Origin of the sequence: Nocardioides caricicola, assembly GCF_039541135.1 — a bacterium.
In the GTDB taxonomy this organism is placed as follows: domain Bacteria; phylum Actinomycetota; class Actinomycetes; order Propionibacteriales; family Nocardioidaceae; genus Nocardioides; species Nocardioides caricicola.
Genome location: NZ_BAABFQ010000001.1, coordinates 58,971 through 280,955 on the forward strand (window position 1 = coordinate 58,971; position 221,985 = coordinate 280,955).

Genomic DNA, 221,985 nt, shown 5'->3' on the forward strand with positions numbered 1-221,985 from the left:
CCGGGCGGCGATGAGCGCCCGCGCCTCGGTTCCGGCGGGTACGACGTCGGGCAGCTCGCCCAGGTCGGGTGCGGTGATCACCAGGTAGTCCAGATCCACGCTCTTCGCGGCGCGCAGCTCGGCGCGGGCGGCGTCGAGGGCGACGTCCGGTCCGTAGTGCGCGACCTCCTGCGCGGCGAACAGCGCGCGGCTCAGCGTGACGGCCTCGGACCGCTGCTCGGCGTCGAGGTAGCGGTTGCGGCTCGACAGCGCGAGGCCGTCGGGCTCGCGGACCGTCTCGGCGCCGACGACCTCGACCGGCATGTTGAGGTCGAGGACCATCCGCCGGATCAGCGCCAGCTGCTGGTAGTCCTTCTGGCCGAACACCGCGACGTCGGGGCGCACCAGGCCGAACAGCTTCGCGACCACGGTCAGCACACCGCGGAAGTGGCCGGGGCGGGTCCTGCCCTCGAGGATCTCGGCGAGCGGCCCGGGGTGCACCGTCACCTGCGGCTCTCCGCCGGGGTAGACCTCGTCCGGGCTGGGCGCGAACACGACGTCGACACCCTCGGCGGCGCACAGCTCGAGGTCGGCGTCGAGGGTGCGCGGGTAGCGGTCGAGGTCCTCGCCAGGACCGAACTGCAGCGGGTTCACGAAGATCGAGACGACGACCGGACCGCTCTGCCCCGTGCTGGCGACGCGCTCCCGGGCGACCCGCATCAGGCTGGCGTGACCCTCGTGGAGCGCGCCCATCGTCGGCACGAAACCGACGGGGCCGGACCGGTCCGCGAGCAGCGCGGCGAGCTCCTCGCGCGTGGGGGCGAGGGTGGGGCTGGAAGTCATCGGCGCCGCGCGACCTGGAGTACGGCGGCCCGCTCGGCCTGGTCGATGACGCGGCGGATCGCGTTCGCGCGGATCGGCAGCACCCGGCCGTCGGTCACCACCCGGTCGAGGGTGTCGCGGGCGAGGGCGACGTACGACGGCATCGTGTGCGGGGCGTTCGCGGTGATGTCGGCCAGGTGGGCGCGCACGGTGTTGACGTCGCCGCGCACGATCGCGCCGGTCAGCGCCGCGTCGCCGTGCTCGAGCGCGTTGTCGAGGGCCGCGGTCAGCAGCGGGCGCAGAGTGCCGGCGGGGTCGTCGGCACCGGCGGCGGCGAGCAGCTCCATCGCCTGGGTCACCAGCGTGACCAGGTGGTTGGCGCCGTGGGCCAGACCGGAGTGGTAGAGCGTGCGCATCTGCTCGGGCACCCACATCGGGCGGCCACCGAGATCGGCGACCAGGCCCTCGGCGAACGCCTTCTCGTCGTCCCCGGCCGTCAGGCCGAACACGCAGCCCGGCAGGCGGTCCAGGTCGAGGGCGGTGCCGGTGAACGTCATCGCGGGGTGCATCGCGACGACCCGCGCGCCGACGCGGCGGGCCGGCTCGAGGACCGCGAGACCATGGCGGCCGGAGGTGTGCACGACGTACTGACCCGGGCGGATGGCCCCGCTGTCACTGAGCACGGTGACGACGTTCTCGAGCATGTCGTCGGGGACCGTGAGCAGCAGCAGGTCCGCGGACCGCGCGACGTCGGAGGGCTTGCCGTGCCGGGCGCCGGGGATCAGGTCGGCGATGCGCGAACGGGAGGCGTCGGACTCGCCGGCGGCGGCGACCACGTGGTGGCCCGCGGCCTCGAGGGCGGCGGCCAGGACGGCGCCGACGCGGCCTGCGCCGACGACGCCGATGCGGTGCGTCATGGGTGTCGAACCTTTCGTTCCAGTCCCTCCGACCACCCCTCCCTGAGCTGCGGGGCGGGGCCGGTGTGGGTACCGGACGGTGTGCTCGTCTGTGGCTTCTGTCGAGGCGTTCTTACCCCGACGTCACCGAATGTACGCGCCGGTCCAGTCCGCGGTAACCCGCCGCGCACGTGACCTGCGCGACACCGCCGACGGCTCAGGACCGGGGCCGGCGCAGCGCCTTCCGCAGCCCGCGGCGGACCCGGGCGGGGACCAGCGCGCGGACCCCGTGCGGGACCCGGTCCGCGGCGGACGGCGCGGGGGCCGCGGGCTTCGCAGCGGTACGGCGGCCGCGCTGCTCCGCGGCGACCACCGACGACCGGGTGATCGCCTCGGACTCGGCGTACAGGTCGACGTAGCCCGCGCGCAGCTCATCGAGCGCCTCGTGCACCTCGGGGGTGTCGCCGCCCGGCTCGGCCAGCCGGTTGAGCTCGGCCCAGGTCTGCGCGGTCAGCTCGTGCAGCCGGGGCGGCAGCGCCAGGTCCTCGAGGGTCTGGGTCATCCGCCGCAGGTCCGGGTCGACGAACCGGTCGCCCTCCTCGATCGCCGCGGGGCTCGCGTGCTGCACGTGCTGGAGCCCGAGCTGCTCGCCGAGCGGGAGCACCGCGCGCTTCCAGTCGCTGAGCAGGTCGGCGTACCGGACGAACGCGCGGTCGCTGCCCCGGGTCGCGAGCTCGGTGTGCAGCAGCACGTTCAGCCAGGAGGCCGCGAGGTGGGCCGAGCCGAGCCGGCTCTGGTAGTAGGTCTGCCGGCTGCCAACCACCTCGGCCGGCGGGCGCAGCATCGTCGTGAAGACCGGGCGGGCGCCCGTGCGCGCCGCGGCGGCCCTCCACAGCGTGAGGAACCAGCTCAACCTCGGGTCCTTGACCACCAGCTCCGACCCGCTCGCGAAGTGCCCTTCGAGCCACTGCGCCGCGCGCTCCTGCTCGCGCGCGTGGCCCGAGATCCGGTCGGTCTCGACCCACGCGTCCGGGCGGGCGTCGCTGACCTGGACGAGGGCGTCGCGCAGCAGCCGGTCGTGGTTCTCGACCACCCACTGCGGCTCGCCGAAGCCCTTCGGGTTGCTCTCATCCGCGACCACCTCGGGCTGGGGCACGTGGAGGCCGAGGATCTGCATCAGGCCGGCCATCGTGCTGGTGCCGCTGCGGCCGGCGCCGGCGACGAAGAGCACCGTGCGCGGGTAGTCGGTCACGAGGAGGGACTCTAACCCTCGATACGGTGCGGCCATGAGGTTGCGACGGCGCTCACCGCTGCTCAGCGTGGTGGTGCCGGTGTACGACGTCGAGGCGTACCTGCCCGCCGCGCTCGACAGCGTGCTCGCCCAGACCCACGAGAACCTCCAGGTCGTGGTCGTCGACGACGGCTCGACCGACGGGTCGGGAGCCGTCGCCGACGCGTACGCCGCCCGCGACCCGCGGGTGCTGGTCGTGCACACCGAGAACCGGGGACTCGGCGCCGCGCGCAACGAGGGAGTGCGGCACGCGACCGGAGACCTGCTGGCGTTCGCGGACTCCGACGACGTCGTGCCCCCGGGCGCCTACCCCGTGCTGGTCAGGGAGCTGACCCGCACCGGCGCGGACTTCGCCACGGGCTCGGTCGCCCGGCTCGACGGCGACACCGTCAGCGAGCTGCCCTGGATGCGCCGGCTGCACAAGGACCGGCTGACGCTGCCGATCGAGCAGCACCCGGAGCTTCTCGGCGACGTCTTCGCGTGGAACAAGCTGTTCCGCCGCCCGTTCTGGGACGGCGCGGAGCTGGCCTGGCCCGAGGGCATCCGCTACGAGGACCAGCCGACGACCACGGCAGCGTACGTCCGCGCCCGGCGGGTCGCGATCGTGCCGGAGGTCGTCTACCACTGGCGGATCCGGCACGACGGCTCCTCGATCACGCAGCAGCGGTCGTCGCTGGACGACCTGCGCGACCGGTGGACGACCAAACGGATGTCGCTGGCGACCGTGGAGGCGTTCGGGTCGAAGAAGGTGAGCAAGGTCTTCCACGACCGGGTGCTCGCCGGCGACATGCACCGCTACTTCGCCGAGATCCCCGGCTGCTCGGACGCCTGGTGGGACCTGCTGGTCGCCGGGGTGCGGGAGTTCTGGGGCTCCCGCTCGCTGGTGCACTCGGGGCTGCCCCCGGTGCACCGGCTGACCGGCTGGCTGGTGGAGTCGGGCCGGCGCGACGACGCCACCCGGGTGATGGAGTACGTCGCCACGCTCGGGGGGCCGGTGCCGCAGGTGCGAACGCCGCGAGGACCGCGGATCGACGTGCCGGGCCTGGACCCGGCGACCGTCGACCCCGCGGCCCTCGCGCTGCGGGACTTCGAGGTGCGCGTGTAGCGCTGCTCAGTCGTCGCTGAGCAGGCCCTCGTCCTCGAGGAAGTCGCGGGCGACGTCCTCGGCCTTCTCGCGGTCGATCGACATCTCGCCGTTGAGCTCGGTGAGCTTCTCGGTGGTCAGCGCGGCCATCAGCGCGTTGAGGACGTCGGCGACGTCCGGGTGCGCCTCGAGGAACGACGTGCTCACCATCGGGACGAGGTTCTGCGCCGGCTGGATCTGCTTGTCGTCCTCGAGCAGGACCAGGCCCTGCGACGCGAGCGTGCCGTCGGTGGTGGAGGTCAGGCCGAGCTGCGACTCCCCGTCGAGGACCGACTGGTAGGTCTGGTCGCTGGCGAACCCGAGCGGCAGGATCTTCGAGATGTCGATGCCGTACTGCTCGGTGAGCCCGGCCTCGCAGTCGAGGCGGCCCTCGCAGTCGGGCGCCGCGGCCAGCACGACCGACTGGCCCTCCAGGTCCGAGAGCGTCGTGACGCCCTCGGAGTCGGAGAACTCCTGCGTCACGAAGAACGCGTTGGTGTCGGTCGCGCTCGACAGGTCGAGCAGGGTCGCCCCGGCGCCGTCGAGCAGCGCCTGGCCCTGGTCGGCCAGCTCCTGACCGTCACCGGCCGTGAACGGCTCGGCCTTGGCGCCGTTCTCCTGGGCGTTGAGGAAGTTCACGATGCCGCCGACGTACTCGGGCACCACGTCCACGCTGTCGGGGAACGTCGCCATGTAGACGTCGCGCGTGTCGACGAGCTTCACGTCGGTCTCGTAGCCGGCGTCGGTCAGCAGCTGGTCGTACATCGAGGCCAGCAGCGCCGCCTCCGGCCAGCTCTGGCTGGCGATGCGGACCGGGCCCTTGTCGGCGGACGCCGGGGTCGAGCTGTCGTCGTCGGCGGCGTCGCCGTCGGAGAGGTCGTCACCGGCACATGCGGTGGCGAGGAGGAGGGAGCCGACGGCTAGAACCGCGGCGAGGGAACGTCGTACCTGCATTGCATCACCTTCTGTGTCCCGCGACGGAGCCGCGCGTGTCCGGTCGTGCTCAGGCCGACGGATCGTCGGCCGGTTCGGTAACCATAGGTGCGGGCGCCGACATTCCCCGACGACGTTTCGGTGACGATGCGCGCGGGGCCGGGTCGAGCACCCGCTGGGCCAGCGCGGCCAGCACCTCGAGCACCAGCGCCACCAGCGCGACCACGACGGCGCCGGCGATGCCCTGGCCGTAGTTGGTCCGGTAGAAGCCCTCGGTGATCACGTTGCCGAGTCCCGGGCCCGCGACCAGCGCGGCGATCGTGGCGGTCGCCCAGACCTGCACCACGGCGAGGCGGAGCCCGAGCAGCACCATCGACGCCGCGAGCGGCAGCTCGACGCGAGTGAACTTCTGCCAGCCGCTCATGCCCATGCCGTCGGCGGCCTGCTTCACCGCGGGCGACACCTCGCGGATCCCGACGTTGGCGTTGGTGATGATCGGGGGCAGCGCGAACAGCGTCAGCGCGATGATCGTGGCCAGCCCGGCGCGGCCGTACGGCCCGAAGTCCGCCGTGCCCGGCCAGTCGGCGGTCACGAGGAACGCCAGCAGCGCGAACGTGGGTACGGCGCGCCCGACGTTCGAGACGTTGATCGCGAGCAGGTTGCCGCGGCCGAGGTGTCCGAGCCACAGCGCGACCGGCAGCCCGATGGCTGCTGCGACTGCCAGCGCCGTGAAGCTCAGCAGCAGCTGCTCGACGAGCAGGTGCAGCATCCCGTCGTCGCCGGTCCAGCTGGCCGGGTCGGTCAGGTAGTCCCAGGTGTCGGTGAGGACGGTCACGAGCGCACCCCCCGGGCCCACGGCGTCAGCAGCCACTGGGAGAACACGATGAGCACGTCGAACAGCACCGCGATCAGCACGCACAGGATCGACGCCGTCATCAGCTCCGCGCGGAAGTTCGACGTGACGCCGTCCTTGATCAGGTTGCCGAGCCCGCCGTACGACACCAGCGACCCGACCGTGGTCAGCGCGACGGTCGACACGGTGGCCACGCGGAGGCCGGCCATGATCACCGGCAGCGCGAGCGGGAGCTCGACGCGGAACAGCAGCCGGGTGGCGCCGTACCCCATGCCGCGGGCGGACTCGCGCACGCCGGGCGGCACCGAGCGCAGGCCCTCGAGCATGCTGCGCACCAGGATCGTCAGCGCGTAGAGCGCCAGCGCGATCACCACGGTCGTCGCGCTGATCCCGGTGAACGGCACCATCAGCGGCAGCAGCGCGAGGGACGGGATCGTGTAGATCGCGGTCGCCGTCCCCAAGATGGCGGTCTCCAGCCGCGGGAGCCGGCGGGCGACCAGGGCCAGGGGAAACGCGATGAGGACGCCGAGGATGACCGCGGCGAGGGTGATGCCGAGGTGCTGCACGGTCGCGTCGGTGATCTCCTGCTGGTAGTCGCGCAGGTACTGCCCGCAGAACCACTCGTTCGTGAGACGGCTGTAGCAGCTGGGCTCACTGGCGGCTGCCGAGGCCGCGAGTAGGGTCACCGCATGGACGGTACCGGTTCCGACGCCATGACCCCGCCCATGACCCGGCCCATGATCCGGCTCAGCGGGGTCGGGAAGACCTACGACGACGGCACCGTCGCGGTGCAGCAGCTCGACCTCGAGGTGCAGCGCGGCGAGCTCGTGTGCCTGGTCGGGCCGTCGGGCTGCGGCAAGTCCACGACGCTGAAGATGATCAACCGGCTGATCGAGCCGACCACCGGGTCGATCGAGATCGACGGCCAGGACGTGACGGGCCAGGACCCGGTCGAGATGCGCCGCGGGATCGGCTACGTGATCCAGCAGGTGGGGCTGTTCCCCCACCAGAAGATCATCCAGAACGTCATGACGGTCCCGCTGCTGTACGGCGAGTCGAAGGCCAAGGCGCGCCAGCGCGCCACCGAGCTCCTCGAGCTCGTCGGGCTCGACCCGGCGACGTACGCCGACCGGTACCCGCACCAGCTCTCGGGTGGGCAGCAGCAGCGCGTCGGCGTCGCCCGCGCGCTCGCGGCCAACCCGCCCGTGCTGCTGATGGACGAGCCCTTCGGCGCCGTCGACCCGATCGTGCGGCTGCGCCTGCAGGACGAGTTCCTGCGGCTGCAGGACGAGCTGGGCGTGACGGTCGTGTTCGTCACCCACGACATCGACGAGGCGGTGCGGCTCGGCGACCGGGTCGCGGTGTTCGCGACCGGCGGGCGGCTCGCGCAGTACGACACCCCAGCGCGGCTGCTCGGCCGCCCGGCCGACGACTTCGTCGCGGACTTCGTCGGCTCGACGAGCGGGCTGCGCCGGCTCACGGTGATCCCGCTCGACCCGGCGCACGTCGAGCCCCTGGACGGCGTCCGCACCGGTGACCTCGACGCCGTGATCGACACGGACACCACGCTCGGCGACGCGCTGGCCGTCCTGCTGCGCGAGGACCGCGGCCTGGTCGGCGTGAAGCAGGGCTCCCAGTTCGTCGGCGTCCTGACCCCGAACGGCGTTCACCGCGCGCTGCGCGCGGCCCTGGCGGAGATGGCCGCCGCGCGATAGTCCCTCACGTTCTGGCTGCCCACCACGGCGTGTCGACAGCCAAAACGTTAGGGACTATCGCACCGGGACGTCGCGGTGCCAGGACTCGGTGACGTACTTCGTCTCCCAGCCCATCGACGTGTAGAGCCCGGCCGCGCCGGTCGGTGAGTCGGCGTCGACCTCGAGGCCGACGCGGTCGCGCCCGCGCTGGGCCGCGTCGGCGATGATCGTACGCAACAGCCCCTTGGCGACGCCGCGGCCGCGGGCGGCCTCGAGCACACCCAGGTAGGAGACGTACGACCCGTCCGGGCCGGTGCTGCTCTCGGAGACCGTGCCGATCAGCGCGCCGACCGGCTGCGGGGCGTCCCCGTCGACGATCTCGGCCAGCCACCAGTGGTCCCAGCGGTGACCCGGGTCCTCGCGCAGCCGGTGGAGGAACTCCTCGAACGTCTCCTCGCTGGAGTTGAAGTGGTCGGTGAACGCGCTCTCGAGCACGTCGTGGATCTCGCGCAGGTCGTCCTCGTCGGGCATCCCGTCGCCGGTACGGCGCACCAGCCGGAACACCACGCCGCCGGACTCCCAGTGGTCGGGGGTCTCGACGAGCTCCTCCTCGTCGACCGCGACGGGCCGGCTCATCTGCCACCAGGTGCGGACCTTGCTGAACCCGGCCCCCTCCAGCCACCGGGCCTGGCGCTGGTCGCCCTCGAACGTGCCGGTGTCGATCTGCTGCGTCTCCAGCCCCCGGGCCGCGCCCACGGCGCGGGCCTGGGCCTCCGCCCACGCGAGGAGCACGTCGGAGCACCGGTCGGCGACGTCGTCGGGCAGGTCGCGCTCGACGATGTGCACGAACAGCATCCGGCCGACCGACCGGTCGTGGACGCTCCCCCACGCATGGATCTCGCCCTCGCCGTCGCGGATCACGACGTTCTCGCGCATCCGGAGCCCGTGCTCGGAGACCTCGACGAGCACGTCGTCGACCGACGCGCCCGCCCAGCCCCGGCCGTGGCGCTCGTGGTTGCGCAGCAGGTGCGCCAGCCGGGCGACGTCGAAGCGGTCCGCCGGGTCGGGCGTGTCGACGGCCCAGCCGTCGGGCAGCCCGTCGGCGTCGCCCACGACGCCCTCGGGGTCGCTCAGGAAGCGGTTGTCGTCCGGAAGCACGTCAGCCTCCTCCCGCACGGGGAGGAGGCTGAAACGTGACTGAGGGTCAGATCACGCGCTTGTGCGCCTCGGCCGCCTGCCAGGCGGTCGTCACCGTCGCGAGCTCGGCACGTACGACGTCGAGCTGCTGCTCGAGCTCGGCGACCTTGAGCTGCGCGGCGTTGGCGCGCGCCTCGGCGCCGGCCCGGCTCTGCTCGAGCCGGATCGTCGCGTCGCGGCTGTCCTGCTCGGCCGCCTTGTGCCGGCGCGTCTCGGCGGCCAGCCGCCGGGCGGCGTCGCCGGCGCGCTGCTGGGCCGCGGCGAGCGCGTCCTCGAGCTCGACGATGATGCCCTCGTGGAGCTCCTGTCGCGACCGCATCTCGTCGACGAACGCGGCGTTCTCGGCGGTGCGCTCGACGGTGATGTCGCGGTAGGCCTGGGCCTGGGCGGCCCGGTCGCGGGCGGCCTCACGGCGCGCGACGGTCAGCTCGGAGTAGGTGATGCGGGACGCGGCCGCGCCGAGGACGACGGCCAGGACGGCCGCGATCGACACCAGGAGCGGCGTACCGCTCGCGATCGCGCCGCCGACGACCACCGCGGCCACGCCCACGAGGACGGCTGCGAGGGTCAGGCGGGTGCTGCGTTGCCGGCGCCGGTTGCGCGCGGACGGACGTGCCTGTGGGGAAGACATGCAGGCAGGTTAGGACTCATGCTCCTCGGTTTTGACGCGACACGCTCGCTCGAGGAGCAGCGAGGTGACGACGATCGCGATGCCGGCTAGACCAGCGATGACCGATCGCCACACCCGCTGCGACCCCAGCTCGGTGTCCACGCCGACCCAGCTGAGGGCGTAGCCGAGGTAGCCGCCGGCCACCAGGGCGCCCACCAGCGCGCAGGCGCGGGCGAGCACCAGCCGGTTCACCGCCTGCTGCGGCTCGAGCCGCTCCTCGTGCACGTGGAGGGTGCGCCAGGTGAAGAACGCCGTGGCGCCCAGGATCGCCGCGACCAGCAGGAGCGCGAGCGGCTGCGCCCAGGTCACGATCGGCGCGGTGTCGCGGACCTGCTCCGCGAGCGGGCGCAGCGCCCAGCCGCCGACCAGGCCGACGACGCCCCACAGGGTCAGCGCGCCGGCGGTGGTGGGCCGCAGCCGCCCAGCCGGCGGCTCGCCGGACGGGTCGGCGCTCACCGGTGGGTCACTGGAACTGGAGGACCAGGTCGTCGCGCAGCTTCATCCCGCTCTGGTCAGCCCCCTCGAGGAGGTCGGCGACCGGACCGTGGCCCGGCAGCTCGGCGCCCGGGTCGACGTCGAGCCAGGGCCGCATCACGAACGCACGCTCGCCGGCGCGCGGGTGCGGCAGCCGCAGGAAGTCCTCGTTGCTGCGCCGGTCGCCGACCACGATCAGGTCGACGTCCAGCGTGCGCGGGGCGTTCTTGACCTCGCTGCGCTCACGCTCGAAGGCGTCCTCGATCGCCAGCGCGCGGTCCATCAGCCGGGTGGCGGCCAGCGTGGTGTCGATCAGCACGACGGCGTTGAGGAACGTCTTGGCGTCCGGCGGGCAGTCGACCGGCTCGGTCTCGTAGACCGGCGACACGGCCGTGATCCACACGTCCGGGGTGTCGGCGAGTGCGTTCACCGCGCCCTGGAGGCTCGCCATCCGCTCACCGAGGTTCGATCCGAGGGCCAGCACCGCCCGCCGGATCGGACGCATCTCACCGGTCAGGGTGTCGGCGTCCACGATGTTCGGGTTGGGGGTCTCAGTCACGGCGGCCCTCGCGTTTCCGGGTGATCGTCAGCACGACGTCCGAGAACGTCGCGTCGATGGGTGCGTCCGGCTTGTGAACGGAGACCCGAGCCCATTCAACACGACCGTCCAAGAGACAGACGTCCGCGATCCGCTGGGCCAGGGTCTCGATCAGGTCGACCGGATCCTTCTCCACGGCGGCTTTCACCGAGGCCACGAGACTCCCGTAGTCGACGGTGTCTTGCAAGTCGTCGGAGGCCGCGGCCGGGCTGGTGTCGATGCCCAGCACGAGGTCGATCACGAAGACCTGGCCCTCGCGCCGCTCGAACTCGAAGACCCCGTGGTGGCCGTAGCACTCGATCCCGGTCACGCTCAGCTCGTCGACCATCGTCACTCCTCCGTCGTTGGCTCGCTGAGCCGCGCGACCACCTGGAGGGCGTCGCTCGCGGCACGTACGTCGTGCACCCGCAGGCCCCACACGCCCTGCTGGGCGAGGTGGACGGTGAGCGCGGTGTTGGCGTGCTCACGCTCCCCCACCGGACGCGCGGCGCCGCCGGAGGCGAGGAGACTACCGAGGAACGACTTGCGGCTCGCACCCACCAGCAGCGGGCGCCCGAGGCCCTGGAGCACGTCGAGGTGCCGCAGCAGCTCCCAGTTGTGCTCGGGACGCTTCGCGAACCCCAGGCCCGGGTCCAGCACGATCTTCGCGGGTGCGACACCGGCGGCGAGGATCGCGTCGACCCGCACCGCGAGCTCGTCGCGCACCGCGGCGACCACGCCACCCGGGCCGTCGTACACGGCGAAGTCGCGCATGTGGTCGGCGTGCGCACGCCAGTGCATGGCGACGTACGTCGCTCCGCTGGCGGCGACCACGTCGAGGATGCCGGGGTCGGCCAGCCCGCCGGACACGTCGTTGACGATCGTCGCGCCGGCACCGACCGCGGCCTCGGCGACCTCGGCGCGCATGGTGTCGACCGAGACGACCGCGCCCTCGGCGGCCAGGGCCGAGATCACCGGGATCACCCGCCCGAGCTCCTCGCCGACCAGGGGCCGCGTGGCGCCCGGCCGCGTCGACTCCCCGCCGATGTCGAGGATGTCCGCGCCGGCGGCGAGCAGCTCGCGGCCGTGCCGCACGGCCGCCTCGGGCTCGAGCCAGCGGCCGCCGTCGGAGAAGGAGTCCGGCGTGACGTTGACGACGCCCATGAGCAGCGGGGACCTGGGCATGGCCACGAGGCTAGTGGTCCGGACCCCCTGGACTCCCGGGTGAGAGCCCGTATTATCCGCCGTGTGACGGTCATCACCACCGCAGAGCGCCGCGACCGCCTGGTCGCCGCAGCCATCGACGCCGCCGGGCACGACGACTTCGGGTCGGACAGCTGGCAGGAGGGGCTCGACGTCTACCTCGAGTCGCTCACCGAGAGCGCCCGGCTCAACGAGATCGGGGTCGGGGTCGCCGAGGACGGCATCGTCGGCGACCTCGCCAACCGGCTGCGGATCGAGGCCTGGCGGGCCGAGCACCCCGAGGTCGCCGCCCAGGAGGTACGCCGGCCGATCGTGATCGTCGGCCAACCCCGGACCGGCACCACGATCCTGCACGACCTGATGGCCCAGGACCCGGCCAACCGCGCCCCGATCAGCTGGGAGCTGGAGCGCCCGGTCCCCGCGCCGCGCACCGAGACGTTCTGGACCGACCCGCGGATCGAGGAGTGCCAGGCCGGCTTCGACCTGGTCGAGTCGTTCATCCCCGGCTTCACCTCCTTCCACGAGCTCGGCGCCCGGCTGGCGCAGGAGGACGTGCGGATCTTCACCAGCGACTTCCGGTCCATGCAGCACTCGCTGCAGTTCGAGGTCCCGGCGTACAACCGCTGGCTGCTGCACGAGGCCGACATGGCGCCGGCGTACCGCTGGCACCGCCGGTTCCTCCAGCACCTGCAGTCCGAGCACCACGCCGAGCGCTGGCTGCTGAAGTCGCCCGCGCACCTGTGGGCGCTGCCCGCGCTGCTGGCGGAGTACCCGGACGCCGTCGTCATCCAGACCCACCGCGACCCGCTCAAGGTGATCGCATCGATCAGCGCCCTCGGCGCGAGCCTGCGCGAGATGACCACCGACCACTTCGAGGTGACCCGGCTGGCGGCGCAGTACGGCGACGACATCCCCGTGGGGCTCGACCGGGCGCTCCAGGCACGCCGCGACGGGCTGTTCGGTCCCGGCCAGGTCGTCGACGTGCGGTACCAGGACATCCGGCACGACCTGATCGGCGCCGTCGGCCGCATCTACGACGAGATCGGTCTCGAGCTCACCGCCGAGGCGGAGTCGCGGATGCGCGCGTTCCTCGACGCCCACCCGGGCGACCAGGCCGGCAGCCTCAAGCGGTACTCCTTCAGCGAGACCGGGCTCGACGAGGGCGCGCTGCGCGAGCGGGTGCGCGAGTACCAGGAGTTCTTCGAGGTGGAGTCGGAGCCGCTGGGGTGATGCCCCTGGACCGTCGAGTGACGCCGAACGGCCCCGGATCGAGTGTTTTCAGGACCATTTCACGTCACTCGACGAGAAACTCGCCGAGCTAGCGGCGGTGGATCAGCGCCATCGCCTCGGCCCGGGTGGCGGCGTTGGACAGCATCGAGCCACGGACCGCGGAGGTGATGGTGCGCGCGCCGGCCTTCTTCACGCCGCGCATGGTCATGCAGAGGTGCTCGGCCTCGATCACCACGATCACGCCGCGGGCGTCGAGCAGCTCCATCAGCGCGTCGGCGACCTGCGTGGTCAGCCGCTCCTGCACCTGCGGCCGCTTCGCGTAGACGTCGACGAGGCGCGCGAGCTTGGAGAGCCCGGTGATCTTGCCGGACTCCGCCGGGATGTAGCCGACGTGCGCGACACCGGTGAACGGCACCAGGTGGTGCTCGCACATCGACCACAGCTCGATGTCACGCACCAGGACCATCTCGTCGTGACCGAGGTCGAACGTCGTGGTCAGCACGTCCTCGGGTGCCATCCGCAGGCCCGCGGTCAGCTCGGCGTACGCCCGCGCCACCCGCGCCGGGGTGTCGTGCAGCCCCTCACGGTCGGGGTCCTCCCCGATCGCGAACAGCAGCTCGCGCACAGCCGCCTCGGCCCGCGCGTGGTCGAACGGCGGGATCTCGTCGGGCCGGCGCGCGTCCGGCCGGATCGAGTCGGTCATCGCGGCGGAAGGTCGGGCGCCTGACCCGTCGCGCCGCCGGTGCCCGGGTCGCCGTGCACGTCGCCACCGGAGCTCGGCGGCGTGAGGATCGCGCCGCTCTGCTCCTCCGCCTGAGCGGCGCCGTTGGCCGCAACGCGGTCCTTGATCCACTGCGGGATCTCGACCGGCGGGATCGTCGACGGCACGCGCTGGTCGGACCCGGTCCACGCCGGCCGCTCGGGACGGCGGCGCAGCGCCTCGAAGATCCGCGCGACCTGGTCCTTGTCGAGGGTCTCCTTGTCGAAGAGCTCGAGGACCAGCGCGTCGAGGACGTCGCGGTTCTCCTCGAGGATCTCGAAGGCCTCCTGGTGGGCGGTCGCGAGCAGCTTCTTGGTCTCCTCGTCGACGATCGCGGCGACGTCCTCGGAGTAGTTCCGGGTGTGGCCGAAGTCGCGACCGAGGAACGGCTCGGAGTTGGAGTCGCCGAGCTTGATCGCGCCCAGCCGCTCGGTCATGCCGTACTGGGTGACCATCGCCCGGGCCAGGTTCGTGGCCTTCTCGATGTCGTTGCCCGCGCCGGTGGTCGGGTCGTGGAAGATCAGCTCCTCCGCGGCCCGGCCGCCCAGCATGTAGGCGAGTGTGTCGAGCATCTGCGAGCGCGTCTGGGAGTACTTGTCCTCGTCGGGCAGCACCATCGTGTAGCCCAGCGCCCGGCCACGCGGCAGGATCGTGATCTTGTGCACCGGGTCGGTGCCGGGGAGCGCCGCGGCGACGAGGGCGTGGCCGCCCTCGTGGTAAGCCGTGATCAGCTTCTCCTTCTCGCTCATCAGGCGGGTGCGCCGCTGCGGGCCGGCGATCACGCGGTCGATCGCCTCGTCCAGCGCCTCCTTGGTGATCAGCTTCTGGTTGCCGCGCGCGGTGAGCAGCGCGGCCTCGTTGAGCACGTTGGCGAGGTCGGCGCCGCTGAAGCCCGGCGTACGACGGGCGACCGAGCGCAGGTCGACGTCCTGGGCGAGCGGCTTGCCGCGCGAGTGGACCTGGAGGATCTGCTGGCGGCCGGAGAGATCGGGGGCGTCGACCTGGATCTGCCGGTCGAAGCGGCCGGGACGCAGCAGCGCCGGGTCGAGGACGTCGGGCCGGTTCGTGGCCGCGATCAGGATCACGCCGCCCCGGACGTCGAAGCCGTCCATCTCGACCAGCAGCTGGTTGAGCGTCTGCTCGCGCTCGTCGTGGCCGCCGCCCATGCCGGCGCCGCGGTGCCGGCCGACGGCGTCGATCTCGTCGATGAAGACGATCGCCGGGGCGTTCTCCTTGGCCTGCTCGAACAGGTCGCGGACGCGCGAGGCGCCGACGCCGACGAACATCTCGACGAAGTCCGAGCCGGAGATCGAGTAGAACGGGACGCCCGCCTCGCCCGCGACCGCGCGAGCCAGGAGCGTCTTGCCGGTACCGGGCTGGCCGTAGAGCAGCACGCCCTTGGGGATCTTGGCGCCGACGGCCTGGAACTTCGCCGGCTCCTGGAGGAACTCCTTGATCTCGCCGAGCTCCTCGATGGCCTCGTCGCAGCCAGCGACGTCGGCGAACGTCGTCTTCGGCATGTCCTTGGTGATGAGCTTCGCCCGCGACTTCGCGAACTGCATGACCCCGCGACCACCGCCGCCCTGGACCTGGTTCATCAGGAACAGGAACAGCAAGATGATGAGCGCGAACGGGAGCAGCGTCGCCAGGATCGAGCCGAGCAGGCTCGGCTTGGGCACGTCGACGGTGTACTTCTCGATCTCACCCGCCTCGACCTGCTCCTGCACCTCGGCCTCGATCTCGGCCTGGGTGCCGTCCAGCCAGAACGCCGAGACCTTGTCCCCGTTGTCCAGCACGGCCTTGATCTGCTGCTCGCCGGCGTCGACGAAGGTGATCTCCTTGACCTCGCCCGAGGAGATCCGGTCCAGCATGTCGGAGGACTCGATCTCCTCGCCGCCCCGGTTGGGTGCGAGGTACTGCAGGGCGAGCAGGACGCCCACCACGGCCAGGACGATCCACAGCCAGGGACCCTTGAATATGCGCTTCACAGGCTTCTCTCGGACGAACTCATCGGAACGCTTGACGGTACAGGGGTACGCGTCACCGGTCCCATTGTCGCAGGCCGATCCAGCGGCGGCTGCCGCGCGTCGGGCGTGGACGGCCCGACTCTGACCGAAACTCCCGACTCAACGGACGGAATGTCCCGATTCAACGGACCGGAGGTCCCGATTCGACGGGGAGTCTCAGCTGTAGACGTGGGGGGCGAGGGTGCCGATGTCGCGCAGGTTGCGGTAGCGCTCGCGGTAGTCGAGGCCGTAGCCGACGACGAACTCGTTGGGGATGTCCCAGCCGACGTACTTCACCTCGACCGGCATGGTCAGGGCCTCGGGCTTGCGCAGCAGGGTGCAGATCTCGACGCTCGCGGGGTTGCGCGAGGTGAGGTTCGACGTCAGCCACGACAGCGTGAGGCCGGTGTCGATGATCTCGTCGACGATGATCACGTGCCGGCCCGAGATGTCGGTGTCGAGGTCCTTGAGGATCCGGACGACGCCGCTGGACTTGGTCCCGGAGCCGTACGACGAGACCGCCATCCAGTCCATCTCGAGGTGCCGGCTGAAGCTGCGGGCCAGGTCGGCCATCACCATCACCGCGCCGCGCAGGATGCCGACGATCAGGATGTCGCGGCCTTCGTAGTCGGCCTCGATGTCCTTCGCCAGCTCCCGCAGCCGGCCCTGGATCTGCTCCTCCGTGAAGAGGACGTTGACGAGGTCGTTCTCCACGTGGGACGAGTCCATGCGGAGAGACTAATTCACTTGCGCGCCTTCACGACCACGAGGGTGATCGCCTGCTTCGAGGCCGAAGGGGCGAGGGTGTCGGAGCCCAGGAAGTGGGCCTTCAGCACGTGGCCACCCTTGCCCAGCTTGCCGAGGACGACGGTCACGGTGCCGCGGCCGCTGGCCCGGAGGTCGGCGCTGCCGACGACCTTGTCGCCCTCGCGGATCTCGACCTCGCCGACCGGGCTCTTGGTCGCCTTGGCCGCGACCTTCACGACGACCGCGCCGCGGGCCTTGGTCGTGACGCTGCGGCTGACGAGGGCGGCGGACGTCGTGGTCGGCTCGGGCGTCTTCTCGATCTCGATCGCGCCCAGGCTGACCTTCTGGCGGGGCCGCTTGACCTCGATGCCGGAGAAGGTGACGGTCTCGTAGCCCTTCTTGGACAGCGTGACCGTGTAGGTGCCCGGCTTGCCGACCTCGAGGAAGAAGTAGCCGTGCTGCGGACCGGACGCCCGCTTGCTGGCGTACGTCTCGGCCGACGCCACCGCGGTGCCGCCCTTGGTCGCCCGCACCATCACGCCGTCGACGAAGTTGCCGAACTGGTCGGCGACCACGCCCTGGACCAGCGGGACCGGGCTCACCTTGGCCGCCGGGGCGGCCGGGAGCGCGGAGTGCGTGGTCGACGCGGACGCCGGCAGGACCTGCGGCACGAGCAGGACCGCGCCCGTGAGCAGCGCAGCGGTGGTACGAAGCCAGGACATCGGTCCCCCCAGGTTGATGGTGGCGCACGTCCAGTGTGCGCGAACTCGGGCGGCTCCGGGCGGGAACCGCTTGATAAGAGGTATCGGCACGGGCGAGCCGGACCTGAAGGACCAGGAGCGGCCGATCCCGCTCCTGATACGTGTCGGCTACCTCGAGATCGAGAGGTGTCCGTCGACGCGCCGGCAGCGCAGGTGCCCGGGCAGGTCGACCCACTTCTGCCCGCGCCAGTCGGTGAGCAGCGCGTCCATCGCCAGGACGTGCTCGTGGAACAGCTCCGCGGCCGGCGCACCGGCCGCGAGGGCGGCCAGCCGCAGCACGCGTCGGCGGATCGGCGCCGCCTGGTCGAGGAGCCCGTCGACGGGCAGGCCGGCCAGTCCGGCGTACGCCGACTCGGCCACGTCGTCCAGCAGGTCCATGTCGTCGCGGAGCTGGTCGGCGGTGCGCGCGAGCGTCTCGGCGACCCCCGGCCCGAGCTGCTCCTCGAGCATCGGCAGCACCGTGCGGCGCACCCGAACACGGGTGTACGCCGGATCGCTGTTGTGCGGGTCGTCCCAGTAGGAGATGCCCTCGACCTGGCACGCCGTGACCGTGTCGGCGCGGGCGACGTCGAGCAGCGGCCGGACCACCAGGTCGTAGCGGCGGCGCATCCCGGCCAGCGACCGGCCGCCGGACCCGCGGGTCAGCCCGAGCAGCACGGTCTCGGCCTGGTCGTCACGGGTGTGCCCGAACAGCAGCGCGGACGCCTCGACGCGCTCGGCGATCTCCTCGAGGACGGCGTACCGCCCCCGGCGCGCGGCGGCCTCCGGGCCGAGGCCGTTCGCCTCCACCCGCACGGTGGCGCTGAAGGTCTCGTCGGCCCCGAGTGCGGCCATCTGCTCGACGACCCGCGCGGCCTGGTCGGCGGAGCCGGCCTGCAGGCCGTGGTCGACCGTCGCGCCGACCACGCGCCAGCCCGCCTTGCGTCCCTCGAAGACCGTCGCGGCCAGCAGGGCGAGCGAGTCGGCGCCGCCGGAGCAGGCGACAACCACGGTCCGTCCGGGCTCGAGGCCGCCGAGCGCGCGGCGTACGCCGAGACGCACCGCCGCGACGGCCGGATGGAGCGTCACAGCACTCGGGTGATCCACGCCTGCGGATCGGCGATCTCGGCCTTGGAGGGCAGGTTCTCGGGAGCTGCCCACACCGCGTTGAACTCGTCCATGCCGGCCTTGTCGACGACCGCGCGGACGAACTTCGCGCCGTCGCGGTACTGCGCCATCTTCGCGTCCAGGCCGAGCGCCCGGCGCAGGAACCGGTCGAGGACGCCGACACCCTTGCGGCGCTTGTTGAAGCGCTTGCGGATCGAGGCGACCGACGGGATCACCGACGGGCCGACGCCGTCCATGACGACGTCGGCGTGCCCTTCGAGCAGTGACATCACGCCGGTGACCCGGTCGATGATCTCCTTCTGCTCGGGGGTGCCCATCACGTCGATCAGGCTGGCGCCGTCCGTGCCACCCCGGAGCACCTGGCCGAGCCGGGCGACACCGTCCTCGATGACCGTCGACGGCTCGAGGCTGTCGGCGATGGCGTGCATCTCTCCGAGCAGGTGGCCGGCCATCCAGGGCACGGCGGTGAACTGCACGCGGTGGGTCTCCTCGTGCAGGCACACCCAGAGCCGGAAGTCGTGCGGGTCGACGTCGAGCTCGCGCTCGACGTGGACGATGTTGGGCGCCACGAGCAGCAGCCGGCCGGCCGGCTCGTGGAACGGGTCGAACTGACCGAGGACCTTGCCGGCGAGGAAGCCGAGCAGGGCGCCGACCTCGAGGCCGGTGACCCGGGAGCCGACCGAGCGGGCGAGCCCCGACGGGGCCTTGCCGCTGGACGTGAGCTTGTCGACCACGGGGGCGAGAACGGTGGCGAAGCCGTCGGCGTTGGCCTGCACCCAGCCGGCCCGGTCGACCACGAGGATCGGCGCGGTGCGGTCGGCCGCCACCAGGCCGGTGAAGTCGCGGACCAGCCCGGTCGAGCGGTTCGCGCCGTCGCGAAGCTCCTGCACCACCGACGCGGCCTCGGCCCGGCCGATCTCGGGGCCCTCACCGGCCAGCCGGGAGCCCACGGACACCGCCAGGGACCAGTCGACCATGCCCGCGCTCATGGAGCGACCGTACCCGCGCCCCCGCAACGGCAGTCGGCGAGCGCACCGGCGATGTCGTCGAGCGCGTCTCGCGCGTCGAGGGTGTCCAGCAGCGCGATCCGGTCGGCCAGCAACGCGAACACCATCGGCGAGCCGGACCGGTCGGTGACCGTGCCGGCCAGCCCGCTCACCCCCGTGAGCGTGCCGGTCTTCGCGCGGACCAAGCCGCGGCCGGGATCCTCCGCGCCGTCGAACCGCTCGCTCAGCGAACCGGTGAACGCGGCGACCGGCAGCCCGGTCAGCACGGCGCGCAGGTCCGGGTGCTCGGCCGAGCCGGCCACCTCCAGGAGCGCCGTCAGCGTGGCGGGCTCGAGCCGGTTGTCACGGGAGAGCCCGCTGCCGTCGTACACGCGCGCGGTGGCGAGGGGTACGCCGAGCGCCTCGATGGTCTCGAGCACGCCGCGAGCGCCCGCGTCGAAGGAGCCCCGGCCCGACGACGCGAGGCCCACGTGGCGGGCGAGCACCTCGGCGGCCTCGTTGTCGCTGTACTCCAGGGTGTGCTCGACGATCCGCGACAGCGGCTCGCTGCTGACCTCGGCCAGCGCGGTGCCTCCGGGCGCGGACCACTCCTCCGGGGCGCCGCTCACCCGGACGCCGGCCTTGGCGAGCGCGGCGGCGAACTGCTCCGCGGCGGCGCGCGCGGGATCGGCGACCCGGCCGTACCCGTCGGCGTCGCGCCCCTCGTCGACCCAGAGCGCCTGGATCGGCGACACCACGCCCTCGGTCACGTAGCTGGCCGGCCAGTGCGGGCTGACGTCCGGACCGCTGAACAGCGAGGTGTCGTAGCCGACCCGGACGGCGCCGGTCACCTCGGCGGCGGTCGCGCGGGCGAGCTTCGCCAGGTCCTCGGCGGACAGCAGCGGGTCGCCGCCCCCGACCAGGACCACGCGGCGCGGTCCGTCGGCCACGACCTTCGTCGCGAACGTGTGGTCCGGGCCGAGCGTCTCCAGCGCGGCGGCGCCGGTGAGCAGCTTCAGCGTCGAGGCGGGTACGGCGGCGCCGGTCCCGCTGGAGTAGAGCACGGTGCCGTCGAGCCCGGCGACCGTGGCGAGCACGTGCGGACCGAGGTCGGCGTCGTCGATGAGCCCGGCGAGGGCGCGGCGGACCTTCGCGGCGTCCGGCGTACCGGCCGCCGGCGCGGCGACCGGAGCGGGCGCCACGACCTCGGGCAGGTCGAGCCCGGGCGGCGGCGGCACGGCGGCCGGCGTCTCGGGCTCGGCCGGGCTGTCGTCCAGCAGCAGGACCGTGGTGGCCGCCGCGAGCACGGCGAGCACCAGGACCACCGGGAGCCACAGGGCGAGCCGGGAGCCGTGGCGTACGTCACGTCGGCCCACTGTTCACCCCTTCCGACTGCGCGTTTGCGGTCATTGTGCGCGAGACTGGACGGCGCCCGCTCCGCGGGCCCCGACGAGATGACGATGGCGGAGGAAGACGTGCTCGAGTTCGACGTGCTGGTGGAGATCCCCAAGGGTGAGCGCAACAAGTACGAGGTCGACCACGAGTCCGGCCGCCTCCGTCTCGACCGGACCCTGTTCACGTCGACGGCGTACCCCGCCGACTACGGCTTCATCGAGAACACCCTCGGCCAGGACGGCGACCCGCTCGACGCGATGGTCATCCTGCAGCAGCCGACGTTCCCGGGCTGCCTGATCCGCTGTCGCGCGATCGGCATGTTCCGCATGACCGACGAGGCCGGCGGCGACGACAAGGTCCTCTGCGTCCCGGCGAGCGACCCGCGCCTGGAGCACCTGCGCGACATCAGCCACGTCTCGAAGTTCGACCGTCTCGAGATCCAGCACTTCTTCGAGGTCTACAAGGACCTCGAGCCCGGCAAGTCCGTCGAAGGCGCCGAGTGGGTCGGCCGCACCGAGGCCGAGGCCGAGGTGCACGCGTCGTTCGACCGGCTCAAGGCGACCGGCGGACACTGAGCTCCGCTGCGGGTCTCGCCGGCTGACCGGTGAGTCCCGCACGACACGCCGTACGCCACAGGCGTGTCGTGCGGGTCCTGACGGCTGACCGGCGGAGGCGACGTCCGCCCGGGTCAGCCAGATCTGGACGGATCAGGCGCTGATGCTGATCCGCTGGCCGCGCACGGGCCGGCGCACGCCCGCGGCGTGCCGGTCGGCGACGGCGGCGAAGTAGGACTCGCGGCGCTTGGCGGCGCACCCCTCGGGCTTGGCCTCGGGAGCCAGCGCGTCGGGGTCGAGCTCGTGGTTGAGCGCGTCGCGCAGGAGGACGAGGGCCTCGGCGCGCAGCTGCGAGATCCGCGACTCGGTGACGCCCAGGGTCGCGGCGATCTCGGCCATCGGCCGCTCGGCGAGGAAGTACTGCTCGATGACCAGGCGCAGCCGCTCGGGCAGCTCGGCGATGGCCTCGACGAGGTACGTCAGCTGCTCCTTCTGCTCGATCACGGCGAGCGGGTTCGGGGTGGTGCTGACGAGGCGCTCGCCGATGGCGTCGTCCTCGGAGGCGTGCAGCGAGAGCACCTGGGCGCGGGCCACGTCCTCGTCGTTCGCGGCGACCTCGCTCACGCTCATGCCGGCGGCCTGGGCGACCTCGGCCGGGGTCGCCACGCGACCGAGCACGTTCGCGAGGTTGGCGCGGGTGGCGTCCAGCTCACGGGAGCGGCGGCGCACCGAGCGCGAGGCCCAGTCGATGCTGCGCAGCTCGTCGACGATCGCGCCGCGGACCCGCGTCGCGGCGTACCGGTTGAACGGCACTCCCCGCTCGGCGTCGAACGCGGTCGCGGCCATGACGAGGGCGGTCAGGCCGGCGGAGGTGAGGTCGTCGCGGTCCACGTGCGAGGGAACTCGAGCCATGGTCTCCCGGACGATGTGTCCGACCAGGGGCATGTGCTCGACGATCATGGCCTCGGTCGCGGCCGGGAGCGCTGGTGCGGCCGCAGACCGGTTCCCGGTCCCGAGGCCATGGGTAGTTTCCATGGAAGTAATAGAACCATGAATCTCTTCCGCGGAAGGCAGTTGTCTGGACACCTCCGCGTAACATGCCATTCCGCTTGACTGAGCGAGCGCTAAGTATTTATGGGTCCCGCGACGAGGTCGGGCGAGCGGAGCATCTCCGGGGGAACCCCCCACGCGTCGACAAGATCAACGGCCAGCGGTCGGACCTTGCGGCACAGGCCCCCGATCTCGCGGCTGATCGCCTTCGACCGCTGCACGGTCAGCCGGCCGTGCTCCATGAACCAGGCGCGGTCGGACTCGATGGTCGAGAGGGCGAACAGGTCGCACAGCAGACTCAGCGCGACCTTGGTGTCGCCGTCGGGCAGGGCGCGGACCTTGTCGACGAACGCCTCGAGCACCAGGCGCTCGACGTGCGCGTTGGCGGCCGCGATCACGTGGTCCTGCACCGCCGAGAAGACCTCGCCGGGGTTCGTGCCCTGGTCGATCCCGCGCTTCAGCCGCCGGGCGACGCCGGCGAGCATGTGCTCCTCGCGGTAGCGCAGCATCGCGAGCTGGTACGCCGGATCGAGCAGCCCGGCCTCCTGGTCCCACTCGTCGCCGCCGGGCAGCAGGTCGCGGACCCGCTCCAACAGCTTGTGCGCCGACGTCCGCTCCACCACCGTCTCGACGGCGAGGTTGGTGACGAACCGGACCATGCCCAGCTGGTCGAGGTCCTCGAACCCGCTGGCGTAGTCGGTCAGCAGCCCCTTGGCCACGAGCTGCAGCAGCACGTGGTTGTCGCCCTCGAACGTCGTGAACACGTCCGTGTCGGCCTTGAGCGCGGCGAACCGGTTGATCGCGAGGTATCCCGCTCCCCCGCACGCCTCGCGGCACTCCTGGATGGTCCGGGTCGCGTGCCACGTGCCGAGCGCCTTGGTGCCGGCCGCGCGCGACTCCAGCTCGCGGCGGGTGTGCTCGTCGTCGGTGTGCCCGGAGAACACGTCGTGCAGCTGGAGCGCGACCACCTCCTGGGCGAAGTGCAGCGCGTAGGTGCGCGCGATCAGCGGCAGCAGCCGGCGCTGGTGCAGGCCGTAGTCGAGGAGGAGCTCCTCCTGCTCGTCCGAGGTCGCCTCGAACTGGCGCCGGCGCACGGCGTACTTCGTGGCGATCGCGAGCGCGACCTTGCTGGCGTTGATGCCGGCGCCGCCGACGCAGACCCGGCCCTGGACCAGGGTCCCGAGCATCGTGAAGAAGCGCCGGTTGGGGTTGTCGATCGCGCTCTCGTACACGCCCTCCGGCGTCACGTCGGCGAACCGGTTGAGCAGGGCGGTGCGCGGGACCCGCACCCCGTCGAACCAGATCCGGCCGTTGTCGACACCGTTCAGGCCCATCTTGCGGCCGTCGTCCTCGATGCGGACGCCGGGGCAGGGCGTGGCGCCGTCGCGGATCGGGACGACGAACGCGTGCACACCCTCCGAGCGGTCCCCCACCTCGAGCTGGGCGAAGACGACCGCGACCTGCGCGTGCCTGGCGGCGTTGCCGATGTAGTCCTTGCGCGCCGACTCGGTGGTCGTGGTGATCACGAACTCCTGGGCGTCGACGTCGTAGCGCGCGACCGTGCCGAGCGCCTGGACGTTCGAGCCGTGGCCGGTCTCGGTCATCGCGAAGCAGCCCATGAGCTTGCCGGTGATGAGGTCCCGCAGGTAGGCGTCGTGGTGGTGCTGGGTGCCGAGCTGCAGGATCGCGCCGCCGAACAGGCCGAACTGCACCCCCACCTTCACCAGCACCGAGAGGTCGCCGTACGCGAGGGTCTCGAACGCCGCGATCGACGCGCCGATGTCCCCACCGCCGCCGTACTGCTCCGGGAAGCCCATCCCGGTCTGCCCGGTCGCGGCCATCTCGACCACGACCTCCTTCACGCGCTCACGGAAGTCGTCGATCGACAGCTCGTCGGCCTCGTCGAGGATCGAGGCGTACTCAGCGAGGTTCGTGCGGACCAGGTTGCGGACGTCGGCGTACCGACCGTCGAGCAGCGCGGTGAGGGCGGGTACGTCGATCTCGGGCTGGACGTAGCCGGTCGGGGGTGCGGCGGTGTCGGTGGCCATGGCGGCTGATTACCCACGTCAGCCGGGGTTCAAGCGGGGTCCGGAGAGTGCTCTGGACCACGCTCCGCGCTAGTTGTCGACCGGGACCTTGGACGTGGTGGTCGTCGGGTGCGAGGCGAGGCCGCCCTTGTCGAACTTCTGGCCGCTCGCGATGCCCCCGAGGTAGAAGGACACGAACGCGATCATCACGCCGGCGATGTCGTCGGCGATGTAGTGCCAGCCGAAGTACAAGGTGGCGACGACGGTGAGGGCGAAGTTGACCCAGAAGACGATCTTCACCCAGCGCGACTGGACGGTGTACTGCACCATCAGCGCCCAGAGCAGCGAGATCGCGGTGTGCAGGCTCGCGAAGCCCGCGACGGTCTGGGCCTGGCCGTCGGCCCACAGCACGCCGTGCCGGGCGTTGACCAGGGAGTTCATCAGGTCGGTCGTGCCCGTGTGCGCGAGGCCGTAGAGGTACGGGTACTCCAGGCCCGGGCCGAGCGTCGGCAGCGCGTAGTAGGAGATCGTGCCGAGCGTCCAGGCGACACCCTGCGCGGTCACGAACCACCAGCCGTAGGAGAGGTTGCTCGACCAGACCAGCCAGACGGTGACGAGGATCGCGACCATCGGGATGAACAGCAGGTAGAAGCTGGAGAGCAGGTGGGCGACGACGACCGTGCCGAGGAGGTCGTGCAGCACGTGCGCAGGGTCGTGGCCGAACAGCAGCGCCCGGTCGAGCATGTGCAGCTCGCGGTCGTACATGCGGTCGGTGACCAGCGGCAGGAACGACTTGAGGTTCCGATAGCTGACGTAGATCACGTAGAAGCAGGCGATGCCGAGGATCACCAGCAGCAGCCGCTCGCGCGACCAGTGCTGGTGCCACCGCTCGCGGACCAGCTCGGGCATCTTCCTGACCCGGCCGCGCGAGATCCACACCGCGCGCGGGACCAGGTCGAGGAACAGCGCGCCCAGGCAGAGGATCGGCAGCCGCAGCCACGAGGGGCCGAGGAAGCTGCCCTCAGGGTCGATCAGGGGGCGGTCCAGGTGCCACGCGGTGAGCGCAGCCCAGACCAGCATCACAGCCGCGTTCACCACGAGGAAGACGTAGGCGCGGCGATACACGCAGGTCAGTGTAGGGAAGTCCCCTGATCACCGGCCAAACGGTGTCACCGCGAGACGGCCACCGTCGACGGTCAGGGCCACCCGGTCCGCGGGCGCCGGGTGCGATCCGTGCTGGGCCACGGCATCCATCTCGCCGACCCCGTCGACGTCCACCACCAGCCGGATCTGGCCCGGCGTCGCGCGCCCGGAGACCACCACGCCACGCAGCGGGCCGTCGTCGGCGACCACCAGCGCGGAGCGCCGTACGGCGACCGCCGGCGCCGCGGGAAGCCCCGCGGCGCGGAGCAGGGTCGCGGCCGCATCCCCGACGAGGACGCGCGCGTAGCCGAGGAACAGCGCGGTCGCGGGGTCCGCCGGAGCGCGCCAGACCTCGGCGATCTCACCCTCCTGGACCACACCGCCGGCGCGCATCACCGCCAGCCGGTCGGCGACCGCGAACGCCTCCTCGTGGTCGTGGGTCACCATCAGGGCGGTGGTGCCCGCGGCGCGCAGGATGTCGCGCAGGTCGCTGGCGAGCCGCTCGCGTAGCTCGGCGTCCAGGGCCGACAGCGGCTCGTCGAGGAGCAACAGCCGCGGCTGCACCGCGAGCGAGCGGGCCAGCGCGACCCGCTGCCGCTCCCCGCCGGAGAGGGTGCCGGGCAGCCGGTCGCCGTAGCCCTGCAGCCCGACGAGCTCGAGCAGCTCCTGCACCCGCGTCGCCGCGTCCGGCGTACGCCGCAGCCGCAGCGCGTACCCGACGTTGCGGGCGACCGTCAGGTGGTTGAAGAGCTGCCCGTCCTGGAACATCAGCGCGAAGCCGCGCTTGTGCGTCGGGACGCCGGCGAGGTCGTCGCCGTCCCAGCGGATCCGGCCGGCGGCGAGCGGCTCGAGCCCGGCGATCGCGCGCAGCAGCGTCGACTTCCCGGAGCCGCTGGGCCCGAGGACCGCGAGCACCTGGCCGTCGTCGAGCCTCAGCGAGGCGTCGACGACCGCGGGCGCGCCGTCGTACGAGACGGAGACGTGCTCGACGCTCAGCATCAGAACGCTCCGACCGACGGGACGCGCAGCCGCTCGACCAGCAGCATCACCACGGCGGTGGTGGCGGCGAGCACGACGGACGCGGCGAGGGCCATGCCGTAGTTCATCGCACCGGGGTGGCCGATGAGGTGGAAGATCACGATCGGCATCGTCGGGTTGTCGTCGCGGGCGAGGAAGGAGGTCGCGCCGAACTCGCCCAGCGACACCGCGAACGCGAACCCGGCCGCGGCGAGCAACGGCTTCCACATGACCGGCAGGTCGACGGTGACGAACGTGCGCAGCGGGCCGGCGCCGAGGGACGCGGCGGCCTGGCGCTGCCGGTCGTCGATGCCGCCGAGGACCGGCGCGAGGGTGCGCACGACCAGCGGGAGCGCCACCAGCGCCTGGGCTATCGGCACCAGCAGCAGCGAGTCACGGAAGTCCAGCGGCGGCTCGTCGAGCGTGATGAGGAAGCCGAAGCCCAGCGTCACCGCGGAGACCCCGAGCGGCAGCATGAACAGCCCGTCGAGGAGGCTCCGCGCGCGGCGCTCCGTGCGGGTGCGCGAGCGCCGGGTGACCACGACGGCCACGAGGAGACCGAGGCCGAGCGACATCCAGGTCGCGTCGACCGCCGTACGCAGCGACGTGACCAGCGCCTGGGTGACCGGCACGAGCAGCGCCTGGCGCGACCCCTCCGTCGTGAGCGCGCGGTAGTTGTCGAGACCCCACCCGTCGCCGACCTGCAGCGAGCCCGAGACCAGCGCGGCGATCGGCAGCCCGACGAGCACCACCACGAGCAGGACGGCGAGCACGCCCGGCCAGTCGCCGCGGGCGACCCGCGGCGGCCGGGCGGTCGAGCGCGCGAGCGTGGGGTCCGGTACCGCCCGCAGCCGGCTGGTCACCACGAGCAGCGCGGTGATCGCGAGCAGCTGCACGATCGAGAGCGCGGCCGCGGCCTGGAGGTCGAGCAGGTTCGTGGTGAGCAGGTAGATCTCGGTCTCGACCGAGGAGTACCGCAGCCCACCGAGGGTGAGCACGACGCCGAACGCGGTCGCGCAGAACAGGAAGACCACGCTGGCCGCGGACACGATCGCCGGTCGCAGCGCGGGCAGCGTCACCGTGAGGAACACCCGCGCCGGACCCGCGCCGAGCGAGGCCGCGGCCTCGGCCGGGCGCGCGTCGAGGGACTCCCATGCGGCGCCGACCGCACGGATCACGACCGCCACGTTGAAGAACACCAGGCCGGCGACGATCGCGCCCGCGGACCCGTCGAAGCCGAGGAAGCCGAGCGGGCCGGCCTCGCCGATCAGCTCCCGGAACGCCACGCCGACCACGACGGTCGGCAGCACGAACGGCACCAGCAGCAGCGCCCGGAGGGCCGCGCGCCCGCGGAACCTCCGGCGGTGCAGGAGGTGCGCGGCCGGCACGCCCAGGAGCAGCGCGCACGCGGTCGCCAGCACCGACGACCACACGGTGAACCAGATGACGCGCTGGGTCCGCGGCCGGGCGAGCACCTCGGCGACCGCGCCGGGGTCGAAGGTGCCGTCGGCCCAGAAGCCCTCGGCGAGCATCCCGCTGACCGGCAGCACGAAGAACACGCCGAGCACGGCCAGCGGCACCGCCGCCAGCCCCGCCAGGGCGAGCAACCGCCTCATGCCCGAGCGCTCATCGCGAGGTGATGTCGCTCCACTCGCGCAGCCACTCGTCCCGGTTCTCGGCGATCGCCTCCGGGTCCACGGTCAGCGGCTCGGTGGGCTGCTCCGCGAACTCCGCCCACTCCTGCGGCAGCTCGACCGAGGCGTCGACCGGGAACACGTACATGCTCTCCGGCAGCGCGGCCTGCACGTCCGGGCCCAGCAGGAAGTCGACGAGCGCCTCGGCGCCCTCGGGATTGGCCGCGCCTGCGAGGACTCCGGCGTACTCGACCTGGCGGAAGCAGGTGTCCAGCAGCGCGCTGGTCGTGCTGGTGCCGTCCTCGGCGATCGTGAACGCGGGCGAGGAGTCGTACGACAGCACGATCGGGCGGTCGCCCTTGCCGCCGCCCTGGGTGAAGTCGACCTGGTAGGCGTCCGACCAGCCGTCGGTGAGCTGGGTGCCGTTGTCCATCAGCGACGCCCAGTAGTCCTGCCAGCCGTCCTCGCCGTACGCCCCGATGGTGGCGAGCAGGAAGGCCATCCCCGGCGAGCTCGTGGCCGCGCCGGGCGTGACGAACAGGTCCTCGTACGCCGGGTCGACGAGGTCGTCGAGCGAGGTCGGCACCGCGAGGTCCTGGTCGGCGAACCAGGTGTCGTCGACGTTCACGCACACGCTGGCGTTGTCGACCGGGCTGAGCGCGTTCTCCTCGTCGCCGGGGAGGCGGTACTGCTCGGCGCCCTCGGGCAGCGGGGCGTCGTACGGCGCGAACACGCCCTCGTCGAGCGCCCGCGAGGCGAACGTGTTGTCCACGCCGAACGCGACGTCGCCCAGCGGGTTGTCCTGGGTGAGCACGAGCTTGTTGGTGAGCACACCCGCGTCGCCGGACGCCCGCACGACGAGGTCGTAGCCGGTCTGCTCCTCGAACTGCCGGACCAGCTTCTTGGGCAGCGCGAACGACTCGTGGGTCACCAGCACCACCTCGGTCGGTGTCGCGCCGTCGCCCGGCTCCTCGCTCCCCGAGCTCTCGCCGACCGTCGAGCAGGCGGTCGCCGCCAGGGCCAGCGCCAGCATCGGCGCACAGGCACGCACAGATCTCATTCGGGACTCCCTTCGCCGGTACTAACCGGAGCAGGTTCATAGGGTCTGCGGCGGATCCGCACTCTCAGCACGCCAGGCGTGCTCCCCTGTCTTGTGATGCCGAGACTAGTACCTCACCTCGTCAGCGCGACCACCGTGTCCACGCGGGCCAGCTTCTCCGGGTTGCGCACGGCGTACAGGCCGGCGATCAGGCCGTCCTCGAGCACGGCCGAGACGACGGTCTCGATCCGGCCGTCGAGGAGGATGTGGATGCCCGGGGCACCGTTGACGTTGACGAGCTCGAGGGTCACCGGGACGTCGATGCTCGCGCCGGTCAGGAACCGGGCCACCTTGTCGGCCCCGAGGATCGGGCGCAGCGCGGCCCGCTTCACGCCGCCGCCGTCGGAGACCAGGACGACGTCGGGGGCGAGGACGTCCATCAGCGCCTGCACGTTGCCGGTGGAGGCGGCGTGCATGAACTGCCGGAGCACCCGCTCGTACTGCGCCTGCGTCGTCTCGCTGCGCGACTTGCGCTCGGCGACGTGGCTGCGCGCGCGGTGCGCGATCTGGCGTACGGCGGCCGGGGTCTTGTCGACCGCGACCGCGATCTCGTCGTAGCCGAAGTCGAAGACCTCGCGCAGCACGAACACCGCGCGCTCGGTCGGGCCGAGCGTCTCGAGCACGGTGAGCATCGCGAGCGACACGCTGTCGGCGAGCTCGACGTCCTCGGCGACGTCGGGGGTGGTGAGCAGCGGCTCGGGCAGCCACGGCCCGACGTACGTCTCGCGGCGCCGGGCGTTGGCGCGCATCCGGTTGAGCGACAGCCGGGTGACGATGCGGACCAGGTACGCCCGCTCGTCGCGGACGTCGGCGCGGTCCACGTCGACCCAGCGCAGCCAGGCCTCCTGGAGCACGTCCTCGGCGTCCGCGGCCGAGCCGAGCATCTCGTAGGCGACCGTGAACAGCAGGTTCCGGTGCGTGACGAAGACGTCGGTCGATTCGGCGTTCATGGGGGATCCTCGGGTCGGCGATGACCATGAGACACCTGTCGTTCCCGTTCTGTGACAGGGTTTTTCCGTGGAGACCGTGCCGGACATCGTGACCGTCGACTTCGAGCAGCTGTCGGCGCGCGAGGCGTACGACGTCTGGCGGCTGCGCCAGGACGTGTTCGTCATCGAGCAGGCGTGCCCGTACCCCGACCTCGACGGTCGCGACACCGAGCCCGGCACCCGGCACGTGCTGCTGCGCGACGGGGACCGGCTGCTCGGCTACGCCCGGGTGCTCGACGACCCCGCCGCGTGGCGGATCGGTCGCGTCGTGCTCGCCCCGGAGGCGCGCGGGCGCGGGCTCGCCGACGTCCTGATGCGCGCCGCGATGGACGTCGCCGGCGACCGCGACGTGGTGCTCGACGCCCAGTCCCCGCTGGCGGGCTGGTACGCGACGTTCGGCTTCGAGCCGGACGGCGCGGAGTTCCTCGAGGACGGGATCCCGCACATCCCGATGCGGCTCAGCCGCTGAGGTTCGACGCCACCCTCGGCCTCACTCCACGTCGACGACCTCGAAGCGCACGCCTGCGCGCTCGAGCCGCGCCGTGAGCGCGGTCCCCATGGCCTGCGCGGTCGTGACCTGCCCGGCCGTGGGCGGGTTGTCGTCGAGCGCCAGGCACAGCGCGCTCTCGGCCAGCGCGATGCCGGAGAGGTCGTAGGGGTCCATCCCGCTCACCCGGGTGTGCACGACCGTCGGCCCCGACTCGGCGACGAAGTCGACCGTGAACGTCGAGCGGCCGCGGACCTCGTCGGAGGGACCGGCGCCGGACGGCAGCCGGCCGGTCAGGAAGCGGCGTACCGGCCCGACCTGCGCCGCGGCCAGCGCGACGGCGATGCCGCCGAGGGCTCCGGCCAGCACCGGCGCGTGCCGGATGCCGGCGGCGTGGGAGTAGGTGAAGTCGGGTCCGAACTCGGGCAGCGCGGCACCGCTGCGCGCCACGATCGCCTGGTCGATGGCCGGCAGCGGGAGCAGCCAGTACCCGAGGCGGGTGTCCCGGCCCGGACGCAGCGTGACCTGACGGGCGCGCCGGCCGTCCGCGGGCGCCGGCTCTGCGGCGGCGCGCTCCCGCGCGGCGGTCCGCATCTGCGGGATCCGCGAGGCGACGCCGAGCAGCGAGGCGAACGTGCCGCCCGAGACGCTGCCCTCGGCGCGGACGACGCCGCGCAGCCGGACCGGTCGGTCGGCAGTGGGCAGCTGGCGGACGGTGAAGAGCGCGCCGAGGTCGTGCGGCACCGAGTCGAAGCCGCACGCGTGCACCAGCCGGGCGCCGCTCGCGACCGCGGTCTCGTGGTGGCGCAGGTAGGTGCGGTCGACGAACTCCGGCTCGCCCGTCAGGTCCACGTAGTCGGTGCCGGCGGCGGCGCAGGCGGCGACCAGCGGGTCGCCGTGCTCGAGGTAGGGCCCGACCGCCGCGATCACGACGCGGGACCGCTCGGCGAGCGTCTGCAGCGCCGGGGCGTCGTGGCTGTCGACGACGACGAGCTCGGCATCGACCGCGAGGCGTTCCCGCAGGGCCGAGAGCTTCTCGAGGCTCCGGCCCGCGAGCGCCCAGCGCAGGTCGGCCGGCGCCGTCCGCGCGAGGTGCTCGGCGGCGAGCGCGCCGGTGAATCCGGTCGCGCCCACGAGGACGACGTCGAGGTCTCGGGTCACGCGCCGAGGCTAGAGGAGGTTGCGGACCCGGTCGATGAGCGAGTCCTTGACCGCCTGGGTGACCGCGGCCTCGACCTGGGCGTTCAGCTGGTCCTGGTCGTCGACGTTCGAGAGGAGCTCGCGGAGGTCGAGGTCCTCGATCGCGCGGGCCAGGACGTCGTCGGTCTTCAGCGCCGCGTCGACGGCCGAGTCGGGGATCGCGCGGATCAGCGTCTCCAGCCAGCCGTCGAGCTCGGCCTGGTCGAGCGCGTCGTCGACGAGCTCGGACGCCGGCGGCATCGTGCCGTCCTCCTCCATCTCGCCGACCGCCTGGAGCAGTCCCTCCCGCAGCGCGTCGACCTGGTCGTCGGTCGGCTGGCCGTTCTGGGCGAGGTCGAGGACGAACTCCTCCCGGCTGACGCCGAGGATGCAGCCCGCGTTGTCGACGCCGTGGAGCACGAGCCGCTCGGTGAGGCCGTCGATGCCGTCGGACTGCGAGTCGACGGTGCGCTCGGCGCAGGGGTCGGCGGACGGGAGCGGCTCGTACGACGCGCCGCCGTACGCGAGCTGGACGCCGAGGACCGCCGCCACCAGGAGGACGGCGACGATCGGGAGGCCGAGGCGTCTCATGCCCGCCTCCGGGGGAAGACCACGACGAGCAGGCCGAGGAGTGCGAGGCCGGCGCCGACGAGGAAGGAGTCGCGGAACGCCCGGGTGACCGCGCGCTCGACCTGGTCGCTGAGGTCGCGCTCGAGCTGGGCCGCGGCGGCGCGGGACCCGGGCTCGAACTCGGTCTGGTCGAAGGCGCGGTGGAGGTTCGGCACCTGTTCCTGCTGGTCGGCCAGCTCCTCGCCGAGCGACCGGGCCAGCGCGACCTTCTCCTGCGCGGTGATCGGGGCGTCGAGCACGAGCGAGGTGATCGCCTCCTGCGCCGGGACCTGGGCGTCCTGGAGGTCACCGACGAACACGGGCGTGAGGATCGCCAGCCCGATGACCACGCCGAGGTGGCGCGCGCCGATCGTCCAGCTCGCGTGCTCGACGCGGGGCACCCGCAGGTGCATCGCCTGCACGGTGAGCTGGTCGAGGGTCAGCCCGAGGCCGAGCCCGATCAGCGCCTGGGGCGCGATGGTCCACGCCAGCTCGGCGTCCGGGAGCAGCGCGAGACCGACCAGACCCCCGGCGATCAGGAAGCAGCCGACGCCGATCTCCACCTCGGACGTCGGCGTCAGGAGCCGGGCCAGCGGGCGGGCGGCCAGCGCGGCGACGGGTACGACGGACACGGTGATCGCGGCCGCCGCCGGGGAGTGCTGCCAGCCGTCGACGAGCAGCAGCACCAGCAGGAAGAGCGCGGCCGTGAGCGCCGCGGAGAGGAACGCGAGCGTGAGGTTCGGGCGCACCGCGGGGTTGTGCCGCACCGGCTCGGTCTGCGGTGGCATCGCCGCGCGCACCGCGAGGGCGGCCGGCACCGCGAGCGCCGCGATCGGCACCTGCACGTAGAAGATCGACTGCCACGAGAACGCCTGCGTCAGCAGGCCTCCGGCGAACGGACCGGTGGCGGTGCCGATGACGCCGGCGGTGATCCAGGTCGCGATGCCGCGACGTTCGCCGTACACGGAGACGAGCAGCTCCAGGCAGCCGACCAGCACGAGCGCGCCGCCGAGCGCCTGGAGGCAGCGAGCCGCGATCAGCACCTCGATCGACTGCGCGACCGCGCACCACGCCGACGCGGCCGCGAAGCCCGCGATGCCGACGGCGCCGAGGTAGCGCGGGTCCACGCGCTTGAGACCGACAGCCGTCGGCACGACGACGAGGCCGAGCACGAGGTTGAACGAGATCAGGACCCACGCCACCTCGGCCACGGTCGTGTCGAGGTGCAGGAGGATGTCCGGCAGCGCCAGCGTGACCACGGCGGAGTCGGCGAGCACGAGCGCGACGGTCACCGCCAGCAGCGGTCCCACCACGCGATGCATGCCGCCATCCTGGCAGGCGCCGCTGCTAGCGTCCGACGCCGTGACCAACTCCGGGAACGACTCCGTGCCGCTGGACCTGGCGGCGTCGCCGCGCGACAACCTCTACGCGTTCGGCAAGACGTGGGGGACGTTCAGCGAGGACCCGCTCGTGTCGACGTTCCACGGCGCGATGTACGCCTCGATCGGCACCCAGCGCCTGCAGCCCCTGTTCGGGTACGCCGGCACCGGCATCACCAAGGTCCGCTTCGTCGGCGAGGGCGCGGACGAGCGGCTGCAGATGCGCGGCAAGGAGACCGGCTTCTTCTACGACCTGCGCAGCGGCGAGGTCATCGAGACCTGGGACAACCCGTTCACCGGCGAGACCGTCGAGGTCTTCCCGTTCCTCAACGACAGGATCGGCGGCGAGCTCACCCTCGAGATGCCGCGGCTGTACGTCGGCGACGCGGAGGAGCACGGCGTCGCGATGAACGAGAACGTCGACGCCAACGCCGACGGCTCGCTGCCGTTCATCCTCCCGTGGGCGGTGTACGGCGACGAGGTGCTGCTCGAGTGGGACTACGCCCACGAGTACCCGAACCCGGTCACGCCGTCCGGCTGGCCGAGGTCCTCGACCGGGGAGACCATCAACCCCTCGGAGCACTTCGTCATCTACACCTCGAAGGCCGAGCTCGAGGACCGCGACCTCGCCTCCGCCCACTTCCGGGCCGGCTTCTCGCGGGTCTCGCCGTTCTGGCCGTGGATGCGGATGGGCGGCTCCGGCCTCGAGGGCGGCGTGATGACCGGGCGGCTGCACAGCCGCAAGACGATCCGCGGGCTCGACGACGTCCCGCCGGCGATCCGCGCGTACACCGAGAAGCACCACCCGTCGTACTTCGAGGCCCCCACCGACTGGGACGTCTCCGGCCCGATCCTGTCGTCGTGGGAGGCCTACGCGCGAGAGACTCCGCGCGAGGCGTGACCTGGAACCACGACTCGCCCATCGCCGATGTGACGAACACGGGAGGTTGCCAGGATGCAGGTACACGGAGAGAGCGAGCCGGAACCCGACGTGCCGTACGACCGCGATGACCCGTACGACGGTTTCGAGCCACCGGGCCCGGATCCGTACGAGCCCGACCACTCGGACCCTGACCGCGACCGGCTCGCGATGTTCGTGGCCGCGGTGCACGACGACCTGCACGCGGTCGTCGCCATGCGACTATCGCTGTTCCCGCTAGACGGCGGAGGCCGGGACGTGCCCCTGCTCGCCGACATGTTGGGCGTGATGCCCGGAGCGTGGCAGAGCGTGCAGTCCATGATCACCGAGCAGGACAACGTCATCGCGGGCATCTACGCCCTGCCGCCCGGGACGCTGGAGCGCGTGGGCCTCACGGATGCGCAGCTGGACTTCAAGCTGCTCGCGTGGCAACGCACTCGTGACCTCGTCCGCATCGACTTCGAGGACTCTGACGACCAGTCCGAGGCTCCGGGGACAAGCCCGCCCGACGTCTCGCGCGGGCGCCTCGCGGGCCGGATGTTCGGAAGGCTGACGGGAAAGCGCCCCAGGTTCCGTGAACGCGCGCTGCGGCACCTCGGCCGCACCCTGGCAAGTGCAGACATCGTTCTCGGCAGCCTCGTGAAGGTCCTGCCCGGCATCGATCCGTTCATCGAGTTCAAGGAAGTCATCGAACGGCTGGCCGAGGAGAAGGCGGACGGAGCAACCGACGGGGAGGCGTAGCCATCTCACGAACGGTGGGCGGGATTCGATCCTGCTCGACCGCGAGGGGGCACGATGGGTCTCGTGGACGCCTACCTTCGCCTCGAGGACGAGCGAGCCGAGACCCTGCACCGGCTCGCGAACCTCACCGACGACTTCCAGGCGATCGTGGCTGCATCGAAGGACACCAACGCCGACGACGAGCACGATCCGGAGGGCGCGACGATCGCGTTCGAGCGGTCGCAGGTGTCGACGCTGGTGCGCGACGCCCAGCGCCATCTGGCCGAGATCGACGCAGCCGTGGAGCGACTGGAGGCGGGGACGTACGGCGTCTGCGAGCGCTGCGGCCAGCCGATCGGCGACGGCCGGCTCGAGGCCAGGCCGGTCGCGCGGCTGTGCATCCGCTGCGCCGAGAAGCGCTAGGAACGCCGCGGCATCGGGGCGAGCCCGAGCTGCTCCTCGGCGTACCCGATCGCGAGGTCGTAGGCGACGGCCGCGGTGACGTCGGGGTCCGACAGCGCGACCTGGATGGCGATGCCGTCGAGCAGCATCGTGAACGTCAACGCGAAGCGGCGTACGTCGACCTCGCGGGTCACGTCCCCGGAGGCCTGGCCGTCGCGCACCACCTCCTCGACCAGGTCGCGCCAGCGCCGGTCCTGCGCGATGCGGGCCGCGCCGACCTCGTCGTGGCGGAACGCGGTCGCCCACACGTCGAGCCAGAGGCCCCAGGACTCCGGGATGTCGCCGTCCCCATCGGGGACGCAGCACCAGTCGACGATCATCGTCAGGCGCTCGCGGAAGTCGACGACCTCGGTCATCGCCTGGGCGGCGTACTCGTAGAAGCTCTCCTCGGAGTAGCGCAGCGCGTCGACCAGCAGCCGGTCGCGGGTGCCGAAGTAGTAGATGACCAGACCCGAGCTGACGCCCGCGCGCTTGGCCACGTCGGCGATCCGGGTCTCTCCGTAGCCGCGCTCCGCGATCAGCTGGGCTGCCGCCTCCAGCATCGTCCGGCGCCGCGCCTCGTTGTTCTCGGTCGGGGGCGCCGCCTCAGCCATGTCGGCGACATTAACACCGGGCTGAACAGTCAGTCAGCCGCCGCGAACCGCACGCCGTCCGGCGTCTCCTCGCGGGTCACCTGCCCGCGCGCGACCAGCAGCTCGAGGTGCGCCTTGGTCTCCATCGCGGCCATGCCCTGGCTGAACTCGTCGAGCTCGTCGTACGCCTTCTCGTGCCGGGTCCACCCGAGCGTGTGGGCGACGGTGAAGCCGGTGGCCGGCCCGTCGGCGAGCGCGGCGAGGCTGAGCTCGAGACGGCGGTCGTGGAACGCGAGCAGCTCGTCGACCCGCGCGTGCGAGGACGGGGCGACCGGGCCGTGCGCCGGCAGGACCTGCAGGTCGGGCAGCGCCCGCACCTTGGTCAGCGACGCCATGAAGTCGCCGAGCGGGTCCGGGGTCGGTGGCACCGTGAACCCGATCGACGGCGTGATCGTCGGGAGCACGTGGTCGCCCGCGAACAGCAGCCCCGCGTCCTTCTCCGCGAACACGTAGTGGCCGGGCGTGTGGCCCGGGGTGTGCACGGCGTCGATGGTCCGCGCCCCGACCGGGATCCGGACGTCGCCCTCCAGCCAGGTGTCGGGGTAGGTCCACATCGACATGTCCGGGGCCTCGGGCGCACCGGCCGCCCACAGCTCGGCGAGCTCGTGCGCGCCGGCGCTGCGGAGCACGTCGAGGAACGGGTTCTGGTCGAGGTCGGGGTCGTTGAGCAGGTCGAGCGCCGGCTCCTCGCCCCGGCCGAGCGCGACGTCCGCGCCGTACTCGTGACCGAGGACGGTCGCCAGCGTGAAGTGGTCGCGGTGCACGTGGGTGACGAGGAACCGCCTGATGTCACCGAACCCGTAGCCCACGTCCTTCAGGCAGCGCTCCAGCAGGTCGCGCGCGAGCTGGATCGACCAGCCGCCGTCGATCAGGGTGAGCCCGTCGTCGGTCTCGATGACGTAGACGTTGATGGCCTTGAGGCCGTCCATCGGCAGCGGCAGCGGGATCCGGTGGATGCCCTCGGCGACCTGCCACGCCCCCTCCTTGCTCCAGTGCTCCCCGGAGTCGGGCGAGACGGCGAAGGCGGTCGGGGTCGAGCTGCTCACGACTCGTGACCCTACGGGGCCACGTCGGGGAACCCGAGGTCCAGGGTGGGCTGCTGGATGCCGCCGTCGATCTCGATCAGCTTGCCGGTGACGTACTGCCCGGCCTTCGAGGCGAGGTAGAGCACGCCGGCCGCGATGTCCTCCGGCTCGCCGACCCGGCCCAGCGGGGTCTTGCCCTCGAGCTGGCCCATCAGCTCGGGCTGCCCGGCGACGAACTCCAGCGCGCTGGTGAGGATCGAGCCGACGTAGATGCCGTTGACGCGGATCCGCGGCGAGAGGTCCTGCGCCGCCATCTTGGTCCAGTGTGCGAGCGCGGCCTTGGCGGTGCCGTACGCGACGAACCCGCGGTCCGCTGTGCGTCCCATCATCGAGCTGATCGTGACGACGCTCTTCTGCTTGCCGTCGTCCTGCTGGAGCATCAACGGCACCGCGGCGCGGGTGAGTGCGTGCGCGGTCGCGACGTTGAAGCTGAACGCCTCGTTGAGGAAGCGCGGGCTCGTCTTCAGGAACTCCTTGGGGAACGTGCCGCCGACGTTGTTCACGACCGTGTCGATCCGGCCGAGCTCGTCGTACGCCGTCTGCGCGAGGCCGGCGACCGCGTCGAGGTCGCTGAGGTCGGCGGGGACGACGACGCAGCGGCGGCCGGTGGCGCGGACCTGCTCGGCGACCACCTCGAGCTGCTCCGCCGTCCGCGCGGAGATGAGCACGTCGGCGCCGGCCTCGGCGAGCGCGACGGCGGTGGCGGCGCCCAGGCCGCGGCCGGCGCCGGTGACGATCGCGACCTGGCCGTCGATCGAGAAGCGGTCGAGGATGCTCACGCGCTCACCAGTCCCTTGCCGGTGACCAGCGGCAGGTCGAGCGCGGTGACGAGTCCGCCCTTCGCGGCGACGACGGCCGGTACGGCGTTCACGATCCGCTGTGCGGTCACGATCATCCCGGAGACGTTGTGGTCGCCGTGCTCGCCGTGGTGCACGAAGTCGCACTGCATGAACGGCTCGCCCTTGATGACGATCCGGTAGCAGCCGTCGCCCTCCGGCGGGCTCGGCCACTCCGGAACCTGGGCGGGGTCGGTGCGGGTGATGTGCTCGACGATCACCCGCGGCACGCCGTTCACCTTGCCGATCAGCTCGAAGCGGACCGCGCCCATGGTGCCGGCCTTGACGTCGCCCGAGACGGACTCGGTGTCGCGCTCGGCCGGGCGCCGGTCGACCTTCTCCTCCAGCGGCTCGTCGAGGACGATGCCGAGGCCGGCCGCGATCTGCCGTACGACGCTCCCCCACGCCATGCTCAAGATGCCCGGCGCCCAGAGGAACCCGACCTCCTCCATCGGCCGGCCGAAGCCGAACAGGTCGCCCATGACGACGGGCTGGTAGTACGTCGAGTAGTCGCAGATCTCCATGACCCGGACCTCGTCGATGCGCTGGCTGAGGCTGGTCAGGCTGAGCGGGAGGACGTCGTTCGCGAAGCCGGGGTCGATGCCGTTGACGTGCAGGCTGGCGCCGGTGCGCTCGCCGGCGCGGGTGATCCGCTCCATCTGCTCGGGCGGCAGGATCTTCTCGGGCCACTGCAGCAGCACGGGGCCGCTCGAGGTCACGTTGACGCCCGCCTCCAGGAACCCGATCAGGTCCTCGATCGCCTCGAACACCCGGTCGTCGGTCATCGCGGTGTGCACGATCGCGTCCGGCTTCATGTCCAGGAGCCGCTGCTTGTCGGTGGTGGCCAGCACCCCCAGCTCGCGGCCGAGCTCGGCCAGCTCCCCGGCGTCCTTGCCGTCCTTGGCCGGGTTCGACACCCAGACGCCGACCAGCTCGAGGTCCGGGTGGGCATCGATGCCCGCGATGGCGTGCCTCCCCACCGTTCCCGTGGACCAGACGACGACCTTCAGTGGCTGCGACATGTGCGCAATCTAGAACATGTTCTAGTTGCTGGGAAGGGGTCGCCGCCGCTTGTAACGCGGGGTTAGACCCTCTAGGCACCCCGAAATTTCGGGTCACCAGTGGGTCTAACCCCGCGTTACAGCTGGATCGGCTCCGGCGTGATGACCGGGCAGCGGGTGCCGGAGTAGATGGTGGGCATGCAGCGGTTGCAGTGGATGCAGACCCCCGAGGCGGCGCGATCGGACTGCAGCCGGGAGACGAGGTCGGGCTCGCGGAGCAGGGCACGGCCCATCGCGACGAAGTCGAAGCCGTCGGCCATCGCCTGCTCCATCGTCGCGCGCTGGTTGATGCCGCCGAGCAGCATCAGCGGCATCGAGACCGCCTCGCGGATGCGCAGCGCCTTGTCGCGGAAGTACGCCTCCTCGAACGGGTACCGCTTCAGGAACCCGCGACCCATCGGGGTCTTCATGCCGAAGCGCACCAGGGGCGGCATGGTCGCGGCGAACTCCGCGACCGGCGCGTCGCCGCGGAAGAGGTACATCGGGTTCATCAGCGACGAGCCGCCGCTGAGCTGGAGTGCGTCCAGGGTGCCGTCGGCGTCGAGCATGGCGGCGTACTCCACGGCCTCGTCGGTCGTCACTCCGCCCTTGAAGCCGTCCGACACCGACACCTTCGCGGTGACGGCGACCGACGAGCCGACCTCGTCACGTACGGCGCGCGCGACCTGCCGACCGAGCTTGGCGCGGTTCTCCAGCGAGCCGCCCCACTCGTCCTTGCGGCGGTTGAGTCCCGGCGCGAGGAACGACGAGATCAGGTAGCTGTGCGCCATGTGCAGCTCGAGCACGTCGAACCCGGCGCGCACCAGCAGCCGGGCGGCGGCCACGTAGTCCTTCGTGATCCGGGCCAGGTCGGCCGACGTCGCGGAGCGGATCATCTGCATCGACAGCGGCGACGGCATCCGTGACGCCGACAGCGCGTGTACGCCGTTCGACCGGCCGTTGGCGACCGGGCCGGCGTGCCCGACCTGACCGGCGATCGCGGCGCCCGCGTCGTGGATCGCGTCAGCGAGCCGGGTCAGCCCGGCCAGGGAGTGCTCGCCGACCACGATCTGCTCGCGGTGCGTGCGCCCCTCGGGCGCGACCGCGAGGTAGGCGACGGTGGTGATGCCGACCCCGCCGCGGGCCGGCCCGAGGTGGTAGTCGATGAGCGCGTCGGTCACCTGCCCCTCGGGCGCGCGGCCCTCGAACGTGGCCGCCTTGACGGTCCGGTTGCGCAGCTGGACCGGCCCGAGGGTCGCGGGTGCGAAGACGTCGTTCACACCCCCGAATCTAGAACACGTTCTCGTTGGGCGACAGCCTCAGGCTCGGAGCCCGGCGAGGACGCGGTCGAGCTGGTGGCGCATGTCCGGAGCGCTGATGGGGCGGGTCCCGAGGATCAGCCGGTAGTAGAGCGGCGCGTAGACCAGCTCGACGATGTCGACGGGATCGACGTCCGCGCGCAGCTCGCCCGCGGCCTGCGCCTTCGCCAGCCGGTCGGCGCAGGCCTGCGTCCGCGGCTCGATCACCTGCCGCCGGATGTCCTCGGCGAGCTCGGGGTCGGACTGCGCGCCCGCGAGCAGCGCCTTGAACACCACGCCCCCGTCGGAGGCGAGGAACTCGGCCACCCCGGTGATCTGCCCGGCGAGGTCCGCGGCGATGTCGCCGGTGTCCGGGAAGTCGGACGTCTGCGCGGTCCGGGCGTTCAACGCCTCCAGGAGCACCGCCGCCTTCGACGGCCACCAGCGGTAGACCGTCTGCTTCCCGACGCCCGCCCGCGCGGCGATGCCCTCGACGGTGAGGCCGGCGTACCCCTTCTCGACGACCTCTTCCCACGTCGCCTCGAGGATCGCGAGGTGCGCCGAGGCGCTCCGGCGGCGCGGTTCCGGGGGCGTCATGGCCGCCACCTTAACGAACCGCACCGTCTCGTGATCGCGAATATTCAGTAGAGACGAACCGGACCGTCTCGTAAGATGACGGCGTGCCCGAAGACTCCGTCCCGTGCCGCGAGCACGACCCCGAGCTGTGGTTCGCCGACGCCCCGGAGGTCCTGGAGACCGCGAAGGCGCTCTGCGCGACCTGCCCGATCCAGCGCTCCTGCCTGGAGGGCGCGCTGCTGCGCCGCGAGCCGTGGGGCGTGTGGGGCGGCAGCCTCGTGCTCCAGGGCGTGGCGGTGGCCCGCAAGCGCCCGCGCGGACGACCGCGCAAGGACGCGGCCTGACCCACGCCCACCACCCGACCTCACTGAAGGACATCCAGCGTGCGCAAGCTCGTCTACTTCATCGCCTCGACCCTCGACGGCTTCGTCACGGACCCCGCCGGGAGCGACCCCTCCGGGCCTGGCGGGTACTGGCCGATCGGCGACGACTACCTGCACCACCTGGTGGCGCACTACCCCGAGACCCTGCCCGGTCCGGCCCGGCAGGCGCTCGGGATCACCGACGAGGGATCGTGCTTCGACACCGCACTCGAGGGGCGGCGCAGCTACGAGATCGGACTGGCTGCCGGCGTCACCGACGCCTATCCACACCTGCGGCACATCGTGTTCTCCCGCACCCTGACGCCACCGGACCCGGCCGTCATCGTGGAAGCAGACCCGGTGACGACGGTACGCCGGCTCAAGGAGGAGGCAGGCAAGGATCTGTGGCTGGTCGGAGGCGGTGAGATCGCCGGCGCACTGCGCCACGAGATCGACCGGGTGGTCGTGAAGCTCGCACCCCTCACCCTCGGCGCCGGGCTCCCCCTGCTCGGCCGGACCGCAGGCTTCGACCCGCAGCTCTGGGAGCTCACGGATCACACGGTCCTGGACAGCGGGACGCTGTTCCTCACCTACGACCGGTCGTCCGCCTGAACCTCGGCAGCCTTCTGCCGCCGCAGCCAGAGCAGCCCGGCGATCGGCAGCGCGAGCGGGACGAAGCCGTAGCCGATGCCGAAGTCGGACCACACCGACGGCTCCGGGAACCACTCGTCCTTCACCAGCGACAGGACGCCGACGATCAGCACGCCGGCGAGCTCGACCCAGAGCATCACGCTGGCGAACGCCGTCCGGCCCTCCGACGCCGACCGGATCGCGTACCACCCCAGCGCATAGGTCACCGCCGCGACGAGCGAGAGCCAGTACGCGACCGGGGCGTCGTCGTACTGCGTGGTCAGCTGCACCAGGGCCCGAGCACCGGCGGCGAGGGTGAACAGCGCATAGAGCGCGAGCAGGACCTTGTGCGGCCCGGATCGCGGCGCGCTCACGCAGTCATCTCCAGCCGGACGACGAGCACCCCGACCGCGATCGCCGCGACGGCGACCACCGCCGAGGACCACACGGCCCGGTCGCCCTCGATCGACTTCATCGCGATCGGCAGCACGCACACCGACGCCAGCAGGTAGCCGACGTACGTCGAGGTCGAGTCCGGTCCGTCGCCGGAGAACGCCGACAGGCCCGCCAGCGCGCGGAACCCCAGCAGCAGCTCGAGCATCCACACCATCTGGTCCAGCCAGCGCGGCCGCTCGCCACCGCGGACCGCGGCGACAGCGGCGAGCACGGCGACCAGGGCGGCGTACCCGACCACGATGTAGGTGATCTGGGTCGACACGCTCGGCATGGCAGCATCATCCGCCATGCACCCGGACCTGCTGGCAGCCACCCTCCGGGCGGCCGGCTGCGTGTTCGCCGAGGACGAGGCCGCGCTGCTGCTCCGGGAGGCGACGGACGCGGCCGCGCTCACGTCGATGGTGGAACGACGGGTCGCCGGGGAGCCGCTCGAGCAGGTGGTCGGGTTCGCGGAGTTCTGCGGCCTGCGGATCGCCGTCGCACCGGGCGTCTTCGTGCCTCGGCAGCGCTCGGCGGCGTTGGTGCGCCGGGCCGCGCGCGGCCTGCGGGCCGGCGACGTCGTGGTCGACCTCTGCTGCGGCACCGGCGCCCTCGGTGCCGCGCTCGCCAGCGCGGTCCCCGGGATCGACGTGCACGCCGCCGACGTCGATCCGGCCGCGGTCGCCTGCGCCCGGCGCAACCTCGAGCGCGTGCACGAGGGCGACCTGTACGACGCGCTCCCCCGCGACCTGTGCGGGCGGGTCGACGTGATCGTCGCGAACGCGCCGTACGTCCCGACCGCGGCGATCGCGACGATGCCGCCCGAGGCACGCGACCACGAGCACCGGGTTGCCCTCGACGGCGGCGCCGACGGACTGGACGTGCAGCGCCGGGTGATCGACGGGGCACCGGACTGGCTGGCCGACGGCGGGCGGCTGCTCGTGGAGTCGAGCGACCGCCAGGCCCCGGTGAGCGCTGCGCTGATGACCGCGGCCGGCCTGGACGCCGTGATCGACGGCCAGGCCGTGGTCGGGACCCGCACTACAGTGCGATCGTGAGCACCGGAGACCTCGCCTTCACGTGGTGGGGCCACGCGTCGGTGACCGTCGAGATCGACGGCGTCCGGGTGGCGATCGACCCGCTGTTCACCGACCGGCTCGCGCACCTGAGGCGGTACGCCGCCAGCCCGGCGGAGCACGCCTGGGACGCCGACGTCGTCGTGGTCTCGCACCTGCATGCCGACCACTTGCACCGGGGCTCGTTGAAGCGCTTCGCGAGCGACGTCCCCTTCGTGATTCCGAAGGGCGGCGAGCCGCTGCTCGCACGGCACCACCCCGAGCGGGTCCGCGGCGTCGTCCCCGGCGACGTGCTCGAGGTCGCCGGCGTGCGGATCACCGTGCTGCCGGCGACGCACGAGGGACGGCGCGGCCCGCAGTCGAAGGCCGTCGGGCCCGCGCTCGGGTTCCGCGTCGACGCCGGCGGGCGCTCGTTCTGGTTCCCGGGCGACACCGAGCTGCGCGAGGACATGGCCGATGTCGGCCCCGTCGACCTGGCGCTGGTGCCGATCGGCGGCTGGGGCCCAACGCTCGAGGACGGCCACATGGACCCCGTCGACGGGGCCCGCGCGGTCGGGCTGGTCGGCGCGACCACCGTCGTACCCGTGCACTGGGGCACGTTCTGGCCGGTGGGGATGCAGTCGCTCAAGCGCGCCAACCACGAGCTGCTGTTCCGCTCCCCCGGCCGTCGCTTCGTCGAGGCGATGGCGGGCGCGACGGCGACGGTGCTGCTCGCCGAGCACGGCCAGCGCGTCGAGCTGTAGCGCTCAGTCGAGCCGCAGCCGCGCGACCAGCGCATTGTGGTCGCTGTTGAGACCACCCAGGACCCAGTGCCCGAGGAACTCCATCCGGCCGTCCTCGTACGCCGCGCGGTTCGCCCAGACGTAGTCGATACGCCGACCGTTCTCCGGGAACGTCGGCAGCACCTCGCGGCCGAGGCGCTGGTACGACGACACCGCGACCCGGCCCATTGACCGCACCGGACCGCCCGGGGCCTGGTTGCGCGCGTCAGCGCCGGCGTCGAAGTTGAAGTCGCCGGTGGCGACGACCCACCGGCCGTCGGCCTGTCGCATCGTCTCGGCCAGCCGGGTCAGCTGCCGCCGGGCACGGGACGTGTTGATGGTGGGGGTCCAGTGGCCGGGCCGGTCGAGGTCCTCGATCGCCCACGGCAGGTGGGTGTTGAGCACGGTCAGCAGCCGCCCGGTCGCGCGGTGCTCCAGCGTCACGATCGCGACCTGCCGGTTCGGGAACGGGTAGCGACCTGCCTGGGGGCTGACGCCGCGGGCGACGTTGATCTGGCGGGCGGAGACGAGCCTGAAGTCCTTGCTGCGCCACGACACCGCGAGCTCGGTGGCCCGCTTGCCGACCGAGAAGGTCTGGGTGTCCCAGCCGCGCAGCCCGCGCAGGACGCCCGTGAACGGGTACGCCTCCTGCCAGCCGACCACGTCCACGCCGGAGTGCCGGGTGAGGGCGCGCGCGTCCGCGGCGGCCTGCGCGCTCGACAGCTGGCGGAACATGTTCATGCTCGCGACGCCGACCGTGACCGGCTTGAGCTGCACGGGCTTCAGCCCGGTGCTGGTCAGGCCGCCGCGCACCGGCGCCAGCACCTGTCGTCGTACCAGCTGCGGCTCCAGGAACCGCGGGCCCACGACGGAAGACGTAGCCGCGGCCAGCTCGGCCTCCGGGGTCGCGGTCTCGTGGTCGAGGAAGGGGGCGGCCAGCAGCCCGACGACGGTGACCAGGATCAGCAGCGGTGGCGGCCCTGCCCACGCCGACCGGTTCCGGGCAGGGGAGGGCGCGGCACGGCGTCCGAAACGGACCACGCGGCTTCCCCTCCGTGGGTCTGATGGGCTGAACGGTCACGCTAGCCTCAGAAGTCACGGGAGCCCCGGAGGCCACGCCCGTGTCCGGCGAATGGGTGCCGGATCACCCGTCGCCGCGGCAGGCGGCGACCGCGAGCCGGTCGACGAAGTCGTTCATCACGTGGCCGGAGTGACCCTTCACCCACGCGAACGCGACGTCGCCGCGCGCCGCGACCAGCTCCACGAACGGCTCCCAGAGGTCGCGGTTGGCGACCGGCTGCCGGGCGCTGTTGGTCCAGCCGCGGGCCAGCCAGCCCTGCCACCACGCGTCGCGGAAGCAGTTCACAACGTACGTCGAGTCGCTCACCACCAGCAGCGGCCCGTCGAGCGCGCGCACGGCCTCGTACGCCGCCCGGATCTCCATCCGCTGGTTCGTCGAGGCGGCCTCGCGGCCCGAGTGGTAGACCGACGTGTCGACGGCCCAGGCCCAGCCGCCCGGTCCCGGGTTGCCCGCGCAGGCGCCGTCGGTGAAGACCTCGCGAGCTCCGGCGGGGACGGGCATCGGCGGGCGCGGCGAGCGCTTGCGGGGAGGCACCGGAGCACCCTTCCACACGGGTACCGTCGCGCCATGACCGACCCGACCGCCCTGCTCGGAACCTGGTCGTTGACCCGGGTCGTCGACGACCGGCTGGCCGGCGAGCGGCGCGACGTGCGCGGCTCGGCGACGCTCCGGCTCGAGGCACCGGGCCGGGTGCGGTGGAGCGAGGAGGGCACGATGACGTGGGGCGGCCGGAGCGTCCCGGTCAGCCGGACGTTGTACGTCGTGTCCGACGGGGAGTCCTGGGACGTGCACTTCGAGGACGGGCGGCTCTTCCACCCCTGGGCGGTCGGCGCGTGGGTGGACCACCCGTGCGCGCCCGACCACTACCGCGGGCTCATCGAGGTCGGCGCGGGGCGCTGGAGCGTCGAGTGGCAGGCGCGGGGTCCCGAGAAGGACTACGTGATGCGGACCGAGCACGTCCGCGCCGAGGAGTCATGACTCCCCGGCGCGGACGAGAGGTGGGGCTCAGGCGGCCGCACGGACCGACGACCGCTCCGTGGTGACGAGCACGACCGGGCGGGACCGGGGCGTGCGGACGGTGTCGTAGGCGACCCGGGCGATGGTCGCGGTGGCCAGGCCGGCGGCGAGGCAGCCGAACACGAGCGCGGCGACGACGTACGGCGCGTAGGCGGACAGATCGAACATGGGGTGCTCCTTAGGTCGGGGTGTGGGGTGGGGTCAGACGAACGTGCGGTTGCGGAGCGCGAACAGCTCCGGGTGGTTGAAGCCCGCGAAGAGCTCGAGCTCCTCGCGGTCGAGGTGGTCGCCGCGCAGCCGGCGCAGCAGGCCGGCGTAACCGCTGTCGGCGGCCAGGGCGAGGACGAGCGTCTCGGCGCCGAACCGGTCGAGCCAGGACCACAGCGTGTGGGCGTCGATCTTCTGGCGGGCGATCCGGGCGAGGACGAAGTCGTGGTGGTGGGCGGGCAGCTCGTCGGCCAGGCGGCGCTCGACGTCGCCGAGGTTCACCAGGCCGGGGTGGCGGCTCACGTAGCGGCGGCGGCGCTCCTCCGAGCGGCGCCGGGTGCTCGGCGACGCGGTCGCGGTCGCCAGGAAGGCGATCGCGCCGGCGACGCTGACCGCGATGGCGGTCATCAGCATCAGGTTCATGGGTGGTCCTGTCGGTCTCGGGAAGCGGTACCTCCCTTCAGAGGGGCGTCGGGCCGGTTGCTCCGACAGACACACTCTGGGGCGACGTACTTGAGACCTGCTGGGGGCCGACTTGGGTCCCGACTGGGAGCGCGCTGGGACTTCCCGCAGACTGGAACAGGTTCTACTCTTGGACACGTGTCCAGTCGCTACGCCGGCCTGTCGCGCGCCGAGCTCGCCACCCTCGTGCCGGAGCTGTTGCTCATCGGTCAGCTCATCGACCGCTCCGGCATGGCCTGGTGCATCTCGGCCTGGGGCCGCGAGGAGATGGCCCAGATCGCGATCGAGGAGTGGGCCGGGGCGAGCCCGATCTACACCCGCCGGATGCAGCGGGCGCTGCGCTACGAGGGCACCGACGTCGTCACGATCTTCAAGGGGCTCCAGCTCGACATCGGCGCCCCACCGCAGTTCATGGACTTCCGGTACGACGTGCAGGACCCCTGGCACGGGACGTTCCACCTCGACCACTGCGGCGCCCTCATGGACGTCGAGCCGATGGGCGAGGACTACGTCCGCTCGATGTGCCACGACATCGAGGACCCGACGTTCGACGCGACCGCGGTCGCGACCAACCCCCGCGCCCAGGTGCGGCCGGTCCACCGCCCGCCGCGGACACCGGCCGACCGGCACCCGCACTGCGCGTGGACGGTGGTCATCGACGACGCCCACCCGCCGGTCGAGCCGCTCGCGCCGTACTACGTGATCGAGCAGACCCGCGCGGCCACGGTCGAGCTGGACCCGATCGACCCCGCCGACGAGGGCGCCGCGGACTACGCGGGACCGCTGCTCACCGACGTCGACTTCGGGGCGTTCTCCCACTCCGCGCTGGTGCGGATCGCCGACGAGGTGTGCCTGCAGATGCATCTGCTGAACCTGTCCTACGTGCACGCGGTCCGGCAGCGCGCGACCGACGAGGCGCAGGCGATCGAGATCGCCACCAAGCAGCTCACCGGCGTCGCCGGGATCGGTGCCGAGCGGATCCACCGGGCGTTGGACCTGCCGGCCACCGCGGCCGCGGCGATGCGGGTGCTCGAGCTGCACCCGCTGCTGAACCCCGCGGCGTACGTCACCGCGGGCGTCGAGGGCTTCTCGCTGAGCGTCACGCCGTCGCCCGCGGCCGAGGACGGCGCCTGGATCAGCCTGTGCGGGCCGGCGAGTCCGCGGCCGCTGCAGGCGATCGTGCAGGCGGTCGACCCGCACTTCGACGTCGAGGTCGACGACTACACCGAGGCCCCCGGCTGGACCGCCACGCTGGTCCGCCGCAGCGAGCCGGCGAAGGAGCTGCCCGAGGTCGCGGTCACCCGGTTCAGCACCGGTTCGTCGTTCGCGTTCGAGCCGCGGCGTTCCCTGCCCATCACCCCGGTCTGAGTCCCGGGTGAGCATCGGCGAGTTCGTCCACGACGAGACCCCCAGCAGCGAGATCGACCGGCTCGAGGCGCTCTACCGGCCGCTGGCCGACGCGGTGCGGGACCTGGTGGACGCCACGATCCGCACCACCGTCGACGACGCGACGATCCGGCGGACCCAGGCCGACGTGGAGGCGCTGGTGGCGCGGCTGCGCGCCCGGCAGCTCGACGGCCCGGCCGGCGTCCGCTTCAACTCCGAGGCCCGGGCGTGGAACTGGGGCAACGCCGTCGTCGGGCAGCGCAACGCCCTCGCTCCCCCGCTGCACCTCGTGCGCGACCCGGGCGGCCTCCTGCACGCCGACGTCGTGCTCGGTGCGGCGTACGAGGGACCGCCGGGGCTGGTGCACGGCGGCGTCGCCGCGCTGCTGCTGGACCACCTCATGGGCGAGACCGCGAGTGCCGGCCACAGCCGGGTGACGCTCACCGGCACGCTGACCATGCGCTACCGGCGCGGCACCCCGCTCGGCCCCCTGCGGCTCGAGGGCCGCATCGACCGGGAAGACGGCCGCAAGGTGTACGTCGTCGCCACCCTCGCCGACGCCGAGGGCGTCACGGTCGAGGCCGACGGGGTGTTCATCGTGCCGCGGTGGGCGTAGCTGTTCGCTCTGCAGGTTTCCCCGGCCCACCGGGGAAACCTGACGTTCTGGGGCGAAGTTTCGGCCGAGAAGGTCAGGTTCTGCCCGAACAGTGGCCTCAGGAGCCGCGGTTGGCCTTCGCGATGCTGTCCTCGACGACGGCGTTCATGCGCGACCCGTTGGGCCAGCCGTCGTAGTGGCAGGCGAGGATGACGAGCTCGCGCAGCGCCTCGGCGTCCAGCTCCTCGTTGGCGAGGGCCGCCGGGATCTGGATGGTGAGTACGTCGTTGGCGCGCTGGCCGACGAGCATCCCGATCAGGAAGAGGCGCCGGTCGCGCGTCGAGAGGCCGGGGCGCTGCCAGATGTCGCCGAACAGGTGCTCCGCGGTGTAGCGGAAGAAGTCACCCGTGCCATCGGTCATGTCGAAGCCGTAGACCTCTTCCATCTTCTCGAGGCCCTTGCGCCGCGCCTCCGGAAGATCGTCGAACTTACCCAAGGCCAAGCCCCTCCCTCAGACGCTCGAGCGACAGTCGCGCGAGCGGAACGTCCACACCCTGCTGGTCCGCGAGCTCGATCGCGAACGTCAGGTCCTTCTTGCCGAGCGCCCAGACGTGCTCGTAGACGCCCATCCAGAAGTCGCCCTCCTGGATGGGCGCGGCCGTGTCGCGCAGCATGATCGCGCCCGGCCCCCCGGTCACCTGGTCGGTGTGGCGCACGACCTTGCCGAGCTCGGCCACGTCGAGGCCGGCGGCCTCGGCCAGGCGCTGCGCCTCGGTCGCGGCGGTGAACGCCACGAAGTGCATGAGGTTGCGGGCCAGCTTGAACTTCGTGCCGGCGCCGATCGGGCCGGCGTGCGTGATGAGCGAGCCCATCGCCTCGAGCGCGGGCCGCGCCGCCGCGAACGCCTCGTCGCTGCCGCCCACCATGATCGCGAGCGTCCCGTCGGCGGCGCCCATCGCGCCTCCGCTGACCGGGGCGTCGACCACCTTGATGCCGTGCCGCGCCGCGGTGTCCGCGAGCTGCGCCGGCGTGGTGGGCGCGACCGTCGAGTGGATGACGACGGTCTGCCCGTCGCCGGCGACGCCGAGGATCTCGCCGAGCACCTCGCGGACCTGGTCGTCGTCGCGCACCATCACGCAGATGACATCGGAGCGGGTCGCCATGGCCGCGATGCTCGCGGCACCGCGGGCGCCGGCCTCCTCGAGCTCGGCGACCGGCTCGGGCATCACGTCGTACACCCACAGGTCGATGCCGTCGGCGGCGGCGAGCCGCAGCGCCATCGGCTTGCCGATGTTGCCGAGGCCGATGAAGCCGACCCTGGTCACGTCGGTCATGCGCGGAACGTCTGTCCGCCGTCGACGGCGATGATCTGCCCGGTCACCCACGCGGACTCGTCGGAGAGCAGGAACAGGCAGGCGCCGACCATGTCCTCGGGCTGCCCCATCCGCTTGAGCGCGAGGCCCTTCACCAGCTCCTTGGCGGCGTCGCCGGCCTGGGTGCGGGTGGCCTGCGTGTCGGTCGGGCCGGGGGCGATCGCGTTGACGCGGATCCTCATGCCGCCGAGCTCGTGGGCGAGCTGCTGGGTCAGGCCGTTCACGCCGACCTTGGCCAGGCCGTAGAAGCCGGAGTAGAGGTACGCCGCGGTGCTCGACTGGTTCACGATCGAGCCGCCGCCGCGCTTCTGGAGCTCGGGGTAGACCGCGCGGGTCATCACCAGGGCGCCGTCCATGTTCACCGACATGAACTTCCGGTAGTAGTCCCAGTCCACGCTGATCAGCAGGTCGAAGGCCATGTCGCCGTAGATCGCGGCGTTGTTGACCAGCCCGTCGATGCCGCCGAAGCGCTCCACGGTCGCCGCGACCAGCGCCGCCGCGTCCTCGTGCGAGGACACGTCGCAGCGCACGAACAGCCCGCCGATGTCGGCCGCGACCTTCTCGCCCGCCTCGACGTTGAGGTCGGCCACCACGACCGACGCACCCTCGGCGGCGAGCGCGCGTGCGTACGCCTCCCCGATGCCCTGCGCCGCACCCGTGACCACGACGACCTTGTTCTCGAACCTGCTGCTCATGTGTCTCCTCTGTCGAAACTCGGATAGTCCCTCACGTTCTGGTCGCCCCCACCGGCGTGTCGGCAGCCAAAACGTTAGGGACTATCGCTCAGGCGGGCTCCGCGACGGTCTTGGTCTCGAGGTACTCCTCGAAGCCGGCAACGCCCATCTCCCGGCCGATGCCGGACTGCTTGTAGCCACCGAACGGCGCGTCCGGGCTGAACCACACGCCTCCGTTGACGGCGATCGTGCCGGTGCGGATCCGCGCGGCGACGGCCTTGGCCCGGTCGAGGTCACCCGACTCGACCGAGCCGGAGAGGCCGTACGCCGAGTCGTTGGCGATCCGGACCGCGTCGTCGTCACCGTCGTGCGGGATGACCACGAGCACCGGTCCGAAGATCTCCTCCTGCGCGAGCCGGGAGGAGTTGTCGAGGCCCGCGACCACGGTCGGCTCGACCCAGAACCCGGCCTGGTCGATCACGCGGCCGCCGGTGGCGAACGTTCCGCCCTCCTCCTCGGCCAGCCGTAGGTACGCCTCGACCCGGTCGCGCTGCACCTGCGAGATCACCGGGCCGCAGATCGCGCCCGGGTCGGCCGGGTCCTTCGCCCCGATCGACTCCATCGTCGCCGCGGCGACCTGCACGGCCTCGTCGTACTTCTCACGAGGTACGACGAGCCGCGTGGTGATCGCGCAGCCCTGGCCGGCGTGGATGCACGCGGTGAACGCCGTGGCCCCGGCGGCCGAGGCGACGTCGGCGTCGTCGAGCACGATCGCGGCGGACTTGCCGCCGAGCTCGAGGAACACCTTCTTCAGCGTCGGCGCGGCCGCGGCCATGATCGCCTTGCCCACCTGGGTGGAGCCGGTGAACGACACCATGTCGACGCGCGGGTCCGTGGTCAGCTGGGACGCGACGTCGTTCGACCGCGGCGTCACGACGTTGAAGACGCCGGCCGGGATGTCGGTGTGCTCCGCGACCAGCCGACCGAGCTCGGCGGCCACCCACGGGGTGTCCGGAGCCGGCTTGAGGACGACCGTGCAGCCGGCGGCCAGCGCCGGGCCGACCTTGGCCAGGTTGATCTGGGTCGGGACGTTCCACGGCGAGATCGCCGCGACCACGCCGACCGCCTCGCGCCGCACCGTGCGCCGCGAGGCGATCCCCATCGGCGACGCGACACCGAGGTCGGTCTCGAACTCGTAGGTCTCCAGCAGGTCGGTGACCCACTTCAGCCCCTCGACGGGCACGTCGAAGCCAGCGGCGCCCATCATGAAGCCGGGCATGCCGACCTCGGCGGTGGTCAGCGCCTTGAACGGCTCGGCGTTCTCGAGCAGCGCCGCGTGCAGCTGGCGCAGGCAGCGCAGCCGGAGCTCGGTGTTCGTCGACCAGTCGGTCTCGTCGAACGCGCGGCGGGCGGCCGCGATCGCGGCGTCCACGTCGGCGGCGGTGCCGTCGGGGGCGACGCCGATCTCCTCGCCGGTGGCCGGGTTGAGGATCGGGTACGTCGCCGCGGCGCCGACCAGCTTGCCGTCGATCAGCTGCTGCGCCGGAGGCGGCAGGCTCATCGGGCCTCCTCCTGCGTGACGTACTCCCCGGCCTCGACCGGCGGCGGCCACACCGTCGACGGGAGGTCCTCGGGTCGGTAGTGCCCAGGCACCTCGAGACCGAAGACCTGCAGCCGCTTCATCAGCGTGTCCGGCGCCTTGCCCGACTTCACGACCCGGCCCATGGTGTGCGCCATCGCGCCGAAGTCGAACCAGTCCCGCTGCCACGCGAACTTGAGCTCCCCGTCGGGCTGCCGCTCGACGCCGAACCAGCTGCCGCCGAGCCCGGGGATCTCGAACTCCTTGCCGGTCGAGTCGTCGATGATCCCGGCGCGCTGCTTCCAGAAGCCCACGACCATCGCGTTCTTCTCGTCGATGACGGTGGCCATGTAGTCGTAGTGCCAGCCGTCGAAGCCGTCCATCTCGATGCCGATCGCCCAGTCCCGGATCTGGTCGCGGCCGACGGCCATGAAGTGCTCGTCGGGCGTCAGCATCCAGCCGTACGTCGCGTCCTCGGCGTACCACTCGGCCATGACGCGCCAGTCGCCGGACGCCTCCGCCTTCCGGTTGATGTCCAGCCAGGACTCCCAGAACTCCTCGATGTCGGCCCTGCTCAGAGCGGTCACGCTTCCTCCTCGATCGCCAGCGCCATCGCTGGGCAGTACCTCACGGCCGACTCCACGTCGGACCGTGCTGAATCGTCGGGGTGCTCCTGGAGCACCGTCACCAGGTCGGCCGCCTCGTCGAACCCGAACACGTCGGGCGCCTCGCCCTGGCACATCTGGTGTCCCTGGCACAGCCCGAGGTCGGCGACCACGCGGAAGGTCACTTCGCCCTCCTGCGGTACCGCACGCGGCAGGGCTGCTCGAGCTGGATCACCATCTTCGAGGTGTCGTCGCGGTACGACTCCGACGGCTGCGCCATCTCGAACTCGTAGTCGCGCAGGATCACCGAGAAGATCGCCTTCATCTGCATCATCGCGAACGCGTTGCCGACGCAGCGGTGCTTGCCGGCGCCGAACGGGATCCAGGTCCAGCGGTTCTGGAGGTCCTCCTGGCGCGGGTCGATGTAGCGGCCGGGGTCGAACGAGTCCGGGTTCGGGAAGTCCGACGCGATCCGGTTCGAGACCCGCGGCGAGGCGGCCACCACCGTGCCGGTCGGGATCGTGTGCCCGGCCAGCTCGATCTCCTCGGCCACGACGCGCATCAGGATGATCAGCGGCGGGTGCAGGCGCAGCGTCTCCTTGAGCGCCGACTCCAGGACCGGGATCGACCGCAGCGCCTGGAACGACACCTCGGAGCCGTCGGCGTACAGCTCGTCGAGCTCCTTGACGACGGCGGACATCGTCTCGGGGTTGCGCATCAGCTCGATCAGCGCCCACGACGCCGTGCCCGACGAGGTGTGGTGCCCCGCGAACATCATCGAGATGAAGATGCCGGTGATGTAGTCGGCGCTCATGTCGATCGAGATGAGGACGTCGAGCAGGTCGCGGTCCTCCTTGGCGACCGTGCCGCGCTCCTTGCGGCGGTCGATGATGCCCTGCACCAGCTCGACCAGCTTCTCGCGCGCGGCGTCGCGGATGCGGAACGACTCGATGTCCAGGTAGGGATCGACGTACGCCAGCGCGTCGGTGCCACGCTCGAGGTCGTGGTAGTGGTGGGCGAACGACGAGTCGAGCTCCTCGCGGAACGGCTTGCCGATCAGGCACGCGGACGTCGTGTAGATCGTCAGCTCCGCGAACCAGTCGAGCAGGTCGATCTCGCCCTCGTCGCCCCAGTCGGCGACCATCCGGTTGATCTCGGCCTCGATGGTCGCGGCGTGCCCGCGCATCATGTCGCCCCGCAGCGCCTGGTTCTTCAGCATCTGCTGGCGCTCCTCGGGGGAGGCGTCGAACACCACGCCCTTGCCGAAGATCGGGGTCATGAACGGGTACGCCGCCGCCTGGTCGAGCGTCGAGTCCGGGGCGCGGAAGAACTGCTCCTGCGCCTCCTCGCCGAAGACCAGCACGACGTCCTTGTCGGCCAGCCGGAACCGGCCGATGTCGCCGCACTCGTCGTACACCCGCTGGAACAGGCCGACCGGGTCCACCCGCATCTCGGCCAGGTGGCCGTGGCCGTCGTCCGGGACGGCGTACGAGACTTCCTTGATCTGCTGGGTCATCGGTCCTCCACGGGAGCCTCGGGGGTCACTTCGACCAGGTTCAGGTGCACGCCGCGCGGTGCCGAGACGATCGTGCTGATCGCCTGGCCGATCGCCTGCGGCTTCAGGAAGTGCGGGTGTCGGGCGAAGCCGAAGCGCACCCAGTGGTTGAGCACGTCGGCGCCCTGCTCGGGGTCCCAGTCGCTGCCCATCTCGCTCCAGGTGCCGCCCGGCCGGACGATGGACGCCCGGACGCCGGTGCCCTCGAGCTCCATCTGCATCGCGTGCGCCATGCCCTCGAGCCCCCACTTGCCGGCGGCGTACGACGACATGAACGGCCGCGCGCGGACCGCGACGTCGCTGGAGACGAAGACGACGTCGCCGCGGCGGCGCTCGACCATGCCCGGCACGATCGCGTGCACCATCCGGTGCGCGCCGACGACGTTGAGGTCGAGCTCGCGGGCGAACCGTTCGCTGTCGACGTCGTGCACCACGCCCGGGCCGACCGCACCGGCGTTGTTGACGAGCACCTCGATGTCGCCGAGGTCGGCGGTCGCCGCCTTCACGAAGTCCTGGACCGACCCGGGGTCGGTGATGTCGAGCGGGTGGACGAACGCCTCGCCCCCGGCCTCGCGGATCGCGGCCGCGACCTCGTCGCACTTGTCGGCACGACGGGCACCCAGCGCGACCGGGTAGCCGGCCGACGCGAGCACCAGCGCCGTGGCCGCGCCGATGCCGGCGGACGCGCCGGTGACGACGGCCGGTCGCCGCTCGGGCTGGGCGTACTTGCTCACCTGACCTCCATCTGCACGGGCACCGACGCGAAGCCGCGCACGTTCAGCGAGTGCACGCGCACGCAGCGGTCGTGGTCCACCTCGACGTGGCCGACCCGGCGGACCAGCTCGCGCAGCGCGATCTGCGCCTCGAGCCGGGCCAGGTTGGCGCCGAGGCAGAAGTGCCGGCCGCCACCGAAGCTGAGCAGCTGGGCGACCTCGTCCTTATCGCGGAAGATGTCGTAGCGGTCCGGGTCGGAGAACACCCGGTCGTCGCGGTTGGCCGAGCCGAGCACCAGCACCAGCTTGGAGCCGGCGGGCGCGACCTTGCCGTGCAGCTCGACGTCCTGCAGCAGGTGCCGCGCCAGCATCTGGCTGGACGTGTCGTAGCGCAGGGTCTCCTCGATCCACGGCACCACCAGGTCGTCCGGCTGGGCCGGGTCCGCGAACACCTTCTGGAACTGCTCGGGGTGCCGGGACAGGTGGAACAGCGCGTGCCCGAGCAGCTTGGTCGTCGTCTCGTTGCCCGCGACGACCATGAGGAACAGGAACGCGATGATCTCGTCGTCGGTGAGCCGGTCGCCGTCGATCTCGGCGACGAGCAGCGAGCTGGTGAGGTCCTCGGTCGGGCGCTTCTTGCGCTGCTCGACCATGTCGGCGTAGTAGACGACGAGGTCGAGCGCGGCGGCCATGCCTGCGGCCGGGACGTCGTACACGCCCTCCTCACGGTGCACGACGAGGTCGGCGAGCCGGCGGACCTCCTGGCGGTCCGACTCCGGCACGCCCATCATCTCGGAGATGACGTCCATCGGGAGCCGGCCGGCGAAGTCGGCGATCCAGTCGAAGCCCTTCCCGTCTCCGGCCTGCTCGAGACATTGGCCCAGGTAGTGGTCGGTGAGCCGCTGGATCTGCGGCGCGAGCTCGGTGACCCGGCGCGGCGTGAAGCCCTTGGAGACCAGCTTGCGCAGCCGCTGCTGGCGCGGCGGGTCCATGCCGAGGAACGACATGGTCTTGTGGGCCTCGGGACCCCAGGCGCTCTTCTCGATCGAGACGCCCATCGCGTTGGAGTAGACGCCCTCGGTGCGGATCGCGTGCTGGATGTCGGCGTGCCGCGTCAGGAACCAGATGTCGAGGTCCCGGTTGTGGTGCAGCGGGTCCTCGTCACGACAGCGCTGGTACGTCGGGTACGGGTCCTCCTGGAAGCCGTAGTCGTACGGGTCGAAGACGATGTCAGCGGTGGTGCTCATGCCACGTTGCCCTTCATGATCACGGCGACCACCGAGTCGAGCCGGTCGGCCATCTCGGTGTAGGTCATCAGTCCCATCCCGGCCTGGAGCAGCGCCCCGGAGAACGCCAGCGCGAGCGCCTCGAGGACCGCGGGGTCGGCCTGGGGGCCGAGCGCGTCGCGGAAGCGGCGGACGAACTCCGCGCCGATGCGCAGCCGCAGCTCGTCGACCTCCGGGTCGGGGCCGAGCAGCGCGGGCGTCACCGCCGCCGCGAGCTCCGGCGCCTCGGCCAGCCGGTCGGCGAGGTGCCGCGTGACCGACCGGACCCGCGCGACGGCGTCGGCACCCTCCGGCTCCTGCTCGTTCTCGACCAGGAACCGCCAGAACAGCTCGGCGTACAGCCGGTTCTTCGACTCCAGGTAGGTGTACGCCGTCGCCGACGACACCCCCGCACGCTGGGCGACCATCCGGATCGTCAGCGTCTGGTGCCCGACGGCGCGCAGCTCCTCGCGACCGGCCTCGAGGAGGCGCTCGGTGGTGGAGTTGGACACCTGTCCAATTTAGAACGTGTTCCCATTCCGGCGCAAGGCCCCTACAGTCCCGCCATGCCCACCTACGCCCGCGAGGAGCTCGAGTCCGCGTTCCGCCACTACCAGGACGAGGTCGCGGACATCGCCCGCTCCGGCGAGTGGTCGCGCTTCGCCGACCTGTTCACCGAGGACGCGACGTACGTCGAGCACGCGTACGGGACGTTCCACGGCCGCGAGGAGATCCGTGACTGGATCGTGCGGACGATGACGACGTTCCCCGGCAGCGAGATGCCCGGCTTCCCGATCGACTGGTACGTCGTCGACGAGGAGCGCGGCCGGATCGTGTGCGAGGTCTGGAACGACATGCGCGACCCCGGCGACGGGGCGCGCCACGGCGCCAGCAACCTGACGATCCTCACCTACGCCGGGGACAACCGCTGGTCGAGCGAGGAGGACGTCTACAACCCGGCCACGTTCCTGCGCGCGACGCGGAAGTGGGCGAAGGTCGCGGCCGCGAACGGCGAGCTCGGCGCCGACGGCGAGGCGTGGCTGGAGATGTTCGCCCGCTAGCTGTGACGCCGGCGGCGGAGGTCAGCCCCGCGGCTCCAGCGGCGGCACCGGGATGTCGAACGACGGCGCGGTGGTGCCGCCGTCGACGCGGAGCACCACGCCGGTGACCCAGGACGACGCGGGCGCGGCGAGGTAGAGCGCCGCGGCCGCGATGTCGCGCGGCTGGCCGATCCGGCCCATCGGGGTGTTCTGCTCGTACGTCGAGCGCAGCCCGTCGTCGTTCATGACGAAGTCCATCGCCTGGGTGGCGACGCCGCCGACGCCGATCGCCTTCACGCGCACCGTCGGGGCCAGGTCCGCGGCGAGGTTCTGGGTGATCATGTTGAGCGCGGCCTTGCCGGCGCCGTACGCGAGCATCGAGGTCATCACCAGGTCGCCGGAGCGCGACGAGATGTTCACGATCGAGCCGCTGCCGTGGGTGTCGACCATCGCCTGGGCGGCCAGCTTGCTGAGCAGGAACGGCGCGACCGCGTTGAAGTGCAGGGCGGTCGTCAGGTAGCGCTGCGAGGTCTGCATGGCCGGCCGGGGCAGGCTGCCGCCGGCGTTGTTGACCAGGATCGAGACCTTGCCGAAGCGCTCGAGGGTCGCGGCGACCAGGCGCTCCAGGTCCTCCTCGACCATCACGTCGGCGACGACCGCGAGACCGGACCGGCCGGTCGCCTCGATCGCCCGCACGGTCTCGTCGAGGCTCCCCTGGGTCCGCGCGGCGACCACCACGTCGGCGCCGGCCTCGGCGAACGCGACCGCGATCGCGCGCCCGATCCCCGCACCGCCGCCCGTCACGATCGCGACCTGGTCGGTCAACCGGAAGTCATCGAGGATCACGGCTGACAACCTAGGGGCAGCCCACGGAGTTGTGACAGGTGTGAACAGACGGAGCCTCCGATGATCCCGAGCCGCGAGCGGCGGGCGTACGACGAGTTCGTGGCCGCGTCCGCGGACCGACTCGTGCGTACGGCGTACCTGCTGTGCGGCGACCGCGGCCATGCAGAAGACCTCGTGCAGACCGCGCTGCTGCGCACCGCCCGGCGGTGGCGCACGGCGCGCCAGCAGCCCGAGGCCTACGCGCGTCGGGTCGTGGTCAACCTCGCCAAGGACCGCTGGCGCGACCTGTCGCGCCGTCCCGCGGAAGGGGCCCTCGACGTCGACGTCGCGGCACCCGCCGACGAGGCGCTGCTGGACCGGGACCTGCTGCTGCGCGCCACGCGGCAGCTGGCACCGGGACAGCAGGCCGTGCTGGTGCTGCGGTTCTTTGACGACCTCACGGTCGAGGAGACCGCGGCCGCGCTCGGGTGCTCCACCGGCACCGTCAAGTCACAGACCTCACGCGCCCTGGACCGGCTCCGGAGCGTGCTCACCTCGCAGAAGGAGAACGCCGATGCTGACCGATGACGACCTGACCCGTGAGCTGGGCGGCGCGTTCCGCGCCGAGACCGACGGCCTGCGGTACGCCGGCCGAGTACCCACCCCGCGCACCGGCCCGGGCCTCGCCGTACCCCTCGCGACCACGGCGGTCGCGGCCGCGGTGCTGGGCGCGGTCATGGTCGGAGCGCCGGCTGACGCGCCGGTGCCACCGAGCGCCGCGCCGACCGGCACCCCGACCCCGCCGGCGCCGAGGCTCGTGACCGACACGATCGAGGTCGCGGGCTACGCGTTCACCTACCGGCACGCGGCCGGCGAGCCCCGCGCCGACGACCTCTACGCGCTGATGGATCCGGGCGAGGTGCCCGCCGGCGCCGAGCAGATCGAGGCGCCCGAGGGCGTCCGCGCGTGGGTCGGCACCGAGCCCACGAGCGGGGACCACGCCGTCTGGGTCGAGGCGCCGACCCGCAACGGCGGCCGGCTGTTCGCCGTGCTCTCGCCGACGTGGAGCCTCGAGGAGATGACCGACCTGTTCTACAACGGCGAGCCGCGCGCGGTCCCGGCCGTCTGAGCTACTGGGCCCGGTCGGCCCTGGGGATCGTCAGCGCCAGGGCCGCACCGAGCACGGCGGCCGCGGTCGCGACGAGGAAGCAGACCTTGAAGGCACCCTCGGACGGGACGCCCGTGCCGGCGATCGTGATGCCCGTCAGCACGGCGGCCATCACCGCCGAGGCGACGGTCGTGCCGACCGAGCGCATCAGCGCGTTGATGCCGACCGCGGAGCCGGCCTCGTTCATCGGCACCGCGTCCATGATCAGCGTCGGCATCGCGGCGTACCCGATGCCGACGCCGGCCGAGCAGATGATCCCGGCGACCGCGATCTCCCAGGCCGCGTCCATCAGGAAGAACGACAGCAGGTAGCCGCCGCCGAGCACGAGGGCGCCGAGCGCCAGGGCGTACTTCGCGCCGTACGTCCGCATGATCCAGCTCGAGACCGGCGCCAGGGCCAGCATCATCAGGCCGCCCGGGGCCATCCAGAGACCGGCCTCGAGCATGGTCTGCTCGAGGCCGTAGCCGGTCTCGGCGGGCATCTGGAGCAGCTGCGGGAACACGATCGCCTGGGCCATCATCCCGAAGCCGATCGCGATCGCGGCGATGTTGGTGAGCAGCACCGGCCGCCGGGCGGTGACGCGCAGGTCGCAGAGCGGCTCGTCCTGGCGCAGCTCGTACCAGCCCCAGGCGAGCAGGACGACCACGCCGAGCGCGATGCAGCCGATGGTGCGGCCGGAGTCCCAGCCCCAGGTGTTGCCCTTGGAGATGCCGACCAGGGTGGCGACCAGGCCGACGGCCAGCCCGACGGCGCCGCCGAGGTCGAAGGTGCCGTCGTGGGCGTCGTGGACGTGCGGCACGAGGAACCAGGTGCCGAGGCCGACGAGCACGGCGAGGCCGGTGGCGACCCAGAAGAGGGCGTGCCAGTCACCGGCCTGCGCGACCCAGGCCGACAGCGGCAGGCCGATCGCGCCGCCGACGCCGAGCGTCGCGCTCATCGCGGCGACGGCGGTGGTCGCCATCGCCGGCGGCACGACCTCGCGCATCAGGCTGATGCCGACGGGGATGAACCCCATCGCCAACCCCTGCAGCGCGCGGCCCGCGACCACCGGTCCGATGGTCGAGGAGAGGGCGCAGGTGACCGAGCCGGCGAAGAGCAGCACCGAGCTGCCGACGAGGACCCGCTGCTTGCCGAAGAGGTCGGCGAGGCGGCCCGCGATCGGCATCGCCACGGCGGCGCCGAGCAGCGTCGCGGTCACGACCCACGCGGCGTTCGACGGCGTGGTGCTGAGGAACTCGGGGAGCTCGGTCTGGATCGGGATGACCAGCGTCTGCATCAGGGCGACGCTCATGCCGCTGAAGCACAGGACGATCACCGTCAGCATCGCGCCGCGCCGTCCCTGGTCGACCAGGGGCTCGGCCTCGCTCGCTGTCTTCAGGTCGCTCACTTGTGCATCGTACATATGCATGATGCACATGGCTACGGTAACCTCGGTCACATGACCACCCGGGTCCGGCGTACGACCGAGCAGTCACTGCTCCACCAGCTCGCCGACGAGCTGCTCCGATTCGGCAAGCGGCGGCACGCTGCCGTTGAGGGCGTCGAGCTCGAGTCGTCGGCGTTCAAGCTCCTGTGGGTGCTGTCGGACGACCAGCCGAAGACGCTGCGCGAGCTCGCCGACGAGCTCGGCCTCGACCTGTCCACGATCAACCGCCAGGTGAACGGCGCCGTGCGCGCCGGGCTGCTCGAGCGGTTCACCGTCCCGGGCAGCCCGAGCCGGCCGGTCCGGTCGACCGCCGAGGGGCGCCGGCTCTACGAGCACGACTCGGCGGTGCACGCCGACCTGCTGCGGTCGGTGCTCGCCGAGATGGGTCCGGACGCTGCCCGCGACCTGATCCGCTCGATGGGCGCGTTCAACGACGCCTACGAGCGGCGTGCCCCGCACCGCCGGTGACCGCCGCTAGGCCGAGGGCGTCAGCGCCTTGGCCATCTGCTTCTTCACGAACCTGATCGCCGCCTTGGGCATCACCTTGATCGCGATGCTCATCAGCCTGGCGTCGGCGCCGACGTAGATGTGCAGCCGGTCCTTCTCGATGCCCTCGACCATGATCCGCGCGGCCTGGTCGGGCTGCGTCATCCGGACGCTGCCCTCCTCGCCGGTGGGCGTCTCGATCCCGGAGTTCGCGGTGATGTCGGTGGCGATCGCGCCGGGCATGATCACCGACACCGAGACCGACGTGTCCAGCAGCTCGGCGTACAGGCCCTCGGTGAACAGCTTCACCGCGGCCTTGCTCGCGCCGTACATCGTCTGCCCGGGGAACGGGAAGAAGCCGCCCATGCTCGAGACGTTCGCGAGGTGGGCCTCCGGGCGCTCGACGAGCAGCGGCAGGAACGCCCGTGTCATGTGCACGGTGCCCATCAGGTTGATGTCGAGGACCCGGCGGATCGCGGCGTCGTCGAGCTCGGCGACCGGCAGGAAGGGCTGGATCACGCCGGCGTTGTTGAGCAGGCCGTCGACCGTGCCGTGCGCCCCGACGACCGCCGCGGGCAGCGCCTCGACGCCCGCCTGGTCGGTGATGTCCAGGACGTGCGTCGACAGCCGGTCTCCGGCGGCGGCGATCCGGGCGGTCTCCTCGAGCCCCGCGGCGCTCACGTCGACCGCCGCGACGCGTGCCCCGCGGGCGAGCATCAGCAGCACCAGCTCGCGCCCCATCCCGTTGCCGGCGCCGGTGACCACCCAGACCTTGCCCTGAATCCGCATGGCGCGAGTATGGCGGCTACTTCGGCTCGAACACCTCGACCAGGTTGCCGGTCGGGTCCGTGACCAGGATCTGCCGCCCGCCCGGGCCGGAGACGACGTCGCTGCGGAACGGCACCCCGGCCGCGTCGAGCCGTTCCATCTCGGCGTCGAGGTCGTCGACCACCACGAGGATGCGGTTGCGCCCCGGCACGTTCATGTCGGCCGGCGTGGACCTCGCGCCCGAGCTCGGCGGTCCCGACAGCAGCAGCCGGAGCGGGCCGGACTCCACGTCGGCGAAGGCAGGCGCGACGTTGCTGTTCACCGTGAACCCGAAGTGGGTCGTGTAGAAGTCGACGGCCGCCTGGACATCGTCGACCACGTAGCGGATGGATGCTCGCTCGTCGCTCATGAGACCAGTGGGTCACGCGAGCGCCGCGTTGTCGAGGCCCTACAGGCGAGGCCCTAGAGGCGAAGGGCGCCCGGAGCGTCGTCCGGCACGACCGGGTTGGCCGGCCGCACCGCCGGCAGCGGGGCGTACGCCGCCCCGGGTGCGGGCCGCGGGTCGGGCTCGCCGCGGTTCGGCCAGAGCGCGGTCGCCCGCTCCGCCAGCGCGGTGATCGTGAGCGACGGGTTGACGCCGAGGTTGGCGGTGACCGCGGACCCGTCGATGACGTGCAGGTCGGGGTAGCCGTGCACGCGGTGGTACGGGTCGATCACGCCGTCGTCCGCGCTGAGGCCCATCACGGCACCGCCCAGGTAGTGCGCGGTGACCGGCTTGTCGAACGGGTCCGCCAGCGACCCGCGCGCCTCGCCGTCGATGCGGTCGGCGAACATCCGGGTGATCCGGTGCGCGATCGGGATCCAGTCCGGGTTGGGCTCGCCGCGCCCGGCCCGAGTGGAGAGGCGCAGCCCGAACGGCGTCCGGCGCAGGTACGAGGTCAGCGAGTTGTCGAGCGACTGCATGACCAGGATGAACGCCGAGCGCTCGGCCTTCCGGCCGCGGAGGGCGAACCGGAGCTGGTGGAGCGGCCGGCGCACGACCGTGCCCGCGAACCGGAGGGCTCGGCGCGGGCCGCCGTCGACGAGCGGCGCACTGGTGGCGAGGATCGCGTCCTGGCCGGGGCCGTAGCGGCAGATCTCGACGTGGGTGTGCGGCTCGGGGTGGATGGACGCGCTGATCGCGACCCCGTCGGCCAGGTCGGTCCGCGAGCGGCTGACCGCCATCAGCCCGGCCTCGGAGTTGGTCCGGCTCAGCTCGCCGAGCCGGTCCGACAGCAGCGGGAGCCCGCGGCGCTTGACCCGGTGGAGCAGGTCCTGGGTGCCGAGCGCGGCCGCGGCGAACACGACCTGCTCCGCGGTGTGGACCTGCCGCCGGCGCCGCAGCCACCGGCCGGACCGCACCGAGACGACGTCGTACCCGCCACCGGCGCGGGGCGCCACGTCGACGACGGTCCGCAGCTCGTGCACCGTCGCACCGGCGCGCTCGGCGAGGTAGAGGTAGTTGGTGAGCAGCGTGTTCTTCGCGTTGTGCGGGCAGCCGCTGAAGCACCGGGCGCAGAACGTGCAGCCGGTGCGCGCCGGGCCGACGCCACCGAAGTAGGGGTCCGCGACGGTGCGCCCGGGCTCGCCGAAGTACACGCCGACCTGCGTCGCGTGGAACGTGTCGGCGACGCCGAGGTCCGTGGCGACGTCGAGCAGCACCTGGTCCCCCGCGCTGAGCCGCGGGTTCTGCGCGGCGCCGAGCATCCGCTTCGCCTGGTCGTAGTACGGCGCGAGCTCGCTGCGCCAGTCGGTGATGTGCGCCCACTGCGGGTCGGTCCAGAACTGGTCGAGCGGCTCGTACAGCGTGTTGCCGTAGATGATCGACCCGCCGCCGACGGCGGCCGCGCTGACGACCGTCGTGCGCCCGATCGGGCTGAACCGCATCGCACCGCGCATCCCCAGCCGCGGCATCCACACCATCGAGCGCGGGTCGCGGCTGCGCTCGGGGAAGTCCTCGGGCCGCCAACGCCGCCCGGCCTCGAGCACGCCGACGCGGTAGCCCTTCTCCGTGAGCCGGAGCGCGGTGACGCTGCCGCCGAAGCCCGAGCCGATGACGAGCACGTCGAAGTCGAAGCCGGCCACGGGCGCAGTGTGCCAGTCCGGCGCCGGCTCCTGGGTCACTCTCGGCGAGACACATGCTCCTGACGCACCCACTCGAGGTACGCGCGCGGCTTCACGTTCCCCCCGCCGTCGGCCCACACGACGTACGCCTCCCAGCGGCCCTGGACGCTGCGCCAGTCGAGCAGGATCCCGGGCGCCCGGCCGGTCGAGGCGCCGGTGACGTTGACCCAGACGTGCTGGGGGCCGACATGGCCCCGCTGCCCCGTCTGGTCGTTCGCCCGCATCCACGAAGAATAGAACATATGTTCGAACGTGGGAGTATCCCCCCGTGCGGAACGACGACGGTTGGGTGACCGAGCACCTCCGGGTCGGCGGCACCCGGGTCGACTGCCGCCGCAGCACCCGCGGTGCGGGTGTCCCGATCGTGCACGTCCACGGCTTCGCGATCTCCGGCAGCTATCTCATGCCCACCGCGCGCGCCCTCGCCGGCCGGTGGGTCAACGTCGTGCCGGACCTGCCCGGCTACGGCCGCAGCGAGCGGCGCGAGCGGGTCCTGGACATCCCGGCGCTCGGCGAGGCGCTGGTCGGCGTGCTCGACGCGCTCGACATCGAGAAGGCGGTGCTGCTCGGCAACTCCATGGGCTGCCCGGTCGCGCTCGAGGTCGCGTACGCCGCACCCGCGCGGGTGGACCGCCTGGTCCTGGTGTCGCCGGCCGGCGGCGCGCAGAACCAGCCGCTCGTCCGCGCGCTGGGCCAGCTCGGCAAGGACATGTTCCGCGAGAGCCCGCGGATGTTCCCGGTCGCCGTGCCGGACTACGTGCGGTTCGGGCCGGTCAACGGGTTGCGCCTGTTCGGCGAGCTCACCCGCTACCCGTCGCTGGAACGGCTGGTGCACACGCCGGTGCCGACGCTGGCGGTGCTGGGCCGCCGCGACCCGCTGATCCCGACGGCCGACCGGGTCCGCGAGGTCGCGGCGATGGCGCCCGAGCAGCTCGCGGTCGCGGTCGTCGACCAGGCCGCGCACGCCGTGAACTTCAGCCATCCCGACGAGCTCGCCGGGATCGTCGGAGCCTGGCTCGAGGACCCGCGCACCGAGTCCGTCCCCGACGGGGTGCGCTTCTTCCCCGCGCCCGGCTGATCAGGCCCGGCGGGCCAGCGCGCGCAGCATCGCGGGCGGGAGGTCCTTCGGCAGCCAGCCCGACAGGTCGATGAACACTGTCGCCTTGTGGGTCGCGACCGAGATCGCCGCGCCGATGCAGCGGCTACTTCCGCTGCCGTGCCTGCTTCTGGCAGACCGGGCAGACCCCGAAGAGCTCGACCGAGTGGCTGACGTCCTCATACCCGTTGTCCTCGGCGACGCGGTTGGCCCACTTCTCCACCGCCGGCCCCGCGATCTCGACCGTGCGCCCGCACTGCCGGCAGACCAGGTGGTGGTGATGGGTCCGACTGCAGAGCCGGTACGCCGCCTCGCCGACGTCGGACTGCACCTGGTCGACCTCGCCGCTCTCGACGAGCGCCTGCAGGGCGCGGTAGACGGTCGCGAGGCCGACCTTCTCGCCGCCGGCCCGCAGCGCCGCGTAGATGTCCTGGGCGCTGCGGAAGCCCTCGGACGCCTCGAGCTCGGCGAGCAGCGCCCGCCGCTGGCGGGTGCTGCGCTGCCGAGGGGCCGCGGGCGCGGACTCAGACGTGGGGGACGGCACGCCCCCACCGTAGTCGGATCACCAGCTCGCCTTGCGGATGCCTGGCAGCTCACCGCGGTGCGCGAGCTCGCGGAACCGGATCCGCGAGGTGCCGGTCTTGCGCAGATAGCCGCGCGGTCGGCCGTCGACCTGGTCCCGGTTGCGCAGTCGCACGGGTGAGCTGTCGCGCGGCAGGCGGGACAGGGCTCGCACCGCCGCGGCGTGCGCCACCGACCCCGGCTCGGCGGTGCGGATGGCGTCCTTGAGCGCGATCCGGCGCTCGGCGTACCGCTCGACGATCCGGCGGCGACGCTGCTCGGCGGCGACCTTGCTCTTCCTCGCCATCAGCGCTCCTCGCGGAAGACCACGTGCCGGCGCACCCGTGGGTCGAACTTGCGCAGCTCGAGCCGGTCCGGGTCGTTGCGCCGGTTCTTGCGGGTGACGTAGGTGTAGCCCGTCCCGGCGGTCGACCGCAGCTTCACGATCGGCCGTACGTCACTTCCCTTGCCGCCCATCAGATCCTCCCCTCGCGTCGGATGATCTGGGCCACGACGGCGTCGATGCCGCGGACGTCGATCACCTTGATGCCGCGGGCGCTCACCCGCAGCGCGACGTGCCGGCCGAGGCTCGGCACCCAGTAGCGCTTGCGCTGGACGTTGACGCCGAACCGGCGGTTCGTGCGTCGATGCGAGTGCGAGACGTGGTGGCCGAAGCCCGGCCGGCGTCCCGTCACCTGGCACGTACGTGACATGAGGCAGCTCCCTCGTCATAATGATAACGATTCTCATTCTAGCAAAGGAGTGCCGATGAAGGACGGGATCCACCCGACCTACGGACCGGTGGTGTTTCGCGACCGGACCGGAGACCTGCTGCTGCTGACCCGGTCGACCCTGGCCGGACGGACCGGCGGGGAGACCGTGGACCTCGACGGCGCGACCTACCCGGTCGTCGACGTCGACGTGTCCAGCGCCAGCCACCCGTTCTGGACCGGGCGCGGCCGCGTCGTGGACACCGAAGGACGCGTCGAGGCGTTCCGCCGGCGGTACGGAGGCGGCGCATGAGGACGCCCGTGGTCCTGCTGACCGGCGTCGACCGCGAGGCGATGACCGCGACGATGGTCGGACTGCAGTTCGACCTGCCGTCAGCCGTGGCCGTCCGCCACCACATCGACGTCGGTCGCAGCGTGCTGCAGCGGATCGTCAGCGACGTCACCGGCGTGGTGGAGCAGGTCGAGATCGACCTCGAGCACGCCTGCGTCAGCTGCGCGATCCGGGAGGACGTGGTCCCGACGCTCGAGCGGCTGGCGCGCAGCGGACGTTGGTCGACGATCCTCGCCCACCTGCCGGTCGGAGCGGAGGCCCGCCAGGTCTGCAACGTCCTCGCGGGGGACACCCGGCTCGCGCGGCACCTGCGGGTGTGCGGGGTCGTCGCCGCACTCGACGGCCCGGGCGTGGTCGAGGACCTCCTCGGCGACGACCTCCTGGCCGAGCGCGGGGTCCACAGCTCCGAGGACGACCGCCGAGGCCTCGGCGAGGTCGCGGCCGCGATGGTGGAGTACGCCGACGTCGTGGTGACCGACGGGCCCGCGGAGCCCGCGGGCCTCGAGCTGGTGGCGGCGCTGGCGCTGCCGGGTGCGACCCTGGTCAGCGGGGTGGAGCACCTCGACGCCGCGGCCCTGGCGAGCTCGCGGCACGTGCCCGGACGCACCGACGCGTGGACCGCGCCGGTCTCGCTGACGCCACTCCCCCACACCGAGTGGAAGCACGTGTGGCGGCGCGAGCTGGTCTCCCCGCTCGCGTTCCACCCCGACCGACTGCTCGACGACCTCGAGCGCCTCGGCGGCGGACGGCACCGCTCGCGGGGCTGCTTCTGGCTGCCGACCCGACCGGACCGGGTGCTGGTGTGGGACGGCGCCGGCGGCCAGCTGAGCATCGGCAACGGCGACCTCTGGGGCACCCGCCCGCCGATGACCCGACTGGTCCTCACCGGGGTCGGCACCCCGCCGGGCGACCTCGCCGACGCGTTCGAGGCGATGCTGCTGACGCCCGACGAGGCGGCCGCCGGGGGCAGCTGGCGGACCGCCGAGGACGGGTTCGAACCATGGCTCGGCCCGGTGCGGCGGGTGGCCTGATGGCGGTCCCGAAGCGCCGCGTCTCGCGCAGCAACACCCGGCACCGCCGGGCGCAGTGGAAGGCGACGCCGACGTCGTTGGTCACCGTCGTCGTCGGCGGCGAGGAGCATCGCGTCCCCCGGCGGCTCGCACCGGCCGTGCTCCGCGGACTGGTCGACCCGCGCACCGGCCGTCCCACGGCATCCAGGAAGGAGGGGACATGAAGGTTCGGAACTCACTGCGCTCGCTGAAGAGCCAGCCGGGCTCCCAGGTGGTCCGCCGGCGTGGCCGCGTCTACGTGATCAACAAGCAGAACCCGCGCCTCAAGGCACGTCAGGGCTGACGACCCCGGGCGCGCGAAGGGCCGGGCTCCCGAGGGAGCCCGGCCCTTCGTCGTACGACGACTCAGTCGCCGGCGACGGCCTTCTTGAACGCGGCGCCCGCCTTGAACGCCGGCGCCGTGGTCGCGGCGATCGCGATCTCCGCCCCCGTCTGGGGGTTGCGGCCGGTGCGAGCGGAGCGCTCCCGCGCCTCGAACGTGCCGAAGCCCGGCAGCGTGACCTTGTCGCCGGACGCGACGGCCTCGGTGATCGACGTCAGGACGGCGTCCAGGGCCGCATCGGCCTGGGATCCGTTGAGGCCGGTCTTCGCGGCAACGGCGTCGCTCAGCTGGGACTTGTTCATTCGTGTTCCTTTCAGTTGGTGAACGCATCGGGGTGCAGCAGCCGCGCGACCTCCTCGACCCCGAGGGACGAGCGCACGCCGCCACCGAACACCGGTTCCGGTACCCCGATGACACGATCGCTGCGCACGGCATCCGTGGTGGCGAGCCGGGCCTCGATGTAGGCGAGGGCGGTCTCGCGCACCTCTTCGTCGTTGTACGGGAAGACGATGACGTCGGGGTCGAGCCGCACGATCTTCTCAGGGGACCAGGCAGCGTAGTACTCGCCCTCGGGCAGGTGCGCCGAGGTGATCAGGTTGCGACCGCCCGCGCGCTCGAGCACGTCGGTGTAGAGCCCACCGGCCTGCACGTACAGCGTGGACTCGTAGACGCTGAGGATCGCGACCGACGCCGGCTCCTCGTCGGCGACGGCCTCCTCCGCTCCCGCGACGATGCCCTTCAGCTCCGTGACCAGGTCGGCGGCCTCCTCCTCGACGCCGAACAGGCGGCCGAGACGCTCGAGGTCCTCGTAGGTGTCGGGAACCGTGGTCTCGGTCTTCGTGTCGGCGCACAGCGACTCGCTCACCAGCACCGGCAGGCCGTCCTCGGCGTACGTCGCGCGCGTCGGCAGCCGCTTGCCGTCGAACCGCCAGTCCTGCTCGGCCAGCAGCAGGTCCGGGCGCTCGCCGATGACGGCCTCGGCGGACGGCTCCCCCTCGGTGACGACGCGGACGGCGTCGTAGGCGGCGGCATAGCGCTCCGACGGCGTGCCGTACTGCGTGTTGACCTGGCCGACGAGACGGTCCTCCAGGCCGAGGGCCACCATCATCTCGGTCATGGTCGGGTAGAACGACAGCACCCGCTCGGGCGGGGCGGCCACCGTCACCTCGGTGCCGCAGGAGTCGAAGGTCATCGGGAACGCCCCAGCAGCGCCGGCGGTGGTACCCGCCGCGGCCCCGGTCTCGGGGGCGGCGCCGCAGGCGGACAGGGCGAGCAGGGACAGCAGCGCCCCCACCGAGAGGCGGGTGCGTCGGGATCGGGTCATCGCGGTTCTTCCTGGTGAGTGATGGTCAGTGGTGCGGTCGAGAAACGAGGTCGGCCGGTGAGGGGGTGCGCGTCGACGTGCACGGCCACGCCGAACACCTCCCGAACGAGGTCGGGCGTGAGCACGTCGACGACCGGACCGCGAGCGACGACGCGGCCTCCGGCGAGCACGTGCACGAGGTCGCAGTAGGCGCCGGCCAGGTCGAGGTCGTGCAGGGCGACCACGGCGCTGGTGCCGCTGGCGCGCACCAGGCCGAGCAGGTCGTGCTGCGCGGCGACGTCGAGGTGGTTGGTGGGCTCGTCGAGCACGAGCAGCCGGGGCTCACCGACGAGCGCCCGCGCGAGCAGCACCCGTTGCCGCTCACCGCCGGAGAGCGTCGTGCACCGCCGGTCGACCAGGTGCGCGATCCCGACGCTGTCCACGGCGCGCGCCACCGCCGACCGATCGGCGTCCGAGAGCCCGCCCCACCCGGACGCGTGCGGCGCCCGGCCGAGCTCGACGACCTCACGCACCGACAGCTCGAGCGGCCCGGGCATCTGGGTGACGGCGGCCGTACGCCGGGCCGCGGCGCGGGCGGACAGCTCGCGCCACACGTCGGCGCCGTCGACGGCGACCACTCCGGCCTCCGGGCGCACCGCCCGGTACACCGCGCGCAAGAGGCTGGACTTGCCGCTGCCGTTGCCGCCCAGCAGCCCCACGACCGCGCCCTGCGGGACATGCAGGTCGGCGCCACCGAGGACCGCGCGGTCCCCGAGGTGCACGGTCAGCCCCTCGACCACCAAGGCGTCGCTCATCCGGCCACCTCGCCCCGGTCGCGGCGCAGCAGCCAGATGAGGAACGGCGCACCGACCAGCGCGGTGACGATCCCGACGGGGAGCTCCGCGGGCGCTCGCACGACACGGCAGAGGATGTCGACCAGCACCAGGTAGCAGCCGCCGAGCAGCAGCGAGAGCGGGACGACGCGGCGGTGCGCCGGTCCGACCAGCAGGCGCGCGACGTGCGGGATCATCAGCCCGACGAACCCGATCCCGCCGGCCACGGCGACGGCCACGCCCGTGCAGAGCGCGGCCACCAGGACCAGCTCCAGACGGAACCGCGGGAGGTCGACACCGAGGCTGCTCGCGGCGTCGTCGCCCAGGCTGAGCAGGTCGAGCGCGGTGGCGCGGTACAGCACGAGCACGGCGGCCAGGAGCACGACGGCCGTGGCGACCGGCAGGTCCGACCACGACGTACCGGCTAGGCTGCCGAGGATCCAGAAGAGGACGTTGGCCAGCTCCTCGGGGGTCGCGCGCAGCTGGAGGTAGCTGGTGACCGCCGCCATCAGGTAGCCCACCGCGACGCCGGCCAGCAGCATCCTCGGCGGGTCGATGCGGCCGTTCCGGCGGCCGAGGGCCAGCACCGCGACCATCGTCGCCGCGGCCCCGGCGAAGGCGACCACCGGGATCCCGAGGCCCGCGAGCGCCGCGATCCCCAGCGTCATCGCCGCCGTGGCCGCCGCCGACGCACCGGACGCCACCCCGAGGACGTAGGGGTCCGCGAGCGGGTTGCGCACCAACGCCTGCATCAGCACGCCGGCCAGGGACAGGCCGGCGCCGACGACGAAGGCGAGCAGGGTCCGCGGGAAGCGGTACTCCCACACGATCGTGTCGGTCGCGAGGTCGACGCCGTCACCCCAGCCGAACACGCGGCGCGCGAGCGTGGCGACCACGTCGCCGAGCGGCACCGGGACCGCCCCGGTCCCGACTCCGACCAGGACCAGCGCGACCCCGGCGACCGCGCACCCCGCCAGCAGGGCCGCGTGGCCGCGCGGACCCAGCAGGTAGGGGCCGGGACGCGGCCGGGAAACGGAGGACACGAGGGGGAACGCTAAACCATAATGAGAATCATGTTCAACACGGTCCAGTCCTTCTCACCCGCCTTCCGGCGGTTCGCGCTCTCCCGGGTCCTGGTGTGGTCGGGAGCGGCGACCAGCCTGGTCGCGCTTCCGGTGCTGGTGTACGACCTGACCGGGAGCGCCACCGCCACGGCCGCCCTCGCCGCGCTCGAGGCCGCGCCGTACCTCGCCTTCGGGCTCGTCGCCGGCGCCTGGGGCGACCGCTTCACCCGGGCCTGGACCCTGACCGGCGCCGGCCTCGCGAGCGCGGCGCTGCTCGCGAGCGTGCCGATCGCCGCGCAGGTGTCGACGCTCCACGTCGCGCACGTCCTCGCCGTCGCGACCGCCGTCGGCATCCTGGGCGTCTTCGCGGACGCCGCCGCGTTCGGCTCGATCACGACGCTCGTCGATCGCGGCGAGCTCGCCGGCGCCCAGGGCCTGCTCACCACGGTCGGCACCCTGGTCGGGGTCGCCGGGCCGGCCGTCGGCGGTGCCCTGCTCGCCCGGGTCGGCGCGGTCCACGTGCTCTGGGTCGAGGTGGCGGCGTACGTCGCCGGCGCCGCCCTGCTGACCGGGCTTCGGCTCGGCGGCGGCGTCCGGCCGGCCGGCGCCTCCCTCCTCGGCTCGATCTCGGAGGGGCTGCGGTTCGTGCTGCGCGAGCCGCTCGTGCGCAGGCTGACGCTCTGCGGCATCGGGGTCAGCCTCGCGAGCGGAGGCGTCGTGGGGCTGCAGGTGGCCCTCGCCGTCGACGAGCTCGGCGTCCCCCTCGACGGCCACGAGCTCGGCCTGCTCCTGGCCGCGGGCGCCTGCGGAAGCGCGGCAGCCGGGTTGCTCGCGCCCACCGTCCGGCGCCGGTGGCGCGCGGGCCTGGTGGCTTCGGTCGGCTACCTGGCCGGATTCGCCGCGGTCTGTGCGCTGGCGCTCAGCCCCGGGTGGCTGGCAGCCGCGGCCCTGCTCGCGGCATGGCACCTGGTCGCCACGACCGTCATCGTCAACGGGATCGTCGCGCGTCAGACGCTCGCGCCGGACGAGCTGCAGTCGCGGGTCAACGCGACCGCCCGGATGATCGCGTGGGGAGGGCAGCCCCTCGGCGCGCTGCTCGCCGCCGCGCTGGTCACCGTGGTCGACGTCCGGACCACGATCCTGCTCCTCTCGACGGCACTGCTGGCCTCCGCGCTGGCGGCCTGGGCCAGCGGCCTGCACCGACTCGCGGTCTCACCTGCGTCCTGATTGGAACGATTTTCATTATCGTAAGGCCGGTGAGTACTCCCGCTACCGTCGCGCCCCGGCGCCTGAACCAGGGTCACGCGGTGCTCGGCGGCCTCGTGCTGGTCGCGCTGATTCAGCGCTGGCTGGTGCCCCGCCTGGACTTCCCCGCCCTCCAGACGTGGAGCACGATCTTCGTCGCGATGGTGCTCCAGGCGCTGCCGTTCCTCGTCGGTGGCGTGCTGCTCGCCGCGGCGATCTCCGCGTTCGTCACCGAGGACCGGCTCCGCCGGCTCACCCCGCGCAGCCCCTGGCTCGGCGTACCCGCCGCGGGCGCGGCCGGGATCGCGCTGCCGGGCTGCGAGTGCGCGTCCGTGCCCGTCGCCGCCGGACTGGTACGGCGCGGGGTCGCCCCCGCGGTCGCGTTCACGTTCATGCTCGCGGCCCCCGCGGTGAACCCGGTGGTGCTCGTGTCGACCGCGGTCGCGTTCTCCGGCCGCACCGACATGGTCGCCGCGCGGTTCGCGGCGTCGATGGCCACGGCCGTCCTCGTCGGCTGGTGGTGGCAGTGGCGCGGCGGCGGCGTACCGCTGCTGGCGACCAGCCGCCACCAGCACGCGACCGGCTGGCGCGGGTTCGCCGACAGCGCCCGGCACGACGTCGTGCACGCGGGCGGGTTCCTCGTGGCGGGCGCGGCGATCGCGGCCGCGGTCAGCGCGCTGCTCCCCCGCGCCGTCCTCGACGCCGTCGCCGGCAGCCCGGTCCTCGCCGTGCTGGCGCTCGCGACGTTCGCGTTCGTGGTCGCCATGTGCTCGGAGGCCGACGCGTTCGTCGCGGCCAGCCTGACGATGTTCTCGGACACCGCGAAGCTCGTGTTCCTCGTCGTCGGCCCGGCGATGGACGTGAAGCTCGCCGCGATGGGCGCGGGCACGTTCGGCAGCGTGTTCGCCGCCCGCTTCGTGCCCGTCGTCCTGCTCGTCGCCGTCGGGTGTGCCGTGCTGACGGGGACGGTGCTGTTGTGAAGCGGGAGGCTCAGGCGCTCCTCCTCGTCCTGGTCGGCGCGTTCGCGATCCGGCTCGGCTGGACCGACGAGCACCTGATCTACGTGCGCGACTGGGTGCGCTGGCCGTTGATCGCCGCGGGGCTCGTCCTCCTCGCGCTCGCGGCCGGCCTGGTGTTCTCGCCGCACGGCGACACCGAGCCGGCGCCGCGGACGGCGTGGCTGCTGTTCGCGCCGTTCGTGGTGCTGCTCCTGGTGAGCCCGCCGCCGCTCGGCGCCGACTTCGCGGAGCGGTCCGCGGGCACGCCGTACCGCGACCCGGGCCGAGCGGTCTTGGGCCTGCGCCCGCTCCCGGCCGGCGACCCGGTCCCGCTGGCGGTGGGCGACTTCTACGTGCGGGCGCGGTACGACGCCGGCGCGAGCCTCATCGGGCGCCGGGTCGAGCTGACCGGGTTCGTGAGCGAGGACCCGGAGGGGCGGTGGTACGTCACGCGCTTCGAGATCGCCTGCTGCGCCGCCGACGCCATCGCCGTGCGCGTCCGGGTCGACGGTGCGGACGCGGCGCCGGCCCGGGACACCTGGGTCCGGGTCACCGGGACCTGGGTCGACGGGAGTGGGGTCGCTCGCCGCTCCGGCTCCCCCGCGGTCGAGGCCGACGCCGTCGAGGAGATCGAGATGCCGCGCAACCCCTACGAATGACCCCTGGAAATGACGCCTAGGACTGGGGATCCCGGACGGCACCGGGCATCACCAGGGTCGCGATGCCGGTGGTGAGGGGCACCGCGAGCACCAGCCCGATGCTGCTGGCCAGGGTCCGGACCAGCTCCTGGGTGATCTCCTCGGTCGCGAGGAGGTCCCCGACCGGCAGGCCGTAGAGCTGCAGCAGCATCAGCACGGTGAGCGCGGTGCCGGCGTACGCGAACACGATCGTGTAGATCGTCGAGGCGATGTGGTCGCGGCCGATCCGCATGCCGCTCGCGAAGACCTCGAGCCGGCCGGCCGCCGGCGCCGCGGCGCGGATCTCCCACACCGAGGAGGCCTGCGTGATCGTGACGTCGTTGAGCACACCGAGCCCGGCGACGACGATCGCGCACGCGAACAGGCTCTGGAAGTCGAGCTCCCCGGCGACCGCCGACAGGATCCCGCCGGTCTCGTCCGCGATGCCGGTCGCGCGGGTGGCCGACGTCGCGAGCACGCCGATGCCGGCGGTGAGCAGCACACCCGCGAGGGTCCCGGCCAGCGCCGCCGACGTCCGCACCGAGAAGCCGTGGGTCGTGTAGAGGACGACGAACATGATCGCCGCGGAGCCGGCCAGCCCGACCGCGAGCCCGGAGGAGCCGAGGACCAGTGCGGGCAGCATGAACTGCCAGACGACCAGACCGCTGAACACCAGCCCGAACAGCGCGAAGAGCCCGCGCCAGCGCGCGACCACGAGCACCAGGACGACGAACGCGGCCAGCAGCACGAGCAGCGGGCCGGTGCGCACGGTGCCGAAGTAGGAGTACGACGGCTCCATGCCGTCGGCCTCCGGGGTGCGCAGCAGCTTGACCCGGTCGCCCGCCGTGAGGCCCGACGTGCTGACCTCGGGCGGGACCGACACCGTCGCGGGGTCGCCCTTGCCGGCGCCCTCGTCGACGGTCACCACGACGTTGCCGCAGTCCTCCTCGATGCGGCCCTGGCTGGCGCAGGCCGGCTGCACCTCCTCGACCGTCGCGGTCGGGAACGTGACGCCCGGCGCCGCGAAGCTCACCCCGTCGGCAACCTCGTCGATCTCGGCGCCGTCCGGCCAGAGCAGCAGCAGCCCGATCAGCGTCGCGAGCAGCGCGAGGGCCAGCGAGCCGAGCAGCACCGCCCGCGGCCCGCGCGGCACCACCACCCCGTCGTCCGGGCCTGCTCGGTGCGATCCGTGTGCGTGCCCGGTCCCCATGGGGACATCGTTCCGTACGCCGGAGGAAGTCTGCGCGGTGGACGCCCGTTTCCCGACCGGCAGACCCGCCTCAGCTCGACGCGGCGGACCCGTAGCGTTGCGCAACCCACGCGCCGAGCCGTCGGGCCAGCAGCTCCAGCGCCGCGGCCGCGACGCCGCGCGAGTCCCAGGCGGCGACCAGGCGCACGCTGAGCACCTCCTCGCCGAAGTCGATCGCGACCGGCCGGAGGTCGAAGCGCGGGTCGTCGGACACCACGGCCACGCCTCGCCCGGAGGCCGCCAGGGCCTGGGCGATCGTGCCGTTCGCGGCCTCGACGAGACCGGAGTACGACGCACCGCGCGTCGCCACGGCGGTGTCGAGCGCCTCTCGCGCCGTGAACGCCGGCGGACCCACCACCAAGGGTCGCTCCAGCAGCTCCGACAGCGCGACCCGCTCGCGCCCGGACCACGGGTCGTCCGCCGGGACGTAGGCCCAGACCGGCAGCACCGCCAGGGGCCTCGAGCCCCACGGCTCGTGCGGACGCTGGGTCCCGATCGCCAGGTCCGCGCCGGCCTGCAGCAGCTCGGTCGTGGTCCGCCCGTCACCCTGGCGCACGTCGACGACCGGGTCGTCGGCCGACATCGTCGCCACGAACGGCGAGACGATGTCGGTGAGCGTGACCGTCGGCGCCGCGATCGTCACCCGCTCGAGCCCGCCGCCGGCGTGGTACGCCGCTCGTCGCTGCAGGGCGTCGGCGCTCGCGAGCAGGTCGCGCGCCGCCGGCAGCAGCGCCCGGCCGTTGCGGTTCAGCGCCAGCCGTCCGGCGCTGCGGTCGAAGAGCGCGACGCCGAGGTCCTGCTCCAGCTGGCGTAGCTGGCGCGACAGCGCGGGCTGGGTCACATGGACCCGGGCCGCGGCGGCGCTCACGCTGCCGGCGTCCGCCGTCGCAACGAAGTAGCGCACGTGCCGCAGCTGCACCCGGGCCTCCCATGCCTCAGAGGCATCGATCTGCAACGGACTAGGTATTGGACAGCATAGGTGACGCCTTTCGAGACTGGCGGCATGACTGCGCCCACGCTCGACGCCACCGTCCCGCAGGAACGCCGCCTGGTCACCGAGGTCCCCGGTCCGGCCTCGCGGAGCCTGATGGCCCGCAAGCTGTCCGCGGTCGCCGCGGGCGTCGGCACCACGATGCCGGTGTTCGCCGCCCGCGCCGGTGGCGGCATCGTCGTGGACGTCGACGGCAACCAGCTCATCGACCTCGGGTCGGGCATCGCCGTGACCACGGTCGGCGCCAGCGCGCCGCGGGTGGTGGAGGCCGTGCAGGAGCAGGTCGCCGCCTTCACGCACACGTGCTTCATGGTCACGCCGTACGAGGGGTACGTCGCGGTCGCGGAGGCGCTGAACCGGCTGACGCCGGGCGACCACGCCAAGCGCACCGCACTGTTCAACTCCGGCGCCGAGGCGGTCGAGAACGCCGTGAAGATCGCGCGCTCCCACACCGGCCGGCAGGCCGTCGTCGTGTTCGACCACGCCTACCACGGCCGCACCAACCTCACGATGGCGATGACCGCGAAGAACATGCCGTACAAGCACGGCTTCGGCCCGTTCGCCGGCGAGGTCTACCGCGCCCCACTGTCCTACCCCTACCGCGACGGCGGCACCGACGGCGTGGTCGCGGCCCTCCAGGCGATCGACGTGATCGAGAAGCAGGTCGGCGCCGCCAACCTGGCCGCGGTCGTGATCGAGCCGATCCAGGGCGAGGGCGGGTTCATCGAGCCGGCCGCCGGCTTCCTGCCCGCGCTGGCCACCTGGTGCCGCGACAACGGCGTCGTGTTCGTCGCCGACGAGGTGCAGACCGGCTTCGCCCGCACCGGCGACATGTTCGCCTGCGACCGCGAGGGCGTGGTCCCCGACCTGATCGTCACCGCCAAGGGCATCGCCGGTGGCCTCCCGCTCTCCGCGGTCACCGGCCGGGCCGAGGTCATGGACGCCGCGCACGTCGGCGGCCTCGGCGGCACGTACGGCGGCAACCCGCTGGCCTGTGCCGCCGCGCTAGCCGCGATCGAGACCATCGAGGCCGAGGACCTGGTCGCCCGGGCGCGCGAGATCGAGGCGGTCCTGCTCGACCGGCTCCGCCGCATCGAGGCCCGCGACGCCCGCATCGGCGACATCCGTGGTCGCGGCGCCATGGTCGCCGTCGAGCTCGTGCACGCCGGCACGGACGTCCCCGACCCGGAGCTGGCGAAGGCGGTCGCCACCGCGGCCCACCGCCAGGGTGTGATCGTGCTGACCTGCGGCACCCACGGCAACGTGCTGCGGTTCCTGCCTCCGCTGTCGATCTCCGACGAGCTGCTGCACGACGCGTTCGACGTGCTCGCCGCGACCTTCGAGGTGACCCGATGAGCACGTTCCGCGTCGAGGACCCGGCCTCGCTCGAGGTCGTCGCCGAAGTGCCCGACCAGGGCCCCGACGACGCCCGCGCCGCGGTCGACCGCGCGCACGCGGCGTTCCCCGAGTGGTCGCGCACGTCTCCGCGGCACCGCTCCGACGTGCTGCGCCGCGCGCACGAGCTGATGCTGCGCGACAAGGACGAGCTCACCGCGCTGATCGCCCGCGAGAACGGCAAGTCGCTGGTCGACGCCGCCGCCGAGGTCGGCTACGCGGCCGAGTTCTTCCGCTGGTTCTCCGAGGAGGCCGTCCGGCCCGGCGGCGAGTACGGCGAGGCGCCGGCCGGCGGCGTGCGGACGCTGGTCTCGCACCGGCCGGTGGGCGTGGCCGCGCTCGTCACCCCCTGGAACTTCCCGGCCGCGATGGCGACCCGCAAGATCGGTCCCGCGCTCGCGGCCGGGTGCACCGTGGTGCTGAAGCCCGCCGCGGAGACCCCGCTCACCGCGCTCGCGGTCGCCCGCCTGCTCACCGAGGCCGGCGTACCGGACGGCGCCGTCGAGGTCGTCACGACGACCGACGCCGCAGGGGTCGTGTCCGCGTGGCTCTCCGACGACCGCGTGCGGAAGGTGTCGTTCACCGGCTCGACCGGAGTCGGCCGGACGCTGCTGCACCAGGCCGCCGACCGCGTGCTCAACGCATCGATGGAGCTCGGCGGCAACGCGCCCGTCGTCGTCACCGAGGACGCCGACCTCGAGCAGGCCGTCGCGGGCACGATGATCGCGAAGTTCCGCAACGGTGGGCAGGCGTGCACCGCGGCCAACCGGATCTACGTGCACAGTGACGTCGCGTTCGACTTCCTCGCCCGGCTGGGCGCCGAGGTCGAGAAGCTGACCGTCGGCCCGGCGGCCGACGGCGCCGCGATCGGACCGGTCATCTCGGCCGCGGCGCTCCACCGGATCACCGAGGCCGTCGACCTCGCCGTGCGCGAGGGCGCCCGCGTCTCGCACCAGGCGGAGCTCCCGGACGCGCCCGGCCACTTCTACCCGCCGACGGTGCTCGCCGACGTCGCGCCGGACGCGACGATCCTCCGGGAGGAGATCTTCGGCCCGGTCGCCCCGGTCGTCGTGTGGCGCGACGAGGAGGAGCTGCTCCGGCTGGTGAACGACACCGAGTACGGGCTCGCGGCGTACGTCTTCGCCGGCGAGCTCGGCCGCGCCGTCCGGCTCGGCGAGCGGATCGACGCCGGCATGGTCGGCATCAACCGCGGCCTGGTCTCCGACCCGTCCGCGCCGTTCGGAGGCGTCAAGCAGAGCGGCCTCGGCCGCGAGGGGGCGCGCGACGGGCTGCGCGAGTTCCAGGAGACGCAGTACCTCAGCATCGACTGGTCGTGATCGCTGTCCGGGCCGGATGATCGACCAGCGTGCGGTCGTGCGCGGGGGGTCACGTAGGACCACGCTCCGCCCCCCGGGCCGAAAGACCCGAAGATCGGAACCGCGCCCGTCGCGGGCGGCATAATTGCGGCTCAACGACGGAGCTGCGCGAGGGGAGACCCGTGGAGTGGCAGGCGAGGTAGCACCGGCGCGACGCGCCGTGGATCCCGCCGAGCGCGCCTGGTGGCTGGTCGGGCTCGCCCTGGTCGCGATGCTGGTGGTCACCGACATCGTCGCGCAGCGGCAGATCAACGGTGCCTTCGGCATCGGCGCGGTCGTGGCGGCGTTCTGGTGCAGCCCGCTGCGCACCCTGGCGGTCGCGGTCGTCGCGACGGTCGCCTCGGTCGGCTCCGGGGTGTGGCACGACGACCTCGGCGAGCCCGCGTGGACGGTTCGCTTCCTCACCTGTCTGATGCTGTGCGCGATCGCGCTGGCGACGGCGACGATGAACCAGCGCCGGCGCCAGCAGGTCCAGCGCACCCAGCTGCTCGCCCAGCAGGTGCTCGACGCGCTGGCCGTGGAGCTGACCGGCGCGCGCACGGTCAAGGAGGTCGCCGACGGGTTCATGGGGCACGCCGTCGCCGTGCTCGGCGCGAAGTCGGCGATGGTGCTGTCGCTCGACCCCGACGAGGTGCTGCGCACGGTCACCTGGGACGGGCGCCGCGGCCACGGGGCCGACCAGTTCCAGGAGGTGCCGCTCAGCAGCGACGTGCCCGGCGCGGTGGCCGCCCGCGAGGGCGTCGACCTGCACTACCGCAGCGTGCGCGAGATCGAGGCGGCCTTCCCGAGCCTGGCCGGCTACTACACCACCGAGCTGAGCCTGCACGTGCTGCCGCTGCGCCGCGGTGACGAGACCCTCGGGTTGCTGGCGCTGACCTTCCCGCCCGGCTCCTTCGGGCCGGCCGAGGACGGCTTCCTGCACTCGCTGGCCGGGGCGCTGGCCAGCGCGCTGCGGCGTGCGCACGAGCTGCAGCTGGCCGACGCGGCAACCCAGCGCACCGCGCTGCTCGCCGAGGCGTCCATGACGTTGTCGCGCAGCCTCGACATGGAGGCGACGCTCGCCGAGGTCGTGCGGCTGCTGGTGCCGCGGTTCGCGGACTGGTGCGCCGTCCAGCTGCTCCGGGACGGCGAGCTCGAGACCGTCGCGATCCAGCACCGCGACGCCGAGACCACCGAGTGGGCCCGGAGCGTGGGCGACGCGTTCCCGACGAACACCGACGCCCCGAGCGGCGCGCCGAACGTCGTGCGCACCGGCCGCAGCGAGATCTACACCTTCATCTCGACCGACATGGTCGACGCGGCCGCCGTCGACGACGAGCACCGCGCGATCCTGCGGCGCATGGGCTTCACCAGCGCGATCGTCGCCCCGCTCCGTGGCCGGGACCGGATCCTCGGCGCGGTGACCCTGATCCACGCCGAGTCGGGACGGCGGTACTCCGAGGAGGACCTGACGTTCCTCGAGGAGATCGCCGAGCGGGTCGCGCTCGCGCTGGACACCGCCGCGACGTTCGAGCAGCAGTCCGAGCGGCTCGCCGGCGTCACGCTCGTCGCCGAGGCGGCACAACGCGCGATCCTGGCGCCGCCGCCACCGCGGGTCGGTCCGTTGGCGCTCACCGCGCGCTACATCTCCGCCGGCGTCGAGGCCCAGGTCGGCGGCGACCTCTACGAGCTGGTGGCCCGCCCCACGTCGGTGCGGTTGCTGGTCGGCGACGTGCGCGGCAAGGGCCTGGGCGCGGTCCGTACGGCGACCGTCGTTCTGGGTGAGTTCCGCGCCGCCGCGGCGGGCGGCGGCGACATCGCCGAGGTGGCCCGCGAGATCGATCAGCGCCTGGTGCCGTACCTGCCCGACGTCGAGGACTTCGTCACCGGCGTCCTGGTCGACATCGACCACGACGGCCGGTTCAGCATCGTGTCCTGCGGTCACCCGCCGCCGGTCCTGGTGACCGCCGACGGGGAGGTCCGCACGATCGACCTCGACCACGGCGTCCCGCTCGGGCTCGGGACCGACCCCGAGCCGACCCACGGTCGCCTCCGCCCGGGCGACCGCCTGCTGCTCTACACCGACGGCCTCATCGAGGCGCGCTCCCCGGACGGGTCGTTCGTCGACCCCGCGCCGTTCCTCTCCGCGCTCGTCGACGCTCCGGCCGAGGCCGCGCTCGACGACCTGCTCGACTCCCTGAAGGAAGCGGCCGGACAGTCGCTGGACGACGACCTCGCCCTGCTCCTCGCCTGCTTCGACCCGCAGCCCTGACCGCTACTCCCGGTCGGGCAGCGGCAACCGGGCGCGCAGCCACGAGACGGTGCCCTCGCTGAGACCCCGTGCCTTGGGGCGGTGCTGCAGCGGCGCGACCACCAGCGCACAGTCCTCGGGCAGCATCGCCTTCACCTCGTGGTAGACCCGCGACACGGTCTCGTCGGTCTCCGCGACCAGCAACCCCGGCCCCGCCTCGACCAGCTCGCGCCACGGCCCGGGAGCCCGCACGACGACGTCGACCTGGGCCGCGTCGGAGAGCCACACCAGCTGAACTGTCACGTCAGCGTTGTGCCCACCCGACGCGGCCGGCAACCCGGGGACACGTCAGCCGAGCAGCTCCTCCATCGTCTCGATCTCCTGGAGCTGCGCGGTCTCGATGTCCTCGGCGAGCGCGACGGCGTCGGCGAACTCGCCGTCCTCCTGCTCGGCCCGGGCCATCTCGACCGCGCCCTCGTGGTGCTCGATCATCATCTCGAGCCACAGGTCCTGGAACTCATCGTCCGAGGCGTGCTGGAGCTCGTCCATCTCCTCCGCCGACATCATCCCGGGCATGTCGGTGTCCATGCCCTCCATCTGCTCGGACATGTCGCCGCCCATGTCGTGGCCGGCGTTGGCGTGGTCGCGCATGGTCTCCGGGACCTCGTGGTCCCAGTCGGTCAGCCAGTCCGCCATCGTCTCGATCTCGGGGCCCTGGGCGGCCCGGATCGCCTCGGCGAGCTGTTGCACCTGCGGGTCCAGCGGGCGCCCCTGGGTCAGGTCGACCATGGACAGCGCCTGCGCGTGGTGCTGGACCATGTCGGACGCGAACGCGACGTCCGCGTCGTTGAACACGTCGCCGTTGCGCGCGGTCTGGGTGCCTGAAGGCGCACCGGATCCGTCGGAGTCGTCGCCGCAGGCCGCGAGGGTGACGCTCAGCGCGGTCGCCAGCGCGACCGCGGCCGCAGTGCGTCGGAAGGGGTGGGTACGTCGGGTGTGCATGGTGGTTCTCTCCTGAACGGGTTGCTGAGACGGGTCGCGGAAGTCCGCCGCGACCCGGCGCCACCAGGGCGCGCGGACGCGGCGGTGCCGACCCTCAGCACCGCTGGACGCAGAGCAGCGTCAGGTCCGGCGGCGCCGGACCTCGCGCGCGGGCCTGCACCGAGGCCGAGACGGCTGCGGCGGGAACCCCTACGAGCGCGGCTCGCAACCGCGTCGCCGATCCGGATCGCCACGCTCCGAGCCCGGTCAGCACCATCGCGGCGAGGACGGCGACGCACGCTCCGACGACCAGGCCCTCGTGGTGGTCCTGGTTGCCACCCTGGTCGCCGCCGTGCTCGACCCCGTGCTCGACCCCGTGCTCGACGCCGTGCGTCACCGAGACGGGAGCGCTGACGTCGACCGGGCCGACGGCGTGGTCGGACAGACCGTGCATCGCGAAGAGACCACCGAGGGCGACGAGCAGCATCAGCCAGCGAGCGGCTGCGCCCGAAGGACGCCGGCGAGCACCGGGCATCGGCAGGCTCGACCTGAACCCGCGCGCATCCCTCAGCACTCCGGCCATCGGCCTCATCGTAGAGCCAGGCCGAAGCCAGCTTGCGCCGACAGGTCAGTCACGCACGAGCCACCGGCCCCTGCTCTGCGGCGGCGATGATCGGCGCGGGTGGCGATGCCGACCGCCGAACTTGGCGGGCGCACCCACCCGTCCCAGTCAGAGAGCCTTCACGAATTCTGCGAATTCAACGCCCCGCGGTGTCGTAGCGTCCAGTCGTCTTGCCCGTCGGGTTAGCGCACCTTCGCGATCACGTAACTAATGTCCTCTGGGCGGGCGCTGGGACGGCTAGCCTCTTGCCAGTACACGAGGTCACCCTGACCGCCGATGTCCCGAAGACCGAGTTTGTTGCCGACCGTCATCACCTTGTCGCGGGAGCGGTCGTAGAGATAGCCACCGATCTCTCGTGGCCCAGTCGTCTCGACCCACAGGACCGTGTCTTTCGTAACGACGGGGTAGCCGAAGCCTCCTGAGGGAGTGGAGACAAATGAAACTTCGCTGCCTGTTGCGAGCTCGTGGACGGTAATGCGGTCAACGGGTCCGTCGATAACCCAGGCGACCGCGTCGGGCCCCGCCGCTAGGCCAAAGGGCACTTCGCCGGGCCGGAGCGAGACCGTCGCGACGACCTCCGGGGTGGAGGCTGCTGATAGCTGGCGCACGACGGTGAACCGATCCCCGTAGCCCTTGCTCCCCAGAAAGCGCTGAGATTGGATAGCAAAGAGGCCCGCATCTGATGCGGTTGGGAATGCGGCGCCGGAGATCGCGGAGGCCGGACTGCAATCGGCAACTGTGCAGCCCCAGATATCGGACTTCTCCTTTCGCATCGATCCGGAGACCTGGGCCCAGTACACGCGATCGTTTCGGAGCACGGCGCCGGTCCAACCGGGGGGCATGATCGGAGGGTTGCCGTCTTCTAGGTCCGGCGCGGCCGCAAGCTCGTCAGTCGCGCCGGTACTGCGGTCGTTGGCCATGAGGTGCCAGGGGCTCACCGTGAGTTCCGTGTCGGGGTCTTCCATCCAGACGACGTACTTGGCCGATAGCTCTGGGTTCAGGGCATTTTGCGGATGGTCGTTCGGAACAGTGGGCACGTCGCCGGTCTTCGTCAGGCCCGAGCCGGAGACCCGCCAGAGGCTCAGACGTGCCTGCCTGACACCCATTCGACCGCTGAACTCCCTCGTGTCCAACAGGACCTCCCGGCCATGGACTGCCGCGATCACCGACGTTTGGTCGTGAGCTAGGAACGGGATTCGGGCCAGAATCTCCACTTCGCCTTCAATCGGCGGCGCATCGTCGACGCTCCTCCCATCGGGCTGGGTTGCCGTAGGCGATTGCGTCGGTTGCGAACTGCTCGACGCCGTCTCCGATTGCTTCGCCGGCCGACTTGGCTCAGCCGACTTTTCGGACGCCGACCCGCTCGTGGAACAGCTCAGGAGTGCGAAGCTGCACGCCAGCCCGAGCCAGATCCGTAGGCCCCTTACCATGTAATTCCATTCGCTTGGACGAACGTGTTGACGAAGGAGTTCGTTCCGTAAGAGAACTTCGGCTGCACCCCGGACCAGTAGGTCGCGGGGTCGGCGAAGTATGAAGTAGCCCCGCTCCCGCTGTAGCCGTAAACGGCGATCCAGTGGCCGATAGCAGCCCCGATCTGAGGGTCGTAGGCCAGGTTTGAGGGCACGGTCCGAGTGAGAAGTCGCCGAGGCCCGAGAACGGTGGGGACACAGACAGAACCAACCCAGTTGTTTGCGACACGGTCGCAGTCGGCGGCCTGTGACGTCAAGGCCTCCTTGACATCCTCCAGTCGGGCCCTGACCCGTCCTCGATCGCCAACCGGCTCTCGTTGCGTTCTACTGCGCATTGAGGCCGGCTGATCGCGAGAGATCTGACCCAAGTCAGCCTGCTTCCTGACGTCAGGATCCCCTTGACGCGGGCCTTCGGTTGGCGGTCGGTCCAGTCGATCCACCGGTCTACGCCAAGGTCCTGCGTGAGCGTTCGAACGGGCTCGGCGACGTGTTCACGGCCGCCATGGGCGGCGCGGGTGGCGATGCGTCAGCAGCCGCCGTCCGCCGGAGACGAACTACGGGCCCGTGATCTGCGCCTTCGCAGGTCACGGGCCCGTCTATCTGAGCCGCCTGTCGGAATCGAACCGACGACCTTCTCCTTCCGGGTCAAACGTCAATCTGTGCGCGGAGATGGCGTTCCTGAGCGCGATCTGAGCACAATCTGGCCCCTGCGCGTTTTGCGCTAGCCCCCACTCAGCACCGGAATCACGCGGCGATGCACCGGGATCCGCACCGGGATCAGAACTGTGCCGCCGGTAAGGGGGGTCAACGGCATAGGGGGTTACATGACGACGACTGACTTCAACAGCCCTGTCCACGTCCAGCCTGCCCTCCTAACGCCCGCTGAGGTGTCCGAGATCCTCCAGGTCCCGACCCGCACTCTGGAACGGTGGCGCACCGAACGCCGTGGCCCTCGCTTCGGCCGCTTCGGCCGCCACGTCCGCTATCGGCGCGTCGACGTCGACGCGTACATCAGCGCCGCCTGTGGCGACGGCTTCGACCTCTGGATGGCATCCTGATGGGCGCCGAGCGTCTCCAGCCGGGCGAGTTCGGCGATCCGTGGTTCAACGACCGGCACTCGGAGGTCACGAGCAAGGGTCGGCCACGTGCGAATCCGATGACCTCCGAGCAGATCAAGAACGACCCCAAGGCGCGGTGGGAGGCATACGTTCGCTACCGCGACCACTCGGGGCGCTACCGCGAACTCTTTGGCTCTGGCCCCACGAAGGGCGCTGCCCGTCGGTCCCTGGAGCGCAAGGTCGAGACGACGCGCCACAGCATGGGCGCCACGGGCGACCTTGATGCCCGCACGTCGGTCGAGACGCTCGCTCGGAGCTGGCTCGCCGAGCGCAGAGAAAAGGGACAGGGCCGCCATCAGACGCTCGTGAAGTACGAACAGGAGGTCGACAAGGCGATCGTCCAAAAGTGGGGTGGGCTGGCGATCGGGACGGTGACGACCGAGCGCCTCCACCGCGGCCTCGGCGAGATCGAGAAGACCCGCTCGACTCGTCAGACCCGCACAGTCCTGTCTCAGGTGTTCGGGTACGCCGTCGCACTCGGCGCTCTCAAAGCCAACCCGATGCAAGGCCTGCCGAGCGAGATCACACCGCGGGGGCGGAGGAAGAAGCGCAAGGCCACGCCTCGGTCGCTCACCCCGGAGGAGACGTCCGCGGTGCTCGCTGCCGTCGCCGAGTGGGAGAAGCCAAACCCGGGCGGCGGCCCTCGGCCGTCAGGCGTCCTGTCCCTCGCAGTAGAGGTCATGCTCGCCACCGGCTGTCGGATCGGCGAGTGCCTTGCCATCGAGTGGCGCGACGTCCACCTGGACGACGAAATGCCTTGGGTGCGCATTGCCGCGACGCTCGTCGAGCCGAGCCGCAAGGGCGATCCGACCCTCCACCGCCAGGCGTTCACGAAGGGCGACCAGGAGGAGGACGACGAGCCGGGCCGCGACGTGGCGTTGTCGCCGCAGGCAGCGGCAGCGCTCCACGCACACCGCAAGCGGACCCCTTACCGGCGCCAGGTCGATCCTGTCTTCGCGAACCGGACGGGTGGCTGGCTGTGGCCCGGGAACGTGCGTCGGATGCTCAGGACCGCGGCGGAACGGCACGCGCCGGAAGTCACCGACCTCCACCCGCACCTCTTTCGATCTACCGTCGCCACGGTGGTGTCCGAGACGTACGGCGTGGAGGTCGCCCAAGAGATGCTCGGGCACACGAACGGGGCGACGACGCAGCGCTACTACGTGGCGAAGAAGCGGCGCGTCGTTCATGGACAGGATGCGGTGGTCGCGTGGCGGGCTGGCGCGAGCCCGAACTGACCTTCGATCGGTCGCCGATCGCAGCGCGCGGGCGCGATCGAGTGGCTCCGCATTGACATCGGTGCGTGTCGAACCAGTCGGCGTCGACCGATAGTGACCGACCGGAGGTCGCCGTCCTTGGGGAGCTTTTAGATCTTGGTCCGTCCGATCCGAAGGGAGGCTGCGGCCTCCTCAACGATCCGGCGAGTCCCGTGCGCCTTCTTACCCATGTCGCACCCACTCGCCATCGATGACACGGTACAGATCCAGCTCGCCCATCGGCGTCCCGCCGACCGAAGGCACGTCGCCGGGACAGAGCACCTCGGTCAACTCGTCCGCTTCGGCCTTCGGGATGTACGTGACCTTGATGCACGCACTGCCGCTGTCCCGCACCGGGACCCAGTCGACCAGCCGCGCGCCAGTGGCGCAGGCGATGCCGACGTTCAACTCGTGGGCTGCCTTGCTGCCTCCAACGATGGGGCATTGCACGGCTGCCTGATTCTCCTCGCCGGATCAGGCTCCTCGCCGAGAATGATCACTTGCCCCTCCTCCGGAAGCGGATCGCAGGGGCCGAACTCCAGACCGGCTTCCTTCAGCTTCTGGACTGACTCCTCGTCGGACACGGTGGCGCGACCCCACCGGGCTCGCCCCTGGATGCGGCCGCCATCTCAGTCAGCGACATCGTGTCGTCAGACCTCGTTTGCCGTGAGCGGTTCCGGGCCGCTGTCCACCGCGTAGGAGATCGCGGCTCCAGCAACCATGCCGAGAGAGATGACGATCGGAACGAGGAAGAAGAATCTCTGGCGTCGAACGTTCATGCGAGCCTAGCCTCCGAATGACTACACCTCGCCGTAGGAAAACTACCCCGGCAAATGAGCAATAGGGAGCGTCTCGCGGGCAGTTTTCGTGAGTCTCGTCGAGGTCTCGACTCCGTGCCGACGCCGGCGAAGAAGAGACCAATAACTACTACACGTGATAGTAGTAGTGGAGATGGCCGGCGCTCCTCGTTCGGTCGGCAGACCGAATCGGAGATCGAGCGTGCACGGGAGTGCGAAGAGCGGCGCCGGGCGCCACCGCGCACAGCCGCGATCCCACCCAACCCGTGGACGACACGCCGCGCCACGAAGCTCCGCCGGTCGACGCGCGGGAGCAGCAGTGGCCACCGCTCTGATCGGAGGCACTGTGCTCGCCGTGACCGTCGAGCTGCCCATCCCCGAGTCGCAGGCCCAGGTCAACGCCGGAGCGAACGCGAACCTCGAGCCACCGGCTAGCACGCCGGGCAGTGAGCCGGCGAAGCGCCAGCCGACCGCCGCGGCGGCGGCCATCTCCCGACGACCCCAACCTGCATCGCGATCGGGCTCCAGGACCAGCGACGAGGAGTCCGCGCCCGACTGGCTGGCGGAATGCACCTCGAACTGGGAGACGCAGAGCTACGCGAACGGGCAACTTCCCGCTGCCGAGCTGTGCCAGCTCCCGGACGGTATTGGCCAGCTCGAGCCAGCGGCCGCAGCCGCATGGTGGGAGCTCGACAGACGGTTTCGAGAGCGATTCGACGAGCCTGTGTGCGTGACGGACTCCTACCGAAGCCTGTCGCAACAGCAGGCGCTCCGGGCGGCCAAGCCTGGGCTCGCCGCCGTACCGGGGACGAGCAACCACGGGTGGGCGACGGCGCTCGACCTGTGCGGCGGCATCGAGTCGTTCGACTCGGCGGAGCACATCTGGCTGACCCAGAACGCCCCGCGGCTGGGGTGGGCCAACCCGTCGTGGGCGCAGCGGTACGGCTCCAAGCCCGAGCCGTGGCACTGGGAGTTCGCTCAGCAATGAGGACGATCCACCCTCACCGGGACGTCATCGTGCAGCTAGAGGTCCGCTGAATGCCCGACTGGATTCCGTTCGCCCACGGACTCGGCGGCGCGAAGGACCTGCCCATCTCGCCCGAGCTCGTGATTGCGGGGGCGACCGCTGCCCTGGTCATCTCCTTCACGGTGCTCGCGGTCGCGTGGCGGACTCCGAGGTACGACGAGTCGACCAGTGGCCGACCCGCGCCGACGTGGCTGGCCACGATCGTGGAGTCCTCGTGGTGGCGTGCGCTGTGGCGCACTGCTGGCTTCCTCCTGTTCTTGTACGTCGCTGCGGCCGCGGTGTTCGGCAAGGACCTGGTCATCAACCCGGTCTTCGGCGTGTTCTACGTGTGGCTTTGGGTCGGTCTGGTGCCGCTCTCGCTGGTCTTCGGCCCCGTGTGGAAGGCGATCAGCCCGGTCCGCACGATCAACCTCGCCTTTGCGAAGGTCACCGGCGGCGACCCCGACCGAGGGGTGTTCACCTATCCCGAACGGCTCGGCTACTGGCCGGCCGCGCTCGGCCTGTTCGCGTTCGTCTGGCTGGAACTCGTCTACCCGTACTCGACCGAACTCGGGCCCGTCCGCCTGTGGTGCGCGGTGTATGTCGCGGTGATGTTCGTCGGCGGCGCCCTGTTCGGCAGCACCTTCTACGAACGCGCGGATCCGTTCGAGGTCTACTCGACCCTGGTGTCGCGGATGTCGGTCTGGGGTCGACGCGGCGACCTGCTGGTCGTGCGCAGCCCGTTGGCCAACCTGGATGCCACCCCGGCACGCCCTGGACTGGTCGGCGTCGTCGCCGTCCTGTTCGGAAGTACGGCGTACGACTCCTTCCACGCCTCGACGACGTGGATCAAGTTCGTGCAAGGCAGCACCCAGTCCGTGTACCTGCTCGGCAACATCGGGCTGCTCGTGTTCTGTGTCGGTGTCGGGCTCGTGTTCGTGCTCGGCACCGTTCTGACCGGCCTCGGCGAGGACCTACGCCGCCGAGACCTGCCCAACCTGTTCGCGCACTCCGTGGTGCCGATCGTTGCTGGCTACGTGGTCGCGCACTACCTGAGCTACCTGCTTCAGGTGGGCCAGGTGACGCTCATCCAGCTCAGCGACCCGTTCAGCAACGGAAGCAACTTCCTCGGCACCGCGAACTGGGAGATCAGCTACTGGATCAGCTACCACCCGACCTTCCTGGCAACCACGAAGGTCGTGGCGGTCGTCGCCGGTCACGTCCTCGGGGTCATCGCCGCCCACGAGCGCGCAGTCGAGATCCTGCCGAAGCGGCACCAGCTGACTGGTCAGCTCCCGCTGCTGGTGGCCATGATCGCATTCACCGTCGGCGGCCTCTTCCTGCTCTTCAAGGCCTGACCGGCGACCGCAACCGCTAGCCCCGCCGCCGCAAGCGCTATCACCGCTCGCCCTGGCCAGGAGCCAAGGCGGACGGCGAGAGTGAGACCGTCGCGCACCTCGGCGTCGACGATCGCGCTCTCGGTGTCACGCTCGGGAAGCACTACCTGGACGGTGCCGTCGGCCGAGATGGCGCCGGAGATCCCGTTGATCGAGGCCACCACGACGGTGCGACCGGTCTCGAGGGCCCGCACCCGGCTGATCGTCCACTGCTGCTCGAGCTGTGCGGTGCCCAGGAACATCGCGTTGCTGGTCGAGACCGTCACCAGGTCGGCGCCCTGACGCACCTGACCGGCGACGACGTCGTCGTACGCGACGTCGAAGCACAACGCGGTCGCCAACCGCAGCCCGGCGACCGGCAACGGCGCCGCCGGCGGCCCCGGCACCATGTCGCGACCGATGTCCGTGACGCGCTGGGACACTCGCGTCGCGAGGCCGCGCAACGGGACGTACTCGCCGAACGGCACCAGGTGCTGCTTCGTGTACCGCGGCCCCGGCCCCGTGGCGGACCAGGCGATCAGCTGGTTGCGCGCTGTTGTCGAGGTCGGCCCGTCGGTCACGCCTCCGACCACCACAGGCACGCCGGCCGCGGCCACGGCGCTCTCGACCTCCGCCTCGGCGACAGCGTCCTCGGTCGGGTCGACCGCCGTCGCGTTCTCCGGCCAGAGCACGAACGCCGCCGGACCAGCCGCCCAGTCGGCACCGGAAACCAGGCGCCGCGTCTCAGCCGCATGATCAGCGGTGATCTCTCGGTGGTGATCGACGACGAGCTTCCCGGAACCCGGCACTCCACCCTGGACCACGGCCACCCGGACCGACCCGGATCCGGTGGTGCCGAGCGGACCGACGACTCCGGCCATCACCGCGGCAAGCAGGGCCGCTGCGACGACCAGGACGTACGGCGCCGGCCGCGATCGTGCGCGGAGGACCACCCCGGCCAGCGCGCTGCCGACCAAGGCGAGCAGGAACGTTGTGCCCGTCGTCCCGACCCACGGCAGCATCGCTTGCCACGGCGTGTCGGGCGTGGCGAAGGCCAGCCTCCCCCAGGGCACGCCGCCCCAGGGCCAGGACGTCCGGAGCACCTCGACCGCGGTCCACGCTGTGGCCGTCCACCAGGGCCAACCAGGCAGGCGGCCGACGACAGCCGTGAGCAGACCGAGTCCGGCGAACCACGCGCTCTCGACCGCGGTCAGTCCCAACCATGCGCCGACGCCCAGCGACGGCCACATCCAGCTGACGGTCGAGGCCATGAAGGTCAGGCCGAAGCACCAGCCAGCAGCCATGGACTCTCGGGCAGTACGACCCTGCACCGAGAGGACCAGGCCGGTCACGCCGAGGGGCGCGAGCAGACGAGGAATCCAGCCCGCGAACGTCGCACCCAGGACAAGGCCACCCACTGCGGCGACCAGGAGTGCGACCGAGCGGCGCTCAGTCATCCCGGTCTGGGTCCTTGCGCCGAGGAAGTCCCCCGTTGCCGACGAGGTACAGCACCGTCAGCGTGGCGACGAGCGTGAACAGTCCGATCACGATCGTCGAGAGCCCATCAGACACCGGCGTAAGAGTGCAGACCGGTGATCCACATGTTGACGCCGAAGAAGTTGAACACGAAGGCGGCGTAGCCCGCGATGGCGAACCACGACGCCTTCACGCCTCTCCATCCCGCGGTCGCCTGAGCGTGGAGGTACGCGGCGTACAGGACCCAGGTGATGAACGCCCACGTCTCCTTCGGGTCCCATCCCCAGTAGCGACCCCAGGAGTTCTCGGCCCAGATCGCTCCAGCGATGACCGCGAACGTCCAGACGGGGAACGCGAACATGTGAGCGGCGTGCGCCACCTGGCCGAGGGTCTCCGTGGACGGCAGCATCCCGGTACGACGCCCGCGCCGGTCCAGCCGCGTGCGAACAAGGAAGGCCGTCGTTGCGATGAAGCCGACCGTGAACACGCCACCGCCGATCATCGCCGCAGCCACGTGGATCACCAGCCAGTAGGAGTTGAGGACAGGCACCAGCGCGCCAGCCGGCGTGTAGAGCACGGTGACCGCGAGGCCGAGCGCGATCAAGACGAGCGCGCTGACCCACACGCCCAGCGCCTGGATGGGACGCCTGCGCACGGTCGCGAGGAAGGCGCCGGCCGCCGCCAACGAACAGACCAGGACGAACTCGTACATGTTGCCCCACGGCGCGCGGCCGGCCGCGATCCCGCGGCTCGCGATGCTCGCCGCGTGCAGGCCGAAGGCGAGCGTCGTGAGGGAGATAGCCGCTGCGCCGAGGAACTGCGTCCGCCCGGCGGGCGTGGGCTCTCCGGACGGGATCGCCTCCTCGGGGTAGGGGGCCGTACCCGCCGCACCGGCCGCGACGCTCATCTCCGGTAAGGGTGCTGGGGTCGTCGACCGTCCCGCTGCGAACGCGCAGTAGCCGAGGAACGCGAGTGCGTAGACCGCGATGGCCGAGTAGATGAGCGAGTTCGAGAGCTCGGCCCAGGCAACGTCGTTCATAAGGTTTCCTTCTCGGGGGTGGGGGTCGGCGAACTGGTGTGCCGGGGCGCGTCGAGTGCGGTGAGCAGCCGATCCACCTCGCCGGCGGGCAAGGGCCGGCGGGTGACCGACCGGGCGGCGACCTCGACCTCACCCGTGGGTCCGACCCGCACCCACAGGTGCCGGCGGCGAATGGCGAGGGAGGCGGTCAGCCCGACGAGCAGAAGGACGCCGGCCACGAGCGAGATCTCCTTGCCGGGGTCGTAGGCGATCTGGAAGTTCGCGAATCGGGCGACCCCGTCGAAGCGAAGCGTCCCTTCTCCACCGGGCAGCCGCATGGTTTCGCCCACCGCGAGGGCGCGCTTGAACGGTTCCCCGTCCGCTCCTCGGGCCTGCTTCATGCCGCCCTTGTCGAGGGTGAACACCGACTGCGCTGCGCCGTCGTCCATCTGAAGATCGCCGGTGAACGCGGTCAGGACGAGCAAGGGGTTCAGGTCATCGGGAAACACCGACCTCGGTCCAAGGTCGTCGATGACACCGGTCGGCAAGAACAGCCCCTCGAAGCCCAGCTGGGTCGGCACCGCGTCTGGGACCTTGACGACGCCCTCTGAGGTGTAGGTCTGGTCGAGCGGGAGGAACATCACGGGACCGGAGTAGGCGACGTTGCCCTCGCCGTCGGTCACGGTGACCTTCGGGGCGTAGCCGTGACCGGTGAGGAACGCCTTGGTCTCGTTGACGTCCAGCGGATCGTTGGGACGGACCTGGACCGTCTCGGGGTCGCTTCCCTCGCGCGTCACTGTCAGGTCGGCCAGGAACGACCGTGGCGCGCCGGCATCGACCGAGCCCGACTCGAACGTCGCGTCAAAGTCGTCGAGGGTGAAGCTGAACGGCTCGAGGCCGTCGACGTCGGTCCACACTGATGGCGTGAACGCGTCGTACTGCGACCGCAGGTTGGTGAAGGACGCGCCTTCGACGAGCGCGACCCGTCCCTCGAAGCCGAACAACCGTCCCGCCCCGACACCGACGAGCAGCACAAGCAGCGAGAGATGGAACATGAGGTTGCCGACCTCGCGGAGGTAGCCGCGTTCGCCCCGAACCTCGGTGCCGGCGACTTCGACGCGGTATCCGAGCCCGCGCACGGTCGCTTCGGCCCGAGCCACGACCTCGTCTGACGGAACGTCGCTCGTCCAGGCGACGTAACGGTCCATCCGTCCCAGGTGGCGAGGGGCGGCTGGCGGCGCCGACCGCACCGAGCGCCAGAGCCGGGCCGAGCGTGGGAGCACGCAACCCACCATGGAGACGAGCAACAGCAGGTAGATCGAGGCGAACCAGGCGGACGCGTAGACGTCAAAGAGCTGGAAGCGGTCCAGCCAAGGAGCCAGACCGGGGTTCTCGGCGTAGAAGCTGGCGACCGCGGACGGGTCGCTCGCGACGTTGCGCTGCGGGAGGAGAGAGCCCGGTATCGCAGCGGCCGCGACGAGGGCGAGCAGCACGACCGCCGTCCGCATCGCCGTGAGCGTGCGCCATGCCCAGCGAGCCCATCCCCGCAGGGACGCGGTCGCCGCAGACGGGCTCGACGACACGGTGACCTCCGGCAGCAACGGGATTTCTACTATTGAGCATAGTAGTCTGTCGGTGCGGCTGGGTTCGCGGGTTACCTCCGCGTGAAGACGTACACGCGGCTGCGGCCCGCAGGCAGGACGAGCCGGCTCAGGATCGCGTCGTGCGCCATCTCGAACTCGGTCTGGTTGCGGTAAGCGTCCCAGTCACCGGCGTCCGCTTCGGTTGGACTTGTGATCAGCACGTAGGACTGCACGGCTGCCGTCGCGAAGATGCGGCGCTCGAAGCGGTTGCCCGGGGGCGGCCAGGAGCAGAGCACGACCTCGGGGGCGTGTTGCTTCAGGGCCTTGGTGGCATCGAGGCGCTCGACGAGCTCGGGGTCGTAGGCGACGTGGGCTCCCCAGCTGTAGTCGTCTGACGCGCGAACCGAGACACCCTGGGCTAGAAGGAACCGCGTCAGGGTCCCGTCGCCGGCGGCAAGCTCCGCCGCCGGACGGTCGGCGATGCGTTCAGCCAGCGCCTTCACGAATGCGCCACTGTAGAAGCAGTAGATGCCCTGTCTGCGTACCAGCGGGAGCAGGCGACGCCGTTGCCAGACCAGCGGCCAGATCAGTCGGTACGCGGCCATCGAGGTCGGCTTGCGAGCCAGGCCGGGGCCGTCGAAGAACAACCACTGGAGCAGGGTGCCGTTGAAGCGGTTGAACCGGATCCGGCCAGTTGAGGTTCCGGTCTCTGCCGCGAGGTTCGCCTGGCGCAGCATCTCAAGAAGCATCCTTCGGCGCACCTCCTCCGCGATCTGCTGCTCCGCCGGCTTGGCGAACCCGGCGGCCTGCCGAGCTGGTTCAAGCCCGGCGCGCGCGAAGGCACGCAGGGCATCATCGCCAGCTCAGGCCCGTGCAGCTGCGTCGGCGCGAAGGACCTCCCACTCGCCTGGAAAGCGCTCGATCAGGTCGTCGATCGGAGGCTCCTCCCGCAACCAGGCGATGACCTCGGCCTGCTTCCGGCTCACCACGTGCTCTCCGTGCACTCCTTCGTCGGACGAGCCTCGACCTGCAGGGTCGCGTGCTCGAGGTGGTGGTTCTCGCGCATGACGGTGCGCGCATGATCGAGCACCGACTGCGCGTCCGCGTCGTCAGCCACAACCAGGTGCGCGGTCGCCACGTTCATGCCCGACGTCAGCGTCCAGACGTGCAGGTCATGGACGTCGACGACTCCAGGCACGGTCGCCAGGTCGCCGACCACCTGGTCGATGTCCATGCCGGCTGGAACGTGCTGCCCGAGGACGTGCAGGACCTCCCGACCCAGCACCACGGCGCGCACGGCCACGAACACGCCGATCCCCAGGGCGACGATCGTGTCCCACAGCGAGCTTCCAGTGGCTGTCACCAACAGGCCGGCGACGATGACCCCCACGCTGCCGGCCGCGTCGGCGACCACCTCGTAGTAGGCGCCCTTGACGTTGAGCGACTCCTTCGAGCCGCCACGCAGCAACATGATCGACGCGATGTTCACGAGCAGGCCGAGGACACCGACGACGAGCATCGGACCGGCCTCAACCTCGACAGACTCGCCGACTCGACCGAGGGCCTCGACGACGACGTACACCGAGACGCCGAGCATGATCAGGACGGTCAGCCCCGAGGCGAAGATCTCGGCTCGGTAGGAGCCGTAGGTCCGAAGCCCGGTGCGGTCGGGTCGGGTCGCAATCCGCGTCGCAGCCAGCGCAGCGCCGAGCGCCACGACGTCGGCCGCCATGTGTCCTGCGTCGGAGATGAGCGCCAACGAGCCGGACAGGAGCCCGAAGACGAGCTCGACGACGAAGAACGTCGCGACCATCCCGAACGCGGCCGCCAGCCGCCAGCGGTGCTTGCCACCGGCGTGACCACCTCCGCCGTGGCTGTGCCCAGCACCCATCAGTTCACCCCCGCCATCGCAACAGAGTCCTTGGAGGCCACGGACACGCAGCTCGCGGCCGCCGCGTCCGTCGCGATCAGGACCGACTCGGCGGCCGCCATCAGTTCGTCGACCGGAACGCCGGGGACCAGCGCGAACATCGAAGCCCGGCCCTGCGGCGTCGAGAACACCAGACCGCAGTGCCGCAGGCAGGCAAGGTGTGTGGACACCGTCGACTGGGCCAGGCCCAGGTGCTCGACGAGGTCGACAACGCGATGCGGGCCGAGTTCGAGGTGCCTCAGGATCGCAAGCCGGGACGGGTCTCCCAGCGCCCGGAACAACGCGGAAGGAATCGCGAGGTCGGGCTCAGCCGTGGCCGACGTCGACTCCTGTTTCATCGTCATGGGCCGATGTTATCGAACATAGGCGCTCCCGGCCATGCCCCCTGGCCCCAATTTCTACGACGCAACATAGTAGATTGGCCCGGCTCCCGAGAGAAGGACCAATGGCCCGCATTCGTCGCCTCATCATGCTCATCGCCGTCATCACCCTCGGAGCGGCGTTGAGCGCCGCACCCGCCAGCGCACACACCGACCTGACCGGATCCGACCCAGATGACGGCGCACGTCTCACGTCGCCTCCCGCGGCCATCACCCTCACCTTCACCGAGGACATGAGTCCCCGCCTGGCGACGGTCACGCTGCAAGTCGGCACCACGGACGCGGGCGAGATGGACGTACGGCAGGGCGAGACGACCAACGCGCTGGTCGCCGAGGTACCGCTCGACCGGATCCTGGCCGGCGGGTCGCCCCAGACCTGGACGGTCAGCTACCGCGTCACCTCCACCGACGGCCACCCAGTCGAGGGCACCCTGACCTTCCAGGCGCCCACGCCGGCGCAGCTGCCAGCAGCTCCGACACCCACCCCGTCGAGCGAACCCAGCTCGAACGACGTCCCGGCGACCGACGAACAGTCGGCCAACTCCGGCGCCGGCACCTCGAGCGCTCTCGTCGCTGCCGCCCTGGCTGGGATCGCCATCGCCGTCGTCCTGGTGCTTCGCGCGCGTCGGCGGAGCGATCAGAAGTGACTCGATCCATGCCGCGGCCCACGGCGGCGGCCCTCCTACTGACCCCGCCAGCGGTCGCCGTCGGCCTGCTGTCACTCACCGGGGGCCTTGGCCCCGGCCTCGCCGGCCTGCCGACTCCAGGACGGCTCACCCAACTCGGCCTCCCGATGGCCCAAGCCATGCGGGACATCACGGCCATGCTCACCGTCGGACTGGTGGCGCTGGCCGTGACCTGCCTGCCTCCCGACGGCCTCGACCGGAAGGACCGGCTGACGGGCCTGCGTCGACGGCTCGTCGACGGCGCCGGGCACGCCGCATTCGCCTGGGCCGGCCTGAGCCTCGCACTGGTGGCGCTGACCTTCTCCGACGCGTCGGGTGAGTCACTCGGGTCTGCAGGGTTCGCCGACCAGGCGGTGTTCTTCGCGACGAGCTACGACCTCGGTCGGTATTTGCTCGGTAGCGCTGCGATCGCGCTGGTGGTCGGCTTGACCGCCCTCGCCTGCCGCGGTGTCCGGCTTGCCGGAGTAGCGGGCGCGCTCGCCGTGGTCGGCCTGTGGCCGATCGCGTTGACCGCCCACGGGGCTGGAACCCTCCGACACGACCTCGCCGTGGACGCCCAGTACGCCCACCTCGTCGCGGTGAGCCTTTGGGGTGGCGGGCTCGTCGGCCTGATGCTGGCCGGCCGTGAGCTCGGCCCAGGGCTCCCGGCCACCGTTCGCCGGTACTCCACCCTGGCCGCCTGGTGTTTCCTACTCGTGGCGGCCGCTGGGATCGCCGGCGCCGTCATCAGGCTCGATTCCCCACGCGACCTCGCGTCGACGTACGGCGCGCTCCTGGTCCTCAAGACGGTGGCGGCAGCGGCGCTCGGCATCGCCGGACTGGTGCATCGCCGGCGCGTGATCCCCCGGCTGACTGGCGCGGCCGACGCCGCCGTGCGCTCGACGTTCCGCCGTCTGGTGAGCGTCGAGGTGGGTGTCATCCTGGCCGCTACCGGCACCGCCGTCGCCCTGAACCGCACCCCACCGCCTTCGGGCAGCCAGGTTCCGCTCACCACCGCCCAAGACCTCCTTGGGTACGACATGCCTGGACCGCTCGGCGCCGCGCAGTGGTTCACCGCGTGGCGGCTCGACGGCTTCTGGACGCCGATCGCGCTGGCGCTGGTCGTGATGTACGCCGGGGCGGTCATTCGCCTGCGACGTCGCGGCGACACGTGGCCGGTCGGTCGTACGCTCGCCTGGGTCGGCGGCTGGGCGATGTTCGTGTGGGCGGTCAGCGGCGCACCGGGCGCCTACGGGCGGGTCCTGTTCAGCATGCACATGGTGCAGCACATGACCATTGCCACCACGGTACCGATCCTGCTCGTTCTTGGCGCCCCGGTCACGCTGGCCATGCGCGCGCTGCGCCGCCGCGCAGACGGGTCCATGGGGCCGCGCGAGTGGCTGCTCGCGGCCGTCCATTCCCCGGTCGCATCCATCCTCGGCCGGCCGGTAGTCGCCGGAGCACTCTTCGTCGCCAGCCTGATCGCGTTCTACTACACGAGCCTGTTCGAGATCTCGCTCGACAGCCACACCGGCCACATCCTGATGACCGCCCATTTCCTGATCGCGGGCTACCTGTTCGCGGGCTGCTTGGTCGGGACCGATCCCGGCTTCCACCGGCCGCCGTACCCGATGCGCGCGCTCATGGTGATGGTGGTGTTCGGCTTCCACGCGTTCTTCTCGGTCTCGCTCATGGCCAGCACGACGATCCTGGCCGAGGACTGGTTCTCGGGGCTGCCGCGCACCTGGGGCGCCACGCTCGCCGATGACCAGTACCTCGGCGCCTCTCTCGGATGGGCGCTCGGCGACTACCCGCTCGCCCTGCTGGCCGGCGTCCTCGTCTTCCTCTGGGTGCAGGCGGATCGGCGCGAGCGGAAGCGCTTCGACCGGCAGGAGAGCCGCAACGGTGACCAGCAGCTGATGGCGTACAACGACCGGCTTGCACGCATGGCAGAGCACGAACGGCAGATACGCGAGGAAAGTCAACTACGATCCTCGGTAGGAGAACGCGCGCGCTCGAGCGGCGACGACGAGAGGACGTGACCTGCGTGAAGCCGCTGGGCCAGCTTGAGGCCGCCGTCATGCAGCGCCTGTGGGACGCCGAGGCGCCGGTCTCGGTGCGCGACGTCCTCGAGGACCTGCAGCGAGAGCGACCGCTGGCCTACACGACGGTGATGACCGTCCTGGACCATCTGCACGACAAGGGACTGGTCACGCGGAGCAAGCAGGGTCGCGCCTTCCTCTACTCGCCGACGATGACCCGCGAGGCGCACACCGCCGGCCTTCTCGACGACGTCCTGTCGACCAGTGCCGACCGCAGCGCGACGCTTCTCCACTTCGTCGGCCAGCTCGACGAGTCCGAGGTCGCCGACCTTCGGGCCGCACTTGACGCGTCCACGCGGACCCAAGAACCGTGATCGCCGCAGCGGCACTGCTGATGTACGCCATCGTGGCCTCGACCTGGGGCGCCACGATGCTTAGTTCGTGGTCCTGGCCGGTTCGCTCTCCAGCATGGGGCATCTGGGCGTGGCAGGCTCTCGCCACCTCTGCGGCGGCCGCTCTCGTGCTCGCCGGTGTCGTTGTCACCCTGCCTGAGACCCCGCTCGGCGGGCTCGTGGCGAGCGTGCTGCGGTCGTGCTCGGACGCTCTGGCCCAGCACTACGCGACCCCGGGCGGCATGCCTGTGGCGATCCTGGTCGGTCTCGCCAGCGCCGCTGTCGTCGCCCGCTTTGGCCTGCTCGTCGGCCGCGAGGCGCGTCACTCGGCCGGGCTTCGCCGGACCCAGCGCGACACCCTGGCTCTGGTCGGAACGGACCGTCCTGAGGGGTTCACGCTCGTTGACCACGCCACCCCGCTCGTCTACTGCCTCCCGGGCCGAGCCGGGAAGGTGGTCGTCACCAGCGCCGCGTGCGACCTGTTGACCGAACGACAGCTCGACCTGGTCCTGGCTCACGAGCGCCGACACCTGCTGGCGCACCACCACGCCGCGCTCACCTTGTCCGGCGCCTTGAGCCGCACGTTCGGCGGGTTCGGCGTCTTCGGCATCGCGCACCAGCAGATCTCAGCGCTCGCCGAGATGCAGGCCGACGACGCGGTCAGGCCCGCGCCCGACCGGATCGACCTCGCCCGAGCCCTGCTGTCCCTGGTGCCGACCGGCCTGGTGTCCGGCAGCCCCTCGGGACGCGCCGCGGAGCGCGTCCGTCGGCTGACCGAGCGCGCGGACCGGCCGCGGCGGCCGGTGGGACTGATCGCATCCACCGCCGGGCTCGCGGTGCTTGCGGCCCCGCTGGCCCTCGCCCTGGTACCCGCGGTCGAGGCGGCCGCCCGCGACTGCTGCCCTACGGCGTACTCCCACCTGCCCGGTACGACCGATCCGTCAGTCGGTCCGCTCGACACCGGCGGCGGGCTCGGCGAGGACGTCGTCCAGCAGCGCCCGTAGCGTCGCTGCCGACACCACGCCAAGGATCCGCGCGGCCAGGCGCCCCTCTCGGTCGACGACGACGGTCGCCGGTACCGCGTTCGTCGTGAGCTGACCACCGAAGGCGAGCGCGGCGTCGCCGGAGTCATCCGAGCGGATGCTGGAGTACGGGATCTGGAACTTCCGCTCGAAGGCAATGGCCGCGGCATCGTTGTCCCGCACGTTCAGGCCGACGAAGGTCACGCCTTGAGCTCGGTACTCCCGCGCCGCCTGACGTAGGGCCGGCGCCTCGACTCGGCACGGGCCACACCAGGAGCCCCACACGTTGAACACCGCCACAGTGCCAGCGACCTGATCGAACTCAAACCGAGAGCCATCCAGCAGCTCGCCCTCGAAGTCCTCCACCGATACCCGGTCGTCGGCATCCCACTGCTGAATTACCCCCTCCCCCGACGGCCCTTGGCTGGAATCAGCAGTGCTGTCGTCGGCGTCGTCCCGGATCGCGATGAACACGAAGAGGCCGATGGCGAGGAGCAAGAACGGCCAGCTCAACAACCGGGACATGGACGGGCGATCCCGGAACTCATTCACACCCAACTACTATCATACGTAGTACTACGGCGTATCGGAAGACGGAGGAGGTCCCGTGCGGACCCAGACCAAGGCAGCCCTCGGCATCGGAGCAGCGCTCGCGGCGATCCTCGCGGCGCTCATCATCCTGCTTGTTGTGAACCCCGACGGCGACGAGCCGGCCGCCAGCGCCGAGACCGGCGAAGACTCGGTCCTGGTGCGTTCGGACAGCCACGTGCTCGGCGAGGAAGGCGACTCCGGGGTCACCTTCGTGGAGTTCCTCGACTTCGAGTGCGAGGCTTGCGGCGCGGTGTTCCCGGTCGTCGAGCAGCTGCGCGAGGACTATTCCGGTCGAGTGACCTTCGTGGCGCGCTACTTCCCGCTCGAAGGGCACTTCAACTCCGAACGCGCGGCGCGCGCGGTGGAATCGGCCGCTCGCCAGGGCGAGTTCGAGGCGATGTACCAGAAGATGTACGAGACGCAGTCGACCTGGGCTGAGGCGCAGGTGCCCAAGGACGACGTCTTCCGAGGCTTCGCAGAGGAGCTCGGTCTCGACCTCGAGCAGTACGACGCCGACTACGCGTCGGAAGAGGTGCTGGCCCGCGTGCGCAAGGACGTCGCCGACGGAGAGTCGCTGGGCGTCCAAGGAACTCCGACCATCTACGTCGACGGCGAGCTGTTCCAGCCCGAGTCCGTGCAGGACTTCTACGACACCCTCGACGAGGCGCTCGCCAAGTGAGCACCGCCGAACAGGTGGAGCTCGAGGTGCGGCCGCAGCGGCAAGACGAGGTCGCCCTCGCCTGGTTGCTGCTCCTAGGCGGGATGGTCGGCCTCGTTGCGTCGTCCGTCCTGATCGCCGAGAAGATCGCGCTGCTCACCGACCCGACGTACGTACCGAGCTGCAGCGTCAACCCGGTCCTGAACTGCGGCTCGGTCATGAGCACCGCGCAGGCTGAGGTGTTCGGCTTTCCCAACCCGATCCTTGGCGTCGCCGCGTTCCCGGTCCTTGTCACGACTGGCGCCACGCTTCTCGCCGGCGGAAGGCTGGCAGCCTGGTACTGGCGCGGTCTCCAGGTGGGGGTGACGCTGGGCCTCGGCTTCGTGCTCTGGCTGGCGTTCCAGAGCCTCTACCGCATCGGCGCCCTGTGCCCGTACTGCATGGTCGTGTGGGCAGTGGTCTGGCCGACGTTCCTGTATGTCACGCTACGGAACCTCCGCGTGGGGATTTTCGGCACTGCCATTCAGCGCTCAAGGTTGAACCGGGTGCTGGGTGACTGGCACGCCCCGGTCCTGCTGGGCGGCTACCTCGTGGTTCTCGTCCTGGTCGGGGTCCGGTTCTGGTCCTACTGGTCGACTCTGCTGTGACCGTCCCCCGCACCTGCCCCCACGTCCGAACCAGCACCTGGTGTCGGCGTGGGTGACGCCCAGGACGTCATCCTGTCGGGCTCACTCCTGGTGGCGCTGCCTGTGGCCGCCCTGGCCGGCCTGTTGTCGTTCTTCACTCCGTGCTCCCTGCCACTAGTGCCTGGTTATCTCTCCTACGTCGCCGGCATGGCGGGTGCGGAGTCGCCAGTGACGTCCGAGCTCCGTACCGGACAGCGTGCCCAGCGAAGCCGGACCCTGGCGGGCGCGACCCTCTTTGTCATGGGGTTCGCGGCGGTGTTCACCGCCTACGGCGCACTCTTCGGCGCACTCGGCGCCCAGATGCAGACCCATCAGGAAACTCTGATGCGCGTCACTGGCGCCATCACCATTGCCTTCGGCCTGCTCTTCGCAGGCGCCGCCGAGCGGATCCCGGTCTTCAACCGGACACTGCGGCCGGATCTGCGCCCCCGCGTCGGACTCGCCGGGGCTCCGGTACTCGGCGCGGTCTTCGGAATCGGCTGGACCCCGTGCATCGGCCCCGCGCTGGCCGCGGTACTCGCGCTGGCCACGACGTCCTCGACCGCCGGCCGCGGCGCCGCGCTGAGCCTGACCTACGCGTTCGGTCTGGGGATCCCGTTCCTGCTCGCTGCGTTCTCGCTCACCCGTGCCATGCGCGTCTTCGCGTGGGTGCGTACGCGAAGCACGTGGATCACCCGCGCAGGCGGCGTGCTGCTGGTGCTGGTCGGACTTCTCCAGGTGACGGGCGCATGGTCTGAGCTGGTGGCCGAGCTTCAGACCGTCATCGGTAGTTGGGGAGCACCGATCTGACCGGCGATTCACGCGGCTGTCGGACTCGTCACGATCGACCGAGGAACGGCACGATCACCTCGGCGGTATCCCGCGGATGGGTGAGAAGCCCTGCGTGGGAGGCACCGGCGACCGTGGCGAGCTCGCCCCGGCGCAGCTCGGCGACCGCGAGGCGACTGGATGCGGGCGGGAACATCGGGTCGTGCTCGTAGGCGACCACGAGCGACGGGACCTCGATCTCGCCGAGGCGGCCCATCCGGGATTCGTCTGACGCCCAAGCCCGGGCCGCGGCAGCCTGGCCGACTTCGCCGTCTCTCGAGGTCCACACGTCGCCTTGTAGAGCAAAGAGCTCAGCCCACTGCGCGACCTGCGGGTCGTCAGTGCCGATCAGCGAGGGCGGGAGCCCGGTCATCAGTGTCTGGAACGCCGCAGTGGCCGATGGTACGTGACCGACAGCTGCGATGAGCTCCTCCTCCATCGCGACCGTCGCGTTCAGTACGGCGGTGGCGGGCCCGGCACCTGCGAGCATCACGACCGAGCGCAACCAGGTCGGGCGTTGCCGGCCCAGGACCTCGACCGCGAAGCTCCCCAAGGAGTAGCCGATCGCGGTCACGTCGGTCAGTCCGAGGTGGTCGACGAGGCCGGCGGCATCTGTTGCGAGGTCGTCGACGGAGTACGGCGGCGGCGGCGCGTCACTGGGGGCGACGCCGCGAGCGGCGTGACTGATGACCTCGAAGCCGGCATCGACCAGCGCTGCCTCGAATCCTGACGTCTCCCAGGCGATGAGCGGCATGCCGGTCCCGCCGCACAGCAGCACCGGCCGACCTTCGCCCACCCGGCGGTAGGCGACTCGAGTCTCGTTGACGACCACCGTCTGCACGGCGGTCAACCTAGCCGACTTCCTGCAGCACCGGACCGGTGCCTGCGGGGACACCTGAGGGCTCGCGCCGCACCCGGGCCGCCCGGGCGCCGTTGAGGATGACGACGACCTCGGCGATCTCGTGCACCAGCACGACCTCGGCCAGCGAGAGCACGCCGAACATTGCGAGCGGCACGAGCACGACGATGATGTCCAGGGCCAGCCCGATGTTGCTCGTCATCAGGCGACGGCCGCGGCGGGCGTGATCGAGGGCGTGCGGGATGAGCCGGAGGTCGTGGCCGGTGAACGCGACGTCTGCCGCCGCCACGGCCGTCGTCGATGCCGTCACCGATCATGGCCGTAGGCACGGACCGGATCGCTTCCTGCACGGCCGTCGCCTTGTCGACCGGCAGCTGCTCGGCGCGCACGTCGGTGATGCCGGCTCGAGCCAGGCCGTCGCCGTTCGTCCCCCGACGATAGGCATGGACCGGCGCCACTACTACTAACAAAGTTAGTAGAACGCTAAGGTTGGCGGCCCGTGACCCGAACTTCTTGAGGCAAGGCCTTCGCGGCAAAGTCCAGAGCAGGAGTTCGTCCATGAGCAAGAAGTCGGCACCGACGTCCTCCAGCGACGAGCCGGGAGAGAAGAGCCCCAAGAAGAGTCGGCGGAAGCTCATCCTGGTGGTGGCGGTCGTCCTCGTGGTCGCAGGAGCCGGCGCCTACGTGTTTCTTGGCCGCGACAGCGGTCCGAAGGCCCCCGTGGCGGGCGAGGTCCTCCTTCTCGAACCGATCCAGATCAACCTGGCCGATAACCACTACCTCCGCGTGAAGCTGGCGCTGCAGCTGACCGAGGAAGCTGTCGAGGTGGACGGGAGCAAGGCCCTTGATGCCGCGATCACTCTCTTCAGCGGGCGGCCGGTCGAGAAGCTCCTCGCGAAGGGAGAGCGCGCCAATCTGAAGAGCGAGCTCGCTGCTGAGCTCAAGGAGACCTACGAGGGCGAGGTCATGGACGTGTACTTCGCCGAGTTCGTCACGCAATAGGACCGGTCTGCCGCGCAACGCAGCCGATTCTCGCCTTTCCGCTTGGCGAGCGGCGAACGACAGGGCCCTGACCTGCGTTTCCGCTTGTCAGGGCCCCTTGTCCGAGCCGCCTTTCGGAATCGGCTCGACGGCCTTCTCCTTATGGTGATGGGCAAACGCCGCAAAGGTAGTCGGGCCGTCGCGACCAAGGACGTCCCTGACCTGCATCGCGATCCTTCGGCTGCCTCAAGGATTCCGGCACCTCCCGGCCAATCACCCCAGGTCGCCCGACAAGTCGCCATTTCTCGCCCGCGTGGCGACCCGTTCCGCCGAAAGAGAGTTGGGTCCGTATGGGAGCGACCTACTCCGCGGACGACCGGTGAGCCTGTTGGAAGACCAAGACTCTTGAGCACAACGACGACCAGGTGCGCGACGTCCTTTGCCGCGAACTGGACAGAGAGGGACGTCCCAGAGGACGACTCGACTGGCAGTCAGTAGGTACCGGCGGCCTTCACCAGAGTGACTGCTCACGTTGCATCGCCGAAACGCATCCAAGTGCCGTGTTTCGTCGGCGCTGCTTCGTACCCTTTCTCCACCGGCATCGGGGTCGAGCGGAGAACACGTCGGACGGAGCACCCATGGAAACCGCAACGGGCGGAGAGACGGCGCTCGAGCCCGTGAACAGTCTTGGGAGTTCGAGCGGGGCGGTGCGCACATGCTCAGTCGATGAGTTCACCACGATCTGGGCGTTGCAACGCTCGAAGTTCGCATGGCTACTCGGGGCGGGGACCAGCGCCTCCGCCGGCGTTCCACTCGCGACCTCGATCCGCGACCGCCTTCTCTTCGACCGATACGCGGTAGAACAGCAACTTGTCCGCCAGACGATGGACGATACTGACCCCGCTTGGGTTCAACGCGTCCACACGTACTTCGACGGCAAGAACGGGATGCCGCGCCTGGGCAGCGACGGCGACTACTCCGCCGCGTTCGAACGGTGCCTGCCCGACGAATCCGCGCGAAAGGCGCTGCTTCGGGAGCTCATCGAGCACGTTCGGCCCGGTTTCGGTCAGCGGATCTTCGGCGGACTGGTCATGGCCGGCGCATGCGACCTGGTCATCACCACGAACTTCGACCGACTCATCGAACAGGGCATCAACGAGGCTGGCCGCGCCGGCACCGCTGAGGACGTTCCGCTCCCGCGTGAACTGAACGTCGCGGGCCTCGACTCCACCGCACGCGCAACGACCGCCATTCAGGAACGGCAGTGGCCGCTGGTGCTGAAGCTTCACGGCGACTTCCGCGAGAAGCGGCTGAAGAACACCACCGACGAGCTCCAACGCGAAGACGCCACGTTGCGCCAATTCGTCGCCGACGTGAGCCGGCAGTTCGGGATCGCCATCAGTGGGTATAGCGGCCGCGACACATGCGTCATGGAAATGCTCGAAGCGACCGTCGACATCCCGGGTGCGTGGCCGTACGGCGTCTGGTGGTTCACCCGTCCCGGCGAGCAGGTCTCACAACTGGTCCGGAGTCTCCTTGCCCGCGCGGCCGACAACGGCGTCGCCGCGACCGTCGTGGTCGCGGACAGCTTCGACGACACCATGGCCGCGCTCGCCCGCCAGGTTCATGTAGAGGACACGTTGCGTCAGTACCTCGACCGTCTCCACCCGAAGCCGAGGCGAACCCCGGCCGCACTCCCGGCACACTCGCGGCAGTGGCCCGTCCTCCGGTTCAACGCACTCCCCGTCCTCGAAGCGTCGGTCGAGGTCACCCGGGTCGAAATCCCCGCCGGTTGGACACGATCCGAGGTCCGCCGAGCGCTGCATCCGCGCAACCAATGGCCAGTGGTCGTCAACGGCCCCGGCGAGATGCTCTGCCTCGGCGACCCCCACCTCGCAGTCGCGCTCCTAGCCGACGCCGCAAACCAAAAGTCACTGCCCGCACCAGGGCCCGCGACCACGGCCCACCTGAACCTGCTGGCTGACGACACCCCATTCCACCAGCAGACGCTCCTCCGGCAGGTCGTCGCCCACCTGATCACGCAGCGGCTCCCGGTGCGGATGCAAACCAGCAAGGACGGAACGCCCGAACTCATCATCACCCCACCGGCAGACGGCGAGCCCGCAGCATTCGGGACCGCCCGGGCACAGCTCGCCGACGCCTACGCCGGACAGTTGTACGGCAGCCTGCCCAAGAACTACGGCCTCACCGCCACCGGCCTCAACCGACGCTGGGCCGAAGAGGTGCGCTTGTCCTTCGACATCCGTGCCGGACGTTCGTGGCTGCTGTTCACGCCCTACACCTGGATCGCAGAGCCCGCCCGCGACCTTCACGCCGGTCCCCAAGGCGCCACTGCCAACGGTGCCGCGGCCGGCGTTGGGACCGGACGCGGGGCGGGAAGGCGCGGGAGCGAGCTAGGTAGAACTGGTGACGATGGCTTTGAGGTCGACCCAGCGAACCCGTGGCGTGCCGAGGTCTGGGCGAAGCGCCGGTTCAACGAGAAGTGGGCCGCAATCATCGGCGTATGGTCCGGGCTGTTGGCGCCAGACGACGCCACCGTCCTCACCTCGCTCCCCCAGGCCGACAGCGGGGGCCGCCCGAGCGTGCGCCCAGGCCTGCGCATAGTTCTCGGCCGCACCAACGCCTACAGCAGGCCGGCATGAGCACCACCGGGCCAACAGCGCCGCGCCCCGGCCCGCAGTCGTCTGCGCCCCGACCGACGCCTCCCCCATCGTCACGGCCCGGGCAGACTTCGACGGCCACTCCGCCCTCGTCCGCGCTCGCGGCGTTCGACCGGATCGACGAGAACATCCTTGTTTTCGGCACCGCAGGCTCGGGGCAACGAGGCCGGCATCGGAATCCGCTCGCCGGTCTCCTCCAGCACGGCCCGTACTCCGCCTACCCACACGGGGACCAGCTTCGGGTGGCAACCATCGCGACCACGGACCAGCAGCAGCGGCTGTTCAACTTCCTCAAGCAACTCCACAAACCAGCCCGAGCAACCGACCGGGCGAAGTACGTTCCCAACTTCCCCGGGTTCGAGAACGTGTTCCGAGTCCGGCTCGCGGGGGTCAGCGACCAGCAGTGCAACGTGACCCTCGCCCCGGACGCTCCACGGCACGGCGGCACTGAACCGCACGCGAACGTCGTCGCCGCGCTCATCAAAGCTATCCACGCGCTACGTGACCAACGCGAGAAGTGGGATGTCATCGCGATCTTGCTCCCCACCACCTGGACATCCCTGCGCAAGTCTGCCGACGGCCGGTTCGACCTTCACGACCGAATCAAAGCCGAGGTCGCACCTCTCGGAATACCGGTCCAGTTCCTCTGGGAGAACTCCGCTCTCGCGAGCCAGCAGTGGAATTCGACGGCGTGGCGACTGTCGCTTGCGCTCTTCGCCAAGGCCGGCGGCGTCCCGTGGCGCATCACGCCGACGACCACGATCCCCACTGCCTACGTCGGCCTCCACTACGCCATCCGCGGTGGCACCACCAACGACTTCGTCACCTGCTGCTCCCAAGTCTTCGACGCCCAAGGCGGAGGCCTCGAGTTCGTCGCCTACAACCTCGGACCCGCCGATCCAAACGACACCGGCAGTCGCAGGGGCCGGAAGAACCCTCACCTGACGCGCGAAGAGATGCGCGCCGTCATGACCCGAACTGCCGACCTCTACCGACTTCGGCACGCCGGAGCGATGCCCCAACGCTTCGTCATCCACAAGGAAAGCCACTGGCGCGATAACGAGATTGAGGGCGTGTTCGACGCCTGGGGCGCAGCCGACAACATCGAGTGCGTCTCCCTCCAGCAGACCCGGTGGCGAGCAGTCGAACTGAAAGGCCCCGGCACCACCGCAACCGGCCCCGAGCCGGCCACGATGGCCGTTCGACGAGGAACTATCCAGCAGTACGACGGCCACAGCGGACTCCTGTGGACCCGCGGGCCCGGCCCCGTCGGCATCACCGGGAAGTACTTCAGCCCGGACGGCAAGAGCCTGCCGCGGCCCATCGCCTTCACCCGCTACACGGGCTCCGGCGACCTCAGCCTCCTCGCCGCGGACATCCTCGCGCTGACGAAGCTCGACTGGAACAATGACAGTCCGTACAACCAGCTACCGGTGACTCTTGGATACGCGCAGAAGCTCGCCGAGGTCGTCTCCAACGTGCCCGAGCTCGACGACAACGTGTACCAGTACCGGCTGTTCCTCTAGGGTCGTGTTGCCGGACCCTCGCACCCGCATCCCTCCAGAAGGAGGTTGCAGGAAGCGGCGACCGCAGTGCCATCTCACTGGGGCAGCTCGGCTCCAAGCCGCCGTAGGTGCTCTGCTTCGCCGCCAACGTGCCATCCCAGCGCAATGCAGCGTCGCCGTCCGCAGCGTCGGCAAATGGTCGCGGCCGCACTCAGACCACGTCGCGAGCTGTCTTGCGGGTGACTCCCAAGCCAGTCCAGACAACTCCTCGGATTGTGACGTTCAGTCCCGCATTCTCGTATGCCCAACTGACCGACGGTACTAGCCTCCGCTCGAACTGACGGAGGTCTGAATGGCCGGCTACGCGTGCATCGACTTCGAGACGACGGGCCTATTCCCGACGCGCCATGACCGCGTATTGGAGGTCGGCGTCGTCCTTCTGGATGGCGACGGTGCCGTCGAAGCCGAGTGGTCGACCTTGGTCAATCCGGGACGAGACGTCGGCCCGACACATATCCACGGAGTGACGGCGCGCGAGGTGCTGCGCGCGCCGACGTTCGCGGAAGTGGCGCCACTCCTCTTACAGTCGCTCGGCGGCCGGACGGTCGTGGCACACAACGCTCCGTTCGACGTCAGGTTCCTGCGGGCCGAGCTGGCGCGGGCGGGCTACTCGTGGACTGGACCCGACATCCCGGCGCTATGCACCATGGAGTTGTCGGGTCGGCATCTGCGGAGTTCGTCGCGCAAGCTCAACGACTGCTGCCTGGCCGCGCAGGTGGTCGCCGCGGGTAGTCATGAGGCGTTGGCGGATGCCCGCGCGGTGGCGGCTCTCCTGGCCTATCTGATGTCTGCGACCTACAAGCCGCCGCCGTGGTCTGCCTTGTCGTCGGAGGCTGAGCGCTATGCCTGGCCGGTCTGCGAGGTCACGATCCCGGCCTTTGTCGGTCGAACCGGCAGCGCGCCGGTGCGTGAGGAGTTCTGGCTCGACCGGATCGTGTCTTCCATGCCGCGGAGCTCAGACGCCCGGGTTGATTCGTACCTCGAGATCCTTGAGATGGCGTTGCTCGATCGCTACCTGTCGGCACACGAGGAGGAGGCGCTGGTCGAGACCGCGACAGACCTCGGTCTCGACCGAGATCGGCTGGACGGCATCCACCGGGACTACCTGCTGTCGATGTCGGCGGTCGCGTGGGAGGACGGCATCATCACGAGGGCCGAGCTCAAGGACCTCGAGGCCGTTGCTCGCCTTCTGGGCCTGAACGCTGACGACGTCGCGATGTCACTTGATGCTGCCAAGGCCGCAGCTTCGCGACCCGTCGCCACAGCATTCCAGCTCGCACCTGGCGACCTGATCTGCCTCACCGGACAGATGACGCATCCGAGGGAAGCGGTCGAAGCGCTGCTGGCGGAGCGGGGCCTTCAGGTCGGAGGACTGACCAAGCGCACTCGACTGCTCGTTGCAGCAGACCCGGACTCTCAGAGCGGAAAGGCCGCCAAGGCTCGGAACTACGGCGTACCGATCGTCGCCGAGTCGGGCCTACTCGGACTCCTGCTTGGCATGGCCGAGTCGCAGCAGACTCAGTCGTAGGCCGAAGAGGTTCGGCTGCTCCACGGGAATCGGGTCGACGGTGGTTCGGTTCGCGGTCTCAACGCGTCCCGGTAGGCGTAGTAGCGGCGGCCGCCGGCCTTTGGATCGAACAGCCAAACGATGGTGAGCTTGCTGTCCGGGCACTCGAGGCCAAGGGCGCCGAGCATCCGTGCGCGGACATCGCGCCATTCGCTTCGTTTCCCGGCGGCGCGCCAGAGTTGGTTGAGGGTGAGCGTGCCCAGGGCCTTGTTGGCTGGCTTCAGCGCCTCCGCAAGGACGTCATCGACGTCCAGGATCTTCTGTGTCAAGGCGACGATCATCTCGGCCCGGACAAGCCGTGCTCGCTGAAGTGCCGAGCGCTCCTTGGCCATATCGTTCATGCGGCCTTCCTTCTCGCAACGGAGTCGGGGAACAGGTAGCCGAACCGAGGTTCGGCGAGGCCGAAGGCATCCCCATCCTCGGGTCGACCGAGGACGAGTTGTGCGGACGTTCGCTTCGGAAGGTCAGCCGGCCCGAGGATCCGCGGGGGGATCAAGGCATTGCCAGCGACGCCCTGGCCGACTCCGGGGCGGCGGGTCCCGGAGCGTTCGCGCCGTGGCGGGATCGCCGGAGGTTCGCCCGCCGCGGCGCGTAGCAGTGCCGCGACCTGTCGTGCCGGCTGGTGGGGCCAGCGCAGATGCGCGGGTGTCTGGGTGAGGAGCGCGGCGTTCGGGATGATCTCGCGCATGGCGTTGCGGTCGTCTGGATCGAATGGCAGGGCTCTTGGGTCCCACATGTTGCAGGGCTCCCACCGTGGGTCGCTTCCGGTCGGGCGGTCCGCGGTCAGGCGGGCGAAGTGCTCGCTCGCGACTCCTTCGAACGGGAACCACTCGCGCCAGGTCGCGATGCCGATCCGGTTGGCGGTTCTGCAACGGGACGATCCGAGGCGGTCGGACATGGCGTCCTTGATGTGCTTGTAGGTCATTCGCCGTACCTGGTGGATGTACTTCGGGTCTGCCGACGGCGACGGGGCCACCAGGAAGATGACGGCTTGGCCCGACAGGTCGAGCGCGTTCCCACTGAGGAGGCGTGCCCAGCGCTCGACCTTCTGCTCGAAGTCGGCTCCGATCGACGAGGTGAGCTCGATCGCGATCCGCAGGCCGTCGTCCCGGACGATGGTGAGGTCCGGGCCGCCCTTCTTTGGGACTGCGTTCCAGATGTTGAGGTCTGCGAATCGGGAGAAGTGCGGGCCCAGGACGGTCCCGACGCGAAGGCCGTGGGCGGCACGGAGAGCGAGTTCGGCGGCGAGGATGTCGTGGCGGATGTTGACTGCCTCGGTTGGTCGTCGACGGTTCCCCGTGACGGCGAACCACTCTGCCCAGGTCAGGTGACGCCGTAGTTCGTCGAGGAGGGCGGGGTCACCGATCTGGTACGCGGTTGTGTTCCCTCCTGCCACGCCGAGGCTGTAGCCGAGGTAAGGGTGGGCGAGGTCCAGCACACCGCACGTGAAGAGGCCGGCAATCAGGTCGCTGCGTGGATTGGCGAGCGACGGATCGCCGGTGAAGGCCGCCGCTTGATTGTTGGTGACGGCGCGGAACGAAGTCAGGACACCGAGCAGACTCAGCACCCTGTTCAGACGTGATGCACGGAGGAAGTCGTCGGGCCACCGCGGTGCCTCGCGCTGGTAGACGGCCGGCAACTTCAGGTCGCCTTGGGCGGCTCGTTCGCGCGCCTTCTGGATCGAGGTCGCGCCAGGGTGGCGCACCACTTCGTCGAAGGTCTCGTAGTAGATGTCGTGCGTCGTTGCAGTCGGGTGGTAGACGCCGGGACCTTTCGGTACGCGGACGTTGAGTGGATAGGTACGGCGATGGTCGCGGCGCTCCGGCGGGAGCTGTGGCGTGCGGTTTGTGGTCACGTACTTCTACATGCGTGTTTTCCCGCGAACCGGCGGCTCGCGCACGACACGGTTGAGCTTCCGACGGCTCCGAGCCCCACGTCGAAGCGGCCAAATTCCGCCTGAATCCCCAGTTGAAGTGCTCTCCCACGCTCAGGACAACATGAGCCGCGGCTCGGGCTGGCTTCTGGCCGCTTCGGGCGCCCTGCCGAAGGCGGCAAAGTCGCCCTGAATCCCCAGCGGACACCCCACGCGGGCGGAACTCTTCAGCCCTTCGGGCTGTCACGTCGCTGGAAGGAGGGCGGAGTGGGTCGTTGAAGGCCATGGAGCCATACGCGGTCCGAGGAGAGTTCGAAACGGAGACAGTGTGAATCGAGACGGGGCAGGAGGGAACGAATCGAGGCACAGCGGACACGACACGAACCCGAAACGAGCCACGACCCGGCGAGCGAAGCGAGCCTCCTCTATGGGGATGCCCGGCCCGGAGTCGCACGCGGTACCGGTGGGCGCTGGCGCGCGGCCGCGGGCGGCGCCGCCGGCGGGAAGACGACCGCGGCGCGGATCTCGTCGAACTCGTCGCGCGATAGCAACCCGTCGAAGAGTGCGTCCTCGACGTCGTCCCACGACCCCGTGGTGCCGCCCTCGGCAACTGACGGTGCCTGGGTGCCGAACGTGTAGGGCCAGGTCTTCAGCCGCTCGATCATCGCTTCACGGTCACCGCACTCGACGATGCAGCGAGCGATGACCTCCTCCGGTGTCTCGGGCACGACGCCACCGAGTCGATAGAGGTCCGCGCGGGCGCGGCGCACTCGCGTGAGGCTGAGGGCGAGTTGAGCTGCGATCTCGTCGTCGGGGACGTCGTGACCCAGGAGTTCTGCGATCGACCGGTCTTCATCGATCCAGTCAAGTCGCTCGCGCGCGGTTGCGCGTGCGTCGTCCGCCTCGGGGTCGGCGCCGTGCCACTCGGGGTCGTATGCCGGATGGTCGGCGTAGACCACGGTGAGGTAGCGCAGCGTCAGGCATGGGTACTCGACTGGGCATGTCGCGCACGACCCGTCGTCGACCTCGTGGTGTTCGTGCGCAATCCGTCGCCGACACTCGATATCGAGCTCCAGGCGTCGGGGCTCGAAGCGAGCACGAAAGGCCTTCGAGTGTTCGTCGTCTAAGACGACGAACTGGTCGGCTGCAGCAGATGGGTCGGACCGGCCGAAGATGACCAGCGCTACCTCAGGGGCCGGCGGCTTCCTCAGCGGAAGCGTCTGCACCTGATCCACGAGGTCGTTGATGACGACGTCGTCCTCCGCCAGCCGTGCGAGAAGGAACGGCATGGGATCGCGCATCACGGACGCCGCATCTCGGCGGCGAACACGTGCGCGTAGTCTCGCAAGACCTCCAGGTCGCGCTGTTGGGCGATCCACTCCTCGGGGGTCAGGCCGTCAAGCTCGGGTGCGCCCATTCGCAGGAACACCCCGATCGTCCAGCCGTCGAGACCGCGGAGAGCTCGGAGAACGACGGCCACCCCAGGTTTGACTGTGATGTTCTCGCCGGCCTTCACGAAGGTCCATACCGGGTAGAAGTAGTCGCCGTCGGAGGTCTTCAGCCCGAGCACACGACCGTCCTCCCGTGCCGCCGCCAGCCCGTCCGCAGTAAGCCTGAGCGCCTCCATCGTGCGGCTGGTCGACCAGTACGGCGCGAGGAGGTCGTCGAGTTCATTTGGATCGGCGCTCGTCGTCATCCGTCCTCGTCGGCTCGGGCACGACGACGCTGCCACTCGGTCAGTCGGACGCGTACGTCGGCGGGCAAATCGTCGCGACCGAGTCGTTCGATGGAGACGACGTTGGTCGACCACCAGTGGTCGGAGAACATCGACTCCCCGATCCAGAAGCCCTGACCGACCGCGAGGCCCGGGACCGGGAAGCCGTCGGCGTCGCCGACCGGTTCCGGACGGCTCGCGCCGTCATGCCACTCGCTCAGACACGGCCCCGAACGCAGCGTGCGCCAACGCCCGACTGGCTCTCCGGATCCGGCTGGACGATCCTCCACGGAGGCTTCGACGCGCATCCAGCCTGACTGCTCAGCGTCGAACAGGAACCACCACGTCGTGCCGTGCTCGGTGGTCACCCGCCAATAGCCGGTAGGTCGGTCCGGCAGTCGAGAGATCGATCCGTCCTCCACCAGGAGTCCTCCGACAGCCAGCCACTTGTGCGAGGAGTCTGACGTGGCGCAGTCGCGGCACCGGACCTGGAGGTAGCCCGAGTCGGAACGACGGGTAATGCCCGACGCCCCGCAGCGCTCACATGTCCTAGCCGCCTCGCGTTCCGCGTTCTCAATCCGTGCCTTGAAGCGACGGACGACGTCGGCATCGTCAGTGCCGGGATTCACGTAAAGGCGCAGCTCAGCAAACTTCTGCTTCGCCGTTTGCAGTGACCAGGCGGGAGCGATCTCCGACAGATCTCCCGCGAGACGCGCGAGGATGGGCCACCATCCCTCGTCGCAGCCCAGCCACCACTCCTGCCAGGGAGCAACGGCTCGCGCGCGCAGCGGACCCAGGAGCTCGATGCCTTCGCCGGAAGGATCGAAGTCGCTCACCGAGCCCACTCCGGGAACGGGCGGCAACAGCCGTCACACCCGTGCGGAGTGATATCACGGCCATGCTCATGCCACCAGTAGGCAGCGTCCTGCGGATCGGGATGTCCGATCCCGTGTTCGCAGATCCGCTCCGCCGTACCCTTGTCGTCGCGGAAGACAACCGGAGCGTCGGACAAGGCGTGACTTAGCACCTCGTGCACCCAGCACCCATACGCTCTTCCAGCGCACTGGTCGCTGGTGTGCACGCTCGTCATGACACCGTTCGCCACGAAGATCATGTCGTCGTTCACTCAACCTCCCAAGACAGTTCGCGAGCCTCCGCGTGAGAGGATCCGCAGGTGCGTGACGAGCCTTCGATGTCATCGACTGCGCACGGTCGCACCCCTGAGAACCGAGAGCGGCTCAAGCAACAGTTCCGCGAGCTGCGCGACAAGCGGGCCGAGATCGAACGCAACGCGCAGGCGGTCACCGAAGAAGTCCACCTCCTGTTACGCAGGGCGCATGACGACGGTTGGTCGTGGGCCGACTTGGCCGAACTTGCGGGCTTTCGCAACGCTGACGTCGCGCGTACGCAGGCCGCCCCAGCAAGTGCCACGACCCCGTCGCGCCCGCCGCCGGACACGTACACCGTGCGCGAAGCGGCGGCACGCCTGGGAGTCACCTCGCAGGCCATCTACCAGGCGATCCAGTCCGGCCGAATCGAGGTTGCTGACGACCGTGCGCGAGGTCGCCGCGTCTACCTCCCGCCGGAGCAAGACTCGCTCAGCTAAGCCCCAGCAGCTCGGGACTCACCCCCTGCCCTAGAAGTCGGTCCCGTTCGATCTCCAGGCTGTTCCTGACGTCAGCGAGCGTCTCCGACGAGACTGTCGACCCGAACTGGTGGCGCAACCGGTACGCCAGGTCGGCGAACGCCTCCGGGTCGGCGGCATCGCCGTCCGATGAACGCAGAGCGTGCGCGGTGGCGATCAGGTCTGCGCGGGCCTCCGCGTCGTCCTCGGTCGCGGGCAGCGCACGCAGTCGAGCCTCAAACCGGTACCAGTAGTCACCGGTTCCAGCCGACTGTCCGAGAAGAGATTCGCAGCGCACTGCGCCTCCTTGCACGAGATTGGTTATCGCAAGTATTAATCCTTCCCGTATGCAAGTCAACCCTTCGCGTGGAGCCACTTTGAGGCCGGTTCCCGATCGCGGAGCCACCGGTTCGTCAGTCCGACACTGCGCCGAGGACCTTGCGCGGCCGAGGGATTGACGGGTCAAGGCCGCCTAGATGTACGGGCTTCGCGGGCGCGTCGCGATGTCCTACGTGAGGTCGAGGTGAGCCTTCTCCTGCGCGGAGGGCGCGGATCGGTGGCCCCACGGGAACACCCACCGGAACAGGCTGAGGCCCGGACGACGACACCAGCAGTCCTCGGCACAACCGCACCGCCGCGCGCCGAAGTGCTCGGCGACGCGGTTCCCGGCCGCGATGAGCACGTATCCGCCGACGACCACGAGAACGACCCGCTTCACGACAACGCCTCCAGCAACTGGGCAGTGTCCGGGGACCCGCTCAATCCTGCCGGCGTGGCGTAGACCCGACAGGCGAGCCCGACCTGCTCCTGACCGGTTGCGAACGGGTCGATGCCGTCGATCCGGACGGACGGCGATCCGACGAACGACAGTTCCTCGGCCTGATCGGGAGTCTCGACGAGGCGGCGCTCCACGACGACATCGGTGCGGTCGAGCGCGGCCAGCGCTTGGGTGAGCCGGTCCTCGGTGACCTGCCAACTCGGGCAGCCGTCGAAGTACAGCAACTCGACTCGCACTGTGGGCTCCTTCTCGACGACCGCGGGACGTCTCCGACTCTGCCACTGTTCCCGAGGAGTCGCGACCCCTCCGTTGGATGACGCCCACCAGGTGCTGGGAGGCGGTGGCCATGCCGTTTCGGACGAGGAGCGAGATAGCCAGGGACGGGGCCGCAGATTCGTCAGCCGCGAAGCTCGCACCTCTTCCCACCAGCCCGGGCGACGCGCTGGTTCCAGCCGACGACCTCGGGCCAAATTCTCCGCGTTCTCGCGGATCACGACATCCACCGCAGCAACGTCGTCCACAGTTCGGAGGCTATGACCAATCGGCACCGGCAACGAGCGAGTTGCCCAAGGTTCGGGTTCTGCGCCGGCAGAGCTACCTGCTGCATCACACAAACACCCCTCCGTCACGGCGTCGAGCGCGACAACCTGCGCGTCGAGACGGGGCAGCATCTTCGACTGCGAGGGCGGAACGGCAGGCAACTGCATCGACGATCAGCCGATGGCGCTATCATCGGGCCATGGCAATGATACCGGCCAAAGACGAAGCGGCGGTGCGGCGCGGAGCGGCACTGTTCCATGGCCTCGCGGACCGCAACCGGCTGGCGATTGTCCGCGAGCTCGCCGACGGCGAGCGGCGGGTGGTGGACCTCACCGAGGTCCTCGGGGTGGCGCAGGGCACCGTATCGGGGCACCTGGCCTGTCTGCGTGACTGTGGCCTGATTGTCGGCCGACCTGAGGGCCGACAGATGTTCTACTCCATCGCCCACCCCGAGCTGATAGACCTCCTCGGCGCGGCCGAGCAGTTGCTCGCCCTGACCGGTGAGGCCGTTGAGTTGTGCCCGAACTACGGGCCGGGCGAGACCCACACCGCCGAGACCATCCCCACCACGCCAGAGGAGGTAACGCCGTGACGGACGCCTGCGGCTGCGGCCCCGACGAAGCCCGGAACGACGACGGCGACCTGGAGGAGCACGAGCCCGAACGGTTGTGGGAGGTCAGCGAGCTGCGGTTCGCCGCTGCCGCCGGGGTCTTCCTGATCGCCGGGTTCCTCGCGGGTCTCAACGACAGCCCCGAATGGGCCGTCGCCAGCCTCTACGGGATCGCGTTGGCCCTCGGGGCATGGACGTTCGTTCCCAACACCTTGAAGCGGCTGGCCAAGGGCAAGATCGGCGTCGGCACGCTGATGACGATCGCCGCGGTCGGCGCGGTCATCCTGGGCGAGGTCGCCGAGGCCGCTGCCCTGGCCTTCCTCTACTCGATCAGCGAGGGGCTGGAGGAGTACGCGGTGGCGCGCACCCGCCGCGGCCTCCGCGCGCTGCTCTCCCTGGTTCCGGCCGAGGCCACCATCCTGCGCGACGGCGCCCAGGTCACCGTGGCTCCCGCAGGCCTCGCCCTGGGCGACCTGCTCCTGGTCCGGCCCGGCGAGCGGGTCGCTACCGACGGCGTGATCCGCGCCGGCCGCACCGCCCTGGACGTCTCCGCCCTCACCGGGGAGTCCGTACCGGTGGAAGCCGGTCCCGGCGACACCGTGTACGCCGGCTCGATCAACGGCACCGGGGTCCTCGAGATCGAGGTCACCACCACCGCCGAGGACAACTCTCTGGCCCGGATCGTCCACATCGTGGAGGCCGAGCAGTCCCGCAAGGGCGACGCCCAGCGGCTCGCTGACCGCATCGCCAAGCCCCTGGTGCCCGGAATCATGGTCCTGGCCGCCGTCATCGCGATCGTCGGGAGCTTCCTCGGCGATCCGGCGACCTGGATCGAACGCGCCCTGGTCGTCCTGGTCGCCGCCTCGCCGTGTGCGCTGGCGATCTCCGTGCCGGTCACCGTGGTCGCCGCGATCGGTGCCGCCAGCCGGATCGGCGCCCTGGTCAAGGGCGGCGCTGCGCTGGAGGCGCTCGGCCGAATCCGGGTTGTCGCCCTGGACAAGACCGGCACCCTGACTCGCAATCAACCGACGGTCGTCGAGGTCGCCACAACTTCCGGCCACACCCGGGACCAGGTCCTCGACATCGCCGCCGCCCTGGAGTCCCGCAGCGAGCACCCCCTGGCCCGAGCGATTCTGGCTGCCGTCCCCGAGCACCGCGAGGCTGAGGGCGTCGAGGCGGTCACCGGCGCGGGCCTCACCGGCACCGTCGACGGAAGGCCGGCCAGGCTCGGCAAGCCGGGTTGGATTCCCGCCGGCGAGCTCGCCGAGCCGGTGACGAGCATGCAGGAGGCGGGGGCCACCGCTGTGCTGATCGAGTACGACGGTGTCGTGATCGGCGCCGTCGCGGTCCGCGACGACCTGCGTCCCGAGGCCGCCGAGGTAGTCGCCCGGCTCCGGGTCGGCGGCTACCAGGTCGCGATGCTCACCGGTGACAACGAACGCACCGCCTCCGCACTGGCCGCCCAGGCCGGCATCACCGATGTCCATGCCGAGCTTCGGCCTGAGGACAAGTCGGCCATCATCGGCCGGCTCCGCGAGGACCGGGCGACCGCGATGGTCGGCGACGGCGTGAACGACGCTCCCGCTCTGGCCACCGCCGACGTCGGGATCGCCATGGGTGCTATGGGCAGCGACGTGGCCATTGAGACCGCCGACGTCGCACTGATGGGCGAGGACCTGCGTCACCTCCCGCACACCCTGACCCACGCCCGCCGCGCACGATCGATCATGCTGCAGAACGTCGGCCTCTCCCTCCTCCTGATCGCCATCCTGATCCCGCTGGCCGCGCTCGGCGTGCTCGGACTGGCCGCGGTGGTCCTGGTCCACGAGGTCGCGGAGATCATCGTGATCGGCAACGGCGTGCGCGCCGGTCGCGTCCGCCCCCTGCCCCCCGCACCCACGACGTCGACGGCCGTTGCGGTACCGACGGAAGCCACGGCGAGGTGAGCAGCGGTCAGGCAGCGGCCGGGACGCGTGCGCGAACGGGTCGCGTCGCGGTCCTGCTCACAGCGGCGGTGGTCGCCGCGATCGATCTGGCCGCGAAGGCGGCATCGGAGGCCCGGCTGGCCGACTCGACGGTCGACCTCGGACTGCTCCAGCTGCAGCTGGCCCACAACTCGGGCATGGCTTTCAGCATGGGCGACAACCTCCCCGTCGCAGTGGTCGTGGCCATCACCGCGGCGATCGCCGTCGCCCTGGCCGTGTACGTCTGGCGAAGGGCCCCGCGCGCCGGATGGGTCGAACGGATCGCCGGAGGCGCCGTGATCGGCGGCGCGCTCGCCAACGTGGTCGACCGCGCCAACGACGGCGTCGTCACCGACTACCTGCACACCGGCTGGTGGCCCACCTTCAACCTCGCCGACACCTTCCTGGTCACCGGCTTCATCGTGATCGCCCTTCTGCACACCCGCCCCGAACGCACGGCGGACACCGCTTCGGTGCAGGCGAATGACCACACCAGCAACCCGCCAGTCACGGGCCACCCTCCGCAGAGTTAGCCGTCGCCTTCAATGCCCGCGACATCACTCCTTCGGCGCCCCGGACTTGGCCGGCATAGCCATCGATGGGCACAGACCTGCCAAGTCCCAAGACAACAGAGAACTTCGAAACCGAGAGGAACGTCGACGATATGGACGTGGTCTCCTCCGCATTGCAGGCCATGGGCCTGTTCATAGTCACCAACGTCGACGACATCATCGTCTTGTCGCTGTTCTTCGCACGTGGAGCTGGGCAACGAGGTACCACCACCAAGATCATCGTCGGGCAATACCTCGGGTTCGGTGGCATCCTCGTCGCCTCGGTCGCCGTGACCTTCGGAGCCGGACTGTTCCTTCCCGACGACGCCATCCCGTACTTCGGTCTGATCCCACTGCTGCTGGGCGCATTCGCCGCCTGGCAGGTGTGGCGCAACGGGGACGATGACGATGACTCCATGGCCGACAAACCCGTGGGTGCCCTCACGGTGGCTGCGGTCACCTTCGCCAACGGCGGAGACAACATCGGGGTCTACGTGCCGGTGTTCCTCGCGGTCGGCACGGGCGCCCTCGTTGCCTATTGCATCGTCTTCCTGGCCCTGGTTGCCGTGCTCGTCCTTGCGGCCAAGTTCGTGGCCACCCGCAAGCCCATCGCAGAGGTGCTCGAACGCTGGGAGCACATCTTGTTCCCACTCGTCCTTATCGTGCTCGGCCTCGTCATCCTGATCGAGGGCGGCGCATTCGGCCTCTGAGCAATCCGTGGGTGACCCCGCCGTATGCACGCCTAGGTCACGCGGCTGATCAGGCGAGTGCGAGGAACAGCTTCTCCATCTTCTTCACGTCCACGCCGTCGATGCCCTCGCCAGCGGCAAGGCAGTCCTGCAGGCCGGTGGCGACGATGGCATAGCCGGCGCGGGAGAGGGCCTTGTTGACGGCGGCGAGCTGGGTGAGGACCGATTCGCAGTCGGAGCCCTCCTCCATCATCCGGATGACGCTGCCCAGGTGTCCGTGGGCGCGCTTCATGCGGGTGATGATCGCCTTGATCTCGGTCGGCTCGAGGTCCATCAGTGTCCTACTTCCTGGGTTGAGCTCTCGTGGGCGGCGACGGCTTCAAGAGCGGTCGCTAGCCGGCGGCGGGCGTCTGCGGCGACGAGGTGGAGCGGGTCGCCGTCCGTGGCGTGGGTGAAGTCGATCATGGCCTCGGGGTCGAACGCCTCGACAACAGTGGTGTCCTGATCCACAGCACGGACCACGACGTTGCACGGCAGCAGCGCCGCGATCGACGGGTCGGCCTGCACCGCCTGGTGCGCGAGCTGGGGCCGACACGCCCCGAGGATGACCTGCGGCGCGACGTCGACGTCGAGCTTGGCCTTCAGGGTCGCAGCGAGGTCGATCTCGGTGATTACCCCGAACCCGGCCTCGGCGAGCTCGGTACGCACAGCCGTCACCGCCAGCTCGTACGGATGAGGCGTGGTGACTCGCATGGTGTAGGCGGCCACTGCCGCTCCTTCTCCTGTTTCGCCGGTGGCGTTGGGCTGGGCGGGTGGCGCTGCCCAGTGCCGCCGATTCTACATCCCCCCGGGGGGATGTTTAGAGTTCTCGGCATAACCCCCCGGGGGGATGCGGCTCTCAGCTCGCGTTCTCCCGGAACCACCGCAACTCGCTCGGAAACGGAACTACGGATGAGCACCTCGGCCCCCACCCGCGCACGTGATCTGCCCCCGACCCCTGGCCCCGGGCCGACCGGACGACCGGGTCCGTTGGGCCGTCTCGGGGTCTGGGTCACCAGTCATGGCCGGCTGGTCACGCTGGTCTGGGTGGTGCTGATCGTCGGTCTCGGCATCTTCGCCCCCAAGGTCGAGCAGAACCTGTCTGGGGCCGGGTGGCAAGCAAGCGGCTCGGACTCCGTGGCCGCCCGCGAGCTCGCGCGCGAGCACTTCGGCGGCAACGCCTCCTCCGCGATCCAGGTCGTCGTCCACGCCACCGACGGCACCCCGGTCACCGAGGGCCGCGGCGCCGAGGTGCTCGAGGAGGTCACCCGGATGCTGGAGGCCGAGCCCCGCATCGCCGACGTCATTCAACCCGCCCCGGGCGCGACCCTGAGCCAGGACGGCACCACTGCGGTCGTGCTCGCCGGGGCCGGGGTCGACACCAACGAGATGGTCCGGGTGGCCACCGACCTCAAGGGCCCGCTGCAGGAGCTCTCCGGCGACGGCGTGCAGGTCAACCCGACCGGGTCCTCGCTGCTGTGGTCGGACTTCAACGAGGCCAACCTCGACGCGATGCTGACCTCGGAGATGATGTCCTGGCCGGTCACCCTGGCCATCCTGGTGCTGGCCTTCGGCGCCCTGGTCGCGGCCGGCCTCCCGCTGCTGCTGACCCTGGCCGGCCTGGTCGCCTCCGCAGGCTCGCTGGTGCTGATCAACGAGCTGGTGCCGGTCTCGATCTGGGCGATGAACTTCGCGATGATGTTCGCCCTCGCCCTGGGCATCGACTACGCCCTGTTCCTGGTGGTCCGCTACCGCACCGCCCGAGCCCGCGCCGGTTCCACCGCCCGGCAGGCGGTTGCCGAGACCATGGACACCGCCGGGAAGGCCGTGCTGCTCTCCGGCCTCACCGTGCTGGTCTCACTGTCCGCGGTGATGCTCGTCCCGTCCCCGTCGTTCAGGTCGATGGCCGGCGGCATCATGCTGTCGGTCGTGTTCGTGCTCGCCGCGACCCTGACCCTGCTGCCCCTGGTGCTGGCCAAGCTCGACCACCGCATCAACAAGCTCGCACTGCCCTGGGCAAAGACCAACGCAACCCGTGAACACGGCTCAGCCCGGTTCGCTGCCTGGGGCGAGCGGCTGTGGAAGCGACCCATGGCCTTCGCCCTCGGCGCGCTGGTCGTGCTGGTCGCCCTCGCCGCCCCGATCGTGGGCCTGAAGACCGCGATGCCCTCGATCAAGGTCCTCCCCGAGGACGCCAGCGCCCGCGTCGGCTACGACCTCGTCCAAGACGCGTTCGGCGACGGCGCCCCCGGCGCCCTCCAGATCCTGGTACCCATCGCGGACGCGGACGCGGCCGACTCGACCCTGCGCGCCGATGCCGGCATCGCCGCCGCCATGCCGGCCACAGAGGCGGCCGACGGCAGCGGCTACGCCCTGATCGAGGCCGTGCCCACCGTCGACCCCTCCGACCCGGCCCTGGCGGACACCGTCGACCGGCTCCGTAGCGACCTCCCCGAGACCGCGCTGCTCGGCGGCGCCGCCGTGGAGAACCTCGACCTCAAGACCCAGCTCGACCAGTCCACCCCGCTGGTCATCGGCGTCGTCCTGGTCCTCGGGTTCCTGCTGCTGCTCATCGCCCTCCAGGCGCCGCTGATCTCCCTGCTCGGCACCCTGGCCAGCCTGCTGTCCACCGCCGCCGCATTCGGGGTGGCGCTCCTCGTCTTCCAAGACGGCCACGGCGCCGGCCTGTTCGGGTTCGAGTCGCAGGGGTTCTTGGACGCGTGGGCGCCGGTGTTCTTCTTCGCCATGATCTTCGCCATCGCGATGGACTACACCGTCTTCCTGCTCGCCTCAGCCAAGGAGCACTACGAGCGCACCGGCGACCCCAAGCAAGCCATGGTCGGCGCGCTCGCACACTCCGGACGGGTCATCTTCGCCGCCGGCGCCGTCATGGTCGCGGTGTTCTTCACCTTCGCCCTGTCCGGGCCCCTACCGCCCAAGGAGATGGGCGTCATCCTCGGCGTTGCCGTCCTCCTCGACGCGTTCCTGATCCGGCTCGTGCTGCTCCCCGTGATGCTCCGCCTCACCGGCAGGGCCGCCTGGTACACCCCCGCCTGGCTCAAGAAGGTCCTGCCCACCATCACCTTCAGCCACGGCTGACCAGCCCGCCCGATCCTCCAGTCGTCCCGCCACCTCGTCGCCATAGACACACGCATCAGGAGCAACTCATGAACCTCGACCGCGCCGTGCTCGCACTCGCCGGCACCATCACCCTGCTCAGCGCCCTGCTCGCCACCCTCGTGTCGCCGTGGTGGCTGTTGCTCACCGCATTCGTCGGCATCAACTTGCTCCAGTCCAGCATCACCGGCTTCTGCCCAGCCGCGATCATCTTCAAGGCACTCGGCCTGCGTAGCGGCTGCGCCTTCCGCTGACCGATCCTCGTCTCCGGGCGCTACCGGACGACGTCCGGCCTGGAGTCCTGCGGCACGCGGCATTGCCCGACACGGCCCGCCGAGTCGACCGGTGCCACTACGACACTTCGAGCAGGCGCGCGAAGTCCGCCGCGTACTCGGGCGGGCTCGACGGATGGGTGTACAGCACGGTCGAACCATCAGGCCCGAACAGGTACACAATGCTGCTGTGGTCGACCTCGTGCCCGGAGCCGCCGTGCTCGCCGTGTCCGCCGTCACCCTGGGCCGCGTGCTCATTGGGCTCGGGCGCCGCAGCTGCTGACGCACCCGTGGTGCCAGCACTGCTCTCGGTGCCGCTTTCGGAGGCGTACAGGGACCGTTCGGCGCGATGGACACGGCTGACATGACCGCGCAACCCGACGATGTCGGGGTCGAACCGGTCGAGCCAGGTGCGAAGGACACGCGGAGTGTCGCGGCGCGGGTCCACGGTGACGAACACCAGGGACACCTTGGCAGCCAGCTGCGGACTCAGGGTGCGTCGAGCGGCAGCAAGGTCGGCCATCGTCGTGGGACACACGTCTGGGCAGTGGGTGTAGCCGAAGAAGACCACCACGACGTTCCCGTGCCCCACGCGGTCCAGGCGCACCGGTTCGCCGCCGGTGTCACGCAGGGTCACAGGCGCGACCTGCAGAGGCGGGTCGATCAAGGTGCCGTTGTACCCATCGTGGTCCTGCTCGACGATCGCCGGCGAAGCCGGTCTCCCGTCGTCGCCGCCACACGCTGTCAGAGCGCCGGCAGCAACCACCACGACGGCAACCGAAGCCGCGATGTTCGTCCAGGCCCCTACTCGGCCGACCCTGAGCGCGGTAGCTCGCACAGCGCCAGTCGGGGCGCTGTCCTCGGCACGGTGCCCGTTGGTCATAGTGGCGTCTGCCAGTTCGCGACCAGCACCTGAAGGTGCGAGATCATCACCATCCACAGGCCGGTGACCTGCAGGACGCCAACGACGACCAGGAGGGCGCCACCGATGCGGGTCACGGCCCGAGCATGGCGACGGGCGAACGCGAACACCGTGAACGCCCGCTGGACACCCAACGCCGCCAGGAGGAACGGGACGCCCAGGCCGAGGCTGTACGCGAATGACAACAGCGCTCCGCGCCCAGCGCCACCGGTACTGACCGACAAGGCGAGCACCGCGGCCAGGGTTGGGCCCATGCACGGGGTCCAGCCGATGCCGAACATGACTCCGAGCAGCGGTGCACCGGCGACACCGACCCTGGGCTTGGCGCCGGGCCGGAACGACCGGCTCACGAGCGGCATCTTGTCGAGCGCGCCGGCGAACATGAGACCGAGCCCGATGGTCAGAACCCCCAGAACCCTGACGATTGCATCCTGATGGGTGATGAGGAACGCGCCAGCAGCGCCGAACGCGGCCCCGTAGCTGGTGAACACCGCGGCGAACCCGAGCACGAACAGGGCCGCCCCGACCACGGGCCGGCTAGGTGCGTGAAGCCGCCTGGGTGCACGAAGTCGTCCGCGAGCCGTGAGCGGTCCAGCAGCGGCTCCCGTAGCAGAAACTCGAGCGGTGTCAGCAGCATCGACGACGGCATCGTCGGCGGCAGACCGTTGCTCCGCATCGGCTCCGCCGGCACCGGTCACATAAGCCAAGTAGCCGGGCACGAGCGGCAAGCAGCACGGGCTCAGGAAGGACACCAGACCGGCCGCCATCGCAACCGGTACAGCCAGCAGCAGGGGGCCATACGCGACAACCTGCCCAGGGTCGGCAGTCAGCAGCGTCATCGTGCGCCCCCCTCGTCGTCAGTGCCGCCACTGCCACCATCGACGTCGTCGATGAGACCGCTCAAGGTGGCGTAGGTGACCCGGCCGATGACCCGGGCGGCGACGTTGCCGTCCGCGTCGACCACCACCGTGCTGGGGACGGCCGCGATCGGGACGACCGACTGGAAGGCCAACAGAGCCTGGCCGTCTGGGTCGAACACGCTCGGGTACGGCACCCGGAACTTTGCGGCGAACGCCTTCGCCGCAGCAAGGTTGTCGCGGGTATCGATGCCGACGAACCGGACTCCTCGGTCCGACGTCTCGCCGGCCACCCGCACCAGGTCTGGTGTCTCGGCACGGCACGGGGCACACCACGAGCCCCACACGTTGATGACAACCACATGGCCGACAAGCTCATCCAGGCTGAACTCAGCACCGTCGAGGGTCCGCCCCTCCAGGTCCGGCGCTTCCGCCCGCTCCCCGGGCGGGTACATGGTCAGGCCCGACGTTGCACTCGCGGCCGACTGCTCCCCATCGGACGACGAGCCGGAGCCCCACCGTTCGACCTGCCACCACAGCACGGCGGCGAGTGCCACCACGACAGCGCCAACCAGAACCGGCCGCAGCCTCTTGCTCCTCCCGGCTGTCCCCGTCATCGCAGGCTCAGCACGATCTGCTGGTCCGGTTCGAGCCGAAGGTCCATCGGGTCACCAGTGACTTTCGACCCGTTGCTGGTCAACTCGACTAGTTGCCCGGGCTCAGCACGCACGCCACCGATCTGGTGTCGGGTCAGCCTCACTCCCCACTGCGTGAACAACTGGCCGAGGGTGAACACCTCGCCTTGTGTGTCGGCCTCGATATGGATGGTGCCGTCACCGTCATGGGTGTGCAGCGCAGACATGGCACCGGTGCTGGGGTCGACGCCGATGTTGGCCGCGACCGGCACCTCGGTGCCGCCGATGACGATGCTCAGCTGGGGGTGGTAGTGCTCGGCGGTGCCCATCGGGCCGAGGTCGAGGCGCGCGGCGGCGACACGGGCCGGAACGTCGGTGGGGGCGGGCCAGGGAGGCATGGAGGTGCCGTCCAGGCCGTCCTGGACGGCGGCACCCTGAGACAACGGGGTCGGGTCGGGCTGGGCGGCACCGCCGCCGGGGCTGTCCGCGGAGCCACACGCGGTCAGGGTGAGCGCTGCGGTGAACGCGAGCGCAGCGAACGGGGATGTCCTCACGGGATGAAACTCTCTGTGTCTGTTCGGGCAGTTCAACGGGGCAGTTCAACCGCGACGACGGCCACGTTCGATGGGTCGTTGTCGCGAGTTGCTGCTCAGCAACGCCGAATGGACAGGTGCAGCAACGACGGCGGGTCCGGCTGCCGGCCCGGTCCGGCGCCCGCCACGACGGAGCGTGGATGAATCCAACCCGGTCGTCTCCGACGCCTGCCGCGCAGCCACAAGAATGCGGCGCCGACGCCGACCATCAGGACCGTCAGGCACGTTCCCAGCAGGGTCATTCGCATGCCCCCGCCGGAGAGTGCCACGACTGCCTGGTCGCCGGTGCGGTCGGCCTCCGAACTCGCCGAGGTCGAAGCCGGACGGACAGTTCCAACCTCGTGCGACCGGCCAGACTCCAGCACCGACGACACGCTGGACGTGAACGTGGATGCCGCGGCTTCGACCGAGGTGACTGTGGTCAGGCTCATCGCTTCCATTTGCCCGAAGCACGCGGTGGCAACAGTCGCGCACGCCGGCATCGCGAAGAAGCCTACGAGCACGGCGAGCACCCAGGCCGGTCGCAGCGCGAGTCGGCCCCGGGAAGCCGCGGAGGCCGAGGACCACATGATGGCTTCACTGTACCGAGAGGTCGCTTCCCATCGCCCACCAGCGGCCCCGCTGCCAACGTGACGTCGATCCCTCGCTGTTCAGCGCGCGAGCGCGTCACGCCAAGCCGCGGCGTCTATGGGTCGTGGCAGCGACTGCATCCGCAGTGGCAGCGCGTGCCAACCGCTGCGCCTGACGAGGATCCGCGTCTGCCGCGATCCGCGCTGTCCACCTAGGACGTTCCGACGGGAGCTGCTATCTGGCCGGAGCGCTAGTCCGCAGTTGTAGCGCCACGGCGATTGAGAGGTACCCAACCGCCCACTTAGACGCACGGTCGATGCATCCCCCTCCGTCGTCGAGCGCCGGACTGAGCTTGGTCAGGTGTGGCGCCAGACCTTCGCGGCTGAGTAGAGGAGCAGGGCGGTCAGCAGCGGGACGATGACTTGTTCGGGCACGATGCCGAGGAGCAGTGCTCCGGCAATCGAACCTGTGACTGAGCCGACGGCCATCGCGATCGCGAAGCTCTTGTTGGCGGCCAGCACGGTGAAGGCTTGGTCGCGTGAGTAGCGGAAGAATGCGACCAGCATGGTGGGCAGTGAGACCAGGAGTGAGAGGGATCCGGCGAGTTTGGTGTCGACCGCGACCAGGAGGACGAAGGTCGGGATGAGTAGTTCGCCGCCTGCGACGCCGAGGAGTGCGGCAACCATGCCGATACCGAGCCGGCGATCACTCCGGCCAGGACCTGAACCGTGTCGGTCAGCTCGAGGGTCGGGATGGTGCCGATTCGTTCGGCGGTGAAGATGCCTGCGATGAAGACCAGCAGGACTGCCAGGACCTTGTAGAGGGTGGCTGAGGCCATTCGGGTTGCCCAGGTTGCTCCGACCCAGGCTCCGACGAGGCTGCCGGCCAGGAGGTTGAGGACGGCGGTCCATTCGTCGGCGATGTCTGTGAAGGGCACGGCGGTCAGGCGTGCGGGGATTGCAACCGTGACGACGACAATGCTCATCGCCTTGTTCATGATCACCGCTGCGAGTGCTGCGAACCCGAAGACGCCGAGGAGCAGGGGGAGTCGGAACTCCGCGCCGCCAGTCCGACCAAGCCGCCGAGCAGTCCCACGGCCGCTCCGCCGGCGAATCCCGCGGACTTCGAGCGCGCCAGCGCGCTGGGAGCGGCTGGAGATGCAGCGGACGCGCTCATGCGCAGACGGTATCGCTGGTCGCGGGTCGATCCTCGCGGTGCTCCGGAGCATGGTGATCGCGTGGCGGGCTGATTGAGCGTCGGTGACCAGTCGGCGGCAGATGGCATCGGAGATCCGGGCGCTTAACGCAGCGGTGGCGCAGGGTCAGTCTTGCGGGCGGCCTTCGGTGGAAGGCGACCTGTCCATCAGGGCGTCCCTCATTCGTAGATCGGCCGCTGGGTCTGCCGGCGCGCAGCAGCCACGCCCCCGAGTCTGCCGTGAACTCATGGTCGCGAACGCCGCGACGACGATCACGAAGGCGACCAGGACGATCGAGGCCGTCATGCCAGCCTCCTCAGCGAGTGCGTTGGGTTTGTACCCATTGTGCCCGCTCAGTCAGGCGGCTGCCGCCTGCTGAATGTCGCGCGCGTTGGCACCGGCCACACTGCGAAGGCGTGCAGGGTTGGCGGGCGACCTACGATGTCGGCGATGGGAGATCCGGTGCGAGCAAGAGGAGCCGGCCGAAGCCTGATGAGCACGGCTGGCCGATGGCTGGTGCTGCTCGTCGCTCTGGGCGGCCTGTTGGCGATGCACGGGCTCTCCGCACATGGCGTTGGCGGCCCGCCGATCGATGTGGCGCAGCGTTCGCCGATGAGCACGATGGATACGCCCGCGTTCGCACATGCGGCTACGCATGCTGCCGACGCCGGGGCGAGTGCTTCCGGCTCGCGCGCTGCGAGGACGACAAGCACCCCGCCCGATGGGCACGGCGGCCACCATCGAAGCGACGACGACGCCCTGGTCGCGGCGATGTGTTTGGCCGTCCTCGCGACGCTTCTCCTCCTTGGAGTGGCCGCCTGGCGTGTCGGCGTGTGGGCGCGGATTCGGCAGGCGCTCGTCGACTCCGTGGCCTCGGCTGGGGCAACGGCGTTCTGGGCGCGGGCGCGCAGTCCTGCCCCGCCCGATCTGAGGCTGCTCTCCATCCAGCGGTGCTGAGAGTCCGACACCGCCGCTCCTGCATGCACCGAGTCCCCCCATTGGGCGGGCTCGCGGGACGTCTCACGCGGCGGTGATTCCGCGACCCCTTTCCACCCTTGGCCAACAGGAGAGACCCCACCATGTCCAATCACACCCACACGAAGTTCGCGCCCCGATCGTCGGCACGTCGCGTCGCGGCAGCCGTCGCCCTCTCGGCGATGCTCGGTGGCACCCTTGTCGCCTGCGGCGACGACTCCAGCGACGGCTCACCGTCGGCGAGCCAGACGGCGCCCAACGGCGACGTCTTCAACGAGGCGGACGTCTCCTTTGCGTCCGACATGATCCAGCACCACGCCCAGGCCCTCTCGATGGTGGATCTGACCGCAGGTCGCTCTCTTGACCCGGAAGTTCAGCAGCTTGCTGATGACATTCGGGCCGCGCAGGGCCCCGAGATCGAGATGATGGTCGACTGGTTGACCGCGTGGGACGAGGACGTCCCGGAAACGATGCGGGATCACTCGAACGCCGGCCACGACATGGGTGACGACATGTCGGAGCAGATGGAAGGTATGGAGCACTCCGACATGCCCGGGATGATGTCCGCAGAGGAGATGGACGAGCTGCAGGACGCCTCGGATGCGGAGTTCCAAGACATGTGGCTCGAGATGATGGTCCGACACCACGAGGGCGCCGTAGAGATGGCACGGGCCGAGCAGGAGGACGGCACTTTCTCCGATGCCATGGAGCTTGCCGAAGTCATCGAGTCGGCCCAGAACACCGAGATCGAGCTGATGGAGGGGCTGCTCGGCTGACCCGGCCCAGTCGCTCTGCACCACGTCCGCCACGGGTCGTGAACATTCGGCGACTAGACCGAGCTCGCAGCGAGCCCGAGTTCATGAACGCAGAATGTCCCCGGACCTCCCCCGCTGCCTGTCCGGCCAACCGAGTGCGTTGAGTGTCATCGGGACCCCGTTGGTACGCCGCGACCGACGATGGACTGTTCAGCGGCGAACTCGACCGACAGACGTCGTCGAGCGAAGTCGACCGGGTACTCGTCTTGGACCGACTGGACCAAAGGCCCTTGAGATGGATACCCCCCAGGGGTATGGTGCGAGCTATGGGCGAGAAGAACGGCAACCACGGTCTTCACGAACACGATCACTCCGGCCACGACCACGCGCATGGGTCGGCTGCGGCAATCGCGGCGACTGATCCCGTCTGTGGCATGGAGGTCGATCCGGCCGCAGGCGGGCCGACCGCGGAGCACGACGGTCAGCCCTTTCACTTCTGCTCGGCACGGTGCCGCGACAAGTTCGTAGCGGCCCCGGAGAGCTATCTCGCCGCCGACTCGAGTGGAATCGGCGCGACCGGCTCGGAGCCTGCCCGCGCAGGAGGGGCCGAGTACACCTGCCCCATGCATCCCCAGGTCCGGCAGATCGGACCCGGCACCTGCCCCATCTGCGGCATGGCGATGGAGCCGGTGACGGTCGCCGCCGACGACGGTCCCAGCGCGGAGCTGGTCGACATGACCCGCCGGTTCTGGATCGCAGTTGCCCTGTCCATCCCGGTCGTCATCCTCGGCATGGGCACGGAACTGTTCGAGTTCATCGCCGACGCCATCTCAGGTCGGGTGAACGCATGGCTGCAGCTCGCCTTCGCGACGCCGGTCGTGCTGTGGGCAGGTTGGCCGTTCTTCACGCGGGGATGGACGTCCGTGCGGACGATGAAGCTGAACATGTTCACGCTCATCGCGATGGGCACGGGGGTCGCCTGGTTGTTCAGTGTGATCGCCACGGTCGCGCCCGACATCTTCCCGGACTCGTTCCGCACGATGGACGGCGTCGTCCCGGTGTACTTCGAGGCGGCCGCAGTGATCACCACACTCGTGCTCCTCGGCCAAGTCCTCGAGCTCCGAGCCCGCGAGCGAACCTCAGGAGCGATCAAGGCACTCCTGGACCTGACGCCGAAGACAGCGCACCGCGTCGACGCCAACGGTGTCGAGTCCGATGTCTCACTTGATCAGGTGCAGACCGGCGACCGCCTCCGGGTCCGCCCGGGCGAACAGGTCCCGGTCGACGGCATCGTCATCGATGGTCGGTCGTCGGTCGACGAGTCCATGGTGACCGGTGAGTCAATGCCCGTCACCAAGGCAGCCGGGGACACCGTCATCGGCGGCACACTGACGGCCGGCGGCACTCTCCTGATCGAGGCCAGCGCAGTCGGGCGGGACACGATGCTCGCCCGCATCGTGCAGATGGTTGCCGACGCTCAACGGTCCCAGGCACCGATCCAGCGACTCGTCGACAAGGTCTCGGCGTGGTTCGTGCCGGCCGTCATCCTCGCGGCGGTCGTCGCGTTCGCCGTCTGGGCCACGGTGGGCCCGGACCCCAAGTTCGCGCACGCCCTTGTCGTCGCCGTCAGCGTCCTCATCATCGCCTGCCCATGTGCGCTAGGGCTGGCTACGCCCATGTCCATCATGGTCGGCGTTGGCCGCGGCGCGCAGGCCGGTGTACTCATCAAGAACGCTGCCGCACTCGAACGGCTGGAGAAGGTCAACACGCTCGCGGTAGACAAGACCGGCACCCTGACCGAAGGCAGGCCGGCGGTCACTCGTGTCGTGACCGCCGCTGGCTACGACGAGAACGAGCTGCTGCTGCTGGCAGGTGCCGTCGAGCAGCCGTCAGAGCATCCGCTGGCCCGGGCTATCGTCACCGCCGCCAGCGATGCGGCCGGCGCGACCCCAGGGCGTGCGCTTCCTGGGGTTGATGAGTTCGATGCGCCCGCAGGTAAGGGAGTCACCGGACTCGTCGAGGGCCGCGCGGTCGCGGTCGGCAGTGCCGGATTCCTCGACTCACTCAGCGTCGACGCCGGCCCGCTAGCCGCACAGGCCGACGACCTACGTCGAGAGGGAGCGACTGCTGTCTTCGTCGCGGTCGACCGCCAGCTCGCCGGAGTCCTGGCCATCGCCGACCCGGTCAAGCGCACCACCGCCGCCGCGCTCGCCCGGCTGCGCGAGGCCGGCATCGACGTCGTCATGGTCACGGGCGACAACCCGGTCACGGCCCATGCGGTCGCCGCACAGCTGGGTATCGACCGAGTGGAAGCCGAAGTCCTCCCCGACCGGAAGTCCGACGTGGTTGCCTCCCTGCGCGCCGAGGGACGCATCGTGGGATTCGCCGGCGACGGCACCAACGATGCGCCCGCTCTCGCTGGCGCCGACGTCGGCATCGCGATGTCGACCGGCACCGACGTCGCCATCGAGTCCGCCGGCATCACCCTGCTGCACGGCGACCTCACCGGCATCGTCCGGGCGCGCCAGCTCTCCCAGGCCACGATGGGCAACATCCGCAGCAACCTCTGGCTGGCCTTCGGATACAACACCGCCGGCATCCCCATCGCCGCCGGCGTTCTGTACCCGGCATTCGGATGGCTGCTCTCTCCGATGCTCGCAGCTGCCGCGATGGCGTTGTCGTCGGTCAGCGTCATCGCGAACGCCCTACGGCTCCGCACCACTCGTCTGGGCTGAAGCTCACCCGAGCAAACGCCAGGAAGGAACGCGAACATGCCCACCGTCGAGGGAAGGGTCGCGACCTCACGCGCTGACCGTTACCTGTCGCAGATCTGCGAGCACCTCGGTCATCTCCAGCACGGCCCGTCGGCAGGACGCGGGGCTCACGATCCGGGCGCAGGACATGGTCCCGCGCCGGCGGTTCGACGGGTCGAGCGCACCGGAGATCATGCTCTTGTCGAGTTCGACTGGGGACGATGCGACCTCACGGCCGATCCGACCGAGCTCGTCCTCCACCTGCATGCCGACGACCCCCAGGACCTGGCACAAGGACAGCGCCTGCTCACTCACCGGGTCGAAACCATTGGTCGACGCGACAAGCTGTCACTGGTCTGGGGCACATCGGAGACGACCGAACGGATCGCACCTCTCGACTGAGTCCGAGCTGGTTGCAGCTCTGGTTGCAGTTCGCGAACGTCCGTTGCAGTTCGTGGGCGTTCAGCCGACCACAGGGGCGCTGCACGGCAGGCGCGCCCATCGCCACTAGATCCAGCCCGCGCCCCCGGCGATCAGGACGATGCCGAAGATGGCGAACAGTGCCGCCGCGCCGTACTTGATCACCTGTTCGGGAAGGCGCTTTCCAAGCACGGCTCCGACCCCGATCGCGAGCGCGTCGGCGGCGACCATGCCTAGCGTTGAGCCGATCCAGGTGCCGAACCAGCCTTCTTGGGTGGCGAGGGTGATCGTGGCGAGCATCGTCTTGTCGCCGAGTTCGGCGAGGAAGAACGCGATGCCGACTGCGACGATCGCCATCCCGCGGCTGCTACGCGCCTTGTCGGCCTCTTCCTCGGTCAGCTCGTCACCGCGCAGGGTCCAGGCTGCGAACACCAGGAACGCGATCCCGGCCACCAGGGTGATGACGCCCTGGTAGTCGGCGAACGCGTCACCGATGAAGGCACCAATGGCCACCGACGCCAGGTGCACGATCGCGGTAGCGGCGGTGATGCCGATCAGTACGTCCCGAGCCCTGTAGCGGGCCGCGAACGTCATGGCCATCAGTTGGCTCTTGTCGCCGAGTTCGGCCACGAAGATGACGGCGGTTGAGAGCAGGAAGGCGTACATCGTGTTTGTCTCCTTGGCCCAGCCGAGGAGACCGACGCGGACGCGACCCTCTCGACCGTGCGCGTCCTTGTTGGGGTCGCTGTACCGGTCGAAAGTCTCGTCCGCCACCGGGTGGGTGGCCTGCCGCACCGGACCCGAAGGGTCAGTGTGTCGACGCGGCTGTTGGGGACTACTCCCTTTCAACGTTGATGCTACGCGAGACGGCGATCGCTACTCACGTCGGCAGAGCGTGCGGTTGCTCACGTCGTGCGGTCGTCGTGCGGTCGTCCTTCGGATAGGCCGCGATTCGTGCTGTCCACACAGGTCGCTCCCGTCGAGAGCTGTCACCCGGCGTGTCAGGAGCCGCTAGTCCACAGGTGCAGCGCCACGGCGATCGAGAAGTATCCAACCGTGCCGAGTGAACTCGTGAGCGTCTTGGAGGGAGCCCGCGTAGTCAGACCACGTGGCTGTGATCGTGCGGTTGGTAAGGCCGTCGCCGATTTCGTCGTCGACTGCGAACCTGGTGTCCAGCTCCCAGGGAAGGGCATGCGCGATCGCGCCAAGCGACCGCCAGACGTTCTCGGACTCGGTTCCAGCGCCCGGCCTGCCCGCGTACACACGCTTGGCCACGGCACGGACGACACCGGTCTGGTCGACCTTCGGAGGCTTGGCGCCCAGCGCGGCGAGGCGACCCGCAGCATCGTCCTTCGCGTCGGCCCAGCTCTGACGACTCCGCGACGCGGGCGTGTCCTCGTTGAACAGGTTGAGCCACATCCGGTAGTTGTCCCGGGAGTACCACTCGACCTGCGTCGCTCGCTTGGCCCGCTCGTCCCGATCGTCGTCTTCGAGCAGCCACACGGCCTGAGCCCCTCCCCAGATTGCAGTACGCAGCATGGAGTGGAGCGAGAGCGTGGTCGGCCCGAAGTGGTGGAGGTGCTGGATGACGCTCATCAGGTGCTGGGAGGCGGTGGCCAGGCTGATGCGGACGAGGAGCGAAATAGCCAGTGATGGGACCGCGGAGTCGTCAGCCGCGAGCTCGCTCCCCTTCGCGGGGTACCAGGCCCGGGCGACGCGCTGGTTCCAGCCGACGACCTCGGGCCAGATCTTCTCCGTGTTCTCGCGGATCACGGCATCCATCGCGGCAACGTCGTCCACAGTTCGGAGGCTATGACCAATCAGCATCGGCAATGAGCGAGTTGCACATGGTGCGGACCAGATAAACGACCGAAAAGTTGATAAGCCGCACGAGCCATGCCCCGACTCCTTCGACCACCGATAGTCGCCGGTGACCGCCAGAGACCGGCCCCACCGGCTTCTGCGCCGGTTGCAGTTTCGGTTGCAGTTCGCCTTCGGCGTAGACCTCTCGACCGTGCCGAGAGGATGTTCCTCAGCGAGTCCATGCACCGGATTCAGCACCGGAATCGGCTGAATGAGGTCTGAAACGAGAACTGCTCCTGACCCAGAGTCTTGCCAGGTCAGGAGCAGTTCTTGCCTGAGCCGCCTGTCGGAATCGAACCGACGACCTTCTCATTACGAGTGAGATGCTCTACCGACTGAGCTAAGGCGGCGCGCTGTCCCGCGCGAGGCTGGACAACCCGGAGAAGTATACGGACGCCGGTCCGGTGCGCGAAAACGGCACCAGGACCGGCGTCCGGGCTCCTCGCGACTCGGCGAACGCGACAACGCCGAGCCCCGCGGAGGGCTCTGGGGTCAGGCGGCGAGGACGACCTTCGACGTGGTGGTCGAGGACTTGCCGGTGAGCATCGACTGCTCGGCGCCGCACCAGCAGGTGAACCGGACGACGATGCCGGCGCCGGTCGTCGCCATGTCGGTGATCTGGCTCGGGAAGATCAGCTGGCGCTTGGCACACGCAGTGCACTTGTGGTCGAACATGGGGGACCCTCCCTCGGAAGACGGCATTCGGTGACAGCTCCATTGTTCGACACTTGTAGACATAGGGATAGCCTTGCTTTCCTTTGGAATCCATAGGGATCACCTAGTGTTGTGACCATGCTCTCGCTGCACCAGCTCACCTGCTTCCTGGCGACGTACGAGCACGGGTCGCTGACCGCCGCGGCCGAGGAGCTCGGCTACGCTCAGCCGTCGGTGTCCGAGCAGATCCGCGGCCTGGAGAAGACGCTCGGCGTCCAGCTGTTCCGCCGGGTCGGCCGCGGGGTCGTGCCGACGACCGTCGCCGACACCCTCCGCCCCCACGCCGAGCGGGTGCTGGCGAGCGTCGACGAGGCCCGCCAGTCGGTGCAGCAGGTGAAGAGCTTCGAGACCGGCACGATCCGCTTCGGGATGTTCGGCATCGCCCGCCTGTACGCCGGCGCGGGACTGATCGCCGACGTCCTCTCGCGCTACCCCGGGGTCCGCGTCGAGCTGGTCGGCCAGAACTCCACCGAGGTCGCCGAGGACCTGCGCCGCGGCCGACTGGAGGCCGCGATGCTCGCCGTCGCCACCGTCGAGAGCGAGGGCATGACCGTCACGCCGGTCGCGCGCGAGGAGCTCGTCTACATCAGCGCCGACCCGGCGCGGACCGCCACCCCCGTCACCGCGCACCGGCTGTCCCTGGCCTCGCTGGTGATGGCCGAGACGACGTACCGCGCGGTCGACTCCACGCGACAGACCCTGCGCCGGATGCTGCACGAGACCGGCCGCAACCCGCAGACCCGGATCGAGGTCGAGGACATCGAGACCGCCGTCGAGCTCGTCGGTCTGGGCTACGCCGACTCCGTGATCCCGAAGGGTGCCGCCCTCCAGCTGCTCCCCCGGCTGGCCCCGAAGGCGACCTGGACGACCCTGCGGCCGCGGCAGTACGACACGTTCTCGGTCGTGCACCGCACCGGCGCCACCCTCTCGCCGGCCGCCCGGCTGATGATCGAGCTGGCGACCGCGCGGATCCAGGCCATCGCCGAACCCTTGTGACCCGGCCTACGGTGGCAGCATGGCCGCCGAGCAGACCGTCCGAGACTTCCTCGATCACCTGTCCCGCCACGAGATCGAGCAGGCGCTGGTCCTGCTCGACCCCGGCGTCGAGTGGCGCAACACCGGGATGCCGACCTACCGCGGCGACCGGGTCCACGCGATGCTGCGCGACATGGTCCGCCGAGGCGTCACCTTCGCGGTGGAGTGGCACCACGTCGCGGCCGACGACGACGTGGTGCTCACCGACCGCACCGACGTCCTCGGCTACGGCTCGTGGAGCACGTCGTTCCGGGTGCGCGGCACGTTCGAGCTCAAGGACGGGCGGATCGCGGTCTGGGACGACTCGTTCAGCTGGCTCGAGCTGATGGGCTCCGGGCTGGTCGGGCTGGGCCGGATGCTCGGCGGGCGCTAGCCCCTCAGTGCGTCACCAGGGTCGCCTTGAGGAGCTGGTCGGCGGAGGGCTGGAGGGCGTCGTCGCCCGCCTCGATCACCACCTCGCGGAGGGTGCCGGTGAACGCGAACCCGCGGGCTGCGCGGCCGTAGTCCGGCGTGACCGGCGTGCCGCGGTCGATGCCGACGTCGAGGGTCTGGTCCATCGAGTAGAAGAACGGCAGGGTCCGGTCGACGCGCCCCTCGCCGACCTTCTCGCCGTCGACCACGAGCCGGACGTCGCCGCCCAGGCCGAGACCACCGCCGTCGTAGGCGAAGAGCACCTCGACGAGGTGCTCCCCGGCGAGCAGCGGTGACGTCGCGCGGACGTGGGTGACCGAGACCGCGCCGAAGTTGTAGGCGTAGGTCAGGAGCCCGTCCTTCACGTAGAGCGACCAGCCACCGAAGCCGCCGCCCTGGGCGACGACCACGCCCTCGGTGCCGGCGTCCGCGAGGAGCGCCGCCCGGATCGCGAAGGACGTGTTCTTCAGGCTGGGTACGGCGTCCTCGCGCAGCCGCCCGGCTCCCGCTGCGAGCCGGATCCGCTGCGGCGGCGCCGGCCGGCCGGCCGTGCGGGCGTCGAACCGCCCGGACAGCTGGTCGTCCATCGGCAGCACGTGGTTGCGTCGCGCCTCGGCCAGGAACAGCTCCTGGAGCTCGGCCAGCCGCTCGGGGTGGGTCTCGGCCAGGTCGTGCGCCTGGCTCCAGTCCGACCGGGTGTCGTACAGCTCCCACCGGTCCTCCGCCATCGGCGGCGTGTCGCGCTGGGCGGTCGCCCACGGCGTCTTGTGCTTGGCGACCGCGGTCCAGCCGTGGTGGTAGATGCCGCGGTTGCCGAACATCTCGAAGTACTGCGTGACGTGCCGCTCCGGAGCTCCTGCGTCGTTGAAGGAGTACCGGAACGACACGCCGTCCAGGGGCTGCTGCTCGACGCCGTCGACCACGGCCGGGACCGGGACACCGGCCGACTCGAGCAGCGTCGGCAGCACGTCGACGACGTGGTGCCACTGGTGCCGCACCTCGCCGCGCGCGGCGATCCCGTCGGGCCAGTGCACGACCAGGCCGTTGCGGGTCCCGCCGTAGTGCGACGCGACCTGCTTGGTCCACTGGTACGGCGTGTCCATCGCGACCGCCCAGCCGGTCGGGTAGTGCGCATAGCTGTCGGGCGTGCCGAGCGTGTCGAGCTGGCCGAGGATCCGCGCGGTGTCGTCCTCGATGCCGTTGAGGCGCAGGGTCTCGTTCAGGGTGCCCTCGATGCCGCCCTCGGCCGAGGCCCCGTTGTCACCGAGGATGTAGAGGACGATGGTGTTGTCGAGCTCGCCGGCCTCGCGCAGCGCCTCGACCAGCCGGCCGACCTGCGCGTCGGTGTGCTCGGCGAAGGCGGCGTACAGCTCCATCAGCCGCTCGGCCACGAGGCGGTCGTCGTCGGAGAGCTCGTCCCAGTGCGGGACGCCGGGGGTCCACGGTGCGAGCTGCGTGTCGGCGGGCACGACCCCGAGCTCCTTCTGCCGTTCGAGGGTGAGCTCACGCTGGCGGTCCCACCCGTGCGCGAACTCGCCGCGGTACTTCTCCGCCCAGCCCTCCGGCACCTGGAACGGCGCGTGCGTCGCGCCGAACGGCAGGTAGCAGAACCATGGCTTGTCGGGCGCGTGGGTGCGGACCTCGCGCACCCAGGCGATCGCCTTGTCGACCAGGTCCTCGGACAGGTGGTAGCCCTCCTCGGCGGTGCGGGGCGGGTCGACGAACGTCGTCCCCTCGACCAGGGTCGGCTCGAACTGGCTCGCCTCCCCGCCGAGGAAGCCGTAGAACCGGTCGAAGCCCTCGCGGGTCGGCCACCGGTCGAACGGCCCGGCAGCGGTCTGCTCCCACGACGGGGTCTGGTGCCACTTGCCGAACGCGCCGGTCGCGTAGCCGTTGTAGGACAGCGTCTGCGCGAGGGTGCCGGCGCTGAGCGGGCGGGTCGCGTCGTAGCCCGGTCGCCCGGTCGAGATCTCCACGACCGTCCCCATCCCGACCGCGTGGTGGTTGCGGCCGGTCATCAGGGCCGCCCGGGTCGGCGAGCACAGGGCGGTCGTGTGGAAGCGGCTGTAGCGCAGCCCGCCGTCGGCGAGCTGCTCGGCGACCGGCATCCGGCACGGCCCACCGAAGGCGGACGAGGCACCGAAGCCCATGTCGTCCAGCAGCACGAGGAGCACGTTCGGTGCTCCCTGGGGAGCCCGCGCGAGCGGGCGGTCGGGCAGGTCGCCGCGCTGGTCGCGGACGTCGACGGCCGCGTCGTACGCCGGGCGGGCGCCGTCGAAGGGGAGGTGGGTGCGGTCCATGGGGATCTCCTAGGCGATGTGCTGACGCAGGGCCGGGCCGGTGGCGTCGCGGACGGTGGGGTCGGGCACGGGCACGGCGTCGAGCAGCCGGCGGGTGTACTCGTGGGCGGGGTCGCCGAACACCCGCGCGGCCGGGCCGGACTCGACGACCTTCCCGGCGCGCAGCACGGCGACCTGGTCGGCGACCTTGTTCACGACGGCCAGGTCGTGGCTGATGAAGACGCAGGCGAAGCCGAGCCGGCGCTGCAGGCTCGCGAAGAGCTCGAGCACCTCCGCCTGCACCGAGACGTCGAGCGCGCTGGTCGGCTCGTCGGCGATGAGCAGCTCGGGGTCGAGGGTCAGCGCCCGCGCGAGCGCGACCCGCTGCCGCTGGCCGCCCGAGAGCTCGCGCGGTCGCCGCTGCAGGAAGGACGCGGGGAGCCGGACGGCGTCCAGCAGCTCGAGCACCCGCTCGTCGCGCGACCTCCTGCTCCCGACGCCGTGCACGTCCAGCGGCTCGCGGATCGCGTCGCCGATCGAGAAGCGCGGGTCGAGCGAGGCCTCGGGGTCCTGGTGCACGAAGGCGAGCCGGCGCCGCAGGTCGACGCGACGGCGCCCCCGGGCAGCGGCGAGGTCCTCACCGCCGACCCGGACCCGGCCACCGGCGAGCGGCACCAGGCCGGCCGCGAGCCGGCCGAGCGTGGTCTTGCCGGACCCCGACTCCCCGACGAGCCCGAGCACCTGGCCGCGGTCGAGCCGGAGCGTGACGCCGTCCACCGCGGGCAGCACCCGCCCGCGCATCCGCGAGCCGTAGTGGACCCGCACGTCGTCGTACTCCAGGGCCGGGACGCCGGCCGAGTCCTCCGGCTCCGGTACGGCGTGCATCTCCCCGGGGACGGGCAGGCGCGGGACCGCCGCGAGCAGCTGCCGGGTGTAGGAGTGCCGCGGGCGGGCGAAGAGCTCGTGGGTCTCCGCCTCCTCGACGACCTCGCCCTGCCGGAGCACGACCACGCGGTCGGCGATGTGGGCGACCACGCCCATGTTGTGGGTGATGATCACGATGCTGGTCCCGGTGCGGTCCCGGATCCGGCGCAGCAGCGCGAGGATCTCGGCCTGCACGGTGACGTCCAGCGCGGTGGTCGGCTCGTCGGCGAGCAGCAGCTCGGGCTCGTTGGCCAGCGCGAGCGCGAGCACCACCCGCTGCTTCTGGCCGCCGGAGAGCTGGTGGGGGTAGAAGCCCAGCCGCTCCTCGGGGTCCGGGATCTCGACCTCGCGGAGCAGCTCGATCGCGCGCTCGCGGGCCGCCTTGCCGCGCACCCTGCCGTGCGCGCGCAGCGCCTCACTCAGCTGCCAGCCGATGGTGCGCACGGGGTTGAGCGCGGTCTGCGGCTCCTGGAAGACCATCGCCACGCGGCGACCGCGGATCCGGCGCAGCTGGTCCTCCGGCAGGCCGAGGACCTCCTCCCCCCGCAACCGCACGGAGCCGGTCGCCACGGCGCCCTCGGGGAGGAGGCCGATGACGGCTCGGGCGGTCATCGACTTGCCGGACCCGGACTCGCCGACCAGCGCCAGCACCTCGGCCTCGCCGAGCGTGATGCTCACCGAGACGACGGCGGGACGCGGGTGCGCGAAGGAGATGGCGAGGTCGGTGACCTCGAGGACAGGTGCGGTCATGGCAGTTCCTTTGCTACGCACGGCGCGCCTCGGCGAGCGCCTGGGAGACCAGGAGGAGGCCGAGGACGAGCACGACGACGACGGCGAGCGGTCCGACGGCGAAGAACGGCGCGTCGTACATGTTCCGGACGCCGTCGCGGATGAGGGAGCCGAGCGACGGCTCGGGTGGACGTACGCCGAGTCCGAGGAAGCTCATCGCGCCCTCGATGAAGACCGCGACGGACATCGACACCGCGAGCTGGACCAGCAGCGGCTCCATGGAGTTGGGCAGCACGTGGCGACGCAGCTGCCACAGCGAGCCGGCGCCGACCACGTGCGCGGCCTCGACGTACGGCATCTCCCGGACCGTGCGCACCGAGGTGCGGGTGAGCCGCCCGAAGACCGGGAGCTCCACGGCGATGATGACGAAGAAGACCGTGCGCAGCCCGGGCCCCACGAACGCCGTGAGAGCGATCGCCAGGATCAGGGTCGGGAAGGCGAGCACGAGGTCGAAGACCCGCTGGGCGATCACGTCGGTGAAGCTCCACCAGCTGCTGACCAGGCCGACGAGGATGCCGATGCTCGCGCCGATCGGCACCGCCAGGAACACCACGATCAGGTCGGTCCTGATGCCGTAGAGCGTGCGCGAGAAGATGTCCCGGTTGACCTCGTCGGTGCCGAACCAGTGCGCCCCGGACGGTCCGACCAGGTTCGCACCCGCGATCTGCTCGGTCGGTGCGTGCGGGGCGAGCAGCGGCGCGAGCAGCCCGAGCGCCACGACGGCGCCCACGAGGATCACCCCGACGAGCCCCTTCCCGTGACGCAGGGCCGACCAGATGCTCGGACGTCGGCGCTGGTCGAACTGCTCGTCGGGATGCGGCGCCTGGACCTCGGGCGCCGCGACGTCGATGAAGGACTCGCTCATGCCGTGCCCCCTCCTGCGATGCGGACGCGCGGGTCGAGCCACGCGTGGACGATGTCGGTCAGCAGCTGGACGACGACGAACACCGCGACCGACAGCAGGAGCAGCACCTGCACCAGCGGGTAGTCCCGCCCCGAGATGGCGTCCTCGATCAGCCCGCCGAGGCCCGGCCAGGTGAAGATCGCCTCGACCAGCACCGCGCCACCGAGCAGGGTGCCGAACTGGATGCCCAGCACCGTGACCGTCGACGGCAGCGCGTTGCGCAGCGCCTGGGTCAGGACGATCCGGCGCCGGGAGATGCCCAGCGCCCGCGCCGTGGTGACGTAGGGCTGGCGCATCTCGGTGCGCAGCGCCTCGGTGAGGAACCGGGTCAGCGCCGCCCCGGCCCCGAGCGCCAGGCAGACCGCCGGCAGCAGCAGGTACTGCACGGCGATGTCGGGACGCGCGATGAAGCCGTCCGGTGGCGTGCCGCCGGCGGGCAGCACCGGGAACACCACGGCGAACAGCAGGATCAGCACCAGCCCGGTCACGAACGTCGGCAGCGCGATCGCCAGCGTGTTGCCGAACGAGAGCGCGGCGTTGACCCAGCTCTTGTCGAGCACCACGGCGAGCACGCTCGAGACCAGGGCGACGGCGACGGCCAGCACCAGGGCGGCGACGGTCAGCACGATCGTGTTGACCGCACCGTCGGCGACCAGGTCCGAGACCTGCCCGCCGATCCGGTACGACGTGCCCAGGTCGAGGTGGGCGAGCTGGCCGAGCCAGGTGACGTACTGCGACACGAGCGGCTGGTCCAGCCCGAGGTCGGCCTCGATCGCCGCCCGGGCCTCGGGGGTGGCGTCCGGCCCGGCCAGCGTCGCGACCGGGTCGCCCGGCACGAGCCGCACCATCGCGAAGATCGCGAACGAGGCGATCACCAGGACGACCAGCGCCGACGGGACCCGCCGGACCAGGTAGGCACCCATTCAGTCCGCCAGGTAGGTCGAGCGGAAGTCGAGCTCACCGCGCTTGGACATCGTGAAGTCCTGCACGTCGGGCGCCGAGGCGACCTGGAAGTGCAGCAGCGCGAGCTCGATCAGGAACAGGTTGTCGAGCAGGTCCTTGTTCAGGGCCTGGTAGCTCTCGATCGCCTCGGGTGCGGTCCCGCTCTTCGCCGTCCACGCCGCCTCGGCGTGCTTCTTGTACTCCGCGGACTCGAAGTGCGAGGCGTTCTTGTCGGCGTTGAACGGGTAGGCGCTCACCGCCAGGGTCGACGGCGTGTAGTGGGCGTAGGCGTGCTGGAGGATCCACAGGCCACCGAAGGTGCCGCCGATGAGCTGCTTGATGAACTGGCTGTACTCCGTCGGCTGGAGCTCGGTCTCGAGGCCGGCGGCCTCGAGGTTCGCCTGCACGATCTGCGCGACCGACTCGTAGTTGGCGTTGCCGGCCGGGTAGGCCAGCGGCAGCACCGGCTGGTCGCCGAGGCCGGCGACGATCTCCTTGGCCTTCGCCGGGTCGTAGGCGTAGGTCTCGTTGGCTGCCGCGTCGTACGCCGGCGAGTAGTCCGGCCACGGCAGGTTGATCGCCTCGGCGTTGCCGCGGAAGACCTCGTCGACGATCCGCTCCCGGTCCACCGCGTAGGCGATCGCCTTGCGCAGCTCGACGTCGTCGAGCTGCGGGTTGGCGAGGTCGGCGCCGACGTAGATCTGCTGGGCCGCGCCCTCGAAGCCGGTCACGTCGAACTTGCCGTCGTTGCTGAGCGTCTCCAGGTCGCGGTACGACGCCCCGGTCACCAGGTCGAGCTGGCCGGAGCGGAGCTGGGAGACCTGCGCCTGCGGGTCCGCGACGATGTCGACCTCGATGCCGTCGAGGTGCGGCTGCTCACCCCAGTAGTCGTCGTTGCGGGAGAACACCAGCTGGGAGCTCGGCGTCCAGGACTCGAAGACGAACGGACCGGTGCCGACGTACGCCTTGCCCTCCTGGAGCTCGCCGATGCTCTCGCTGTCGATGATCGGCAGCATGTCGAGCAGGTCGAAGACGTTGCTCAGGGGGTGCGCGAACTCCAGGGTGATCGCGTGGGGGTCGCTGGTGTCGAAGCCCGTGACGGCGGCGGCGGTGCGCTGGAGCTGGACGGTCCAGACCGGGTCGGCCCAGGTCTTGATGCTGAACTCGACGTCCTTGCTCGTGAACTCGCGGCCGCTGTGGAACGTGACGTCGTCCCGCAGCTGGAGGGTGAGGGACCTGCCGTCGTCCGCGAGCTGCCACGAGGTCGCGAGCCGCGGCTGCGGCTCGAGGCTGTCGAGCGGGTAGTCGACCAGGCTCTCGTACACCGCGCCGATCAGCGTGTTGGTGGAGTCCGAGGAGTTGGTGAAGATCGTGGCCGGGACGATGTCCGAGGTCGACCCGATCTTGAGCACGCCCCCGTCGGCCGGGGCGGAGCTCGAGCCGCCGTTGTCGGCCTCGCCGACGGCCGAGGAGCAGGCGGTCAGGACGCTGGCGGCCAGGGCGCCGGCGACCGCCAGGGCCAGGCTGCGCACGATGGGGGAACGATGGTCTCTACGCACGGGGGCGTCCTTTCGGCAGGGCTTTCACAGGGGCTGTGCAGATCTGGATGGAGGTGACGGTCAGGCGAGCGCGTGCTCGGCGCAGGGCGCGGCGCCCTGACATCGGCCCGAGGGCGCCGCGCGCCGCGGCGCGGCCGCGATCGGGTCGTCGTAGACCGGACCGAGGGCGACGGTGCCGGCGGCCACCGCCTGGATCCCGGCCCCGAAGCGGGTGAAGGTCGGGCGCAGGGCCGGCAGCCGGGTGGTCGCGTCGAACGACGCGACCACGTCGTCGAGCAGCGGTGGGTAGCCGGTGAACGCCTGCCCGACCAGGATCAGCCGGTCGGGATCGACCATGTCGCGCACGGTCGCCGCGATCCGCCCCAGCAGCCGGGCCCGCCGGCGCAGCAGTGCGGTCGCGTGCTCGGACCCGGCGGTCGCGGCGAGGTAGACCTCCTCGATCCGGGGACGCTCGACCAGCCCGGCGGCGTACGCCTCCTGGGCGAGCACCTGGTCGCCGGCGCTGGCGGAGAGGCAGCCGGCGTGGCCGCAGTGGCAGGGCACGTCCGTGCCGGCCGGGAAGTGGGTGAGGCTCCCGACCCGGGAGACCTCGATCTGGGAGCCACGGTCCACCGCCATCACGAAGCCCGCCGAGTTGCGGGCGTACACGTAGGTGGTGATGCCGCCGACGCCGTGCCGGCGATGGATGAACTCGGCGGCCGCGACCGCAGCGATGTGGTCGGCGGTCGCGACGTCGAGCCCGAGGATCTCCTGCAGCTCGGCGCCGGTCTGCTGCTGGTCGAGGCCGAGGTCGCGCCACGGCGCCACCAGTCCGGCCGACAGTGGTACCCGACCGGGGGACGCCCCGAGCAGGCCCGCGGCGAGCCGGCCGATCAGCTCGAGGTCGACTCGCCCGCCGAGCGGGTGGGGACGCGACTCGCTCGCCACCACCCGTCCGGCGAGGTCGGTCAGCGCGACCGTGGTCTCGAGGACGCCCTGGTGGACCGCGACGACGACGTACGTCGTGGGGTCGATCTCCACCGGCGTACCAGGGCGGCCGACCGCGCCGCTGGAGGTGAGGTCGCGGCGCTCGCGGACCATCCCGGCGGAGGCGAGGGCCGTCACGGCCCGGGCGATGGTCGCCCCGCTGAGCCCGGTCGCCTGGCTCAGCTGGTCCCGGGCGAGCGGGCCGGAACCACGCAGCTCCTCGAGGACGCGCGTCGCCGCCGGGGCGAGCCTGCCCCGGGAGATGACGACCATCGGTGACCGCTGCACCCCGCACCCTCTCTCGTTCCTCAAAGTCGTGTGTGTTGATTGACAATAAGTGATTAATAGCGGATGCCCGGCGCGGTCTCAAACCACGACACGCATTCGCCTCACCGTGAGAGAAACCCTTCTCCCGGGCCGCCGGGCTCCGGACAGTTGCGGCAGTACCTCAGGAGAAAGGACTCCCATGACCATCAGCCTCGACCGCGAGACCAGCACTGCGACCAGCCCCACGACCGGCCCCGCGACCGGCGTGACCGTGACCAAGATCGGTGGCCGCATCGGCGCCCGCATCGACGGCGTCCGCCTGGCCGGCGACCTCACACCGGAGACCGTGGCGACGATCCGGTCCGCGATCCTCGAGCACAAGGTCGTGTTCTTCCGCGGCCAGAACCACCTCGACGACGAGGGCCAGATCGCGTTCGCCGAGCTGCTCGGCCCCCTCACGACCGCCCACCCGACCGTCAACACCGGCAGCGCGCGGGTGCTGGCGCTCGCGGCCAACAAAGGCATGGCGGCCAACTCCTGGCACACCGACGTCACGTTCGTCGACCGCGTCCCGGCGTTCAGCGTGCTGCGCGGCGTCGCGATCCCGGCGTACGGCGGCACCACCAACTGGGCCAACACCGTGACGGCGTACGAGACCCTCCCGGCGCCGCTGAAGGCGCTGGTCGACAACCTGTGGGCGCTGCACACCAACGACTACGACTACGCGGCGCAGTCGGAGAAGGCCGAGCAGGAGCACGACCGCGAGAACGTCTTCAGCCGCAAGGAGTTCACGAAGGTGCTCTTCCAGACCGAGCACCCGGTCGTGCGCGTGCACCCGGAGACCGGCGAGCGCTCGCTCGTCCTCGGCCACTTCGTGAAGAGCTTCGTCGGCCTCAACAGCGCCGAGTCGCACAACCTCTTCCAGCTCCTGCAGGCCCGCGTGACCAAGCTCGAGAACACGGTCCGGTGGACCTGGGCGGAGGGCGACGTCGCGATCTGGGACAACCGCGCCACGCAGCACTACGCGGTCGCGGACTTCGACGAGCAGTACCGCGAGGTCCGCCGGATCACCGTTGCGGGCGACGTGCCGGTGAGCATCGACGGCGAGACCAGCCGCGTCGTCAAGGGAGACGCCACGGCGTACTCCCGGCTCGACGAGCTGATCAGCTGACGCTCACCCCTGATCCGAGGCCCCGGGGACGCACCCTCTCCGGGGCCTCGTCATGTCAGCAGGACAGGCCGTCCTCCGGGACCGCGCCGTCGATGAGGTACGCCTCGGTGGCCTCGTCGACGCAGTCGTTGCCGGAGTTGTAGCCGGTGTGGCCGTCGCCGTCGCGGCTGATCAGCACGCCCGACTCGAGCTGCTCGGCCAGGTTCACGGCCCAGTCGTACGGCGTCGCCGGGTCGCGGGTCGTCCCGATGACCACGATCGGCGCCGCCCCCGCGGCGCGCACGTCGCGCTCGGGCTCGGTCGACTGCACGCGGATCCCGCCGCAGCTCATCAGGCCCCACGCGAACACGGTCCCGAAGGTCGGCGAGGCCTCCTCGAAGTCGGGGAGGTTCGCGGGCACCTCCTCGGCCGTGATGGCGTACGGGTCGTCGAGGCAGTTGATCGCGTAGATGGCCTCGGAGCTGTTGTCGGTGTAGCCGCCCGGGCCGCGCGAGTTGTAGAGGTCGGAGAGCTGCAGCAGCACCGCTCCGTCGCCGTCGAAGCCGGCCTGCAGCGCCTCGTCGAGGATCGTCCAGTAGTCGCGGCTGTAGAGCGGCAGCACGATGCCGTAGAAGGCGTTGCCGACCTCCAGCAGCCGGTCGCCGCCGGTGTCGAGGGGCTGCGCGTCGACCTCGTCGAGGAAGCCCTTGATCCGGTCCAGCCCGTCCTGGAGGGAGTCGCCGAGGAAGCAGTCGCCCTCGTCGACGCAGTGCTGGACGTAGGCCCGCAGCGCGGTCTCGAAGCCCGCGGCCTGCTCGAGGCTCAGCTCGCGCGAGGAGATCGAGAGGTCGACCGCGCCGTCGAGCACGAGCCGCCCGACCCGGTCGGGGAACAGGTCGGCGTACGTCGCCCCGAGCTTGGTGCCGTACGACGCCCCGAAGTAGGCCAGCTCGGACTCGCCCAGCGCCGCGCGGAGGACGTCCATGTCCCGGGCCGCCTCGATCGTGGTCACGTGCGCGGCCAGGTCGCCGGAGCGGTCCGCGCAGCCGGCGCCGAACGCCTCGACCCAGTGCTCGTACTGCGCGACCTCCTCGTCGGTGTCGGGGTCGGGGTCCTCGGCGACGTACTCGTCGAGGTCCTCGTCGGTCAGGCAGTCGACGGCCGCGCTGGAGCCGGTGCCGCGCGGGTCGAAGCCGACGACGTCGTAGACGTCGGTGATCGGCGAGCGGAACACCTGCGCGGCGTTGGCGGCGTAGTCGGTGCCGGGGGCGCCGGGGCCACCGGGGTTCACGACCAGCGAGCCGATCCGGTCGCCGGGCTCGGAGGCCGGCACCTTGAGGACCGCGATCTCGATGGTCTCGCCGGTCGGGTCGGCGTAGTCGAGCGGGACCGTGAGCAGCGCGCACAGGTTGCCGTCACCGCACGAGTCCCAGCTGAGCTGCTGGGAGTAGAACGGGGCGAGGTCGGGGCTCGGCGCGTCGGTGGCGCCGGGCTCCGGGGTCGTGGTCGGCACGCCGGACGGGCTCGCGGACGGGCTGTCGTCGGCGAGCAGCACGACCGCGGCCGTGAGCGCCGAGCCCAGGACCAGGCCCAGCACGACGAGGAGCGCGACCGCGCGACGGATCGTCATCCGGCCCTCGCCTCCGGCGCGACCAGGGCCAGCATCATCGACTCCAGCGCCAGCGGCGGCTGGACGTTGAACTCCAGCATCTGCTCGCGGGCCTCGAAGATCGCGGCGATCCGGCGCAGGTTGGTCTCCGGCGTCGAGACCCGCGCGAGCAGCTCCACGTCGCGGCGGATCTCCTCGTTGACCAGCGTGGTGCCCGACCCGGCCGCCAGCGCGATCGCGTCGCGGTAGACCGACGCCAGGTCCATCAGGCCGCGGTCGACCACGTCGAGGTGGCGTCGCTTGGCGCGGGTCTTCTGGTCCTTCTCCATCTCGCGCAGCGCCGGGGCGTACTCCTTCGGCCGGCGGCCGCGCTCGACGACGCCGTACGCCGCGTCGAGCTCGACCTTCTCGCGGGCGTCGAGGTCGGCGGTGATCACCTCGGCCTCCTGCTTGGCGACCTCGTTGAGGCTGGCCGCGGCGTCCATGCAGGCGCCGAGGGAGGTCAGCTTCGCCGGGATCGCCACCACCGCGCGGCGCCGGTTGCGGGTGTCCTCGTCGCGCGCCAGGGCCCGGGCCCGCCCGATGTGGCCCTGGCTGGCGCGAGCGGCGTACGCCGCGTGCGCGGGGTCGATGCCCTCGGTGCGCAGCAGGAACTCCTCGACGTCCGCGGCCGTCGGCGTGGTCAGCGTGACCAGCCGGCAGCGCGAGCGGATCGTCGGGAGCACGTCCTCGACCGTCGGCGTGCAGAGCATCCAGACCGTGCGCGGGGCCGGCTCCTCGATCGCCTTGAGGAGCGCGTTGCAGGCCTGCTCGGTCAGCCGGTCGGCGTCCTCCACGATCATGATCTGCCAGCCGCGACCGACCGGCGCCATCGCGGAGTGCCGGACCAGGTCGCGGACCTCCTTGACCCCGATCGACAGCTTCTGGGTCCGCACCACCTCGACGTCGGGGTGGCTGCCGGCCAGGACGGTGCGGCACTCCTGGCACCCACCGCAGCCGTTGCTGTGGCACTGCAGGGCGGCCGCGAACGCGATCGCGGCGTTCGACCGGCCGGAGCCCGGAGGCCCGGTGAACAGGAACGCGTGACTCATGCCGTGCCCGTCGACCGCGGCGGCCAGGGTCTCGATGACCTTGCGCTGGCCGACCAGCGAGTCCCAGACCGTCATCCGTGGGCCGCCCGGGTGAGCAGCGGCGCGACGCGCTCGCGGATCGCGGCCGCGATCTCGTCGATGCCCGCGCGCGCGTCGAGCACGAGGTAGTGGTCGGGGTCGGCCTTCGCCATCCGCAGGAACCCGTCGCGGACGCGTAGGTGGAACTCCAGCGACTCGCCCTCGATCCGGTCTCGCTCGTCGAACCGGCCGAGCCCGTGCGCCGGCTCGAGGTCGAGGACGACGGTGAGGTGCGGGCGCAGGTCGTGGGTGGCCCAGCGGGCGACCTGCTCGACCTCGTCGACGTCGAGCGCGCGGCCGGCGCCCTGGTAGGCCAGCATCGAGTCGACGTACCGGTCGGTGATCACGACCTCGCCGCGCTCCAGCGCGGGCATCACCACGGTGTCGACGTGCTCGGACTTGTCGGCGGCGTACAGCAGGGCCTCGGTGCGGTCGGAGAGCTCGCCGGTCTCGGGGCTGAGCACGATCTCGCGCAGCAGCCTGCCGACCGCGGTGTCGCCGGGCTCGAACGTGAGTCGTACGGCGTATCCCTGGCCGGTCAGCCAGTCGCGCAGCAGCCCGGACTGGGTGGACTTCCCGGAACCCTCGCCACCCTCGAAGCAGACGAACACGCCGGTCTCGGCGTAGGTCCCGGGGGTGCTCACGGGCACAGCCTAGGCGGCGGGGCCGACGGCGTGCGCCGAGGTCAGCGAACGAGGGTCACGACCTCGCCGTTCTGCGGGTCGATGTCGGTCTTGTCGTCCTGGAGCAGCCCGATCAGCAGGAATGCGCCCAGCCCGACGACGATGACGGCGAGCACCACGAGGGCCACGGCAAGGGGACGAGAGCTCTGGAGGGCCATGCCGCCGTCGGTACCCACGACGCCGCGGCACGATGCGAGTGGACCGGCGAGGCCCCGAGCCCGCCCAAATCAAGAGGGGCAGGTCTCGGGGCCGTCGTCAGCGTTGGCCGCCGCGGACCGATCGCAGTTGGTGTGTGACGATCAAGCCTGATCCGCGGCGGGACGCCAGCCTAGTGTCTGGAGCCCGCGAGCCCCGACTCCGCGGCCGCCCCGGTCGCGGCCCGTCACAGCCCCTGCGCCAGCCGGTGGTACGCCGCGTTCCACCGCAGCTCCTTCGCCAGGCCGCGGACCGTGGTGTCGGCGTCGATCAGCACCAGCTCGGTGCCGGTCATCTCCGCGAGGTCCTCGAGGTGCTCGGCGGTCAGGGCGGTGGACAGCACCGTGTGGTGCGGTCCGCCGGCCATCAGCCAGCCCTCGGTCGACGTGCGGAGGTCGGGGGCCGGTCGCCACACCGCGCGGGCGACCGGGAGGTTCGGCAGCGGTGCGTCCGGCGGGACGACCTCCACCTCGTTGGCGACGAAGCGGAACCGCTCGCCGAGGTCGGCCAGGCCGAGGACGACCGCGTCACCGGGGGCGGCGTCGAACACCAGCCGGACCGGGTCCTCGCGACCGCCGATGCCCAGCGGGTGGATCTCCAGCCTCGGCCGCTCGCCCGCGATGCTCGGGCAGACCTCGAGCATGTGCGCGCCGAGGATCTTCTCCTCGCCCGGCACCAGGTGGTACGTGTAGTCCTCCATGAACGACGTGCCGCCGGGCAGGCCGGCCGCGACCGTCTTCAGGGTCCGCACCATCACCGACGTCTTCCAGTCACCCTCGCCGCCGAAGCCGTAGCCGTCGGCCATCAGTCGCTGGACGGCGAGGCCGGGGAGCTGGCGCAGCCCGCCGAGGTCCTCGAAGTTCGTGGTGAACGCCGTGAAGCCGCCCTCGGCGAGGAAGCCGCGCAGGCCGGCCTCGATGCGGGCGCCGTAGCGCAGCGACTCGTGGCGGTCCCCGCCGGGCAGCAGCGCGGGCGAGACGTCGTACGTGTCGGCGTACTCCTGGACGAGCGCGTCGACGTCGCCGTCGGCGACCGCGTCGATCACCGCGACCAGGTCGTTGACGCCCCACGTGTTCACCGAGACGCCGAAGCGCCGCTCGGCCTCGACCTTGTCGCCCTCGGTGACCGCGACGTTGCGCATGTTGTCGCCGAAGCGAGCCAGCTTGAGGCCGGTCATCTCGGCACGGCCGAGCGCGGCGCGCGCCCAGACGCCGACGCGGCGGGCGACCTCGGGGTCGTCGACGTGGCCGGCGACGGTCTTGCGGGTGACGCCCATCCGGGTCTGGACGGCGGCGAACTCCCGGTCGCCGTGGGCGGCCTGGTTGAGGTTCATGAAGTCCATGTCGATCTCGGCCCACGGCAGCGCCTGGTTCGCCTGCGTGTGCAGGTGGAGCAGCGGCTTGCGCAGAGCGTCGAGACCTGTGATCCACATCTTCGCCGGGCTGAACGTGTGCATCCACGCGATCACGCCGACGCACGCGTCGTCCGCGGTCGCGTCGAGCAGCGCGCGGCGGATCGCGTCGCCGCCGGTGAGCACCGGCTTGGTGACCACCCGGACCGGCAGCTGCGGCGACGCGTCGAGCTTGGAGGCGATCTCGGCGGAGTTCGCGGCGACCTGGTCGAGGACCTCGGGCCCGTAGAGGTGCTGGCTCCCGGTGAGGAACCAGATCTCCTGCTGCTTGTTCTGGGTCACGCGTTCCCTCCGGCCTGGCCGTAGACGTTCTGGTAGCGGTCGTGGAGCGCGTCGACGTGCTCCTGGGCGATCGGAAGCGGGGCGCCGAGCTGGCGCGAGATGTGCACGGTGCGGGCGACGTCCTCGACCATCACGGCCGCCTTGACCGCCGCGCGGGCGTCCGTGCCGATCGTGAACGGGCCGTGGTTCTGCATGAGCACGGCCGGCGAGCGGCTCCCGCGCAGCGTCTCGACGATGCCGCGGCCGATGGAGTCGTCGCCGATCAGCGCGAACGGACCGATCGGGATCTCGCCCCCGAACTCGTCGGCTCCCATCGTGAGCACGCACGGCACCGGCTCGCCGCGCGCGGCCCATGCGGTGGCGTACGTCGAGTGCGTGTGCACGACCCCGCCGACCTCGGGCATGTGCCGGTAGACGTAGGCATGGGCGGCGGTGTCCGAGCTCGGCGCCCGCGTGCCGTCGACGAGGTTGCCCTCGAGGTCGCAGACGACCATCGCGTCGGCGTCGAGCTCGTCGTACGAGACGCCGGACGGCTTGATCACGAACAGGTCCTCGCCGGGCACCCGGCCGGACACGTTGCCGGCGGTCCACACGACCAGCCCGTAGCGGGTCAGCTCGGCGTGCAGCGCCGCGACCTCCTCGCGCAGGCGCTTCAGCTCGGCGCTCATCGGTGCGCCTCCCGCCGGATCGCCTTGAGCCGGCGCATCACCTCGTTGGCACCGCGGCCGAAGTAGTCGTGCAGGGTGCGGTACTCCGCGTAGAGCTCCCGGTACGCCGCGGCGCGCTCCGGGTCCGGCTCGTGGGCGGCGCGCTCGACGCCGCCCATCGCCGCGGAGGCCGCGTGGATGTCCGGGTAGGCGCCGGCCGCGACCGCCGCGTGGATCGCCGAGCCGAGCGCCGGGCCCTGTGCGGACCTGATCACCGAGATCGGGATGTCCAGCACGTCGGCGTAGATCTGCATGACCAGCGGGTTCTTGAGCAGGCCGCCCGCCACGACGAACTCGCGGACCGGTACGCCGGCCTCGTTGAACGTGTCGACGATCGTGCGGGCGCCGAACGCGGTCGCCTCGATCAGCGCGCGGTAGACGTCCTCGGGCCGGGTCGCCAGCGTCAGGCCGACCACCAGTCCGCTGAGCTCGTGGTCGACCAGCACCGAGCGGTTGCCGCTGTGCCAGTCCAGCGCGACGAGGCCGTGCTCGCCGACGGCCTGGGCGCTCGCCTTCTCGGTGAGCAGCTCGTGGACCGACAGCCCGCGCGCCGCGGCCTCCTCCGTGACCGACGCGGGCACGGAGTGGGTGACGAACCAGTTGAAGATGTCACCGACGCCGGACTGCCCGGCCTCGTAGCCCCACAGCCCCGGGGTGACGCCGCCCTCGACGACGCCGCACATGCCCGGGACCTCGCGCAGCACCTCGCCGTTCATGATGTGGCAGGTCGACGTGCCCATGATCGCGAGCATCTGGCCCGGCTCGGTCGACTGCGCGGCCGGCGAGGTCACGTGCGCGTCGACGTTGCCGACGGCGACCACGATCCCTTCCGGCAGCCCGGTCCACGCCGCGGCCTCCGCGGTGAGCCGGCCGGCCACCGCGCCGAGCTGGCCGATCTCGTGCTCCAGCTTGTCCGCCACGAAGTCGGCGAAGTCGGGGTTGAGCTCGGCGAGGAACTCGCGGGTCGGGTACGTGCCGTCCTGGAAGATGCCCTTGTAGCCGGCGGTGCAGGCGTTGCGCACGTAGGTTCCGCACAGCTGCCAGACGATCCAGTCCGCAGCCTCGACCCAGTGCTCGGTGGCGGCGTACGTCGCCGGCGCCTCCTCGAGCAGCTGCAGGCCCTTGGCGAACTCCCACTCGGACGAGATCAGGCCGCCGTAGCGCGCCAGCCAGGGCTCGCCGCGCTTGGCCGCGAGGGCGTTGATGCGGTCGGCCTGTGGCTGTGCGGCGTGGTGCTTCCAGAGCTTCACGTAGGCGTGCGGGTCACTGGCGTTGCCGTCGACCTCGTTGAGGGGTGTGCCGTCGGCGGTGGTCGGGACCATCGTGCAGGCGGTGAAGTCGGTGCCGATCCCGATCACCTCGGCCGGGTCGATTCCGGCGTCGCGGATCGCGGCGGGCACCGCGGTCCTGAGCACGTCGACGTAGTCGGAGGGGACCTGCAGCGCCCAGTCCGGGCCGAGCGGGGTGCCGTCGGGGAGCGCCCGGTCGAGCACCCCGTGCGGGTAGTCGTGGGTCGCGGTGCCGACCTCGGCACCGTCGGACACCCGGACCACGACGGCGCGCCCCGAGAGGGTGCCGAAGTCCACGCCGATCACGAACGTCATGGCCCGCCTCCTCGTCCGCCCGGTGTGAGCGCTCACGAATTGTGAGCGCTCACTCTACGCGCCGTCAAGGCCGCGCCGCGACCGGGCTAGCGAGGCGCGGCGGTCGACGCCCGGACCACGAGCGTGGTCGGCACCAGGTCGACCGTGGGCTGCTCCTCGCCGGCCAGCGCCCGCTCGAGGAGCGCCATCGCGCGTCGGCCGAGCTCGAGGAAGTCCTGCCGGACGCTGGTCAGCGGCGGATCGAGGTACGCCGCCTCCGGGAGGTCGTCGAACCCGACGACCGAGACGTCCTCGGGCACCCGCCGGCCCGCTGCCCGCAGCGCGGCGATCACGCCGATCGCCATCTGGTCGTTTGCGACGAAGACCGCGGTCACCTCCGGGTCGCGCGCGAGCGAGGCGCCGGCGGCGTACCCGCTCTGCGCGCTCCAGTCGCCGCCCCAGCGCAGTGGTGGCACCGGCCGGCCCCACGCCTCGAGCTCGAGCCGCCACCCCTCGACGCGCGCCGTCGCCTCGGCCCAGCCGGGCGGGCCGGCGACCTGGACCACGGTGCGGTGGCCGAGCTCCAGGAGGTGCCGCGTGGCGAGCTGCGCCCCCTGGACGTTGTCGACGCCGGCGGTCAACGGCACCCGCGACAGGTCGCCCTCGACGACCAGCATCGGCAGGCCGGGATCGTCGAGCTGGAGCACCGACTCGCGCGGCACGATCAGCACGACCGCCTCGACGCCGAGCTGGAGCAGCTCGTCGACGGCCTCGTGGGTGTCGCGCTCGGTGAGCTCGTGCAGCGTGCTGACCGAGAGCCGGTACCCGGCCTTGCGTGCGGCGGCGTCGAGCGCGAGCAGCACCTGCTGCGGGCCGTACTGGCTGGTCCCCCAGATCGCGACCCCGATCAGGCTCGACCGCTTCGACGCCAGCAGCCGGGCCGAGAGGTTGCGCCGGTAGCCGAGCTCGGCGATGGCCTCCTGCACGCGGGCCGCGGTCTCGGGCCGGACCGTCGCCGGGTCGTTGAGGACCCGCGAGACGGTCTGGTGGGAGACGTTCGCCAGCGCGGCCACGTCCGTCATCGTGGGCTGGCGCTTCCGGCTGCTCGCGGCCATGCGCGCAGGCTAGCCGTCGCGGTGTGGCCGGTGTCGGTTCACCACGGTATGCAGACGAACCCGCACTTCCCATGGCGTGCAGGCCGTGGGAAGTGCAGGTTCACCCACATCACCTGGTGAACCTGCGACGACACCACCCACGCCCGGGCGTCAGGACTTCTTGGCCGCGGCCTTCTTGGTCGTCTTCTTCGCGGTGGTCTTCTTGGCCGCCTTCTTGGCAGGCGCCTTCTTCGCGCCCTTCTTGGCCGCCTTCTTGGCCGGGCCCTTGGCGCGGCGCTCGGCGAGCAGCTCCGCGGCGCGCTCGAGCGTGATCGACTCGACGGTGTCCTCCTTGCGGAGGGTGGCGTTGTACTCACCGTCGGTGACGTACTCGCCGAACCGGCCCGCCTTCACCACGACCGGCTGCTTGGAGACCGGGTCCTCGCCGAGCTCCTTGAGCGGCGCGGCGGCCGCGGCCCGGCCGCGCTGCTTGGGCTGGGCGTAGATCCGCAGCGCCTCGTCGAGGGTGATCGTGAGCAGCTGGTCCTCGGAGGCCAGCGAGCGGGAGTCGGTGCCCTTCTTGAGGTACGGCCCGTAGCGGCCGTTCTGGGCGGTGATCTCCTCACCGGACTCGGGGTCGGCGCCGACCACGCGCGGCAGCGACAGCAGCTTCAGCGCGTCCTCGAACGTGATCGTGTCGAGCGACATCGACTTGAACAGCGAGCCGGTGCGCGGCTTGTCGCCCTTCTTCGCGTCCTCCGGCAGCACCTCGGTGACGTACGGCCCGAAGCGGCCGTTCTTCGCCACGATGTGCAGCCCGGACTCCGGGTGGACGCCGAGCTCGATCTCCTCGCCGGCCGGGTTCGCGAGCAGCTCCTTGGCCTTGGCCACGGTCAGCTCGTCGGGCGGCAGGTCGTCGGGGACGTTCGCGCGGACGGCGAACGGCGTGCCCTCGTCGTCGGGACCCTCGAGGTAGGGCCCGTAGCGGCCGACCCGGAGGTTGATGCCGTCCTCGGGCGTGCCGATCGGGAACGTCGCGAGCTCGCGGGCGTCGATCTCGCCGAGCCCGTCGACCAGCGGCTTGAGGCCGACGACGGAGTCCGAGCCGTAGTAGAACTCGCCGAGCTCGGTCTTGAGGTCCTTGCGGCCACCGGCGATCTCGTCGAGCACGTCCTCCATGCCGGCGGTGAACTCGTAGGACACCTGGCGCGGGAAGTGCTCCTCCAGCAGCCGGATCACCGAGAACGCCAGCCAGGCGGGCACCAGCGCGGTGCCCTTCTTGTAGACGTAGCCGCGGTTGAGGATGGTGCCGATGATCGAGGCGTACGTCGACGGTCGCCCGATCTCGCGGTCCTCGAGCTCCTTGATCAGCGTGGCCTCGGTGTAGCGGGCCGGCGGCTTGGTCTCGTGGCCGTTCGCGGTGAGCGAGGCGGCGCTGACCGCGTCACCCTCGTGCAGGTCCGGGAGCGGCACCTGGTCGTCGTCGCTGCGCTTGCCGGCGTCGGTGCCCTCGACGTAGGCCTTGAGGAAGCCGTGGAACGTGATCACGCGGCCGGACGCGGCGAACACGACGTCGCGGCCGTCGGACGCGGCGCCGCCGACTCGCACCGACACCGACTGGCCGACCGCGTCCTTCATCTGCGAGGCGACGGTGCGCATCCAGATCAGCTCGTACAGCCGGAACTGGTCGCCGGTCAGCCCGGTCTGCGCCGGCGTGCGGAACGAGTCCCCCGCCGGGCGGATCGCCTCGTGCGCCTCCTGCGCGTTCTTGACCTTGCTGGCGTAGGTGCGCGGGGCGTCGGGGAGGTACTCGGCGCCGTACAGCTCACGGACCTGCGCCCGGGCGGCGTTGATCGCGGCGTCCGACAGCGTCGTCGAGTCGGTACGCATGTAGGTGATGAAGCCGTTCTCGTACAGGCGCTGCGCGACCGACATGGTCACCGACGCGCTCATGCCGAGCTTGCGGCTGGCCTCCTGCTGGAGGGTGGTGGTGCGGAAGGGCGCGTACGGCGAGCGGCGGTACGGCTTGGCCTCGACCGAGCGGACGTCGTACGTCGTGTCGCTGAGCGCGGCGACCAGCGCCTCGGCGGCGGTGCGGTCGAGGTGGACGCGCTCGTCCTTCTTGCTTTTGAGCAGGCCGTCCGGGCTGAAGTCCGAGCCTCCGGCCACGCGGGCGCCGTCGATCGAGTGGAGCTTCGCCGGGAACATCCGGGGCTCCTTGGAGGCGCCGGCGTCGAACGTGCCCTCGAGGTCCCAGTACGACGCGACCTTGAACGCCATCCGCTCGCGCTCGCGGGCCACCACCAGGCGGGTCGCCACGGACTGCACCCGGCCCGCGGACAGGCCGGACATGACCTTCTTCCACAGCACCGGGCTGACCTCGTAGCCGTAGAGGCGGTCGAGGATGCGGCGCGCCTCCTGGGCCTCGACGAGGTCCATGTCGAGCTCGCGCGGGTTGTCGGCGGCCGCGAGGATCGCGGGCTTGGTGATCTCGTGGAAGACCATCCGCTTGACCGGGATGTTCTTCGGCTTCAGCTCGTCGAGGAGGTGCCAGGCGATCGCCTCACCCTCGCGGTCCTCATCGGTGGCGAGGTAGAGCTCGTCGGCGTCCTTGAGCAGGCCCTTGAGCTTGGTGATGTGCGCCTTCTTGTCCCGCGGCACGACGTAGTACGGCTCGAAGCCGTTGTCGACGTCGACGGCGAGCCGACCCCACGGCTTGTCCTTGATCTTCGCCGGGGTGTCCGCAGCGCTGTTCGGGAGGTCGCGGATGTGGCCGATGGAGGACTCGACGACATAGCCCTGGCCGAGGTACCCGCCGATGGTGCGGGCCTTCGCCGGGGACTCGACGATCACCAACTTGTGAGCCACTGGGACTTCTTTCTTCCTGCTTCTGGGGTGCTCCGGCCGAACACGGTAGCGCGAACGCTCCGAAACACATTCCCGGCGGCCCTCAACGTTCGCGCGGTCGCCGTCGTCAAAAGAGGGTAGGTGAGAGGCACGACTGACGACTCGGAGGCCGAGGGATGGACCGGACGAACGACCTCGACTTCGCCGACTTCGTGGCGGTGCAGACCCGGCCCCTGCTGGGGTTGGCGCATGCGCTGACGGCGAACCAGCACGACGCGTGGGACCTGACCCAGGAGACGCTTGCCCGGCTCGGGGAGCGGTGGGGACGGACCCGCTTCGACGAGCCGGCGGCGTACGCGCGCACCGTGATGGTGCGGTTGAACATCGACCGGCTCCGCCGGCTGCGGCGCGAGCTGCCGCTGCTCGGCGGCCCGTCGGAGGAGGCGCCGGTCGACGTCGTGGGCGACACCGACGCCTGGCTGGTCGAGGCGCTGGCGACCCTCTCACCACGGCAGCGCACCGCGCTGGCGCTGCGCTACGTCGAGGACCTCGACGTGCGCGGCATCGCGGCGCGGATGGGCTGCTCGGAAGGAACGGTGAAGAGCCAGCTGTCCCGAGGGACGGAGCGGCTGAGGGAGCACGCGCGCGAGCACGGCCCGCTGCGCACCACGACGGGAGACACGGCATGACCGAGCAGCAGATCCGAGACGGGTTCGAGCGCCTGGACAGCGCGCTCGCACCACCCCTGGACGCGCAGGAGCGGGTCGCCCGCCGGGTCACGGCCCGCCGGCGCCGCCGCCGGGCGACGGTGGCCGGCGGAACGGCATTCGTGCTGGTCGCCGGCGTCGGCACGGCGGTCGCGCTGAGTGGCGGTGACGACCCGGACGGCCGCACGATCGCGACCGACCAGCCGCCGGGGCCCACCAGCACGCTGGTGATGACCCGGCCCGACGGCTCGACCGTCGCGTTCCCGGACGTCACGGTCTCGTGCGACCCGCCGGTGGCGAACGGCGACCAGCCGATCGACACCCCGACGCCGGACCGGATCTGGGCCTACAGCCCGATCGAGTTCAGCGGGTCGATCGAGGACGACGACGCCACGGTGAGCAAGCCGTTCGTCCTGATCCAGGGCATCGTGTCCGAGCTCGAGGGCGGACCAGTCCTGACGTACCCGATCGAGGGCCCGGGCGGCTCCAGCCCGGAGCCGATCAACGTGTTCATCGCGGACACGGAGGGCGCGCCCGACGGCAACGAGCTGTCGAGCTCGGTCGGCGACACCGGCACCGTCCGGGTGCTGGAGGCGTCCTGCGAGCCGGTGCCGACGCTGCGGCTGGAGGTCAGCGGCACGCTGGGCAGCGAGGAGGGCAAGCAGTCCGTCGTGCTCGACGGGCTGCTCCGGTAGTCACGCCTGCAGGAAGCCCTCACGCACGAGCTCGCGGGCGACCGGCAGGTAGGTCGCCCGCGTCTGGGCCGGGTCGAGGTCGAGCAGCTGGCTGACCGCGTCGAGGATCTGGCCGATGCTGAGGTCGCCGTCGCAGGCGCCGACGAACGCCGCCTCGACCGTGTCGACCTGGCGGGCCCGGCGCAGGCCGCGCTGCTGGCGCAGCACGACGGTCTCGGGGTCGGCCTCACCGGGCGCGCCCTGCGTCTCCTGACGCACGTCCACCCGGGTCACCAGGCGCGAGTCGAGGTCGACCGTCGCGTCGGTCGCGCGGCCCCAGTCGCGGATCGCCGGCGCGATCGGCTGCTCGACGTCGTACGGCCACTCCAGGAACTCCATGGCCGAGCCGCCGCTGCGGCGCAGGTTGATCCAGCCGAAGCCGATCGCCTCGATGCCCTGCTCCTCGAACCACGACAGCCAGGTGTCGTAGCGCACGAGGTAGTCGTTGGTGCCGTGCAGGCCGGCGTCCTTGAGCCACAGCTCGACGTACGCCGCCGGGTCGATCAGCTCGCGCTGGACGACGAACGTGTCGCAGCCCGCGGGCACCCACCCCGCGATCCGCTCCTGCCACGCGCCGCCCGCGGGCACCACCCAATTGGCGAGCACCTGGCACCAGCCGTGCTCGGTGAGGTGGTCGGGCGCGGTGCGGACGATGTGCTCGACGACGCTGTCGCCCGGCAGCCCGGAGTCTCGGTAGACCAGCTGTTCTCCCGTTGCGGGCGAGATGACGAACGGCGGGTTGGTGGCGATCAGGTCGAACTGCTCGCCGGCCACGGGCTCGAAGAACGAGCCGTCGCGCACGTCGACGCGGTCGGCCACCTCGTTGAGCGCCGCGTTGAAGCGAGCGACCCGCAGGGCCCGCTGGTTGACGTCGGTGGCGACGACGGCGTCGCTGTGCCGCGCCAGGTGGAGGGCCTGCACCCCGCAGCCGGTGCCGAGGTCGAGCGACCGCCCGACGGGCTCGCGCAGGGTCAGCTGCGCGAGGGAGGTGGACGCCGGGCTGATGCCGAGGACGTGGTCGGCGCCGACCCGGTTCGCGCTGCCGTCCAGGCCAGGGGTGAGGTCGCTGACGACCCACAGGTGCTGGTCGTCGGTGGCGTACGGCCGGACGTCCAGGCGCGCGGCCACCTCGCCGACGGTCTGCTCGAGGATGCCCTCGACCGCGAGCCGGTCGACCAGGCCGGGCAGCGCGCGCTGCGCGGCGGCGAGCTCGACCGGCGCCTGCAGCAGGAACAGCCGGATCAGCGTCTCCAACGGCCAGCCGCCGGCGGTGCGGCGTAGCCCCGGGGTGGTCTCGTTGCGGTTGAGCGCGGCGAACGCCGTCGGCCCGAGCACGTCCGCGACCCCGTCGTAGGTGAAGCCCGCCATGACGAGCGCGGCCCGGAGCCGGGCCGGGAGCTCGGAGATCGAAGCGGCGTTCACCCCATGAGCGTAGGACCTCCACAGCGCCGTGGCCCCACCCGATCACCTCGGGTGGGGCCACGACGGCCGTGCTAGTGCGTCTCGATCTGCTGCGTCGGCGCCGGGTCGCTCGGCGGCGGCGGAGGCGGAGCGGTCGGCGGCGGAGGCGGCGGCGGCGGTGCCGGCACCCCCGGGTCGGACGCGTCGATCGCGACCGGGCGGCGCTTCGAGATGTAGACCGCGACCACGATGCCCGTGAACGCCGCCAGTCCGATCACGATCGAGAGCGGCCGGTTGCTGTCCTCGCCGAGCGTCATGCTGACCACGGCGCCCACGATCAGCAGCGACACGAGGTTCATCACCTTGAGCAGCGGGTTGATCGCCGGGCCGGCGGTGTCCTTGAACGGGTCGCCCACGGTGTCACCGATGATGGTGGCCTCGTGCGCCGGCGAGCCCTTGCCGCCGTGGTGGCCGTCCTCGACCAGCTTCTTGGCGTTGTCCCACGCACCGCCGGAGTTGGCGAGGAAGACCGCCATCAGCGCACCGGCGGCGATCGCGCCGGCGAGGAAGCCCGCCAGCGGGCCGACGCCGAGGCCGAAGCCGACCGCGATCGGCGCCAGGATCGCCAGGACTCCCGGCGTGGTGAGCTCGCGCAGCGAGTCGCGGGTCACGATGTCGACGACGCGGCCGTACTCCGGACGTCCGGTGCCCTCCATGATCCCGGGGATCTCGCGGAACTGGCGGCGCACCTCGAGGACCACCGCGCCGGCGGCCCGGCCGACGGCGTTGATCGCCAGACCGGAGAAGAGGAACACCACCGCGACGCCGAGCAGCATCCCGACCAGGATGTCCGGGCTGAACACCAGGAACCCGAGGTCGCTGGCCTTCGACTCGGGCACCCGGGCCTCGACGACCTGGTCGAGCGCGGAGCCGATGTAGGAGCCGAACAGCGCGCTCGCGGCGAGCACGGCGGTCGCGATCGCGATGCCCTTGGTGATCGCCTTCGTGGTGTTGCCGACCGCGTCGAGCTCGGTGAGGATCTGCGCGCCCTCGGGGCTCACGTCTCCGGACATCTCCGCGACGCCCTGGGCGTTGTCGGAGACCGGGCCGAAGGTGTCCATCGCGACGATCACGCCGACGGTGGTGAGCAGGCCGCAGCCGGCCAGGGCCACCGCGAACAGCGCGATCGAGAGCGAGCCGGCGCCGAGCAGGAACGCGCCGAAGACGGCAGCGCCGATGACGAGCGTCGTGTAGACCGCCGACTCGAAGCCGACCGACAGGCCCGACAGGATCACGGTCGCCGGGCCGGTGACCGAGGTCTTGCCGACGTCCTTGACCGGGCGGTAGTCGGTGCCGGTGAAGTAGCCCGTGAGGGCGAGGATGACCGCCGCCAGCACGATGCCGATCACGACCGCGGCGGAGGCGATCAGCGCCGGGTTGCCGTCGGGGGTGTCGGCGAGCACGAACTGGTCGAGCAGGTTGCGCCCGGTCCCGGCCTGCAGCTCGACGAAGCTGGTGGGCAGGTAGATGAACGACAGCACCACCGAGGCGACCGCGGCGATGCCGGCGGAGAGGTAGAAGGCCCGGTTGATCGTGACCAGGCCGTTCTCGCCCGTGCGCGGCTTGCAGAGGTACACGCCCGCGACCGCGGTCAGCGCGCCGATCGCGGGGATCAGCAGCGGGTAGACCAGGCCCTTGTCGCCGAACGCCTGGGAGCCGAGGATCAGCGCGGCGACCAGCGTGACGGCGTACGACTCGAAGAGGTCGGCGGCCATGCCGGCGCAGTCGCCGACGTTGTCGCCCACGTTGTCGGCGATGGTCGCGGCGTTGCGCGGGTCGTCCTCGGGGATGTTCTGCTCGACCTTGCCGACCAGGTCGGCGCCGACGTCGGCGGCCTTGGTGAAGATGCCGCCGCCGACTCGCATGAACATCGCGAGCAGCGCGGCGCCGAAGCCGAAGCCCTCGAGCACGTGCGGGGCCTCGTCCTCGAAGAGCATGACCACGACGCTCGCGCCGAGGAGGCCCAGGCCGACGGTGGCCATGCCGACCACGGCGCCGGTGCGGAACCCGATGTTCATCGCGGTGTTGCGGCCCTCGGTGTTCGCGGCCGCCGCGACGCGGACGTTCGCCTTCACGGCCAGGGACATGCCCAGGTAGCCGATGCTGGCGGAGAACCCGGCGCCGACCAGGAAGAAGATCGAGCGGAAGACGCGGACCACCCAGTCGTCGGCCGGCAGGGCCAGCAACGCGAAGAACGCGATCGCCGCGAAGATCGCCAGCGTGCGGAACTGTCGCTGCAGATACGCGTTGGCACCTTCCTGGATCGCCTGGGCGATGTTCTTCATGTTGTCGGTGCCCTCACCGGCGGCAAGTACCTCCTGGCGGAACATCGCCGCCATCGCGAGCGCGCCGAGCGCGATCAGTGCGACGACGATGACCAGCACGAGGTTGCCTCCGGAGACTTCCACGACTGCGGGAGCGATCCCCGTCATGCGTTCCTCCTCGAAGAGAGTGATTCATGTCTCACGGACGTGCGGCGGAGTCTACGCACGAGAGACCGCCCGAACGCACGGGGATGTGACCCGAGCCACACGGCGAGTCGCGGTGAGTCGCTGCGGAGCGAGGAGATGTGTGGCAGGGATGCGCCCGGAGATGGACCGAGATGGACTCAGAAATGGACTCGACCCCGGCGTCCGAGGACGCCGGGGTCGAGGAAGTCGTACCGGTCAGCTGCTGGCGAGCGCCGCGTCCGCCGACTCGTGGATCACGAAGACCTTCGCCAGGCCGGTGATCCGGAAGATCTTGAGGAGCCGGTCCTGGTTGCAGACCAGCTGGAGCGAGCCGTCGTGGGCACGGACCTTCTTCAGGCCGCCCACGAGGACGCCGAGCCCGGTCGAGTCGAGGAACTCGACCTCCTCCATGTCGATCACGATGTCGTACACGCCGTCCGCGACCAGCTCGGTGATCTTGTCGCGCAGCTTGGGGGCCGTGTAGACGTCGATCTCGCCGCCGACGGCCACGATGGTCTTGCCACCGGCCTCGCGCGTGGTCAGAGTCAGGTCCACCTATGTCTCCCGCAAAATGTTCGGTTGCCGGAGGGCTCGTCGGCATGGAACCCGACATCCGGCCAGCACCATGAAACCACGCTCGTGCACCCGAGCGCACAAAAGCCGCCCACTGTCCACAGGTGAGAGTGTCGCAGACGGGGTGGGAACGGGGCGAGAGCGGGGCCGGACCGGGTCCGGTGTCGGTGCCGTGGAGGACAATGCAGAGGTGACGTCGACGCTCGGTTCCCGCGTGCCGGGGGTGCGCGGCGTGGTCGACCGGCTGGCGGCCGTCCCCGGCCGCGAGGACCGGCTGCGCCACCTCGAGGTGCTCCCCGCGCGCGCCGCGACGCACGCCGACTGGCCGGTCTGGGCCGACGCCGACCTGGTCGCCGCGCTGCGCGCCCGCGGCATCGAACGGCCGTGGCGGCACCAGGTGATCGCGGCCGAGGCCGCCCAGGAGGGTCAGCACGTCGTGCTCGCCACCGGGACGGCCTCCGGCAAGAGCCTGGCCTACCAGCTGCCTGCGCTCTCGGCGGTGCGCGCGGCCCGGGGCTCCCGGGGGCAGCGCGGGGCGACCGTGCTGTACCTGGCGCCGACCAAGGCGCTCGCGCAGGACCAGCTCGCCGGGATCTCCGCGCTGGGTACGGACGTGCGCGTCACCACCCACGACGGCGACAGCCCGCGCGAGCAGCGGGACTGGGCGCGCGACCACGCGGAGTACGTCCTCACCAACCCCGACATGCTGCACCGCTCCCTGCTGCCCGGGCACGCGCGGTGGGCGTCGTTCCTCGGCTCGTTGCAGTACGTCGTCGTCGACGAGTGCCACCACTACCGCGGCGTGTTCGGCGCCCACGTGTCGCACGTGCTGCGCCGCCTGCGCCGGGTCTGCGCGTCGTACGGCGCCTCCCCGACCTTCGTGCTCGCCTCCGCCACCGTCGCCGAGCCGGAGGTCGCGGCCGGGCGGCTCACCGGCCTCGACGTCATGGCGATCACCGGCGACGACTCGCCGCGCGGTGAGGTGTCGCTGCTGCTGTGGGAGCCGCCGCTGACCTCGTTCACCGGCGAGAACGGCGCCCCGGTGCGGCGCGCCGCCTCGTCGGAGGCCGCCGACCTGCTGGCCGACCTGGTCACCGAGGACGTCCGCACCCTGGCGTTCATCCGCTCGCGTCGTGGCGCCGAGCAGGTGGCGATGACCGCCGCCGAGCTGCTCGCCGAGGTCGACCCCTCGCTGCCCGGGCGGGTCGCGTCGTACCGCGGTGGCTACCTGCCCGAGGAGCGCCGGGCGATCGAGGAGGCGCTGCGCCGCGGCGAGCTCACCGGGCTGGCAGCGACGAACGCCCTCGAGCTCGGCATCGACATCAGCGGCCTGGACGCCGTGCTCATCGCCGGCTTCCCCGGCACCCGCGCCGCGCTGTGGCAGCAGGTGGGCCGCGCCGGCCGCGGCGCCCAGGACGCCCTGGGCATCCTCGTCGCCCGCGACGACCCGCTCGACACCTACCTCGTGAGCCACCCGGAGACCCTCCTCGGCCGGCCCGTCGAGGCCACGGTCTTCGACCCGTCGAACCCCTACGTCCTCGGCCCGCACCTGTGCGCGGCCGCGCACGAGGCACCGCTGACCGAGGCGGACCTGCCGTTGTTCGGCCCGACCGCGCGCGAGGTGGTCGACGCGCTCACCGACGGCGGGCTGCTGCGCAAGCGGCCGCGCGGCTGGTTCTGGACCGACCGGCGCCGGGCCAGCGACCTCGCCGACATCCGCTCGACCGGCGGCTCGCCCGTGCAGCTGGTCGAGGCCGGGACCGGCCGGATGATCGGCACCGTCGACGCCTCCAGCGCCCACGGCACGGCCCACCCGGGCGCGGTGTACGTGCACCGCGGGGAGACCTGGCTGGTGCGCTCGCTCGACCTCGACGACCACGCGGCGGTCATCGAGCGCGCCGATCCGGACTACTCAACCTCGGCGCGCGAGATCACCGACATCTCGATCGTGCAGGAGCGCGAGCACCGCGCCTGGGGCGACTGCCGGCTGTCGTTCGGCGAGGTGGACGTGACCCACCAGGTCGTGTCGTTCCTCAAGCGTCGCCAGCCGGGCGGCGAGGTGCTGGGCGAGGAGCCGCTCGACCTCCCCGAGCGCTCCCTGCGCACCGCGGCGGTCTGGTGGACGGTGCCCGAGCACGCCCTGACCGAGGGCGGGCTTACCGGGCGCGACCTGCCCGGCGCCGCCCACGCCGCGGAGCACTGCTCGATCGGCCTGCTGCCGCTGTTCGCGACCTGCGACCGGTGGGACATCGGCGGCGTCTCGACCGCCGTCCACCCCGACACCGGGCAGCTCACGGTCTTCGTCTACGACGGGCACCCGGGCGGCGCCGGCTTCGCCGAGCGCGGCTTCCACGCGGCCCGCTCCTGGCTCCGGGCGACCCGGGACACGATCGAGGCGTGCGAGTGCGACGAGGGCTGCCCGTCGTGCATCCAGTCCCCGAAGTGCGGCAACCAGAACAACCCCCTCGACAAGCTCGGCGCCTGCGCACTCCTCGACGTGCTGCTCACCGGGGCTCCGGCGGAGTAGCCTCCGCCCATGGTCGTTCTGGGTCTGATCCTCATCGCCGCCGGTGCTCTCGCGATCGTGGGCGCCGTGTTCACAGCCGAGGGGACCGTGGAGCTGCTCGGCACCGACATCAGTGCCCTGGCGATGTTCCTCGTCGGCCTCGGCAGCGGCCTCGCCCTGTGGTGGGGCTTCTCGATCGGCAAGTTCGGCACCAAGCGGAGCCTGCGCCAGCGCCGCGAGAGCAAGAAGCTCAGCGAGCTGTCCGAGAAGCTCGAGAAGCACGAGGAGGAGCGCGGGGGCGACGTCAAGGACGACCGCTCGAACTGGTGACCTGACCGAGCCCGTCCAGACAGCCGCGACCGACGCCGCCGTCTCGTCCTAGCCTGCGCGGAGCAACGTCTAGGGACCAACGTCTGGGGAGGCACCATGCGACGTCGACTGACGGCCATCGCTCTCGCCGCCGCGACCCTCGTCGCGGGCGCCACCGTCGGCACCACGACGAGCCCGGCCAGCGCCGGGGCCGAGGACACCGTGCGGATCACCGTCAAGGTCGACGGCTGCCCGACCTGCCAGCTCGGCCTGGTGCAGTACGACGAAGCCGACCCGGACTCGTACTGGAGCGTGCCGTACCGCCAGGTCCGGCACGGCAAGGTGGTCTTCGAGATCCCGGCCGACCGCACCCGCGGCACGTCGATCTCGATTGACGCGCCCTGGGCGACGGCCTACATCCACGGCACCCAGTTCGTCGTCATGCAGTACGGCGGCTTCGAGCCGGGGGACCGGGTCACCCGGCGTCAGGCGCTGAACGCCGACGAGGGCGGACGCTGCTGGAGCGGCTCGGACCGGGACCGCACCCTGCACGTCACCGTGGCGCGGAAGCGGTACGGCACGGCGCCCGAGGTCGGGCTGCGCGCCTGGGCGAACCCCACCCTGCCGAGCACCGACATGGGCACCGTCTTCGAGGGCAGCATCGTGACGACCCACCCACACTGCCCACCTGCCTGACGGCGCTCACCCGGGACCCGCACGAGCCTCGGCGGCCAGGTCGCGGTCCTGGCCGAGCCAGCGCGGGCCGCGGACGGTCACGCGCACGGTCACCTCGCGACCGGTGACGACGCAGGACTCCAGCCCCGCGCCGTTCGCCGCCGCCACCCGAGCGCCTGCGGCGCAGGGATCCCCGGAACCGACGGCGCCCGCCGCGGCCAGGGCGGCGAGGTCGGCGGCCGACTGCGCGGACCGGTGCGCATGCACGATCGCCGCGACCACCCCCAGCGCCGCGCCGAGCAGGAGCAGCACCGCGAGGCAGGCGACCGCGAACAGGCTCGCCGAGCCGCGCTCGCCCCTCACGGTGCTCCCCCGGTCACCTCGGTCGCCGCCACCGCCTCGGCGGAGACCGTCACCGACGGCAGCCTCGAGAACAGCCCACCCGGACCGGTGACCCGGCCGACCACCACCGCGGTCACCTCGGTGCCGTCGTCGTGGACGCTCACGCGGCTTCCCTCGGGCGCCACGCGCTGGCCCCGGGCCACGGCTTCGGCGGTGCTGTCGCCCCGGGCCACGGCGCGCGCGGTCTCGCGTGCGGCGTCGACCGCGCGCACCTGCGCCGCACCGACCGCGAGCAGCCAGACCAGCCCGATGGTCACCGCGATCAGCAGCGGGAGCGCCATGGCCAGCTCGGCGGTGGCCGCCCCGCGCTCGGTGCGGCGCGCCACTACCCGATCCCCAGGAGCCCGAGCACGTGGTCGAACAGGGTCTTGAGGAGCTGGTCGCCGAAACCGCCGGTGAGCAGCTTGTAGAGCAGGCCCGCGAGGCCTGCGCCCGCGGCAGTGCCGACGGCGTACTCCGCGGTGGTGATGCCGCGCTGGTCGGCGCGGGTGCGGCGCGAGAGCTGGGTGAGGGACATGGACAGGACTCCGTTTCCCGGCCGCCCGATGCGGCCGACACGACGACCCTCGGCGAGACCGGGGACGTTCTGCCGGCCGGTCGCGGACCGTTGTGGACGAGCCGGTCGCACGGGCCGCGGTGGACGGTTCGTGGGCCGGCTCAGAGCTCGAGGCCGGCCAGCAGCGCGACCACGAGGGGCACGATCCCGATCAGCACGAATGCCGGGAGCAGGCACAACCCGAGCGGCACCGCGGCCTTCACGCCGACCGCGCGGGCGCGGTCCTCGGTCTCGGACCGAGCCGCCCGCGCCAGGTCGTCGGCGAGCCGCTCGACCGCGGCGACCACCGGGGCACCGGACTGGTGGGCACGCGCCAGCGTCCGCCCGAGCCGGCCCAGCTGCGGGTCGTCGGCGATCCCCGACCACACCTGGGCGGGGTCGAGACCGAGCGCGAGCCGGGCCGCGACGCCGGACAGCCGGTCGGTGGCCGGCCCCGGGAGCGCGGCGCAGACCAGCTCGATGCCGACGTCGGGCGCCGCGCCGGAGCGCAGGGTGGCGGCGAACAGCTCCACGACGTACGGCAGGTCGCGGCGCACCGCCTCGCGCCGGCGGCGCACCTCGGCCGGCTCGGCCCTCCCGATGACGACCCAGGCGCCGGCGGCGGTGGCGAGCGCCACGAGGGGCCCGGCGCGGCCGCCGACGAACACGAGGGCGCCGAGACCCGCCAGGGCACACCACCACCAGCGGTACCGGTGCAGCCAGCCCGTGCCGGCGGAGCCGGCCGCGCGGGCGGGTGGCCGGAGCGCCGGTCGCACCGGGAGGACGAGCGCGGCGGCCAGGCCCGCGCAGGCCGCGGCGGCCCAGGCCGTCATCCGGCGCGCTCCGCCTCGGCGGCGATGGCCTCGATCCACCAGAGCCCGGCGAACCCGAACGCCAGCCCGCCGGCGAGGCAGGCCAGCCCGGCGGGAGTGCCGAGCAGGAACCCCCACGGGTCGCCGCCGGCGCCGGAGCCCATGGCCAGCGCGAGGACCGGGAGGCCGGCCACGAGCCGGGCGGTCGCGCGCGCCGAGGCGAGCTCACCGGCCACCAGCCTCCGGGTGCCCGCGGCCGCGCGCAGCGACTCCGCCACCCGGTCGACCGCCGCGGCCAGCCCCTGCCCGGTGCGGTGCGCGACCTGCCAGGCGGCCGCGACCACGCGCAGGTCGCGCGCGCCGTCGAGCCCGGCGGCGACCTCACGCAGCGCCGTGGGGACATCGGCACCGACCCGGAACGCCTCGGCCACCGGCAGCAGCGGCGACCAGGTCGCGGCCGCTCGGTCCAGCGCCTCACCCGGCGGCCGGCCCGCCGCGAGCTCACCGGCCAGCAGCTCGCAGGCCTCCTGCACCTGCGCGGCCACCGCCTCCGCGGCGCGCCGGCGGCGCCGTCGGCGCCACAACGCGTGGACGCCGACGGCCGCACCGGCCAGCACGAGGGCGAGCGCTCCGAGCTGGGGCACCAGCACGGCGCCGCCGACCGCGACCAGGGCTGCGGCGGGTGCACGAGCCGGGCCCGGGGTGGCGAGCCGGGCCGCAGGCCGCAGGGCCAGCAGCACCGCCAGCGCGGCGCAGCCCGCCGCCAGGGCGGTCACGGGCGCAACCACGAGCGGAGCAGGGCGGCGCCCGGGCCCGGCGTCAGCCGGCCGGCGCCGTCGACCTCGAGAGCCGGGCGCATCGACACCAGCCCGTCGGCGCCCCGGTCGGGCACGGCGACCTGCCGGAGCCGACGCGTCCCGTCGGGACCGCGCGCCAGGTGGAGCACGACGTGCACGGCCGAGGCGAGCTGGCTGTGCGCGGCCTCCCGCCCGAGGCCGGCGGCCAGCGCCAGCGCCTCGACCCGTGCGGGCACGTCGACGGCGGAGTTCGCGTGCAGCGTGCCGCAGCCGCCCTCGTGACCGGTGTTGAGGGCCGCGAGGAGGTCGACCACCTCGGCGCCGCGCACCTCCCCGACCACGAGCCGGTCCGGCCGCATCCGCAGCGCCTGGCGGACCAGGGCCCGCACCTCCACCGCACCGGCGCCCTCGATGTTGGGCGGCCGGCCCTCCAGCGCGACGACGTGAGGATGGTCGGGGCGCAGCTCGCTGGCGTCCTCGACCAGCACGATCCGCTCCTCCGGGTCGACGCGGGACAGCAGCGCCGCGAGCAGCGTCGTCTTGCCGGAGCCGGTGCCTCCGCTGACCAGGAACGCCAGCCGGGCGGCGACGACGTCCTCCAGCAGCGCTGCGGTCTCGGCCGTGAGGGTGCCGAGGTGCACGAGCTCGTCGAGGGTGAACGTGCTCGGCCGCGGGACGCGCAGCGAGATCAGCGTGCCGGGACGGGAGAGCGGGGCGAGCACGGCGTGGAAGCGGGTGCCGTCCGGCAGCCGGAGGTCGACGTACGGCGTGCTGTCGTCGAGCCGCCGACCGCCGAGCGCGGCGAGCCGCTGCGCGAGCCGGCGCACGGCGTCCTCGCCGGGGAAGCGGACCGTGGTGGGCTCGAGCCCGGACCCGCGGTCGAGGTAGACCCGCTCGGCACCGTTGACCAGGACGTCGGTGACCCCGGGGGTGCGCAGCAACGGCTCGAGCGGGCCGGCGCCGACGACGTCGCGACGCAGGGTCTCGTACGCCGCGAGCACGGCGGCGTCGCCGACCGGGCGGCCGGTCTCGCGCAGCGCCTCGGCGACGCGGTGCGGGGTGAGCTCGCCCGGGCTGCGGGCCAGCCGGTCGCGGACCGCCTCGAGGTCGTCGCTGCCCGTCGAGGCGGTGGTCATGCCGCCGCCTGGATCAACGAGAGCTGGTCGAGCACCTCGGTCGCGGCACGACCGAGGTTGCTGCGTCGCGAGCGGACCGGGCCGAGGCCGAGGTCGATGGCCTCCGCCAGCCCGCGCTGGTCGGCCATCCGGGCCAGCACCGCCACGCCGGTCGCGCGCGCGATCGCCGCCGGTTCGACACCGTGGCCGCGCAGCACGAGCCGCACCGACGTCGGGTCGCGGTGGCGGGCGCAGATCCGGACGGCGGACGCGACCCCGGCGACCGTCGGCACCGCCACGACCAGCAGCCGGTCGCAGCGCGCCACCACCTCGTCGACGACCGGGTCGGCGGTACGGGGCAGGTCGACGACCACGAGGTCGTGCCCGCGCCGGGCGGCGGACAGCACCTCGCGGACCGCGAACGCCTGCAGCGTGCCCGGCGGGCCGGCGTGCCAGGTGAGGGCACCGAGTCCCTCCCGCCGCGGCAGTGCCTCGCGCAGCGACCGCGCGCTGAGCCGCCCGGTCGTCTGGCACAGCCCGTCCCACCGGACCCCGTGGCGCTCCTCCAGGCCGAGCACCCGGTCGATCCCGGGCCCGAGCGGGTCCGCGTCGACCACCACCGCGCGGCCGGACCGCGCCGCCACCTGCCCGAGCGCGCACGCGAACGTCGTGGCCCCCGCACCGCCACTGCCCCCGATCACACCGACCACCAGGCCCTGCGTGGGCTCGGCGTCCCCGAGGTCGGTGAGGGTCTCGGTCAGCCAGGCCTCGCTGCTGGGCAGCTGCGCGACGCTCTCGGCGCCGACCGCGAGCGCGACCCGGAACAGCTCGTCGGGCACCACGCCCCACGCGACGAGGTAGACCCGTGAGCGGCGGGCCGGGGCGACGCGCGCCATCTCCTCCGCGACGTCGGCGCCGAGCAGCACCAGCGGCGCCGCACCCCAGCCACGCAGCGCCGCGCCCACGTCGCCGGCGACGTCGGGCGCGACCCCGGCCGCGGCGGCGAGCCGGAGCAGCTCGTCGAGGAGGGACTGGTCACGGGTGATGAGCAGCGGTGCGGTCATGCGAAGGATGGTTCCCGCGCGCCCCGACAGGAGGACGGCGCGGCGGACGCCCTTGTGGACAAGGCGGCTCAAGTCCGGCGTTGTGGACAAAAGGTGGGCCGGACCCACCTAGGCTGGCGCCATGCCGACCGCGGCCTTCTTCGACCTCGACAAGACGATCATCGCCAAGTCGAGCACGCTCGCGTTCAGCAAGCCGTTCCAGGCCGGCGGGCTGATCTCCCGGCGGGCGGTCCTGCGGTCGGCGTACGCGCAGTTCGTCTACCTCGTCGGCGGCGCGGACCACGACCAGATGGAGAAGATGCGGCAGTTCATGTCGCAGCTCTGCGCCGGCTGGGACGTCGCGACGGTCCGCGAGATCGTCGCGGACACCCTGCACAACATCGTCGACCCGCTCGTGTACGACGAGGCGGTCGGGCTGATCGAGGAGCACCGCCTGGCCGGCCGCCACGTCGTGGTCGTGTCGGCCTCCGGCGCCGAGGTGGTCGAGCCGATCGCCGAGATGCTCGGCGCGGACCGCGTGATCGCCACCCGCATGGAGATCGAGGACGGGCGCTACACCGGCGGCATCGAGTACTACGCGTACGCCGAGGAGAAGGCCCGCGCGATCGAGGAGCTGGCCGCCGAGCTCGGCTACGACCTCGCGAGCTGCTACGGCTACAGCGACTCGGTGACCGACGTCCCGATGCTGGAGGCGGTCGGCCACGCGCACGCCGTGAACCCCGACAAGGAGCTGCGTCGGGTCGCCGCCGAGAAGGGCTGGCCGGTGCTGGTGTTCACCAAGCCGGTCGCGCTCCGCTCGCGGGTGCCGCTCCCGCCCGCGAAGCCGACGCTCGCGGCGCTCGCCGTCGGCGGCGTGGTCGCGGTCGGCGGGGTGCTGTGGGCCAACGCCCGCAAGCGCCGCCTCGGCGCCTAGGGACACCTGGGCCCGGACAGGGCGGAACGTTCCACCTGCCCGGATCCCGGCGCCGCGACCTAGCGTCGCGACATGACACCTCCGAGCGTCGAGCTCCGCCTCGTCACGACGTACGACGACGTCACCCGGCGCGTCGACATCCGGATCACCGGCAGCCGCGGCGTCCTCCTCGACGAGGCCGGGCAGTCGACCGAGTTCCCGACCGTCGAGCTGTGGCCGACGGTGCGCGAGCTGCTCCCGCCGCTCGACCAGCTGCGTGCGGACCCGCCGTCCCACCGCGCCGCCGCGCCCGACCGCGTGCCCGGGCCGGGGTGGGCGGAGGAGTGCCGGGCGATGGTGGCGATCGCGACCGGGACGGTCGTCCGCACCTGGTTCGCCACCGACGACGAGCTGTGGTCGGCCGAGCCGGGCGCGGTCCGGCTGGCCCGGTCCGGTGACCTCGCCGACCTCCTCGTCTGGGACGTCACGGGCGCCCTCGAGGCCCTCGTGGGGCAGGCCGTGTCATGACCGTCACCCACGGGATGGACACCGACGCCGGCCGCCGGGCCGGCGCCGACATCCGCCAGGGTGCCGACCAGATCACCGACCTCGCCCAGCGTCTCGACACCGTGCTGATGTCCTTCGACTGGACCGGCACCGACGCCGAGCGGGTCCGCGACAGCTGGCGCGAGCAGGAGCGCCCGGCCCTCGACGCCACCGCCCAGCACCTCGCCGCGCTGGCGGTGCTGCTCGACGGCGAGGCGCAGGCGCAGGACCAGGCGTCCGGCACCGAGGCCGCCGCCGGCGGTCACCTCGGCGCGCTGCTGGCCGGGCTGCTGCGCACCGGCGACGGCGTCGTCGACTTCGAGTCCAAGGTCGTCGACGTCCTCACCGGCCGGCGCGACTGGTCGGTCGCCGCCCTCGCCGCCAGCGCGCTCTCGACGGTCGGCGCCGCGGCCGGCGCGGTCGTCGGCGCGATCACCGGGGAGGACCCGCACTGGTTCGCCGAGGGCCCGGGCCTGGCCGGCGATCCGGTCGCCGCACCGACCGACCCGAGCCAGGCCGGCCAGTTCCACCCCGTCGTCGCCCGGCCCACCGACCTGCCGTCGCTGATGCAGGGCGTCACCGACAGCTACCAGGTCGGCGCCGAGCCGGGCAGCAACGGCGACGTGCGGATCACCCGCGTCGACAACGGCTCCGGGACGCCGGCGTACGTCGTCTCGATCCCGGGCACCGAGAGCTGGAGCCCGTCGGCCGGCGCCACCGGGCGCGACCTCACCGCGAACCTCCACCTCGTCGCAGGCAACCCCACCGCGGCCGCGCAGTCGGTCGAGCTGGCGATGCAGCGCGCGGACATCCCGCCCGGCGCCCCGGTCATGCTCGTCGGGCACAGCCAGGGCGGGATCATCGCCGCGACGCTCGCCTCCGACCGCGCGTTCGTGGAGCGGTACGGCGTCACGAACGTGCTCACCTACGGCGCCCCGATCGACCACGTGGCGGTCGACCCCTCGGTGCGGGTCCTGCAGGTGCAGCACGGCCTCGACATCGTGCCGCGGCTGGACCTCGGCGGGATCACCACCTCGGACCTCTCCCCCGACCGGCAGCCGGTGGTCACCCTCGACAGCCCCGGCCAGTTCTGGCAGGCGGGCGTCAACCACAGCTACGTGGAGTACGCCCAGTCGGTGCGTGACGAGCTCGGCGCCGACACCGACGCCGGCCGTATCCTGCGGGAGTACCAGGCCTCGCTCTCGCCGTTCTTCGTCACTCCCGGCGGCAGCGTGAGCGCCGTCGACGTCCCCGTGAGCCGAGGAGGCCGCCCGTGAGCGGACTGGTCTCGCGGCTGCTCGGCCGCTCCCGGCCGGACGAGGAGGACGTCACCGCCGAGGTGGCGACCGCGCTCGGTCAGGTGCCCGGGGTCATCGACTTCGACGTCGCCTACAACCATCTGCAGTACTCCTCCGGTGCCCTCAGCGGAGTCGTCGACGTCGACGGCACCGCCACCTTCGAGCACGTGCTGCGGGTCTCGTACGACGCCCTGCGCCGACGCCTCGGCGCGGACGCCGACCGGGTCGTCGTCTACCTCACCGGTCGTACGGCGGACGGCGCGGCGATCACGCCGGAGCACCTGGGGCTGCCGCAGCGGCCGACCGGCAGCGACCTGGCCCGCCGCTACGCCTGATCCAAACGCGGCCCGGGAAGTCAACCCTTGAACGTCGCGGTGAAGAGGCGTACACAGGTGGGCAGAACTCCAGATACAGCACGTGAGCCGGGTACCCACGCGGCGATCTACCCTTCCTACAGGGCGCTTGCTGCCGGGAACTCCCCGGGGCAGTAGTTAGATGTTGCACGCTTGGTAGCCAGCGGCGTCACGTGTCAGCGGCGGCACCCGGACCAATCACATCGAGACAGCCGGGTGCCGTTCGCATGTCTCCTCGCATGGTCACTCGGCGTCGCGCCGCAGCGGGCTCGCCTCCGCGCCGGCGGCGTACGCCTCGGCCGCGTAGAGCAGCCACGCGTGCGCGCCGGCCAGGCCGCCCTCGCGGTAGCCCCGCAGGTTCGACTCGTACGCCGGCCGCAGGGCGAGGTGCCCGGCCTCGGGGACCACGAGCGACTTCTCGTCGACGCCGCGGGCCACGAGCACCAGCCGCTCGGCCGCCCGCGCGACGATCCCGTTGTGCGAGCCGAACGGCGCGGCCGTGGCGATCTCGGCGTGCACGACCGCCGCCACCACGAGCGCGGGCGCGGTGGTCGGCTCGGTCAACAGCTCGCCGACGCCGCGGAGGTGGTCGGCCGACGCCGCGTCGCGCGGCCGGCCGCGGAACGCCTCGAGCGAGCCGGCCGCGGCGAGCGCATGGATCCGCGCCAGCGCCTGCAGCGGCGCGCTGTTCAGCGCCGGAGCGAGCGCGAGCAGCTCCACCGAGACCCGCACCGCGTCGGCCGCGATCTCGTCGCCGGTGCCGTCGCGCACCTCGGCGAGCGACGAGCCCGAGCCCTCCAGCACCGCGCTGGCGTGGGCGCCGCGCAGCAGGCTCTCGGCGGTGGTCTCGGGCGAGGTCCGGCGCAGCCCGCGGTCGCGCAGCATCACGTCGATGCCGTCGCGGGCGGCGGCGAAAGCCGAGGGCACGCCTTCCAGGGACGCGAGGGCGGCAAGCGGCTCGAGGGTCACGGGAGACAACGGTATCTGCGGGTACGGTGGGCCCGATGACCGATCCCTCCCGCTCCTTCGGCTCCGTCGTGGACGCCTACGACCGAGCCCGCCCGTCGTACCCCCGGGAGGCCGCCGCCTGGCTCGTCGGCGAGCAGCCGGTCACCGTGCTCGAGCTCGGCGCCGGGACCGGCAAGCTGACCGAGGTCCTGGTCGCGCTCGGCCACGACGTGCACGCGACCGACCCCGACGAGCAGATGCTGGAGAAGCTGCGCGAGCGGCTCCCCGAGGTGCGGACGTCGGTCGCGTCCGCGGAGGCGATCCCCGCCCCGGACGCGTCGTACGACGTCGTCGTCGTGGCCCAGGCGCTGCACTGGTTCGACCACGACGTGGCGTTCCCGGAGATCGCGCGCGTGCTGAAGCCGGGCGGCCGGCTGGCCGCGGTGTGGAACCAGCGCGACGAGCGGATCCCGTGGGTGCGCAAGCTGGGCGCGCTCATCGGGTCCCAGGACCAGCAGGACTCGGGCGAGGTGCTCGAGGCGACGCCGCTGTTCGACCCGGTCGAGACCGAGACGTTCCGGCACTGGCAGGTCGTCGACCGCACGTCGATCCAGGAGCTGGCGCTGTCCCGCTCGAACGTCGCCGTCCTCGACGCCGAGGCCCGCGCCGAGAAGCTCGCCGAGGTCGTCGCGTTCTACGACGACTACGGCCGCGGCATGGACGGCATGCAGCTGCCGTACCGCGCCAGCTGCTACCGCGGCACCGTCGTGGACCGGCCGGCGGCCGGCGGCAGCACCGAGGAGACCCGCCGCGAGCCCGGACCGGTCACCGACGACGGCGCCGATCCGGACGTGCTGCTGATCGACTTCCGCTAGCGTCTGGGCCGTGGCCGCCCTGCGCAGCACGGCTCTCGGCGGCTTCGTGCTGCTCACAGCCGTCCTCACCACCCTGCTCGCCGGCTGCTCCGACGACGAGGACGACCACGCGCACCTCGACGACGCCCACGAGGCGCACGAGTGGAGCTACGCGGACGTGGACGCGTGGGGCGAGACGTGCGCGAGCGGCACCGAGCAGTCTCCGGTCGACCTCGCGGACGCCGTGCCGGAGGAGCTCGTCGACCTCGAGCTCGACTACCGCACCTCTCCGGCGACCGTCGCGGACACCGGCCACTCCGTCCAGACGACCCTGGAGGACGCCGGCACGATGACCCGCGACGGCGAGACCTACGCGCTGCGGCAGTTCCACGTCCACACCCCGAGCGAGCACCACGTCGACGGGGTGCCGTACGCCGCCGAGGTGCACCTGGTCCACGAGGGCGAGGACGGCGAGCTCGCGGTGCTCGCGGTGCTGGTGGAGCCCGGCGCAGGAAACCCCCTCGTCGACGACGTGCTGGCGCACGTGCCCGGCGAGGGCGACGACCCGATGGCGACCACCGCCGACGTCGACCCGCTCGCCCTGCTCCCTGCCGACCTCGAGACGTTCCGGTACGACGGGTCGCTGACCACCCCGCCGTGCACGGAGGGCGTCGCGTGGTCGGTGCTCGAGACGCCGGTGACCTGGTCGGCGGAGCAGGTAGCGGCGTTCGCTCGGTTGCACCCGGACTCGAACCGCCCGCCGCAGCCGCTCGGCGAGCGAGAGCTCGTGCAGGACGTGAACTAGGCCGGGCTGGCATGGTGGTCGCCGTGACCAGACCTTGGCGGCGGCGGCACCTGGGGACCGAGGCCGACCGGGCCACGTTCCGGACGCTGCACAGCGCGTCGCTGGCCGCACCCGCGCTGCGGGCGGGGCTCACCCGCGACAGCGCCGAGCGCAGCATCCGGCACCTGCACGACCTGCTCGGCAGCAGCCCGGCGGTCGCGCTGACCGACCTGGCCGGGTCGCTCGCGTGGCACGGCGCCGGCCAGCACCACGAGGGGCAGAGCCGCGACCTCGCGGCCGCGACGGTGGAGCGCGGCAGCACCCGGATGTTCGACCGCTCCGACCTCCCGTGCACGGAGTCCGGCTGCGAGATCCGCACCGCGATCGTGAGCCCGCTGGTCGTGGAGGAGCGCGTGGTCGGCACCCTGCAGGTGTTCGCCGCGCACCCCACCGCCGGCCTGGCCCGGGCCGCCGACGAGGTCGCGCAGTGGGTGGGCGCCCAGCTCGAGCTCGCCGAGCTCGACGCCTCGCGCACCCGGCTGATGGAGGCCGAGGTCCGGGCGCTGCGGGCCCAGATCAGCCCGCACTTCATCTACAACTCGCTCGGCGCGATCGCGAGCTTCGTGCGCACCGACCCCGACCGGGCCCGTGAGCTGCTGCTGGAGTTCGCCGACTTCACCCGGTACTCGTTCCGCCGGCACGGCGAGTACACGACGCTCGCGGAGGAGCTGCGCTCGGTGGAGCGCTACCTGCTGCTCGAGCAGGCCCGCTTCGGCGACCGACTCCAGGTGACGCTGCGGATCGCGCCGGAGGTGCTCCCGGTCGCCGTACCCTTCCTCTGCATCCAGCCGCTGGTCGAGAACGCGGTGCGCCACGGGCTGGAGTCCGCCGAGGGCGGCGGGCACATCCGGATCGTGGCTCGCGACCAGGGGCAGGAGTGCGTCATCGAGGTGGAGGACGACGGCATGGGCGAGGACCCGGACGTCGTACGGCGCGCGCTGGCCGGCGACACCTCGCTCGACTCGACCGGGCTGGGCAACGTCGACGGGCGGCTCCGCAACGCGTTCGGCGACGACTTCGGGCTGGTGGTGGAGACCGCCCCGGGCCTGGGTACGAAGGTGGTCGTGCGGGTGCCGAAGTTCGCTCCGGGAGTGCACGCGTGAGGCGCGACGCGCCGCTGCGCGTGCTCGTCGTCGACGACGAGCGGCCCGCGCTCGACGAGCTCGCCTACCTGCTCGCGGAGGACGACCGGGTCGGCGAGGTCCTGACCAGCGACTCCGCGACCGAGGGGCTGCGGATCCTGCGCGAGTCCGACGTCGACGTGGTGCTCCTCGACATCCAGATGCCGGGGCTGACCGGGCTGGAGCTGGCCCAGGTGCTGCGCCGGTTCCGGACTCCGCCGCCGATCGTGTTCGTCACCGCGCACGAGCAGCACGCCGTGGAGGCCTTCGACGTGCGGGCCGTCGACTACGTGCTCAAGCCGGTCCGCGCCGACCGGCTCGCCGAGGCGATCCGCCGCGTCGTCGAGGGCGAGCGGACCCCGGCCGGCGACGACCCCGAGGTCGCCGTGGAGCGCGCCGGGGTCACACGCTTCGTGCACCGCTCGGACATCAGCCACGTGGAGGCGAGCGGCGACTACACCCGGCTGCACGTCGGTCCCGAGTCCTACCTGGTCCGCACGCCGCTGGCCACCCTGGCCGACGAGTGGGCGGGCGACGGGTTCGTGCGGATCCACCGCTCGCTGCTGGTCTCCCTCGCCCACGTGCGCGAGGTGCGGATGGACGGCGGCCGCTGCACGGTCGTCGTCGGCGAGCCGCCCGCGGAGCTCGGCGTGAGCCGCCGGCACACCCGTGAGCTGCGCGAGCTGTTGATGCAGAGCCGGTCCGGCACCGCCAGGAACGGGCCGTGACCACCGGGCCGTCGTCGGAGCGGGTGCGGGTCACCGGCCCGTCGCGCCGCCGTACCCCCGTCACGCGGACCGCGGACATCGACGACCAGACCCGGTTGGGCGGGGTCTACATGGGCTCGCTGCTGCGCGAGCAGCTGCGGCTCGCGATCGGGATCCTGCTCGTGCTCGCCCTGACCGTCGGCGTGCTCCCGCTGCTGTTCCACCTCGCGCCGGAGCTCGCCGAGGTCCACGTGCTCGGGCTGCCGCTGGGGTGGCTGCTGCTCGGCGTCGCGGTCTACCCGACGCTGCTGCTGCTCGGCTGGGTCTACGTACGCCGGGCCGAGCGCAACGAGCGCGACTTCGCCGAGCTGGTGTCCGAGGCGGACCGGTGAGCCCGGGCCTCGACGCTGCCCCCGGCGTCGTCGCGGTCACCCTCGTCACGCTGGCCACGCTCGGGATCGGGACGTGGGGCCTGCGGTTCTCGCGGACGACCAGCGACTTCTTCGTCGCGTCCCGGACGGTGCGCCCGCGGCTGAACGCCAGCGCGATCGGCGGCGAGTACCTCTCCGCGGCGTCGTTCCTCGGCGTCGCAGGCCTGGTGCTGACCTTCGGGGCCGACATGCTCTGGTACCCGGTCGGCTGGACGGCCGGCTACCTGGTGCTGCTGGTCCTGGTCGCGGCACCGCTGCGGCGCTCCGGCGCGTACACGCTGCCCGACTTCGCCGAGGCCCGGCTGGGCTCGCGCGGCGTCCGCGCGGCCTGCTCGCTGCTGGTGGTCGCCGTCGGCTGGCTCTACCTGCTGCCGCAGTTCCAGGGCGCCGGCATCACCCTCGCGGCGACGGTCGGGGCACCCACCTGGCTGGGGCCGGTGATCGTCGGACTGGTGGTGCTCGCGAACGTCACGTCGGGCGGGATGCGCTCGATCACGTTCGTGCAGGCGTTCCAGTACTGGCTGAAGCTCACCGCGCTGCTGGTGCCGGCGATGGTGCTGCTCGCGGTGTGGGCCTCCGACTCCGCACCGCGCACCTCCGGCAGCGACGGCTGGTCGGTGCCGCTCGCGCCCGGCGGGATGGAAGGCCTGTACGTCACCTACTCGCTGATCATCGCCACGTTCCTGGGGACGATGGGCCTGCCGCACGTCGTCGTGCGCTTCTACACGAACCCCGACGGCCGGGCCGCGCGGCGCACCACCCTCGTCGTGCTGGCCCTGCTCGGCGTGTTCTACCTGCTGCCTCCGGTGTACGGCGCCCTCGGCCGGATCTACGCGCCCGAGCTGGCCGAGCCCGGCCGTGCGGACGCGCTCGTGCTCGAGCTGCCGCGGATCATGGTCGACGGGCCGGCCGGCGAGCTGCTGACCGGCCTGGTCACCGCCGGCGCGTTCGCGGCGTTCCTCTCGACGTCGTCCGGGCTGGCGATCGCGGTCGCCGGCGTGCTCAGCCAGGACGTGACCGGGCGCTTCTGGGGCGAGCGCCGGCTCGGCGGCGTCGCGGCGTTCCGGCTCGGCGCGGTGGTCGCGGTGACCGTCCCGTGCGTGGTCGCGCTGGCCGCGCCGAACCTCGGCGTCGCGCGGGCGGTCGGGCTGGCGTTCGCGATGGCCGCCTCGACGTTCTGCCCGCTGCTGCTGCTCGGGATCTGGTGGCGCCGGCTGACCGACGCCGGCGCGATCGCGGGCCTGCTCGCCGGCGGCGTGGGCTGCGCGACCGCGATCGGGTGGACCCTCGCGTCGTCGACGGCCGACGGCTGGGCGGACACGTTGATGGGCCACCCGGCGGCGTGGACCGTGCCGCTCGCGCTGTCCACCATGGTCGCCGTCAGCCTGCTCACTCCCGACCGGGTCCCCGGCCACGCCGGCCGGTTCCTGGTCCGGCTGCACACGCCCGAGGTGGTCGAGGTGGACCGGGGCTGACGCTCACGCGGTACGCCGCGCGGCCATCTGCTCCCGGGCGCGCTCGACCACCAGGTCGACCACGTCGGCGTGCGCCCCGATCGGGTCGGCGACGACCGCGGCGGCGGCGCACTCGGCGCGCAGCCGGTCACCGAAGTGCCCCGGCGCCAGCAGGTACGGCGACACCGCGTCGTCCGCGCGCACCACCTCGGCGGGCCGTCGGCCGAGCCCGGCGAGGGTCGCCCAGCGGACCGGACCGCCCCACGCGGCGGACAGGTGCAGAGCGGCCAGCATCAGGTCGCGCGTCGCGAGCGGGTCCGTGGAGCCGGCCGCCACCATCACCACGGGCCGGCCGGGCTCGGCGCCGGCCGCCTGCAGCCGGGCGGCCTGCGCCGAGGCGAGCAGCGGGTGCGGCCCGAGCGCGCGGGTCCCGGCCAGGTCGTGCCGGACGTGGTAGCCGGTCGAGAGCAGCAGCGGCACCACCACGGTCGGCTCGGGTGTCGCCACCACCTCGGCGAACAGCGGCTCCGCGAGCTCGACGTACGTCGCGACCGCGGGCATGCCCAGGAGCTCGCCGGCGCCGGCGGTCAGGGCACGCGCGACGTCGTTGCCCGGGGCGTACCGCGTCCCGTGCGCGACGGTCACCAGCCTCATGGCGCCCCTCCGACGGCCAGCCGGTAGCCGCGCTTGACGACGGTCTGGACGGCGCGGGTGCCGAGGGCGGCGCGGAGCCGGGCGACCGCCATCTCCACCGCGTGCTCGGAGCTCGCCGTGCCCGACGGCAGCATCGCGAGCAGGGCCTGCCGCGAGACGACGTTGCCGGGGTTGGCGACCAGCGCCTGGAGCACGGCCGCGGGGGCCGGCGACAGCTTCACCTCGAGGCCGTCGAGGAGGACGTCCTCGCCGTGCAGCAGCAGCTGGTGGCCGCTGGCGAGCTCGATCGCGAGGCCGGAGCGGCGCGACGGGAGCTCGGTCTCGAGCTGCTTGACCATCGCGGCCAGCCGGGAACGTTCGGGGTAGATCGTCGGCACGCCCCACATCTCGAACGCCGCGGCGGTGACGGGCCCCACGCACGAGGCGACCACGTCCGCCTGGAACGCCGACACCACGTGCTCGCGGCGGCCGGTGGAGCCCGCCGCCTCCATCAGCGCCGCGACGGCGGGGGCGGACGTGAACGTCACCGCGTCCAGCTCGCCGTCGGCGATCAGGTCGATGAGCTTGAACATCGGCTCGGGGTCGTCCGCGGACTCGACCCGGTAGACCGTGACGGTCGTGACGTCGGCGCCCTGCCGGCGCAGCGCGTGCGCGACCATCGACAGCGACTGTCCGTGCTCCTGCACCACGATCCGCATCCCGTCGAGCGACCGGCCGCGCAGGTGCAGCAGGACGTCCTCGAAGCACTCGGACTCCGGCGCCCACAGCTCGCGCAGGCCGAAGCGCCGCAGCGCGCCCACGCTCTTCGGCCCACGCGCCAGGATCTCCGCGGACTCGAGGGAGGCCAGCAGCTCTGGGAGGATCCCCCAGCGCTCGGCGGCGGCGAACCAGGTCTTCATCCCGATGCCGGTGGTCGCGAGGAACATGTCGACCGGCCGGCTCAGCACCTCGTCGGTCGCCGCGCGCAGCTCGTCGTCCTCGACGTGGTTCGGGTCCGTCGACAGTGCCGGCGCCCACTCGACCGCCGCACCGCGGCGCTCCAGGAGCGCCACCTGCTCCTCGACCTTCCGCGCGGCCGTCACGCCGATGCGGAAGCCGCTCAACGGAAGGGACTCAGTCACTCGACGTCTCCTAGGGAGTCTCCTGGGGCGAGCCGATCAGCACCAGGCCGTCGTCGACCCGGACGTCGTACGTCTGGACCCGGACCTCCGCGTCGTCGAGGCACTGCCCGGTGCGCAGGTCGAACGCCTGCTTGTGCATCGGCGAAGCCACGAACGGGACACCCCCGCGGGTGCCCACGATGCCGCGAGCCAGCACCGACGCCTGCGAGAAAGGATCCCAGTTCGACATCGCGAAGACGTTTCCGTCGTGTGTCCGGAAGATTGCGACCGCAGCGCCCTCGACCAGCGCGGCGACGCCGCCCTCGACCTCGATCTGGTCGACCCGGCAGACGGGGATCACGGTGCACCCACCGGGATGGTCGAGCCCAGGGACACGGTCTCGGGGGCGATCTGGCCGCGCTCCTCGCGGAAGCTGATGCTCGGGTCCGGTACGTCGGGTGCATTGACGAACGACACGAACCGGGCCAGCTTCTCCGGGTCGTCGATCGTCGCCTTCCACTCGTCGAAGTAGCCGTCGACGTGCCGGGCCATCGCCGCCTCGAGCTCCGACCCGAGGCCGAGCGCGTCGTCGACGACGATCTCGCGGACCCGGTCCAGCCCGCCGTCGAGCGCGTCGATCCAGGGCGCGGTGCGCTGCAGCCGGTCGGCGGTGCGGACGTAGTACATGAGGAACCGGTCGAGGTAGCGGACCAGCGTCTCGGTGTCGAGGTCGCCGGCCAGCAGCCGGGCGTGCGCCGGGGTGGCGCCGCCGTTGCCGCCGACGTAGAGGTTCCAGCCCTTCTCGGTCGCGATCACGCCGAAGTCCTTGCCGCGAGCCTCGGCACACTCGCGGGCGCAGCCGCTGACGCCGCCCTTGAGCTTGTGCGGCGAGCGCAGCCCTCGGTAGCGCAGCTCCAGGTCGATCGCCAGCTGCACCGAGTCCTGGACGCCGTACCGGCACCACGTCGAGCCGACGCAGGACTTCACGGTGCGCAGCGACTTGCCGTACGCGTGCCCGGACTCGAAGCCCGCGTCGACCAGACGTCGCCAGATCTGCGGCAGCTGCTCCATCCGGGCGCCGAACAGGTCGATCCGCTGGCCGCCGGTGATCTTCGTGTACAGGCCGAAGTCGCGGGCGACCTCGCCGATCACGATCAGCTTCTCGGGCGTGATCTCGCCGCCGGGGATGCGGGGCACGACCGAGTACGTGCCGTTGCGCTGGATGTTCGCGAGGTACGCGTCGTTGGTGTCCTGCAGCGTGCGGGTGCCCTCGTCGAGCACGTGGCCGCCCAGCTGCGAGGCCAGGATCGACGCGATCGCTGGCTTGCAGATGTCGCAGCCGCGGCCGGTGCCGTGCCCCTCGACGACCTGGTCGAAGCGCGTGTAGCCGTGCACCGCGACCACGTCGAACAGCTCCTGCCGGGTCAGCGGGAAGTGCTCGCAGAGGCTGCGGTCGACCGACTGCCCCTGGCTGGCGTAGTAGTCCTCGATGATCTTCTTGGTCTGCGCCTTGCAGGAGCCGCAGGTGCTGCCGGCCCGGGTGGTCTCCCCCGCCGCGGCCGCCGCGATGATGTCGGCCTTGGTCACGTCGTTGCACGAGCAGACCTGCGCCTCGTCGGGCAGGCCGATCTCGGTGAGACCGCGGCCGGCCGGGAGGATCAGGTCCTCGGGGTTCTCCGGGAGCTCGATGCCCGGGTTGGTCGACGTGGCGACCATCGGCCGCAGGACGCCGTACGCCGAGGCGTCGCCGACGAGCACGCCGCCGAGCAGCTGCTTGCCGTCCTCGCTGATCACCAGCTTCTTGTAGACGCCGGTGACGGCGTCGGAGTACACGAGCTCCAGCGCGCCGGTGGTCGTCGCGTGCGCGTCGCCGAAGCTCGCGACGTCGACGCCGAGGAGCTTGAGCTTCGTGGACATGTCGGCGCCCTCGAACGTGCCACCACCCCCGAGCAGCGCGTCGACGACGACCTCGGCCATCGCGTAGCCGGGGGCGACCAGGCCGTACATCACGCCGTTCGGTGCCGCGCACTCGCCGATCGCCCAGATGTGCTCGTCGCTGGTGCGGCAGCGCTCGTCGACCAGGATGCCGCCGCGCTCCGCGAGCGCCAGGTCCGCCGTACGTCCGAGCTGGTCGCGGGGCCGGATGCCGGCGGAGAACACGACGATGTCGACGTCCAGCGGCTTGCGGTCCTTGAGCGCCATCCCGGTGACCTTGGTGGTGCCGAGGATCGCCTCGGTCATCGCGCCGGTGTGCACGGTGAGGCCGAGCTGCTCGACGTGCCGGCTCAGCGTGCGGCCGCCGGCGGCGTCGACCTGGACGGCCATCAGCCGCGGCGCGAGCTCGACGACGTGGGTCTCCAGGCCGAGCTGGCGCAGCGCGTTCGCGGCCTCGAGACCGAGGAGGCCGCCACCGACGACCGCGCCGCTCCTGGCCCGCTTGGCGGCCTTGCGGATCAGCTCGAGGTCCTCGATGGTCCGGTAGACGAAGACGTTCTCGAGGTCCTTGCCCGGCACCGGCGGGACGAACGGGTACGCGCCGGTCGCGAGCACCAGCTCGTCGTAGTGCAGGTCCTCGCCGGTGCTCAGCGTGATGATGCGCTGCCGCGGCGACACCGCCACGACCTCGGCACCGGTGCGCAGGGTGACCCGCGGGTCGTCGTACCGACCCTGCGGCAGCAGGCTGAGCGCCTTGGCGCCGACCTCGAAGAACGACGTCAGTGCGACCCGGTCGTACGCCGGGCGCGGCTCCTCGCCGATCACCACGACGTCGTGGGTCTCGGTGAGGCCGCGCTCGATGGCGGCCTGCACGAAGCGGTGGCCGACCATGCCGTGGCCGACGACCACCAGCTTCTTCCTCAGGTGGGGGCTCATACGGGGGCTCCTTCCTTGACGAGCTCGCGGACGGCCGAGAGGCAGCCGCCGCAGCCGGTGGTGGCGCGGGTGGTGTCGCGGGCCTCGTCGAGCGAGGCGCAGGCCCGGATCCGGCCGGCGCTGACGCCGGCGCAGGCGCAGACCTCGGCGTCGTCGGGCAGGACGACGGGGGCGACCGTGCGCTCGGCCATCAGCAGGGCGCCGGCCTCGTGCCGGCCGAGCACGGTGCCGCGGTCGTAGTGCTGGGTGATCAGCCCGATGCGGGACAGGTCGCCGACGAGCGTGGCGGCGACGATGACGCCGTCGCGGACGACCAGCTTGCGGTGGCTGCCGGTGACCGGGTTGGACATCTCGACCACCTCGCCGTCGGTGCGCTCCGGATCGCCGAGCACCGCGACGTCGAGGTCGGTGGCCCGCAGCCGAGCGACGGTGCGGGCGCCGTCGTACCTCACGTCCTCGCCGTTCAGGTGCCGGGCCAGCAGTGCCGCCTGCTCCCAGGCCGGGGGCACGAAGCCGGTGACCTGCGAGCCGTGCTGGGCACAGTCGCCGATCGCGTGGATGCGGGGGTCGCTGGTGCGCAGCAGGTGGTCGACGACCACGCCGCGGCGCACCTCCAGGTCGGCGCGGCGGGCCAGCGCCGTCGACGGGCGGCCGCCTGCGGTCAGCACCACGAGGTCGCTGTCGAGGGTGAAGCCGTTGTCGAGGACGAGTCCCGCGTCGGTCAGGCGGGTGGCGCGGGCGCCGGTGTAGACGGCGGTGCCGAGCCGCTTCAGGTCACGGGCGAGCATCGCGCCGGCCTTGGCGTCGACCTGGCTGCGCAACACGTGGTCACCGCCCTCGACCATCTCGGTCGCGAGGCCGCGCACGCTCAGCGCGCGGGCGACCTGCAGGCCGAGCAGCCCACCGCCGACGACCACCGCGCTGCGCGCGTGCCGGGCCGCGGCGTCGAGACGCAGGCAGTCGTCGAGGCTGCGGAACGCGTGCACGCGGCCGTCCAGCCGGCCGTCGATCCGCACGATGCCGCGGATCGGCGGCAGCGTCGGGATGCTGCCGGTCGCCAGCACGAGCACGTCGTACGGCACCCGCGAGCGGTCGGCGAGCTCGACCTCCTGCTCGGCGCGGTGGATCTCGACGGCGCGGGCGCCGACTCTGAGATCGACGTCTCGCATCGGCAGCCGCAGGCTGTCGGGGCTGTGCGTGCCCTCGAGCACCGCGGACAGCAGGATCCGGTTGTACGGCGCGTGCTGCTCGTCGCCGAGCACGGTGACGGTGTGACCGGGGCGGCCCGCGAGCCCGTCGGCCAGGCGCGCGGCCGCCATGCCGGCGCCGACGATGACGATGCGGCTCATGCGGTCACCGCCGCGGCGCAGACCTTGAACTCGGGCATCCGGCTCGACGGGTCGAGCGCGTCGTTGGTGAGCCGGTTCGCGCCGACCCAGTGGAACGGGACGAACACAGTGTCCGGGCGGATCGTGTCGACCACGCGGGCCGGCGCCTTGAGCTCGCCGCGGCGGGTGCTGACCACAACCGGGCGGCCGTCGTACGCGCCGATGCGGTCGGCCAGCATCGGGTGCAGCTCGACGAACGGGCCGGCGTCGGGCAGCTCGCGGACCCGCCGGGTCTGGGCGCCGGACTGGTACTGCGCGAGCACCCGGCCGGTGGTCAGGTGCAGGGGGTACGCCGCGTCGACCGGCTCGGCCGGGCCGCGGTGCTCGACGGGGACGAACCGGGCGCGGCCGTCGGCGTGTGCGAACGAGTCCGCGAACATCCGCGGGGTGCCCCAGAACACGCCGTGCTCGGCGCGGATCCGGTCGTAGGTGATCTCGGAGTAGTCCGCCTTCCCGCCCGCCGAGGCCCGGCCGAGCTCGGCGAAGACCTCCTCCGGGTCGGTGGCGAAGTCGTGCCCGAGGCGGGCGGCGAGGCCTGCGATCACGTCGAGGTCGCTGCGCACGCCGTCCGGCGGCGCGGCCGCCTGCTGCCGCAGGATCACCCGGCCCTCCAGGTTGGTCATCGTGCCGGTCTCCTCGGCCCACTGCGTCACCGGCAGCACGACGTCGGCGAGCGCCGCGGTCTCGCTGAGGACGAGGTCGGCGACGACCAACAGGTCCAGTGAGGCGAGGCGCGCGGCGACGTGGGTGGCGTTGGGCGCGGACACGACGATGTTGCTGCCGAACACCAGCAGCGCCTTCGGCCCGGCGTCGGTGCCGAGCGCATCGAGCAGCTCGTACGCCGACCTGCCCTTGCCCGGCAGGGACGACGGCTCGACCCCCCAGACCCCGGCGACGTGCTCGCGCGCGGCCGGGTCGTCGATCATCCGGTAGCCGGGCAGCTGGTCGGCCTTCTGGCCGTGCTCGCGCCCGCCCTGGCCGTTGCCCTGGCCGGTCAGGCAGCCGTACCCGGCGTGCTCCTTGCCGGGCATGCCGAGCGCGAGCGCGACGGCGATCCAGGCGAGCACGGTGTCGGTGCCCTGCGCGTGCTGCTCGGCGCCGCGCGCCGTCAGCACCATGACCTTCTCGGCGTCCCCGACGAGCTCGGCGAGCTCGCGGAGCTCGGCCGCGGACACCCCGCTCACCCGCTCGACCCGCTCGGGCCACCAGGCGGCGGCGGTACGTCGCACGTCCTCCCACCCGGTGGTGCGCGTGGCGACGTACTCCTCGTCGACGGCGTCGGCGGCGTCGATCAGGTGCAGCAGCCCGAGCGCGATCGGCAGGTCGGTGCCGGGCACCGGTTGGAGGAACACGTCGGCGCGGTCGGCGGTCGGCGTCCGGCGCGGGTCGATGACGACCACGCGGCCGCCGTTCTCCCGGAGCCGGTCGAGGTGGCGCGCGGCCGGCGGCATGGTCTCGGCCAGGTTGCTGCCGACCAGCACCAGGACGTCGGTGTGCTCGATGTCGGCGAGCGGGAACGGCAGCCCGCGGTCGATGCCGAACGCCTGGTTGCCCGCTGACGCGGCCGACGACATGCACCAGCGGCCGTTGTAGTCGATCTGGCTGGTGCCGAGCGCGACCCGAGCGAGCTTGCCCAGGGAGTACGCCTTCTCGTTGGTGAGACCACCACCGCCGAAGACGCCCACGGCGTCCTTCCCGTGCTCCGCCTGGAGCGCACGGAGCCGGCCCGCGACGAGGTCGAGCGCCTCGTCCCACCCCGCCGCCCGCAGCTCCCCGGTCGCGCGGTCGCGCACCAGCGGCGTGGTCAGCCGCTCGCGGTGCCCACGCAGGCCGGTGGCCGTCCAGCCCTTGCGGCACAGGGCTCCCTCGTTGACGGGGAACTCCGCCCAGGGCTGCACCTCCAGCGTGCGACGGCCCTCGAGGACCATCCCGCACTGGAGCGAGCAGTAGGGGCAGTGGGTCGTGGTCATTCAGATCCCGGCCATCGCCAGCTTCGTCGCACGCGACGGGCGGCGGAGGTACACCGCCACGGTCACCAGCGCGCAGACCACGTAGAAGCAGGTGAACACCACGAACGCGCCCTTGGTGGCCGACAGCGGGTCGTCGACCCACGGCGAGCTGAACGCCAGCGGGATCAGGAAGCCGCCCATCGCGCCGACCGCGCCGATCACGCCGAGCGCCGCCGAGGACTGCTTGGTCGCGGCGGACAGCGCGGCCGCCCGCTCCGGTGTCCCCGGGGCCGTGGTCTCCTCGGCCTCGCGGCGCCAGATGGACGGGATCATCTTGTACGTCGAGCCGTTGCCGATGCCGGTCGAGGCGAAGATCAGCAGGAAGAACCCGAGGAACCAGGGGAACCACGACTGGTTGTCCGAGGCGATGGACGGGTCGGCCGTCGGGTTCGGCGCCAGCTGGGTCAGCGTCCAGAGCATGCAGAGCGTGAACACGGTCAGCCCGACGAACGCACCGAGCGTGACCCGCGCCCCGCCGAACCGGTCGGCCAGCCAGCCGCCGAACGGCCGGGTCAGCGAGCCGACCGCGGCGCCCAGGAACGCGTAGTAGGCGAAGAAGATCCCGGTGCCGAGCGGCGCCGGCTCCGGCACCCAGAAGTTCAGCTTGATCAGCAGCGGCATCGCGGCGGAGTAGCCGATGAACGACCCGAACGTCCCGATGTAGAGGAACGCCATGATCCAGGTGTGCGGCTTGCGCACCACCGCGAGCTGCTCGCGCGGCTTGCTCGTCGCGCTGGTGAGGTTGTCCATCCAGAGGTACGCCGCGACCGCCGCGCAGACCGCGAGCCCGGCGTACACGAACCCGGCGGTCTGCAGGTGGATCCCACCGTCCGACGCCTGCACGAGGCCGAAGATCCCGGCGCCCCCGACGAGCACCGGCAGCAGCAGCTGGATGATCGCGACGCCCGCGTTGCCGCCCGCGGCGTTGAGGCCGAGCGCGGCGCCCTTCTTGGCGGCCGGGTAGAAGAAGTTGATGTTCGCCATCGAGCTGGCGAAGTTGCCGCCGCCGAAGCCGGCGGTCGCGGCGATCAGGCAGAACACCCAGTACGGCGTGCCCGGGTCGCGCACCGCAACCGCGAACAGCAGCGTCGGGACCAGCAGCAGCGCGGCGCTGATCATCGTCCAGTTGCGGCCGCCGAACTTCGGCACCGCGAACGTGTAGGGCAGCCGGAGCAGCGAGCCGACGAGGTTGGGCAGCGCGACCAGCAGGAACAGCTGCTGGGGGCTGAACGAGAAGCCCATCTGGAGCAGGAACGCCGCGCTCACGCTCCAGATCAGCCAGACCGAGAAGCCGAGGTGCTCGGCGAAGATCGACCAGACCAGGTTGCGTCGCGCGACCTGCCTGCCGCCGTTCTCCCAGAACTCGGCGTCCTCCGGCCGCCAGTCGTCGATCCACCGCCCGGGCCTCTGCGCACTCGTCATGCCACTCAATCTCGGCGCCGGACGTTTCACCCGGACCAGGCCGCCGTACCGGAAACGTCAACTTCTCCTCACGACCTCACGCGCCCGGTTCCGGACGATCTGCGGCGGAAGCGACCGCTCGTCGCACGGAAGCGACCGTTCACCGACGTGACCGGGGCCGCTCGGCGCTGAGCGGGTTCGCGGCCTTGCCGCCCCGGGTAGGCGCTGGGCAGGGTGACGGCGATCACAGCCGGGTGCCCCCCAACGCACAGCCCAGCGCACAGCCCAGCGCACAGCCCAGTGAACCGCCCAGAGAAGAGGTGTTCCGTGGCCGACGTCAACCAGGAGCCGCACGAACAAGCGGCTCGTCACGATCCCGCATACGACCAGCTGCACAGCGAGCCGGACTTCCACGAGCTGCGCCGCGCCTACCGCGCCTTCGTGTTCCCCGCGACGGTCGCCTTCTTGTCCTGGTACCTGCTCTACGTGCTGATGAGCATGTGGGCGCCCGGCTTCATGAGCAAGCAGATCGTCGACAACATCAACGTCGCGCTGGTCTTCGGCCTGCTCCAGTTCGTGACGACGTTCCTGCTGGCCTGGCTCTACAGCCGCTACTCCACCGCGCGGCTGGACCCGCTGGCCCGCACGCTCGACGAGCAGTACCTCCGGTTGACCCGCGGCACGAACGAAGGGGGGCGCTGACGTGGACGGCGACCAGGCACTCACCACCACGCTGTTCCTCCTCGTCGTCCTGCTGACGGTCGCGATCACCTTCTGGGCGAGCCGGCAGACCAAGGGCGCGGCGGACTTCTACGCCGGCGGACGCGGGTTCTCCGGCGTCCAGAACGGCCTGGCCATCGGCGGCGACTACATGTCCGCGGCGTCGTTCCTCGGCATCTCCGGCGCCATCGCGCTGAGCGGGTACGACGGCTTCCTGTACTCGATCGGCTTCCTCGTCGCGTGGCTGGTGGCGCTGTTGCTGGTCGCGGAGATGCTGCGGAACTCCGGTCGCTACACGATGGCCGACCAGCTGGCGTTCCGGATGCGGCAGCGCCCGGTGCGCACGGCCGCGGCGACGTCCACGGTCGTCGTCTCGATCTTCTACCTGCTCGCCCAGATGGTCGGCGCCGGCGCCCTCGTCGCGCTGCTCCTCGGCGTGGACGGTGAAGCGGCCAAGAACCTCACGATCTTCGTGGTCGGCGCGCTGATGATCTTCTACGTCACCGTCGGCGGCATGAAGGGCACCACCTGGGTGCAGATCGTCAAGGCGGTCCTGCTGATGGGTGGCTCGGCGCTGATCGTGGTGCTGGTGCTCGCCGAGTTCGGCTTCAACCTCTCCGACCTCCTCGGCACCGCCGCGTCCAACAGCGGCAAGGGCCAGGCGTTCTTGGAGCCCGGGCTGAAGTACGGCGTCTCGACGACCAGCAAGATCGACTTCGTCAGCCTCGGCATCGCCCTGGTGCTCGGCACCGCGGGTCTCCCGCACATCCTGATCCGCTTCTACACCGTGCCGACCTCGCGGGACGCCCGGAAGTCGGTGCTCTGGGCGATCGGCCTGATCGGCACCTTCTACCTGTTCACGCTGGTGCTGGGCTTCGGTGCGGCGGCGATGCTGACCTCGGACAAGTACGCCGAGGTCGCGGCCTCCGGAGGCAACCTGGCCTCACCACTGCTGGCCGAGGCGGTCGGCGGCGGCGAGGGCACGACCGGAGGCGCCGTCCTGCTGGCACTGATCTCCGCGGTCGCGTTCGCCACCATCCTGGCCGTGGTCGCGGGCCTCACCCTCGCCTCGTCGGTGAGCGTGGCCCACGACCTCTACAACAGCGTCGGCAAGCGGGGCACGGCCACCGAGGCGCAGGAGCTCCGGGTCACCCGGATCGCCGCGTGCGTCATCGGCCTGATCGCGATCCTCCTGGCGATCCCGGCGCAGCGGCTCAACATCGCCTTCCTGGTCGCGCTCGCGTTCGCGATCGCCGCGTCGGCGAACCTGCCGTCGATCGTCTACAACATGTTCTGGAAGCGCTTCAACACCCGGGGCGCGGTCTGGAGCATCTACGGCGGCCTGATCTCGTCGGTGGGCCTGGTGATCTTCTCGCCGATCATGTCCGGCAAGGGGATCGACCCGAACACCGGGAAGAACCTCTCGCTCCTGCCGACCAGCATCGACATCTCGTGGTTCCCGCTCGAGAACCCCGGCATCGTGTCCATCCCGCTGGGCTTCTTCCTGGGCTGGCTCGGGACGGTGACGTCGCGGGAACCGACGGCCGAGGAGCGCTACACCGAGCTCGAGGTCCGCGCCCTCACCGGCGCAGGCGCCGAGCAGGCCGTGCAGCACTGACCCCTGTCCATCCGGTACCCGCCACGTCCTAGTGTGGCGGGTACCACTACTTCCCTCGTCAGACCGCAGGAGTGATCGTGAGCGAAGAGACCCTGTCCAACCTCCTCAAGGAGGAGCGTCGGTTCGAGCCGCCGGCCGAGATCGCAGCGGATGCGAACCTCAAGGCCGAGGCGTACGACCGCGCCAAGGCCGACCGGGAGGGCTTCTGGGCCGAGCAGGCCGAGCGGCTCGACTGGGCGCAGAAGTGGGACCGGGTGCTCGACTGGGACGACCCGCCGTTCGCGAAGTGGTTCGTCGGCGGCAAGCTCAACGCGGCGTACAACTGCGTGGACCGGCACGTCGAGGCCGGACGCGGCGACAAGGTCGCGCTGCACTGGGTGGGTGAGCCCGAGGGCGACAGCCGCGACATCACCTACGCGCAGCTGCAGGACGAGGTCTCCCAGGCCGCCAACGCCCTGACCGAGCTGGGCGTGGCCACCGGCGACCGCGTCGCGATCTACCTGCCGATGATCCCCGAGGCCGTCGTCACCATGCTGGCCTGTGCCCGCATCGGTGCACCGCACACCGTGGTGTTCGGCGGCTTCTCGTCCGAGGCGCTGGCGTCGCGGCTGGTTGACTGCCAGGCGAAGGTCATCGTCACCTCCGACGGCGGCTACCGGCGCGGCTCCGCGGCGGCGCTGAAGCCGGCCGTCGACGAGGCCCGCGAGAAGGCCGCCGCGCACGGCCACACGGTCGACAAGGTGCTCGTCGTGCGCCGCACCGGCCAGGACGTCGCGTGGGACGAGGCAGTGGACGTCTGGTGGCACGACGTCGTCGACGCCGCCTCGACCGAGCACACACCCGAGGCGTTCGACGCCGAGCACCCGCTCTACGTCATGTACACCTCGGGCACCACCGGCAAGCCGAAGGGCATCCTGCACACGACCGGCGGCTACCTGGTCGGCACGTCGTACACGCACTGGGCGGTGTTCGACCTCAAGCCGGACACCGACGTCTACTGGTGCTCGGCCGACATCGGCTGGGTCACCGGCCACTCGTACATGGTCTACGGGCCGCTCGCGAACGGCGCGACGCAGGTGATGTACGAAGGCACGCCGGACAGCCCCGAGCGCGGCCGCTGGTGGAAGATCATCCAGGACTACAAGGTCACGATCTTCTACACCGCTCCCACCGCGATCCGCTCGTTCATGAAGCAGGGTCGTGAGATCCCCGACCGCTTCGACATGTCGTCACTGCGGATCCTCGGCTCGGTCGGCGAGCCGATCAACCCGGAGGCCTACGTCTGGTACCGCCACGTCATCGGTGGCGACCGCACGCCGGTCGTCGACACGTGGTGGCAGACCGAGACCGGCGCGATCATGATCAGCCCGCTGCCGGGCGTGACCGCCGGCAAGCCGGGCTCGGCGATGACCGCGATCCCGGGCGTCTCGGCCGAGGTCGTGGACAACGACGGCAAGGCGGTGCCGAACGGCTCCGGTGGCTACCTCGTGCTCACCGAGCCGTGGCCGTCGATGCTGCGCACGATCTGGGGTGACGACGAGCGGTTCAAGGACACCTACTGGTCGCGCTTCCGCGAGCACGGCTTCTACTTCGCCGGCGACGGCGCCAAGAAGGACGAGGACGGCGACATCTGGGTGCTCGGCCGCGTCGACGACGTCATGAACGTCTCCGGCCACCGGCTGTCGACCACCGAGATCGAGTCCGCGCTGGTGTCGCACCCGAAGGTCGCCGAGGCCGCGGTCGTGGGCGCCAAGGACGAGGACACCGGCCAGGCGGTCTGCGCGTTCGTGATCCTGCGCGAGGAGGCGGGCGACGGCGGCGAGGACATCGTCTCGGAGCTGCGCACCCACGTCCGCAAGGAGATCGGCCCGATCGCGACCCCGCGCCAGATCATGATCGTCCCGGAGCTGCCGAAGACCCGCTCCGGCAAGATCATGAGGCGCCTGCTGAAGGACGTGGCCGAGCACCGCGAGGTCGGCGACGTGACGACGCTCGCCGACAGCTCGGTGATGGACCTGATCTCGAAGGGGCTCAGCTCCCCTACGGCTGAGGACTGACCCGCCCGGTCTCGTAGGCCCACATCGCGATCTCGACCCGGTTCCGGGCGGCCAGCTTGGTCATCAGGCTCGCGATGTGGGTCTTCACCGTGCTCAGGCTGATGTGCAGGTCGCCGCAGATCTCGGCGTTGGTGCGGCCCCGGGCGACCGCGGCCAGCACCTCCTCCTCGCGGCTGGTGAGCGGCTCGACCGGCTGGGCGGGCGCGGGCTTCGCCGTCGCGGCGAACGCCGCGAGCAGCCGGACCGTGACGCTCGGGGCGATCAGGGCGTCGCCCTGGGCCGCCGCGTGCACGGCCTGGACCAGCAGCTCCGGGCCGGCGTCCTTGAGCAGGAACCCACGCGCACCGGCCCGCAGCGCGCCGTGGACGTACTCGTCGAGGTCGAACGTCGTGATCACGACGACCGCGATCGGGTCCACCACGTCCGGGCCGGCGAGCAGCATCGTGGCCTCGAGCCCGTTCATCTCGGGCATCCGGATGTCCAGGAGGCACACGTCCGGCCGCAGCTCGCGGGCCAGCGCGACCGCGGTCCTGCCGTCGCCGGCCTCGCCGACCACCTCGATGCCCGGCTGCGCGTCGAGGATCATCCGCAGGCCGGTCCGCACGATCTCCTGGTCGTCGGCGACCAGCACCCGGATCGTCATCCGGCCTCCCTGGGCAGCACCGCGGACACCGTCCAGCCGCGCTCCGGGCCAGGCCCGGCCTCGAGCGTGCCGCCGAGCAGCGCGGCGCGCTCGGTCATGCCGATGACGCCGTACCCGGACGTGCCCCGGTCCGGCGGCGCCGGGTCGCCGTCGTCGCGCACGGTCAGCCGCACCACGTCGCCCTCCCCCGCGACCCGCACCTCGACGGCGGTGGCGTGCCGGGCGTGCCGGACCACGTTGGTGATCGACTCCTGGGCGATGCGGTAGATCGCGGCGCCGACCGTTGGCCGCACGTCGTCGACGCCGGTGACCGTCACCTCGACCCGGGGCGCTCCGCCGGTGGCCGCCGCGAGCCGCTCCAGGTCGCCGAGCCCCTGCATCGGCGTGAGCTCGGCGTCGGCGTCCTCGCGCAGCGCGGACACCAGCGTGCGCAGCTCGGCGAGCGTCCGCGTCGCCTCGCCCTCGATCACCTCGAGGGCCTCGGTCGCCGCCTCCGGCCGGGTCGCGCCGACCACGCGCCCGGCCTGGGCGCGGACGACGATCGCGGACACGTGGTGGGCGACCGTGTCGTGCAGCTCGCGGGCGAGCTGCTCGCGCTCGCGCACCCGCACGTCGTGCCGGGCCCGGTGCTGGGCGCTGGTCGCGAGCCGGACCACGAGGCCGAGCGACTCGGCCAGGGACAGCACGACGAAGCCGCCGACGAGCTCACCCGCGGTCGCGCTGGGGTCCTGGGCGATCCCGACGACCGCGGCCACCGCAACGACCGCCGTACCGGCGACGACGTCGCGGCCCGAGCCCCACCGCAGCAGGGCGTACGGCAGCAGCAGCACGAACGCCGTGGCGTTGAGCCCGACGACCTCGTCGGCACCCCCGAGGATCGCGACCAAGTTGAAGACGATGACGGTGCCGAACGCCAGCGCGATCGCCTCGAGCGGGCGGGTGCGCCGGATCAGGAGCGTGGGGACGACCGCGAGCGTGACGGCGAGGGACGCCACCCGCCACTCGGCGTCGTCGCGGAACACCGCCTCCAGCACCGCCGTGACCGCGAAGCCGCCGACCAGCAGCCAGTCCCGCCACATCGGACCGGGCGGGTTCGGCACTCTCGGCGTGGCCCAGAGGGCGCGGGCGGCTCTGCTCGGCACACACCCAGCCTAGGGAAACCACGGCTCCGCACATCGGCCGATCGGCCGAGTCGACTCCGGCCCGTCGGCCGATGTGGCGCCCCGGTCCGGCCCCGGACGCTGGAGCCATGACTCAGCTCCTGCACCGGATCGGCGGTTTCGCCGCCCTGCACCCGTGGCGCGTCGTCGCCGCCTGGCTCGCGGTCGCCGCCGTCGTGCTCGCCGCCTCGGCGTCGTACGGCGGGGACACCTCGGACTCCATGGAGGTCCCCGGCCTGGACTCGCAGCAGGCGACCGACCTGCTCGAGGCGACCGGCTCCGGCCAGGCCGGGTTGACCGCCCAGCTCGTCGTCAGCCCGCCGGCCGGGCTCGCCGACGTGCGGGCCGAGGCCCTCGCGCTGCCGCACGTCCTGGGCGCGAGCGATCCGGTGGTCTCCCCGGACGGCCAGGTCGGGCTGGTGACGATCCAGTACCCCGGCCTCGAGGAGCTCTCGAAGGAGGACCTGACCGCGCTCCAGGAGGTGCGCGACCGGGCCGACGCCGACCCGGCGCAGCAGGTCGAGCTGCGCGGCGACCTGGTGTTCGCGTTCGCGGAGCCCGAGACCGGCGGTGAGGTCGTCGGCCTGGTCGCGGCGCTCGTGATCCTGCTGGTCGCGTTCGGGTCCGTGGTCGCCGCCGGCATCCCGATCGGCGTCGCCCTCACGGGCCTGGCCACCGCGGTCGGCGCGATGACGCTCGCCGCGCGCCACCTCGACGTACCCACGTGGGCGCCGGTGCTCGGCTCGATGGTCGGTCTCGGCGTGGGCATCGACTACGCGCTGTTCATCCTCACCCGGCACCGCGAGCAGCTCTCGGACGGCGTGCCGCTGCGCGAGTCGATCGCGCGAGCGGTGTCCACGGCCGGGGCGTCCGTGGTGCTCGCCGGCGGGATCGTGGTCGTGGCGATCCTCGGTCTCACGGTCGCCGGCGTGCCGTTCATGACCGCCGGTGCCTTCGCGGTGTCGACGATCGTGCTGGTGATGGTCCTCGCGTCGACCACCCTGCTGCCCGCCCTGCTCGCGATCGCCGGGAACCGCGTGAACGGCACCCGCGGCCAGGCGCGGCGCACCCGCTCGGACGAGCGGTGGCAGCGCCGCGTCGAGCACGTCGTCTCGCACCCGCGCGTGTACGTGCTCGGCGTGCTCGGCGTGCTCGTGCTGCTCGCCCTCCCGGCGTTCGCGCTGCGCGCCGGCATCCCCGACGACGGCACCCTGCCGGAGACGCGCACCGAACGACGCGCCTACGACCTGCTCGCCGACGGCTTCGGCCCCGGCGTGAACGGCCCGCTCCTCGTGGTCGTCGACACCGCCGGCGACCCCGCCGTGCTCGGCCCGCTGCGCGACGCCGTCGCCGCGGACCCGGGCATCGCGTCGGTCCTCCCGCCGACGGTGTCGGGCGACATCGCCACCCTGGTCGCGGACCCGACGACCGGCCCGCAGGACGCGGCGACGTACGACACCACCGAGCGGCTGCGCACGGAGGTCATCCCGCAGGCGCTCGGCGACGGCCCGGCCAGCGCCCACGTCGGCGGGCAGACCGCCGGGTTCGCCGACGTCGGTGCCCGCGTCAACGAGCGGCTGCCGTGGTTCGTCGCCGCGGTGCTGCTGCTGTCCGCGCTGCTGCTGGCGGTGGTGTTCCGTTCGGTGCTGATCCCGCTCCAGGCGGCCCTGATGAACCTGCTCAGCATCGGCGCGGCGTACGGCGTCCTCGTGATGGTGTTCCAGTGGGGCTGGGGTGCGGAGCTGATCGGGCTGGAGTCGACGGTCCCGGTCGTCTCGTTCATCCCGATGTTCATGTTCGCGGTGGTGTTCGGGCTCTCGATGGACTACGAGGTGTTCCTGCTGTCACGGATCCGCGAGGAGTACGACGCCACCGGCGACACCCGCGGCGCGATCGTGCACGGCCTCACCCGCACCGGCCGGGTCATCACCTCGGCGGCGTTCATCATGATCGCGGTGTTCCTCGGCTTCGTGCTCGGGGAGGACCCGGCCACCAAGATGTTCGGGCTCGGCCTCGCGACCGCGGTCCTCGTCGACGCCACGCTGGTCCGCATGGTCCTGCTGCCCGCGACCATGCAGCTGTTCGGACGTTGGAACTGGTGGGCGCCGGGCGCCGGTAGGGTGAGGGCAGGTGAGCCGGGAAGTCTGGTCGGCAGCTCTGTCACCGACCCATCAGGAGCACCGTGAGCAAAGCGGACGGCACGCCCCAGAGGCTCTTCTCCCGAGGTTCGTTCCTCGAGAGCTCGCGGACCGCGGAGATCCTGCGCGCGGAGGCGACCGGCGGCCTGCTGCTGATCATCGCGGCGGCCGTCGCCCTCGTGTGGGCGAACAGCCCCTGGCGTGACGCCTACTTCGACCTGCGCAACACGGTCGTCGGCTTCACGCCGTTCGACCTGCACCTGGACCTCAGCCTCGGCGCGTGGGCGGCCGACGGGCTGCTGGCGATCTTCTTCTTCGTGGCGGGTCTCGAGCTCAAGCGGGAGTTCGTCGCCGGCGACCTCCGCGACCCGCGGCGCGCCGCGCTGCCGGTGATCGCCGCCGTGGGCGGCATGGCGGTGCCCGCGGTGATCTTCGTGCTGTGGAACCTCGGGACCGACGACCTCGTCGGCTGGGCGATCCCGACCGCGACCGACATCGCGTTCGCCGTCGCGATCCTCGCGGTCATCAGCACCCACCTGCCGTCGGGCCTGCGCACGTTCCTGCTGACGCTCGCCGTGGTCGACGACCTGCTCGCGATCACGGTCATCGCGCTCTTCTACACCGACCACCTCGACGTCCCCTACCTGCTCCTCTCGCTGGTCCCGATCGCGGCCTTCGGGTTCCTGGCGCAGCGGGGCGTCCACCGCGGGTGGCTCCTGATCCCGCTCGCCGTGGTCGCCTGGGCGCTCGTGCACGAGTCCGGGGTGCACGCCACCGTCGCGGGCGTCGCGCTGGCGTTCACGGTCCCTGTCCGCACCAGCGTCAGCGACAGTGATCGCGGGCTCGCCGAGCACCTCGAGCACCTGATCCGGCCGATCTCGGCCGGCTTCGCCGTACCGGTCTTCGCGTTCTTCGCCGCCGGTGTGTACGTCGGCGGCCTCGACGGCCTGCGCGCCGCGCTCACCGACCAGATCGCCCTCGGCATCATGTGCGGCCTCGTGCTCGGCAAGACGATCGGGATCGCGGGCTCGACCTGGCTGCTGTCGACGTTCACCCGCGCCGATCTCGACGAGGAGCTGAGCTGGGTCGACGTGATCGGCATGTCGCTGCTCGCGGGGATCGGGTTCACCGTCTCGCTGCTCATCGGCGAGCTCGCCTTCGGCTACGGCACCCGCGAGGACGACGTCGCGAAGGTCGGGGTCCTCGTCGGCTCGGTCTGCGCCGGTCTGCTCGCGACGATCGTGCTGCGGGCGCGCAACCGGGTGTACCGGCGGATCTGCGAGCTGGAGCAGGTGGACTCCGACGCGGACGGGGTGCCCGACGTCTACCAGCGGGGCGACGACTCGCCGTGATTCTGTAAGGTCGCGCGCATGGCGACGAATCAGGACCACAACACCGACCCGACGATCGGCCGGCTCGTCCACGACGCCAGCAAGGACATCTCCACGCTGATCCAGAAGGAGATCCAGCTCGCCAAGTCCGAGCTGAAGGTCAGCGTGCAGGCCGGCGGCATCGGGGTCGGGCTGTTCGCCGGCGCGGCGTTCATCCTGGTGCTCGCGATCATCATGCTGTCGTTCGCGTTCGTGTACCTCATCCACTGGAGCGGCTCAGGTCTCGACCTGCAGTGGGCGTTCCTGATCGTGTTCGGGTTCTACCTCCTGGTGACCGCGCTGCTGGTCTTCATCGGCGTCCGCAAGATGAAGCAGGTGCGCGCACCCGAGCGGGCGATCGAGCAGGGCCGGGAGATCCCGAAGGCCCTGAAGGGCGAGACCTCGGCCTAACCGGCGCACCCGCCGGTGTCGACCGGCTCGGTGTTGGTCAGCCCGGCGGCGGCGCTCTGCGCCACCTGGTCGGCGGTCAGCGCGTAGCCGGTGTCGGGGTCGGTCACGGACGCGGCGAACACCACGCCGGCGACGTCGCCGCCGGAGGACACGATCGGACCGCCGGAGTTGCCCGGCAGGATCCGGCCGCGCAGCGAGAAGACCTCGCGGATCACCGCGCCGTCGCCGTAGATGTTCGGCGAGCGGAGCCGCTGCTCGGCGCGGATGCGCGCGGGCTGCGCGTTGTAGGGGCCGTCCTGCGGGTAGCCGAGCACCGCGACACCGTCCTCGGCCTCCGCGGTCCGGTCGAACGCGAGGACCGGCAGGTCTCCGTCGTCGAGCGCGAGGACCGCGACGTCGATGTCCGGGTTGTAGTGGACGACGTCCGCGTCCACGGACTCGTCGCCGATCATGACCTCGGGGTCGTCGATGCCCGCGACCACGTGGGCGTTGGTCATCAGCCGCCCGTCGGCGTACAGGAACCCGCTGCCCTCGACGCCCCGCCCGCACTCGTTGGTGCCGCGGATCTTGAGCACGCTGGCGGCGGCCCGCTCGACGTCGGGATCCGACAGCAGCCGCTTCGGGCCCGGGCCGACCTCCACGATCCGCTCGGGGGCGAACGGCTCGAGGTAGCGCGGGAAGAAGCTGGTCCCGACCACGTCGTTGAACGCCTGGAGCGCGCCGTCCGCCGAGTCGGGCAGCACCTCGTCGACGTTCGCGAGCACCGTCGAGCTGCGCACGAGCGGCGTGACCGAGCCGATCCGGGAGCCGGAGATCGCGACGCCGAGCGCCCACGCGACGAGGAGCACCGCGACCGCGCTGAGGGCGGCGCCGCCGACCGCGTCGATCGCGCGGATCGGCTGCCAGGTGATCTTGTCGCGGATCCGCGACCCGGTGAACTGGCAGATGGCCTGGCCGAGCGACGCCGCGAGGATCACGATGAAGAGCGCGCCGAGGGAGACCATCAGCGACGGGTCGGCGTCGCCCAGGGCGACCGGCGCGAGCCAGACACCGAAGAGGCCGCCGAGCAGGAGCCCGCCCGTGGCGAACGCGCCGGTGATGAAGCCCTGCCAGTAGCCCGAGAGGGCGTAGGCGAGGACCAGGACGACGAGCAGCCAGTCGAGCAGGTTCACCCGGTCTCGTCCCCCTCGTGCTCGTCCTCGATGTCGAGCAACCTCGACCGACGGGGGTCAGCCTGCAGCATGTAGTCCGGCAGGTCACGCACGCGGGACTCGTCCCACGGGCGCGTCCAGCCCAGGTAGTCGAAGAGCCGGGCGATGATCCCGCCGGTGAACCCCCACAGGATCACGTCCTTGTCGGGGCCGATGAGGAACCCCGGGCTGCGGTAGTCGCCTCGTGGGACCCGGACCATGACCCGGTGCTCGGGGTCGAGCAGCTCGCTGATCGGCACGTGGTGGATGGCGTGCACCTCGGCCCGGCTGACGATGCTCACCTCACCGGGCTCCCGCCACCACCCGAGGATCGGCGTGACCGCGAAGTTGCTCGGCGGCAGCCACAGCTCGGGCAGCCGGCCGAAGACCTCGACCTCCGCCGGGTCGAGCCCGATCTCCTCCTCGGCCTCGCGCAGCGCCGCCTGGACGACGGTCTCACCCGGGTCGACCGAGCCGCCCGGGAACGACACCTGGCCCGGGTGGGAGCGCATGTCGTGGGCGCGCTCGGTGAGCAGCAGCTCGCCGCCCTGCGGTCCCTCGCCGAACAGCATCAGCACCGCCCCGCGGCGCGCGTCGCCGCCCGGCGGCGGGGTGAACTTGGTCAGGTCGTCGGCCGAGATCGCCTCGGCACCCGCGCGGACCGGCTCCAGCCAGTCGGGGATCACAGGTCGATCCCGAGGTGCTCGGCGACCAGGTCGGCCAGCTCGTCGGCGGAGTCGACCGACTGCGTCACGAACGCGACCTCGCCGTCCTCGGCGAGGAAGACCAGGTGCGGCAGACCCCGGATCACCGGGAGCGGGTCCTGGGCGTTGAGGTCGCCCCCGGGGTCGGCGAGCAGCGGATAGGTCACGCCGGTGGTGCGCGCGAGGTCGAGCGCGGCGGCGGGCTGCTGGTCCTGGTAGTCGATGCCGAGCACCGGCACCTGGTCGCCGTACTGCTCGTGGAACTCCTGGAGCGCCGGCATCTCCTTGCGGCACGGCCCGCACCACGACGCCCACAGGTTGATGACCATCGGGCCCTCGAGGGTCGAGAGGTCGACGTCCGGCCCGCCTCCGAGGCACGGCAGGGTGACGGCGGGCAGGCCGCCGTCGGTGGCGTCGCCCGGGACGCAGTCCGCGACGTCGGTCCGCTCCTTGGCCTTCACGAGCTCGGGGGTGCCGACGTCGACGTTCGACCGGCCCGGCTCCGGGACGTCGTCGCACGCGCTCAGCGTCAGAACGGCCGCGACGAGCGCGGCCGCGAGGGGGAGCCTCATGCTCTGCCCTCGGTCTTGACCAGCTTCGCCGCGACCTCGGGGTCGGTCGGGCCCTCGCCGTACGACGGGCACCACTTCGCCACCGGGCAGGCGCCGCAGGCGGGCTTCTGGGCGTGGCAGACCCGGCGGCCGTGCCAGATCAGGTGGTGGCTGAGCATCGTCCAGTCGCGCTTCTCGAACAGCGCGCCGATCGCGTGCTCGACCTTGACCGGGTCGGTCTCCTCGGTCCAGCGGAAGCGGCGGGCGAGCCGGCCGAAGTGGGTGTCGACGGTGATGCCGGGGATGCCGAAGGCGTTGCCGAGCACGACGTTCGCGGTCTTGCGGCCGACCCCGGGGAGCTTGACGAGGTCGTCGAGGCGCGGCGGCACCTGGCCCCCGTGGTCGGCGACCAGGGCGGCGCTGAGCTTCAGCAGGGACTCGGTCTTGGCGCGGAAGAAGCCGAGGGGGCCGACGATGCCCTCGAGCGTGGCCCGGTCGGCGGCCGCCATCGCCTTGGCGTCGGGGTAGGCCGCGAACAGCGTGGGCCGGACGGCGTTCACACGCTTGTCGGTGGTCTGGGCGCTCAGCACGGTCACCACGAGCAGCTGGAACGGGTCGTCGAAGTCGAGCTCGCACTTCGCGTCGGGGTAGGTCTCGGCGAGCATCCGGTCGATCTTCCGGGCGCGGCGGACCAGGCTCGTGCGAGTCTCGGAAGCAACGGTGGCGGACACCCGCCCAGGGTACGGCGAGGTGCCGACACCACCGAGCCGACGGGGCGTAGCGTCCACCCGAGAGTGTCCAGTCGCTGTGAACTATCCCACTGGATAGGATTCGGCGCGGGACCCGTGTGCAGCGGGGACATTCCTGAGGAGGATTTCGTGGACAACGACGTACTGCGCCAGGCACCGCTGTTCAGCGCGCTCGACGACGAGGCGGCGACGGCACTGCGGGCGTCGATGGCCGAGAGCAAGCTGCGCCGCGGCGACGTGCTGTTCCACGAGGGCGACTCGGGCGACAAGCTCTACATCGTGCTCGACGGCAAGGTGAAGCTCGGCCGCACCTCCGCGGACGGCCGCGAGAACCTCCTCGCGATCCTCGGCCCGGGCCAGATGTTCGGTGAGCTCTCGCTCTTCGACCCCGGCCCGCGCTCCGCGACCGTCACCGCGGTCACCGATGCGTCGTTCGCCTCCCTCTCCCACGAGGACCTGCTGCGCTGGCTCGAGGGTCGCCCGACGGTCGCCCGCGGCCTGCTCGCCCAGCTCGCCGGCCGGCTCCGCAAGGCCAACGACGTCGTCGCCGACCTGGTGTTCTCCGACGTCCCCGGCCGCGTCGCCAAGGCGCTGCTCGACCTCGCCGACCGCTTCGGCCGCACCGCCGACGACGGCGTCCACGTCCACCACGACCTCACCCAGGAGGAGCTCGCCCAGCTGGTCGGCGCCTCCCGCGAGACCGTGAACAAGGCCCTGGCCGACTTCGCCTCCCGTGGCTGGCTGCGCCTCGAGCCCCGCTCGGTCGTGATCATGGACGTCGAGCGCCTCGGCCGCCGCGCCCGCTAGACGTTGAATCGGGACTTCCGGTCCGTTGAGTCGGGAGTTTCGGTCACTCGAGTCGGGAGTTTCGGTCACCAGCGGCGGTTGGAGTACGCCGGCACGAGCGCAGCACGGAGCTCGCTGAGCCACCGGTCGCGCTTCGCGTCGGTGAAGTCGCCGTTGCGCAGGACGATCACGGTCCAGCCGTTGCGGCGCAGCCAGTTACGACGTTCCTCGTCCTCGGCCTCCCGGCCCTCGTGCGCCTCCTCGCCGTCGTACTCGACGCACACCCGCGCCCGGCGGTAGGCGAGGTCGAGCCGGTACGTCGCGACGCCCTCGACCGTGATCCACACCTGCGGCTCGGGCAGCGGCAGCCCGGCGTCCGCGATGTCGAGGTACACCCAGGCCTCGCGCTGCGACTCGATGCGCGGCTCGACCAGGCCGACGAGCCCGCGCAGCTGGATGACGCCGCGACGCCGTCGGTAGCGGCCGAGCTCGTGCTCGAGGTCGATGGCAGTGAGGCCGTGCAGTCGGGCGAGCATCACCATCGCCGCGAACGCCTCCCGGCGCTTCAAGCAGCAGCCGAGGTCGAGCGCCGTGCGCAACGGAGTCGTCACGCAGACGCCGTACAGCGTCATCAGGTCGCGGGGACGCAGGTCTCGGGTGCGTCCGTCGACGCCGGACACCGTGGTCGGCTCGTGCCAACGCAGCGCGCACGTCTCCGTCACCAGACCGGCGTCGTGCTCGGCATGTACGTACGTGTCGACACCATGGAGCCACGCGGCCGTGCGGTCGGTGACCACGTGGTGCGGGCTGACCACCCGGGCGACCGCGCGGGCCTTGAGCGTCAGCGAATCCGGCACGTGGGCGGCGACGAAGACACCGCGGACGATCGGCCTGACCTCGCCGCGTCGCCGTCCCTGCCTCAGCGCCGACGGGAGAAGTCCCCAGGACGCGAGGTCAGCGCGGGTGAAGGGTTCGACGGGCCAGGTGCGTTCCATGGCTGGGACCGTCCCCGGTCAGCCTGGGCTGCGCACCTGCTGTTCGCGCCCCTGTGGAAAGGACCGGAACGCCCGACTCGACGGACCGGAACCCCCGACTCGACGGACCGGAACTCCCGACTCGACGGACCGGAACTCCCGACTCGACGGACCGGAAGTCCCGATTCAACGTTGGGAGAGGTAGGCGAGCTGGGCGCGGACGGAGAGCTCGGCGGCGGGCCAGAGGGAGGAGTCGACGTCGGCGTACACGACCTCGACGACCTGGCGGGGGAGGGAGTCGTCCTCGGAGAGCTCCGGGGAGATCGCGACGCCGAGCTCGGCGAGGGCGCGCTCGACCTGGGCGAGGCGGTCGCGGCGGTGGGCGAGGTAGTGGTCGAGGACGCCGAGGGCGTCGTCGAGGACCGGACCGTGGGCCGGCCAGAGGGTGCGCACCTCGCCGGACACCGCCAGCGAGCGCATCCGGGTGATCGAGTCGAAGTACGGCCCGAGCTGGCCGTCCGGGTGGGCGACGACCGTCGTGCCCCGGCCGAGCACCATGTCGCCGGTCAGCAGCGCACCGTCGGCGGGCACGACCAGGGAGATCGAGTCCGCGGTGTGTCCCGGCGTGGTCAGCACCCGCAGCGCGAGCCCGTCCACGGAGAGGTCCTCTCCGTCGACCAGCGGAGGAGCGTCCACGCACAGCGCCGGCTCGAGGGCGCGTACGGCGCAACCCTTGCGGCGCGCGAACTCCGCGGCCACCTCGGCGTGGTCGAAGTGGTGGTGCGTGAGCAGCACCAGCCCCACGTCGCCCAGCTCGGCCGTGAGTCGCTCGAGGTGCCCGTCCTCGATCGGGCCGGGGTCGACCACGACCGACGCGGAGGCGCCGGGCTCCTGGAGCACCCAGGTGTTCGTGCCGTCGAGCGTCATGATCCCGGGGTTCGGCGCGAGCAGGCAGCGCCCGCGCGTCCCGAAGGACCCGCCCTCCCAGGACGTCACGAGCGGTGCCGCGCGGCGACCAGCGGCCGGAGCCGGTCCGGCATCGACAGCGTCCAGCCCTCGCCGAGCGGCTCGACGGCCGGCGTGAACATCTCCACCGACCGCGACGCCGCGACCTCCAGCACCTCCGCCGGCGACGCGAAGCTGCCGACCTCCAGCGAGGTGAGGTACGTCGGCGGCATCAGCGCGAGCTCCTCCGCGTCGGCCTGGTCGGCGGCGACGCGGGCGGGGATCCACGCGACCGACGACGACTCCGTCGACACGTCTCGGGTGACCTGCCCGTCGGGGAGGACGGCCACGAAGAACCAGGTGCGGTAGCGCTTCGGCTCGAAGATCGGCGTCAGCCACGCGTCCCACACGCCCAGCAGGTCGGTGCGCAGGACCAGTCCCCGGCGGTTCAGGAAGTCGGTCAGTGCCAGCTCGCGCGACTCCAGCGCGACCCGGTCGGCCTCCCAGTCGTCGCCGGTGGTGTCGGCGACGACCGACGACGGCGACGTACCGGCCAGCAGCACACCGGACTCCTCGAACGTCTCGCGCACGGCTGCGCACACCAGCGCGCGAGCGGTCTCCTCGTCGCAGCCCAGCCGGGTCGCCCAGTCCGCGGGCGACGGCCCGACCCACCCGACCGACGCGTCGAAGTCGCGACGGTCGACGCCACCGCCGGGGAACACCGCCATCCCGGCGGCGAAGTCCATCGAGACGTGCCGGCGCAGGTAGTAGACCTCCGGCCCGTCCTCGGACGGCCGCATCAGGATCACCGTCGCCGCGTCCCGCGGCTCGGCGGGCGTGTTCGTCCCGTCGGTGAACGAGCGCGCCACGTCGACCAGGTGCTCAGGCAGCGGCACCGGCGGGAGGGGGATCTTCACGCGGTGCCCCTCACGAGGCGATCCGGACCACGATCTCCACCTCGACCGGCGAGTCGAGGGGCAGCACGGGTACGCCGACCGCGGACCGCGCGTGCACGCCCGCGTCGCCGAACACCTCGCCGAACAGCTCGGACGCGCCGTTCGCGACCTGCGGCTGGCCGGTGAAGTCCGGCGTCGACGCCACGAACACGACGACCTTCACGATCTGCGCGACCTGGTCGAGGTCGCCGACCATCGACTTCACGGCGGCGATCGCGTTGAGCGCGCACTGCTGCGCGCACGCCTTGGCCTCCTCCGGGCTCACCTCGCCGCCGACCTTGCCGGTCAGCATCAGCTCGCCGTTCTTCATCGGCAGCTGGCCGGAGGTGAACACGTGGTCGCCGGACACGACCGCCGGGACGTACGCCGCCACCGGCTTGGCCACCTCGGGCACCGACAGGCCGAGCGCGGCCAGCCGGTCCTCGGCTGCGCTCATGCGAGCGGCCGCTTGAAGTAGCCCACGAGGTTCTCGGGGTTCATGCCCGGCGCGATCTGCACCAGCTCCCACCCGTCGGCCCCGAAGTTGTCCAGGATCTGCTTGGCCGCATGCGTGAGGATCGGCGCGGTCAGGTACTCCCACTTGGTCATGCCCCGCACCCTACTCGCGCGCTTTCAGCGCTGACCCGGCGAACCGTCCAAGCCAGCAGGAGCAGCAGTGGCACGCCCACCGCCGCCCACGCACCCAGCGCGACCCCGGTGCCCCACTCGGCGCCGGCGATGCCCAGCGCCGGCCGCGCCGCAGCGATGCCGAGACCGGCCGCAGCGCTGACCAACGACAACGCGGTCGCCCGCGAGCTCGCGGCGGCCCGTTCCGCGACTGCGGCCTCCGACGCCGTCAGCGACAGGTAGTAGCAGCAGCCGAGGACCGGCACGCACAGGACCGCGAGCACGCCGCTCGCGAGAGCCGCGCCAGTCACGGCGAGGACCATCGCCGCGAACCCGACGCCGATCGCCGACAGTCCCAGCCGCCGGTACGCCGGCGCGGCCGCCAGGCTCCCGACGATTCCGGTGGCCGCGAACCCGGCGTACATCCAGGCCGCTGCCTGCTCGCTCATTCCCTCGGCCAGCACCAGGGGTTGAAAGAGGAACGTCACGCTCCACCCGTAGAAGAGCACCAGGCCACCACAGAGGAGCAGCGCCTGCAGGACGCGGTCCGTCTGCACCTCCCGGAGCTCGCTGAACCGGATCGACGAGGTGGGCTCCGGCGCGCCGGTTCGCGGCAGGGTCGCGATCAGCGGCACCGCGACCAGCGCGCAGCCGGCGGTCACCAGGAAGGGCAGCCGGGGATCGAGGTGGTAGAGCGCGCCCGCCGATGCCAGCGAGACACACCCGGCCAGCCCCGCCGCACCTCGGACGACCCCGAGCGCTGGCAGGACCCCGACGTCGGGTTGGTACCGGCCGACGGCCTCGGTGAGGTACGCCGTCCCCAGCCCGGACGCGGCCGCCCACTGGACACCCCACAGCAGCCAGGCGCCGACCAGCATCGCGGTCGTGTCGACGTTCGCGACCGAGAGGTAGGTGACGACCGTCAGCACCCCGAACGCGAGGTACGCCGGGCGACGTCCGAGGCGGTCCGCGACGATGCCCATCGGTACCTCGCAGAGGACGACCATGAGCCGGAAGAGGGCGTCGACGAGCACGATGATGCCGATGCCGTAGCCGAGGTCGCGCAGGAACAGGTACCAGACCGGGAACCAGAACTGGGTCTGCAGCAGGAGCTCGACGAGTGCGAAGCGCCGGACCAGGCCGCTTCGAAACGCCGCCATCAGCGCTGCGTGCGGCGGAAGTACGTGTAGAGCACCGCCAGCAGGATGGAGATCCCCACCGATGCGAGGAGCAGCAGGTCGGCCGGCTGGGCCGCGATCCAGCTGGTGACGGCGTTCTGGTTCGTGTCGTAGCCCGCCATGCCGGGATCGACCGCCATCGTGCGTCCGAACTCGGTGAGTGCGACCGTGGTCCCGAGGATCGACGTGATGCCGATCCCGAGCAGGATCGTGTCGGTGAAGACGGAAGACCTGGCGTTGCGCTGCTCAGCGAGCTCGCCCAGCCGCCGCTCGCAGGCGGCAGTCTTCAGGTTGACGGGCCCGACCACGACCGCCTCGAACTCCCAGTACTCCAGGATCGCGGCGAGCTCAGCTCGGACCGCACGGCTGAGGTACTTCGTGACGTCCTGCAGGTGCATGGAGATGAACTGCGCGCGGCGGGAGCAGTCCTCCAGCTCGCCCCGCAGGTCGCTCAGGGAGATCGAGGGGACAGGCGCCAAGGACTGCGCCAACACATGGGTGAGCTGGACGTCGATGTTCTCCATCGCCGCGTAGAAGTACTGCGCCAGCCTCAGAGCGGTCCACTCGTCGGGGAAGGCATCGGTCACGGCTCGCGTCGACCCGGGCCGGAAGACGAACAGGTAGTTGAGCCAGCGCACGAGATGGCCGTGCGGCTCGGCCTCCGTGGGGATGACCGCCATGGGTTCAGCAGGACCGGCCGAGTCCTTGACCCAGTAAGCGGCCTGGTCGCGCCATCCCGGCGTGTCCGGGTCCACCAGCAGGCTCCGCGTCACCCACAGGACGCGGCCGTGGTCGCGGCTGTCGTCGCCCGCGGCCCGCTCCGCAATGACCTCCTCGTGCCGGTCGTGGGCGCGGAGCGCCGCGACGATCGGCACCAGGTAGCGGTCGTGCACCTCACGACCGAGCCTCTCGCCCCAGACGACGACACTCTCGCGCAGGTCATCCAGGTCGACGTCCGCGGCGACGTCGGCCTCGGCCTCGAGGGTGAAGATCCCGTGGTCGTAGAGGCGCAGCTCGATGATCGTGCCGCCGGTGGGATCGATCGTGGGCGGGATCGCGAGCTCGACGTGCTCTCCCGTGAGCCGAAGCACCAGGACGTCGACCGGTCGCTCGAGAGTGTCGACGTCGATCTGCGTGTAGCGGTTGAACCGGCCGCGGACGGCGGTGCGGCTGATCTCGAGCGCGGACGGCGGCAGCGCGGCAGCAGGCACGTGGGCGGCGGCCGCGGCGTACGCCGGGACGTGGGCGTCGCTCCAGAACGCGTCGTAGCGCCCGGGGTCCTGAACGGCGGCGCCCAGGCGTTCCCGGTAGTCGACGAGTCCCGGCACCAGCAGTCGGATCCGGGTCACGATCCACTCCCTCCGAGAACCAGGGCTCGCGCGTCGGCGAGCAGGATCCGGCCCTGCGACGGGCCGTCGAGCACCTTCACCTCGACCATGACCGGCCGCGTCGGCACCCTCGCGACGCCCGACCTGAACTCGTCCGGCCACTCCAGGACACGTACGCCGGTCCCGGACGGGGTGAGCACCAGCCGGCCGGACGCATCGCTGAGCACCGCCAGCTCGGCGTCGCCGACCGCCTGCACGGTGAGACCCTCGTCCCCGCTGCTCGTGTCGAGCGCGGCGATCGCGTCGGCGTACAGGTCGGTCGCCTTCACCGCGGCGAGGGCCTGGTTGAAGCCGTCGAGGAAGCGACGGTTCTCGTCGGAGGGCGGGAGCATGAAGTGGAGCGCCTCGTGCGAGCCGAGCAGCCCGTTGTCTCCCGCCGGCAGCGGCTCGACCGTGGACGCGTCCCCGAGGAACGAGGGCGCGGAGAGCGCGGCTTCGCCGGCCTTCAGCCCGTCCGGTACGACGTCGACGTCTCCGTTCGCGAGCGCGGTGAGGGCCGCCGCGGTCGTCGGGTACTCGATGAAGTCCGCGACCGCGGCCTCCAGCTCGGGCCAGTAGTCGTAACCGGCCACGTGGGCCACTCGCAGTGCCGCCAGGTCGCTGGGTTCACTGATCCGCTGCGCCACCTGGTCGTCGCGCCGGACGAACAGGACGTAGTCGAAGTCGAGGAGGGGGTCGGAGAGCAGGAAGTCCTGTTGCCGCGACTCGCTCGCGACGAAGGGGAACCCGCCGATGACAGACCCCCGGTCGGTCCGCTCCTCGGCCAGCGACCAGGTCGAGAACGTGACCTCCGGTGCGTAGCCCTGACGCTCGAGGACCTCGGACACGATCCGCGAGACCGGTCCCCCGCCAGCGAGATCGGCTCCGACGTACGGTTCCCAGTCCCCGCTGGCGACCAGCACCGGCTTGGGCGGACGGACCGGCGAGGACGTCAGCCGAGACACGAGGAACATCAGGACGAGGACGACGACCAGGCAGAGGACGAGGGTCGGCCACATGAGCATGAGTCGACGACTGAGCTTCGCGCGTGGCAAGACCATCCCCCTGGGTCGTCCGTGTGACGGCCGTCAGAGTAGTCCGTCTCGGGACGGGCCACGTCCACAAACGCGAGTCGTACCCCGGGTCCACCCGTGGTCGGACGCGGACGCCCCGCTCCCCCGCATAGGGTCGACGGGTGACCTCCTGGCGCCTCGGCCCGCGCGGCCAGCGGTGGTTCGACGCCGCACTCGCGACGTGCCTGCTGCTGCCGGCGCTCGCCACCCCGCTGGTCGACGCCGGGTGGATCGGGCTGACGGTGTCGCTGGTCCAGCTGGTCCCGCTCTACTGGCGCCGCCACCACCCGAGCCTGGTCTTCGCGCTCGTCGCGCTCGGCAGCGTCGCGCAGGCGGTGCTCGTCGACACGCCGCTGTGGAGCCAGGTCGCGTTCCCCGTCGCGGTCTACTCCGTCGCCCGCTACGCCTCGACGGCCGCCGGCCTCACCGCGCTCGGCGTCGGCCTCGCCGGCGCGCTGGTCGCCGCCGTCCGATGGGTCCGCGGCTTCGGCGGCACCGTCGAGGCCGACCCGGTCCTCGCCTACACCGTCACGATCTCCACGATCGTCGTCACCGCCTGGGCCCTGGGCACCCTGGCGCGCACCCGCCGGGCGTACGTCGACGCGCTGGTCGAGCGCAGCGAGCGGATCGAGCGCGAGGCCGCCCAGCAGGTCGCCCTCGCGGCGTCCGACGAGCGCGCCCGGATCGCCCGCGAGATGCACGACGTCGTCGCGCACGGGCTCTCGACGATCGTCGTGCAGGCCGACGGCGCGCGGTACGCCGCCCGCCAGGACCCGGCCGTCGCCGCGACCGTTCTCGAGACCATCGCCGCGACCGGCCGCGAGTCGCTCGTCGAGATGCGCCGGATGCTCGGGCTGCTCCGCTCCGGCGACACCGTCGGGCTCCGGCCGCAGCCGGGGCTGGCCGACCTCGCCGGCCTGGTGGTGGGCGACGACATCGACGCGCGGCTGCCCGAGCCCACGACGACGGTGCCGGACGGCGTCGCGCTGACGGCGTACCGCGTCGTCCAGGAGTCGCTCACGAACGTACGCCGGCACGCCGGTCCCGACGTGAAGGTCCGCGTCGACGTGGCCGTCGCCGACGAGGTCACCGTCCTCGTCGAGGACGACGGCCGCGGTGCCGCCGCGCAGGACGACGGCCGCGGTCTCGGCCTGACCGGCATGCGCGAGCGGGTCGCCGTGCACGGCGGCACGTTCGAGGCCGGACCCCGCCCGGGCGGCGGCTGGCGGGTCGCTGCGAGGCTTCCCCTATGACGATCCGCGTGTTCCTCGTCGACGACCAGCAGATGGTCCGCGGCGGCTTCCGGATGCTCGTGGACAGCCAGCCGGACATGTCGGTCGTCGGGGAGGCCGGCGACGGTGCCGAGGCGCTCGAGCGGCTCGCGGTCACCCGGGCCGACGTGGTGCTCATGGACGTCCGGATGCCGCGGATGGACGGCGTCGAGACCACCCGGCAGCTCGCGGGCAGGGAGGACGCCCCGCGGGTGGTCGTGCTGACGACGTTCGACCTCGACGAGTACGCGTTCGCCGCGCTCAAGGCCGGCGCCGCGGCGTTCCTCCTCAAGGACGCGCCGCCCGAGGACCTGCTCACCGCGATCCGCACCGTGCACGGCGGCGACGCGGTCGTCGCCCCGAGCACCACCCGCCGGCTCCTCGACCAGTTCGCCGCCGTGCTGCCCGACCCGCAGCCGACCGCCCCGGACAGCCGTCTCGGCGGGCTCACCGAGCGCGAGCGCGAGGTGCTGGTGCACATCGGCCGCGGCCGCACCAACACCGAGATCGCGGCCGACCTCGTGGTCGCGGAGGCGACCGTCAAGACCCACGTCGGCCGGCTGCTCGCCAAGACCGGCTCCCGCGACCGGGTCCAGCTGGTCGTCCTGGCGTACGAGACCGGGCTGGTGCGTACGACCTGAGTCGTACGCCGGGTCCGGTCCGCGGGCTGACGATCCGAGCGGCGCGCCCAGGGATCGTCGTCGTCATGACGAACTCCCCTCTCGCCGCGAGCACCCGCGGCCTCACCCGGGTCTACGGCCAGGGCGACACCGCCGTCCACGCCCTGCGCGGCATCGACCTCGACCTGCCCGCCGGCCGGTTCACCGCGATCATGGGCCGCTCCGGCTCGGGCAAGTCGACGCTGATGCACTGCCTCGCCGGCCTCGACTCCCCCACCGCCGGCAGCGTCAGCGTCGCCGGCCGTGCCCTGGAGTCGATGGACGACAACGCGCTGACGATCTTCCGCCGCGAGCACCTCGGCTTCGTCTTCCAGTCCTTCAACCTGCTGCCGATGCTCACCGCCGGCCAGAACATCCTGCTCCCGCTCGAGCTCGCAGGGCGCCGCGTCGACGCCGCGGCTCGTGCGCGCTACGACCTGGTCGTCGGCGTCCTGGGCATCGGCGACCGGCTCGGGCACCGCCCCGGCGAGCTGTCCGGTGGCCAGCAGCAGCGCGTGGCGATCGCTCGTGCGCTGGTGAGCGAGCCGGACATCGTGTTCGCCGACGAGCCGACCGGCAACCTCGACAGCGAGGCCGCGGCCGAGGTCCTCGGCTTCCTGCGCCGGTCCGTGCGCGAGCTCGGCTCGACCGTCGTCATGGTGACCCACGAGGACAGCGCGGCGGCGTACGCCGACGACGTCGTCGTGATCGCGGACGGACTGGTGGCGTGAGGACCGTCCTGCGCGCGTCGTTGCGCACGCACACCCGCCGCTACGTATCGGCCGCCCTCGCGGTCGTCATCGGGGTCACGTTCATCGTGGTGACCAGCCTCCTCTCGTCGGCCGCCCGCGCCGGCCTGGTCGCCGGGGTCGAGCAGCAGTACCGCGGCGCCGACGTCGTCATCACCGAGGTCGACGCCCGCGACGCTGCTCGCATCGTGGCGGACGCCACCGACACCGGCGACGCGGCCGCCGTGATCGGCTGGACGCCACAGCAGGTCCGCGTCGACGGTCGGCTGTTCGACCCGCGCGCCGGCGTCGGCGGCATCGCGGAAGACCCCGGCCTGCGCTGGCAGGAGCTGCGCGAGGGCCGCTTCCCCGAGCAGCCCGGCGAGGTGGTCGCCGACCGGAACGCGGTCAAGGGCAAGGACGTGCACGTCGGTGACACCGTCGAGGTGGGGACCCTCGAGGGCACCGTCGTCGGGCTCGTCGACACCCCGTCGGCGAGCGCCGGCGCCGACTTCTACCTCCTCTGGGACGACCTCCGCGCGGTCGACGAGGACCTGTGGGTCGACTCCGTCGCGTACGCCGGACCCGGCTCCGCGTCCCTGGACCTGCCCCGCGGGGCGACGGTCCAGCCCCGCGACGAGTTCGTCGAGGAGCTCCAGGCCGAGCTCACCAACGAGGTGAACGTCCTCGCGATCCTGCTGCTCGTCTTCGCCTCGATCGCGCTGTTCGTCTCGGCCCTGGTCATCGCCAACACCTTCTCGATCCTGTTCGCCCAGCGCGCCCGGGACTTCGCGCTGCTGCGCTGCGTCGGAGCGACCCGCCGCCAGGTGCTGCGCTCGGTCCGGGTCGAGGCGCTCGCCCTCGGCGCCGCCGCCTCCCTGCTCGGCCTCGCCTTCGGTACCGCGCTCGGCTACCTCCTCGTCGCGCTCGCCACCTCGGCGCTGCCCAGCGGCAGCATGGGCGTCCCCACCCCGTCGCCGCGGTGGTACGCCGGCGCGTTCGTCACCGGCCTCCTCGTCACGCTCGTCGCGGCCTGGCTGCCCACCCGCCGGGTGGTCCGGGTCGGCCCGCTGGCCGCACTGCGGCCCGACGACTCGACGAGCGTGCACACCGGCGCCGGCCGTCTCCGCGTCCTCGCCGGCCTGGCGACGGTCCTGCTGGGCGCGGTCCTGCTCGCGCTGTCGATCCAGGGGAACAGCCCCGGGCTGATGGTGCTCGGCGGGGCCGCCGCGTTCACCGGGGTGCTGCTGCTCGGGCCGGTCATCGTCCCGGCGCTGATCCGGGTCGCGGGCGGCCTCGGCGGCCGCGTCGCCGGCGCCCCGGCCCGGCTCGCGGCGGAGAACGCGGTGCGCAACCCCCGGCGTACGGCGGCCACGACGGCGTCGCTGCTCGTCGGCGTGACCCTCACGACCGCCGTCCTCGTCGCGCTGGCCAGCTCCCGCAGCGCCGTCGATCGGGACCTGGACCGGGACCACCCGATCGACGTGGCGCTGACCGCGACCGACGAGCCGCTCCCGTCCGACCTGCTCGACCGGGTCCGGGCGGTCCCAGGTGTCGGCACGGCCGTCGCGCTCGACGGCGTCTCGGCCCGGGTCGAGGGTGCCGGCGAGCTCCCGGCCGTGACGCCCGGCGAGGTCGGCGCGGTCGTGCACGGCTCCCCCGCCATCGCGACGCCCGGCCCGCGCGAGATCTGGCTGCCGTCCGACGACGTCTCGCGGTCGCGCGTCACGGTGCAGGTGGGCGAGCGCAGCGTGGAGCTGCGGGTGAGCTCCGGCGAGAGCTGGGGTGACGCCGCGATCGTCGCGCCGGAGACCCTGGCCGCGCTCACCGACGCCACCCAGCCCTGGGCGGTGTGGGTGCGTGCCGACGACGCCGACCCCGAGGACCTGGCCGGTGACCTGGACGCGCTCGCGCAGCCGGCCGGAGCGAACCTGACCAACGGGCTCCGCGAGCGCTCCTGGGTCACGCTCCAGCTCGACATCCTCACCGGCACGGTCGTCGCCCTGCTCGGCATCGCGGTCGTGATCGCGCTGATCGGCATCGGCAACACCCTCGGGCTGTCGGTGCTCGAGCGGCGCCGCGAGCACGCGCTGCTGCGCGCCCTGGGGCTGACCCGGCGCCAGCTGCGCGCGACCCTCGCGGCCGAGGCGGTGCTGCTCTCGGTCGTCGCGACGGTCCTCGGCTCCGTGATCGGCGTGACGTTCGCGTGGGTCAGCCTGCAGGCGCTCGTGGAGGCGGCCGTCGACCAGGCACCGCTGGTGCTGCCGTGGGGCCAGCTGGTGCTCGTCGTGCTGGTGGCGGGCGTGGCGGGTCTGCTCTCGTCGCTGCTGCCCGCCCGCCGGGCCGCACGGACGACCCCGGCGACGGGTCTCAGTCTCGACTGACCGCCTGGTCCCACCGCCCGTCGGCCCGGGCCGCCTCGACCGCGGCCCGGCCGGCGGGCTGCATCCGGCCCTCGGCCTCGAGCCTGGCTACCCGCGCGACGTTGGACGCCGACCACGGGCTGCGCTTCCCGCGCGGCGTCATCGTGATGAACGTCGTCTGCTCGTCGCGCCGCCGGGCCTGGCTGTCGATCCACCCGAAGCAGACCGCCTCGAGCACGGCGTCCTCGTAGGTCAGCGAGGTGACCGTGCCGCCCTTGCGGGTCAGCGCCAGCCAGACTCCGGGCGACGTGTCGTGGTGGGCCAGCAGCCAGTCGTGCCAACCGGTGACGTCCTCGAAGAACAGCTCCTCGCGCTCGACGGCCATGTCACCACAGCGGGACGTACGGTCCCAGCACCTTCCGGATCTCGTTGACCGCCAGCGCCGCGAACAGCACGGCGCACAGCAGCAGCAGCCCGTTGGAGACCCAGCCGTTGCGCCACTCGTCCGGCACGGCGGAGTGCGGCAGCGCGCCCGCCCGGCGCTTGTTCAGCAGCACGAGGAGGGTGACCGCGAGGAACGGCATGAACAGCGCCCCGAGCGTCCCGTAGGCCAGGATCAGCCCGACCGGCTCGTCGAGCAGGAGCAGCAGCATCGGCGGGAAGGTCAGCCACAGCATGTACGCGCGGAAGTACCGGCCGCCGGTGCGGGTGTCGGGGTGGCCGGACGGCAGGTCCCGGAGGTTGCCGACGAAGTCCGCGAACATCAGGCTCACCCCGCTCCACACCCCGATCAGCGACGAGAACGACGCCGCGAAGAAGCCGACCAGGAACAGCTTGCCGAACACCTCGCCGTACCGGTCGTCGAGGACGTCCGAGAGCTGCACGAGCGCCTGGTCGCCGGTCTCGGCGGCGATGCCGGCGGAGTAGTAGAGCTCGGCGCCGATGATGAGCATCGCGACCACGAAGACGCCGGTGACCGTGTAGGCGACCGCGTTGTCGATCCGCATCACCTTCATGAACCTCGGCGTGGACCAGCCCTTCTCCCGCAGCCAGTAGCCGTACGCCGCGAGCGTGATCGTGCCACCGACGCCGCCCGCGATCGCGAGCACGTTGATGATCGAGTCGTCGGGGAAGATCGGCCGCAGCCCGAGCACGATCTCGCCGAGGTTCGGCGTGGCCCGGATAGCCGCCAGCGAGACCGCGACGAACATGACCCCGACGAGCGCCGCCATCAGCTTCTCGAACCCGGCGTACGTGCCGAACCACACCAGCAGCAGGCCGACGACGCCGATCACCATCGCGGTCCAGCGCAGCGAGAGGTCGGGGAACAGCGCCACGAGCGGGAGCGCGGACGACGACATCGCGGTCGCGCCGTACACGAGTCCCCACACGACGATGTACGGCGCGAAGTACCACGTCGTCCAGACGCCGAGGCTGCGCCAGCCCTCGAAGATGGTCCGCCCGGTCGCGAGCGAGTACCGCCCGGCGCCCTCCACCAGCACGACCTTGATGACCGCGCCCAGCACGGCGACCCACAGCAGCGTGTAGCCGAACTTCGCGCCGGCCACGAGCGTCGCGACCAGGTCGGCGGCGCCGACACCGGTGGCCGCGACCACCAGCCCCGGCCCGACCACCTTCCACTTCGGCGGACGCTCGGACAGCACGGCGGTGTCGTCACTCATGGACGTTCACACCACCACATCTGGTGCCGTCAGTCCACGAACGCGCAGAACTCGTTGCCTTCGGGATCCGCGAGCACCGTCCACGAGATCTCGTTGTCGGGCTCGCGCAGGACGGTGGCGCCGTGCTCGACGAGCAGGCGCACGTCGGAGACGTC

237 protein-coding genes, 1 tRNA gene, 1 pseudogene and 1 riboswitch (1 of these 240 cut by a window edge) are annotated in these 221,985 nt (G+C 71.5%); of the genes and pseudogenes, 85 read left to right on the plus strand and 154 right to left on the minus strand.

From position 1 onward, the window contains the following. The 3 genes from panC to ABD875_RS00320 form a co-directional block, all read right to left on the minus strand. Positions 1–822: pantoate--beta-alanine ligase (gene panC, locus ABD875_RS00310; protein WP_345170389.1), on the minus strand; the 822-nt coding region annotated here is incomplete at its 3' end. Beyond that, a complete protein-coding gene (locus tag ABD875_RS00315; protein WP_345170391.1) occupies positions 819–1,718 on the minus strand; it encodes a Rossmann-like and DUF2520 domain-containing protein in 900 nt (299 codons plus the stop codon). The genes panC and ABD875_RS00315, both read right to left, overlap by 4 nt. A 196-nt stretch (positions 1,719–1,914) precedes the next feature. Beyond that, positions 1,915–2,949, minus strand: coding sequence for a sulfotransferase family protein (locus ABD875_RS00320; RefSeq protein WP_345170393.1), 1,035 nt, complete (start codon positions 2,947–2,949; stop codon positions 1,915–1,917). A gap of 34 nt (positions 2,950–2,983) precedes the next feature. Here ABD875_RS00320 and ABD875_RS00325 point away from each other — a divergent pair, with 34 nt between their 5' ends. After that, positions 2,984–4,093, plus strand: coding sequence for a glycosyltransferase family 2 protein (locus tag ABD875_RS00325; protein WP_345170395.1), 1,110 nt, complete (start codon positions 2,984–2,986; stop codon positions 4,091–4,093). 6 nt (positions 4,094–4,099) lie between these two features. Here the strand turns inward: ABD875_RS00325 and ABD875_RS00330 are convergent, their stop codons facing one another. Genes ABD875_RS00330 through ABD875_RS00340 form a run of 3 tightly spaced genes read right to left on the minus strand, consistent with a single transcriptional unit; the run spans position 4,100 to position 6,583 of the window. Then, a complete protein-coding gene (locus tag ABD875_RS00330; RefSeq protein ID WP_345170397.1) occupies positions 4,100–5,065 on the minus strand; it encodes an ABC transporter substrate-binding protein in 966 nt (321 codons plus the stop codon). A gap of 49 nt (positions 5,066–5,114) precedes the next feature. Then, on the minus strand, positions 5,115–5,879 hold the full coding sequence (locus tag ABD875_RS00335; RefSeq protein WP_345170399.1) for an ABC transporter permease: 765 nt from the start codon (positions 5,877–5,879) through the stop codon (positions 5,115–5,117). Further along, positions 5,876–6,583: an ABC transporter permease gene (locus ABD875_RS00340; RefSeq protein ID WP_345170400.1), complete on the minus strand. Its 708-nt coding sequence runs from the start codon at positions 6,581–6,583 to the stop codon at positions 5,876–5,878. The genes ABD875_RS00335 and ABD875_RS00340 overlap by 4 nt, the downstream gene beginning before the upstream one ends. Before the next feature lie 3 nt (positions 6,584–6,586). Here ABD875_RS00340 and ABD875_RS00345 point away from each other — a divergent pair, with 3 nt between their 5' ends. Beyond that, the gene (locus ABD875_RS00345; RefSeq protein ID WP_379187987.1) at positions 6,587–7,612 is read left to right on the plus strand and encodes an ABC transporter ATP-binding protein; all 1,026 of its coding nucleotides are present in this window, start codon (positions 6,587–6,589) and stop codon (positions 7,610–7,612) included. A 54-nt stretch (positions 7,613–7,666) separates the two neighbouring features. Here the strand turns inward: ABD875_RS00345 and ABD875_RS00350 are convergent, their stop codons facing one another. From ABD875_RS00350 to folP, 6 genes are read right to left on the minus strand one after another with little or no spacing between them, the layout of a single operon-like run. Further along, complete coding sequence (locus ABD875_RS00350; protein ID WP_345170402.1) at positions 7,667–8,767, minus strand: GNAT family N-acetyltransferase; 1,101 nt, start codon at positions 8,765–8,767, stop codon at positions 7,667–7,669. A gap of 28 nt (positions 8,768–8,795) precedes the next feature. Continuing rightward, the gene (locus ABD875_RS00355; RefSeq protein ID WP_345170404.1) at positions 8,796–9,419 is read right to left on the minus strand and encodes a hypothetical protein; all 624 of its coding nucleotides are present in this window, start codon (positions 9,417–9,419) and stop codon (positions 8,796–8,798) included. Between the two features lie 9 nt (positions 9,420–9,428). After that, positions 9,429–9,914 (minus strand): DUF3180 domain-containing protein, encoded by a 486-nt coding sequence (locus ABD875_RS00360; protein ID WP_345170405.1) that lies wholly within the window; start codon positions 9,912–9,914, stop codon positions 9,429–9,431. 7 nt (positions 9,915–9,921) lie between these two features. Further along, on the minus strand, positions 9,922–10,491 hold the full coding sequence (folK, locus tag ABD875_RS00365) for a 2-amino-4-hydroxy-6-hydroxymethyldihydropteridine diphosphokinase (protein ID WP_345170407.1): 570 nt from the start codon (positions 10,489–10,491) through the stop codon (positions 9,922–9,924). Next, positions 10,484–10,858, minus strand: coding sequence for a dihydroneopterin aldolase (gene folB, locus ABD875_RS00370; RefSeq protein WP_345170409.1), 375 nt, complete (start codon positions 10,856–10,858; stop codon positions 10,484–10,486). The genes folK and folB overlap by 8 nt, the downstream gene beginning before the upstream one ends. Positions 10,859–10,860: 2 nt before the next feature. Next, entirely contained in the window at positions 10,861–11,694 is an 834-nt protein-coding gene (folP, locus tag ABD875_RS00375; protein WP_345170411.1) for a dihydropteroate synthase, read from the minus strand. A 63-nt stretch (positions 11,695–11,757) separates the two neighbouring features. On the opposite strand from folP, the gene ABD875_RS00380 reads away from it, so the two are divergent. After that, a complete protein-coding gene (locus ABD875_RS00380) occupies positions 11,758–12,942 on the plus strand; it encodes a sulfotransferase family protein (RefSeq protein ID WP_345170413.1) in 1,185 nt (394 codons plus the stop codon). Between the two features lie 88 nt (positions 12,943–13,030). Here ABD875_RS00380 and folE read toward each other — a convergent pair whose 3' ends face one another. The 7 genes from folE to dacB form a co-directional block, all read right to left on the minus strand. Next, positions 13,031–13,645: a GTP cyclohydrolase I FolE gene (gene folE, locus ABD875_RS00385; protein ID WP_345170415.1), complete on the minus strand. Its 615-nt coding sequence runs from the start codon at positions 13,643–13,645 to the stop codon at positions 13,031–13,033. Beyond that, positions 13,642–15,690 (minus strand): ATP-dependent zinc metalloprotease FtsH, encoded by a 2,049-nt coding sequence (ftsH, locus tag ABD875_RS00390; protein ID WP_345170417.1) that lies wholly within the window; start codon positions 15,688–15,690, stop codon positions 13,642–13,644. The genes folE and ftsH overlap by 4 nt, the downstream gene beginning before the upstream one ends. A gap of 195 nt (positions 15,691–15,885) precedes the next feature. Continuing rightward, positions 15,886–16,437: a hypoxanthine phosphoribosyltransferase gene (hpt, locus tag ABD875_RS00395; RefSeq protein WP_345170419.1), complete on the minus strand. Its 552-nt coding sequence runs from the start codon at positions 16,435–16,437 to the stop codon at positions 15,886–15,888. Positions 16,438–16,451: 14 nt separating this feature from the next. Then, positions 16,452–17,177, minus strand: a complete 726-nt coding sequence (locus ABD875_RS00400; protein ID WP_345170421.1) for a carboxypeptidase-like regulatory domain-containing protein — start codon at positions 17,175–17,177, stop codon at positions 16,452–16,454. A gap of 147 nt (positions 17,178–17,324) precedes the next feature. Then, positions 17,325–18,284, minus strand: a complete 960-nt coding sequence (tilS, locus tag ABD875_RS00405; protein ID WP_345170423.1) for a tRNA lysidine(34) synthetase TilS — start codon at positions 18,282–18,284, stop codon at positions 17,325–17,327. After that, entirely contained in the window at positions 18,281–19,312 is a 1,032-nt protein-coding gene (locus tag ABD875_RS00410) for a zinc-dependent metalloprotease (RefSeq protein ID WP_345170425.1), read from the minus strand. The genes tilS and ABD875_RS00410 overlap by 4 nt, the downstream gene beginning before the upstream one ends. Next, positions 19,309–20,685: a D-alanyl-D-alanine carboxypeptidase/D-alanyl-D-alanine endopeptidase gene (dacB, locus tag ABD875_RS00415; protein ID WP_345170427.1), complete on the minus strand. Its 1,377-nt coding sequence runs from the start codon at positions 20,683–20,685 to the stop codon at positions 19,309–19,311. Before dacB ends, ABD875_RS00410 begins: the two co-directional genes overlap by 4 nt. An 84-nt stretch (positions 20,686–20,769) precedes the next feature. Between dacB and ABD875_RS00420 the strand changes: the two genes are divergently transcribed. Beyond that, positions 20,770–21,279, plus strand: coding sequence for an inorganic diphosphatase (locus tag ABD875_RS00420; RefSeq protein WP_243056225.1), 510 nt, complete (start codon positions 20,770–20,772; stop codon positions 21,277–21,279). Between the two features lie 132 nt (positions 21,280–21,411). Here the strand turns inward: ABD875_RS00420 and ABD875_RS00425 are convergent, their stop codons facing one another. The 7 genes from ABD875_RS00425 to ABD875_RS00455 all read right to left on the minus strand — a co-directional run bounded on the left by ABD875_RS00425 (position 21,412) and on the right by ABD875_RS00455 (position 30,178). Beyond that, on the minus strand, positions 21,412–22,293 hold the full coding sequence (locus ABD875_RS00425; RefSeq protein ID WP_345170430.1) for a sigma-70 family RNA polymerase sigma factor: 882 nt from the start codon (positions 22,291–22,293) through the stop codon (positions 21,412–21,414). Between the two features lie 89 nt (positions 22,294–22,382). Continuing rightward, positions 22,383–24,356, minus strand: coding sequence for an acyl-CoA dehydrogenase family protein (locus ABD875_RS00430; RefSeq protein WP_345170432.1), 1,974 nt, complete (start codon positions 24,354–24,356; stop codon positions 22,383–22,385). Positions 24,357–24,425: 69 nt separating this feature from the next. Further along, a complete protein-coding gene (locus tag ABD875_RS00435; protein ID WP_345170434.1) occupies positions 24,426–25,460 on the minus strand; it encodes a phosphatase PAP2 family protein in 1,035 nt (344 codons plus the stop codon). 27 nt (positions 25,461–25,487) lie between these two features. Next, positions 25,488–26,477: an ABC transporter ATP-binding protein gene (locus tag ABD875_RS00440; protein ID WP_345170436.1), complete on the minus strand. Its 990-nt coding sequence runs from the start codon at positions 26,475–26,477 to the stop codon at positions 25,488–25,490. Continuing rightward, positions 26,477–28,111 carry an ABC transporter permease gene (locus ABD875_RS00445; RefSeq protein ID WP_345170437.1) on the minus strand — a complete coding sequence of 545 codons (1,635 nt, stop codon included), beginning with the start codon at positions 28,109–28,111 and terminating at the stop codon, positions 26,477–26,479. The genes ABD875_RS00440 and ABD875_RS00445 overlap by 1 nt, the downstream gene beginning before the upstream one ends. A gap of 10 nt (positions 28,112–28,121) precedes the next feature. After that, positions 28,122–29,189 carry a thiamine ABC transporter substrate-binding protein gene (locus ABD875_RS00450; RefSeq protein WP_345170438.1) on the minus strand — a complete coding sequence of 356 codons (1,068 nt, stop codon included), beginning with the start codon at positions 29,187–29,189 and terminating at the stop codon, positions 28,122–28,124. Further along, positions 29,180–29,287, minus strand: a riboswitch (TPP riboswitch). Its footprint overlaps the gene before it by 10 nt. 15 nt (positions 29,288–29,302) lie before the next feature. Beyond that, the gene (locus tag ABD875_RS00455; RefSeq protein WP_345170439.1) at positions 29,303–30,178 is read right to left on the minus strand and encodes an RNA polymerase sigma-70 factor; all 876 of its coding nucleotides are present in this window, start codon (positions 30,176–30,178) and stop codon (positions 29,303–29,305) included. 67 nt (positions 30,179–30,245) lie between these two features. On the opposite strand from ABD875_RS00455, the gene ABD875_RS00460 reads away from it, so the two are divergent. Beyond that, positions 30,246–30,686, plus strand: coding sequence for a GNAT family N-acetyltransferase (locus tag ABD875_RS00460; protein ID WP_345170440.1), 441 nt, complete (start codon positions 30,246–30,248; stop codon positions 30,684–30,686). A 21-nt stretch (positions 30,687–30,707) separates the two neighbouring features. On the opposite strand, the gene ABD875_RS00465 is transcribed toward ABD875_RS00460, so the two are convergent. The 3 genes from ABD875_RS00465 to ABD875_RS00475 are packed head-to-tail and all read right to left on the minus strand — an operon-like array spanning position 30,708 to position 33,814. After that, positions 30,708–31,865 (minus strand): saccharopine dehydrogenase family protein, encoded by a 1,158-nt coding sequence (locus ABD875_RS00465; RefSeq protein WP_345170443.1) that lies wholly within the window; start codon positions 31,863–31,865, stop codon positions 30,708–30,710. Positions 31,866–31,874: 9 nt separating this feature from the next. Continuing rightward, positions 31,875–32,474 carry a hypothetical protein gene (locus tag ABD875_RS00470; RefSeq protein ID WP_345170445.1) on the minus strand — a complete coding sequence of 200 codons (600 nt, stop codon included), beginning with the start codon at positions 32,472–32,474 and terminating at the stop codon, positions 31,875–31,877. Further along, entirely contained in the window at positions 32,471–33,814 is a 1,344-nt protein-coding gene (locus ABD875_RS00475; RefSeq protein WP_345170447.1) for an MFS transporter, read from the minus strand. The genes ABD875_RS00470 and ABD875_RS00475 overlap by 4 nt, the downstream gene beginning before the upstream one ends. 40 nt (positions 33,815–33,854) lie before the next feature. Here ABD875_RS00475 and ABD875_RS00480 point away from each other — a divergent pair, with 40 nt between their 5' ends. From ABD875_RS00480 to ABD875_RS00490, 3 genes are all read left to right on the plus strand, one after another. Next, a complete protein-coding gene (locus tag ABD875_RS00480) occupies positions 33,855–34,772 on the plus strand; it encodes a DUF1838 family protein (protein WP_345170449.1) in 918 nt (305 codons plus the stop codon). Between the two features lie 54 nt (positions 34,773–34,826). Further along, complete coding sequence (locus tag ABD875_RS00485) at positions 34,827–35,531, plus strand: hypothetical protein (RefSeq protein WP_345170451.1); 705 nt, start codon at positions 34,827–34,829, stop codon at positions 35,529–35,531. A 63-nt stretch (positions 35,532–35,594) separates the two neighbouring features. Further along, complete coding sequence (locus ABD875_RS00490; protein WP_379187998.1) at positions 35,595–35,933, plus strand: TraR/DksA family transcriptional regulator; 339 nt, start codon at positions 35,595–35,597, stop codon at positions 35,931–35,933. Here the strand turns inward: ABD875_RS00490 and ABD875_RS00495 are convergent. From ABD875_RS00495 to ABD875_RS00520, 6 genes are all read right to left on the minus strand, one after another. After that, positions 35,930–36,565, minus strand: coding sequence for a TetR/AcrR family transcriptional regulator (locus ABD875_RS00495; RefSeq protein ID WP_345170454.1), 636 nt, complete (start codon positions 36,563–36,565; stop codon positions 35,930–35,932). The two genes, ABD875_RS00490 and ABD875_RS00495, sit on opposite strands and share 4 nt — an antisense overlap. A gap of 29 nt (positions 36,566–36,594) precedes the next feature. Next, positions 36,595–37,650 carry an MBL fold metallo-hydrolase gene (locus ABD875_RS00500; protein ID WP_345170455.1) on the minus strand — a complete coding sequence of 352 codons (1,056 nt, stop codon included), beginning with the start codon at positions 37,648–37,650 and terminating at the stop codon, positions 36,595–36,597. 11 nt (positions 37,651–37,661) lie between these two features. Next, positions 37,662–38,468, minus strand: coding sequence for an SDR family oxidoreductase (locus tag ABD875_RS00505; protein WP_345170457.1), 807 nt, complete (start codon positions 38,466–38,468; stop codon positions 37,662–37,664). Next, entirely contained in the window at positions 38,465–39,547 is a 1,083-nt protein-coding gene (locus ABD875_RS00510; RefSeq protein WP_345170459.1) for an NAD(P)H-dependent amine dehydrogenase family protein, read from the minus strand. The genes ABD875_RS00505 and ABD875_RS00510 overlap by 4 nt, the downstream gene beginning before the upstream one ends. Positions 39,548–39,663: 116 nt before the next feature. Further along, a complete protein-coding gene (locus ABD875_RS00515) occupies positions 39,664–40,845 on the minus strand; it encodes an oxidoreductase (protein WP_345170460.1) in 1,182 nt (393 codons plus the stop codon). Between the two features lie 39 nt (positions 40,846–40,884). Then, entirely contained in the window at positions 40,885–41,460 is a 576-nt protein-coding gene (locus ABD875_RS00520; RefSeq protein WP_345170462.1) for a TetR/AcrR family transcriptional regulator, read from the minus strand. 83 nt (positions 41,461–41,543) lie between these two features. On the opposite strand from ABD875_RS00520, the gene ABD875_RS00525 reads away from it, so the two are divergent. Together ABD875_RS00525 and ABD875_RS00530 are read left to right on the plus strand one after the other, a co-directional pair. Continuing rightward, positions 41,544–41,783: a WhiB family transcriptional regulator gene (locus tag ABD875_RS00525; protein WP_345170463.1), complete on the plus strand. Its 240-nt coding sequence runs from the start codon at positions 41,544–41,546 to the stop codon at positions 41,781–41,783. A gap of 39 nt (positions 41,784–41,822) precedes the next feature. Continuing rightward, a complete protein-coding gene (locus ABD875_RS00530; RefSeq protein ID WP_345170465.1) occupies positions 41,823–42,413 on the plus strand; it encodes a dihydrofolate reductase family protein in 591 nt (196 codons plus the stop codon). On the opposite strand, the gene ABD875_RS00535 is transcribed toward ABD875_RS00530, so the two are convergent. Then, a complete protein-coding gene (locus ABD875_RS00535; protein WP_345170467.1) occupies positions 42,392–42,805 on the minus strand; it encodes a hypothetical protein in 414 nt (137 codons plus the stop codon). The two genes, ABD875_RS00530 and ABD875_RS00535, sit on opposite strands and share 22 nt — an antisense overlap. Beyond that, positions 42,802–43,158 carry a hypothetical protein gene (locus ABD875_RS00540; protein ID WP_345170469.1) on the minus strand — a complete coding sequence of 119 codons (357 nt, stop codon included), beginning with the start codon at positions 43,156–43,158 and terminating at the stop codon, positions 42,802–42,804. The genes ABD875_RS00535 and ABD875_RS00540 overlap by 4 nt, the downstream gene beginning before the upstream one ends. On the opposite strand from ABD875_RS00540, the gene ABD875_RS00545 reads away from it, so the two are divergent. After that, a complete protein-coding gene (locus ABD875_RS00545; protein WP_345170471.1) occupies positions 43,157–43,924 on the plus strand; it encodes a putative protein N(5)-glutamine methyltransferase in 768 nt (255 codons plus the stop codon). The two genes, ABD875_RS00540 and ABD875_RS00545, sit on opposite strands and share 2 nt — an antisense overlap. Beyond that, on the plus strand, positions 43,921–44,685 hold the full coding sequence (locus tag ABD875_RS00550; RefSeq protein WP_345170473.1) for an MBL fold metallo-hydrolase: 765 nt from the start codon (positions 43,921–43,923) through the stop codon (positions 44,683–44,685). The genes ABD875_RS00545 and ABD875_RS00550 overlap by 4 nt, the downstream gene beginning before the upstream one ends. A 3-nt stretch (positions 44,686–44,688) precedes the next feature. Here the strand turns inward: ABD875_RS00550 and ABD875_RS00555 are convergent, their stop codons facing one another. Further along, the gene (locus ABD875_RS00555; RefSeq protein ID WP_345170475.1) at positions 44,689–45,744 is read right to left on the minus strand and encodes an endonuclease/exonuclease/phosphatase family protein; all 1,056 of its coding nucleotides are present in this window, start codon (positions 45,742–45,744) and stop codon (positions 44,689–44,691) included. A 103-nt stretch (positions 45,745–45,847) separates the two neighbouring features. Then, positions 45,848–46,318 (minus strand): ribonuclease H family protein, encoded by a 471-nt coding sequence (locus ABD875_RS00560; RefSeq protein ID WP_345170477.1) that lies wholly within the window; start codon positions 46,316–46,318, stop codon positions 45,848–45,850. A gap of 33 nt (positions 46,319–46,351) precedes the next feature. Here ABD875_RS00560 and ABD875_RS00565 point away from each other — a divergent pair, with 33 nt between their 5' ends. Beyond that, the gene (locus ABD875_RS00565) at positions 46,352–46,762 is read left to right on the plus strand and encodes a DUF6314 family protein (protein WP_345170479.1); all 411 of its coding nucleotides are present in this window, start codon (positions 46,352–46,354) and stop codon (positions 46,760–46,762) included. Positions 46,763–46,789: 27 nt separating this feature from the next. Here the strand turns inward: ABD875_RS00565 and ABD875_RS00570 are convergent, their stop codons facing one another. Beyond that, entirely contained in the window at positions 46,790–46,969 is a 180-nt protein-coding gene (locus ABD875_RS00570) for a hypothetical protein (protein WP_345170481.1), read from the minus strand. Positions 46,970–47,002: 33 nt separating this feature from the next. After that, a complete protein-coding gene (locus ABD875_RS00575) occupies positions 47,003–47,431 on the minus strand; it encodes a hypothetical protein (protein ID WP_345170483.1) in 429 nt (142 codons plus the stop codon). A 177-nt stretch (positions 47,432–47,608) separates the two neighbouring features. Between ABD875_RS00575 and ABD875_RS00580 the strand changes: the two genes are divergently transcribed. Both ABD875_RS00580 and ABD875_RS00585 read left to right on the plus strand, forming a co-directional pair. Beyond that, positions 47,609–48,838, plus strand: a complete 1,230-nt coding sequence (locus ABD875_RS00580; protein ID WP_345170484.1) for a hypothetical protein — start codon at positions 47,609–47,611, stop codon at positions 48,836–48,838. A gap of 7 nt (positions 48,839–48,845) precedes the next feature. After that, positions 48,846–49,472, plus strand: coding sequence for a PaaI family thioesterase (locus ABD875_RS00585; protein ID WP_345170485.1), 627 nt, complete (start codon positions 48,846–48,848; stop codon positions 49,470–49,472). 97 nt (positions 49,473–49,569) lie between these two features. Here the strand turns inward: ABD875_RS00585 and ABD875_RS00590 are convergent, their stop codons facing one another. From ABD875_RS00590 to ABD875_RS00635, 10 genes are all read right to left on the minus strand, one after another. Further along, positions 49,570–49,947, minus strand: a complete 378-nt coding sequence (locus ABD875_RS00590; protein ID WP_345170487.1) for a carboxymuconolactone decarboxylase family protein — start codon at positions 49,945–49,947, stop codon at positions 49,570–49,572. Further along, positions 49,940–50,785, minus strand: coding sequence for an NAD(P)-dependent oxidoreductase (locus ABD875_RS00595; RefSeq protein WP_345170489.1), 846 nt, complete (start codon positions 50,783–50,785; stop codon positions 49,940–49,942). The genes ABD875_RS00590 and ABD875_RS00595 overlap by 8 nt, the downstream gene beginning before the upstream one ends. Then, complete coding sequence (locus tag ABD875_RS00600) at positions 50,782–51,519, minus strand: SDR family oxidoreductase (protein WP_345170491.1); 738 nt, start codon at positions 51,517–51,519, stop codon at positions 50,782–50,784. Before ABD875_RS00600 ends, ABD875_RS00595 begins: the two co-directional genes overlap by 4 nt. A gap of 88 nt (positions 51,520–51,607) precedes the next feature. Next, positions 51,608–53,059, minus strand: coding sequence for an aldehyde dehydrogenase (locus ABD875_RS00605; RefSeq protein ID WP_345170493.1), 1,452 nt, complete (start codon positions 53,057–53,059; stop codon positions 51,608–51,610). Continuing rightward, positions 53,056–53,664, minus strand: a complete 609-nt coding sequence (locus ABD875_RS00610) for a nuclear transport factor 2-like protein (protein WP_345170495.1) — start codon at positions 53,662–53,664, stop codon at positions 53,056–53,058. The genes ABD875_RS00605 and ABD875_RS00610 overlap by 4 nt, the downstream gene beginning before the upstream one ends. After that, positions 53,661–53,867 carry a ferredoxin gene (locus ABD875_RS00615; protein WP_345170497.1) on the minus strand — a complete coding sequence of 69 codons (207 nt, stop codon included), beginning with the start codon at positions 53,865–53,867 and terminating at the stop codon, positions 53,661–53,663. Before ABD875_RS00615 ends, ABD875_RS00610 begins: the two co-directional genes overlap by 4 nt. Beyond that, entirely contained in the window at positions 53,864–55,198 is a 1,335-nt protein-coding gene (locus ABD875_RS00620) for a cytochrome P450 (RefSeq protein ID WP_345170499.1), read from the minus strand. The genes ABD875_RS00615 and ABD875_RS00620 overlap by 4 nt, the downstream gene beginning before the upstream one ends. Continuing rightward, positions 55,195–55,971: an SDR family oxidoreductase gene (locus ABD875_RS00625; RefSeq protein WP_345170501.1), complete on the minus strand. Its 777-nt coding sequence runs from the start codon at positions 55,969–55,971 to the stop codon at positions 55,195–55,197. The genes ABD875_RS00620 and ABD875_RS00625 overlap by 4 nt, the downstream gene beginning before the upstream one ends. Next, a complete protein-coding gene (locus ABD875_RS00630; protein ID WP_345170503.1) occupies positions 55,968–57,197 on the minus strand; it encodes a cytochrome P450 in 1,230 nt (409 codons plus the stop codon). Before ABD875_RS00630 ends, ABD875_RS00625 begins: the two co-directional genes overlap by 4 nt. Continuing rightward, positions 57,194–57,727 (minus strand): TetR/AcrR family transcriptional regulator, encoded by a 534-nt coding sequence (locus ABD875_RS00635; RefSeq protein WP_345170505.1) that lies wholly within the window; start codon positions 57,725–57,727, stop codon positions 57,194–57,196. Before ABD875_RS00635 ends, ABD875_RS00630 begins: the two co-directional genes overlap by 4 nt. A 54-nt stretch (positions 57,728–57,781) precedes the next feature. Here ABD875_RS00635 and ABD875_RS00640 point away from each other — a divergent pair, with 54 nt between their 5' ends. Continuing rightward, on the plus strand, positions 57,782–58,276 hold the full coding sequence (locus tag ABD875_RS00640) for a nuclear transport factor 2 family protein (RefSeq protein ID WP_345170507.1): 495 nt from the start codon (positions 57,782–57,784) through the stop codon (positions 58,274–58,276). 21 nt (positions 58,277–58,297) lie between these two features. Here ABD875_RS00640 and ABD875_RS00645 read toward each other — a convergent pair whose 3' ends face one another. Next, positions 58,298–59,101 (minus strand): glucose 1-dehydrogenase, encoded by an 804-nt coding sequence (locus ABD875_RS00645; protein ID WP_345170509.1) that lies wholly within the window; start codon positions 59,099–59,101, stop codon positions 58,298–58,300. 60 nt (positions 59,102–59,161) lie between these two features. Here ABD875_RS00645 and ABD875_RS00650 point away from each other — a divergent pair, with 60 nt between their 5' ends. Both ABD875_RS00650 and ABD875_RS00655 read left to right on the plus strand, forming a co-directional pair. Further along, positions 59,162–59,668: a SigE family RNA polymerase sigma factor gene (locus ABD875_RS00650; protein WP_345170511.1), complete on the plus strand. Its 507-nt coding sequence runs from the start codon at positions 59,162–59,164 to the stop codon at positions 59,666–59,668. Beyond that, positions 59,655–60,209, plus strand: a complete 555-nt coding sequence (locus tag ABD875_RS00655) for a hypothetical protein (RefSeq protein WP_345170513.1) — start codon at positions 59,655–59,657, stop codon at positions 60,207–60,209. Before ABD875_RS00650 ends, ABD875_RS00655 begins: the two co-directional genes overlap by 14 nt. 1 nt (position 60,210) lies before the next feature. Here ABD875_RS00655 and ABD875_RS00660 read toward each other — a convergent pair whose 3' ends face one another. After that, positions 60,211–61,635, minus strand: a complete 1,425-nt coding sequence (locus ABD875_RS00660; protein ID WP_345170515.1) for an MFS transporter — start codon at positions 61,633–61,635, stop codon at positions 60,211–60,213. A 51-nt stretch (positions 61,636–61,686) separates the two neighbouring features. Between ABD875_RS00660 and ABD875_RS00665 the strand changes: the two genes are divergently transcribed. Continuing rightward, positions 61,687–62,142 (plus strand): MarR family winged helix-turn-helix transcriptional regulator, encoded by a 456-nt coding sequence (locus tag ABD875_RS00665; RefSeq protein WP_345170517.1) that lies wholly within the window; start codon positions 61,687–61,689, stop codon positions 62,140–62,142. Positions 62,143–62,148: 6 nt separating this feature from the next. Here ABD875_RS00665 and ABD875_RS00670 read toward each other — a convergent pair whose 3' ends face one another. Genes ABD875_RS00670 through ABD875_RS00685 form a run of 4 tightly spaced genes read right to left on the minus strand, consistent with a single transcriptional unit; the run spans position 62,149 to position 65,315 of the window. Further along, positions 62,149–62,949: an SDR family NAD(P)-dependent oxidoreductase gene (locus ABD875_RS00670; RefSeq protein ID WP_345170519.1), complete on the minus strand. Its 801-nt coding sequence runs from the start codon at positions 62,947–62,949 to the stop codon at positions 62,149–62,151. A gap of 16 nt (positions 62,950–62,965) precedes the next feature. Then, entirely contained in the window at positions 62,966–63,337 is a 372-nt protein-coding gene (locus ABD875_RS00675) for a VOC family protein (RefSeq protein ID WP_345170521.1), read from the minus strand. A gap of 53 nt (positions 63,338–63,390) precedes the next feature. Next, on the minus strand, positions 63,391–65,052 hold the full coding sequence (locus tag ABD875_RS00680) for a GMC oxidoreductase (protein ID WP_345170523.1): 1,662 nt from the start codon (positions 65,050–65,052) through the stop codon (positions 63,391–63,393). A 35-nt stretch (positions 65,053–65,087) separates the two neighbouring features. Then, positions 65,088–65,315, minus strand: coding sequence for a hypothetical protein (locus ABD875_RS00685; RefSeq protein WP_345170524.1), 228 nt, complete (start codon positions 65,313–65,315; stop codon positions 65,088–65,090). 44 nt (positions 65,316–65,359) lie between these two features. On the opposite strand from ABD875_RS00685, the gene ABD875_RS00690 reads away from it, so the two are divergent. Further along, positions 65,360–66,169: an alpha/beta fold hydrolase gene (locus ABD875_RS00690; protein ID WP_345170526.1), complete on the plus strand. Its 810-nt coding sequence runs from the start codon at positions 65,360–65,362 to the stop codon at positions 66,167–66,169. Between the two features lie 18 nt (positions 66,170–66,187). Here the strand turns inward: ABD875_RS00690 and ABD875_RS00695 are convergent. The 5 genes and pseudogenes from ABD875_RS00695 to rpmB all read right to left on the minus strand — a co-directional run. After that, positions 66,188–66,277 (minus strand): annotated as a pseudogene (locus ABD875_RS00695) (4-hydroxyphenyl-beta-ketoacyl-CoA hydrolase); the annotation flags it as partial. 16 nt (positions 66,278–66,293) lie between these two features. Beyond that, positions 66,294–66,731: a Fur family transcriptional regulator gene (locus ABD875_RS00700; RefSeq protein WP_345170528.1), complete on the minus strand. Its 438-nt coding sequence runs from the start codon at positions 66,729–66,731 to the stop codon at positions 66,294–66,296. Positions 66,732–66,749: 18 nt separating this feature from the next. Beyond that, positions 66,750–67,055, minus strand: coding sequence for a 30S ribosomal protein S14 (gene rpsN, locus ABD875_RS00705; RefSeq protein WP_345170530.1), 306 nt, complete (start codon positions 67,053–67,055; stop codon positions 66,750–66,752). After that, positions 67,055–67,225, minus strand: coding sequence for a 50S ribosomal protein L33 (gene rpmG, locus ABD875_RS00710; protein WP_345170532.1), 171 nt, complete (start codon positions 67,223–67,225; stop codon positions 67,055–67,057). Before rpmG ends, rpsN begins: the two co-directional genes overlap by 1 nt. Next, positions 67,225–67,461 (minus strand): 50S ribosomal protein L28, encoded by a 237-nt coding sequence (gene rpmB / locus ABD875_RS00715; protein ID WP_345170534.1) that lies wholly within the window; start codon positions 67,459–67,461, stop codon positions 67,225–67,227. Before rpmB ends, rpmG begins: the two co-directional genes overlap by 1 nt. A gap of 55 nt (positions 67,462–67,516) precedes the next feature. Between rpmB and ABD875_RS00720 the strand changes: the two genes are divergently transcribed. The 4 genes from ABD875_RS00720 to ykgO are packed head-to-tail and all read left to right on the plus strand — an operon-like array spanning position 67,517 to position 69,163. After that, positions 67,517–67,771, plus strand: coding sequence for a type B 50S ribosomal protein L31 (locus ABD875_RS00720; RefSeq protein ID WP_345170536.1), 255 nt, complete (start codon positions 67,517–67,519; stop codon positions 67,769–67,771). Beyond that, entirely contained in the window at positions 67,768–68,841 is a 1,074-nt protein-coding gene (locus tag ABD875_RS00725; RefSeq protein ID WP_345170538.1) for a CobW family GTP-binding protein, read from the plus strand. The genes ABD875_RS00720 and ABD875_RS00725 overlap by 4 nt, the downstream gene beginning before the upstream one ends. Continuing rightward, entirely contained in the window at positions 68,841–69,044 is a 204-nt protein-coding gene (gene rpmF, locus ABD875_RS00730; protein WP_345170540.1) for a 50S ribosomal protein L32, read from the plus strand. Before ABD875_RS00725 ends, rpmF begins: the two co-directional genes overlap by 1 nt. Continuing rightward, complete coding sequence (gene ykgO / locus ABD875_RS00735) at positions 69,041–69,163, plus strand: type B 50S ribosomal protein L36 (RefSeq protein WP_243060090.1); 123 nt, start codon at positions 69,041–69,043, stop codon at positions 69,161–69,163. The genes rpmF and ykgO overlap by 4 nt, the downstream gene beginning before the upstream one ends. Before the next feature lie 62 nt (positions 69,164–69,225). On the opposite strand, the gene ABD875_RS00740 is transcribed toward ykgO, so the two are convergent. Genes ABD875_RS00740 through ABD875_RS00755 form a run of 4 tightly spaced genes read right to left on the minus strand, consistent with a single transcriptional unit; the run spans position 69,226 to position 72,381 of the window. Next, on the minus strand, positions 69,226–69,504 hold the full coding sequence (locus ABD875_RS00740) for an HU family DNA-binding protein (RefSeq protein WP_345170544.1): 279 nt from the start codon (positions 69,502–69,504) through the stop codon (positions 69,226–69,228). Positions 69,505–69,515: 11 nt separating this feature from the next. Continuing rightward, the gene (locus ABD875_RS00745; protein WP_345170546.1) at positions 69,516–70,526 is read right to left on the minus strand and encodes an ABC transporter substrate-binding protein; all 1,011 of its coding nucleotides are present in this window, start codon (positions 70,524–70,526) and stop codon (positions 69,516–69,518) included. Beyond that, positions 70,523–71,320, minus strand: coding sequence for an ABC transporter ATP-binding protein (locus ABD875_RS00750; protein ID WP_345170548.1), 798 nt, complete (start codon positions 71,318–71,320; stop codon positions 70,523–70,525). Before ABD875_RS00750 ends, ABD875_RS00745 begins: the two co-directional genes overlap by 4 nt. Then, positions 71,317–72,381 carry a FecCD family ABC transporter permease gene (locus ABD875_RS00755; RefSeq protein WP_345170550.1) on the minus strand — a complete coding sequence of 355 codons (1,065 nt, stop codon included), beginning with the start codon at positions 72,379–72,381 and terminating at the stop codon, positions 71,317–71,319. The genes ABD875_RS00750 and ABD875_RS00755 overlap by 4 nt, the downstream gene beginning before the upstream one ends. 30 nt (positions 72,382–72,411) lie before the next feature. On the opposite strand from ABD875_RS00755, the gene ABD875_RS00760 reads away from it, so the two are divergent. The 3 genes from ABD875_RS00760 to ABD875_RS00770 are packed head-to-tail and all read left to right on the plus strand — an operon-like array spanning position 72,412 to position 75,304. Next, positions 72,412–73,629 (plus strand): MFS transporter, encoded by a 1,218-nt coding sequence (locus ABD875_RS00760; RefSeq protein ID WP_345170552.1) that lies wholly within the window; start codon positions 72,412–72,414, stop codon positions 73,627–73,629. Between the two features lie 29 nt (positions 73,630–73,658). After that, complete coding sequence (locus ABD875_RS00765) at positions 73,659–74,627, plus strand: permease (RefSeq protein ID WP_345170554.1); 969 nt, start codon at positions 73,659–73,661, stop codon at positions 74,625–74,627. Then, positions 74,624–75,304 (plus strand): TIGR03943 family putative permease subunit, encoded by a 681-nt coding sequence (locus ABD875_RS00770; protein ID WP_345170555.1) that lies wholly within the window; start codon positions 74,624–74,626, stop codon positions 75,302–75,304. Before ABD875_RS00765 ends, ABD875_RS00770 begins: the two co-directional genes overlap by 4 nt. 16 nt (positions 75,305–75,320) lie before the next feature. Here ABD875_RS00770 and ABD875_RS00775 read toward each other — a convergent pair whose 3' ends face one another. After that, positions 75,321–76,532 (minus strand): YibE/F family protein, encoded by a 1,212-nt coding sequence (locus ABD875_RS00775; protein ID WP_345170556.1) that lies wholly within the window; start codon positions 76,530–76,532, stop codon positions 75,321–75,323. A gap of 70 nt (positions 76,533–76,602) precedes the next feature. After that, the gene (locus ABD875_RS00780; RefSeq protein WP_345170557.1) at positions 76,603–77,490 is read right to left on the minus strand and encodes a LysR family transcriptional regulator; all 888 of its coding nucleotides are present in this window, start codon (positions 77,488–77,490) and stop codon (positions 76,603–76,605) included. Between the two features lie 84 nt (positions 77,491–77,574). Here ABD875_RS00780 and gabT point away from each other — a divergent pair, with 84 nt between their 5' ends. From gabT to ABD875_RS00795, 3 genes are all read left to right on the plus strand, one after another. Continuing rightward, on the plus strand, positions 77,575–78,918 hold the full coding sequence (gabT, locus tag ABD875_RS00785) for a 4-aminobutyrate--2-oxoglutarate transaminase (protein ID WP_345170558.1): 1,344 nt from the start codon (positions 77,575–77,577) through the stop codon (positions 78,916–78,918). Further along, positions 78,915–80,294 carry an NAD-dependent succinate-semialdehyde dehydrogenase gene (locus tag ABD875_RS00790; protein ID WP_345170559.1) on the plus strand — a complete coding sequence of 460 codons (1,380 nt, stop codon included), beginning with the start codon at positions 78,915–78,917 and terminating at the stop codon, positions 80,292–80,294. The genes gabT and ABD875_RS00790 overlap by 4 nt, the downstream gene beginning before the upstream one ends. Positions 80,295–80,493: 199 nt before the next feature. Then, positions 80,494–82,584, plus strand: a complete 2,091-nt coding sequence (locus ABD875_RS00795; protein ID WP_345170560.1) for a GAF domain-containing SpoIIE family protein phosphatase — start codon at positions 80,494–80,496, stop codon at positions 82,582–82,584. A gap of 3 nt (positions 82,585–82,587) precedes the next feature. Here the strand turns inward: ABD875_RS00795 and ABD875_RS00800 are convergent, their stop codons facing one another. The 4 genes from ABD875_RS00800 to ABD875_RS00815 all read right to left on the minus strand — a co-directional run bounded on the left by ABD875_RS00800 (position 82,588) and on the right by ABD875_RS00815 (position 85,380). After that, entirely contained in the window at positions 82,588–82,866 is a 279-nt protein-coding gene (locus ABD875_RS00800) for a hypothetical protein (RefSeq protein WP_345170561.1), read from the minus strand. Between the two features lie 45 nt (positions 82,867–82,911). Next, the gene (locus ABD875_RS00805; protein ID WP_345170562.1) at positions 82,912–83,565 is read right to left on the minus strand and encodes a DUF305 domain-containing protein; all 654 of its coding nucleotides are present in this window, start codon (positions 83,563–83,565) and stop codon (positions 82,912–82,914) included. Between the two features lie 94 nt (positions 83,566–83,659). Further along, complete coding sequence (locus tag ABD875_RS00810; protein ID WP_345170563.1) at positions 83,660–84,127, minus strand: DUF6153 family protein; 468 nt, start codon at positions 84,125–84,127, stop codon at positions 83,660–83,662. A 221-nt stretch (positions 84,128–84,348) separates the two neighbouring features. Next, on the minus strand, positions 84,349–85,380 hold the full coding sequence (locus tag ABD875_RS00815; protein WP_345170564.1) for a hypothetical protein: 1,032 nt from the start codon (positions 85,378–85,380) through the stop codon (positions 84,349–84,351). A gap of 1,079 nt (positions 85,381–86,459) precedes the next feature. Between ABD875_RS00815 and ABD875_RS00820 the strand changes: the two genes are divergently transcribed. After that, on the plus strand, positions 86,460–86,693 hold the full coding sequence (locus tag ABD875_RS00820) for a helix-turn-helix domain-containing protein (protein WP_345170565.1): 234 nt from the start codon (positions 86,460–86,462) through the stop codon (positions 86,691–86,693). Beyond that, positions 86,693–87,991: a tyrosine-type recombinase/integrase gene (locus ABD875_RS00825; RefSeq protein ID WP_345170566.1), complete on the plus strand. Its 1,299-nt coding sequence runs from the start codon at positions 86,693–86,695 to the stop codon at positions 87,989–87,991. Before ABD875_RS00820 ends, ABD875_RS00825 begins: the two co-directional genes overlap by 1 nt. A gap of 201 nt (positions 87,992–88,192) precedes the next feature. Here the strand turns inward: ABD875_RS00825 and ABD875_RS00830 are convergent, their stop codons facing one another. After that, the gene (locus tag ABD875_RS00830) at positions 88,193–88,417 is read right to left on the minus strand and encodes a hypothetical protein (RefSeq protein ID WP_345170567.1); all 225 of its coding nucleotides are present in this window, start codon (positions 88,415–88,417) and stop codon (positions 88,193–88,195) included. 242 nt (positions 88,418–88,659) lie between these two features. Continuing rightward, complete coding sequence (locus ABD875_RS00835; protein WP_345170568.1) at positions 88,660–88,788, minus strand: hypothetical protein; 129 nt, start codon at positions 88,786–88,788, stop codon at positions 88,660–88,662. Between the two features lie 373 nt (positions 88,789–89,161). Between ABD875_RS00835 and ABD875_RS00840 the strand changes: the two genes are divergently transcribed. After that, positions 89,162–89,794: a M15 family metallopeptidase gene (locus ABD875_RS00840; protein WP_345170569.1), complete on the plus strand. Its 633-nt coding sequence runs from the start codon at positions 89,162–89,164 to the stop codon at positions 89,792–89,794. 50 nt (positions 89,795–89,844) lie between these two features. Further along, positions 89,845–91,170, plus strand: coding sequence for a hypothetical protein (locus ABD875_RS00845; RefSeq protein WP_345170570.1), 1,326 nt, complete (start codon positions 89,845–89,847; stop codon positions 91,168–91,170). On the opposite strand, the gene lnt is transcribed toward ABD875_RS00845, so the two are convergent. The 7 genes from lnt to ABD875_RS00880 all read right to left on the minus strand — a co-directional run bounded on the left by lnt (position 91,101) and on the right by ABD875_RS00880 (position 97,539). Beyond that, positions 91,101–92,645, minus strand: a complete 1,545-nt coding sequence (gene lnt, locus ABD875_RS00850) for an apolipoprotein N-acyltransferase (RefSeq protein WP_345170571.1) — start codon at positions 92,643–92,645, stop codon at positions 91,101–91,103. The genes ABD875_RS00845 and lnt overlap by 70 nt on opposite strands. After that, positions 92,638–92,760: a hypothetical protein gene (locus ABD875_RS00855; protein ID WP_345170572.1), complete on the minus strand. Its 123-nt coding sequence runs from the start codon at positions 92,758–92,760 to the stop codon at positions 92,638–92,640. The genes lnt and ABD875_RS00855 overlap by 8 nt, the downstream gene beginning before the upstream one ends. Continuing rightward, positions 92,753–93,703: a c-type cytochrome biogenesis protein CcsB gene (gene ccsB, locus ABD875_RS00860; protein ID WP_345170573.1), complete on the minus strand. Its 951-nt coding sequence runs from the start codon at positions 93,701–93,703 to the stop codon at positions 92,753–92,755. Before ccsB ends, ABD875_RS00855 begins: the two co-directional genes overlap by 8 nt. Continuing rightward, the gene (gene resB, locus ABD875_RS00865) at positions 93,700–95,190 is read right to left on the minus strand and encodes a cytochrome c biogenesis protein ResB (protein WP_345170574.1); all 1,491 of its coding nucleotides are present in this window, start codon (positions 95,188–95,190) and stop codon (positions 93,700–93,702) included. The genes ccsB and resB overlap by 4 nt, the downstream gene beginning before the upstream one ends. Before the next feature lie 146 nt (positions 95,191–95,336). Beyond that, the gene (locus tag ABD875_RS00870) at positions 95,337–96,002 is read right to left on the minus strand and encodes a hypothetical protein (protein ID WP_345170575.1); all 666 of its coding nucleotides are present in this window, start codon (positions 96,000–96,002) and stop codon (positions 95,337–95,339) included. A gap of 245 nt (positions 96,003–96,247) precedes the next feature. Further along, entirely contained in the window at positions 96,248–97,156 is a 909-nt protein-coding gene (locus tag ABD875_RS00875) for a cation diffusion facilitator family transporter (RefSeq protein ID WP_345170576.1), read from the minus strand. After that, entirely contained in the window at positions 97,156–97,539 is a 384-nt protein-coding gene (locus ABD875_RS00880) for an ArsR/SmtB family transcription factor (RefSeq protein ID WP_345170577.1), read from the minus strand. Before ABD875_RS00880 ends, ABD875_RS00875 begins: the two co-directional genes overlap by 1 nt. A gap of 74 nt (positions 97,540–97,613) precedes the next feature. Here ABD875_RS00880 and ABD875_RS00885 point away from each other — a divergent pair, with 74 nt between their 5' ends. Genes ABD875_RS00885 through ABD875_RS00900 form a run of 4 tightly spaced genes read left to right on the plus strand, consistent with a single transcriptional unit; the run spans position 97,614 to position 101,678 of the window. After that, positions 97,614–98,222, plus strand: a complete 609-nt coding sequence (locus tag ABD875_RS00885) for a copper resistance CopC family protein (RefSeq protein ID WP_345170578.1) — start codon at positions 97,614–97,616, stop codon at positions 98,220–98,222. Positions 98,223–98,230: 8 nt separating this feature from the next. Continuing rightward, complete coding sequence (locus tag ABD875_RS00890; protein WP_345170579.1) at positions 98,231–100,282, plus strand: bifunctional copper resistance protein CopD/cytochrome c oxidase assembly protein; 2,052 nt, start codon at positions 98,231–98,233, stop codon at positions 100,280–100,282. Then, entirely contained in the window at positions 100,279–100,656 is a 378-nt protein-coding gene (locus tag ABD875_RS00895) for a BlaI/MecI/CopY family transcriptional regulator (RefSeq protein WP_345170580.1), read from the plus strand. Before ABD875_RS00890 ends, ABD875_RS00895 begins: the two co-directional genes overlap by 4 nt. After that, entirely contained in the window at positions 100,653–101,678 is a 1,026-nt protein-coding gene (locus ABD875_RS00900; protein ID WP_345170581.1) for a M56 family metallopeptidase, read from the plus strand. Before ABD875_RS00895 ends, ABD875_RS00900 begins: the two co-directional genes overlap by 4 nt. On the opposite strand, the gene ABD875_RS00905 is transcribed toward ABD875_RS00900, so the two are convergent. Beyond that, entirely contained in the window at positions 101,616–102,248 is a 633-nt protein-coding gene (locus tag ABD875_RS00905; RefSeq protein WP_345170582.1) for a TlpA family protein disulfide reductase, read from the minus strand. The two genes, ABD875_RS00900 and ABD875_RS00905, sit on opposite strands and share 63 nt — an antisense overlap. A 55-nt stretch (positions 102,249–102,303) precedes the next feature. On the opposite strand from ABD875_RS00905, the gene ABD875_RS00910 reads away from it, so the two are divergent. Genes ABD875_RS00910 through ABD875_RS00920 form a run of 3 tightly spaced genes read left to right on the plus strand, consistent with a single transcriptional unit; the run spans position 102,304 to position 104,420 of the window. Then, on the plus strand, positions 102,304–102,966 hold the full coding sequence (locus tag ABD875_RS00910; RefSeq protein ID WP_345170583.1) for a DsbA family protein: 663 nt from the start codon (positions 102,304–102,306) through the stop codon (positions 102,964–102,966). After that, a complete protein-coding gene (locus tag ABD875_RS00915) occupies positions 102,963–103,592 on the plus strand; it encodes a vitamin K epoxide reductase family protein (RefSeq protein WP_345170584.1) in 630 nt (209 codons plus the stop codon). Before ABD875_RS00910 ends, ABD875_RS00915 begins: the two co-directional genes overlap by 4 nt. A gap of 48 nt (positions 103,593–103,640) precedes the next feature. Beyond that, positions 103,641–104,420, plus strand: coding sequence for a cytochrome c biogenesis CcdA family protein (locus tag ABD875_RS00920; RefSeq protein ID WP_345170585.1), 780 nt, complete (start codon positions 103,641–103,643; stop codon positions 104,418–104,420). A 28-nt stretch (positions 104,421–104,448) separates the two neighbouring features. Here ABD875_RS00920 and ABD875_RS00925 read toward each other — a convergent pair whose 3' ends face one another. Next, entirely contained in the window at positions 104,449–105,279 is an 831-nt protein-coding gene (locus ABD875_RS00925) for an alpha/beta fold hydrolase (protein WP_345170586.1), read from the minus strand. A gap of 10 nt (positions 105,280–105,289) precedes the next feature. After that, positions 105,290–105,586, minus strand: coding sequence for a hypothetical protein (locus ABD875_RS00930; RefSeq protein WP_425576151.1), 297 nt, complete (start codon positions 105,584–105,586; stop codon positions 105,290–105,292). Positions 105,587–105,855: 269 nt separating this feature from the next. Here ABD875_RS00930 and ABD875_RS00935 point away from each other — a divergent pair, with 269 nt between their 5' ends. From ABD875_RS00935 to ABD875_RS00950, 4 genes are all read left to right on the plus strand, one after another. Next, complete coding sequence (locus ABD875_RS00935) at positions 105,856–106,299, plus strand: flagellar basal body-associated FliL family protein (protein WP_345170587.1); 444 nt, start codon at positions 105,856–105,858, stop codon at positions 106,297–106,299. A gap of 617 nt (positions 106,300–106,916) precedes the next feature. Then, positions 106,917–108,941, plus strand: coding sequence for an SIR2 family protein (locus tag ABD875_RS00940; RefSeq protein ID WP_345170588.1), 2,025 nt, complete (start codon positions 106,917–106,919; stop codon positions 108,939–108,941). Further along, complete coding sequence (locus ABD875_RS00945; protein WP_345170589.1) at positions 108,938–110,485, plus strand: argonaute/piwi family protein; 1,548 nt, start codon at positions 108,938–108,940, stop codon at positions 110,483–110,485. The genes ABD875_RS00940 and ABD875_RS00945 overlap by 4 nt, the downstream gene beginning before the upstream one ends. Before the next feature lie 331 nt (positions 110,486–110,816). Continuing rightward, positions 110,817–112,052 (plus strand): exonuclease domain-containing protein, encoded by a 1,236-nt coding sequence (locus tag ABD875_RS00950; RefSeq protein ID WP_345170590.1) that lies wholly within the window; start codon positions 110,817–110,819, stop codon positions 112,050–112,052. On the opposite strand, the gene ABD875_RS00955 is transcribed toward ABD875_RS00950, so the two are convergent. From ABD875_RS00955 to ABD875_RS00975, 5 genes are all read right to left on the minus strand, one after another. Beyond that, positions 112,043–112,432 (minus strand): hypothetical protein, encoded by a 390-nt coding sequence (locus tag ABD875_RS00955; RefSeq protein ID WP_345170591.1) that lies wholly within the window; start codon positions 112,430–112,432, stop codon positions 112,043–112,045. The genes ABD875_RS00950 and ABD875_RS00955 overlap by 10 nt on opposite strands. After that, complete coding sequence (locus ABD875_RS00960) at positions 112,429–113,946, minus strand: hypothetical protein (protein WP_345170592.1); 1,518 nt, start codon at positions 113,944–113,946, stop codon at positions 112,429–112,431. The genes ABD875_RS00955 and ABD875_RS00960 overlap by 4 nt, the downstream gene beginning before the upstream one ends. 443 nt (positions 113,947–114,389) lie before the next feature. Beyond that, positions 114,390–115,265 carry a DUF6221 family protein gene (locus ABD875_RS00965; RefSeq protein ID WP_345170714.1) on the minus strand — a complete coding sequence of 292 codons (876 nt, stop codon included), beginning with the start codon at positions 115,263–115,265 and terminating at the stop codon, positions 114,390–114,392. Next, on the minus strand, positions 115,265–115,660 hold the full coding sequence (locus ABD875_RS00970; RefSeq protein ID WP_345170593.1) for a hypothetical protein: 396 nt from the start codon (positions 115,658–115,660) through the stop codon (positions 115,265–115,267). The genes ABD875_RS00965 and ABD875_RS00970 overlap by 1 nt, the downstream gene beginning before the upstream one ends. Continuing rightward, positions 115,657–116,514, minus strand: a complete 858-nt coding sequence (locus ABD875_RS00975; RefSeq protein WP_345170594.1) for a hypothetical protein — start codon at positions 116,512–116,514, stop codon at positions 115,657–115,659. The genes ABD875_RS00970 and ABD875_RS00975 overlap by 4 nt, the downstream gene beginning before the upstream one ends. Positions 116,515–116,852: 338 nt before the next feature. Between ABD875_RS00975 and ABD875_RS00980 the strand changes: the two genes are divergently transcribed. Beyond that, positions 116,853–117,284 (plus strand): helix-turn-helix domain-containing protein, encoded by a 432-nt coding sequence (locus ABD875_RS00980; RefSeq protein WP_345170595.1) that lies wholly within the window; start codon positions 116,853–116,855, stop codon positions 117,282–117,284. On the opposite strand, the gene ABD875_RS00985 is transcribed toward ABD875_RS00980, so the two are convergent. From ABD875_RS00985 to ABD875_RS00995, 3 genes are all read right to left on the minus strand, one after another. Further along, complete coding sequence (locus tag ABD875_RS00985; protein ID WP_345170596.1) at positions 117,277–117,600, minus strand: hypothetical protein; 324 nt, start codon at positions 117,598–117,600, stop codon at positions 117,277–117,279. The two genes, ABD875_RS00980 and ABD875_RS00985, sit on opposite strands and share 8 nt — an antisense overlap. A 210-nt stretch (positions 117,601–117,810) precedes the next feature. Beyond that, complete coding sequence (locus tag ABD875_RS00990) at positions 117,811–118,020, minus strand: hypothetical protein (protein WP_345170597.1); 210 nt, start codon at positions 118,018–118,020, stop codon at positions 117,811–117,813. Next, entirely contained in the window at positions 118,017–118,316 is a 300-nt protein-coding gene (locus tag ABD875_RS00995; protein WP_345170598.1) for a DF family (seleno)protein, read from the minus strand. The genes ABD875_RS00990 and ABD875_RS00995 overlap by 4 nt, the downstream gene beginning before the upstream one ends. Positions 118,317–118,819: 503 nt before the next feature. On the opposite strand from ABD875_RS00995, the gene ABD875_RS01000 reads away from it, so the two are divergent. The 4 genes from ABD875_RS01000 (at position 118,820) to ABD875_RS01015 (ending at position 122,455) form a co-directional block, all read left to right on the plus strand. After that, on the plus strand, positions 118,820–119,212 hold the full coding sequence (locus ABD875_RS01000; RefSeq protein ID WP_345170599.1) for an ArsR/SmtB family transcription factor: 393 nt from the start codon (positions 118,820–118,822) through the stop codon (positions 119,210–119,212). Further along, entirely contained in the window at positions 119,209–121,176 is a 1,968-nt protein-coding gene (locus ABD875_RS01005) for a heavy metal translocating P-type ATPase (protein ID WP_345170600.1), read from the plus strand. Before ABD875_RS01000 ends, ABD875_RS01005 begins: the two co-directional genes overlap by 4 nt. Further along, positions 121,173–121,727, plus strand: a complete 555-nt coding sequence (lspA, locus tag ABD875_RS01010) for a signal peptidase II (RefSeq protein ID WP_345170601.1) — start codon at positions 121,173–121,175, stop codon at positions 121,725–121,727. The genes ABD875_RS01005 and lspA overlap by 4 nt, the downstream gene beginning before the upstream one ends. Before the next feature lie 131 nt (positions 121,728–121,858). Further along, positions 121,859–122,455, plus strand: coding sequence for a cadmium resistance transporter (locus tag ABD875_RS01015; RefSeq protein ID WP_345170715.1), 597 nt, complete (start codon positions 121,859–121,861; stop codon positions 122,453–122,455). Positions 122,456–122,504: 49 nt separating this feature from the next. Here the strand turns inward: ABD875_RS01015 and ABD875_RS01020 are convergent, their stop codons facing one another. Both ABD875_RS01020 and ABD875_RS01025 read right to left on the minus strand, forming a co-directional pair. Further along, positions 122,505–122,768 carry a metal-sensitive transcriptional regulator gene (locus tag ABD875_RS01020; RefSeq protein WP_345170602.1) on the minus strand — a complete coding sequence of 88 codons (264 nt, stop codon included), beginning with the start codon at positions 122,766–122,768 and terminating at the stop codon, positions 122,505–122,507. After that, entirely contained in the window at positions 122,768–123,202 is a 435-nt protein-coding gene (locus ABD875_RS01025; RefSeq protein WP_345170603.1) for a DUF302 domain-containing protein, read from the minus strand. The genes ABD875_RS01020 and ABD875_RS01025 overlap by 1 nt, the downstream gene beginning before the upstream one ends. Before the next feature lie 261 nt (positions 123,203–123,463). On the opposite strand from ABD875_RS01025, the gene ABD875_RS01030 reads away from it, so the two are divergent. Together ABD875_RS01030 and ABD875_RS01035 are read left to right on the plus strand one after the other, a co-directional pair. Then, entirely contained in the window at positions 123,464–125,572 is a 2,109-nt protein-coding gene (locus ABD875_RS01030; RefSeq protein ID WP_345170604.1) for an MMPL family transporter, read from the plus strand. 68 nt (positions 125,573–125,640) lie between these two features. After that, on the plus strand, positions 125,641–125,844 hold the full coding sequence (locus ABD875_RS01035; RefSeq protein WP_345170605.1) for a YgaP family membrane protein: 204 nt from the start codon (positions 125,641–125,643) through the stop codon (positions 125,842–125,844). A gap of 97 nt (positions 125,845–125,941) precedes the next feature. Here the strand turns inward: ABD875_RS01035 and ABD875_RS01040 are convergent, their stop codons facing one another. The 6 genes from ABD875_RS01040 to ABD875_RS01065 all read right to left on the minus strand — a co-directional run bounded on the left by ABD875_RS01040 (position 125,942) and on the right by ABD875_RS01065 (position 130,125). After that, positions 125,942–126,631 (minus strand): SCO family protein, encoded by a 690-nt coding sequence (locus ABD875_RS01040; RefSeq protein WP_345170606.1) that lies wholly within the window; start codon positions 126,629–126,631, stop codon positions 125,942–125,944. 110 nt (positions 126,632–126,741) lie between these two features. Then, complete coding sequence (locus ABD875_RS01045) at positions 126,742–127,623, minus strand: cytochrome c biogenesis CcdA family protein (protein WP_345170607.1); 882 nt, start codon at positions 127,621–127,623, stop codon at positions 126,742–126,744. After that, complete coding sequence (locus ABD875_RS01050) at positions 127,620–128,198, minus strand: TlpA family protein disulfide reductase (protein ID WP_345170608.1); 579 nt, start codon at positions 128,196–128,198, stop codon at positions 127,620–127,622. Before ABD875_RS01050 ends, ABD875_RS01045 begins: the two co-directional genes overlap by 4 nt. A gap of 56 nt (positions 128,199–128,254) precedes the next feature. Further along, complete coding sequence (locus ABD875_RS01055; protein WP_345170609.1) at positions 128,255–128,830, minus strand: hypothetical protein; 576 nt, start codon at positions 128,828–128,830, stop codon at positions 128,255–128,257. A 95-nt stretch (positions 128,831–128,925) separates the two neighbouring features. After that, complete coding sequence (locus ABD875_RS01060; protein ID WP_345170610.1) at positions 128,926–129,381, minus strand: hypothetical protein; 456 nt, start codon at positions 129,379–129,381, stop codon at positions 128,926–128,928. A gap of 414 nt (positions 129,382–129,795) precedes the next feature. After that, positions 129,796–130,125 (minus strand): TSUP family transporter, encoded by a 330-nt coding sequence (locus tag ABD875_RS01065; RefSeq protein WP_345170611.1) that lies wholly within the window; start codon positions 130,123–130,125, stop codon positions 129,796–129,798. Positions 130,126–131,126: 1,001 nt separating this feature from the next. Here ABD875_RS01065 and ABD875_RS01070 point away from each other — a divergent pair. From ABD875_RS01070 to ABD875_RS01085, 4 genes are all read left to right on the plus strand, one after another. After that, positions 131,127–131,591: a hypothetical protein gene (locus ABD875_RS01070; RefSeq protein ID WP_345170612.1), complete on the plus strand. Its 465-nt coding sequence runs from the start codon at positions 131,127–131,129 to the stop codon at positions 131,589–131,591. A 122-nt stretch (positions 131,592–131,713) separates the two neighbouring features. After that, positions 131,714–132,385: a DUF305 domain-containing protein gene (locus tag ABD875_RS01075; RefSeq protein WP_345170613.1), complete on the plus strand. Its 672-nt coding sequence runs from the start codon at positions 131,714–131,716 to the stop codon at positions 132,383–132,385. Between the two features lie 305 nt (positions 132,386–132,690). Next, the gene (locus tag ABD875_RS01080; RefSeq protein WP_345170614.1) at positions 132,691–135,099 is read left to right on the plus strand and encodes a heavy metal translocating P-type ATPase; all 2,409 of its coding nucleotides are present in this window, start codon (positions 132,691–132,693) and stop codon (positions 135,097–135,099) included. Between the two features lie 36 nt (positions 135,100–135,135). After that, entirely contained in the window at positions 135,136–135,519 is a 384-nt protein-coding gene (locus ABD875_RS01085; RefSeq protein ID WP_345170615.1) for a DUF2218 domain-containing protein, read from the plus strand. Between the two features lie 105 nt (positions 135,520–135,624). On the opposite strand, the gene ABD875_RS01090 is transcribed toward ABD875_RS01085, so the two are convergent. From ABD875_RS01090 to ABD875_RS01105, 4 genes are all read right to left on the minus strand, one after another. Continuing rightward, on the minus strand, positions 135,625–136,332 hold the full coding sequence (locus tag ABD875_RS01090) for a TMEM165/GDT1 family protein (RefSeq protein ID WP_345170616.1): 708 nt from the start codon (positions 136,330–136,332) through the stop codon (positions 135,625–135,627). A 216-nt stretch (positions 136,333–136,548) separates the two neighbouring features. Next, complete coding sequence (locus ABD875_RS01095; protein WP_345170617.1) at positions 136,549–137,337, minus strand: hypothetical protein; 789 nt, start codon at positions 137,335–137,337, stop codon at positions 136,549–136,551. A 340-nt stretch (positions 137,338–137,677) separates the two neighbouring features. Continuing rightward, positions 137,678–137,750: transfer RNA gene (locus tag ABD875_RS01100), tRNA-Thr, on the minus strand. A 142-nt stretch (positions 137,751–137,892) separates the two neighbouring features. Further along, on the minus strand, positions 137,893–138,075 hold the full coding sequence (locus tag ABD875_RS01105) for a hypothetical protein (protein WP_345170618.1): 183 nt from the start codon (positions 138,073–138,075) through the stop codon (positions 137,893–137,895). 117 nt (positions 138,076–138,192) lie between these two features. On the opposite strand from ABD875_RS01105, the gene ABD875_RS01110 reads away from it, so the two are divergent. Together ABD875_RS01110 and ABD875_RS01115 are read left to right on the plus strand one after the other, a co-directional pair. Continuing rightward, positions 138,193–139,110, plus strand: a complete 918-nt coding sequence (locus ABD875_RS01110) for a LysR family transcriptional regulator (RefSeq protein WP_345170619.1) — start codon at positions 138,193–138,195, stop codon at positions 139,108–139,110. Between the two features lie 19 nt (positions 139,111–139,129). Then, positions 139,130–139,522 (plus strand): limonene-1,2-epoxide hydrolase family protein, encoded by a 393-nt coding sequence (locus ABD875_RS01115; protein ID WP_345170620.1) that lies wholly within the window; start codon positions 139,130–139,132, stop codon positions 139,520–139,522. A 4-nt stretch (positions 139,523–139,526) separates the two neighbouring features. Here the strand turns inward: ABD875_RS01115 and ABD875_RS01120 are convergent, their stop codons facing one another. Genes ABD875_RS01120 through ABD875_RS01145 form a run of 6 tightly spaced genes read right to left on the minus strand, consistent with a single transcriptional unit; the run spans position 139,527 to position 148,211 of the window. Beyond that, positions 139,527–141,860: an arylsulfatase gene (locus ABD875_RS01120; protein ID WP_345170621.1), complete on the minus strand. Its 2,334-nt coding sequence runs from the start codon at positions 141,858–141,860 to the stop codon at positions 139,527–139,529. A gap of 9 nt (positions 141,861–141,869) precedes the next feature. Then, positions 141,870–143,513: a dipeptide ABC transporter ATP-binding protein gene (locus ABD875_RS01125; protein WP_345170622.1), complete on the minus strand. Its 1,644-nt coding sequence runs from the start codon at positions 143,511–143,513 to the stop codon at positions 141,870–141,872. A gap of 13 nt (positions 143,514–143,526) precedes the next feature. Further along, on the minus strand, positions 143,527–144,417 hold the full coding sequence (locus ABD875_RS01130; RefSeq protein WP_345170623.1) for an ABC transporter permease: 891 nt from the start codon (positions 144,415–144,417) through the stop codon (positions 143,527–143,529). After that, on the minus strand, positions 144,414–145,379 hold the full coding sequence (locus ABD875_RS01135) for an ABC transporter permease (protein ID WP_345170624.1): 966 nt from the start codon (positions 145,377–145,379) through the stop codon (positions 144,414–144,416). Before ABD875_RS01135 ends, ABD875_RS01130 begins: the two co-directional genes overlap by 4 nt. Continuing rightward, entirely contained in the window at positions 145,380–146,957 is a 1,578-nt protein-coding gene (locus ABD875_RS01140) for an ABC transporter substrate-binding protein (protein WP_345170625.1), read from the minus strand. A 60-nt stretch (positions 146,958–147,017) separates the two neighbouring features. Next, positions 147,018–148,211 (minus strand): ROK family protein, encoded by a 1,194-nt coding sequence (locus ABD875_RS01145; RefSeq protein WP_345170626.1) that lies wholly within the window; start codon positions 148,209–148,211, stop codon positions 147,018–147,020. A 178-nt stretch (positions 148,212–148,389) separates the two neighbouring features. Between ABD875_RS01145 and ABD875_RS01150 the strand changes: the two genes are divergently transcribed. Next, complete coding sequence (locus ABD875_RS01150) at positions 148,390–149,361, plus strand: TauD/TfdA dioxygenase family protein (RefSeq protein ID WP_345170627.1); 972 nt, start codon at positions 148,390–148,392, stop codon at positions 149,359–149,361. Positions 149,362–149,416: 55 nt separating this feature from the next. Here the strand turns inward: ABD875_RS01150 and ABD875_RS01155 are convergent, their stop codons facing one another. The 9 genes from ABD875_RS01155 to topA form a co-directional block, all read right to left on the minus strand. Then, positions 149,417–150,970, minus strand: a complete 1,554-nt coding sequence (locus tag ABD875_RS01155) for an alpha/beta hydrolase (protein ID WP_345170628.1) — start codon at positions 150,968–150,970, stop codon at positions 149,417–149,419. Next, positions 150,967–152,115, minus strand: coding sequence for a DNA polymerase III subunit delta' (locus ABD875_RS01160; RefSeq protein ID WP_345170629.1), 1,149 nt, complete (start codon positions 152,113–152,115; stop codon positions 150,967–150,969). Before ABD875_RS01160 ends, ABD875_RS01155 begins: the two co-directional genes overlap by 4 nt. Continuing rightward, entirely contained in the window at positions 152,112–152,762 is a 651-nt protein-coding gene (gene tmk, locus ABD875_RS01165) for a dTMP kinase (RefSeq protein ID WP_345170630.1), read from the minus strand. Before tmk ends, ABD875_RS01160 begins: the two co-directional genes overlap by 4 nt. 41 nt (positions 152,763–152,803) lie before the next feature. Next, positions 152,804–152,959 (minus strand): hypothetical protein, encoded by a 156-nt coding sequence (locus tag ABD875_RS01170; protein ID WP_345170631.1) that lies wholly within the window; start codon positions 152,957–152,959, stop codon positions 152,804–152,806. A 224-nt stretch (positions 152,960–153,183) separates the two neighbouring features. Next, a complete protein-coding gene (araA, locus tag ABD875_RS01175; RefSeq protein ID WP_345170632.1) occupies positions 153,184–154,689 on the minus strand; it encodes an L-arabinose isomerase in 1,506 nt (501 codons plus the stop codon). After that, positions 154,686–155,357, minus strand: a complete 672-nt coding sequence (locus ABD875_RS01180) for an L-ribulose-5-phosphate 4-epimerase (protein ID WP_345170633.1) — start codon at positions 155,355–155,357, stop codon at positions 154,686–154,688. Before ABD875_RS01180 ends, araA begins: the two co-directional genes overlap by 4 nt. Continuing rightward, positions 155,354–157,000: a ribulokinase gene (gene araB / locus ABD875_RS01185; RefSeq protein WP_345170634.1), complete on the minus strand. Its 1,647-nt coding sequence runs from the start codon at positions 156,998–157,000 to the stop codon at positions 155,354–155,356. The genes ABD875_RS01180 and araB overlap by 4 nt, the downstream gene beginning before the upstream one ends. Before the next feature lie 86 nt (positions 157,001–157,086). Then, entirely contained in the window at positions 157,087–158,094 is a 1,008-nt protein-coding gene (locus ABD875_RS01190; RefSeq protein ID WP_345170635.1) for a LacI family DNA-binding transcriptional regulator, read from the minus strand. Between the two features lie 150 nt (positions 158,095–158,244). Then, positions 158,245–160,941 carry a type I DNA topoisomerase gene (topA, locus tag ABD875_RS01195; RefSeq protein WP_345170636.1) on the minus strand — a complete coding sequence of 899 codons (2,697 nt, stop codon included), beginning with the start codon at positions 160,939–160,941 and terminating at the stop codon, positions 158,245–158,247. Between the two features lie 155 nt (positions 160,942–161,096). Here topA and ABD875_RS01200 point away from each other — a divergent pair, with 155 nt between their 5' ends. Both ABD875_RS01200 and ABD875_RS01205 read left to right on the plus strand, forming a co-directional pair. Continuing rightward, positions 161,097–161,609, plus strand: a complete 513-nt coding sequence (locus ABD875_RS01200; RefSeq protein WP_345170637.1) for a sigma-70 family RNA polymerase sigma factor — start codon at positions 161,097–161,099, stop codon at positions 161,607–161,609. Continuing rightward, positions 161,606–162,322 (plus strand): hypothetical protein, encoded by a 717-nt coding sequence (locus tag ABD875_RS01205; protein WP_345170638.1) that lies wholly within the window; start codon positions 161,606–161,608, stop codon positions 162,320–162,322. Before ABD875_RS01200 ends, ABD875_RS01205 begins: the two co-directional genes overlap by 4 nt. Here ABD875_RS01205 and ABD875_RS01210 read toward each other — a convergent pair whose 3' ends face one another. The 3 genes from ABD875_RS01210 to ABD875_RS01220 form a co-directional block, all read right to left on the minus strand. Continuing rightward, positions 162,323–163,783 carry a DUF7059 domain-containing protein gene (locus ABD875_RS01210; RefSeq protein WP_345170639.1) on the minus strand — a complete coding sequence of 487 codons (1,461 nt, stop codon included), beginning with the start codon at positions 163,781–163,783 and terminating at the stop codon, positions 162,323–162,325. Between the two features lie 71 nt (positions 163,784–163,854). Next, a complete protein-coding gene (locus ABD875_RS01215; protein WP_345170640.1) occupies positions 163,855–166,254 on the minus strand; it encodes a sodium-translocating pyrophosphatase in 2,400 nt (799 codons plus the stop codon). A gap of 234 nt (positions 166,255–166,488) precedes the next feature. Then, on the minus strand, positions 166,489–166,827 hold the full coding sequence (locus ABD875_RS01220; protein ID WP_243060149.1) for an STAS domain-containing protein: 339 nt from the start codon (positions 166,825–166,827) through the stop codon (positions 166,489–166,491). Between the two features lie 208 nt (positions 166,828–167,035). Here ABD875_RS01220 and ABD875_RS01225 point away from each other — a divergent pair, with 208 nt between their 5' ends. From ABD875_RS01225 to ABD875_RS01235, 3 genes are all read left to right on the plus strand, one after another. After that, complete coding sequence (locus ABD875_RS01225; protein WP_345170641.1) at positions 167,036–169,372, plus strand: DEAD/DEAH box helicase; 2,337 nt, start codon at positions 167,036–167,038, stop codon at positions 169,370–169,372. A gap of 9 nt (positions 169,373–169,381) precedes the next feature. Continuing rightward, positions 169,382–169,681, plus strand: a complete 300-nt coding sequence (locus tag ABD875_RS01230; protein WP_345170642.1) for a hypothetical protein — start codon at positions 169,382–169,384, stop codon at positions 169,679–169,681. A gap of 96 nt (positions 169,682–169,777) precedes the next feature. Further along, the gene (locus ABD875_RS01235) at positions 169,778–170,356 is read left to right on the plus strand and encodes a hypothetical protein (protein WP_345170643.1); all 579 of its coding nucleotides are present in this window, start codon (positions 169,778–169,780) and stop codon (positions 170,354–170,356) included. A gap of 6 nt (positions 170,357–170,362) precedes the next feature. Here ABD875_RS01235 and ABD875_RS01240 read toward each other — a convergent pair whose 3' ends face one another. The 7 genes from ABD875_RS01240 to ssd form a co-directional block, all read right to left on the minus strand. Further along, complete coding sequence (locus ABD875_RS01240) at positions 170,363–170,698, minus strand: Rv3654c family TadE-like protein (RefSeq protein WP_345170644.1); 336 nt, start codon at positions 170,696–170,698, stop codon at positions 170,363–170,365. Further along, positions 170,695–171,063, minus strand: a complete 369-nt coding sequence (locus tag ABD875_RS01245; protein WP_345170645.1) for a TadE family type IV pilus minor pilin — start codon at positions 171,061–171,063, stop codon at positions 170,695–170,697. The genes ABD875_RS01240 and ABD875_RS01245 overlap by 4 nt, the downstream gene beginning before the upstream one ends. Continuing rightward, positions 171,063–171,254: a DUF4244 domain-containing protein gene (locus tag ABD875_RS01250; RefSeq protein WP_345170646.1), complete on the minus strand. Its 192-nt coding sequence runs from the start codon at positions 171,252–171,254 to the stop codon at positions 171,063–171,065. Before ABD875_RS01250 ends, ABD875_RS01245 begins: the two co-directional genes overlap by 1 nt. A 140-nt stretch (positions 171,255–171,394) precedes the next feature. Then, complete coding sequence (locus ABD875_RS01255; RefSeq protein WP_345170647.1) at positions 171,395–172,105, minus strand: type II secretion system F family protein; 711 nt, start codon at positions 172,103–172,105, stop codon at positions 171,395–171,397. Then, positions 172,102–172,860: a type II secretion system F family protein gene (locus ABD875_RS01260; protein WP_345170648.1), complete on the minus strand. Its 759-nt coding sequence runs from the start codon at positions 172,858–172,860 to the stop codon at positions 172,102–172,104. Before ABD875_RS01260 ends, ABD875_RS01255 begins: the two co-directional genes overlap by 4 nt. Beyond that, complete coding sequence (locus tag ABD875_RS01265) at positions 172,857–174,017, minus strand: TadA family conjugal transfer-associated ATPase (RefSeq protein ID WP_345170649.1); 1,161 nt, start codon at positions 174,015–174,017, stop codon at positions 172,857–172,859. Before ABD875_RS01265 ends, ABD875_RS01260 begins: the two co-directional genes overlap by 4 nt. Then, entirely contained in the window at positions 174,014–175,060 is a 1,047-nt protein-coding gene (gene ssd, locus ABD875_RS01270) for a septum site-determining protein Ssd (RefSeq protein ID WP_345170650.1), read from the minus strand. The genes ABD875_RS01265 and ssd overlap by 4 nt, the downstream gene beginning before the upstream one ends. 121 nt (positions 175,061–175,181) lie before the next feature. Between ssd and ABD875_RS01275 the strand changes: the two genes are divergently transcribed. From ABD875_RS01275 to ABD875_RS01290, 4 genes are all read left to right on the plus strand, one after another. Next, positions 175,182–175,973: an HAD family hydrolase gene (locus tag ABD875_RS01275; RefSeq protein WP_345170651.1), complete on the plus strand. Its 792-nt coding sequence runs from the start codon at positions 175,182–175,184 to the stop codon at positions 175,971–175,973. A 72-nt stretch (positions 175,974–176,045) separates the two neighbouring features. Further along, positions 176,046–176,480, plus strand: coding sequence for a hypothetical protein (locus ABD875_RS01280; protein ID WP_345170652.1), 435 nt, complete (start codon positions 176,046–176,048; stop codon positions 176,478–176,480). After that, positions 176,477–177,775, plus strand: coding sequence for a PGAP1-like alpha/beta domain-containing protein (locus ABD875_RS01285; RefSeq protein WP_345170654.1), 1,299 nt, complete (start codon positions 176,477–176,479; stop codon positions 177,773–177,775). Before ABD875_RS01280 ends, ABD875_RS01285 begins: the two co-directional genes overlap by 4 nt. Further along, positions 177,772–178,131: a hypothetical protein gene (locus ABD875_RS01290; protein WP_345170655.1), complete on the plus strand. Its 360-nt coding sequence runs from the start codon at positions 177,772–177,774 to the stop codon at positions 178,129–178,131. The genes ABD875_RS01285 and ABD875_RS01290 overlap by 4 nt, the downstream gene beginning before the upstream one ends. Before the next feature lie 261 nt (positions 178,132–178,392). On the opposite strand, the gene ABD875_RS01295 is transcribed toward ABD875_RS01290, so the two are convergent. Then, complete coding sequence (locus ABD875_RS01295; RefSeq protein ID WP_345170656.1) at positions 178,393–179,118, minus strand: oxidoreductase; 726 nt, start codon at positions 179,116–179,118, stop codon at positions 178,393–178,395. A 35-nt stretch (positions 179,119–179,153) separates the two neighbouring features. Between ABD875_RS01295 and ABD875_RS01300 the strand changes: the two genes are divergently transcribed. The 6 genes from ABD875_RS01300 to ABD875_RS01325 are packed head-to-tail and all read left to right on the plus strand — an operon-like array spanning position 179,154 to position 184,529. Further along, positions 179,154–179,972 (plus strand): class I SAM-dependent methyltransferase, encoded by an 819-nt coding sequence (locus ABD875_RS01300; RefSeq protein ID WP_345170657.1) that lies wholly within the window; start codon positions 179,154–179,156, stop codon positions 179,970–179,972. 10 nt (positions 179,973–179,982) lie between these two features. Continuing rightward, a complete protein-coding gene (locus ABD875_RS01305) occupies positions 179,983–180,756 on the plus strand; it encodes a carbonic anhydrase (RefSeq protein ID WP_345170658.1) in 774 nt (257 codons plus the stop codon). Positions 180,757–180,779: 23 nt separating this feature from the next. Then, the gene (locus tag ABD875_RS01310) at positions 180,780–181,898 is read left to right on the plus strand and encodes a sensor histidine kinase (RefSeq protein ID WP_345170659.1); all 1,119 of its coding nucleotides are present in this window, start codon (positions 180,780–180,782) and stop codon (positions 181,896–181,898) included. Continuing rightward, positions 181,895–182,644 carry a LytR/AlgR family response regulator transcription factor gene (locus ABD875_RS01315; protein WP_345170660.1) on the plus strand — a complete coding sequence of 250 codons (750 nt, stop codon included), beginning with the start codon at positions 181,895–181,897 and terminating at the stop codon, positions 182,642–182,644. The genes ABD875_RS01310 and ABD875_RS01315 overlap by 4 nt, the downstream gene beginning before the upstream one ends. Next, the gene (locus tag ABD875_RS01320; RefSeq protein WP_345170661.1) at positions 182,641–183,015 is read left to right on the plus strand and encodes a hypothetical protein; all 375 of its coding nucleotides are present in this window, start codon (positions 182,641–182,643) and stop codon (positions 183,013–183,015) included. Before ABD875_RS01315 ends, ABD875_RS01320 begins: the two co-directional genes overlap by 4 nt. Further along, on the plus strand, positions 183,012–184,529 hold the full coding sequence (locus ABD875_RS01325; RefSeq protein WP_345170662.1) for a sodium/solute symporter: 1,518 nt from the start codon (positions 183,012–183,014) through the stop codon (positions 184,527–184,529). Before ABD875_RS01320 ends, ABD875_RS01325 begins: the two co-directional genes overlap by 4 nt. A gap of 3 nt (positions 184,530–184,532) precedes the next feature. On the opposite strand, the gene ABD875_RS01330 is transcribed toward ABD875_RS01325, so the two are convergent. Genes ABD875_RS01330 through ABD875_RS01360 form a run of 7 tightly spaced genes read right to left on the minus strand, consistent with a single transcriptional unit; the run spans position 184,533 to position 193,952 of the window. Then, positions 184,533–185,162, minus strand: coding sequence for a sirohydrochlorin chelatase (locus ABD875_RS01330; RefSeq protein WP_345170663.1), 630 nt, complete (start codon positions 185,160–185,162; stop codon positions 184,533–184,535). Next, entirely contained in the window at positions 185,159–186,283 is a 1,125-nt protein-coding gene (locus ABD875_RS01335; protein WP_345170664.1) for a uroporphyrinogen-III synthase, read from the minus strand. Before ABD875_RS01335 ends, ABD875_RS01330 begins: the two co-directional genes overlap by 4 nt. Positions 186,284–186,293: 10 nt before the next feature. Next, on the minus strand, positions 186,294–186,623 hold the full coding sequence (gene nirD, locus ABD875_RS01340; RefSeq protein WP_345170665.1) for a nitrite reductase small subunit NirD: 330 nt from the start codon (positions 186,621–186,623) through the stop codon (positions 186,294–186,296). Next, positions 186,620–189,133, minus strand: a complete 2,514-nt coding sequence (gene nirB, locus ABD875_RS01345) for a nitrite reductase large subunit NirB (protein ID WP_345170666.1) — start codon at positions 189,131–189,133, stop codon at positions 186,620–186,622. Before nirB ends, nirD begins: the two co-directional genes overlap by 4 nt. Further along, the gene (locus tag ABD875_RS01350; protein WP_345170667.1) at positions 189,130–190,482 is read right to left on the minus strand and encodes an FAD-dependent oxidoreductase; all 1,353 of its coding nucleotides are present in this window, start codon (positions 190,480–190,482) and stop codon (positions 189,130–189,132) included. Before ABD875_RS01350 ends, nirB begins: the two co-directional genes overlap by 4 nt. Further along, a complete protein-coding gene (locus ABD875_RS01355; protein ID WP_345170668.1) occupies positions 190,479–192,491 on the minus strand; it encodes a molybdopterin oxidoreductase family protein in 2,013 nt (670 codons plus the stop codon). Before ABD875_RS01355 ends, ABD875_RS01350 begins: the two co-directional genes overlap by 4 nt. Continuing rightward, complete coding sequence (locus ABD875_RS01360; RefSeq protein WP_345170669.1) at positions 192,492–193,952, minus strand: MFS transporter; 1,461 nt, start codon at positions 193,950–193,952, stop codon at positions 192,492–192,494. A gap of 306 nt (positions 193,953–194,258) precedes the next feature. Here ABD875_RS01360 and ABD875_RS01365 point away from each other — a divergent pair, with 306 nt between their 5' ends. The 3 genes from ABD875_RS01365 (at position 194,259) to acs (ending at position 198,326) form a co-directional block, all read left to right on the plus strand. After that, a complete protein-coding gene (locus ABD875_RS01365) occupies positions 194,259–194,633 on the plus strand; it encodes a DUF485 domain-containing protein (protein ID WP_345170670.1) in 375 nt (124 codons plus the stop codon). Between the two features lies 1 nt (position 194,634). Further along, positions 194,635–196,269 carry a solute symporter family protein gene (locus ABD875_RS01370; protein ID WP_345170671.1) on the plus strand — a complete coding sequence of 545 codons (1,635 nt, stop codon included), beginning with the start codon at positions 194,635–194,637 and terminating at the stop codon, positions 196,267–196,269. Between the two features lie 77 nt (positions 196,270–196,346). Next, positions 196,347–198,326, plus strand: a complete 1,980-nt coding sequence (gene acs, locus ABD875_RS01375; RefSeq protein ID WP_345170672.1) for an acetate--CoA ligase — start codon at positions 196,347–196,349, stop codon at positions 198,324–198,326. Here the strand turns inward: acs and ABD875_RS01380 are convergent. Beyond that, positions 198,310–198,969 carry a response regulator gene (locus ABD875_RS01380; protein WP_345170673.1) on the minus strand — a complete coding sequence of 220 codons (660 nt, stop codon included), beginning with the start codon at positions 198,967–198,969 and terminating at the stop codon, positions 198,310–198,312. The genes acs and ABD875_RS01380 overlap by 17 nt on opposite strands. Beyond that, complete coding sequence (locus ABD875_RS01385; protein ID WP_345170674.1) at positions 198,966–200,111, minus strand: sensor histidine kinase; 1,146 nt, start codon at positions 200,109–200,111, stop codon at positions 198,966–198,968. Before ABD875_RS01385 ends, ABD875_RS01380 begins: the two co-directional genes overlap by 4 nt. A 107-nt stretch (positions 200,112–200,218) precedes the next feature. On the opposite strand from ABD875_RS01385, the gene ABD875_RS01390 reads away from it, so the two are divergent. From ABD875_RS01390 to ABD875_RS01400, 3 genes are read left to right on the plus strand one after another with little or no spacing between them, the layout of a single operon-like run. Beyond that, the gene (locus tag ABD875_RS01390; protein ID WP_345170675.1) at positions 200,219–202,315 is read left to right on the plus strand and encodes an MMPL family transporter; all 2,097 of its coding nucleotides are present in this window, start codon (positions 200,219–200,221) and stop codon (positions 202,313–202,315) included. Next, positions 202,312–203,619, plus strand: coding sequence for a Na+/H+ antiporter NhaA (nhaA, locus tag ABD875_RS01395; RefSeq protein WP_345170676.1), 1,308 nt, complete (start codon positions 202,312–202,314; stop codon positions 203,617–203,619). Before ABD875_RS01390 ends, nhaA begins: the two co-directional genes overlap by 4 nt. A gap of 18 nt (positions 203,620–203,637) precedes the next feature. Further along, positions 203,638–204,048 carry a phage holin family protein gene (locus ABD875_RS01400; RefSeq protein ID WP_345170677.1) on the plus strand — a complete coding sequence of 137 codons (411 nt, stop codon included), beginning with the start codon at positions 203,638–203,640 and terminating at the stop codon, positions 204,046–204,048. Here the strand turns inward: ABD875_RS01400 and ABD875_RS01405 are convergent. The 4 genes from ABD875_RS01405 to nth are packed head-to-tail and all read right to left on the minus strand — an operon-like array spanning position 204,045 to position 207,158. Beyond that, positions 204,045–205,220 carry a MarP family serine protease gene (locus tag ABD875_RS01405; protein ID WP_345170678.1) on the minus strand — a complete coding sequence of 392 codons (1,176 nt, stop codon included), beginning with the start codon at positions 205,218–205,220 and terminating at the stop codon, positions 204,045–204,047. The two genes, ABD875_RS01400 and ABD875_RS01405, sit on opposite strands and share 4 nt — an antisense overlap. Next, on the minus strand, positions 205,217–205,924 hold the full coding sequence (locus ABD875_RS01410) for an NUDIX hydrolase (RefSeq protein WP_345170679.1): 708 nt from the start codon (positions 205,922–205,924) through the stop codon (positions 205,217–205,219). The genes ABD875_RS01405 and ABD875_RS01410 overlap by 4 nt, the downstream gene beginning before the upstream one ends. Further along, on the minus strand, positions 205,921–206,514 hold the full coding sequence (locus ABD875_RS01415; protein ID WP_345170680.1) for a TlpA family protein disulfide reductase: 594 nt from the start codon (positions 206,512–206,514) through the stop codon (positions 205,921–205,923). The genes ABD875_RS01410 and ABD875_RS01415 overlap by 4 nt, the downstream gene beginning before the upstream one ends. Beyond that, positions 206,511–207,158, minus strand: a complete 648-nt coding sequence (gene nth / locus ABD875_RS01420) for an endonuclease III (RefSeq protein WP_345170716.1) — start codon at positions 207,156–207,158, stop codon at positions 206,511–206,513. Before nth ends, ABD875_RS01415 begins: the two co-directional genes overlap by 4 nt. 213 nt (positions 207,159–207,371) lie before the next feature. Here nth and ABD875_RS01425 point away from each other — a divergent pair, with 213 nt between their 5' ends. Further along, a complete protein-coding gene (locus ABD875_RS01425) occupies positions 207,372–208,049 on the plus strand; it encodes a Crp/Fnr family transcriptional regulator (RefSeq protein ID WP_345170681.1) in 678 nt (225 codons plus the stop codon). A 65-nt stretch (positions 208,050–208,114) separates the two neighbouring features. Here the strand turns inward: ABD875_RS01425 and ABD875_RS01430 are convergent, their stop codons facing one another. The 8 genes from ABD875_RS01430 to ABD875_RS01465 all read right to left on the minus strand — a co-directional run bounded on the left by ABD875_RS01430 (position 208,115) and on the right by ABD875_RS01465 (position 215,073). After that, positions 208,115–209,023 carry a DUF559 domain-containing protein gene (locus tag ABD875_RS01430; protein ID WP_345170682.1) on the minus strand — a complete coding sequence of 303 codons (909 nt, stop codon included), beginning with the start codon at positions 209,021–209,023 and terminating at the stop codon, positions 208,115–208,117. 165 nt (positions 209,024–209,188) lie between these two features. Beyond that, entirely contained in the window at positions 209,189–209,998 is an 810-nt protein-coding gene (locus ABD875_RS01435; RefSeq protein ID WP_345170683.1) for an MBL fold metallo-hydrolase, read from the minus strand. After that, positions 209,995–210,864 (minus strand): NUDIX hydrolase, encoded by an 870-nt coding sequence (locus ABD875_RS01440; protein ID WP_345170685.1) that lies wholly within the window; start codon positions 210,862–210,864, stop codon positions 209,995–209,997. The genes ABD875_RS01435 and ABD875_RS01440 overlap by 4 nt, the downstream gene beginning before the upstream one ends. A gap of 10 nt (positions 210,865–210,874) precedes the next feature. Next, a complete protein-coding gene (locus ABD875_RS01445; RefSeq protein WP_345170686.1) occupies positions 210,875–211,339 on the minus strand; it encodes a RidA family protein in 465 nt (154 codons plus the stop codon). Beyond that, a complete protein-coding gene (gene sp36, locus ABD875_RS01450) occupies positions 211,336–211,491 on the minus strand; it encodes a Sp36 family protein (RefSeq protein ID WP_243060190.1) in 156 nt (51 codons plus the stop codon). Before sp36 ends, ABD875_RS01445 begins: the two co-directional genes overlap by 4 nt. Then, entirely contained in the window at positions 211,488–212,669 is a 1,182-nt protein-coding gene (locus tag ABD875_RS01455; protein ID WP_345170687.1) for an MFS transporter, read from the minus strand. Before ABD875_RS01455 ends, sp36 begins: the two co-directional genes overlap by 4 nt. Continuing rightward, entirely contained in the window at positions 212,669–214,036 is a 1,368-nt protein-coding gene (locus tag ABD875_RS01460; RefSeq protein ID WP_345170688.1) for a hypothetical protein, read from the minus strand. Before ABD875_RS01460 ends, ABD875_RS01455 begins: the two co-directional genes overlap by 1 nt. Beyond that, positions 214,033–215,073 (minus strand): substrate-binding periplasmic protein, encoded by a 1,041-nt coding sequence (locus tag ABD875_RS01465; protein ID WP_345170689.1) that lies wholly within the window; start codon positions 215,071–215,073, stop codon positions 214,033–214,035. Before ABD875_RS01465 ends, ABD875_RS01460 begins: the two co-directional genes overlap by 4 nt. 176 nt (positions 215,074–215,249) lie before the next feature. On the opposite strand from ABD875_RS01465, the gene ABD875_RS01470 reads away from it, so the two are divergent. The 4 genes from ABD875_RS01470 (at position 215,250) to ABD875_RS01485 (ending at position 220,169) form a co-directional block, all read left to right on the plus strand. Continuing rightward, complete coding sequence (locus tag ABD875_RS01470) at positions 215,250–216,380, plus strand: sensor histidine kinase (protein ID WP_345170690.1); 1,131 nt, start codon at positions 215,250–215,252, stop codon at positions 216,378–216,380. Beyond that, complete coding sequence (locus ABD875_RS01475; RefSeq protein WP_345170691.1) at positions 216,377–217,039, plus strand: response regulator; 663 nt, start codon at positions 216,377–216,379, stop codon at positions 217,037–217,039. Before ABD875_RS01470 ends, ABD875_RS01475 begins: the two co-directional genes overlap by 4 nt. A 65-nt stretch (positions 217,040–217,104) precedes the next feature. After that, positions 217,105–217,788: an ABC transporter ATP-binding protein gene (locus ABD875_RS01480; RefSeq protein ID WP_345170692.1), complete on the plus strand. Its 684-nt coding sequence runs from the start codon at positions 217,105–217,107 to the stop codon at positions 217,786–217,788. Continuing rightward, entirely contained in the window at positions 217,785–220,169 is a 2,385-nt protein-coding gene (locus tag ABD875_RS01485) for an ABC transporter permease (protein ID WP_345170693.1), read from the plus strand. Before ABD875_RS01480 ends, ABD875_RS01485 begins: the two co-directional genes overlap by 4 nt. On the opposite strand, the gene ABD875_RS01490 is transcribed toward ABD875_RS01485, so the two are convergent. The 3 genes in view from ABD875_RS01490 to ABD875_RS01500 are tightly spaced (at most 29 nt apart) and all read right to left on the minus strand, a layout consistent with a single transcriptional unit that may run on beyond the window. After that, complete coding sequence (locus ABD875_RS01490) at positions 220,156–220,533, minus strand: YdeI/OmpD-associated family protein (RefSeq protein ID WP_345170694.1); 378 nt, start codon at positions 220,531–220,533, stop codon at positions 220,156–220,158. The two genes, ABD875_RS01485 and ABD875_RS01490, sit on opposite strands and share 14 nt — an antisense overlap. Position 220,534: 1 nt before the next feature. Then, positions 220,535–221,830, minus strand: coding sequence for an Nramp family divalent metal transporter (locus ABD875_RS01495; protein ID WP_345170695.1), 1,296 nt, complete (start codon positions 221,828–221,830; stop codon positions 220,535–220,537). A gap of 29 nt (positions 221,831–221,859) precedes the next feature. Further along, a protein-coding gene (locus ABD875_RS01500; RefSeq protein ID WP_345170696.1) for a VOC family protein crosses the window boundary here: on the minus strand, positions 221,860–221,985 show its end. Its footprint extends 534 nt past the window's final position; only the last 126 of its 660 coding nucleotides appear in the window; its start codon lies beyond the right edge, outside the window; the stop codon is at positions 221,860–221,862.

Excerpts from the sequence above, each read along its gene's own strand:
- rpsN (WP_345170530.1), bottom strand. The coding sequence starts at position 67,055 with ATGGCGAGGAAGAGCAAGGTCGCCGCCGAGCAGCGTCGCCGCCGGATC.
- ABD875_RS01355 (WP_345170668.1), bottom strand. The coding sequence starts at position 192,491 with ATGACCACGACCCACTGCCCCTACTGCTCGCTCCAGTGCGGGATGGTC.
- ABD875_RS01285 (WP_345170654.1), top strand. The coding sequence starts at position 176,477 with ATGACCGTCACCCACGGGATGGACACCGACGCCGGCCGCCGGGCCGGC.
- ABD875_RS00870 (WP_345170575.1), bottom strand. The coding sequence starts at position 96,002 with ATGCTGCGCCAGGCGAACCTCGCGGCAGAGACCGGAACCTCAACTGGC.
- ABD875_RS01190 (WP_345170635.1), bottom strand. The coding sequence starts at position 158,094 with ATGGCCGCGAGCAGCCGGAAGCGCCAGCCCACGATGACGGACGTGGCC.
- ABD875_RS00410 (WP_345170425.1), bottom strand. The coding sequence starts at position 19,312 with ATGAGCGCGGGCATGGTCGACTGGTCCCTGGCGGTGTCCGTGGGCTCC.
- ABD875_RS00600 (WP_345170491.1), bottom strand. The coding sequence starts at position 51,519 with ATGAGCAGCAGGTTCGAGAACAAGGTCGTCGTGGTCACGGGTGCGGCG.
- ABD875_RS01170 (WP_345170631.1), bottom strand. The coding sequence starts at position 152,959 with ATGGCCCTCCAGAGCTCTCGTCCCCTTGCCGTGGCCCTCGTGGTGCTC.
- ABD875_RS01160 (WP_345170629.1), bottom strand. The coding sequence starts at position 152,115 with ATGACGGTCTGGGACTCGCTGGTCGGCCAGCGCAAGGTCATCGAGACC.
- rpmG (WP_345170532.1), bottom strand. The coding sequence starts at position 67,225 with ATGGGCGGCAAGGGAAGTGACGTACGGCCGATCGTGAAGCTGCGGTCG.
- rpmF (WP_345170540.1), top strand. The coding sequence starts at position 68,841 with ATGGCGGTCCCGAAGCGCCGCGTCTCGCGCAGCAACACCCGGCACCGC.
- ABD875_RS00825 (WP_345170566.1), top strand. The coding sequence starts at position 86,693 with ATGGGCGCCGAGCGTCTCCAGCCGGGCGAGTTCGGCGATCCGTGGTTC.
- ABD875_RS00640 (WP_345170507.1), top strand. The coding sequence starts at position 57,782 with ATGCCCACCTACGCCCGCGAGGAGCTCGAGTCCGCGTTCCGCCACTAC.
- ABD875_RS00545 (WP_345170471.1), top strand. The coding sequence starts at position 43,157 with ATGGCAGCATCATCCGCCATGCACCCGGACCTGCTGGCAGCCACCCTC.
- ABD875_RS00665 (WP_345170517.1), top strand. The coding sequence starts at position 61,687 with ATGACCACCCGGGTCCGGCGTACGACCGAGCAGTCACTGCTCCACCAG.
- ABD875_RS00970 (WP_345170593.1), bottom strand. The coding sequence starts at position 115,660 with ATGACGACGAGCGCCGATCCAAATGAACTCGACGACCTCCTCGCGCCG.
- folB (WP_345170409.1), bottom strand. The coding sequence starts at position 10,858 with ATGGTCGACGAGCTGAGCGTGACCGGGATCGAGTGCTACGGCCACCAC.
- ABD875_RS01360 (WP_345170669.1), bottom strand. The coding sequence starts at position 193,952 with ATGACGAGTGCGCAGAGGCCCGGGCGGTGGATCGACGACTGGCGGCCG.
- ABD875_RS00810 (WP_345170563.1), bottom strand. The coding sequence starts at position 84,127 with ATGGCCGGAGTGCTGAGGGATGCGCGCGGGTTCAGGTCGAGCCTGCCG.
- lnt (WP_345170571.1), bottom strand. The coding sequence starts at position 92,645 with ATGACTGAGCGCCGCTCGGTCGCACTCCTGGTCGCCGCAGTGGGTGGC.
- nth (WP_345170716.1), bottom strand. The coding sequence starts at position 207,158 with ATGCTCGCCGAGACCTACCCCGACGCGAAGTGCGAGCTCGACTTCGAC.
- ABD875_RS01200 (WP_345170637.1), top strand. The coding sequence starts at position 161,097 with ATGGACCGGACGAACGACCTCGACTTCGCCGACTTCGTGGCGGTGCAG.
- ABD875_RS00875 (WP_345170576.1), bottom strand. The coding sequence starts at position 97,156 with ATGGGTGCTGGGCACAGCCACGGCGGAGGTGGTCACGCCGGTGGCAAG.
- ABD875_RS00775 (WP_345170556.1), bottom strand. The coding sequence starts at position 76,532 with ATGGGGACCGGGCACGCACACGGATCGCACCGAGCAGGCCCGGACGAC.
- ABD875_RS00455 (WP_345170439.1), bottom strand. The coding sequence starts at position 30,178 with ATGAACGCCGAATCGACCGACGTCTTCGTCACGCACCGGAACCTGCTG.
- ABD875_RS01415 (WP_345170680.1), bottom strand. The coding sequence starts at position 206,514 with ATGAGGCTCCCCCTCGCGGCCGCGCTCGTCGCGGCCGTTCTGACGCTG.
- ABD875_RS01180 (WP_345170633.1), bottom strand. The coding sequence starts at position 155,357 with ATGAGCGCCGAGCTGAAGCGCCTGCGCGAGGAGGTCGCGGCGCTGCAC.
- ABD875_RS01215 (WP_345170640.1), bottom strand. The coding sequence starts at position 166,254 with ATGACGGGGATCGCTCCCGCAGTCGTGGAAGTCTCCGGAGGCAACCTC.
- sp36 (WP_243060190.1), bottom strand. The coding sequence starts at position 211,491 with ATGACCAAGTGGGAGTACCTGACCGCGCCGATCCTCACGCATGCGGCC.
- ssd (WP_345170650.1), bottom strand. The coding sequence starts at position 175,060 with ATGACCGCACCGCTGCTCATCACCCGTGACCAGTCCCTCCTCGACGAG.
- ABD875_RS01105 (WP_345170618.1), bottom strand. The coding sequence starts at position 138,075 with ATGTTCGACCACAAGTGCACTGCGTGTGCCAAGCGCCAGCTGATCTTC.
- ABD875_RS00445 (WP_345170437.1), bottom strand. The coding sequence starts at position 28,111 with ATGAGGCGGTTGCTCGCCCTGGCGGGGCTGGCGGCGGTGCCGCTGGCC.
- ABD875_RS00620 (WP_345170499.1), bottom strand. The coding sequence starts at position 55,198 with ATGACCCAGCAGATCAAGGAAGTCTCGTACGCCGTCCCGGACGACGGC.
- ABD875_RS01130 (WP_345170623.1), bottom strand. The coding sequence starts at position 144,417 with ATGAGCGAGTCCTTCATCGACGTCGCGGCGCCCGAGGTCCAGGCGCCG.
- ABD875_RS00880 (WP_345170577.1), bottom strand. The coding sequence starts at position 97,539 with ATGACGATGAAACAGGAGTCGACGTCGGCCACGGCTGAGCCCGACCTC.
- ABD875_RS00510 (WP_345170459.1), bottom strand. The coding sequence starts at position 39,547 with ATGTCGCAGCCACTGAAGGTCGTCGTCTGGTCCACGGGAACGGTGGGG.
- ABD875_RS01205 (WP_345170638.1), top strand. The coding sequence starts at position 161,606 with ATGACCGAGCAGCAGATCCGAGACGGGTTCGAGCGCCTGGACAGCGCG.
- ABD875_RS00965 (WP_345170714.1), bottom strand. The coding sequence starts at position 115,265 with ATGCGCGATCCCATGCCGTTCCTTCTCGCACGGCTGGCGGAGGACGAC.
- rpmB (WP_345170534.1), bottom strand. The coding sequence starts at position 67,461 with ATGTCACGTACGTGCCAGGTGACGGGACGCCGGCCGGGCTTCGGCCAC.
- ABD875_RS01465 (WP_345170689.1), bottom strand. The coding sequence starts at position 215,073 with ATGTGGCCGACCCTCGTCCTCTGCCTGGTCGTCGTCCTCGTCCTGATG.
- ABD875_RS00565 (WP_345170479.1), top strand. The coding sequence starts at position 46,352 with ATGACCGACCCGACCGCCCTGCTCGGAACCTGGTCGTTGACCCGGGTC.
- ABD875_RS01015 (WP_345170715.1), top strand. The coding sequence starts at position 121,859 with ATGGACGTGGTCTCCTCCGCATTGCAGGCCATGGGCCTGTTCATAGTC.
- ABD875_RS00575 (WP_345170483.1), bottom strand. The coding sequence starts at position 47,431 with ATGAACCTGATGCTGATGACCGCCATCGCGGTCAGCGTCGCCGGCGCG.
- ABD875_RS00950 (WP_345170590.1), top strand. The coding sequence starts at position 110,817 with ATGGCCGGCTACGCGTGCATCGACTTCGAGACGACGGGCCTATTCCCG.
- ABD875_RS00315 (WP_345170391.1), bottom strand. The coding sequence starts at position 1,718 with ATGACGCACCGCATCGGCGTCGTCGGCGCAGGCCGCGTCGGCGCCGTC.
- ABD875_RS01125 (WP_345170622.1), bottom strand. The coding sequence starts at position 143,513 with ATGACCGCACCTGTCCTCGAGGTCACCGACCTCGCCATCTCCTTCGCG.
- ABD875_RS00845 (WP_345170570.1), top strand. The coding sequence starts at position 89,845 with ATGCCCGACTGGATTCCGTTCGCCCACGGACTCGGCGGCGCGAAGGAC.
- ABD875_RS01250 (WP_345170646.1), bottom strand. The coding sequence starts at position 171,254 with ATGTCCCTCACCCAGCTCTCGCGCCGCACCCGCGCCGACCAGCGCGGC.
- hpt (WP_345170419.1), bottom strand. The coding sequence starts at position 16,437 with ATGGACTCGTCCCACGTGGAGAACGACCTCGTCAACGTCCTCTTCACG.
- ABD875_RS00750 (WP_345170548.1), bottom strand. The coding sequence starts at position 71,320 with ATGAGCGACGCCTTGGTGGTCGAGGGGCTGACCGTGCACCTCGGGGAC.
- ABD875_RS01490 (WP_345170694.1), bottom strand. The coding sequence starts at position 220,533 with ATGGCCGTCGAGCGCGAGGAGCTGTTCTTCGAGGACGTCACCGGTTGG.
- ABD875_RS00835 (WP_345170568.1), bottom strand. The coding sequence starts at position 88,788 with ATGAACGTTCGACGCCAGAGATTCTTCTTCCTCGTTCCGATCGTCATC.
- ABD875_RS01445 (WP_345170686.1), bottom strand. The coding sequence starts at position 211,339 with ATGAGCGCAGCCGAGGACCGGCTGGCCGCGCTCGGCCTGTCGGTGCCC.
- ABD875_RS00630 (WP_345170503.1), bottom strand. The coding sequence starts at position 57,197 with ATGAGCACCACCGCTGACATCGTCTTCGACCCGTACGACTACGGCTTC.
- ABD875_RS00520 (WP_345170462.1), bottom strand. The coding sequence starts at position 41,460 with ATGACGCCCCCGGAACCGCGCCGCCGGAGCGCCTCGGCGCACCTCGCG.
- ABD875_RS00725 (WP_345170538.1), top strand. The coding sequence starts at position 67,768 with ATGAGGACGCCCGTGGTCCTGCTGACCGGCGTCGACCGCGAGGCGATG.
- ABD875_RS00475 (WP_345170447.1), bottom strand. The coding sequence starts at position 33,814 with ATGCATCGCGTGGTGGGACCGCTGCTGGCGGTGACCGTCGCGCTCGTG.
- ABD875_RS00450 (WP_345170438.1), bottom strand. The coding sequence starts at position 29,189 with ATGAGATCTGTGCGTGCCTGTGCGCCGATGCTGGCGCTGGCCCTGGCG.
- ABD875_RS00495 (WP_345170454.1), bottom strand. The coding sequence starts at position 36,565 with ATGGCTGAGGCGGCGCCCCCGACCGAGAACAACGAGGCGCGGCGCCGG.
- ABD875_RS01390 (WP_345170675.1), top strand. The coding sequence starts at position 200,219 with ATGACTCAGCTCCTGCACCGGATCGGCGGTTTCGCCGCCCTGCACCCG.
- folP (WP_345170411.1), bottom strand. The coding sequence starts at position 11,694 with ATGCCCAGGTCCCCGCTGCTCATGGGCGTCGTCAACGTCACGCCGGAC.
- resB (WP_345170574.1), bottom strand. The coding sequence starts at position 95,190 with ATGCGGACGGCGGTCGTGCTGCTCGCCCTCGTCGCGGCCGCTGCGATA.
- ABD875_RS01235 (WP_345170643.1), top strand. The coding sequence starts at position 169,778 with ATGCGACGTCGACTGACGGCCATCGCTCTCGCCGCCGCGACCCTCGTC.
- ABD875_RS01135 (WP_345170624.1), bottom strand. The coding sequence starts at position 145,379 with ATGGGTGCCTACCTGGTCCGGCGGGTCCCGTCGGCGCTGGTCGTCCTG.
- ABD875_RS01230 (WP_345170642.1), top strand. The coding sequence starts at position 169,382 with ATGGTCGTTCTGGGTCTGATCCTCATCGCCGCCGGTGCTCTCGCGATC.
- araB (WP_345170634.1), bottom strand. The coding sequence starts at position 157,000 with ATGACGTTCGTGATCGGCGTGGACTTCGGCACCCTCTCGGGGCGCGCC.
- ABD875_RS00805 (WP_345170562.1), bottom strand. The coding sequence starts at position 83,565 with ATGCACACCCGACGTACCCACCCCTTCCGACGCACTGCGGCCGCGGTC.
- ABD875_RS01275 (WP_345170651.1), top strand. The coding sequence starts at position 175,182 with ATGCCGACCGCGGCCTTCTTCGACCTCGACAAGACGATCATCGCCAAG.
- ABD875_RS00425 (WP_345170430.1), bottom strand. The coding sequence starts at position 22,293 with ATGGAAACTACCCATGGCCTCGGGACCGGGAACCGGTCTGCGGCCGCA.
- ABD875_RS00540 (WP_345170469.1), bottom strand. The coding sequence starts at position 43,158 with ATGCCGAGCGTGTCGACCCAGATCACCTACATCGTGGTCGGGTACGCC.
- ABD875_RS00670 (WP_345170519.1), bottom strand. The coding sequence starts at position 62,949 with ATGCGGATTCAGGGCAAGGTCTGGGTGGTCACCGGCGCCGGCAACGGG.
- ABD875_RS00720 (WP_345170536.1), top strand. The coding sequence starts at position 67,517 with ATGAAGGACGGGATCCACCCGACCTACGGACCGGTGGTGTTTCGCGAC.
- ABD875_RS00945 (WP_345170589.1), top strand. The coding sequence starts at position 108,938 with ATGAGCACCACCGGGCCAACAGCGCCGCGCCCCGGCCCGCAGTCGTCT.
- ABD875_RS00940 (WP_345170588.1), top strand. The coding sequence starts at position 106,917 with ATGGAAACCGCAACGGGCGGAGAGACGGCGCTCGAGCCCGTGAACAGT.
- ABD875_RS01150 (WP_345170627.1), top strand. The coding sequence starts at position 148,390 with ATGACCATCAGCCTCGACCGCGAGACCAGCACTGCGACCAGCCCCACG.
- gabT (WP_345170558.1), top strand. The coding sequence starts at position 77,575 with ATGACTGCGCCCACGCTCGACGCCACCGTCCCGCAGGAACGCCGCCTG.
- ABD875_RS00570 (WP_345170481.1), bottom strand. The coding sequence starts at position 46,969 with ATGTTCGATCTGTCCGCCTACGCGCCGTACGTCGTCGCCGCGCTCGTG.
- ABD875_RS01020 (WP_345170602.1), bottom strand. The coding sequence starts at position 122,768 with ATGGACCTCGAGCCGACCGAGATCAAGGCGATCATCACCCGCATGAAG.
- ABD875_RS01155 (WP_345170628.1), bottom strand. The coding sequence starts at position 150,970 with ATGACGATCCGTCGCGCGGTCGCGCTCCTCGTCGTGCTGGGCCTGGTC.
- ABD875_RS00430 (WP_345170432.1), bottom strand. The coding sequence starts at position 24,356 with ATGGCCACCGACACCGCCGCACCCCCGACCGGCTACGTCCAGCCCGAG.
- ABD875_RS00470 (WP_345170445.1), bottom strand. The coding sequence starts at position 32,474 with ATGAGACGCCTCGGCCTCCCGATCGTCGCCGTCCTCCTGGTGGCGGCG.
- ABD875_RS00760 (WP_345170552.1), top strand. The coding sequence starts at position 72,412 with ATGTTCAACACGGTCCAGTCCTTCTCACCCGCCTTCCGGCGGTTCGCG.
- ABD875_RS00655 (WP_345170513.1), top strand. The coding sequence starts at position 59,655 with ATGCTGACCGATGACGACCTGACCCGTGAGCTGGGCGGCGCGTTCCGC.
- ABD875_RS01120 (WP_345170621.1), bottom strand. The coding sequence starts at position 141,860 with ATGGACCGCACCCACCTCCCCTTCGACGGCGCCCGCCCGGCGTACGAC.
- ABD875_RS01430 (WP_345170682.1), bottom strand. The coding sequence starts at position 209,023 with ATGGAACGCACCTGGCCCGTCGAACCCTTCACCCGCGCTGACCTCGCG.
- ABD875_RS01300 (WP_345170657.1), top strand. The coding sequence starts at position 179,154 with ATGACCGATCCCTCCCGCTCCTTCGGCTCCGTCGTGGACGCCTACGAC.
- ABD875_RS00485 (WP_345170451.1), top strand. The coding sequence starts at position 34,827 with ATGCAGGTACACGGAGAGAGCGAGCCGGAACCCGACGTGCCGTACGAC.
- ABD875_RS00675 (WP_345170521.1), bottom strand. The coding sequence starts at position 63,337 with ATGAGCGACGAGCGAGCATCCATCCGCTACGTGGTCGACGATGTCCAG.
- ABD875_RS01065 (WP_345170611.1), bottom strand. The coding sequence starts at position 130,125 with ATGGTTGCCGCACTCCTCGGCGTCGCAGGCGGCGAACTACTCATCCCG.
- ABD875_RS01380 (WP_345170673.1), bottom strand. The coding sequence starts at position 198,969 with ATGACGATCCGGGTGCTGGTCGCCGACGACCAGGAGATCGTGCGGACC.
- ABD875_RS01350 (WP_345170667.1), bottom strand. The coding sequence starts at position 190,482 with ATGAGCCGCATCGTCATCGTCGGCGCCGGCATGGCGGCCGCGCGCCTG.
- ABD875_RS01475 (WP_345170691.1), top strand. The coding sequence starts at position 216,377 with ATGACGATCCGCGTGTTCCTCGTCGACGACCAGCAGATGGTCCGCGGC.
- ABD875_RS01255 (WP_345170647.1), bottom strand. The coding sequence starts at position 172,105 with ATGACGGCCTGGGCCGCCGCGGCCTGCGCGGGCCTGGCCGCCGCGCTC.
- ABD875_RS00595 (WP_345170489.1), bottom strand. The coding sequence starts at position 50,785 with ATGACCGACGTGACCAGGGTCGGCTTCATCGGCCTCGGCAACATCGGC.
- ABD875_RS01480 (WP_345170692.1), top strand. The coding sequence starts at position 217,105 with ATGACGAACTCCCCTCTCGCCGCGAGCACCCGCGGCCTCACCCGGGTC.
- ABD875_RS00400 (WP_345170421.1), bottom strand. The coding sequence starts at position 17,177 with ATGTCCTGGCTTCGTACCACCGCTGCGCTGCTCACGGGCGCGGTCCTG.
- ABD875_RS00745 (WP_345170546.1), bottom strand. The coding sequence starts at position 70,526 with ATGACCCGATCCCGACGCACCCGCCTCTCGGTGGGGGCGCTGCTGTCC.
- ABD875_RS01330 (WP_345170663.1), bottom strand. The coding sequence starts at position 185,162 with ATGAGGCTGGTGACCGTCGCGCACGGGACGCGGTACGCCCCGGGCAAC.
- ABD875_RS00605 (WP_345170493.1), bottom strand. The coding sequence starts at position 53,059 with ATGAGCCTGCCGCCTCCGGCGCAGCAGCTGATCGACGGCAAGCTGGTC.
- ABD875_RS01070 (WP_345170612.1), top strand. The coding sequence starts at position 131,127 with ATGAGCACGGCTGGCCGATGGCTGGTGCTGCTCGTCGCTCTGGGCGGC.
- ABD875_RS01085 (WP_345170615.1), top strand. The coding sequence starts at position 135,136 with ATGCCCACCGTCGAGGGAAGGGTCGCGACCTCACGCGCTGACCGTTAC.
- ABD875_RS00890 (WP_345170579.1), top strand. The coding sequence starts at position 98,231 with ATGCCGCGGCCCACGGCGGCGGCCCTCCTACTGACCCCGCCAGCGGTC.
- ABD875_RS01495 (WP_345170695.1), bottom strand. The coding sequence starts at position 221,830 with ATGAGTGACGACACCGCCGTGCTGTCCGAGCGTCCGCCGAAGTGGAAG.
- ABD875_RS01400 (WP_345170677.1), top strand. The coding sequence starts at position 203,638 with ATGGCGACGAATCAGGACCACAACACCGACCCGACGATCGGCCGGCTC.
- ABD875_RS00325 (WP_345170395.1), top strand. The coding sequence starts at position 2,984 with ATGAGGTTGCGACGGCGCTCACCGCTGCTCAGCGTGGTGGTGCCGGTG.
- nirB (WP_345170666.1), bottom strand. The coding sequence starts at position 189,133 with ATGAGCCCCCACCTGAGGAAGAAGCTGGTGGTCGTCGGCCACGGCATG.
- ABD875_RS01035 (WP_345170605.1), top strand. The coding sequence starts at position 125,641 with ATGAACCTCGACCGCGCCGTGCTCGCACTCGCCGGCACCATCACCCTG.
- ABD875_RS00345 (WP_379187987.1), top strand. The coding sequence starts at position 6,587 with ATGGACGGTACCGGTTCCGACGCCATGACCCCGCCCATGACCCGGCCC.
- folE (WP_345170415.1), bottom strand. The coding sequence starts at position 13,645 with ATGACCGACTCGATCCGGCCGGACGCGCGCCGGCCCGACGAGATCCCG.
- ccsB (WP_345170573.1), bottom strand. The coding sequence starts at position 93,703 with ATGAACGACGTTGCCTGGGCCGAGCTCTCGAACTCGCTCATCTACTCG.
- ABD875_RS01080 (WP_345170614.1), top strand. The coding sequence starts at position 132,691 with ATGGGCGAGAAGAACGGCAACCACGGTCTTCACGAACACGATCACTCC.
- ABD875_RS00955 (WP_345170591.1), bottom strand. The coding sequence starts at position 112,432 with ATGAACGATATGGCCAAGGAGCGCTCGGCACTTCAGCGAGCACGGCTT.
- ABD875_RS00330 (WP_345170397.1), bottom strand. The coding sequence starts at position 5,065 with ATGCAGGTACGACGTTCCCTCGCCGCGGTTCTAGCCGTCGGCTCCCTC.
- ABD875_RS01115 (WP_345170620.1), top strand. The coding sequence starts at position 139,130 with ATGGCCGCCGAGCAGACCGTCCGAGACTTCCTCGATCACCTGTCCCGC.
- ABD875_RS01280 (WP_345170652.1), top strand. The coding sequence starts at position 176,046 with ATGACACCTCCGAGCGTCGAGCTCCGCCTCGTCACGACGTACGACGAC.
- ABD875_RS00790 (WP_345170559.1), top strand. The coding sequence starts at position 78,915 with ATGAGCACGTTCCGCGTCGAGGACCCGGCCTCGCTCGAGGTCGTCGCC.
- ABD875_RS00355 (WP_345170404.1), bottom strand. The coding sequence starts at position 9,419 with ATGTCTTCCCCACAGGCACGTCCGTCCGCGCGCAACCGGCGCCGGCAA.
- ABD875_RS01045 (WP_345170607.1), bottom strand. The coding sequence starts at position 127,623 with ATGACGCTGCTGACTGCCGACCCTGGGCAGGTTGTCGCGTATGGCCCC.
- ABD875_RS01000 (WP_345170599.1), top strand. The coding sequence starts at position 118,820 with ATGGCAATGATACCGGCCAAAGACGAAGCGGCGGTGCGGCGCGGAGCG.
- ykgO (WP_243060090.1), top strand. The coding sequence starts at position 69,041 with ATGAAGGTTCGGAACTCACTGCGCTCGCTGAAGAGCCAGCCGGGCTCC.
- ABD875_RS00740 (WP_345170544.1), bottom strand. The coding sequence starts at position 69,504 with ATGAACAAGTCCCAGCTGAGCGACGCCGTTGCCGCGAAGACCGGCCTC.
- ABD875_RS00935 (WP_345170587.1), top strand. The coding sequence starts at position 105,856 with ATGAGCAAGAAGTCGGCACCGACGTCCTCCAGCGACGAGCCGGGAGAG.
- ABD875_RS00820 (WP_345170565.1), top strand. The coding sequence starts at position 86,460 with ATGACGACGACTGACTTCAACAGCCCTGTCCACGTCCAGCCTGCCCTC.
- ABD875_RS00685 (WP_345170524.1), bottom strand. The coding sequence starts at position 65,315 with ATGCGGGCGAACGACCAGACGGGGCAGCGGGGCCATGTCGGCCCCCAG.
- ABD875_RS01110 (WP_345170619.1), top strand. The coding sequence starts at position 138,193 with ATGCTCTCGCTGCACCAGCTCACCTGCTTCCTGGCGACGTACGAGCAC.
- ABD875_RS01265 (WP_345170649.1), bottom strand. The coding sequence starts at position 174,017 with ATGACCACCGCCTCGACGGGCAGCGACGACCTCGAGGCGGTCCGCGAC.
- ABD875_RS01455 (WP_345170687.1), bottom strand. The coding sequence starts at position 212,669 with ATGGCGGCGTTTCGAAGCGGCCTGGTCCGGCGCTTCGCACTCGTCGAG.
- ABD875_RS00440 (WP_345170436.1), bottom strand. The coding sequence starts at position 26,477 with ATGCTGAGCGTCGAGCACGTCTCCGTCTCGTACGACGGCGCGCCCGCG.
- ABD875_RS00650 (WP_345170511.1), top strand. The coding sequence starts at position 59,162 with ATGATCCCGAGCCGCGAGCGGCGGGCGTACGACGAGTTCGTGGCCGCG.
- ABD875_RS01075 (WP_345170613.1), top strand. The coding sequence starts at position 131,714 with ATGTCCAATCACACCCACACGAAGTTCGCGCCCCGATCGTCGGCACGT.
- ABD875_RS00420 (WP_243056225.1), top strand. The coding sequence starts at position 20,770 with ATGGCGGAGGAAGACGTGCTCGAGTTCGACGTGCTGGTGGAGATCCCC.